General features: G+C 48.0%; 233 protein-coding genes, 1 tRNA gene, 8 pseudogenes, 1 riboswitch and 2 other annotated features (2 of these 245 only partly in view). Of the genes and pseudogenes, 72 read left to right on the top strand and 170 right to left on the bottom strand.

From position 1 onward, the window contains the following. From NSQ19_RS05175 to NSQ19_RS05165, 3 genes are all read right to left on the bottom strand, one after another. On the bottom strand, positions 1-527 hold the 5' portion of the coding sequence (locus NSQ19_RS05175) for an FAD-binding dehydrogenase (RefSeq protein WP_340702514.1). The gene continues 1,129 nt to the left of window position 1, outside the view; only the first 527 of its 1,656 coding nucleotides appear in the window; the start codon lies at positions 525-527; its stop codon lies off the left edge, out of view. Positions 528-957: 430 nt separating this feature from the next. Next, positions 958-1,815, bottom strand: a complete 858-nt coding sequence (locus tag NSQ19_RS05170; protein WP_340702513.1) for a Cof-type HAD-IIB family hydrolase — start codon at positions 1,813-1,815, stop codon at positions 958-960. Positions 1,816-1,876: 61 nt separating this feature from the next. Continuing rightward, positions 1,877-3,034, bottom strand: coding sequence for an AI-2E family transporter (locus NSQ19_RS05165; RefSeq protein WP_133536748.1), 1,158 nt, complete (start codon positions 3,032-3,034; stop codon positions 1,877-1,879). Between the two features lie 326 nt (positions 3,035-3,360). Here NSQ19_RS05165 and NSQ19_RS05160 point away from each other — a divergent pair. From NSQ19_RS05160 to NSQ19_RS05150, 4 genes and pseudogenes are all read left to right on the top strand, one after another. Continuing rightward, positions 3,361-4,600: pseudogene (locus NSQ19_RS05160) on the top strand (IS5 family transposase); the annotation flags it as partial. Between the two features lie 181 nt (positions 4,601-4,781). Further along, positions 4,782-5,264, top strand: a pseudogene (locus NSQ19_RS05155) (transposase); the annotation flags it as partial. A gap of 206 nt (positions 5,265-5,470) precedes the next feature. Continuing rightward, positions 5,471-5,695, top strand: coding sequence for an ATP-binding cassette domain-containing protein (locus NSQ19_RS15760; RefSeq protein ID WP_445798032.1), 225 nt, complete (start codon positions 5,471-5,473; stop codon positions 5,693-5,695). Continuing rightward, a complete protein-coding gene (locus tag NSQ19_RS05150) occupies positions 5,617-6,387 on the top strand; it encodes an MFS transporter (RefSeq protein ID WP_340703170.1) in 771 nt (256 codons plus the stop codon). The genes NSQ19_RS15760 and NSQ19_RS05150 overlap by 79 nt, the downstream gene beginning before the upstream one ends. A gap of 172 nt (positions 6,388-6,559) precedes the next feature. On the opposite strand, the gene NSQ19_RS05145 is transcribed toward NSQ19_RS05150, so the two are convergent. The 8 genes and pseudogenes from NSQ19_RS05145 to NSQ19_RS05110 form a co-directional block, all read right to left on the bottom strand. Continuing rightward, a complete protein-coding gene (locus NSQ19_RS05145; RefSeq protein WP_340702511.1) occupies positions 6,560-7,900 on the bottom strand; it encodes an MFS transporter in 1,341 nt (446 codons plus the stop codon). Beyond that, complete coding sequence (locus NSQ19_RS05140) at positions 7,897-8,472, bottom strand: 5-formyltetrahydrofolate cyclo-ligase (RefSeq protein ID WP_340702510.1); 576 nt, start codon at positions 8,470-8,472, stop codon at positions 7,897-7,899. Before NSQ19_RS05140 ends, NSQ19_RS05145 begins: the two co-directional genes overlap by 4 nt. A gap of 336 nt (positions 8,473-8,808) precedes the next feature. Continuing rightward, positions 8,809-8,901 carry a hypothetical protein gene (locus NSQ19_RS05135; RefSeq protein ID WP_328192236.1) on the bottom strand — a complete coding sequence of 31 codons (93 nt, stop codon included), beginning with the start codon at positions 8,899-8,901 and terminating at the stop codon, positions 8,809-8,811. A gap of 156 nt (positions 8,902-9,057) precedes the next feature. Beyond that, complete coding sequence (locus NSQ19_RS05130; RefSeq protein WP_328192204.1) at positions 9,058-9,339, bottom strand: hypothetical protein; 282 nt, start codon at positions 9,337-9,339, stop codon at positions 9,058-9,060. A 67-nt stretch (positions 9,340-9,406) separates the two neighbouring features. Further along, positions 9,407-9,550 carry a hypothetical protein gene (locus NSQ19_RS05125; protein WP_328192202.1) on the bottom strand — a complete coding sequence of 48 codons (144 nt, stop codon included), beginning with the start codon at positions 9,548-9,550 and terminating at the stop codon, positions 9,407-9,409. A 122-nt stretch (positions 9,551-9,672) separates the two neighbouring features. Then, on the bottom strand, positions 9,673-10,095 hold the full coding sequence (gene mgsA, locus NSQ19_RS05120) for a methylglyoxal synthase (protein ID WP_328013615.1): 423 nt from the start codon (positions 10,093-10,095) through the stop codon (positions 9,673-9,675). A gap of 59 nt (positions 10,096-10,154) precedes the next feature. Then, positions 10,155-10,283 (bottom strand): annotated as a pseudogene (locus NSQ19_RS05115) (rhamnulose-1-phosphate aldolase); the annotation flags it as partial. Between the two features lie 478 nt (positions 10,284-10,761). Further along, on the bottom strand, positions 10,762-11,865 hold the full coding sequence (locus NSQ19_RS05110) for a transposase (protein ID WP_340702509.1): 1,104 nt from the start codon (positions 11,863-11,865) through the stop codon (positions 10,762-10,764). A gap of 88 nt (positions 11,866-11,953) precedes the next feature. Between NSQ19_RS05110 and NSQ19_RS05105 the strand changes: the two genes are divergently transcribed. Then, complete coding sequence (locus tag NSQ19_RS05105) at positions 11,954-12,862, top strand: nuclease-related domain-containing protein (protein ID WP_340702508.1); 909 nt, start codon at positions 11,954-11,956, stop codon at positions 12,860-12,862. Positions 12,863-13,763: 901 nt separating this feature from the next. Here NSQ19_RS05105 and pyrE read toward each other — a convergent pair. The 19 genes from pyrE to pgeF form a co-directional block, all read right to left on the bottom strand. After that, on the bottom strand, positions 13,764-14,399 hold the full coding sequence (gene pyrE / locus NSQ19_RS05100; protein ID WP_340702507.1) for an orotate phosphoribosyltransferase: 636 nt from the start codon (positions 14,397-14,399) through the stop codon (positions 13,764-13,766). Further along, positions 14,399-15,106, bottom strand: a complete 708-nt coding sequence (gene pyrF, locus NSQ19_RS05095) for an orotidine-5'-phosphate decarboxylase (RefSeq protein ID WP_026685096.1) — start codon at positions 15,104-15,106, stop codon at positions 14,399-14,401. Before pyrF ends, pyrE begins: the two co-directional genes overlap by 1 nt. Continuing rightward, positions 15,099-16,079, bottom strand: a complete 981-nt coding sequence (locus tag NSQ19_RS05090; protein WP_340702506.1) for a dihydroorotate dehydrogenase — start codon at positions 16,077-16,079, stop codon at positions 15,099-15,101. Before NSQ19_RS05090 ends, pyrF begins: the two co-directional genes overlap by 8 nt. Further along, positions 16,076-16,852 (bottom strand): dihydroorotate dehydrogenase electron transfer subunit, encoded by a 777-nt coding sequence (locus tag NSQ19_RS05085; RefSeq protein ID WP_017552915.1) that lies wholly within the window; start codon positions 16,850-16,852, stop codon positions 16,076-16,078. Before NSQ19_RS05085 ends, NSQ19_RS05090 begins: the two co-directional genes overlap by 4 nt. Next, the gene (carB, locus tag NSQ19_RS05080; RefSeq protein ID WP_340702505.1) at positions 16,849-20,049 is read right to left on the bottom strand and encodes a carbamoyl-phosphate synthase large subunit; all 3,201 of its coding nucleotides are present in this window, start codon (positions 20,047-20,049) and stop codon (positions 16,849-16,851) included. The genes NSQ19_RS05085 and carB overlap by 4 nt, the downstream gene beginning before the upstream one ends. Then, positions 20,033-21,130 carry a carbamoyl phosphate synthase small subunit gene (locus NSQ19_RS05075; RefSeq protein WP_340702504.1) on the bottom strand — a complete coding sequence of 366 codons (1,098 nt, stop codon included), beginning with the start codon at positions 21,128-21,130 and terminating at the stop codon, positions 20,033-20,035. Before NSQ19_RS05075 ends, carB begins: the two co-directional genes overlap by 17 nt. Continuing rightward, complete coding sequence (locus NSQ19_RS05070; protein WP_340703169.1) at positions 21,127-22,455, bottom strand: dihydroorotase; 1,329 nt, start codon at positions 22,453-22,455, stop codon at positions 21,127-21,129. Before NSQ19_RS05070 ends, NSQ19_RS05075 begins: the two co-directional genes overlap by 4 nt. 15 nt (positions 22,456-22,470) lie before the next feature. After that, entirely contained in the window at positions 22,471-23,373 is a 903-nt protein-coding gene (locus tag NSQ19_RS05065) for an aspartate carbamoyltransferase catalytic subunit (protein WP_340702503.1), read from the bottom strand. 230 nt (positions 23,374-23,603) lie between these two features. Further along, positions 23,604-24,146, bottom strand: a complete 543-nt coding sequence (gene pyrR, locus NSQ19_RS05060; protein WP_017552910.1) for a bifunctional pyr operon transcriptional regulator/uracil phosphoribosyltransferase PyrR — start codon at positions 24,144-24,146, stop codon at positions 23,604-23,606. Between the two features lie 169 nt (positions 24,147-24,315). Next, on the bottom strand, positions 24,316-25,227 hold the full coding sequence (locus tag NSQ19_RS05055) for an RluA family pseudouridine synthase (RefSeq protein ID WP_019721964.1): 912 nt from the start codon (positions 25,225-25,227) through the stop codon (positions 24,316-24,318). Further along, complete coding sequence (gene lspA, locus NSQ19_RS05050) at positions 25,199-25,696, bottom strand: signal peptidase II (RefSeq protein ID WP_013858996.1); 498 nt, start codon at positions 25,694-25,696, stop codon at positions 25,199-25,201. Before lspA ends, NSQ19_RS05055 begins: the two co-directional genes overlap by 29 nt. 191 nt (positions 25,697-25,887) lie before the next feature. Next, positions 25,888-26,136, bottom strand: a complete 249-nt coding sequence (locus tag NSQ19_RS05045) for a hypothetical protein (RefSeq protein ID WP_340702502.1) — start codon at positions 26,134-26,136, stop codon at positions 25,888-25,890. Positions 26,137-26,337: 201 nt separating this feature from the next. Then, a complete protein-coding gene (ileS, locus tag NSQ19_RS05040; RefSeq protein ID WP_340702501.1) occupies positions 26,338-29,106 on the bottom strand; it encodes an isoleucine--tRNA ligase in 2,769 nt (922 codons plus the stop codon). 93 nt (positions 29,107-29,199) lie between these two features. Beyond that, positions 29,200-29,420, bottom strand: a binding site (T-box leader). A gap of 49 nt (positions 29,421-29,469) precedes the next feature. Continuing rightward, positions 29,470-29,985, bottom strand: coding sequence for a DivIVA domain-containing protein (locus NSQ19_RS05035; protein ID WP_013858993.1), 516 nt, complete (start codon positions 29,983-29,985; stop codon positions 29,470-29,472). A 107-nt stretch (positions 29,986-30,092) separates the two neighbouring features. Next, entirely contained in the window at positions 30,093-30,869 is a 777-nt protein-coding gene (locus NSQ19_RS05030) for a YlmH family RNA-binding protein (protein WP_017554173.1), read from the bottom strand. 60 nt (positions 30,870-30,929) lie between these two features. Continuing rightward, the gene (locus NSQ19_RS05025) at positions 30,930-31,202 is read right to left on the bottom strand and encodes a YggT family protein (RefSeq protein ID WP_017554172.1); all 273 of its coding nucleotides are present in this window, start codon (positions 31,200-31,202) and stop codon (positions 30,930-30,932) included. 5 nt (positions 31,203-31,207) lie between these two features. Further along, the gene (locus NSQ19_RS05020; RefSeq protein WP_013858990.1) at positions 31,208-31,657 is read right to left on the bottom strand and encodes a cell division protein SepF; all 450 of its coding nucleotides are present in this window, start codon (positions 31,655-31,657) and stop codon (positions 31,208-31,210) included. A 26-nt stretch (positions 31,658-31,683) separates the two neighbouring features. Next, positions 31,684-32,361, bottom strand: a complete 678-nt coding sequence (locus NSQ19_RS05015; protein WP_017554171.1) for a YggS family pyridoxal phosphate-dependent enzyme — start codon at positions 32,359-32,361, stop codon at positions 31,684-31,686. Beyond that, positions 32,358-33,182, bottom strand: coding sequence for a peptidoglycan editing factor PgeF (pgeF, locus tag NSQ19_RS05010; protein WP_340702500.1), 825 nt, complete (start codon positions 33,180-33,182; stop codon positions 32,358-32,360). Before pgeF ends, NSQ19_RS05015 begins: the two co-directional genes overlap by 4 nt. Positions 33,183-33,458: 276 nt before the next feature. Here pgeF and NSQ19_RS05005 point away from each other — a divergent pair, with 276 nt between their 5' ends. Then, the gene (locus NSQ19_RS05005; RefSeq protein WP_340702499.1) at positions 33,459-33,827 is read left to right on the top strand and encodes a 3D domain-containing protein; all 369 of its coding nucleotides are present in this window, start codon (positions 33,459-33,461) and stop codon (positions 33,825-33,827) included. A gap of 41 nt (positions 33,828-33,868) precedes the next feature. Here the strand turns inward: NSQ19_RS05005 and NSQ19_RS05000 are convergent, their stop codons facing one another. From NSQ19_RS05000 to sigE, 3 genes are all read right to left on the bottom strand, one after another. Further along, complete coding sequence (locus NSQ19_RS05000) at positions 33,869-34,147, bottom strand: YlmC/YmxH family sporulation protein (RefSeq protein ID WP_017554168.1); 279 nt, start codon at positions 34,145-34,147, stop codon at positions 33,869-33,871. A 679-nt stretch (positions 34,148-34,826) separates the two neighbouring features. Further along, the gene (sigG, locus tag NSQ19_RS04995; RefSeq protein ID WP_013858985.1) at positions 34,827-35,603 is read right to left on the bottom strand and encodes an RNA polymerase sporulation sigma factor SigG; all 777 of its coding nucleotides are present in this window, start codon (positions 35,601-35,603) and stop codon (positions 34,827-34,829) included. A gap of 154 nt (positions 35,604-35,757) precedes the next feature. Further along, complete coding sequence (gene sigE, locus NSQ19_RS04990; RefSeq protein ID WP_019721956.1) at positions 35,758-36,477, bottom strand: RNA polymerase sporulation sigma factor SigE; 720 nt, start codon at positions 36,475-36,477, stop codon at positions 35,758-35,760. Between the two features lie 410 nt (positions 36,478-36,887). Between sigE and NSQ19_RS04985 the strand changes: the two genes are divergently transcribed. Next, positions 36,888-38,111: an IS110 family transposase gene (locus tag NSQ19_RS04985; RefSeq protein WP_340702498.1), complete on the top strand. Its 1,224-nt coding sequence runs from the start codon at positions 36,888-36,890 to the stop codon at positions 38,109-38,111. A gap of 169 nt (positions 38,112-38,280) precedes the next feature. Here the strand turns inward: NSQ19_RS04985 and spoIIGA are convergent, their stop codons facing one another. From spoIIGA to NSQ19_RS04900, 17 genes are all read right to left on the bottom strand, one after another. Continuing rightward, entirely contained in the window at positions 38,281-39,207 is a 927-nt protein-coding gene (gene spoIIGA, locus NSQ19_RS04980) for a sigma-E processing peptidase SpoIIGA (protein WP_237349150.1), read from the bottom strand. A 599-nt stretch (positions 39,208-39,806) separates the two neighbouring features. Further along, entirely contained in the window at positions 39,807-40,940 is a 1,134-nt protein-coding gene (gene ftsZ, locus NSQ19_RS04975) for a cell division protein FtsZ (RefSeq protein ID WP_013858981.1), read from the bottom strand. A gap of 87 nt (positions 40,941-41,027) precedes the next feature. Beyond that, a complete protein-coding gene (gene ftsA, locus NSQ19_RS04970) occupies positions 41,028-42,317 on the bottom strand; it encodes a cell division protein FtsA (protein WP_340702497.1) in 1,290 nt (429 codons plus the stop codon). A gap of 318 nt (positions 42,318-42,635) precedes the next feature. Further along, positions 42,636-43,391 carry a cell division protein FtsQ/DivIB gene (locus NSQ19_RS04965; protein ID WP_340702496.1) on the bottom strand — a complete coding sequence of 252 codons (756 nt, stop codon included), beginning with the start codon at positions 43,389-43,391 and terminating at the stop codon, positions 42,636-42,638. A gap of 27 nt (positions 43,392-43,418) precedes the next feature. Continuing rightward, entirely contained in the window at positions 43,419-44,522 is a 1,104-nt protein-coding gene (gene murG / locus NSQ19_RS04960; protein WP_013858976.1) for an undecaprenyldiphospho-muramoylpentapeptide beta-N-acetylglucosaminyltransferase, read from the bottom strand. A gap of 180 nt (positions 44,523-44,702) precedes the next feature. Then, positions 44,703-45,803 (bottom strand): stage V sporulation protein E, encoded by a 1,101-nt coding sequence (spoVE, locus tag NSQ19_RS04955; RefSeq protein ID WP_013858975.1) that lies wholly within the window; start codon positions 45,801-45,803, stop codon positions 44,703-44,705. Between the two features lie 78 nt (positions 45,804-45,881). After that, complete coding sequence (gene murD, locus NSQ19_RS04950; protein ID WP_017553744.1) at positions 45,882-47,237, bottom strand: UDP-N-acetylmuramoyl-L-alanine--D-glutamate ligase; 1,356 nt, start codon at positions 47,235-47,237, stop codon at positions 45,882-45,884. A gap of 1 nt (position 47,238) precedes the next feature. Further along, complete coding sequence (gene mraY / locus NSQ19_RS04945; RefSeq protein WP_013858973.1) at positions 47,239-48,213, bottom strand: phospho-N-acetylmuramoyl-pentapeptide-transferase; 975 nt, start codon at positions 48,211-48,213, stop codon at positions 47,239-47,241. Continuing rightward, positions 48,210-48,650 carry a hypothetical protein gene (locus NSQ19_RS04940; RefSeq protein ID WP_017553743.1) on the bottom strand — a complete coding sequence of 147 codons (441 nt, stop codon included), beginning with the start codon at positions 48,648-48,650 and terminating at the stop codon, positions 48,210-48,212. Before NSQ19_RS04940 ends, mraY begins: the two co-directional genes overlap by 4 nt. Positions 48,651-48,655: 5 nt before the next feature. Next, positions 48,656-50,113, bottom strand: a complete 1,458-nt coding sequence (locus NSQ19_RS04935; protein ID WP_340702495.1) for a UDP-N-acetylmuramoyl-L-alanyl-D-glutamate--2,6-diaminopimelate ligase — start codon at positions 50,111-50,113, stop codon at positions 48,656-48,658. Positions 50,114-50,387: 274 nt separating this feature from the next. Continuing rightward, on the bottom strand, positions 50,388-52,304 hold the full coding sequence (locus NSQ19_RS04930; RefSeq protein ID WP_029142128.1) for a stage V sporulation protein D: 1,917 nt from the start codon (positions 52,302-52,304) through the stop codon (positions 50,388-50,390). Between the two features lie 238 nt (positions 52,305-52,542). Beyond that, entirely contained in the window at positions 52,543-54,681 is a 2,139-nt protein-coding gene (locus NSQ19_RS04925; protein ID WP_340702494.1) for a penicillin-binding protein, read from the bottom strand. After that, on the bottom strand, positions 54,678-55,037 hold the full coding sequence (gene ftsL / locus NSQ19_RS04920; protein ID WP_013858968.1) for a cell division protein FtsL: 360 nt from the start codon (positions 55,035-55,037) through the stop codon (positions 54,678-54,680). The genes NSQ19_RS04925 and ftsL overlap by 4 nt, the downstream gene beginning before the upstream one ends. Before the next feature lie 21 nt (positions 55,038-55,058). After that, the gene (rsmH, locus tag NSQ19_RS04915) at positions 55,059-55,988 is read right to left on the bottom strand and encodes a 16S rRNA (cytosine(1402)-N(4))-methyltransferase RsmH (RefSeq protein WP_029142126.1); all 930 of its coding nucleotides are present in this window, start codon (positions 55,986-55,988) and stop codon (positions 55,059-55,061) included. Positions 55,989-56,015: 27 nt separating this feature from the next. Further along, positions 56,016-56,447 (bottom strand): division/cell wall cluster transcriptional repressor MraZ, encoded by a 432-nt coding sequence (mraZ, locus tag NSQ19_RS04910; RefSeq protein ID WP_029142125.1) that lies wholly within the window; start codon positions 56,445-56,447, stop codon positions 56,016-56,018. 254 nt (positions 56,448-56,701) lie between these two features. Then, a complete protein-coding gene (bshC, locus tag NSQ19_RS04905; RefSeq protein WP_340702493.1) occupies positions 56,702-58,321 on the bottom strand; it encodes a bacillithiol biosynthesis cysteine-adding enzyme BshC in 1,620 nt (539 codons plus the stop codon). A 165-nt stretch (positions 58,322-58,486) separates the two neighbouring features. Beyond that, complete coding sequence (locus tag NSQ19_RS04900; protein ID WP_340702492.1) at positions 58,487-59,365, bottom strand: 2-dehydropantoate 2-reductase; 879 nt, start codon at positions 59,363-59,365, stop codon at positions 58,487-58,489. A 217-nt stretch (positions 59,366-59,582) separates the two neighbouring features. Between NSQ19_RS04900 and NSQ19_RS04895 the strand changes: the two genes are divergently transcribed. After that, on the top strand, positions 59,583-60,083 hold the full coding sequence (locus tag NSQ19_RS04895; RefSeq protein ID WP_017553866.1) for an N-acetyltransferase: 501 nt from the start codon (positions 59,583-59,585) through the stop codon (positions 60,081-60,083). Positions 60,084-60,166: 83 nt separating this feature from the next. On the opposite strand, the gene NSQ19_RS04890 is transcribed toward NSQ19_RS04895, so the two are convergent. The 3 genes from NSQ19_RS04890 to NSQ19_RS04880 all read right to left on the bottom strand — a co-directional run bounded on the left by NSQ19_RS04890 (position 60,167) and on the right by NSQ19_RS04880 (position 61,625). Further along, positions 60,167-60,679, bottom strand: a complete 513-nt coding sequence (locus NSQ19_RS04890; protein WP_340702491.1) for an RsfA family transcriptional regulator — start codon at positions 60,677-60,679, stop codon at positions 60,167-60,169. A 173-nt stretch (positions 60,680-60,852) separates the two neighbouring features. Beyond that, on the bottom strand, positions 60,853-61,026 hold the full coding sequence (gene rpmF, locus NSQ19_RS04885; RefSeq protein ID WP_017553868.1) for a 50S ribosomal protein L32: 174 nt from the start codon (positions 61,024-61,026) through the stop codon (positions 60,853-60,855). 53 nt (positions 61,027-61,079) lie between these two features. Continuing rightward, positions 61,080-61,625: a YceD family protein gene (locus tag NSQ19_RS04880; protein ID WP_340702490.1), complete on the bottom strand. Its 546-nt coding sequence runs from the start codon at positions 61,623-61,625 to the stop codon at positions 61,080-61,082. Between the two features lie 282 nt (positions 61,626-61,907). On the opposite strand from NSQ19_RS04880, the gene NSQ19_RS04875 reads away from it, so the two are divergent. Next, a complete protein-coding gene (locus tag NSQ19_RS04875; RefSeq protein WP_328013600.1) occupies positions 61,908-63,131 on the top strand; it encodes a nucleotidyltransferase in 1,224 nt (407 codons plus the stop codon). A gap of 244 nt (positions 63,132-63,375) precedes the next feature. Here the strand turns inward: NSQ19_RS04875 and NSQ19_RS04870 are convergent, their stop codons facing one another. Both NSQ19_RS04870 and NSQ19_RS04865 read right to left on the bottom strand, forming a co-directional pair. Next, on the bottom strand, positions 63,376-64,425 hold the full coding sequence (locus NSQ19_RS04870; RefSeq protein WP_340702489.1) for a SepM family pheromone-processing serine protease: 1,050 nt from the start codon (positions 64,423-64,425) through the stop codon (positions 63,376-63,378). After that, positions 64,422-65,213: a patatin-like phospholipase family protein gene (locus tag NSQ19_RS04865; protein ID WP_029142118.1), complete on the bottom strand. Its 792-nt coding sequence runs from the start codon at positions 65,211-65,213 to the stop codon at positions 64,422-64,424. Before NSQ19_RS04865 ends, NSQ19_RS04870 begins: the two co-directional genes overlap by 4 nt. A 125-nt stretch (positions 65,214-65,338) precedes the next feature. Here NSQ19_RS04865 and ylbJ point away from each other — a divergent pair, with 125 nt between their 5' ends. Then, on the top strand, positions 65,339-66,559 hold the full coding sequence (gene ylbJ, locus NSQ19_RS04860) for a sporulation integral membrane protein YlbJ (RefSeq protein ID WP_029142117.1): 1,221 nt from the start codon (positions 65,339-65,341) through the stop codon (positions 66,557-66,559). A gap of 244 nt (positions 66,560-66,803) precedes the next feature. On the opposite strand, the gene coaD is transcribed toward ylbJ, so the two are convergent. Further along, on the bottom strand, positions 66,804-67,298 hold the full coding sequence (gene coaD, locus NSQ19_RS04855) for a pantetheine-phosphate adenylyltransferase (RefSeq protein ID WP_430627101.1): 495 nt from the start codon (positions 67,296-67,298) through the stop codon (positions 66,804-66,806). Next, on the bottom strand, positions 67,255-67,851 hold the full coding sequence (gene rsmD, locus NSQ19_RS04850) for a 16S rRNA (guanine(966)-N(2))-methyltransferase RsmD (RefSeq protein WP_207368395.1): 597 nt from the start codon (positions 67,849-67,851) through the stop codon (positions 67,255-67,257). The genes coaD and rsmD overlap by 44 nt, the downstream gene beginning before the upstream one ends. Positions 67,852-68,262: 411 nt before the next feature. Between rsmD and NSQ19_RS04845 the strand changes: the two genes are divergently transcribed. Further along, the gene (locus NSQ19_RS04845) at positions 68,263-68,652 is read left to right on the top strand and encodes a DUF7147 family protein (protein ID WP_013858952.1); all 390 of its coding nucleotides are present in this window, start codon (positions 68,263-68,265) and stop codon (positions 68,650-68,652) included. Between the two features lie 141 nt (positions 68,653-68,793). Here NSQ19_RS04845 and NSQ19_RS04840 read toward each other — a convergent pair whose 3' ends face one another. The 5 genes from NSQ19_RS04840 to NSQ19_RS04820 form a co-directional block, all read right to left on the bottom strand. Further along, positions 68,794-69,069 carry a YlbG family protein gene (locus tag NSQ19_RS04840; RefSeq protein WP_019721936.1) on the bottom strand — a complete coding sequence of 92 codons (276 nt, stop codon included), beginning with the start codon at positions 69,067-69,069 and terminating at the stop codon, positions 68,794-68,796. 94 nt (positions 69,070-69,163) lie between these two features. Further along, complete coding sequence (locus NSQ19_RS04835; protein ID WP_013858950.1) at positions 69,164-69,604, bottom strand: YlbF family regulator; 441 nt, start codon at positions 69,602-69,604, stop codon at positions 69,164-69,166. Positions 69,605-69,664: 60 nt separating this feature from the next. After that, positions 69,665-70,042 (bottom strand): hypothetical protein, encoded by a 378-nt coding sequence (locus NSQ19_RS04830; RefSeq protein WP_013858949.1) that lies wholly within the window; start codon positions 70,040-70,042, stop codon positions 69,665-69,667. A 73-nt stretch (positions 70,043-70,115) separates the two neighbouring features. Beyond that, positions 70,116-70,355: a YlbE-like family protein gene (locus NSQ19_RS04825; protein WP_029142113.1), complete on the bottom strand. Its 240-nt coding sequence runs from the start codon at positions 70,353-70,355 to the stop codon at positions 70,116-70,118. Positions 70,356-70,370: 15 nt separating this feature from the next. Then, entirely contained in the window at positions 70,371-70,766 is a 396-nt protein-coding gene (locus NSQ19_RS04820; protein WP_061566719.1) for a YlbD family protein, read from the bottom strand. Between the two features lie 180 nt (positions 70,767-70,946). Between NSQ19_RS04820 and NSQ19_RS04815 the strand changes: the two genes are divergently transcribed. Continuing rightward, on the top strand, positions 70,947-71,426 hold the full coding sequence (locus NSQ19_RS04815) for a PaaI family thioesterase (RefSeq protein ID WP_013858946.1): 480 nt from the start codon (positions 70,947-70,949) through the stop codon (positions 71,424-71,426). Between the two features lie 111 nt (positions 71,427-71,537). Here NSQ19_RS04815 and NSQ19_RS04810 read toward each other — a convergent pair whose 3' ends face one another. Continuing rightward, entirely contained in the window at positions 71,538-72,476 is a 939-nt protein-coding gene (locus NSQ19_RS04810; protein ID WP_061574856.1) for a CAP domain-containing protein, read from the bottom strand. 341 nt (positions 72,477-72,817) lie between these two features. Between NSQ19_RS04810 and NSQ19_RS04805 the strand changes: the two genes are divergently transcribed. Further along, positions 72,818-73,177: a YugN family protein gene (locus tag NSQ19_RS04805; RefSeq protein ID WP_013858944.1), complete on the top strand. Its 360-nt coding sequence runs from the start codon at positions 72,818-72,820 to the stop codon at positions 73,175-73,177. 54 nt (positions 73,178-73,231) lie between these two features. On the opposite strand, the gene ctaG is transcribed toward NSQ19_RS04805, so the two are convergent. From ctaG to cyoE, 6 genes are all read right to left on the bottom strand, one after another. Continuing rightward, a complete protein-coding gene (gene ctaG, locus NSQ19_RS04800; RefSeq protein WP_029141369.1) occupies positions 73,232-74,152 on the bottom strand; it encodes a cytochrome c oxidase assembly factor CtaG in 921 nt (306 codons plus the stop codon). A 534-nt stretch (positions 74,153-74,686) separates the two neighbouring features. Continuing rightward, on the bottom strand, positions 74,687-75,016 hold the full coding sequence (gene ctaF, locus NSQ19_RS04795) for a cytochrome c oxidase subunit IVB (protein ID WP_013858942.1): 330 nt from the start codon (positions 75,014-75,016) through the stop codon (positions 74,687-74,689). Between the two features lie 3 nt (positions 75,017-75,019). Next, on the bottom strand, positions 75,020-75,646 hold the full coding sequence (locus NSQ19_RS04790; RefSeq protein ID WP_013858941.1) for a cytochrome (ubi)quinol oxidase subunit III: 627 nt from the start codon (positions 75,644-75,646) through the stop codon (positions 75,020-75,022). Further along, positions 75,646-77,517, bottom strand: a complete 1,872-nt coding sequence (gene ctaD / locus NSQ19_RS04785; RefSeq protein ID WP_340702487.1) for a cytochrome c oxidase subunit I — start codon at positions 77,515-77,517, stop codon at positions 75,646-75,648. Before ctaD ends, NSQ19_RS04790 begins: the two co-directional genes overlap by 1 nt. Positions 77,518-77,553: 36 nt before the next feature. Further along, on the bottom strand, positions 77,554-78,627 hold the full coding sequence (coxB, locus tag NSQ19_RS04780) for a cytochrome c oxidase subunit II (protein WP_265115439.1): 1,074 nt from the start codon (positions 78,625-78,627) through the stop codon (positions 77,554-77,556). An 86-nt stretch (positions 78,628-78,713) separates the two neighbouring features. Beyond that, on the bottom strand, positions 78,714-79,628 hold the full coding sequence (cyoE, locus tag NSQ19_RS04775) for a heme o synthase (RefSeq protein ID WP_061574861.1): 915 nt from the start codon (positions 79,626-79,628) through the stop codon (positions 78,714-78,716). A gap of 480 nt (positions 79,629-80,108) precedes the next feature. On the opposite strand from cyoE, the gene NSQ19_RS04770 reads away from it, so the two are divergent. Next, on the top strand, positions 80,109-81,056 hold the full coding sequence (locus NSQ19_RS04770; protein WP_133537212.1) for a COX15/CtaA family protein: 948 nt from the start codon (positions 80,109-80,111) through the stop codon (positions 81,054-81,056). A 176-nt stretch (positions 81,057-81,232) separates the two neighbouring features. On the opposite strand, the gene NSQ19_RS04765 is transcribed toward NSQ19_RS04770, so the two are convergent. Then, on the bottom strand, positions 81,233-82,450 hold the full coding sequence (locus tag NSQ19_RS04765) for an FtsW/RodA/SpoVE family cell cycle protein (protein ID WP_118498792.1): 1,218 nt from the start codon (positions 82,448-82,450) through the stop codon (positions 81,233-81,235). 178 nt (positions 82,451-82,628) lie between these two features. Beyond that, positions 82,629-82,910 carry a YlaN family protein gene (locus NSQ19_RS04760; protein ID WP_013858935.1) on the bottom strand — a complete coding sequence of 94 codons (282 nt, stop codon included), beginning with the start codon at positions 82,908-82,910 and terminating at the stop codon, positions 82,629-82,631. Positions 82,911-83,555: 645 nt separating this feature from the next. Between NSQ19_RS04760 and NSQ19_RS04755 the strand changes: the two genes are divergently transcribed. Further along, positions 83,556-84,047 carry a hypothetical protein gene (locus NSQ19_RS04755; protein WP_029141368.1) on the top strand — a complete coding sequence of 164 codons (492 nt, stop codon included), beginning with the start codon at positions 83,556-83,558 and terminating at the stop codon, positions 84,045-84,047. Between the two features lie 63 nt (positions 84,048-84,110). On the opposite strand, the gene NSQ19_RS04750 is transcribed toward NSQ19_RS04755, so the two are convergent. From NSQ19_RS04750 to typA, 3 genes are all read right to left on the bottom strand, one after another. After that, entirely contained in the window at positions 84,111-85,439 is a 1,329-nt protein-coding gene (locus NSQ19_RS04750; protein WP_017554428.1) for a PhoH family protein, read from the bottom strand. Between the two features lie 187 nt (positions 85,440-85,626). Beyond that, the gene (locus tag NSQ19_RS04745) at positions 85,627-85,959 is read right to left on the bottom strand and encodes a YlaH-like family protein (RefSeq protein ID WP_061566274.1); all 333 of its coding nucleotides are present in this window, start codon (positions 85,957-85,959) and stop codon (positions 85,627-85,629) included. 64 nt (positions 85,960-86,023) lie between these two features. Then, the gene (typA, locus tag NSQ19_RS04740) at positions 86,024-87,868 is read right to left on the bottom strand and encodes a translational GTPase TypA (RefSeq protein ID WP_340702486.1); all 1,845 of its coding nucleotides are present in this window, start codon (positions 87,866-87,868) and stop codon (positions 86,024-86,026) included. A gap of 124 nt (positions 87,869-87,992) precedes the next feature. Here typA and NSQ19_RS04735 point away from each other — a divergent pair, with 124 nt between their 5' ends. Then, positions 87,993-88,178 carry a YlaF family protein gene (locus NSQ19_RS04735; RefSeq protein WP_013858930.1) on the top strand — a complete coding sequence of 62 codons (186 nt, stop codon included), beginning with the start codon at positions 87,993-87,995 and terminating at the stop codon, positions 88,176-88,178. Positions 88,179-88,190: 12 nt separating this feature from the next. Here NSQ19_RS04735 and NSQ19_RS04730 read toward each other — a convergent pair whose 3' ends face one another. After that, entirely contained in the window at positions 88,191-88,985 is a 795-nt protein-coding gene (locus NSQ19_RS04730; RefSeq protein ID WP_340702485.1) for an inositol monophosphatase family protein, read from the bottom strand. A 204-nt stretch (positions 88,986-89,189) separates the two neighbouring features. Beyond that, positions 89,190-89,384: a hypothetical protein gene (locus NSQ19_RS04725; protein WP_019721921.1), complete on the bottom strand. Its 195-nt coding sequence runs from the start codon at positions 89,382-89,384 to the stop codon at positions 89,190-89,192. 199 nt (positions 89,385-89,583) lie between these two features. Here NSQ19_RS04725 and NSQ19_RS04720 point away from each other — a divergent pair, with 199 nt between their 5' ends. Next, positions 89,584-90,204 (top strand): DUF1054 domain-containing protein, encoded by a 621-nt coding sequence (locus tag NSQ19_RS04720; RefSeq protein WP_013858927.1) that lies wholly within the window; start codon positions 89,584-89,586, stop codon positions 90,202-90,204. Between the two features lie 121 nt (positions 90,205-90,325). On the opposite strand, the gene NSQ19_RS04715 is transcribed toward NSQ19_RS04720, so the two are convergent. Next, the gene (locus NSQ19_RS04715) at positions 90,326-90,613 is read right to left on the bottom strand and encodes a UPF0223 family protein (RefSeq protein WP_013858925.1); all 288 of its coding nucleotides are present in this window, start codon (positions 90,611-90,613) and stop codon (positions 90,326-90,328) included. 328 nt (positions 90,614-90,941) lie between these two features. Here NSQ19_RS04715 and NSQ19_RS04710 point away from each other — a divergent pair. Beyond that, a pseudogene (locus NSQ19_RS04710) lies at positions 90,942-92,410 on the top strand (aminotransferase class I/II-fold pyridoxal phosphate-dependent enzyme). A gap of 127 nt (positions 92,411-92,537) precedes the next feature. Here NSQ19_RS04710 and NSQ19_RS04705 read toward each other — a convergent pair. From NSQ19_RS04705 to pdhA, 6 genes are all read right to left on the bottom strand, one after another. Continuing rightward, positions 92,538-92,648 carry a GapA-binding peptide SR1P gene (locus NSQ19_RS04705; protein ID WP_017554351.1) on the bottom strand — a complete coding sequence of 37 codons (111 nt, stop codon included), beginning with the start codon at positions 92,646-92,648 and terminating at the stop codon, positions 92,538-92,540. Positions 92,649-92,787: 139 nt separating this feature from the next. Beyond that, entirely contained in the window at positions 92,788-93,030 is a 243-nt protein-coding gene (locus tag NSQ19_RS04700) for a hypothetical protein (RefSeq protein ID WP_017554352.1), read from the bottom strand. A 186-nt stretch (positions 93,031-93,216) separates the two neighbouring features. Beyond that, the gene (gene lpdA / locus NSQ19_RS04695; RefSeq protein ID WP_340702484.1) at positions 93,217-94,629 is read right to left on the bottom strand and encodes a dihydrolipoyl dehydrogenase; all 1,413 of its coding nucleotides are present in this window, start codon (positions 94,627-94,629) and stop codon (positions 93,217-93,219) included. A 4-nt stretch (positions 94,630-94,633) separates the two neighbouring features. Next, positions 94,634-95,932, bottom strand: a complete 1,299-nt coding sequence (locus tag NSQ19_RS04690; protein ID WP_041818904.1) for a dihydrolipoamide acetyltransferase family protein — start codon at positions 95,930-95,932, stop codon at positions 94,634-94,636. Positions 95,933-96,046: 114 nt separating this feature from the next. Continuing rightward, positions 96,047-97,024, bottom strand: coding sequence for an alpha-ketoacid dehydrogenase subunit beta (locus NSQ19_RS04685; protein ID WP_340702483.1), 978 nt, complete (start codon positions 97,022-97,024; stop codon positions 96,047-96,049). 3 nt (positions 97,025-97,027) lie between these two features. Continuing rightward, complete coding sequence (pdhA, locus tag NSQ19_RS04680) at positions 97,028-98,134, bottom strand: pyruvate dehydrogenase (acetyl-transferring) E1 component subunit alpha (protein WP_340702482.1); 1,107 nt, start codon at positions 98,132-98,134, stop codon at positions 97,028-97,030. A 321-nt stretch (positions 98,135-98,455) separates the two neighbouring features. Here pdhA and NSQ19_RS04675 point away from each other — a divergent pair, with 321 nt between their 5' ends. From NSQ19_RS04675 to yhfH, 4 genes are all read left to right on the top strand, one after another. Then, complete coding sequence (locus NSQ19_RS04675; protein WP_328013586.1) at positions 98,456-98,755, top strand: hypothetical protein; 300 nt, start codon at positions 98,456-98,458, stop codon at positions 98,753-98,755. Positions 98,756-98,884: 129 nt separating this feature from the next. Further along, on the top strand, positions 98,885-99,091 hold the full coding sequence (locus NSQ19_RS04670) for a DNA-dependent RNA polymerase subunit epsilon (RefSeq protein ID WP_013858917.1): 207 nt from the start codon (positions 98,885-98,887) through the stop codon (positions 99,089-99,091). Positions 99,092-99,095: 4 nt separating this feature from the next. Then, positions 99,096-100,763, top strand: a complete 1,668-nt coding sequence (gene rnjA / locus NSQ19_RS04665) for a ribonuclease J1 (protein WP_019721913.1) — start codon at positions 99,096-99,098, stop codon at positions 100,761-100,763. A gap of 418 nt (positions 100,764-101,181) precedes the next feature. After that, on the top strand, positions 101,182-101,316 hold the full coding sequence (yhfH, locus tag NSQ19_RS04660) for a protein YhfH (protein ID WP_340702481.1): 135 nt from the start codon (positions 101,182-101,184) through the stop codon (positions 101,314-101,316). 41 nt (positions 101,317-101,357) lie between these two features. On the opposite strand, the gene NSQ19_RS04655 is transcribed toward yhfH, so the two are convergent. The 10 genes from NSQ19_RS04655 to NSQ19_RS04610 all read right to left on the bottom strand — a co-directional run bounded on the left by NSQ19_RS04655 (position 101,358) and on the right by NSQ19_RS04610 (position 112,742). Further along, positions 101,358-102,473 (bottom strand): N-acetyldiaminopimelate deacetylase, encoded by a 1,116-nt coding sequence (locus NSQ19_RS04655; protein WP_340702480.1) that lies wholly within the window; start codon positions 102,471-102,473, stop codon positions 101,358-101,360. A gap of 69 nt (positions 102,474-102,542) precedes the next feature. After that, positions 102,543-103,253, bottom strand: a complete 711-nt coding sequence (gene dapD, locus NSQ19_RS04650; protein ID WP_340702479.1) for a 2,3,4,5-tetrahydropyridine-2,6-dicarboxylate N-acetyltransferase — start codon at positions 103,251-103,253, stop codon at positions 102,543-102,545. Between the two features lie 60 nt (positions 103,254-103,313). Next, the gene (locus NSQ19_RS04645) at positions 103,314-104,204 is read right to left on the bottom strand and encodes a LysR family transcriptional regulator (protein WP_080565270.1); all 891 of its coding nucleotides are present in this window, start codon (positions 104,202-104,204) and stop codon (positions 103,314-103,316) included. Positions 104,205-104,273: 69 nt separating this feature from the next. Beyond that, on the bottom strand, positions 104,274-104,720 hold the full coding sequence (gene cbpB, locus NSQ19_RS04640; RefSeq protein ID WP_013858911.1) for a cyclic-di-AMP-binding protein CbpB: 447 nt from the start codon (positions 104,718-104,720) through the stop codon (positions 104,274-104,276). Positions 104,721-104,886: 166 nt separating this feature from the next. Next, on the bottom strand, positions 104,887-105,138 hold the full coding sequence (locus NSQ19_RS04635; protein ID WP_013858910.1) for a YkuJ family protein: 252 nt from the start codon (positions 105,136-105,138) through the stop codon (positions 104,887-104,889). A gap of 332 nt (positions 105,139-105,470) precedes the next feature. Continuing rightward, entirely contained in the window at positions 105,471-106,379 is a 909-nt protein-coding gene (locus tag NSQ19_RS04630) for an acetamidase/formamidase family protein (protein WP_237349129.1), read from the bottom strand. A 22-nt stretch (positions 106,380-106,401) separates the two neighbouring features. Further along, on the bottom strand, positions 106,402-107,166 hold the full coding sequence (fadH, locus tag NSQ19_RS04625; RefSeq protein ID WP_340702478.1) for a 2,4-dienoyl-CoA reductase: 765 nt from the start codon (positions 107,164-107,166) through the stop codon (positions 106,402-106,404). A gap of 132 nt (positions 107,167-107,298) precedes the next feature. Further along, the gene (locus NSQ19_RS04620; RefSeq protein WP_013858905.1) at positions 107,299-107,514 is read right to left on the bottom strand and encodes a hypothetical protein; all 216 of its coding nucleotides are present in this window, start codon (positions 107,512-107,514) and stop codon (positions 107,299-107,301) included. A gap of 176 nt (positions 107,515-107,690) precedes the next feature. After that, the gene (locus NSQ19_RS04615; protein ID WP_340702477.1) at positions 107,691-109,373 is read right to left on the bottom strand and encodes a putative bifunctional diguanylate cyclase/phosphodiesterase; all 1,683 of its coding nucleotides are present in this window, start codon (positions 109,371-109,373) and stop codon (positions 107,691-107,693) included. A gap of 252 nt (positions 109,374-109,625) precedes the next feature. Next, entirely contained in the window at positions 109,626-112,742 is a 3,117-nt protein-coding gene (locus tag NSQ19_RS04610; protein WP_340702476.1) for an MMPL family transporter, read from the bottom strand. A 175-nt stretch (positions 112,743-112,917) separates the two neighbouring features. On the opposite strand from NSQ19_RS04610, the gene NSQ19_RS04605 reads away from it, so the two are divergent. Continuing rightward, positions 112,918-113,385: a YkyB family protein gene (locus NSQ19_RS04605; protein WP_265115453.1), complete on the top strand. Its 468-nt coding sequence runs from the start codon at positions 112,918-112,920 to the stop codon at positions 113,383-113,385. A gap of 130 nt (positions 113,386-113,515) precedes the next feature. On the opposite strand, the gene NSQ19_RS04600 is transcribed toward NSQ19_RS04605, so the two are convergent. Next, positions 113,516-114,421 (bottom strand): chemotaxis protein, encoded by a 906-nt coding sequence (locus NSQ19_RS04600; RefSeq protein WP_118498782.1) that lies wholly within the window; start codon positions 114,419-114,421, stop codon positions 113,516-113,518. A 236-nt stretch (positions 114,422-114,657) separates the two neighbouring features. Here NSQ19_RS04600 and NSQ19_RS04595 point away from each other — a divergent pair, with 236 nt between their 5' ends. Continuing rightward, complete coding sequence (locus tag NSQ19_RS04595; protein ID WP_014095626.1) at positions 114,658-115,812, top strand: aminotransferase A; 1,155 nt, start codon at positions 114,658-114,660, stop codon at positions 115,810-115,812. 200 nt (positions 115,813-116,012) lie between these two features. On the opposite strand, the gene NSQ19_RS04590 is transcribed toward NSQ19_RS04595, so the two are convergent. From NSQ19_RS04590 to NSQ19_RS04570, 5 genes are all read right to left on the bottom strand, one after another. Next, on the bottom strand, positions 116,013-116,876 hold the full coding sequence (locus tag NSQ19_RS04590; protein ID WP_029141708.1) for an NAD(P)-dependent oxidoreductase: 864 nt from the start codon (positions 116,874-116,876) through the stop codon (positions 116,013-116,015). Positions 116,877-117,011: 135 nt separating this feature from the next. Beyond that, positions 117,012-117,797: an SDR family oxidoreductase gene (locus tag NSQ19_RS04585; RefSeq protein WP_017552489.1), complete on the bottom strand. Its 786-nt coding sequence runs from the start codon at positions 117,795-117,797 to the stop codon at positions 117,012-117,014. 335 nt (positions 117,798-118,132) lie between these two features. Continuing rightward, positions 118,133-119,854 (bottom strand): phosphoenolpyruvate--protein phosphotransferase, encoded by a 1,722-nt coding sequence (ptsP, locus tag NSQ19_RS04580; protein ID WP_133537077.1) that lies wholly within the window; start codon positions 119,852-119,854, stop codon positions 118,133-118,135. Then, a complete protein-coding gene (locus NSQ19_RS04575) occupies positions 119,854-120,120 on the bottom strand; it encodes a phosphocarrier protein HPr (RefSeq protein ID WP_013858895.1) in 267 nt (88 codons plus the stop codon). Before NSQ19_RS04575 ends, ptsP begins: the two co-directional genes overlap by 1 nt. A gap of 400 nt (positions 120,121-120,520) precedes the next feature. Next, positions 120,521-120,715: a hypothetical protein gene (locus tag NSQ19_RS04570; RefSeq protein ID WP_026104705.1), complete on the bottom strand. Its 195-nt coding sequence runs from the start codon at positions 120,713-120,715 to the stop codon at positions 120,521-120,523. A gap of 166 nt (positions 120,716-120,881) precedes the next feature. Here NSQ19_RS04570 and NSQ19_RS04565 point away from each other — a divergent pair, with 166 nt between their 5' ends. Both NSQ19_RS04565 and NSQ19_RS04560 read left to right on the top strand, forming a co-directional pair. Beyond that, entirely contained in the window at positions 120,882-121,070 is a 189-nt protein-coding gene (locus NSQ19_RS04565; RefSeq protein ID WP_013858893.1) for a YkvS family protein, read from the top strand. A gap of 247 nt (positions 121,071-121,317) precedes the next feature. Continuing rightward, positions 121,318-121,935, top strand: coding sequence for a CPBP family intramembrane glutamic endopeptidase (locus NSQ19_RS04560; protein WP_133537080.1), 618 nt, complete (start codon positions 121,318-121,320; stop codon positions 121,933-121,935). A 93-nt stretch (positions 121,936-122,028) separates the two neighbouring features. Here the strand turns inward: NSQ19_RS04560 and NSQ19_RS04555 are convergent, their stop codons facing one another. Beyond that, on the bottom strand, positions 122,029-123,063 hold the full coding sequence (locus NSQ19_RS04555; RefSeq protein WP_017552483.1) for a YkvI family membrane protein: 1,035 nt from the start codon (positions 123,061-123,063) through the stop codon (positions 122,029-122,031). A 527-nt stretch (positions 123,064-123,590) separates the two neighbouring features. On the opposite strand from NSQ19_RS04555, the gene NSQ19_RS04550 reads away from it, so the two are divergent. Continuing rightward, on the top strand, positions 123,591-125,747 hold the full coding sequence (locus NSQ19_RS04550) for an ATP-dependent Clp protease ATP-binding subunit (RefSeq protein ID WP_207368373.1): 2,157 nt from the start codon (positions 123,591-123,593) through the stop codon (positions 125,745-125,747). Between the two features lie 245 nt (positions 125,748-125,992). On the opposite strand, the gene NSQ19_RS04545 is transcribed toward NSQ19_RS04550, so the two are convergent. Further along, a complete protein-coding gene (locus tag NSQ19_RS04545) occupies positions 125,993-126,283 on the bottom strand; it encodes an aspartyl-phosphate phosphatase Spo0E family protein (protein WP_017552150.1) in 291 nt (96 codons plus the stop codon). 356 nt (positions 126,284-126,639) lie between these two features. Between NSQ19_RS04545 and NSQ19_RS04540 the strand changes: the two genes are divergently transcribed. Further along, positions 126,640-127,062 carry a YkvA family protein gene (locus NSQ19_RS04540; RefSeq protein WP_013858888.1) on the top strand — a complete coding sequence of 141 codons (423 nt, stop codon included), beginning with the start codon at positions 126,640-126,642 and terminating at the stop codon, positions 127,060-127,062. A 37-nt stretch (positions 127,063-127,099) separates the two neighbouring features. On the opposite strand, the gene NSQ19_RS04535 is transcribed toward NSQ19_RS04540, so the two are convergent. The 3 genes from NSQ19_RS04535 to NSQ19_RS04525 form a co-directional block, all read right to left on the bottom strand. Next, on the bottom strand, positions 127,100-127,570 hold the full coding sequence (locus tag NSQ19_RS04535) for a methylated-DNA--[protein]-cysteine S-methyltransferase (RefSeq protein ID WP_328013581.1): 471 nt from the start codon (positions 127,568-127,570) through the stop codon (positions 127,100-127,102). Next, positions 127,512-129,026 carry a PAS domain-containing sensor histidine kinase gene (locus NSQ19_RS04530; RefSeq protein WP_133537086.1) on the bottom strand — a complete coding sequence of 505 codons (1,515 nt, stop codon included), beginning with the start codon at positions 129,024-129,026 and terminating at the stop codon, positions 127,512-127,514. The genes NSQ19_RS04535 and NSQ19_RS04530 overlap by 59 nt, the downstream gene beginning before the upstream one ends. A gap of 371 nt (positions 129,027-129,397) precedes the next feature. After that, entirely contained in the window at positions 129,398-129,559 is a 162-nt protein-coding gene (locus tag NSQ19_RS04525) for a hypothetical protein (RefSeq protein ID WP_013858884.1), read from the bottom strand. A gap of 217 nt (positions 129,560-129,776) precedes the next feature. Here NSQ19_RS04525 and NSQ19_RS04520 point away from each other — a divergent pair, with 217 nt between their 5' ends. Continuing rightward, a complete protein-coding gene (locus tag NSQ19_RS04520; RefSeq protein WP_017552476.1) occupies positions 129,777-129,977 on the top strand; it encodes an alpha/beta-type small acid-soluble spore protein in 201 nt (66 codons plus the stop codon). Positions 129,978-130,021: 44 nt separating this feature from the next. Here the strand turns inward: NSQ19_RS04520 and NSQ19_RS04515 are convergent, their stop codons facing one another. The 5 genes from NSQ19_RS04515 to NSQ19_RS04495 all read right to left on the bottom strand — a co-directional run bounded on the left by NSQ19_RS04515 (position 130,022) and on the right by NSQ19_RS04495 (position 136,433). Next, entirely contained in the window at positions 130,022-130,825 is an 804-nt protein-coding gene (locus NSQ19_RS04515; protein ID WP_340702475.1) for a TerC family protein, read from the bottom strand. Positions 130,826-130,932: 107 nt separating this feature from the next. Continuing rightward, positions 130,933-131,102, bottom strand: a riboswitch (yybP-ykoY riboswitch). Positions 131,103-131,148: 46 nt separating this feature from the next. After that, entirely contained in the window at positions 131,149-131,619 is a 471-nt protein-coding gene (locus NSQ19_RS04510; protein ID WP_340702474.1) for a hypothetical protein, read from the bottom strand. 117 nt (positions 131,620-131,736) lie between these two features. Beyond that, positions 131,737-133,305 carry a peptide chain release factor 3 gene (locus tag NSQ19_RS04505; RefSeq protein ID WP_207368369.1) on the bottom strand — a complete coding sequence of 523 codons (1,569 nt, stop codon included), beginning with the start codon at positions 133,303-133,305 and terminating at the stop codon, positions 131,737-131,739. Positions 133,306-133,767: 462 nt separating this feature from the next. Further along, entirely contained in the window at positions 133,768-135,183 is a 1,416-nt protein-coding gene (locus NSQ19_RS04500; protein WP_340702473.1) for an ISLre2 family transposase, read from the bottom strand. A gap of 173 nt (positions 135,184-135,356) precedes the next feature. Beyond that, on the bottom strand, positions 135,357-136,433 hold the full coding sequence (locus NSQ19_RS04495) for an ATP-binding protein (protein WP_340702472.1): 1,077 nt from the start codon (positions 136,431-136,433) through the stop codon (positions 135,357-135,359). A gap of 253 nt (positions 136,434-136,686) precedes the next feature. Here NSQ19_RS04495 and NSQ19_RS04490 point away from each other — a divergent pair, with 253 nt between their 5' ends. The 3 genes from NSQ19_RS04490 to NSQ19_RS04480 all read left to right on the top strand — a co-directional run bounded on the left by NSQ19_RS04490 (position 136,687) and on the right by NSQ19_RS04480 (position 139,499). After that, on the top strand, positions 136,687-137,673 hold the full coding sequence (locus tag NSQ19_RS04490) for a Gfo/Idh/MocA family protein (protein ID WP_340702471.1): 987 nt from the start codon (positions 136,687-136,689) through the stop codon (positions 137,671-137,673). A 318-nt stretch (positions 137,674-137,991) separates the two neighbouring features. Next, on the top strand, positions 137,992-138,438 hold the full coding sequence (locus tag NSQ19_RS04485) for a Dps family protein (protein ID WP_327077157.1): 447 nt from the start codon (positions 137,992-137,994) through the stop codon (positions 138,436-138,438). Positions 138,439-138,746: 308 nt separating this feature from the next. After that, complete coding sequence (locus tag NSQ19_RS04480; RefSeq protein ID WP_013858876.1) at positions 138,747-139,499, top strand: sulfite exporter TauE/SafE family protein; 753 nt, start codon at positions 138,747-138,749, stop codon at positions 139,497-139,499. A gap of 296 nt (positions 139,500-139,795) precedes the next feature. On the opposite strand, the gene hmpA is transcribed toward NSQ19_RS04480, so the two are convergent. Then, complete coding sequence (hmpA, locus tag NSQ19_RS04475; protein ID WP_340702470.1) at positions 139,796-141,007, bottom strand: NO-inducible flavohemoprotein; 1,212 nt, start codon at positions 141,005-141,007, stop codon at positions 139,796-139,798. A gap of 175 nt (positions 141,008-141,182) precedes the next feature. Between hmpA and NSQ19_RS04470 the strand changes: the two genes are divergently transcribed. After that, positions 141,183-141,617 (top strand): Rrf2 family transcriptional regulator, encoded by a 435-nt coding sequence (locus NSQ19_RS04470; protein ID WP_013858874.1) that lies wholly within the window; start codon positions 141,183-141,185, stop codon positions 141,615-141,617. Positions 141,618-141,836: 219 nt separating this feature from the next. Further along, a complete protein-coding gene (locus NSQ19_RS04465; protein WP_340702469.1) occupies positions 141,837-142,598 on the top strand; it encodes a 2-keto-4-pentenoate hydratase in 762 nt (253 codons plus the stop codon). Between the two features lie 521 nt (positions 142,599-143,119). Here the strand turns inward: NSQ19_RS04465 and NSQ19_RS04460 are convergent. Next, complete coding sequence (locus NSQ19_RS04460; RefSeq protein WP_340702468.1) at positions 143,120-144,523, bottom strand: MFS transporter; 1,404 nt, start codon at positions 144,521-144,523, stop codon at positions 143,120-143,122. A gap of 150 nt (positions 144,524-144,673) precedes the next feature. Between NSQ19_RS04460 and NSQ19_RS04455 the strand changes: the two genes are divergently transcribed. Continuing rightward, positions 144,674-144,877 carry a hypothetical protein gene (locus NSQ19_RS04455; protein ID WP_061575443.1) on the top strand — a complete coding sequence of 68 codons (204 nt, stop codon included), beginning with the start codon at positions 144,674-144,676 and terminating at the stop codon, positions 144,875-144,877. 310 nt (positions 144,878-145,187) lie between these two features. Here NSQ19_RS04455 and NSQ19_RS04450 read toward each other — a convergent pair whose 3' ends face one another. The 3 genes and pseudogenes from NSQ19_RS04450 to NSQ19_RS04440 form a co-directional block, all read right to left on the bottom strand. Next, positions 145,188-146,033, bottom strand: coding sequence for an NAD(P)-dependent oxidoreductase (locus NSQ19_RS04450; protein WP_340702467.1), 846 nt, complete (start codon positions 146,031-146,033; stop codon positions 145,188-145,190). Continuing rightward, positions 146,030-146,176, bottom strand: coding sequence for a hypothetical protein (locus NSQ19_RS04445; RefSeq protein ID WP_340702466.1), 147 nt, complete (start codon positions 146,174-146,176; stop codon positions 146,030-146,032). Before NSQ19_RS04445 ends, NSQ19_RS04450 begins: the two co-directional genes overlap by 4 nt. A gap of 174 nt (positions 146,177-146,350) precedes the next feature. Further along, positions 146,351-146,572, bottom strand: a pseudogene (locus NSQ19_RS04440) (IS1380 family transposase); the annotation flags it as partial. A 72-nt stretch (positions 146,573-146,644) separates the two neighbouring features. Here NSQ19_RS04440 and NSQ19_RS04435 point away from each other — a divergent pair. Then, on the top strand, positions 146,645-147,745 hold the full coding sequence (locus tag NSQ19_RS04435; RefSeq protein WP_340702465.1) for a 5-methyltetrahydropteroyltriglutamate--homocysteine S-methyltransferase: 1,101 nt from the start codon (positions 146,645-146,647) through the stop codon (positions 147,743-147,745). A gap of 86 nt (positions 147,746-147,831) precedes the next feature. Here NSQ19_RS04435 and NSQ19_RS04430 read toward each other — a convergent pair whose 3' ends face one another. Next, positions 147,832-149,055 (bottom strand): acetate/propionate family kinase, encoded by a 1,224-nt coding sequence (locus NSQ19_RS04430; RefSeq protein ID WP_340702464.1) that lies wholly within the window; start codon positions 149,053-149,055, stop codon positions 147,832-147,834. Between the two features lie 316 nt (positions 149,056-149,371). Here NSQ19_RS04430 and NSQ19_RS04425 point away from each other — a divergent pair, with 316 nt between their 5' ends. The 3 genes from NSQ19_RS04425 to NSQ19_RS04415 all read left to right on the top strand — a co-directional run bounded on the left by NSQ19_RS04425 (position 149,372) and on the right by NSQ19_RS04415 (position 150,956). Further along, entirely contained in the window at positions 149,372-150,253 is an 882-nt protein-coding gene (locus tag NSQ19_RS04425) for a PocR ligand-binding domain-containing protein (protein WP_340702463.1), read from the top strand. Positions 150,254-150,373: 120 nt separating this feature from the next. Then, a tRNA-Val gene (locus tag NSQ19_RS04420) sits at positions 150,374-150,446 on the top strand. Between the two features lie 135 nt (positions 150,447-150,581). Beyond that, positions 150,582-150,956, top strand: a complete 375-nt coding sequence (locus NSQ19_RS04415) for a phage integrase SAM-like domain-containing protein (RefSeq protein ID WP_052301516.1) — start codon at positions 150,582-150,584, stop codon at positions 150,954-150,956. On the opposite strand, the gene NSQ19_RS04410 is transcribed toward NSQ19_RS04415, so the two are convergent. Then, on the bottom strand, positions 150,951-152,069 hold the full coding sequence (locus NSQ19_RS04410; protein WP_014096213.1) for an RNA-guided endonuclease InsQ/TnpB family protein: 1,119 nt from the start codon (positions 152,067-152,069) through the stop codon (positions 150,951-150,953). The two genes, NSQ19_RS04415 and NSQ19_RS04410, sit on opposite strands and share 6 nt — an antisense overlap. Positions 152,070-152,156: 87 nt before the next feature. Here NSQ19_RS04410 and NSQ19_RS04405 point away from each other — a divergent pair, with 87 nt between their 5' ends. Further along, entirely contained in the window at positions 152,157-152,297 is a 141-nt protein-coding gene (locus NSQ19_RS04405) for a hypothetical protein (protein ID WP_014095675.1), read from the top strand. 368 nt (positions 152,298-152,665) lie between these two features. Here the strand turns inward: NSQ19_RS04405 and NSQ19_RS04400 are convergent. After that, positions 152,666-152,791: pseudogene (locus NSQ19_RS04400) on the bottom strand (amidase family protein); the annotation flags it as partial. Positions 152,792-152,929: 138 nt separating this feature from the next. On the opposite strand from NSQ19_RS04400, the gene NSQ19_RS04395 reads away from it, so the two are divergent. Genes NSQ19_RS04395 through NSQ19_RS04385 form a run of 3 tightly spaced genes read left to right on the top strand, consistent with a single transcriptional unit; the run spans position 152,930 to position 154,554 of the window. After that, the gene (locus tag NSQ19_RS04395) at positions 152,930-153,406 is read left to right on the top strand and encodes an Lrp/AsnC family transcriptional regulator (protein ID WP_340702462.1); all 477 of its coding nucleotides are present in this window, start codon (positions 152,930-152,932) and stop codon (positions 153,404-153,406) included. 12 nt (positions 153,407-153,418) lie between these two features. Continuing rightward, positions 153,419-154,018: a chromate transporter gene (locus NSQ19_RS04390; protein WP_340702461.1), complete on the top strand. Its 600-nt coding sequence runs from the start codon at positions 153,419-153,421 to the stop codon at positions 154,016-154,018. Continuing rightward, positions 154,015-154,554, top strand: a complete 540-nt coding sequence (locus NSQ19_RS04385) for a chromate transporter (protein WP_340702460.1) — start codon at positions 154,015-154,017, stop codon at positions 154,552-154,554. Before NSQ19_RS04390 ends, NSQ19_RS04385 begins: the two co-directional genes overlap by 4 nt. 259 nt (positions 154,555-154,813) lie before the next feature. Here NSQ19_RS04385 and NSQ19_RS04380 read toward each other — a convergent pair whose 3' ends face one another. The 3 genes from NSQ19_RS04380 to NSQ19_RS04370 all read right to left on the bottom strand — a co-directional run bounded on the left by NSQ19_RS04380 (position 154,814) and on the right by NSQ19_RS04370 (position 158,716). Next, the gene (locus tag NSQ19_RS04380) at positions 154,814-155,056 is read right to left on the bottom strand and encodes a YkuS family protein (RefSeq protein WP_014095682.1); all 243 of its coding nucleotides are present in this window, start codon (positions 155,054-155,056) and stop codon (positions 154,814-154,816) included. Between the two features lie 325 nt (positions 155,057-155,381). Next, positions 155,382-157,193 (bottom strand): M3 family oligoendopeptidase, encoded by a 1,812-nt coding sequence (locus NSQ19_RS04375; RefSeq protein WP_328005260.1) that lies wholly within the window; start codon positions 157,191-157,193, stop codon positions 155,382-155,384. A gap of 182 nt (positions 157,194-157,375) precedes the next feature. Then, positions 157,376-158,716, bottom strand: a complete 1,341-nt coding sequence (locus tag NSQ19_RS04370; protein ID WP_340702459.1) for a C1 family peptidase — start codon at positions 158,714-158,716, stop codon at positions 157,376-157,378. Positions 158,717-158,962: 246 nt separating this feature from the next. Between NSQ19_RS04370 and NSQ19_RS04365 the strand changes: the two genes are divergently transcribed. Continuing rightward, on the top strand, positions 158,963-159,148 hold the full coding sequence (locus NSQ19_RS04365) for a hypothetical protein (protein WP_013858831.1): 186 nt from the start codon (positions 158,963-158,965) through the stop codon (positions 159,146-159,148). A 427-nt stretch (positions 159,149-159,575) separates the two neighbouring features. Here NSQ19_RS04365 and NSQ19_RS04360 read toward each other — a convergent pair whose 3' ends face one another. The 6 genes and pseudogenes from NSQ19_RS04360 to NSQ19_RS04340 form a co-directional block, all read right to left on the bottom strand. Then, positions 159,576-160,826, bottom strand: coding sequence for an ABC transporter permease (locus NSQ19_RS04360; protein WP_340702458.1), 1,251 nt, complete (start codon positions 160,824-160,826; stop codon positions 159,576-159,578). Then, a complete protein-coding gene (locus tag NSQ19_RS04355) occupies positions 160,819-161,718 on the bottom strand; it encodes an ABC transporter ATP-binding protein (protein ID WP_061565369.1) in 900 nt (299 codons plus the stop codon). Before NSQ19_RS04355 ends, NSQ19_RS04360 begins: the two co-directional genes overlap by 8 nt. Positions 161,719-161,956: 238 nt before the next feature. Next, a pseudogene (locus NSQ19_RS04350) lies at positions 161,957-162,718 on the bottom strand (SDR family oxidoreductase). A 72-nt stretch (positions 162,719-162,790) separates the two neighbouring features. Beyond that, positions 162,791-162,883 (bottom strand): annotated as a pseudogene (locus NSQ19_RS15755) (Rpn family recombination-promoting nuclease/putative transposase); the annotation flags it as partial. A 401-nt stretch (positions 162,884-163,284) separates the two neighbouring features. Beyond that, complete coding sequence (locus NSQ19_RS04345) at positions 163,285-164,700, bottom strand: ISLre2-like element ISBco6 family transposase (protein WP_308928167.1); 1,416 nt, start codon at positions 164,698-164,700, stop codon at positions 163,285-163,287. Positions 164,701-164,913: 213 nt separating this feature from the next. After that, entirely contained in the window at positions 164,914-165,786 is an 873-nt protein-coding gene (locus NSQ19_RS04340; protein WP_019721859.1) for an ROK family protein, read from the bottom strand. Positions 165,787-166,511: 725 nt separating this feature from the next. Here NSQ19_RS04340 and NSQ19_RS04335 point away from each other — a divergent pair. Continuing rightward, positions 166,512-166,667, top strand: coding sequence for a hypothetical protein (locus tag NSQ19_RS04335; RefSeq protein ID WP_340702457.1), 156 nt, complete (start codon positions 166,512-166,514; stop codon positions 166,665-166,667). 217 nt (positions 166,668-166,884) lie between these two features. Next, positions 166,885-167,091 carry a hypothetical protein gene (locus NSQ19_RS04330; RefSeq protein ID WP_148256241.1) on the top strand — a complete coding sequence of 69 codons (207 nt, stop codon included), beginning with the start codon at positions 166,885-166,887 and terminating at the stop codon, positions 167,089-167,091. A 12-nt stretch (positions 167,092-167,103) separates the two neighbouring features. Here the strand turns inward: NSQ19_RS04330 and NSQ19_RS04325 are convergent, their stop codons facing one another. Then, positions 167,104-167,262, bottom strand: a complete 159-nt coding sequence (locus NSQ19_RS04325; RefSeq protein WP_013858822.1) for a hypothetical protein — start codon at positions 167,260-167,262, stop codon at positions 167,104-167,106. A gap of 15 nt (positions 167,263-167,277) precedes the next feature. After that, positions 167,278-167,439, bottom strand: coding sequence for a hypothetical protein (locus NSQ19_RS04320; RefSeq protein WP_234969471.1), 162 nt, complete (start codon positions 167,437-167,439; stop codon positions 167,278-167,280). 329 nt (positions 167,440-167,768) lie between these two features. Between NSQ19_RS04320 and NSQ19_RS04315 the strand changes: the two genes are divergently transcribed. The 3 genes from NSQ19_RS04315 (at position 167,769) to NSQ19_RS04305 (ending at position 169,514) form a co-directional block, all read left to right on the top strand. Further along, positions 167,769-168,500: an alpha/beta hydrolase gene (locus NSQ19_RS04315; protein WP_340702456.1), complete on the top strand. Its 732-nt coding sequence runs from the start codon at positions 167,769-167,771 to the stop codon at positions 168,498-168,500. A gap of 67 nt (positions 168,501-168,567) precedes the next feature. After that, positions 168,568-169,080 (top strand): 2'-5' RNA ligase family protein, encoded by a 513-nt coding sequence (locus tag NSQ19_RS04310; RefSeq protein WP_118498026.1) that lies wholly within the window; start codon positions 168,568-168,570, stop codon positions 169,078-169,080. Between the two features lie 5 nt (positions 169,081-169,085). Then, the gene (locus tag NSQ19_RS04305) at positions 169,086-169,514 is read left to right on the top strand and encodes a GNAT family N-acetyltransferase (RefSeq protein ID WP_340702455.1); all 429 of its coding nucleotides are present in this window, start codon (positions 169,086-169,088) and stop codon (positions 169,512-169,514) included. 224 nt (positions 169,515-169,738) lie between these two features. Here the strand turns inward: NSQ19_RS04305 and NSQ19_RS04300 are convergent, their stop codons facing one another. From NSQ19_RS04300 to NSQ19_RS04265, 8 genes are all read right to left on the bottom strand, one after another. Further along, the gene (locus tag NSQ19_RS04300) at positions 169,739-169,993 is read right to left on the bottom strand and encodes a hypothetical protein (RefSeq protein WP_061565365.1); all 255 of its coding nucleotides are present in this window, start codon (positions 169,991-169,993) and stop codon (positions 169,739-169,741) included. A 101-nt stretch (positions 169,994-170,094) separates the two neighbouring features. Then, complete coding sequence (locus tag NSQ19_RS04295; RefSeq protein ID WP_014095701.1) at positions 170,095-170,352, bottom strand: stage VI sporulation protein F; 258 nt, start codon at positions 170,350-170,352, stop codon at positions 170,095-170,097. Between the two features lie 400 nt (positions 170,353-170,752). After that, complete coding sequence (locus NSQ19_RS04290; RefSeq protein ID WP_013858813.1) at positions 170,753-170,887, bottom strand: YjcZ family sporulation protein; 135 nt, start codon at positions 170,885-170,887, stop codon at positions 170,753-170,755. Between the two features lie 84 nt (positions 170,888-170,971). Beyond that, positions 170,972-171,328 carry a stage V sporulation protein AE gene (gene spoVAE / locus NSQ19_RS04285; RefSeq protein WP_019721849.1) on the bottom strand — a complete coding sequence of 119 codons (357 nt, stop codon included), beginning with the start codon at positions 171,326-171,328 and terminating at the stop codon, positions 170,972-170,974. Between the two features lie 17 nt (positions 171,329-171,345). Further along, positions 171,346-172,356: a stage V sporulation protein AD gene (gene spoVAD, locus NSQ19_RS04280; RefSeq protein WP_340702454.1), complete on the bottom strand. Its 1,011-nt coding sequence runs from the start codon at positions 172,354-172,356 to the stop codon at positions 171,346-171,348. Further along, positions 172,356-172,832, bottom strand: a complete 477-nt coding sequence (spoVAC, locus tag NSQ19_RS04275; protein WP_118498030.1) for a stage V sporulation protein AC — start codon at positions 172,830-172,832, stop codon at positions 172,356-172,358. Before spoVAC ends, spoVAD begins: the two co-directional genes overlap by 1 nt. A gap of 16 nt (positions 172,833-172,848) precedes the next feature. Next, a complete protein-coding gene (locus NSQ19_RS04270; protein ID WP_029141794.1) occupies positions 172,849-173,313 on the bottom strand; it encodes a sporulation protein in 465 nt (154 codons plus the stop codon). A 326-nt stretch (positions 173,314-173,639) separates the two neighbouring features. Further along, positions 173,640-173,996, bottom strand: coding sequence for a DUF1360 domain-containing protein (locus NSQ19_RS04265; RefSeq protein ID WP_017553974.1), 357 nt, complete (start codon positions 173,994-173,996; stop codon positions 173,640-173,642). Positions 173,997-174,154: 158 nt separating this feature from the next. Here NSQ19_RS04265 and NSQ19_RS04260 point away from each other — a divergent pair, with 158 nt between their 5' ends. Beyond that, a complete protein-coding gene (locus tag NSQ19_RS04260) occupies positions 174,155-174,595 on the top strand; it encodes a CotY/CotZ family spore coat protein (protein ID WP_017553973.1) in 441 nt (146 codons plus the stop codon). 48 nt (positions 174,596-174,643) lie between these two features. On the opposite strand, the gene NSQ19_RS04255 is transcribed toward NSQ19_RS04260, so the two are convergent. After that, a complete protein-coding gene (locus tag NSQ19_RS04255; protein ID WP_328191820.1) occupies positions 174,644-175,357 on the bottom strand; it encodes a CotO family spore coat protein in 714 nt (237 codons plus the stop codon). A gap of 267 nt (positions 175,358-175,624) precedes the next feature. On the opposite strand from NSQ19_RS04255, the gene NSQ19_RS04250 reads away from it, so the two are divergent. Further along, the gene (locus NSQ19_RS04250; protein WP_118498032.1) at positions 175,625-176,323 is read left to right on the top strand and encodes a hypothetical protein; all 699 of its coding nucleotides are present in this window, start codon (positions 175,625-175,627) and stop codon (positions 176,321-176,323) included. A gap of 80 nt (positions 176,324-176,403) precedes the next feature. Here NSQ19_RS04250 and fabI read toward each other — a convergent pair whose 3' ends face one another. Continuing rightward, positions 176,404-177,183, bottom strand: coding sequence for an enoyl-ACP reductase FabI (fabI, locus tag NSQ19_RS04245; RefSeq protein ID WP_017553970.1), 780 nt, complete (start codon positions 177,181-177,183; stop codon positions 176,404-176,406). Between the two features lie 387 nt (positions 177,184-177,570). On the opposite strand from fabI, the gene prpE reads away from it, so the two are divergent. Then, a complete protein-coding gene (gene prpE, locus NSQ19_RS04240) occupies positions 177,571-178,308 on the top strand; it encodes a bis(5'-nucleosyl)-tetraphosphatase PrpE (RefSeq protein ID WP_118498073.1) in 738 nt (245 codons plus the stop codon). 56 nt (positions 178,309-178,364) lie between these two features. Here prpE and NSQ19_RS04235 read toward each other — a convergent pair whose 3' ends face one another. Genes NSQ19_RS04235 through NSQ19_RS04220 form a run of 4 tightly spaced genes read right to left on the bottom strand, consistent with a single transcriptional unit; the run spans position 178,365 to position 181,117 of the window. After that, positions 178,365-179,237, bottom strand: coding sequence for an RluA family pseudouridine synthase (locus NSQ19_RS04235; protein WP_029141799.1), 873 nt, complete (start codon positions 179,235-179,237; stop codon positions 178,365-178,367). An 8-nt stretch (positions 179,238-179,245) separates the two neighbouring features. Further along, a complete protein-coding gene (locus NSQ19_RS04230) occupies positions 179,246-180,040 on the bottom strand; it encodes an NAD kinase (RefSeq protein ID WP_019721840.1) in 795 nt (264 codons plus the stop codon). Between the two features lie 35 nt (positions 180,041-180,075). Then, entirely contained in the window at positions 180,076-180,711 is a 636-nt protein-coding gene (locus tag NSQ19_RS04225; RefSeq protein ID WP_179234333.1) for a GTP pyrophosphokinase, read from the bottom strand. 22 nt (positions 180,712-180,733) lie between these two features. After that, complete coding sequence (locus NSQ19_RS04220) at positions 180,734-181,117, bottom strand: UPF0738 family protein (RefSeq protein ID WP_340702453.1); 384 nt, start codon at positions 181,115-181,117, stop codon at positions 180,734-180,736. Positions 181,118-181,253: 136 nt separating this feature from the next. Here NSQ19_RS04220 and NSQ19_RS04215 point away from each other — a divergent pair, with 136 nt between their 5' ends. From NSQ19_RS04215 to NSQ19_RS04195, 5 genes are all read left to right on the top strand, one after another. Further along, positions 181,254-181,838: a CYTH domain-containing protein gene (locus tag NSQ19_RS04215; protein WP_340702452.1), complete on the top strand. Its 585-nt coding sequence runs from the start codon at positions 181,254-181,256 to the stop codon at positions 181,836-181,838. Then, on the top strand, positions 181,835-182,614 hold the full coding sequence (locus NSQ19_RS04210) for a lytic transglycosylase domain-containing protein (RefSeq protein WP_340702451.1): 780 nt from the start codon (positions 181,835-181,837) through the stop codon (positions 182,612-182,614). The genes NSQ19_RS04215 and NSQ19_RS04210 overlap by 4 nt, the downstream gene beginning before the upstream one ends. 1,329 nt (positions 182,615-183,943) lie before the next feature. Further along, positions 183,944-184,345, top strand: a complete 402-nt coding sequence (locus NSQ19_RS04205) for a globin domain-containing protein (protein ID WP_061566779.1) — start codon at positions 183,944-183,946, stop codon at positions 184,343-184,345. Further along, entirely contained in the window at positions 184,342-185,199 is an 858-nt protein-coding gene (locus NSQ19_RS04200) for a ClpXP adapter SpxH family protein (RefSeq protein WP_340702450.1), read from the top strand. The genes NSQ19_RS04205 and NSQ19_RS04200 overlap by 4 nt, the downstream gene beginning before the upstream one ends. 290 nt (positions 185,200-185,489) lie before the next feature. Next, positions 185,490-185,681 carry a hypothetical protein gene (locus NSQ19_RS04195; protein WP_019721831.1) on the top strand — a complete coding sequence of 64 codons (192 nt, stop codon included), beginning with the start codon at positions 185,490-185,492 and terminating at the stop codon, positions 185,679-185,681. Positions 185,682-186,073: 392 nt separating this feature from the next. Here NSQ19_RS04195 and pepF read toward each other — a convergent pair whose 3' ends face one another. The 9 genes from pepF to NSQ19_RS04150 form a co-directional block, all read right to left on the bottom strand. Further along, positions 186,074-187,888: an oligoendopeptidase F gene (gene pepF / locus NSQ19_RS04190; protein ID WP_340702449.1), complete on the bottom strand. Its 1,815-nt coding sequence runs from the start codon at positions 187,886-187,888 to the stop codon at positions 186,074-186,076. Between the two features lie 67 nt (positions 187,889-187,955). Continuing rightward, positions 187,956-189,182: a competence protein CoiA gene (locus NSQ19_RS04185; protein WP_259299096.1), complete on the bottom strand. Its 1,227-nt coding sequence runs from the start codon at positions 189,180-189,182 to the stop codon at positions 187,956-187,958. Positions 189,183-189,457: 275 nt separating this feature from the next. Then, the gene (gene mecA / locus NSQ19_RS04180; RefSeq protein WP_029141808.1) at positions 189,458-190,117 is read right to left on the bottom strand and encodes an adaptor protein MecA; all 660 of its coding nucleotides are present in this window, start codon (positions 190,115-190,117) and stop codon (positions 189,458-189,460) included. A 365-nt stretch (positions 190,118-190,482) separates the two neighbouring features. Continuing rightward, positions 190,483-190,878 carry a transcriptional regulator SpxA gene (gene spxA, locus NSQ19_RS04175; RefSeq protein WP_013858789.1) on the bottom strand — a complete coding sequence of 132 codons (396 nt, stop codon included), beginning with the start codon at positions 190,876-190,878 and terminating at the stop codon, positions 190,483-190,485. Between the two features lie 278 nt (positions 190,879-191,156). Further along, positions 191,157-192,098 (bottom strand): ABC transporter ATP-binding protein, encoded by a 942-nt coding sequence (locus NSQ19_RS04170; RefSeq protein ID WP_017553954.1) that lies wholly within the window; start codon positions 192,096-192,098, stop codon positions 191,157-191,159. Between the two features lies 1 nt (position 192,099). Further along, the gene (locus tag NSQ19_RS04165; RefSeq protein ID WP_118498036.1) at positions 192,100-193,161 is read right to left on the bottom strand and encodes an ABC transporter ATP-binding protein; all 1,062 of its coding nucleotides are present in this window, start codon (positions 193,159-193,161) and stop codon (positions 192,100-192,102) included. Between the two features lie 18 nt (positions 193,162-193,179). Then, a complete protein-coding gene (gene opp3C / locus NSQ19_RS04160; protein ID WP_029141812.1) occupies positions 193,180-194,199 on the bottom strand; it encodes an oligopeptide ABC transporter permease in 1,020 nt (339 codons plus the stop codon). Continuing rightward, positions 194,196-195,128, bottom strand: coding sequence for an oligopeptide ABC transporter permease (gene opp3b / locus NSQ19_RS04155; protein WP_340702448.1), 933 nt, complete (start codon positions 195,126-195,128; stop codon positions 194,196-194,198). Before opp3b ends, opp3C begins: the two co-directional genes overlap by 4 nt. A 128-nt stretch (positions 195,129-195,256) precedes the next feature. Further along, on the bottom strand, positions 195,257-196,927 hold the full coding sequence (locus NSQ19_RS04150; RefSeq protein ID WP_340702447.1) for a peptide ABC transporter substrate-binding protein: 1,671 nt from the start codon (positions 196,925-196,927) through the stop codon (positions 195,257-195,259). Between the two features lie 490 nt (positions 196,928-197,417). Here NSQ19_RS04150 and NSQ19_RS04145 point away from each other — a divergent pair, with 490 nt between their 5' ends. Further along, positions 197,418-197,672 (top strand): DUF3899 domain-containing protein, encoded by a 255-nt coding sequence (locus NSQ19_RS04145; protein WP_234969625.1) that lies wholly within the window; start codon positions 197,418-197,420, stop codon positions 197,670-197,672. 101 nt (positions 197,673-197,773) lie between these two features. Then, positions 197,774-198,014: a binding site (T-box leader), on the top strand. 61 nt (positions 198,015-198,075) lie between these two features. After that, entirely contained in the window at positions 198,076-199,068 is a 993-nt protein-coding gene (gene trpS, locus NSQ19_RS04140) for a tryptophan--tRNA ligase (RefSeq protein ID WP_340702446.1), read from the top strand. Positions 199,069-199,104: 36 nt separating this feature from the next. On the opposite strand, the gene NSQ19_RS04135 is transcribed toward trpS, so the two are convergent. From NSQ19_RS04135 to NSQ19_RS04095, 9 genes are all read right to left on the bottom strand, one after another. Beyond that, on the bottom strand, positions 199,105-199,857 hold the full coding sequence (locus NSQ19_RS04135; protein WP_017553948.1) for a YjbA family protein: 753 nt from the start codon (positions 199,855-199,857) through the stop codon (positions 199,105-199,107). Between the two features lie 411 nt (positions 199,858-200,268). Then, a complete protein-coding gene (opp4A, locus tag NSQ19_RS04130) occupies positions 200,269-202,047 on the bottom strand; it encodes an oligopeptide ABC transporter substrate-binding protein (RefSeq protein ID WP_340702445.1) in 1,779 nt (592 codons plus the stop codon). 18 nt (positions 202,048-202,065) lie between these two features. Then, positions 202,066-202,974, bottom strand: coding sequence for an ABC transporter permease (locus NSQ19_RS04125; RefSeq protein WP_340702444.1), 909 nt, complete (start codon positions 202,972-202,974; stop codon positions 202,066-202,068). 13 nt (positions 202,975-202,987) lie between these two features. Further along, positions 202,988-203,956 (bottom strand): oligopeptide ABC transporter permease, encoded by a 969-nt coding sequence (gene opp4B, locus NSQ19_RS04120; protein WP_195850508.1) that lies wholly within the window; start codon positions 203,954-203,956, stop codon positions 202,988-202,990. Positions 203,957-203,971: 15 nt separating this feature from the next. Further along, positions 203,972-204,898: an ABC transporter ATP-binding protein gene (locus NSQ19_RS04115; RefSeq protein WP_340702443.1), complete on the bottom strand. Its 927-nt coding sequence runs from the start codon at positions 204,896-204,898 to the stop codon at positions 203,972-203,974. Further along, entirely contained in the window at positions 204,885-205,916 is a 1,032-nt protein-coding gene (locus tag NSQ19_RS04110) for an ABC transporter ATP-binding protein (RefSeq protein ID WP_340702442.1), read from the bottom strand. The genes NSQ19_RS04115 and NSQ19_RS04110 overlap by 14 nt, the downstream gene beginning before the upstream one ends. A 150-nt stretch (positions 205,917-206,066) precedes the next feature. Beyond that, positions 206,067-206,858 carry a DUF2268 domain-containing protein gene (locus NSQ19_RS04105; RefSeq protein WP_340702441.1) on the bottom strand — a complete coding sequence of 264 codons (792 nt, stop codon included), beginning with the start codon at positions 206,856-206,858 and terminating at the stop codon, positions 206,067-206,069. Between the two features lie 370 nt (positions 206,859-207,228). Further along, positions 207,229-208,470 carry a beta-ketoacyl-ACP synthase II gene (gene fabF / locus NSQ19_RS04100; protein WP_340702440.1) on the bottom strand — a complete coding sequence of 414 codons (1,242 nt, stop codon included), beginning with the start codon at positions 208,468-208,470 and terminating at the stop codon, positions 207,229-207,231. Positions 208,471-208,537: 67 nt separating this feature from the next. Then, positions 208,538-209,476, bottom strand: coding sequence for a beta-ketoacyl-ACP synthase III (locus tag NSQ19_RS04095; RefSeq protein ID WP_118498047.1), 939 nt, complete (start codon positions 209,474-209,476; stop codon positions 208,538-208,540). 311 nt (positions 209,477-209,787) lie between these two features. Here NSQ19_RS04095 and NSQ19_RS04090 point away from each other — a divergent pair, with 311 nt between their 5' ends. Continuing rightward, positions 209,788-210,054 (top strand): hypothetical protein, encoded by a 267-nt coding sequence (locus NSQ19_RS04090; protein ID WP_019721812.1) that lies wholly within the window; start codon positions 209,788-209,790, stop codon positions 210,052-210,054. A gap of 6 nt (positions 210,055-210,060) precedes the next feature. On the opposite strand, the gene NSQ19_RS04085 is transcribed toward NSQ19_RS04090, so the two are convergent. Next, positions 210,061-210,819, bottom strand: coding sequence for an NADP-binding protein (locus NSQ19_RS04085; protein WP_019721811.1), 759 nt, complete (start codon positions 210,817-210,819; stop codon positions 210,061-210,063). A 228-nt stretch (positions 210,820-211,047) separates the two neighbouring features. Between NSQ19_RS04085 and NSQ19_RS04080 the strand changes: the two genes are divergently transcribed. Then, positions 211,048-211,230 (top strand): YjzD family protein, encoded by a 183-nt coding sequence (locus tag NSQ19_RS04080; protein WP_029142324.1) that lies wholly within the window; start codon positions 211,048-211,050, stop codon positions 211,228-211,230. Between the two features lie 67 nt (positions 211,231-211,297). On the opposite strand, the gene clpB is transcribed toward NSQ19_RS04080, so the two are convergent. The 3 genes from clpB to NSQ19_RS04065 form a co-directional block, all read right to left on the bottom strand. Then, positions 211,298-213,880, bottom strand: coding sequence for an ATP-dependent chaperone ClpB (gene clpB / locus NSQ19_RS04075; RefSeq protein WP_340702439.1), 2,583 nt, complete (start codon positions 213,878-213,880; stop codon positions 211,298-211,300). Positions 213,881-213,999: 119 nt separating this feature from the next. Beyond that, positions 214,000-214,179: a YjzC family protein gene (locus NSQ19_RS04070; RefSeq protein WP_017550192.1), complete on the bottom strand. Its 180-nt coding sequence runs from the start codon at positions 214,177-214,179 to the stop codon at positions 214,000-214,002. A 112-nt stretch (positions 214,180-214,291) separates the two neighbouring features. After that, positions 214,292-214,600, bottom strand: a complete 309-nt coding sequence (locus tag NSQ19_RS04065) for a metal-sulfur cluster assembly factor (RefSeq protein ID WP_014095750.1) — start codon at positions 214,598-214,600, stop codon at positions 214,292-214,294. A gap of 164 nt (positions 214,601-214,764) precedes the next feature. Here NSQ19_RS04065 and NSQ19_RS04060 point away from each other — a divergent pair, with 164 nt between their 5' ends. The 5 genes from NSQ19_RS04060 to NSQ19_RS04040 all read left to right on the top strand — a co-directional run bounded on the left by NSQ19_RS04060 (position 214,765) and on the right by NSQ19_RS04040 (position 218,108). After that, complete coding sequence (locus tag NSQ19_RS04060; RefSeq protein WP_328197315.1) at positions 214,765-215,586, top strand: Cof-type HAD-IIB family hydrolase; 822 nt, start codon at positions 214,765-214,767, stop codon at positions 215,584-215,586. Positions 215,587-215,818: 232 nt separating this feature from the next. After that, on the top strand, positions 215,819-216,016 hold the full coding sequence (locus NSQ19_RS04055) for a DUF3813 domain-containing protein (protein WP_013858766.1): 198 nt from the start codon (positions 215,819-215,821) through the stop codon (positions 216,014-216,016). A gap of 94 nt (positions 216,017-216,110) precedes the next feature. Continuing rightward, entirely contained in the window at positions 216,111-216,968 is an 858-nt protein-coding gene (locus tag NSQ19_RS04050) for a DegV family protein (RefSeq protein ID WP_328197316.1), read from the top strand. Between the two features lie 130 nt (positions 216,969-217,098). Then, on the top strand, positions 217,099-217,224 hold the full coding sequence (locus NSQ19_RS04045) for a hypothetical protein (RefSeq protein WP_017553340.1): 126 nt from the start codon (positions 217,099-217,101) through the stop codon (positions 217,222-217,224). 326 nt (positions 217,225-217,550) lie between these two features. Beyond that, entirely contained in the window at positions 217,551-218,108 is a 558-nt protein-coding gene (locus tag NSQ19_RS04040) for a DUF2777 domain-containing protein (protein WP_340702438.1), read from the top strand. Between the two features lie 74 nt (positions 218,109-218,182). Here NSQ19_RS04040 and NSQ19_RS04035 read toward each other — a convergent pair whose 3' ends face one another. The 4 genes from NSQ19_RS04035 to NSQ19_RS04020 are packed head-to-tail and all read right to left on the bottom strand — an operon-like array spanning position 218,183 to position 220,658. Then, positions 218,183-218,554, bottom strand: a complete 372-nt coding sequence (locus NSQ19_RS04035) for a YisL family protein (RefSeq protein ID WP_014095756.1) — start codon at positions 218,552-218,554, stop codon at positions 218,183-218,185. 49 nt (positions 218,555-218,603) lie between these two features. Next, positions 218,604-219,482: a fumarylacetoacetate hydrolase family protein gene (locus NSQ19_RS04030; RefSeq protein WP_340702437.1), complete on the bottom strand. Its 879-nt coding sequence runs from the start codon at positions 219,480-219,482 to the stop codon at positions 218,604-218,606. A gap of 10 nt (positions 219,483-219,492) precedes the next feature. Then, complete coding sequence (locus NSQ19_RS04025; protein WP_340702436.1) at positions 219,493-220,236, bottom strand: DUF418 domain-containing protein; 744 nt, start codon at positions 220,234-220,236, stop codon at positions 219,493-219,495. Between the two features lie 59 nt (positions 220,237-220,295). Further along, positions 220,296-220,658, bottom strand: a complete 363-nt coding sequence (locus NSQ19_RS04020) for a hypothetical protein (protein ID WP_340702435.1) — start codon at positions 220,656-220,658, stop codon at positions 220,296-220,298. A gap of 119 nt (positions 220,659-220,777) precedes the next feature. Here NSQ19_RS04020 and NSQ19_RS04015 point away from each other — a divergent pair, with 119 nt between their 5' ends. From NSQ19_RS04015 to NSQ19_RS03990, 6 genes are all read left to right on the top strand, one after another. Further along, on the top strand, positions 220,778-220,999 hold the full coding sequence (locus NSQ19_RS04015; RefSeq protein WP_013858760.1) for a spore germination protein: 222 nt from the start codon (positions 220,778-220,780) through the stop codon (positions 220,997-220,999). Between the two features lie 13 nt (positions 221,000-221,012). Next, entirely contained in the window at positions 221,013-221,243 is a 231-nt protein-coding gene (locus NSQ19_RS04010; protein ID WP_340702434.1) for a spore germination protein GerPB, read from the top strand. Positions 221,244-221,420: 177 nt separating this feature from the next. Then, positions 221,421-222,047, top strand: coding sequence for a spore germination protein GerPC (locus NSQ19_RS04005; RefSeq protein WP_265115519.1), 627 nt, complete (start codon positions 221,421-221,423; stop codon positions 222,045-222,047). Beyond that, entirely contained in the window at positions 222,022-222,201 is a 180-nt protein-coding gene (locus tag NSQ19_RS04000; RefSeq protein WP_014095760.1) for a hypothetical protein, read from the top strand. Before NSQ19_RS04005 ends, NSQ19_RS04000 begins: the two co-directional genes overlap by 26 nt. A gap of 4 nt (positions 222,202-222,205) precedes the next feature. Then, a complete protein-coding gene (locus NSQ19_RS03995; protein WP_340702433.1) occupies positions 222,206-222,643 on the top strand; it encodes a spore germination protein GerPE in 438 nt (145 codons plus the stop codon). 21 nt (positions 222,644-222,664) lie between these two features. After that, positions 222,665-222,883, top strand: a complete 219-nt coding sequence (locus NSQ19_RS03990) for a spore germination protein (protein ID WP_013858756.1) — start codon at positions 222,665-222,667, stop codon at positions 222,881-222,883. A 103-nt stretch (positions 222,884-222,986) separates the two neighbouring features. Here NSQ19_RS03990 and addA read toward each other — a convergent pair whose 3' ends face one another. After that, entirely contained in the window at positions 222,987-226,715 is a 3,729-nt protein-coding gene (gene addA, locus NSQ19_RS03985; protein WP_340702432.1) for a helicase-exonuclease AddAB subunit AddA, read from the bottom strand. Then, on the bottom strand, positions 226,693-227,692 hold the 3' end of the coding sequence (gene addB, locus NSQ19_RS03980; protein WP_340702431.1) for a helicase-exonuclease AddAB subunit AddB. The gene runs 2,504 nt beyond the window's last position; only the last 1,000 of its 3,504 coding nucleotides appear in the window; the start codon falls outside the window, past its right edge; its stop codon occupies positions 226,693-226,695. Before addB ends, addA begins: the two co-directional genes overlap by 23 nt.

Genomic DNA, 227,692 nt, shown 5'->3' with positions numbered 1-227,692 from the left:
TCGACCCGATGGCGGGGCAAATATTGAACCAAACCGGCTTTCATATATTCCCGGACTTTTTTCTCAAAAGGTGCCACCAGTGCCGGTCCGGTTCCCCACACAATGTGAAAGCGGGGAACAGAATTGCCGTGTCCAGTGGCTAAATGTCCGCCCCGTTCAGCCCAACCGACAACCGGGAAAAATCGCACGCCCATTTTGTGCAGCCACGATCTTTTTTCGCCGGCTGCAAAATCGATGTAAGCTTCGGCCCATTTTTTTCCCCAATAATCTTCATCGTCCTCCCGGTCAAATCCGGCAGTGCCAATCCAGTCTTGCCACGCCAGTTCCCTGGAATCTTTTATCCCAAGCCGCCTTTGCTCCGGAGAATTTACTAAAAATAACCCGCCAAACGACCACCACGCTTGGCCGCCGATACTGGTTTCCGGCTCTTGGTCTAAAAGCAGCACTTTTTTCCCAGCCTCTGCCATCTCTGCGGTTGCAACCAAGCCGGCCAGCCCCGCTCCGACGACAATGACATCGAAATTCATAATAGAGACCTCCCGTTTTCACAAAGCATGGTGATGTCTATCATTGAAAATATCCTATGCGATGATTTCATCGATGCGATTTTCCTCTACAGCCGGCTTCTCCCGGACAGCATAGCATTGTAAACGATATAAAATGAACGAATGAGCAGCTCTGTTGCCTGCTGTAAAAAATCATCGTGCAAATGGGTGGTGCCCGGGCTCGATGTAAAAACTAAAATTCAACTTATAACATTCGACACGAAACTATAATTTCCTTTTTATAAAGATAGAAAAAACAGGCGATCAGAAAAACGCTCGATGAGGAATAAAAGGGGACTTGAGCTGTGAACCTTCATTTTTTTCGGATGAATCCGTAACTTGCCCAAAAAACTTGCCGCAAAATGCGGAGATCGGCAGCAAACAGCCACCGCTTTTTTGGTTTTATTCCCCATCATTTTCCCAATATGTATGTCCGCAGAGCATGGGCAACGCCGTTTTTGTTATGGGTCTTTGTGACATAGGTGCTCCGCGCTTTCACTTGTTCTTCAGCGTTTCCCATCGCAATACTTATACCGGCTACTTCAAACATGGACAGATCGTTAAAATTGTCACCAATTGCGACCGTATTTTCCAACGGGATGTTCAAATGGCGGGCCATAAACTGAAGGGCATGGCCTTTGCTAACTTCTGCATGGGCAATTTCCAACTTCGTGCGCCCCGATGTGGTCATGGAAAGATCTTGTCTTCCGCTTAGCCAGCTGCGGAGTTGCTTTAACCGTTCAGGATGAAAGGACAGTACAAAAATTTTGCAAACCTCCAAATGCGGCAAATCCAACTCAGCATAATGGTGGAAATAATGAATCCCGTACTGCCGCATCTGGAGCTCAATTTGGCCGGCAGCCCACTCCAAAGAAAAGGTTTCATCTTTTTCGTGCAAGGAATGCATTTCCGATTCAAGGCGCTTTCTCCCTTTTTCCAGCAAATACACGCCCTGGTTAGTATATAACTCGTAATAGTATCCTTGCGCTTCCAGTTCCGGAAGCAAGTCGTCCAGTACTTTATCCGGCATCACAAGCTTTAAAATGCATTGATCCGAATCGTAAATGACGGCACCATTTCCCGTTATCACCGGGCAATCAAGGCCTGCTTTTTTCAGAATATGCCGCGTATCATGAAGCGAACGCCCTGAACAGGCGACAACGATATTCCCCTGCTCTTGTACTTCCCGAATCGCTCCGGCATTTTCTTCGCTAATTGTTCCGTCATCAGATAATAATGTCCCGTCAAAATCAATCGCGATCAATTTCATTTTGCGCTCTCCTTCCTGTTGTTCCCGGATGTTCTTTTTCGAGAGGCAATATTATTCGCCTCTATATATCCCCGCCCCTGTTTGTTTCCTCTATTCCCGATGGTGTCTGTAGCCGTTTCTGCACTTGGTCGCTCAGCAGCTTATACAATGTCGCGGCAACCGGCACACCGAAAAGCATGCCAACAACCCCGCCAAGGCCGCCCCCGATGATGACCGCCGCCAGGACCCATAAACCCGGCAGCCCGATCGACGACCCTACTACCCGCGGATAAATGATGTTGCCTTCCACTTGCTGAAGCACAACAATGAACACCAAAAAGAACAGCGCCTTCATCGGGTCGACCGTTAAAATCATAAATGCGCCGAATGCCGCACCCAAATACGCGCCGACAACCGGAATCAAGGCCGTTGCACTGATAAATGCCCCGACCATGGCAGCATATGGAAAATGTAAAAGAAACATGCCTGCCGTACATAAGCAGCCTAAAATCACGGCCTCTACACATTGCCCGACAATAAAGCTTGAAAAAGTCCGGTTTGCCACCTTGAGCACATAATACAATCTGTCCGCCGTCTGCTTTTTCAAAAAAGCACGGACCACTTTATCCGCCTGAATAGCCAGCTTCTCCTTTGCCGCCAAAATATAGATGGCAAAAATAATGGCAATGACCAGGTTCATTACGCCGCTTGTTAAGGCGCCGGCGATGGAAAACGTCGAATTCAAAATGCCGGTCACCACTTTGGAAAGAGATGCGGTCAATTTTTTTGTGACTGCATCCAGATCGACCTGCAGGCTGGAGATGAACTTTCCGAGACTGGAGTACTTGCCGCTGTTTGACTGGAAATAGTCCAAGCTTTTCGTGTAAACGCGCGGAATGGCATCAATCAACACTGTAAAAGCCTGGATCAATTGCGGCACAATGATCAAAACCAGAATGGAAACAATGCCGAAAATCACCACAAACGAAAAAAGAATGCTGACGCCCCTCCGCGTTGCGCGGATAAATTTGTTTTGCGCGTTCGGAAAATAAACGCGTTCCACTTTTTTCATTAAAATATTGAGCACATAGGCAATCGCAGCCCCGAGCACAAGTGGGAATGCAACATGCCAAACCGCCCCAAGCGCATCCAGAATCGTGCTGAAATATTTTACAAAAAGCACGGCCACAACCGCCAGCAGTATGTATTTGATCCATAAACTAAGTTTTATTCCTTTCATTTAATCCCTCCGTCTGATGCGTCCGTTTGTCTTATAATCCATTTAACTTGATTATACTTGAAAATAAAGGATTGCAGCAGACCAATTTTTATCATTTTTTCTGTGTTATACATGATGAGGCCTGATCAGATGGTTCCAGCACGTGAAATTCTCTTGGGTGGGAAAATGAAAAATGAATAAAACAGGGGATGGCATATGTTATTTAGGGCTTGCTGAATAAGCAAAAATTCCAGATTTGACAAGGATTTTGGCTACTTTTGTCGAATATAAAGTGTAAGGATTTCAAAGGAAACACGTAAAAAACCTTGCACTTGGAGGCTGTTACGATGTACAAAAAGACCGAACATCAATTAACTTTTGTAGATGATTTTTTTCTACCATTCGGTGGGAAATTAAATAAAGAAAATCGCTGGGTCCGTCTTGCTGAAATGATTCCTTGGTGGATGGCCGAAGAAAAGTATGCCAAGTCCTTCAAGAAGAAATTCAAAGGCGAAAAGGCTTATTCTGTCAGAATCGCTCTTGGGGCTCTTTATATCAAAGAACGGCTTGGGCTGTCTGACCGGGAAACAGTCGAACAGATCACAGAAAACCCGTATCTTCAGTATTTTATCGGCTTGCCTGAATTCCAGGAAAAAGCCCCATTCGACCATTCTCTGATGACTCGTTTTAGAAAACGTTTGGGCGCAAATATCATCAACGAACTGAATGAATGGATCGTTCTGGAAGAACAAAAACGCCAATTGGAAGAAGCATCTAAGGAAAACGACAACAATGATGATCAGGATCACGACGATGACGATCATGATGATGAAGATCGTAATGATCATGATCATGATCGTGGCGATCTTCAGCCTTCCGGTTCCGATTCAGAAAAGCATTCAACTGAATCGGCTTCTCCCAAAACGAAGAACAGAGGAAAGCTCATTTTGGACGCAACCTGTGCACCGGCTGATATTGCTTACCCTACAGACCTCGGGTTGTTGAACGAAGCCCGTGAGAAATTGGAACATATCATTGATGTCCTGCATGAACCACACAAAGGGAAATTACGTAAGCCACGGACCTACAGAAAAAGAGCCCGCAAGGACTATCTTTCTGTCGCTAAGCAACGTAAAGCTGGCGCCCGGAAAATCCGGAAAGCTGTAGGCAAACAGCTCGGATATGTGAAACGAGATCTGGAGATCATTAAAAATCTTGTTTCCCAAAGCTCTCTGTCTCTTTTAAGCAAAGATGAATACAGGCAACTTCTCGTGATTCATGAACTTTACCGCCAACAGGCAGAAATGTACAAAAAGAAAACACACCGGGTTGACCACCGGATTGTAAGCATTTCCCAGCCACATGTCCGTCCAATTGTGCGCGGCAAGGCAAAAGCGAACGTGGAGTTCGGTTCAAAAGTCGCCATCAGTGTCGTAGATGGTTATGCCTTGATTGAGCACCTCGACTGGGAAAATTACAATGAAGGGACCACTCTCAAGGAATTTGTTGTGTTTATTGCAAAATTAAAGTGCAGAGATGTGCAAAATTTCTATGCAAATGGTTATGCAGAGGGGCTTTACATGGAGGGGTAGCCATGATAACCTGTTTGGGTTTGCCAAATCTGTTACAGCTGGCCGCTTGGCAAAAGAATCATGGCTGCAGAGGCTCCATGTCAAGCCCTTAATAGCGAGAATTCAGATTGAATTTTTATGCGGTATAAACGAATTTATATACTGCAATACTCTGCACTTTTTTCTTGCAAAAAACAGTCGCCATCAGTGTCGTAGATGGTTATGCCTTGATCGAGCACCTCGACTGGGAAAATTACAATGAAGGGACCACTCTCAAGGAATCTGTTGAAAACTACTACAACCGGTTCGGATTTTATCCGGAAGCGATCTTGGCAGATAAAATTTACCGAAACCGTAATAATCTGGCATACTGCAAATCTCTTGGCATTCGTCTGAGTGGGCCAAGGTTAGGACGCCCATCCAGAACGGAAGACAAAACCTTGGAACGCGTCGCAAGGCAGGATGCCTCTGAACGTAATGCCGTTGAAGGCAAATTTGGCGAAGGCAAGCGCAAGTATGGGCTGGGCCTTATTCGAGCACGCCTTCAGGAGACCAGCGAAACAGTAGTAGCCCTTCAATTCCTCATACTGAATCTGGAGCGCAAGCTCAGGGTTCTTTTTTTGAAATTTTTACATAACACTATTTTATATTTTGATAATCGGAATTTGGCTTGCATCTGACCAAATTTGATTCGTTCAGCAAGCCCTATTTACGAAAAATTACTTTAAAATTGGCGCTTTTCTATTGCTGATTGTATTACTGCTTTCAGGCTGCTCAGGAAGACGTGCAGGAGAAGCCAAAAGTCCGGGACAGGCCAAGTGCTGCCAAAGGAGAGCAGGTTAAGTGACCAGGTTTCCCCAAACAGTGAACTGCCGGTAAATTTTGTTTGTATCCCGGGGCCTCCGGCTGCGTCAAAACTACCCTTCTGAACGTGATTGCCGGTTTTCAGGCGCCGGATTCAGGGAAAGTGATTATTGTTGGAAACAGGCATGCTAAAACGAGCCCGGATGTTGGCGCCGTTTCAGCAACCAAATTTATCCCTGGCTGTCAAATGAAAACAAACAGGCGATTTTTTCCATCCGGCAATTACGAATGGAAAAACCGATGCTGAATGTGCGTGCCTTCCAGCATAAAATGTTCACTATTGGCACGCTGATGATTATGATTGTCTTCAGTATTATCATGTCGTCTATGCTTTTGCTGCCGATGTACTGGCAGAGCGGAAAACTGGTAGCTGTCGCGCTTACCGGCATCCTTCTTTTGCCAGGGGGCATTGTAAACGGGATTGTGTCAGCTATCTCGGGCAAGTTTTATGATATATACGGCGCAAAATGGCTTGTCAGAATCGGCTTTCTGATCTGCATCGCAGCGGGTGCAATGTTTATCTGTGTCCAAACAACATCTTCTTTTCTTTTCGTGATTGCAGCGAATCTTTTGCTCATGATCGGCGCGCCGCTTGTTATGTTCCCGGCACAAACGAACGGGCTGAATGCATTGCCAAGAGAAATGTCCCCTGACGGCAGCGCAATTATGAATACCGCCCAGCAAGTGAGCGGCGCCATTGCCACTGCCTTGTCTGCCACATTGTTGGCTGCAGGTGAACACGCTTATACAGGAGCCGGCGGACAACATGCCGCAGCAGCATTAACAAACGGCGTCCAGTACGGTTTTATGTTCACGCTCATCCTGGCAGTCATCGGATTTGCCCTTTCCTTTACCGTTCGAACCGTTGGGGTATTTGAAAAACCGCAGGACCAGCAAAGGAAAATGCAATTAAAAAAAGAAACAGACTCCCTCGACTGAGGAGCAAAAAACCCGTTTTAGCCTGATAAGCTAAAACGGGTTTTTTTAAGGTTTGTCAGCACTCCGCCTCAATATGATAAAATCATGGATCTGCGAAAGAACCGGCTTCTGGCCTGCATTTTATAAAATTTTGCCAGCACTGTCAGAGTCCTTGCCAAGCCCGGGATAAGCCTTATTGATTTGCTGCTGTTTTTCCGCTTTCACTCGCATCATTATGAATCAGAAAAGAAGTTAAAAGGGCCAAAATGCTGCCGCAAAAGCCGAACAGGAATAAATGGTGAATGCCCTGCATGTAGGTGGACCCGCTTGTCAGAAAGGCGCCCATTACGGTCACCCCGATCGCAGTTCCCATGTTCCGGCAAAACATAAAAAACGAAGTGGCGATCCCTTTTTCGTGGGCGCTCACCATTTGCTGGGAACCGATAATCCCGACCGTCGAAAGCAACCCGAACGCAGCGCCATGGACAATCATAACGAGAAAAACGTACCAAAACCCGTGGCCCGGATTTAAAAAGATCCAACATACACCCGAAACAAGCAAAAGTCCGTTCCCGATTAATAACAGCCTCCGGTAGCCATACCGCAATATCCATTTTCCGGCAGGGACTGCAGCGGCCATCCAGCCGATCGACGACCCAAGCAGCGCAACCCCGCTCATGAGCAGTGACAGCCCTGTTACTTTCTGCAAAAACAGCGGCACATAGCTGGAAGCACCGAACAACGCCACTGTCCCAATAAAGGAGTTGACATTCATCCGGGCAAATGTCTTATTTTTAAACATCGAAAGCGGCACAATCGGGGAATCCTGCCTTTTTTCATAAAAATAAAAAAGGAGAAGAAAGATGATTCCGGTTGCTGCAAACAACAAGTAATTGCGGTGTACGACCGTGACCAAAAGCAGGAGTGTGATCGCAACGGCAAATAATGCAGCGCCTATGTAATCGACACGCGCTTTTTTTGGCGCATAATGCTCGTTATAAGGCAAAAGCGTTAAAAATGAGATGAGACAGACAGGCAGGTTTACAAAGAAAATCCATCTCCACGATAAATACGTTACAAAAAACGAGCCTAAAAGCGGCGCCAGGACAGCGGATAATCCCCACATACCGGTAAACAATGCCTGGATTTTCCCGCGGTTTTCAACAGAAAACAGGTCTCCTGCGATAATGGCCGGAAACGGGACCATAAAACCTGCCCCAATGCCCTGAATAGCCCGAAAGACGATCAGTTCAATCATCCCGGAGGACATGCCGCATAAAAGCGACCCGGCGAAAAAAAGCACGATCCCGAATCCGAACACTTTCTTCCTTCCGAACAAGTCGGATAACCGGCCCGCAACCGGTGATAAAATCGTGCTGGTGATCATATAGGAAGCAAATGCCCATGCGTACAAGTCAAAGCGGCCGAGTTCTTTTGCAATGACGGGCATCGTGGTATTCATAATCGTTGCGTCAATCGATGACACAAGCATTGCCAGGACAATACTGACCATGACAAACGTTCTGCTCTTCATAAAATCCCTCCATTCCCTTTTAACATTCCGGTTTCCGTCACGATTTGCCGCACCGGAATATCATAAGATTCGCTAGGGACATGCGCCTTCAATTGGCACGAGTGAATCAAAGACACGGTCTGATTGGGAAAACCGGCAAGAAATCGGTCATAATAACCGCCGCCAAAACCGATGCGAAAGCCTTTTTTGTCAAAAACAAGGCCTGGAACAATGAGCAGATCGATGGCCTGCTTTTCAATTTTTACCGTTTCTTCCGGTTTCGGCTCAAGCAGGTTAAAAAAGCTTTTTTTCAATTGTGTGAAATCATCCAGCTGGTAAAAGACGAGCGCTTTTTCTTTTGGCACGCATTTTGGCACACAAATCGTTTTTCCTTGCGCCCACCCGGTTTCAATGATCCGCCGCGTATCCCATTCGAAATGTTGGGAGACCGTCACGCCAACCGTTCCGGATATTTTCCATATATCGGATGAAAACAAAATTTGTTGCAGTTTTTCTTCGATGGCCTGCTTTTCGTTAAGATCCAACCGCTTTAACCGGCCGATCATTTCTCTTCGCATTTCCGCCTTGTCCATTTTTTCCACCCCAGAAAGCAAAAATTTGCGCTTTTCCATCTTACCATGTTTGGGCTGAAGTGAAAACGAAAATGCCCCCCGGGTGTATGAGACCAGAGGGGATTTTCTGATTCGCTCCCTTGGGAATGGCAAGTACTTTTTTCACTTTTTAGAATTCCCCGGTTATCCACGCCAAAGTGATTCGAGATTATTGTTGAATTCCACTTTCAACGGGTGCAAGAGGCAGCTCATCTGGGATACCGGAGCTCCTGAACCCCGCTGGCAATGACAGTTGCTTAGCATCCTTTGCTGCAACAGAAAAAGCCCCCAAGCTGCATACGGCATGGAGGCTTTTTCTTATCTTTTTCCTGCATTTAGTTGTGCCATTTCTCCGAGATATCGCCCGCTTTCCTTTATCATCCGTTCCTGCGTTTTTCGGTTTACGGCAATCAGGCCGAATTTTATAGAATAGCCGGATTGCCATTGTGATCAAATGTTGACTAGTTGCAGCAAACTGATGCCTGACTTCTCCCCTTTTTTCACCACCCGGACTGCAGGGAAACATTAATGGCCCCGTTCTATTTCCCGCTGGATTTTTTGATTTCTTCAAGCGGATAATCGAGCCATATCTGCGATCGTTTCGGGTGCGGTGCCTTTGCTCAGCATTTTTTTGATTGCTATTTGTACCCCTTCTTCGATTCCTTTTTGCCTGCCTTCTTCAATCCCTTTTTGTATCCCTTCTTTGAGCCCTTCCTCTCTTTCCCCGCGGATATTCGCCAGCTGGTCGCGCAAAAATTTCAGCCGGGCTTCGTACAATACTTTGTTTTCCCGATTGGCACTTAAATTTTCCCACTCTTTGATTGCGTCAAGCACTTCCTGCTCGTTCATCGCCCATTTCTCCGGTTCGGGGAAACCTCTTTCGGTGCCGGCAGGTTTTTTCGATTTGACCCTGCCCTTAGAACGGCCCGCTCGTCATTCTGCCGCCCGCATTTTCGTAGTATTCGCGGCGGTTCCGTTCAATGTACTTGCTGAACCGCTTTCCTGCTGTTCCCGGATAGCCCCCTTTCACTCTATCCAGGAACGCATCAGGGGCTAACATCCATTTATCCCAGCCTGTGCCTGGCATTCCAATCCAATGACGGGGGAACCAAAAGGATTCCCAAAATGCGGAAATCCTAATTTTCCTTCACCGGAAGCTGGCATGGAATATGGCGGAAATTCTTATTCCCCCTTGTTCTTCTTATCCTTTTCATGCACAATCATGCGCCAGTTTAAATCGCCGCGCATTAAGCCTTGGACGAGCAGTTCAGCTGTACCCATGTTGGTGGCAAGCGGAATCGAATAGACATCGCAAAGACGGAGTAAAGCGGTAATGTCCGGTTCGTGCGGCTGGGCCGTGAGCGGATCACGGAAAAAGAAAACGAGATCCATTTCATTTTTGGCAATCATTGCGCCGATTTCCTGGTCGCCGCCGAGCGGGCCAGAATTGAAGCGGGTAATTTTCAAATTGGTTTTTTCCATAATCCTCTTGCCGGTTGTGCCGGTCGAGTACAATTCATGGCCGTCGAATACCGGCTCATAGGCAACCGCAAAGTTTACAATTTCCTCTTTCTTTTTATCATGGGCAATAAAAGCAATTTTCAACTGGAAAACTCCCTTCTCCAAAAAATAACGTTACTACTATAATACGATAATATTATAAAAAGCGGATGGGTAAATGTCATTGCGAGCAAATGGGTCGCATGGTTGTGCATAACAATCCGGTTTTCCGGATCAACCTCAAGCCTTGCGATATGGCTCATAAGATGGGACGGCAGCTCGCTTATCGGCATTGCGGATACCCCCTATTTCAACCGGCTGTTCAAACGGAAAACGGAGATGACGCCGCTTGCTTACAGGCGGAACGGGTGACGGATCCCTGCTGTTTGCGTTGTCGTAATACTGGTTGGATTGCACAATGTCAGCGGACGGGGATTCATTTTGATTGCGCTATCGACAAGTGTTCCGTTTTGCAGTTTGAATGGCACAACACTGGTGGGATGGGATTTCCCTTGCTGTTTGCGCTGTATAACGGGTGGTGCCTGAACGCAGAGCCCACTCCCGCCCTTACATTCATGCAGGCCGGACGTGGAACATTCTAATGGCATTCAAGTGAAACAGGGAGAAGTTTGTGGCCCGCTCCATTTTTCCATCGCAATGGCCGGGCCTGAGGAACGGCAAGAAAATGCTATTAGACGCCCATGCCGCAATGAATGCGGCACCAGCAGAAGAGTGAAAGTCAGCCGGCGCATATTTTCAGAATAGAAAATGCTATTCTTCCACTTCTTTAATCACCATGTTTGGCAGTTCCCTGATCGCATCACGGATTCGTTTTGCTCGGATTTTCCCCTGACCGGCAAAGCGGAGCAGGTTGTAAGCATATATGCCAAAATGCAGGGCAAGCGCATTCGTTTTTTTATTCCGGGAAGGCGGCTGTTTAAAACCAAGATCAAACATAAATTCCCGTCTCAGTGATTTACAGGCTTTCAGGTGTTCGCCGTAAAGCCTTGGCACAGCTTCCGGCGGGGTATCGAGCGTTGTCATGTACACATCTGCTTCATACTCTGGAATCAGAAGGATTTGCCCGTTTTTATCAATGGTTGTTTCAATGAGTTTAAAAACATAATAGGCTGGTTTTTTTGCCCCGGCTGCCGTAATGGGTTCCGCAACAGACCCAAAGTAAACGTTTTTTCCTTCCCGTTCGGTTAAGCATGTGCCGTATTTCCGTGCAGTTTCCATCCAGGTGCCGGCATCTGTCTGCAGTTTGATCACAAAATCAATGTTACGGTCCAACAATTTTTCCATCATTTCGGATCCTTCTTTTGCCTCGAGCCGCCAAAGGAAAGGCCCTTCCGCCAATTGTTCAGCAGCACGGACCGTCACGCTCGTTTCTTGTCCAAAGGAAAGGCAGTACCCTTCCTTTCCAATAAAAGCAAACGGCGTTGAAACATCTACCGGGATAAAACTTTTGCCTTGTATGGTCACCGGGTTGATAGGTGCACCAGCCTTGCGAAGCAGGTGAAGAGATTCATCAAGGATGATCTGTTTCCATTCTTCTGATAAAGCTGCTTCATCCAGGCGGTGCTCAAGGACAGCCGGCGAGGGAACTCTTTCCAATTTTAAAAAGCTACGGAAATCACAATCGCTCCGCAACGGTTCAATTTCAGCAAACTTATTTTTCCCAAGGCAAAGCAGCCCGGTATAAGACTTCGCGATGTCCCCGTTTGAATAGCCGGGATTCCTTTTAATCGTTTCTGACTTGGCACTGTTCAGCCTTGATGCGAGATGCGTCTGGCTGATAAGAAATTCTACGATGCCCATTCCGAATTGATCGCTTATTCTTTCACTTGTTTGCTCAATCCGTAAATTTTTCATCTGCTCACCTGCGAAAATTGATATTTATATTATACAAAAAGTTGCTTATAATGGGTATGAAGTCTGAATTTTAGAAAGGATGTGAACGATGCTTTTCAAGGAAAGGAAAACTTCACTTGAGTATGCTCTTTTAAAGTCGCTGAGCAGCCGGATGAAACTCCATGAAAAAGACCTTCAGTATCTACGGAATTTGGAAAAAGGTGACGAAGGCGAGCGGTATTTTGACTCTTTAACAGGAGCGCTTACATGTGATTGTTTTGTACTGAATGATTTGCGCCTTTCCTGCAACAATGCTACGTTCCAGATTGATGCCCTCATGATTACCGGCGAAACCATTTACCTGTTTGAAGTGAAAAATTATAAAGGGGATTTTTATTACGAGCGGGACAGGATTTTTACAAAAAATAATAAGTCTGAAATCAACAACCCACTGCTTCAGGTCAAACGTTGCGAATCGCTTTTCCGGCAGCTGATTCTCTCGCTCGGTTTCAATATGCCGGTCTCGGCTTCCGTTGTTTTTGTAAACCCCGAATTTACCCTGTACCAGGCACCCCTAAGTGCGCCATTTATTTTTCCGAATCAGTTAAAACGGTATATGAAAGATTTGAATGCAATTTCTGCAAAGCTGAGCGGAAAGCATAGAAGGCTGGCAGAAAAGCTATCTTCGCTGCATATAGAAGAATCGCCTTTTCTTCATTTGCCGAAATATAGGTATGATCAATTGCGGAAAGGCATTGTGTGCGACACTTGTAGTTCTTTTTCCTGTGCGGTAAAAGGGCGTTCAATGATTTGTGAGGATTGTGGACATGCTGAATCTGTTGAGGCCGCGGTCCTCCGCAGTGTCAGAGAATTTCGGATGCTGTTTCCAGTGCGGAAGATTACAACAAATGATATTTTTGACTGGTGCAGGATTGTGGACTCGAAAAAAAGGGTGAGCAGGATACTGGCAAAAAATTTTAATAAGTTCAGAGGTGGAAGGTGGTCTTACTATGAGTAATTGATGATCACAAACTTATGAATTACAAATTCTACCGGGGGGAAAAGCATTTGGTATTTTAACACTTCAAAAAGACCAAATATGCTCTGTTCCCCCGTTATTTTTGTCCTTTTGAACACTCCAAAAGGACACTTTGTTCCGGTCAATGGCTCCTTTTGTCCTTTTGAATGCTCCAAAAGGACGATTGCTCCGGTCTACGGCTCCTTTTGTCCTTTTGACAGCTTCAAAAGGACATTTTGTTTCAGTTCACGGCTCCTTTTGTCCTTTTGGCAGCTTCAAAAGGACATTCCGAGCCCAGATACAGCTTGTTTTGTCCTTTTGACAGCTTCAAAAAGACATTTCGGGCCCAGATACAGCTTGTTTTGTCCTTTTGACTTTCAAAAGGACATTCCGAGCCCAGATGCAACGTGTTTTGTCCTTTTGGCAGCTTCAAAAAGACATTCCGAGCCCGGATACAGCTTGTTTTGTCCTTTTGACAGCTTCAAAAAGACACTTTGGGTCCAGTCGCGACTCCTTTTGTCCTTTTGGCAGCTTCAAAAGGACATTCCGAGACCAGATACAGCTTGTTTTGTCCTTTTGACAGCTTCAAAAAGACATTTCGGGCCCAGATACAGCTTGTTTTGTCCTTTTGACTTTCAAAAGGACATTCCGAGCCCAGATGCAACGTGTTTTGTCCTTTTGGCAGCTTCAAAAAGACATTCCGAGCCCGGATGCAGGGTGTTTTGTCCTTTTGACAGCTTGAAAAAAACATTTCAGGCCTAGGTGCGGCTCCTTTTTGTCTTGAATACTCCAAAAAAAATTTGCTATGGTCCCGCGATTTCATTTGTCCTTTTAAATGCCTCTCTGAAACAACAGTAAGCTTACTTTTGCCATATTTTAATAGCAAACCAAAGTATCTTGTTCAGCCCTTTTTGGATTTCCCCCATTTTTCCGGTTCCCGTCGCCATTCCTCGAGTGTCGCCAAGTCTTCTTCCCGGATCAGCCCTCTTTCCACGCCAACTTGAAGTAGCGCGGAGTAATTCGATAAGGAGTAAGCGGTGATGCCTTCTTTTGCAAAATTTGCAGCCCCGGCCGGAAGTTCATACGTAAAAATCGAGACAACGCCGAGCACTTCGCAGCCGGCTTCCCGCAATGCGCGGACAACGGTGAGCACGCTGCCGCCGGTTGAAATTAAATCTTCGACAACGACAACTTTTTGCCCGGTGGAAACCCGCCCTTCGATCTGGTTGCCCTTGCCGTGTGTTTTTGCACTCGAACGAACGTATACCATCGGCAGGTTCATCAGGTCGCTGACAAAAGCGGCGTGGGCAATCCCGGCAGTTGCCGTGCCTGCCACCACTTCCGTTTCCGGGAAGTGTGCTTCGATCAGCTTTTTCAGTCCGATGGCGATTTCTTTCCGCAGGTTCGGATAGGACAATGTAATGCGATTATCGCAGTAAATTGGCGATTTGATTCCGGATGACCATGTAAAAGGTTCACCGGGTTTTAAAAAAACAGCTTCAATGTCAAGCAATTGTCCGGCAATGTATTTTTCCATTATTCGTTCCCCCATTGTTGTTTCACTTTTAAATAAGCTTCGTACGGGTCGGGCGCTTTCGTAATCGAACGCCCGACGACAATTGCGGTCGAACCGAGCTCCCTTGCTTTCGCAGGTGTAACGACGCGTTTCTGATCGGAAACATCATCTCCGGCCAGCCGGATGCCCGGCACCACTTTCAAAAACGCCCCGCCGAGCCGCGCCGTAATATCAGGGGCTTCAAAAGCGGAGCAGACAACACCGTCAAGCCCCGCATCATAAGCAAGCACAGCGTAATCCAGCACTGATTCGCGCAACGGTTTTAAAATACCTTGTTCTTTTTGCATTTGCGTTTCAGAGGTGCTTGTTAGCTGTGTTACTGCGAGAATCGCCGGACGTTTTTTCCCTGCAGGGGTGCCGGCTTCCAAACCAGCCAAAGCGGCTTTCATCATGTCCGAACCGCCGGCGGCATGGACGTTCACCATATCCACTCCAAGCCGTGCCAGCCCTTTCATTGCCCGCCCCACTGTATGCGGAATGTCATGCAGCTTTAAATCAAGAAAAATATCATGCCCCATTTCTTTCAGGGCAGCAATCAAACAAGGGCCGGTCTGGTAAAACAGTTCCATTCCCACTTTGACATAGAGCGGTTCGCCGCCAAACTGCTGTAAAAAAGCGAGCGTTTCTTCTTCCGATGAAAAATCAAGGGCGATAATCGGTTTATACATGTTCATGCTGCGTGTGGCTCCTTCCAATCAGGTCTTGAATGCTTCCGGCGCCGAGCTGTTCCATCACCGCCGGCAGTTCGCGGATGATGCGCGGGCAGGCAAGCGGGTCAATAAAATTCGCGGTGCCGATTGCGACTGCACTAGCGCCGGCGTATAAAAATTCCACTGCATCTTCCGCCGTCATGATGCCGCCCATGCCGATAATCGGGATATCCACTTCCCGGCTCACCTCGTAAACCATCCGGACGGCAACCGGTTTGACGGCCGGCCCGGAAAGCCCCCCTGTTTCATTGGCGAGAACCGGGCGCGCCGTTTTCAAATCGATTTTCATGCCGAGGAGTGTGTTGATCATCGTGAGCCCGTCGGCACCGCCGGATGCTGCTGCCTTGGCAATCGCCACAATATCAGTGACATTCGGGGAAAGTTTCACATACACCGGCACTTCCGAGACAGCTTTTACTTGCCGTGTCAGTTCAAACGCCATCTCCGGATCGGTGCCGAACGCGATGCCGCCGGATTTCACGTTCGGACAGGAAATGTTGAGTTCAAGCGCGTGCACATTCGGCGCTTTTGAAAGATGGTCTGAAACGTAGACATAATCTTCAAAAGTGGAGCCGGCAACATTTGCAATGACCGGGACATCATATGCCTGTAAAAACGGGAGCTCTTCCGCAAGCACACTTGCCAGCCCCGGATTTTGCAGGCCGATTGCATTCAGCATGCCGGATTCTGTTTCCGCAATCCGCGGGACCGGGTTGCCGAAGCGCGGTTCCCTTGTTGTCGCTTTAATCATGATTGCGCCCAGTTCGCTCAAATCATACCAGCGGCTGTACTCACGCCCGAAACCGAAGCAGCCCGATGCCGGCATGACCGGATTTTTCAAGGACAAGCCCGGCAGTTCGACGCGCAAATCCGGGAGAACACGGCGCTTTATGCCCCGTCTTTCGGGATGGTGTTCAGGTAATTCGGTCATATTATGATCTCCCCCATTTCAAATACAGGCCCGTCGCTGCATACTTTTTTCGAAGCGGTGCCGGCCGGGTCATTTTTCGGGCGGCAGACGCACCCGTAGCAAGCACCGGTTCCGCATGCCATCCGTTCTTCAAGCGAGAAAAAGCCGTGCCGCGCCGGGTATGCCGCTTCCAATGCGCGCAGCATCGCAGCCGGGCCGCATGCGTACAAACAGTCAAACGCCCAATTCTCCGCTGCCAGTACATCCGTTACAAACCCTTTCGTCCCCCATGAACCATCCACTGTTGCGACAGATGTCGGGGCAAGCGCTGAAAACTTCTCCACGTAAAAAGCGTGGGCTGCCGATTCAAATCCGAGCACGTGGCGGACTTCAACGCCGCCTGCTTTAAGTTGCCGGGACAGCTCGTACAGCGGCGGGGCCCCGATGCCGCCGCCGACAAGGAGCGCTTTTTGCCCGGGGCGAAGCGCGTCCACCGGGAACCCGTTGCCAAGGGGGCCGAGCACATCGAGCCGTGCACCGGGTGCGATTTCTGCCATCAGGCGCGTTCCTTTTCCCTGTACCCGGTACAACAAGGTGAGCGCGCCGTTTTTGCGGTCCACCGCCGCGATGCTGATCGGGCGGCGCAGGAGCGGGTCAAACCCGCTTCCCGCTTTGACATGAACAAACTGGCCGGGGCGGGCGATTTGCCGGACCAAACTGCCGGCAAGCACCATTTCCCAAATATCCTGTGCAATCAGCCGGTTGCTTTTCACGGTCATATATTCCTGGATCATGCGTGCACCGCCTGCTTTGCCCCCTGCACCATCGGCATGATCGAAAAACTCATCGATTCCAAAATGGACACGATGGCCGCTGCCGTATCAAGTGAAGTCAGGCACGGGATGCCGCATTCGACCGCTTCCCTGCGGATCCGGAACCCGTCACGTTCGTATTGCCGGCCTTTTGTGATCGTGTTCAGGACAAATTGCACATCGCCCCTCCGGATCGAGTCGAGCACGGTCTCCCCGTCGCCGCCGATTTTTGCTACTTCTTCGACAGCCAGGCCGTTTTCCCTTAAAAATTTTGCCGTCCCCGCCGTTGCTTTTAAAGTAAAACCGATCTCGACAAAGCGCTTTGCAAGCGGCAGGGCTTCCGGTTTGTCTTTATCGGCAACCGTAAACAGGATGCTGCCATCCGGCGAAAGCTTCATGCCTGCTGCAACGAGTCCTTTGTACAGCGCTTTTTCAAATGTACGGTCGCAACCCATCACTTCTCCCGTCGATTTCATTTCCGGGCCGAGTGTCGGTTCCACCCGCTTCAATTTTGCAAAAGAGAAAACCGGCACTTTCACGAACACTTCCGCTTTTTCCGGCCCAAGGCCAGTACCATAGCCGAGGTTTTCAAGCGATTCGCCCAAAATCACTTTCATCGCAAGTTTTGCCATCGGGACATCGGTAATTTTGCTTAAAAACGGAACCGTCCGGCTTGAGCGCGGGTTCACTTCGATAACAAAGAGTTCATTGTGCGAGACGATAAACTGGATGTTCATCAACCCTTTGATTTCAAGCTCTGAAGCAAGCTTGCGGCACGTCTCCGCCATTTCCGCTTTTAATGCATCGGAAAGCCGCTGCGGCGGATAGACTGCGATCGAGTCGCCGGAGTGTACGCCGGCCCGTTCAATATGCTCGACGATGCCCGGGATTAAAATGTCCCGGCCGTCCGCGATCACATCAACTTCAAACTCCTGCCCTGTCACATAGCGGTCAATCAAAACGGGCTGGTTCGGGCTGACTTTCACCGCATGTTTCATATACTGGCGCAAGTCTTCTTCATGGTAGACGATTTCCATCGCCCGTCCGCCGAGCACAAACGACGGGCGCACGAGCACCGGATAGCCGATTTCAGCCGCAATTCGGGCGGCTTCTTCCGCCGAAGTGCCGGTTTTTCCGAGCGGGCGTTTGATGTCGAGCCGGTTTAACAAATGGTCGAACTTGTCGCGGTCTTCGGCACGCTCAAGATTTTCGAGCGAAGTGCCGAGAATGCGCACGCCGCGTGTTGCGAGCTGTTCCGCGAGATTGATCGCCGTCTGGCCGCCGAACTGGACAACAACCCCTTCCGGCTGTTCCAAATCGATGATATGCATGACATCTTCAATCGTCAGCGGTTCAAAATAGAGCTTGTCCGAGATGCTGAAGTCGGTGGAGACGGTTTCCGGGTTGTTGTTAATGATGATCGCTTCGTACCCGGCTTCCTGGATTGCCCAAACCGCATGGACAGTTGCATAGTCAAACTCGATTCCCTGGCCGATCCGGATCGGGCCGGAGCCGAGGACAATGATGCTTTTTCTGTTTGTCACAACCGATTCGTTTTCTTCTTCATATGTGCCGTAAAAATACGGCGTTTCTGATGCGAATTCGCCGGCACATGTATCGACCATTTTATAGACCGGCAAAATGCCGTTTTCTTTGCGCCATGCGTACACGTTTTCTTCTGCCGCTTTCCACAGCCCGGCAATCATCTTATCGGCAAAGCCCATTTCTTTTGCTTTCCGGGCCGCCTCTTTGTCCCATCGCGCCTCCCGCAGCGTGTTTTCAAAGCGGATGATGTTTTCCAGCTTATGAAGGAAAAACAAGTCGATTTTGCTCCAGTCATGCAGCTGCCCGACCGTGACACCCTTTCTTAGCGCTTCTGCGATGTAAAAAAGGCGTTCGTCGCCGGCGTTTTTGATCCGTTTTTCCATCACGTCCATACCGGATGCTTCCCCGAGTTCCAAATGATGGACGCCGATTTCAAGCGACCGTACCGCTTTTAACAACGATTCTTCAAAAGTGCGGCCGATCGCCATCACTTCGCCCGTTGCTTTCATTTGCGTGCCGAGCCTGCGGTATGCCTGTTCAAACTTATCGAACGGGAAACGCGGAATTTTTGTGACGACATAATCAAGCGCCGGTTCAAAATTGGCGTAAGAAGTGCCGGTGACCGGGTTTTTCATCTCGGCCAGCGTGAGCCCGACTGCAATTTTTGCTGACAGTTTCGCAATCGGGTATCCGGTTGCTTTCGAAGCGAGCGCGGATGAACGGCTGACGCGCGGATTGACTTCGATTACATAATATTGAAAACTGTCCGGGTCAAGCGCGAGCTGCACATTGCAGCCGCCTTCGATGCCGAGGGCGCGGATGATTTTCAATGATACATTGCGCAGCATCTGATACTCTTTGTCGCTTAACGTCTGGCTCGGGGCGACGACAATCGAATCGCCGGTGTGGACGCCGACCGGGTCAATGTTTTCCATGTTGCAGACGACGATGGCATGGTCTTCGCTGTCGCGCATCACTTCGTATTCGATTTCTTTAAAACCGGCAATGCTTTTTTCAAGCAGGCACTGGTGGACGGGGCTCTGGCGCAATCCGCCTGACACGGTTTCGATCAGCTCTTCTTCGTTACAGCAGATGCCGCCGCCCGTTCCGCCCAGCGTGTAAGCTGGCCGGACGATGACCGGGTAGCCCGTTTTTTCGATAAACCGGTAAGCTTCTTCAAGTGTATGGATGATCATGCTGTCCGGTACCGGTTCGCCAAGTTTTCCCATCAGTTCGCGGAACGCTTCCCGGTCTTCCGCCTGCTCAATGGCGCCAAGCCTTGTTCCGAGCACTTCGACGCCGTACTCGTCAAGGATGCCGGATTTCGCCAGTTCCATTGCAATGTTGAGACCGGTTTGGCCGCCAAGCGTCGGCAGGAGGGCATCCGGGCGTTCTTTGCGGATGATGCGGGCGACAAATGCCGGCGTGAGCGGTTCGATATAGATTTTATCCGCCATTTCCGTATCGGTCATAATCGTTGCCGGATTGGAATTGACCAAAACGACATGATACCCTTCTTCTTTTAAAGCAAGGCAGGCCTGCGTGCCAGCGTAATCAAATTCAGCAGCCTGGCCGATCACGATCGGGCCGGATCCGATCACAAGAATTTTTTCGATATCAGTGCGTTTTGGCATAGGTTTGTTCCTCCTTTTGTTTTTCAACCATGGTTAAAAATTTGTCGAATAACGGGTTCGAATCGTGCGGGCCCGGCGATGCTTCCGGATGGTACTGGACAGTAAAAGCAGGGTATTTGCGATGTGCCAGCCCTTCAATCGTGCCATCGTTCAACGCCCGTTCCGTTACGATAAGGTCTGTTCCGGCAAGCGACTTTTCATCGACTGCATAGCCGTGGTTCTGCGAGGTGATCACCGTTTTCCCCGTTTGGATGTCCTGCACAGGATGGTTCGCCCCGCGGTGGCCGAATTTTAATTTGAACGTATCGGCGCCGCATGCTAACGCAAACAGCTGGTGCCCGAGACAAATCCCGAAAAGCGGCACTTTCCCGAGTATTCCTTTTACCATATCAACCGCACAGGACACATCTTTCGGGTTACCGGGGCCATTTGACAACATCACCCCGTCCGGCTGAAGCTGTAAAATGTCCGCCGTCGTTGTATCATACGGCAGCACGGTAACGCGGCAGTTTCGTTTTGAAAGTTCGGTTAAAATGCTTTTTTTCGCGCCGAAATCGACAAGGGCAATATGTTTGCCGGGCCCTTCCATTTCGTAACGCTTCTTTGTGGATACTCTTGCAACGGCATCATGAACGGCACGTTTGGCTTGAAGGTGTTTGACAACAGCTGCCGGGTCTTCGTTTTCGGCACACAGGGCGGCCCTGAGCGTACCGAAAGCGCGGATTTGTCTTGTCAGTTTGCGGGTATCAATGCCGGATATGCCGGGAATATCTTTTTCTTTTAAAAAGGTATCGAGCGTTAAAGTGCTCCGCCAGTTTGACGGGTACGAAGCCGCTTCTTTCACCACGACCCCTTTCACATACGGCTTAGCTGCTTCAAAATCGTTCCAATTGATGCCGTAGTTCCCGATGAGCGGGTAGGTGAAAGTGACGATCTGGCCGTAAAAAGACGGGTCGGTTAATGTCTCCTGGTAGCCGGTCATCCCGGTTGTAAAAACGATTTCCCCGTAAGCCTCTTTTGCACTGCCAAAACCTTCCCCTCTAAAAACAGTGCCGTCTTCCAAGATCAGTTGCCTTTTCATTTCAATGCCAGCTCCTTTTCCCATACCAGTTTTCCGCTTCCCCATGTGGCTTGCGGGAAGCCTTTGCATACACGCCCCAAAAAAGGGGTATTTTTTCCTTTCGATAAAAAGCGATCCGGGTCAATTGTTTTTTCTTCCCCCAGGTCAACTGCCGTGATATCGGCGGGTGCCCCGGTTTTCATCGTCCCGTATGGAAGTCCGAACACGCTAGCCGGCTTTATTGTCATCCAGTCAACAAGCTGTTTTAGCGTAAATATGCCGGTTTCAACAAAATGTGTATATAAAAGCGGAAAAGCTGTTTCAAATCCGGTGATGCCAAATGGCGCCTGTTCAATGCCTTTTGCTTTTTCCTCCGCGGTATGCGGGGCGTGGTCAGTGGCGATAAAATCAATCGTGCCGTCCAAAAGGCCTTCAATAAGGGCATCGCGGTCTCTTTTCGACCGGAGCGGCGGGTTCATTTTCCAGTTGGCATCAGGGCCCGGGATGTCGTCTTCAGAAAGGAGCAAATGGTGCGGTGTCACTTCCGCTGTCACCGGAATGCCGGCCCGTTTTGCGTCACGGACAACCCGGACGGATTCTTTCGTGCTGATATGGCAGACATGGTAATGGCAGCCTGTATGTTCTGCAAGCAGCACGTCGCGGGCGATCTGCACCGACTCGCATACGGAAGGGATCCCTTTTAACCCGTGCGCCGCCGCAAAAGATCCGGCATGCACGCACCCGCCCCGGATAAGCGAATTGTCTTCACAATGGGCAACGACCGCCATGCCGAGTGCTTTTGCCCGCTCCATCGCAGCCAGCATCTGCCCCGCTTCCTGCACGCCGACGCCGTCATCCGTGAACGCGAAGGCGCCTGCTGCTTTTAAGCCGGCAAAATCCACGAGTTCGCCGCCTTTTTCATCAAGGGTAATTGCAGCATAAGGAAGGACGCGCACAACCGCATCCCGGCTGATTTTTTCCTGCAGGGATAAAAGGCGCGCCGGCCGGTCGGTAACCGGTTTGGTGTTTGGCATCGCAGCTATCGTTGTAAACCCGCCTTTTGCCGCGGCCATTGTCCCGGTGCGGATCGTTTCTTTCTGTTCAAACCCCGGTTCCCGCAAATGCACATGCAAGTCGACAAACCCGGGGAGAACCGTGAGCCCGGTTGCATCATATACCTGCTCGCCCGCTTCTTTCAGTTCCGGGCCGGTTTCCGCGATTTTTCCATCTTTGATCCGGATATCCCGCTTTGCCGGTTTTCCCTTTTCATCTAAAACCATTCCGCCTTTAATCAACCAGTCCACTTGGCAAACCACCTTTTCTTTTTTGTTAAAATCCCGCTCCATAGCAACCTTCATTTTTCAAGCTGTCTGGAAAACCGCTTTTTCTTTCTGTAAAATCGTTTTTAAAATCGCCATCCGGGCAAACACGCCGTTTTCCATTTGTTTGAAAATCCGCGACCGGCTGCACTCCACAAGGCTGCTTGCAATCTCGACATCGCGGTTGACCGGCCCCGGGTGCATAATAATGCTGCCCGGTTTCATCATCCGTTCCCGTTCCACCGTCAGGCCGAATGCACGGTGGTACGCTTCTTTTGTCAGATGGGCGGTTTCTTTATGGCGTTCATGCTGGATGCGGAGCAGCATGACGACATCCGCCTCCGCTACGCCGTCATCGACCGGGACGTACCGGAGATGCATGGTCGGGTCAAACCATTCTGTAGGCCCCGAACACGTGACGGTGGCACCGAGCTTTTTCAATGCTTCGGCGTTTGATCTGGCAACACGGCTGTGGACGATATCGCCGATGATACACACCTTTAAACCGCGGAAGCCGCCGAATTCCTGTTTGATCGTCAGCAGATCGAGGAGGCTCTGGGACGGATGCTGGCCGCTGCCGTCTCCCGCATTGACAATCGAAAGCGCCATATTTCCGGCGAACTGCTTGTAATATTCATCTTCCTGGTGGCGGATCACAACAAGTTTGACGCCGATCGACTGCAATGTTTTCACGGTGTCGTACAATGTCTCACCCTTTTGCACGCTTGAAGCCCCGACTTCAAACGGAAGCAGCTCAAGGCCAATCCGCCGTTCTGCCACTTCAAAGCTGCATTTTGTCCGCGTGCTCGGCTCGTAAAACAAATTGGCTGCAAAAACCGGCTCCGGTGCTTTCCATACGGACCCTTTTGAAAAGGCATCGGCTTCATCCAGAAGTTCCAAAATTTCCTCATTGCCCAAATCGGATATCGTCAGAAAATGCTGCATTTTCCATCCTCCTTTGTTTTTAACCCAAAAAAGCACCCTGCTGATGGCAGGGTGCGTGAAATGGCACGGCAAGTCAAAAGCCTTGCGCGGCCGGCACCCTTCCAAGCCTCTCCGGACTTGCAGTTAAAAGGTGTTCCGTATTCATTTCAATGGAAAAGCCCCTTTGCCTCAAGGGTGCAAAGGGGCTTTCAAAACTCCTTTGCAAACCTCACAGGGCTTGCTTAAAAGGATTACACATCATGGATTGTGACCAGGTCCCGCCCGTCCACATCCGTCAATTGTACAACGATTCTTTCCGACTGGCTCGTCGGGATATTTTTCCCGATAAAATCGGGGCGGATCGGCAATTCCCGGTGGCCGCGGTCAACGAGCACCGCGAGCTGGATCCGGCTCGGGCGGCCGATATCCATCAGCGCGTCCATCGCCGCGCGCACTGTCCTGCCTGTATAGAGCACATCATCGACAAGCACGATCTTTTTACCGGTGATGCTGGATGGCAGGTTCGCGCCCTTCACTTCCGGTTCGCCGTCTGCCGTTTTTTTCGATAAATCATCGCGGTACAGCGTGATGTCCAGCTCGCCGACTTCGACTTTGCGCCCTTCGATTCTCTCAATCCTTTCCGCCAGGCGATCAGCGAGATAAATGCCGCGCGTTTTAATCCCGATGAGCATCGTGTCTTCAATGCCTTTATTCCGTTCAATGATTTCGTGGGCGATCCGCGTCAACGCCCTGCGGATCATGATTTCATCCATTACTACCGCTTTTTGGGCCATGGTGTCTCCTCCCGGGAAAAATCAAAGCCTTCCGCACCGAAGGCAGGAAGGCTTTGTAAAATGAACGTTCCCTTGCCAGCCTCACGGGACTGTTTTTAAAAGGCTTATGAAGTTATTTTTACCTTACCCGTTTTTCATCCGTTTGTCAATATTTTTTATACCGTGATGTTCACAAACCGCGCCTCATTGTGTTTAAAAGATGCGCGAAATCATCCGGCAGCGGCGCTTCAAATGTGAGCGTTTCGCCGGTGCGCGGGTGGCAAAAACCGAGTACCCCGGCGTGGAGCGCCTGGCCGCCGAAATCAATCGTTTTTTTCGGCCCGTATTTCGGGTCGCCTGCTAAAGGATGGCCGATATACTTCATATGGACGCGAATCTGGTGGGTGCGCCCCGTTTCAAGCCGGCATTCGATAAATGTATACCGGTCAAACCGTTCCAGCACGTGGAAATGGGTCACCGCGTCTTTTCCGTTATCGACCACGGCCATCCGCTGGCGGTCAGCCGGGTCCCTTCCGATCGGGGCGTCAATGGTGCCGGCTTCATGCGGAATATTGCCGTGGACAAGCGCAAAATATTTGCGGGTCACCGTTTTTTCACTGAGCTGTGCCGCCAGCTTTTCGTGCGCGTAATCATTTTTGGCCACCATTAACAGCCCGGATGTGTCCTTGTCGATCCGGTGGACAATCCCGGGGCGGAGCACACCGTTAATGCCCGATAGATCTTTGCAGTGGTACATCAGGCCGTTTACAAGCGTCCCTGTAAAATGCCCGTTTGACGGATGGACAACCATGCCTTTTGGTTTATTAACGACAAGCACATCGGCATCTTCATAATATATATCAAGATGCAAGTCTTCCGGTTCAATATCCGGCAATTCCGGCTCCGGCACCTCAATTTCAACCAGGTCCCCTGCCTGGCATCTGTAATTTGCTTTTTCTTTTTTGCCGTTTACGGTAATATCGCCATCTTTAATCCATTGCTGGACTTGTGATCTCGACCATTCTTCCCGGATGGATGAGACAATTTTATCAAGCCGTTCATTTGCTTCGTGTTCAAGAATGGTGTGATCCATTTTTTCCATCGGTTTTCTCCTTTGTCTTTCTGTCTTCCAAAAGCATTGAAATCAGCAACAGTACAACGCCAATCGTTAAACTGGCGTCCGCCACGTTAAAAATGGCAAAATCGTAGCTGCCGAAACGCAAATGGACAAAATCAACAACTTCGCCGCGGAACAGGCGGTCAATAAAGTTGCCGATTGCCCCCCCTAATATGAGGCCGAGGCTCGTGCCAAGCAGCGCCCTGTTTTTTGCGTATTTTTGTATGTAATAAAGAATGCCGGCAATGACAACCAGGGTGATGAGATAAAACAGCCACATCTGCCCTTCCAGTATGCTGAAGGCAGCGCCTGTGTTGCGCGTCGATGTGAGAAAAAAGAAACCCGGAATCACTTCAATGCTTTCCCCGAGCGCCATCCCTTTTAAAACGAGCCATTTTGCCAGCTGGTCCAGGATGACCACAATGAGTGCAACCGCATAATAAAAAATAACCAATCGCTTTTCCTCCGCCTGTGTTTACGGCAGGCGCAAAATGCCGCCTAGCCCGGAATATATTTCTTCCTGCATTTTAGCATAAACAGCAGGCAGTGAAAAGAACGGACGGCCGGATCCCGGTCCGCCCGTTCGTGTCTGCTTTTTCAGGCGGATTCTTGCTGATTGAAGTTGCGCAAAAGCAAGGCCCTTTTCTAGTGAATAAGATCATACGGGACGGTTACTTTGCCGTATGACAGGATGGTTTGCCGGTCCGCAGGCAACAGGGAAGGGATTTCCGCAAGGCCCGTGGCAACTTTCCGGGTGCCGTGGAACCCATCCAATGCCGCCTCAATCTCTTTCAGTTCCTCCTGAACCAGATGTTGCACAAGCTCATGTTTCGCCTCGTACACGGATAATTCAGCCCGTAGCGATTGCAGCCAAATTTTCGGATCTTTACGCATCTTCCAACAGCCTCCCCGCTTCTTTGTTGGTTTTAGCATTCCCGCAGGCAAGGCTTGTTTGCGGAAAAACGTTTTCTAAAAGTAACAAAATCATGCAGCGGCAAACGGTTTTTGCCAGTTAAAATCCGGCGCTGGCAATGGGCTGAAATCCGTTAAAAAAGCCGGCGCTGCATGTCTTCATGCAAGCCCCGGCTTAAAGCTTCACACTTCCCGCATCAATGTTTTCACAACTTGTGCACAGCGCGGGCAGAGCGTCGGATGGTCATGGTCCAGGCCGACTTCCGGCGTTACAACCCAGCACCGTTCGCATGTTTCGCCTTCCGCTTTTTCGACAACAATGGCTGCGTGTTCAAGCTTCAGCGCATTTTCCGGCGCGTCTTCAATGGCGCCTGCCACTTCAAATCCCGATACAATGAACAATTGCTTTTTGCTTTCCGAAATGCTGTCAAGCAGTGCTTTCGTCTCCTCATTCACATACAAGGTTACTTTTGCCGTCAGCGATTTCCCGATTACTTTTGCATTCCGCGCTTCTTCCAATGCTTTTAAAACGTCTCCCCGGAGCGCCATAAACGCATTCCATTTTTCTTCAAGCGCACTAGCATCCGGCAAATCCACATATTCCGGCATATCGGTCAGCTGGACGCTTTCTTCCGCGACACCCGGAATATACTGCCAGACTTCATCAGCTGTATGCGGCAAAATCGGCGACAACAGCTTGGTTAAGGCAACAAGGCATTCATACAAAACGGTTTGCATCGCACGGCGTTCCGGATTGTCTGCAAGTTCGATGTACAGCACGTCTTTTGCAAAATCCATATAGAACGAACTGAGGTCTATGGCGCAGAAATTGTTCACCGCATGGTAAATCGTGGCAAACTCGTACCGTTCATAAGCTTCCCGCACTTCTTTTACAAGCTTGTTCAATTTGACAAGCATAAACCGGTCGACCTCGCGCAAATCTTCATAGGCAACTTGGTGCCGGGCCGGGTCGAAGTCGTTCAGATTGCCCAGCATGAAGCGGAACGTGTTGCGGATTTTCCGATAGACTTCGGACACTTGTTTTAAAATTTCATTGGAAACCCGGACATCCGCCTGATAGTCAACGGAAGCGACCCACAAGCGGATGATGTCAGCCCCCAGCTGTTCAACTACTTTGCCAGGCAAAATTGTATTGCCGAGCGATTTGCTCATCTTCCGGCCTTCGCCGTCCAGCACAAACCCGTGGCTTAAAACGCCGTCGTACGGAGCGCGCCCTGTTACCGCCACACTGGTAATGAGCGACGAGTTAAACCAGCCGCGGTACTGGTCGGAACCTTCAAGGTACAAATCAGCCGGCCGTTTCAAGCCTTCTTGTGCAGCCAGCACGCCCTGATGGGAAGAACCGGAATCGAACCAGACGTCCATAATATCCGTTTCTTTTTTAAATACGCCGTTCGGGCTCGCCGGGTGCGTAAAGCCTTCCGGAAGCAGGTCTTTCGCTTCCCGTTCAAACCAGACGTTTGATCCGTGTTTGCGGAACAGGTCGGACACATGCCGGATGGTTTCTTCCGTGATGATCGCTTCGCCGTTTTCCGCGTAAAAAACAGGGATCGGAACGCCCCATGCACGCTGGCGGGAGATGCACCAGTCGCCGCGGTCGCGGATCATGTTATGCATCCGGAGTTCGCCCCAAACAGGCGTCCAGTTGACCTCTTCAACGGCTTTCAAAATGTCATCGCGGAACATGTCAACCGATGCGAACCATTGCGATGTTGCCCGGAAAATTACCGGTTTTTTCGTCCGCCAGTCATGCGGGTACGAGTGCGTTAAAAATTTCAATTTCAGCAGCGCCCCCGCCTGATCCAGCGCTTCGCAGATCGGTTTGTTGGCTTTGTCGTAAAACAGCCCTTCAAAACCGGGCGCGTCTTTTGTCATCATGCCTTTGTCATCTACAGCGCAAAGAACATCAAGCCCGTATTTTTTGCCGATGAGAAAGTCATCTTCCCCGTGTCCAGGCGAGGTGTGGACGCAGCCGGTCCCGCTGTCGGTTGTGACGTGGTCTCCGAGCATAACGAGCGAATCGCGACCGTACAGCGGATGTTTTGCAACAATGTACTCCAGCTTTTTCCCCGGAACCGTTTGAACGACTTCCGCGTTTTCCCATTCCAAAACGCTGCTTACTTCTTCAAGCAGGGCTTCGGCAACCAGATATTTGTTGCCGTCCGTTTTTACGACCACATAGTTGATCTCCGGATTGACGGCAATGCCGAGGTTTGACGGAATGGTCCAAGGGGTCGTCGTCCAGATGACGATTTTCGTATCCGTATCAAGCACGCCTTTTCCGTCTTTTACGTCGAACGCAACATAAATCGATGGCGATTTAATGTCTTTGTACTCAATTTCTGCATCTGCAAGCGCGGATTCGCTGGAAGGGGACCAGTATACCGGCTTCAGGCCTTTGTAAATATAGCCTTTTTTCGCCATTTCCCCGAATACTTTGATTTGCTCGGCTTCATATGCGGGCCGGAGCGTTAAATACGGATTTTCCCAGTCGCCGCGCACGCCGAGCCGTTTAAACGCTGTCCGCTGGCGATCGATTTGCTCATGGGCATATTTTTCGCACAGTTTCCTGAATTCGGCAACCGACATTGATTTCCGGTCTACGCCTTTTTTTGTCAGTTCCTGCTCAATAGGTAGCCCGTGCGTATCCCAGCCCGGTACATAAGGGGCATGGTAACCCGTCATCGATTTAAACCGGTTGATGATGTCTTTCAATGTTTTATTCAGGGCGTGGCCCATATGGAGATCGCCGTTTGCATACGGAGGCCCGTCGTGGAGCACAAACAGCGGCCTTCCTTCCGTGCGTTTCATCACCTTATGATAAATATCCATTTCTTCCCATTTTGCCTGGATTTTCGGTTCTTTTTTCGGCAAATTTCCACGCATCGGAAAATCCGTTTTCGGCATTAAAAGTGTATCTTTGTAATCCATGCTGATCCTCCTGTCTTTTGCATATTGTATTTTGAATTTTTCGTTATGTTCAGCCTTGCCAAAAATCCAATAAAAAAACCTTCCCATCCCCAAAATAGGGACGAGAAGGTTCCCGCGGTACCACCCTAGTAGGCATCCAATATGCCCGCTCGACATCCGTAACGTGGAAGGTCCCGCTTAACTCTACTGGCCTTTTCGGCGTTCAAGGCAAGAACTCAAGGGGGATGTTCAGGTTGCGCGCTTTGCCGGGCTCGCACTGTCCCCGGTTCGCTTGGAAAGCTTTCACAACCCTACTGCCCTGTCATCGTTTTTTCGTATACAGTATTGAATGTACTCTATTATAGTGGACCGTTTTCGGATTCGTCAAGTTTGATTTGCTTCTTCTTCTTCCAGTTCAAACTCCGTAGCATCGACTTCAAATTCCATCAGCTTTTCCCAGTCATCGCTATCAATCAGGTCAAGCTGCGCCTCAATCAGCATTTTAAAGCGCGTCCGGAAGACTTTCGACTGTTTTTTCAGCTCTTCGATTTCGAGCGCAATTTTCCTTGCTTTCGAAAGGGCTTCATTGACAATCCGGTCGGCATTTTTTTCCGCCTCGCGGATGATCAGCTTCGCTTCTTTCTGGGCATTGCCCTTTACTTCTTCCGCCGCTTCCTGGGCAACAACAATCGATTTATTTAAAGTTTCCTCAATGGAAGAAAAATGGCTCAGCCGTTCGTTTAGCGATGCTACTTTATCTTCCAGGTTTTTCTTTTCGCGGATCAGCATTTCGTAATCTTTTATCAGCTGGTCAAGGAATTCATTTACTTCATCTTCATCATAGCCGCGAAACCCTTTGCTGAACTCCTTATTATGTATATCTAAAGGCGTTAAAGGCATGTGGCCACCTCCTGTTCAATTTGCCTTTCGATTGCAAGATTCCCCTTCTTTTTTATATTATAATGGAATTCGACGATTTTTTGGGAAAATCCTGCTAATCAATCAAATTATTTTAAAATCCCTGCCACCATTCGCCATTTTTCTTTCTTCGTTTTGCCTTCCACCCGGATGAGCCGGCTTCTCCCGTATCCCCTGGTTGAAAAAGTATCGCCTTCCCCGCACTGGAATGACGGGTCTTCCACTGTTTTCCAGTTCACTTTCACAAGCCCGTGCTCAATCAGCATCCGCGTTTTCTGCCTTGAAATGTTATAAACGGCGGACAAAATCGCGTCAAGGCGGAGCGAACTGACGGTGGCCTGTTTTTCAAGCCAGTGTTGTTGCTGCCGGATGGCCTGATCCAACTGCATTTTCGTAAGGGTGACCGGCGTTTTTCCGATCTGCCGGAATTCCATTTGAATAAAGTCCGCAAGTTCGGCCGCAGCGAAAAACTGAATGCGCCCTTCCCCGATTAAAATATCCCCGAATTTTTCGCGTTTCAGGCCGAGCGCCATCAGCGAACCAAGCACATGTTTATGTTCAAAGGAAACAAATTTGGCAGGGTAATGTACTTCGAATAAGGCAAGATGGAAGTCGTCCTCATCCGGAGAAAAATAGTCAGGAAAAAGCAGTATTCTTTTCCGCTCGCTCTCTTTGTATCCGCCAAAAGCCCGGACGGAGACCGCGCCGTGATTTCCGGTCACCGTGTTGACAATCTGCTGCATCCGCGGATCCAAAAAATCCGTCAGTTCAGGGGCATACGCATCTTCCACGTATTGTTTCCAGGCCAGCACCTGGTCAATAAATTCCTTTTCATCCGGCCGGAAATGCTGGTAAATCGAATCCATTTGTCTTTGCTCCTTTTAAAAAAAGGAACTGCACAGTCCCTTTTTCTGAAAATGGCTTTTTTACATGAACCAAGAAAAAATTTGCGCAATGCCGGCTCTTGCCAAATCCAGGACAAAAAAAGCGACGATCGGAGAAATATCAATCATGCCGATCGGCGGAATGATTCTGCGGAAAGGGTCAAGATAAGGTTCCGAAACGCGCGCAAACAAACGCCCGATGTCGGTGTCCCTGAGATTAAACCACGACATAAAGATATAAATCAGGAGAATGTAAGAGTAAATTCTCATGAGAAGCAGAATGATGTTTAAAATTGAGACTAAAATTGGATCCATCCGGTTTATGGCCACCTCGTATCGTCATATTCCTGCCCCTGCAGGAATTCAGAAATTTTTCCGGAAACTTCCACGTTATCCGGCGTACAAAGAAAAATATTGCTGCCGACTCTCTGGATATCGCCTGCAATGGCGTACACCGTCCCGCTCAGAAAATCGACAATCCGCTTCGCCTGGTCATGCGGCATGCTTTGCAAATTGACGACCACCGCGCGCCGGTTTTTCAAATGGTCGGCAATTTCCTGTGCATCGGCATAAACCCGCGGTTCCACCAGAATGACTTTTGAAGACTTTTGGACGCTTTGCAGGCTGACCACATTTTGCCGCGCATGCCGGACCGGTTTCTCAGCGGGCTGCTCGGGTTCTTCATACTCTTTTTCCATCATTTCTTCTTCCTGGTCTTCGTATTCATCATCAAGCAAAAAGAATGACTTAAATTTCGTTTTCAGTCCCATTCCATTACACCTCCGTTTGTTTTCCCTTATCCGACAAGCGCAGTGCCGATTCTGACAAAAGTCGCCCCTTCTTCTACTGCAATTTCAAAGTCATTGGACATTCCCATCGACAATTCACGGCACGGAGCGTAATCCAAATGCAGCGATTCAATATCCCGCTGCAAAGTTTTCAGCCCGCGGAATGTGCGCCGGATGACGTCCTGATCTTCCGTAAGCGGCGCCATCGTCATCAAGCCCGCAACGCAAATATGCGGAAAATCCTTCAGTTTACGGACAAAATCAACCACTTGCCCGGGCGCCATCCCGTGTTTCGATTCTTCCCCGGAAACATTCACCTGAATAAAGCATTTGATTTCTTTATCCAATTTTGCCGCCCTTTTTTCGATTTCCTCCGCAAGGCTCAGTCGGTCCAAAGAGTGTATGTAGCTGACTTTATCAATAATGTTTTTAACTTTTCTTGTCTGCAGCGTCCCGATAAAATGCCAGACGGGGCGGTTTCCGAGCGCCTCGTATTTTGCCAGAAGGCCGTCGTCTCGGTTCTCGCCAAGATGCCGAATGCCTGCTTCCAGTGCCTCTTTTGCCCTTTCTGTTGTGACATATTTCGTTACTGCAATGATTTCCACATCCCCGCGGCTTCTTCCTGCCCTTTGGCACGCTTTTTCAATTTTTTCGTTGATGTGCGCGAGGTTTTCCGATACTTTCATCTCTCCGGTGCTCCTTTTATACCAATAAAGCCAAGCATTCTCCCGGCAGAGCCGTGATCACGCCGGTGCGAAAAAAAGTCTTCTTCACAACAACTTGTGCACAGGCTGCTGACTGCGATCCGGCTTTCCGGAATGCCTGCCTGCTGTAATATGATTTTATTTAACTGCTTTAAATCGAGCGCATACTGGCCGGGTGATTTTTCCACGTACGGCAATTTTTCTCCTTTGCCGGTCCAGGGGCGGACAGCCTGGATGACACGGTCATCGACAAGATAGCACTTGCCGCAAATGGACGGTCCGATGACGGCTTCTATTTCATCAAGTGGCACCCCATCCTTTACCCATTTTTCAACCATTTTAGCCGCAATCCCGCGGGTGGTTCCTTTCCACCCCGCATGTGCGATCCCGACGCGGCCGTACTTCGATGCGAAAAAGAAAACCGGCACACAGTCCGCAAACGCCAGCACAAGCAAGATTTCTTTTTCATCGGTGTACAATCCGTCCGTATGCGGAAAAGAGGAACGGTATTCAGCCGCCCCCTTGCCGGCATCTTTGCGCGTGACCCGTTCAACATGGTCTTCGTGCGTCTGTTCGGCGCCGATCCAGTTTGATAAAGGGAATCCGGTTGCACTTGCAACGATCTCCCGGTTTTTCCTGACCGATTCAGGATCGTCGTCCACATGGAAAGCAAGGTTTAAACTGCCGGGAAAATTTGTGCTTGCGCCGCCGTTTTTCACTGTAAATCCGGCACATATCCCGTTTTTTTGCCAGGCGCCGACAGCATAATACAATGCCTGTGTTTTTACAAACGGTTCTCTCATCACACCCTCACCCGGTTTCTCTTTTGTACTATTATACCTTTTTATCCATATGTCTTCTATACATTTTCGCATTGAATGCGTTTTTTTCCGTACTGATTTTATTTATAGCAAATTTCATCAAAATTCTCTACTTTTTAGCTTAAAAACGGGGATAATCCGGAAATTTCCGGGATGTAACGTGTTTGTAACGAAACTAATAAATGGCTGTTACTTTTCTGTTATATTAAACTGCTAGTCTATTGATAATAAATCACTTACATAGAAGAGGTAATGAATTTGAAGAAAACTTTGGTATCATTACTGACTGTATGTATGTTGTCAATTGGAACGGGACACGCATTTGCGGCAACAACTTCTTCTTACCGCACGATGACGGTGAAAGCAACGGCTTACACAGCGGGTTCCGGCGGCGGGATTACGGCCACCGGCATCAACTTGAAAAGGCATCCTTCCGCAAAAGTGATTGCGGTCGATCCAAAGGTGATCCGGCTCGGTTCGAAAGTGTACGTTCCGGGTTACGGTATGGCGGTTGCCGGTGATACCGGCGGGGCTATCAAAGGGAAAAAAATTGATGTATTTATTTCAAGTAAAAAGAAAGCCCTTCAGTGGGGCCGCAAAACAGTGACAATTAAAGTGTATAAGTAAAAAACGGCTGCGCGGCCGTTTTTTTCTTTTCCAGGCCGCGCTTATTTTTTCGGTTCCTGCAGCTGCTGCTGTGTATAGGCCGACTCTTTAAACCTGACGAGGATAACGTCGGTGCCGATTTTTACGATGTTGCTCCACGGGATGACCACTTCGTCCTCTTTTCCAAATAAGCCGAACATTTTCCCCGATGAGCCGCCGACAATGATACTTTCAATTGTGCCATTATCCAGGTTGATATCAATATCTTCCACGTTTCCGAGTTTTCTGCCGTCCGATATGCTGACAACATCCTTCACTTGAAAATCCGAAATCCGGACCATCTGCTCTCCCCCCCTGCTGTCTTTCCGCCATGTAATACAAGTTTATGCACGGGAGGAGCATTTTACGAATAGAAAAGCAGCGAGCGTTATCGGCTAGCGGATTTTCCGGCCTCTTCCCTACGGTAAGCGGGCATCGGCTCGTTCCTCGCCGTGTTTCCTTTATCCCACATTAACGGGCAGTAAGACCCCCGCCATGGGCACTCAGAAATTACATCCTAGTAAGTTAGACGGTGGCAACTGCCCGTAAATGTCCGATTGGTTCAACTTGCAATCATCAGGGCAATGGCCCTGATGATTGCAGTTTCACTCAATCTCAGTCAGAGGCCTAATAAAATCCGTACGCCGATAATCAAACGCCCTCCGCTTTTCTTATTGTCCAGCTCCGGCTCCTAGCGGCTAGCGGATTTTTACGTCTTCTCCTTTCGATAAGCGGGCATCGATTCACCTGTCGGCTCATCGTGTTTCCTTTATCTCGGTCGAAGACTACAAAATCCGTACGCCGCTGTACAGTCGCCTCCGCTTTTCTTTGTCCAGCTGCGGGCGCTGTCGGCTAGTGAATTTCCAGTCCCCTCCCCTACGATAAGTCAACATCGGCTCGTTCCTCGCCGTGTTTCCTTTATCTCAGTTCGGGGACTATGAAATTCATACGCCGACGAGCAAGCGCCCTCCGCTTTTCTTACTACTGTATATTTTTGTTCATTTGTTTGATGGCTGCTTTTTCGAGGCGGGAGACTTGGGCTTGGGAGATGCCGATTTCTTCTGCGACTTCCATCTGTGTTTTTCCTTGGAAAAACCGTTTGCGGATGATCATTTTCTCCCGCTCGTTCAGGCGCCGCATCCCTTCCTGCAAGGCGATTTCTTCAATCCATTGCGAATCTTTGTTTTTTTCGTCACTCACCTGGTCCATGACATAAATCGGATCCCCGCCGTCGTTATAAATCGGTTCAAACAACGATACGGGATCCTGTATGGCATCAAGTGCAAATACAATATCTTCGTGCGGAACATCCAGCTCTCTGGCGATTTCTTCTGTTGTCGGTTCATTCGAAGTGGCGCTCATCAGCTTTTCCCTTACTTGCAGGGCTTTATAAGCAATATCCCTCAAGGAGCGCGATACGCGGATCGGATTATTATCCCGTAAATAACGCCGGATTTCGCCGATAATCATCGGCACGGCGTACGTTGAAAAGCGGACATTTTGATTCAGATCAAAATTATCGATGGATTTCATGAGTCCGATACAGCCGACTTGAAACAGGTCGTCCACATATTCGCCGCGGTTGTTAAAGCGCTGAATGACGCTTAACACAAGGCGCAAATTGCCATTGACCAGCTTTTCTCTTGCAGACGTATCGCCGGCATGCATTTTCTTTAAAAGATCCCTCATTTCCTCATTTTTCAAAACGGGAAGCTTGGAGGTATCCACCCCGCAAATTTCCACTTTGTTGCGCTTCAAATCTTTTCCCCCCTTCAGGACTCAGGAACTGCTGTTCAAAAAACAGTATCTCCCCGGGTGGGAAATTTATGCACTGCGCAAAAAGCGGGAATTGCCTGCGGAAGATGCCTGGACATTGCCGTTCCTGCTTCCCGCCCGCCTGCAAATTTTCCTGCTATACCATTTTATTGAATTCTTTACGCAATCTTTTAATTATTCTTTTCTCAAGCCGTGAAATATAGGACTGGGAAATGCCGAGCATATCGGCGACATCTTTTTGTGTTTTCTCTTCCTGCCCTTTAAGGCCGAAACGCAATTCCATAATCTGCTTTTCCCGGTCCGACAAACGGTGCAGGGCGCTGTAAAGCAATTTTTTATCGACATTTGCTTCAAGGTCCCTTGTGATGATATCATCGTCTGTGCCGAGCACATCCGAAAGCAGCAGTTCATTGCCGTCCCAATCGATATTTAGCGGTTCATCAAACGAAACTTCGGACCGGAGCTTATTGTTCCGCCTTAAATACATCAAAATCTCATTTTCAATACAGCGGGAAGCGTATGTCGCCAGTTTGATCTTCTTTTCCGGATTAAACGTATTCACGGCTTTAATGAGGCCGATTGTGCCGATGCTGATTAAATCTTCAATATTGATGCCGGTGTTTTCAAATTTGCGCGCAATGTAAACGACAAGGCGCAAGTTGCGTTCAATGAGGAGCGAACGTGCTGCCTTATCCCCTGCCGGCAGTTTTTTTAACAGCATTTCTTCTTCTTCTTTGGAAAGCGGGGGCGGCAGGGCTTCATTCCCGCCGATATAATACACTTCATCCGCTTTCAGCCCGAGCTTGAACAGGAGTTTGTACCAAAAATAAGAGAGTTTCAACCGTAAATGTTTCACATTCATCCTCCTCGTATAATAAGTTTAAATCCAAAGTGGATGTCAATTTCCAGTTCATTCTGCTGCTCATTGACAAGTGAATATAAGATTTTGTATTCCGGGCTCGCCCGGAATACAAGTTCGGACTTGGACGCTTCGCGATGTTCCCGGATAATGGTCTTAGGATCGTTTGGGTCAATGCTTCCCCTCCTTGTAGCCTGACTACTCGAAAAGTCTGCATCCCCAGGTTCTTGCTTGAACGTCTAACCCGTAGGCCGTTCCTCCGGATCTCCGTGCTGGAAATGAGCAGTTCCAGGCAGCCCACGGCCCGGATGAGTTCTCATACGCGAGGCTGACAGATCGGCAAGCCATCTGGGGATATCCCGAAGCGTCCGATTCCATCGATCCCAATACAGAGAGGAGGAAATCATATGCCCTTATTTGTCGGTATTGACGTGAGCTCCAAAAACCTCGATGCCTGCCTGATGGATGGAATGGGGGAAACGTTGGCCACCCAAACGGTGACAAACAATCTTCCCGGTGCCTCTGAGTTAAGAGACGCCATCCTCCAACATGCGGAGGCGGATGACACCATCCAGATCGCCATGGAGGCCACATCTGTGTATAGTTGGCACCCGGCAATGTTTTTCCATGAAGATCCCGAGCTGAAACAGCGTCGTACAAAGGTGTTTACCCTGAATCCGAAGCTGGTGAGAAATTTCAAAAAGGCTTATGCCGAGATGGACAAGACCGATCCCAAAGATGCCTGGGTAATTGCGGACCGCTTGCGTTTCGGGAGATTGCCGAAATCCGTGATTCAGTCAGAACAATACCTTGCCCTTCAACGGTTAACACGGATGCGCTATCACCTGATTCAAAGTTTAACCCGGGAACAACAGGTATTTTTGAATCATCTGTTTTTCAAATTCAGTGCCTTTAACCTTGAAGTGGATACATCGGTCTTCGGCCATGCCATAACGGAATTTTTGCTTGAGGCCTATAGCCTCGATGAAATTGCCCAAATGCCTCTGGAGGACTTAGCGATGTATCTCCAGACCAAAGGCCATGGCCGCTTTAGCGATCCCGAGGATTTGGCCGCATCCATCCAAAAAGCTGCCCGGTCCTCTTACCGGCTTTCTAAATGTGTGGAGGATTCGATTGACTTGGTCCTGGGCAGTTCTATTGAGATCATCCGGCATCTTAAACGCCAAATCAAGGATTTGGATAAGGCGATTGCCCGCGTTCTTGATGGAATCCCGAATACCCTCCAGACCATTCCGGGAATAGGCCCGGTGAGCTGTGCTGGGATTCTCGCTGAAATCGGCGACATTGAGCGCTTTGACGACCAAGCCGCGATCGCAAAATTTGCTGGATTGTTCTGGCCCCGCCACCAATCGGGTGATTTTGAGGCTGATGACAAAATGCTTGCGCGTACAGGCAATCGTTATCTCCGGTATTACCTGGTTGAGGCTGCCAATCTGGTCCGGCGACACGAACCTGAGTACCGCGCCTTTTACCAAAAGAAATATCGTGAGGTGCATAAGCACTCACACAAACGCGCCCTCGTCTTAACGGCAAGAAAACTGGTGCGCCTGATCGATGCGCTGCTCCGCAACGATCAAATTTATGCGCCGAAAAAGAAGGTGACGCGATGAGGTAACCAGGTAACCATCATCGATAGCCTGAAATTGAAAACTTCCAGATTATTCCAATTATCTGGAGGCTTAGTTCAGTATTGCCATTTTTACGACATAGAGCCAACAAAATTTCCAATTCACTTGTTTTTAACCCTTGACATCACACCGTAGGACTTTAAAGTCACCATCAGGCGGATTGCGCAGCTTCTGCCATCATTTGCGGGTGGACAATGCAGCTGAATGCATCATCGCCGGATAAACGTTGTGCCGAAAAAGAAACCAGCACTTTTTTTACAGGCCATGTCCGGTTTCCGCTCGTCAGTTGCACCTCATCCGGCTTGTACGCCAAAAGAATCGATTGTTTCCCGACCGTTTTTGCCGGAACGAACCGGATGCGGCCGGCCCATTCGTCAGGAAGTGCAATACTTCCGTCCAGCAGACGGGTCGCATCTTCCGCAAGCGCCGCAATTTCTTCGGGGAGATGCTCACGGACGGGCAGGATGGAAAGGATCATCACCGGCAGCTTTGTCAGCGGATCATATAACTGGTTGCCGCTGTCCACCAGCCCTTTTACTGTAAAATCACTTTCCCCGATGCGGATATAAACATCGACAAGCTGGTCATACTTGATTTTCGCCATTTCAAGCCCCTGAATCCGGTTCTTTGAAAACAGCCATGCTGCCGGAAGACCAAGCGCAACAAACGCCCAGCTGACCGGATCGCCGAATCCCCCCGCCGCAGCTTTCAGCATTTTCACCTGCATGTCAAAACGAAAGCTTAAAAAGTAGTGGGCCCCCATTAAAATGCCGCCCATCAGAAACGTGGCAAAATAAAAGGTTAAGAGATTTGAAAAAAAATAGCGCCACCTCTTATAGCCGAAAACCGCAAACACCATGGCGCCGGAAAAAAGCAACTTTACGGCCGGGTTGCCGGCGTAATAAGAGAGCTGCGGCATAAAGCCCATGATGATGATCACTGAACCGATAAGCCCGCCTGAAAGAATCCGGAGCAGGCGGGCCGGCCGTTTTAAGGCAATGCTTGTCAGCCATAACAGCAGGCTGTCGGCGAGAAAATTCAAAAGCCAGATGGCATCCATATATACAACCAAACGCATCCCCCCTGTCTCCGCCTCAAATGAACCTGCCCCCCCAAAACAGCCGCTTCTGCCCGGGCCGCGCGCCCGAAGCCTGCGGAATGCTGCCGCAATGCATGCTGTGTCGGTTTTCGTGCACCAACCCGGTGACGTTGTTGAAGGGTACATCCACTAAGGCTTTAGGATCTCCAACCCGGTGACTGTGGCTGAAAGGTACATCTGCTGCGGCCTTAAGGGCTCCCATCCGGTGAATGAATCATGGCACAAACCGGCCGTCGCAGTTCCGGCATACCCCGGCTGCCAGGCGGGCCGCTTTGCGCAATTGCTGCATCTGCCCTTCTTAATTTGATTTATGGCTAGTATAACGCACCTGGAGCATCAAAGTGTGTCAGTTTCTGCTGGCAAAAAAACAGAACTTTTCATTTTTTTAACCGAAAAGTGTCAGGCGTGCTTTCCGGGTAGTCCTGTAGTCACGTCGGTATGCATCCGAAAAGAAAAAACCCGGCTGGATAAGCAGGCACCCTCTGCGAATCCAAACCGGGTTTGAAAAGTATTCAAGCGCAAAAAAGCCCGTCTTTGCTTTCAGGCGATGGCCTGGAAAACAGAGACGGGCTCTTTCATTATTTTCTTCTGTTCCGGTTCCGCAAAAAAGTCGGAATGTCGAGTGTATCTTCACTGTACTGAACGGTGCGCTGCGGTTCAGACTGGGGTTCTTCACGCTTTGTTTCGCGCTTTGTTTGCTGATTCAGCGCCGGCCTCGACTGTCCGAGCGGCGGGCGCTGCTTGCCCTGGGCCTGTGCTTCTTCATTAAAGCCGGTTGCAATGACCGTGACCACAATTTCATCCTTCAGGCTTTCATTGATGACGGATCCGAAAATCATATTGACTTCCTGGTCTGATGCGGACGCGACAATATCGGCCGCTTCCTGCACTTCATACAAACTTAAATTCGCGCTGCCGGTGATGTTCATCAGCACGCCTTGTGCACCGTCAATGGACGTTTCAAGCAGCGGTGATGAAATGGCTTTTTTTGCCGCCTCTGTCGCACGGTTTTCCCCGGAAGCGATCCCGATTCCCATGAGCGCCGAACCTTTATTGGTCATAATTGTTTTGACATCCGCAAAATCCAGGTTGATCAAACCCGGCACCGCGATCAGGTCGGAAATCCCTTGTACGCCCTGGCGCAGCACATTATCCGCTTCCCGGAATGCTTCCAGCATTGGTGTGCTTTTATCCACAATTTCCAGCAGGCGGTCATTCGGGATAACAATCAGCGTATCGACCGCCTCTTTCATGGCACTGATGCCGCCGGCCGCCTGGTTTGCCCGTTTGCGACCTTCAAATGTGAACGGCCTTGTGACCACCCCGACCGTCAGCGCCCCGAGTTCCTTTGCGATATGGGCAATGACCGGCGCCGCCCCTGTTCCGGTGCCGCCGCCCATCCCGGCTGTCACGAATACCATATCCGCACCCTTTAACGCTTCTTCAATTTGTTCTTTGCTTTCTTCGGCCGCTTTCCGCCCTACTTCCGGATTTGCGCCGGCACCGAGGCCGCGCGTTAACTTTGCGCCAATTTGCATTTTAATTTCAGCTTTGGAAAGGTTTAATGCCTGGGCATCCGTGTTTACGGCAATAAATTCAACGCCCTGCAGATTATGTTCAATCATGCGGTTCACGGCATTGTTGCCGCCGCCGCCAACGCCGATAACTTTTATCGTTGCCAAAGCGTCTACATTGGTATCGAACTCTAACATTCACTAATCCTCCTAATTCGTATTGCGTATCTTATCCCGGTCCTGCTGCCGGACGGGCTCCGGTTTTCCGCACATGATGCCGGCAGGCTATTCGAAAAACAAACCAAAGAATTTTTTCATTTTCGATGAAATTTTTTCTTCCTGGCCGGATGCTTGTTTCGGTTTGGACTGCGGTTTTTTCGCCGGTTTCGGTTCCGCATGCTCCATTCCGGCTGCCACCAGGCGGGAACTGACATTTTTCCCTTCCAGCCGCGCATTTTTCGCGGCGTACTGGATCAGGCCGACCGCCGTCGTGTATTGCGGCTCACGGACGCCGATATAATCCGGAATGGCGACTCTTACGCGGTTTTGAAAGACCGTTTCTGCAAGCTCCGGTACACCGGGCATATTTGCAGTGCCCCCTGTCAGCACAATCCCACCCGGCAAATCATGAATGCCGATTTTCCTGAGTTCCTGCTGGATAAACAAAAAGATTTCTTCTAATCTAGCTTCTATAATATCAGAAATTTGTAATTGGTTAAATTGTTCTTTTTGTTCGCTGCCGATGATCTGCACATCAAAAACATCGTCTTCGAGCGCATCCTCGCTGAACGCGTGCCCGTGTTTCAGTTTGATTTTTTCCGCATCTTCCGTTGAAGCCCTCAGACAGATGGACAAATCTTTTGTGATATGGTCTCCGCCGACGGGCAGCACGCTCGTTGTCCGGATATGGCCGTTTTCAAAAACAGCCAGCGTCGTCGACCCGCCGCCGATGTCAACGAGTGCCGTCCCGAGTTCCATTTCATCTTTTGACAGTGCAATGGTGCCGGCTGCAAGCGGCATGAGGACAATTTCCGCAATGGTCAGACCAGCCTTTTCCACACAGCGCAATGTATTATGTAAGATCGTTTTGGAAGTCGTGACAATGATGCCTTCCATTTCCAATCTGACACCGATCATCCCGCGAGGATCATGTATTTCATCTAAACCGTCCACAATGAATTGCTTCGGAATGACATTCACAATCTCTCTTTCGGGAGGAATAGAAAGCACTTGCGCCGCATCCATCACTCTTTGTACATCCCCGTCCGTGATTTCACGGTTTTCGCTCTGGACCGCCACCACCCCGTGGCACGACTGCAGCATCACATGATTGCTGGCAATGCCGACGATCACGTGGTCAATTTTCATGCCGACCATTCTTTCCGCTTGCTCAATTGCCCGCCTGATGGACAGTACGGTTTCATCTATATCTACAATCGATCCTTTTTTAATGCCTTCGGACCTGACATTGCCAACCCCAATAATATTTAATGAATCATTGCCCATTTCGGCAATGATGACTTTCGTGGCAGATGTACCGATGTCAAGACTCACATATATTTCACTGCTGTTCATACTGCGGCACCTCCCTTTGCCTTTCGATCAAACGCAATCCGCCTATGTTAAAGCCCCATTTTTCCAATTCGTCTCTTCTGAGGCGGGCTCTTTTTGCCGTTCCGTCCGTGAGCCCGCCTGAAGCCTCCATTTAAAAAGGTGAGTATAAAGAAAGTATTCTTCGTCATGGTGAAATTCCCTTTTTTTCAATCGGACTTTTTTCATTTTCTTTTGGTTATCAAAATATTTCCAGCCTCAAAATATAGCAATTCCTAAAATTTGGTTTCATCATAAGTCTACACTAAGATGGACACGGAGAAAAGCGAAATTTTTTCATGTTCACTTCGAATCGTAAGCTTTAAAATACGAACCGACTTCAAGGTCAATCACACCTTTTTTCTTCGGGTCAAGCTGGCTGATGATCGAAGGGTAATGCGCCATCTTTTCTGCGAATGACGGAATGCTGGCGCGTACTTCAAAACCGTTATTCATGTACAGGGTGACAAGGTCACGGTCAACGTTTGAAGGGGTATAGCGGACTTCCGAAATGGCATTTGTGATCGAATCCGGCAATTTTTGCATCTGGCGGATCATTTCATGCAAATGCGTATCCTGTTTGAAGCCGGTAAATATCAGGCTTGCGGCCGGAATTTCTTTCACAGTTCTTTTGACGACCGAACCGTTGTCCAAAACCGGCAAAAAACCATTTTTCTGCTGTAAATACCCGATTTTTTGATGTTCTTCCACTTTTATGTAAAGCGTATTCGGCAAGGAAATGCCCACTTTCACCGAATCAACTTCAGGGATGGATGCAATTCTTTTCCGGACTGCGTCTTTACGGATATTCCATATATTCTCACCTGTTGCAATGCCGCTTTTTTTCAGGATGTACGGCTTGCTGACCGCCTCATTCCCCTCTATCTGAATGCGATGGACGCGGCTCAGCGGGGACTCAAGGTAGATGATCAGCATCACCAGCATAAAAAAAACCGTCAGCAGCATGATGAGCCGCCGGTTCGTTTTTCGGCGGCGCTGCTGCTTTAATTTCGGGATCCGGTCTTCCAGCGAAACGATGTTTTTGTCAGACCGCGCCATTTTGTTCCTCCCTTTTTATTTGCCGCATCATGATTTGGCTTTTGCGGCCAGATTTTCCATCACTTCATAAAGCCGCCACGAAGCGTCACGAATGCCGAGCTTGCGGGCGGCCGCCTGCATTTTCTCCATTTGTTCCCGATCCAGTAAAATTTTATCGATCAGGGACACGAGCTTCGCGGAAGATAAATCTTTTTCAAGCAGCATAAAAGCTGCACCGTTTTCCAAGAGTGTTTTCGCGTTTTTTTCCTGGTGATTATTTGTCACATAAGGGCTCGGAATTAAAATACTAGGCAGGCCGAGCGCCGTCAGTTCGGCCAATGTGGTTGCGCCCGCCCTTGAGACGACAAGATCCACCGCACGCAGCACTTCCGGCATATTGTGGATAAACGGCACCACTTTGATATTTCCCTTTTCGCCGATCAGTGCAATTTCTTTTTTGACGGCCTCATAATGCACATCCCCTGTCGCATAAATGACCTGGTAATTTTTTTGTGCAAAATTGGAAAAAGATTTCACAACCGCTTCATTAATCGGGCGTGCCCCGCGGCTCCCGCCGAAAATGAGAACGGTTGGAAGCGTAGTTTTCAGGCCGAAACCGGAAAGGACGTCGCGCCTTTTCTCCCCGATCACTTCCGATGCGCGCGGATTGCCTGTCAGTACTACTTTTTTCTCATCAAAAAAAGATTTTGCGGATTCAAAGCAAATGGCCACTTTGTCAACGTACCGGCTTAAAAACTTATTCGTCAGCCCCGGCACGCTGTTTTGTTCGTGGATAATGGTCGGGATGTGCAGTTTGGCGGCGGCGTAGACAACCGGCCCGCATACATACCCGCCTGTGCCGATGACAACATCCGGCTTGAATTCCCGGATGATTTTTTTGCACCGACTCACGCCCTTTAGAAAGCGGGCAACCGTTTTGACATTTTCAAACGAAAGGGAGCGTTTAAACCCCGTAATATGAATCGATTTGAACGGAATGCTTTCCCGCGGCACAAGCCGGGATTCGAGCCCTTTTTCCGTGCCGATATACAAACATTCCGTGTCAGGATGTTTCTGTTTGATCGTTCTGATCAATGCCAGGGCCGGATAAATATGCCCGCCTGTTCCGCCCCCGCTGACAATGATTTTCATTTTTTCCACCTCAGGACGCCGTGCTGGGTTGCACGGGTATCAATATATGATGTTTGAACCATTCATTTTCCTATATTACTATATTTTAAACGACAATGGGTACACAGTAAAACGATTATTATCAAAATGTTAACTAGTTGTCAAACGAAAAAAGAACCCCTTTATGAGGTTCTCCTTCCGTTACAGCCGGGAATGGCGGCTGATGTTTAAGAGCACGCCGACTGCGACAAGCATCAACGTCAAAGAAGAGCCGCCGTAACTGATGAACGGAAGCGTAATGCCTGTAACCGGGATTAGGCCAATGACGACGCTGATATTGATCATCACCTGGATCGCGATCATGGAAATAATGCCGACTGCGAGCAGGCTTCCGTACAGATCGGGTGCGCCAAGCGCGATCCGGATTCCGCGCCAAAGCAGCAGCGCAAACAAAATCAGGACAAAAGTCCCGCCGATAAAACCGAGCTCCTCGGAAAGAATGGCAAAAATAAAATCATTTTGCGGTTCCGGCAGATAGTGGAATTTTTGCTTGCTCTCCCCAAGCCCCATGCCGAACAGGCCACCCGGGCCGATCGCAAGAAGCGACTGGATAATTTGAAATCCTTTCCCCTGCGGATCGGACCATGGATCAAGGAAAGAGGTAATCCGTGCGATCCGGTATGGAGCCGATAAAACAAGAGCGACAAAACCGCCCACACCAAGGAGCCCGAGCATGGCAAAATGGGCAATGCGGGCGCCGGAAACAAAAATCATGATGATGCATGTCCCAAGCATCACCGTTCCCGTTCCAAGGTCCGGCTGTAGCATAATCATCCCAAAAGCAACAAAAACGAGCGCCAAGGCCGGGAGCATGCCTTTTTTAAAAGTCGTAATGTATTTCTGGTTTTCCGATAAAAATTTTGCCAAATACGCGATCAACGCCATTTTAATGAATTCAGAAGGCTGGATGGAAAATGCGCCGACCCCGATCCAGCTCCGCGACCCGTTCCGTTCAAGCCCGATGCCGGGAATCAACACAAGGACGAGCAGCACAAAACAAATGACCAGGATGGTTTTCGCCCATGCCCGCCACGTCCAGTAATCAATGCGCATCACGAAAAACATCGCTGCCACGCCGAGCCCGGCAAAAAGCAGCTGCCGCTTCAAAAAATAAAATGCATCGTTAAATTTGTACTCCGCCACGATCTCACTCGCGCTGAACACCATCAGGAGCCCGGTTGCAAGCAGCGCCAGGGTCACAATGATTAATAAAAAGTCGGGATTCGTTTTTTTCGACGGCATCCGCGCCCACCCCAGAAAAGATTTAGAGCTTCCCGCAAAAACCGGCAAACCGCACCGGTAAAAAAGCGGTCCAAGCCCTTATCTTAACTTATGCACGGCGTCGATGAAAATATCACCACGAATTTCAAAAGATTTGTACTGGTCCCAGCTGGCGCATGCCGGCGACAGCAAAATGCAATCGCCCGGTTCGGATAATGCCCACGCGGCCGGGACGGCTTCTTCCACGTTTTCCACCGTGCGGATGACCGGAATGCCTGCTTTTTTCGCGGTGCTTTCCAGTTTCGGCGCGGTTTCCCCAAAAGTAATCAATGCTTTGACGTACTTCAAAGCCGGGATCAGTTCATCAAAGCCGTTGCCGCGGTCGAGCCCTCCGGCAAGCAGAATGACCGGCTGATGGAAAGCAGCGAGTGCGGCTTTGCAGGCCAGGATATTGGTCGCTTTTGAATCGTTGTAAAATTTCCGCCCTTTGATTTCGCCAATATATTGCGTCCGGTGCTTGACGCCTTTGAACGTTGCGAGCACGCCGCGGATAGCATCATTACTTGCCCCCATCAGCTTGGCAGCGGCGACAGCGGCTAAAATGTTTTCCAGATTATGGTCTCCCGGCAGCACAATTTCAGCGCGGTCCATGATTTTTTCGCCTTTCCACATGATGCTGCCGTCTTTTACCGATGCGCCGTCTTCAACATATTCCTTCGTTGAAAAAGGAATAATTTTTGCTTTTGTGAAGGAGACCAGATCCCACAGTTCCGGCTGGGCATGGTTCAGAATCAGGAAATCATCCTCTGTCTGGTTCCGGGTAATATTTGATTTTGCTTTTGCATAAGCTTCTTTTGTCCCGTGATAATCGAGATGGGCTTCATAAATATTCGTGATGATGGCAATATGCGGCCTGAACGTTTGCACGCCCATCAGCTGGAAAGAAGACAGCTCCACCACCATCTGCTGGCCCGCGCTTGCTTTTTGCGCCACCGTGGAAGCCACTTTGCCGATATTTCCGGCAATTAACGGATCAAAATGCGGATCCGCCTGGAAAATTTCATAAATCAAAGTGGTGGTCGTCGTTTTCCCGTTCGTTCCCGTAATGCCGACCATAGGGCATTCTGCAATTTTATAGGCCAGCTCGATTTCGGTAATGACCGGGATCCCTTTTTCAAGCGCCCCTGCAACAAGCGGGTTCGAATAAGGGATACCCGGATTTTTCACAATCAGTTCAAAGCCTTCATCCAGCAGTTCGATCGGATGGCTGCCACAAATGACTTTGATGCCCTGTTCCAAAAGCCCCTGCGCCTCCGGGTTCTCTTCAAGCGGTTTATAATCATTCACCGTTACAAACGCCCCGAGCCGGTGCAACAGGGAAGCCGCGCTCACCCCGCTTTTTGCCAGCCCGAGCACCAATACTTTTTTATGTTCATATTCCGTGATATTTTTCATGTTACATCCACACCTCGATATAAATTCCTAAAATCGCACACAAAAGGCCTACCGCCCAGAACGTCACGACAACACGCCATTCCGACCAGCCCGCCAGCTCATAATGGTGGTGCAGCGGGCTCATCCTGAAAATTCTTTTTCCTGTTGTCTTAAATGATATCACCTGGAGAATGACAGACAAAGTCTCGATGACAAAAACACCGCCAATCACAATTAAAAGAATCTCAAGATTGGTCAGAATCGAAATGGCGGCAATCGCCCCGCCCAATGCAAGCGATCCGGTGTCCCCCATGAAAACTTTTGCCGGATGGGCATTAAAGACGAGAAAACCGAGCACGGCCCCAACTACGGCAACCGAAAACAGGGCGACATCCGCCTGTGACTGGTTCCATGCCAAAACGGCGAATGCCCCGAAAGCAATCGCTGCCGTCCCGGATACAAGGCCGTCAAGCCCGTCCGTCAGATTGACCGCATTGGAAAACCCGACAAGCCAGAGAAGAATGATGACAAAGTAAAACCAGCCGAAATCAACCGATTTGTCCGTAAACGGAATCGAGACTTCCGAAGATAAATGGAAGTGGCGGAAAACGACATAAAAAATGACGGCAACGAGAATCTGGCCAAGCAGTTTCTGCTTCGATGTAAGACCAAGATTCCGCTTCATCACCACTTTTATAAAGTCATCCAAAAATCCGAGCAGCCCGAATCCGATCGTAACAAGCAGCAGCAGGTAAATTCTGACAGTCGGTTCAGCGAATTTACCGGCCATGACCAGCGTGGATGCAATGATCGATACCAAAATAATCAAGCCGCCCATTGTCGGCGTCCCGGATTTTTTCTGGTGCGATTTCGGGCCTTCTTCCCGGATGCTCTGGCCGAATTTCAGTCTCCTTAAAAAAGGGATAAAAACGGGCGAAAGCAGCACGGAAATTAAAAAAGCCATCAGCGTTGTAAAAAAAATTACCTGCTCGATCATGCTTTTTCCCTCCCGTGGCGCCTGCATGCACAAAGCAGCCGCTTCCTGTTTTCCGCATCCGCCAAATCATATGTATGAGGGTTTTTGTCCCGCAATTCCGGGCCATAAAAAATAAAAGTTGTCTTCATATCCAAATCCTTGCTTTCCATTTTTTTTAGATAAAACTGTACCAGTTGTGTAAAAGCAAAAGAAACATCTTCTGCCATAAACAGCGGAAAATCATTCGGTATATAGCGGGGCACGGGCGCATCTTTTTTCCAAAGCGCCGCGATTGCCCCGTGTGCAATTGCCCGGTTAATGTCCGGTTCAGAAAAAGGGACGTATAATCCCTTTGGCTGGTTTACATCTGCAAACACGCTGACTGTTGCAAATTCGAGCGCCATCTCCATGCCGCGGCCCAAACTGAAAAGGCGGGCTGTATCCCCGAATGATAACATATGCTTCACCGCTCCTTTATCATTTCCAGTGCAACTTCCCTGTCATCAAAATGATGCACTTCATTTCCAATGATTTGATAAGTTTCATGGCCTTTTCCGGCAATCAGGACAACATCCCCCGCCTTTGCACGGAAAATGGCTGTTTTGATTGCTTCCCTCCGGTCGGGGATGCATGCATACCGCTCGCCTTCTACCCCTTTTTCCATCTCGCGCAAAATGGCAAGCGGATCTTCGCTGCGCGGATTATCCGATGTAAAAATCGGATAATCCGCATATTTACAGGCAATTTGCGCCATCACCGGCCGCTTTGTTTTATCGCGGTCGCCGCCGCAGCCAACAACGACAAAGATTTTTTTCTTGGCAAACTGCCGGACCGTTTTCAGGACATTTTCCAGACTGTCGGGCGTGTGCGCATAATCGACAATCACGGAAAAATCCTGGCCGCCGTTTACGAGCTCAAACCGGCCGCGCACGCCTTCCATCGCTTCCGCCGTTTTAATGATCGAATCAAGCGGCACCCCGGAAACAACCCCGGTTGCGATCGCTGCGAGCATATTATAGACGCTGAACTTCCCGACAAGCTGCAGACGGACTTCCCGTTTTTCAAACGGCGTCACAAGCGTGAATGTCGTCCCACGGGCGTGCATGTCAATGTTTTCGGCCATAAAATCCGCATCGCGGTCGATCCCGTACGTTATGACAGGCACCGCTGTTACTTGTTCAAATTCTTTTGATGCGGCGTCATCTGCATTTAAAATGGCATATTTCGGCTTATCCTGCGGGCAGGAGTTCCCGAGCTGCGAAAACAATAAACTTTTAGCGCGCCGGTATTCTGCCATTGTTTTATGGTAATCGAGATGATCCTGCGTGAGATTTGTGAAAACGGCAATATCATAGTCGCAGCCGTGCACCCGGCCTTCAACAAGCGAATGCGAAGAAACTTCCATCACACAGTCGGTGACGCCGCGCGCGTTCATTTCATGAAATATTTTTTGCAATGTCAGGCTGTCCGGCGTTGTGTTTTTCGTTTCCAGCGTTTCATCGCCAATTTTCATATACATCGTGCCAATCAGGCCGGTCGTTCTGCCTGCATCCCGGTATATTTTTTCGATAATATGGCTCGTTGTTGTTTTTCCGTTTGTGCCGGTAATCCCGACAAGGCGGAGCTTGCGGGACGGCTGCCCGTAAAACCGGTCTGCAAGGAGCGCCATTGCCCGTTTTGTATTGCGGACGATAATGACCGGTACATCCACATCGACCGGCTTTTCGGCTAAAATGGCTGCTGCGCCCCGTTTTGCCGCATCAACGGCAAACTTGTGCCCGTCAACCGTATAGCCTTTGATGCAAATAAACAGACTGTTTTTCGTGACAAGCCGGCTATCCTGGACAAGTTCCGTAATTTCCGGATTCACAGCAGGCATTTTCACAAACGACAATGCCTCTAACAATGTATGTAACTTCATTTGCTTCCAACCCTTCCTGTTCCAAACCCTTGTTGCTGCATCTTTTTTGTGTATACATGTAAATACAGTCCTTTTCTATTGTACAAAAAAAACGGCCATTAAGCTATGAAGTCCTGCTGATTTTTAAAATGTAAGCCGGAGCAGCCCTGTTTTATGCCCCTTGAAACAAAAACACGGGCGGCCGGACATACGGCGCCGCCCTGTTTTCCTGCATGCAAATCCGGATTGTCGGGCCTGGCGGGGCCCAAGTAAATAAGGAAATGGAAAGTCTGTTTTACTGCATGTAAACCCGGATCGTTGAGCCTTCTTCCACTTTCACGCCTGGTTCAGGGGACTGCCGGATCACCTTGTTTCCGGATCCGCTGACGTCAAGTTTGAGATTGTATTGGTCGTTCATCATCTCTTTTTTCGTCTCCCCGATTAAATTTGGCACTTTCACCGTTGGCGTTTCAAAATAACTTTTTTCTTTTTCCGCCTGGTTTTTCACCGGCTTGACGCCCATGGCACGCAGGCTGTCGCCGATGATCGTGCCCGCGATCGGGGCTGCCACCTGGCCGCCGAATTGGATCGTATTTTTCGGATTATCGACCGCCAAGTAGACGACGATTTTTGGATCATTGGCCGGGGCGAAACCGATAAAGGATAAAACATAATTGTTTTCGAGATAGCGGCCGTTTTTGGCTTTTTGCGCCGTCCCGGTTTTCCCGCCGACCGGATAACCGTCCACATAAGCATTTTTTCCGCTCCCCTGTGTGACAACTGTTTCAAGCGCATGGCGGATTTGTTTTGACGTGTTTTCCGAGATCACCCTTCTTTTGGCAACCGGGTTTTTTCGCATGACCGTTTCCCCAGTTTCAGGGTCGACGAGTTCCTTTGCAATATACGGTTTGTAGAGGATCCCGCCGTTTACGGCAGCCGAGACCGCCGCCACCTGCTGGATCGGCGTAACAGAAACCCCCTGCCCGAAAGCCGTTGTCGCTAGTTCAACCGGCCCGACGCGATCAAGGTTGAACAAAATGCCGGAAGCTTCGCCGGATAGATCCACGCCGGTTTTTGTGCCAAACCCGAAATTGCGGATGTATTTGAACAATGTATTTTTCCCGAGCCTTTCACCGAGTTCGACAAAACCCGGGTTGCATGAATTTTGGACAACCTCAAGGAACGTTTCGCTGCCGTGCCCGCCCCTTTTCCAGCAGTGCAGCGTCGAACCTCCGACTTCAACCGCGCCGGAATCGTAAAATTTGTCTTTTGTCAAATTCACTTTCTTTTCTTCAAGGGCGGCGGCAAGTGTGATAATTTTAAATGTCGATCCCGGTTCGTATGTGCTCCAGATCGGCAGGTTCCGGTTATACACTTCCTGCGGCACATTTTTATAATTGTCAGGCGTATAGCTCGGCCTGCTTGACATCCCGAGAATTTCCCCGGTGTCCGGGTCCATGGCGATCGCAATCAGCCCGTCCGGATGATATTTTTTTTCAGCATTATCGAGTTCGCGCTCAATGACCGTCTGGACTTTTGTATCAACCGTTAGCTTCAGGTCAAGCCCGTTTTTTGGCGCTTCATATTCATCCGCCATATCCTTCATCTTTTTCTTCCCTTTTGCGTCCGTATAAAACTCGACTGCCCCTTTTTTTCCGCTCAGCGCATCATCATAATACAGTTCGAGCCCGGTCAGCCCCTGATTGTCGGCGCCGGTGAATCCGAGTACATGCGAAAGGTAGCGGCCGAACGGATAATACCGCTTGGAATCTTCCGCGATATAGACCCCCGAAAGCCCGAGGCGGCGTACGTCATTTGCCTTTTCATTGCTGATTTTCCGCCCTTCTTTTATTCTGACAATCGATCTGACCTGTGTAATCTCTTTATAGATCTTTTCTTTGTCTGCATCAAGGGCGTTCCCCAGTTTTTCTGCCGTTTTCGCCGGGTCCTTGACCTGCCTCGGAATGATGAAAATCGTCGGGGCGCTTTGGTTGGAGGCAATCGGCACGCCGTTTCTGTCTTCGATTTTTCCCCGCTCCCCTTCAAAAGGGATACTTCTGCTCCATAGCGCTTTTGCCCTGTCCGTCAGCATATCCCCGAGCCCGAACTGGACATAACCGAGCCGCACATCTATAATGCTGAAAATGACAATCCCGCAAAGCAATATAAAAACAAGCCGCTTTCTCACCGTAACATTGGATACACGTTTCACGAGCGCGCCTCCTTTATTTAAATCTCAAAGCAGCAGACTCCACGGCGCAGGAAAGATGAAAAGTTTCAGCCCTGCAGGCTTTCTGAAATCCTGCAAATCCGCTCCGGGCGAAACAAGCCCTTTGTTGCCTTTACACCCATTTATATGCTTGTACGCATCCGGCTAGTACCTTTTCACGCGCATGAAAAAAAGCAAGCCTTGTGCTTGCTTTTTTTTCGGCATCCCTTCTGTCGCCCGCCTATGGATTCTTAAATTTTACAGTAAGGGCCTGCCCGGATTTCACCTTTGACTTTGCCGGAATGCTTTGTGATACGGCATAGCCTTCCCCGCTTATGGCCAGGCGGAGGCCGAGCAGTTTGGCAGCGCCCGCCACGTCACGTTTCGAAAAGCCGCGTATATCCGGCATTACCCTATTGCCATTTGTTTTCAAAAATACTTTTGCGCCCGGCAGTAGTTTTTCCTGTGCCTCGGGTTCCTGGGCTGTCACGGTATCGCCATCGCCGAGCACAACAGGGGTAAGCCCCAGTGCTCTTACGGCAGATGATGCTTCTGTCCGGCTGTCACCCGTAAAATCAGGAAGCTTGGCAAGGCGTACGGCCTTCCCTTTTGCCGGTTTAATATTTAAATATTGCAGGCTGTTCTTCATAATCGGGTTAAACAGCGCTTTAACCGGTTCGCCACCAAGCTCGCCTGCTTTTAAATGCGGCTGCTGGACAACGGCGTAAACGATTAATTTCGGATTGTCTTTCGGCGCCATGCCGAGAAAAGAAAAGATATAGTTATCGGTACCGGTTAAATATCCGCCGCCGTTCGGATTCGGGATCTGGGCGGTACCGGTTTTGCCGGTCACCTCATAGCCCGGAATGTTATAGGCCGTGCCGGTCCCGGTTTTTTTATTCGTCACAACCGTCCGCAAATAATCCCGGACTTTTTTCGCGGTGTCCGCGCTGATCGGGTTGCCGGCAACGGTTGGTTTTGTTTTTTCCGTTTTTCCGGTTGTGGGATTGACCACTTTGTCGACTACATACGGCTTCATCATTTTCCCGTCATTGGCAACCGCTGTTGCCGCCTGAATCATCTGCATTGCGGTAACGGTTGTGCCCTGACCGAATGTCGTCGTATACCGTTCGACCGGATAATCGTATAAAATTTTGCCGGAAGCTTCATTTGGCAAGCCGACTTTCGTCTTTTTCCCGAACCCGAACGCTTCCAAATATTGCTTAAGTTTATCCTGCTTAATATAATCAAGCAATGTGGCAAATGCGACATTCGAAGAACGCTGCAGCCCTTCCAGAAAGGTGATCCTGCCCCAGCCGACCCCGCCGTTATGGTCTTTAATCGGGTTTGGCACATTTTTTACATGGAATTCCCCTGACTTATAGGTCGCATACGGGTGAAAAGCGCCTTCCTGGACGGCCGCCGCCAAGGTAAAAATTTTCATCGTCGAGCCCGGTTCATAAGCGGTTTCGACTGCTTCGTTCTGCCAGACGCTCAAACCTTTCCGCGTTTCCGGGTCAAATGTCGGTCGCTGCCCCATCGCCAGTATCCTACCCGTTTTCGGATCTGCCACGACAACAAACGCTTTTTTCGGATTGTATTGCTTCTGGACTTTGCCAAGCGCATCTTCAACGAAAGACTGGATTTTCTTGTCAATCGTTAAATAGACATCTTCCCCGTTTTTCGGTTTGGTGACTTTTTTATGCGCGTTTGGCAAAATATATCCCCAAAAGTCGCCTTCATAACTGATTTTTCCGTCTTTCCCTTCCAAAGCGGCATTCATGCTTTTTTCGATTCCCATTACGCCTGCCATTTGGCCGCCCGTCTCATTTTTCTGCGCATAACCGACCAGATGGGAGGCAAACGAACCGTTCGGATACGTGCGTTTCGGCACCGCTTCGAACTGGATGCCCGGCAGGTTCAGTTTTTGAATTTCATTTTTTGTTTGATAGGGAATATCCTGCCCCGCTTTCCCGAATTCCACTTGAAACCGCCCTTTTTGTGTCAGAAGCGAATAGATTTTTGATTCGGGCATGTCAATATATTTTGCAAGGGCCTGGGCGGTTTTCCGGGGGTTGACAACATGTTTCGGATGTTCCGGATCAATCGTGGCTTTCGGGTCCAAAATAGCAACCAGATTGTACGAAACAACATTTTCGGCGATCACTTCCCCGCTTGCATCGTAAATATTGCCGCGGGAAGCGGGAATGGTGCTTGTCCGCAAATACTTTTTCGCCGCTTTTGCCGCGAGCACTTTCCCGTCTGCCTGCCCTGTGATTTCAATCGTCAAAAACCTTACGGCGATAATAAAAAAGGACAGACCGAATATGATAAATAATATCGCTGCCCCCCTGTTTGTATTCAGTTTTCTAGACTTCATTTATTTTCAACAACCTTGACATTATTCTCGTCCAATTTCAAGCCGAGTTTTTTTGCCTTTTCGTAAATACGGTCGTAGCGGCTTAATTCGCTTACTTGCATTTTCAAATCATCGGTCACCTTGTTTTTGTTCTGGATCGCGGTTTTCGTATCTTCAATCGACCGGTTGGCATTATAAATCGCAGCTTCCGTTGATACGATCTTCACGGCCATAATCAGAACGAACAAAGCAAAAAGGCTTGCGATAATCTTTTCCCCTAAAGTGATCTGCGCGCGTCTTGTGACCGGGGCTACTCTTTTTTCAACCTGTTGCTGTTGTTCCGGCGCACGTTTCGGCTGCCTTGCTAAATTACTCAAAAAACTCCCTCCTCTATTTTCTTAGCGTTTTTCCGCAATGCGCAGTTTAGCCGACCTTGACCGGTTGTTCCCGCCCACTTCCTCATCATCCGGGATAATGGGTTTTTTCGTAATGAGTTTTAATACGGGCTCGTATTCTTTTGGGATGACAGGCAGCCCATGCGGCAAATCTCCTGCACTGCTGAATTCTTTCAATATATTTTTACAAATGCGGTCTTCCAGGGAATGAAAGGTAATGACAGAGACCCGCCCGCCCGGTTTTAAAAGCGAAATGGCATCCGTTAAAGAAGTTTCAAAAGCGGATAATTCATCATTCACGGCAATCCGGATCGCCTGAAAGACCCTTTTTGCCGGATGCCCGCCTTTTCTTCGTGCGGGTGCGGGAATCGCTTCTTTAATTAGATCGGCCAGTTCACCGGTTGTTTCTATCGGTTTTTTGGCACGGGACGCCTCGATTTTGCGGGCGATTTGTTTTGAAAACTTTTCTTCCCCGTAACGGAAAAAGATCCGGACCAGTTTTTCATACGGCCATTCATTGACGACTTCATATGCGGTAAGCGGAGCATCGAGGTCCATCCGCATATCGAGCGGCGCATCATGCTGGTAGCTGAATCCCCGTTCCGGTGTATCAAGCTGCGGGGATGAGACGCCCAAATCATACAAGATGCCGTCGACAGCCTGCACACCGCGCGCTTTCAGTTCAGATTTTAAATAGCGGAAATTGCTTTTAATAAAAGTGATCCTGTTTTGGTCATGGGCAAGCTTTTCTTTGGCATGCTGAATCGCCGTTTCATCCTGGTCAAAAGCGTATAAATGCCCGCCGGTAAGCTGCTTAAGTAAATAGGCGCTGTGCCCCCCGCCGCCGAGCGTGCAGTCAACATAAATCCCACCCGGTTTGATATGTAGCCCGTCAACGGTTTCTTTTAGCAAAACGGTCTTGTGTGCAAACATACTGAATCTCCTATCCAATCGAACATGTTAAAGGTCAAAATCGATGAGGTTTTCCGCAATATCGGCAAAAGAGGCCTCCGATTCCTGAAAATATTCTTCCCATAAATCTTTGCTCCAAATCTCAATTCGATTGGAAACGCCGAGCACCACGCATTCTTTTTCGAGTTTCGCGTAGGAAAGGAGCGGTGCGGGAATCAGAATGCGCCCTTGCTTATCCCGCTCGCATTCGGTCGCCCCCGAAAAGAAAAAACGTGTGAATGCGCGGGCATCTTTTTTCGTTAACGGAAGGGACTTCAGTTTTTCTTCCACCTGTTTCCATTCATCCGCAGGGTAACCGAAAATGCAACGGTCCAGCCCACGGGTAATGACAAACGTATCGCCAAGCTGTTCACGGAATTTGGCCGGTACAATCAAACGGCCTTTTACATCGATATTGTGCCGGTATTCTCCCATGAACATTGGCGCGTGCCCCCCGCTTCCCACTTCATATTAATAATTTACCACAATCCCCCACCTTTCACCACTTTAATTTTTATATTCTCCCCGCGCGCTTGATTTCCTGCTTTTTGCAAGAAAAAATCAATTGAAAACTTGCCGGCCGTAAAACCCGATTCCAGCATGGCCAGACCCCGGCAGCCCGCTTTTTCACTTCGCAAACCAACGCCCCTTCTCCCCTGTTTTTTTGCACAAAAAAGCCGGCCGCTGTCAGCCGGTTAAATTTTAACGAGTTTATGGGTGCCGTCAAATGCGAACGGCAGGGCGGCAAGGGTGTGGATAAAGTCTGTCCCGTATTTGTTAAGGAAATAAAAAAGGTTCCAAACCCTTTCTTGGGGATTGCCGTCCGGGCGCAAAGCACGTTCGACCCGTGCGTATTTTTCAAGGACGACATCATGTTTTCCCGCAATCTCTTCATCCACTTTCCGCTGCAAAAACGCAAGCTGCCCGAGGTGAAAATCGAGATTTTTGCGGGCAAGCGGTTCCAACCCCTTTCCAATTGCGGCAAAAATTTTATCGTATTGCATTTTCAGCATGTTTTCCGTTTCTGCAATGAGTGCGTCCATATTCTCATCTTTTGCGGCATTCCAATATTTTTCCCGCTCTTTCCAGGTCCCGTATTTTAATACATGCCCGATATCGAGTTCCAGTTCCTCGATATCCCTTTGGACCGCTCTCTCAAGCAGCGTAATGTTGAGCCGCGGCACAAGAGGCGGCATCAGAATCCCCATTTCTTCAAACACCCGCTTCAGCTCGGCCCAGTACGCAATTTCGCCCGGCCCGCCGATAAACGCGAGGGTTGGGAAGAGCCATTCCTGCATGAGCGGTCGTGTGACAACATTATTGCTCAGCCGTTCAGGGCTTTTCGCACAAAGCGCGAGCAACGCTTCCTCCGTAAAAAAGGGGCTGCCGCCTTTCCCGGTAAATCCGCCGTGCTCCGGACTGTACGCAAGCAAAATCCGTTCCTTCCCGTCATAATAAAAAAGATTCAGCGCCCGGCTCGAAATGTCAATCGCTTTTGGAAACCCAAACCGCGCAATTTCCTGCTGCTGCCAGAGGACCGCTTCCGTAATCGTGCCATAATCCCGGATCATCCGTTCAAAAAACGGCGCCTCGATCTTCCGCAAGTGCGCATCAGCCGAATCGATGAGCAGCACCCCGTACGCCTTGAAAAGATCGTGGATCATGCAGGCAAACAGGTCAGAAAGGCTTTGCGCCCTGTCTGCAAACGCCTCCAGCCGGGAAAGAAGGGCATTGGTATGTTCGGTTTCGCCAAATGCTTCAAAAACTTTATGTATCCATTTCTTTAAATGGGCAGGATCCGGTTTGGTGTCAGAGATCATTTTTTTCTCAAGCGGCCCTTCAGCATAACTGAATTTTTTTAAACGCCTTTCCTGTTCAGCATAAATATGGTTCACTTCCAAATAGTCATGGTCCTCGCCCGCTATCCAGAAAACAGGCACAACCGGAATTTGAAGGACTTCTTCCTGCTCACTGGCAAGCCGGATAATGGAAATCAGTTTATGGATGGTATAAAGCGGCCCTGTTAAAAGCCCTGCCTGCTGGCCGCCGATCACAACAGCAGCGTCCGGCTGCCTTAATTTTTCCAAGGAACGGGCCGTCTCCGGAGAAATCCCAAATTTTTCCATATAGTGCCCGATACAATCTGCCAGCCCTTCCCGGTTAAAAGCCCGTTTTTTTAAATCTTCCACTCTTTTATGGAAAACAGAAGCATCCGTTATGTCATAATGAAAAAAATCCTTTACAGGAGATTTTTGCGCAAGATAGAGGGAAGCGAACCGATTCGTTGCTGGAATTGAAAAGTTTTCCAGTTCCATCAAATGATTCTTCCTTTCTCGTTTTCATTGATTTTCTCATTGAGTATAGCATTTTTGTGAAAAAAAGAAAAAAAGCCTGCCTGCCCGTTTCAAGGATGCCCGTTTCAAAAACAGAAGGCCTGTTTCCGGCCGCTGCAGGCACGGCGGCAGCACCGGGAACGCGCCTCACCCCTTTTCTTCCATCCCTTTCACCATTTCATAAAGGGCGGACGCAAGCGGAACCCGGCTGTTTTGACGGGCAGCCGTTTCCAGCATGTAACCGAGAATCGCGTCAATCTCGGTCCGTGCTCCTTTTTTCACATCTTTCAGCATGGATGATTCATTTTCGCATGTATTTTTGCAAATGCCGGTGGCTTCCTCCCACATCTTTTCCCGCGAAAGTTTCGGGAATAGCGCCGCCAGTTCTTCAAATACCGCGCGGAACACACGGGCATAATGCGGGTTGCTGACAAGTTCCCCGTTCTTTGCCTTTAAAACGGCTGTGAGCGGATTGATGACGGCATTGGCAAAACATTTGCGCAAAAGCATCAGCTCATAATCCGGCTGCATCGTGAACGGGAATGCATCTGTATGCAGCTGCACGCTTTCATCCCATTTTCCGTGGTAGACGGCGATATTCGTTTTGCCGTGCCCGTTATGCTTCACCGTTGTGCCGTCAAGCCGGGATGCACCGTGCTCCACCGTGCCAACAAGGATCGTTTTTTGCGGCAATTTTTCAAGAAGAGCCAGATGGCCCATGCCGTTTTGCAAAAACAAGGCCGGCACCCCACCATCTTCGTGTTTTAAAACGGCTGCAACAGCGGGAAGGTCATATTGCTTGACGGCAACAATCACCAAATCCTGGGAGGAAAGTGAAGAGAACGTGCCATCCGCTTTGACAATCGTCCTGAACGAAGATGCGCTGTCTTTTACGGTAATCCCTTTTTCATTCAGCTGCCTGGCCTGTGCCTTCGTCCTTGGAAACAGGGTCACTTCATGCAACTTTCCAAGCCAGCCCCCGTATAATAAACCGATCGCGCCAGCGCCAATAATCCCGATTTTCATTTTGCCCGCCCCTTTCCATTTTCTTTGCTCCATTTTAACAGGCAATAAGGGAATGGAAAAGAAAATTCCGGACAAAAAATGAGGTGCGACCGCTTACACGTATTTCTTTCATTCTTCCAATTGTTTGTTATATAATTATAATATCAACCGGTTTTATGCAAGAATCGCCGCCATGCTGCCGCGACACAGCACTATAAAGAGGGATGGGGGAATTAATATGGCATATCAAGTGGAAAGGCTGAAAGTGAACTACAAAACGCTCGAAGAATTCAAACAGTTTAAAGAGTACGGGCAGCAGGAACTGTCCATGCTCGAAGATTTGCAAGACAATATTATTGAAGACAACGCCGACTCGCCATTTTACGGCATTTATTTTGCCGATAAACTCGTTGCGCGCATGAGCCTTTACGAACGGGATGCAAAATATGATCTCTATTTTGACCCTCCGCAAACATTTTTGGAACTTTGGAAACTGGAAGTGCTCCCGAACTATCAATATAAGAATTACGGCCGGGCGCTTGTTGATTTTGCCAAAAGCTTCGGGTTGCCGATTAAAACAAACGCCCGCCTGAAGTCGCGGGGATTTTGGGAAAAAATGGGGTTCAAACCCGTTCCTTATAATGTTGAGCGTGATTTGAGCGAAAATCCGTTTGTCTGGCTGCCGCACGGCGTGAAGCTGAAAGACGCAAAACAGGACAAAAAAACGGCCTCCTCTTAAAGAACCGGATTCCGGTTCTTTTTTTGCCTTTTACGAACAAAAAATGTCCCCTGCCTTTTAAGGTCCAGGGGATGTCCGCCGCTTTAATCCTGTTCAGCCAGCTGCCGTGCTTTTTCCATAATGGAAAGAAGCGCACTGTATTCTTTTTGCAGCTCTTCATGCTTTTCCTTTTCTTCAAGATACTTTTGAAGCAGTGCCTCATATTTGGTTTTCCATTCCTCTGTACCGCGCCGGGATGCGGACAACTGCCCGTTCTCGTGCCTGCTTTTTTCCGCAAGCTGCTGAAGGATACGGATGGCATCAAACAGCGTCGCTTCTGCCTGCGGCCCTTCTTCAGCAGACGCTCTCCCGGAATCCCGGACAAGCTGTTTTCTTTCCTTTCTTTCTTTTTTTGCGGCCTCAATTTCGGAGGCGTACTGCTTTCTCACATAAGAATTCCACCTAAACCCGCATGCCGCTGCGGTCCGGTTCATCCGCTTCCCTGCCTCTTCAAACGCCCGGAGCTGCGTGCTGCCTTCGCGGATATGGCGCAACACAATGTCCGATAGCAACAAATCTTCTTCCTTTGTCCAGGCATCCTGTCTGACTGCCGGCATATCTTTCCCCCCATCCTTTTTAATACTATTCATATGCCGTTAATAGAAAAGATAGACGAAAAGCCGCTGCAAAATTTCGAGGAAAAAGGGAAGAACAGGCAGGGGCTTATGGCGGGAAGGGATCGCGTTTTTTAGGCAAATAAAAAAGCACGGGTTTGCGCCGTGCTCTTTTATTATTTATTTACCACAACTTTGTCTTTGTAAAAACCGCAAGATGGGCATACGCGGTGCGCCATTTTCATTTCACCGCATCTCGGGCATTCAACCATGCCGGGAACTTGCAATTTAAAATGTGTGCGGCGTTTTCTTTTTGCCGTTTTAGAAGTTCTTCTAAAAGGTACAGCCATTCTTCCCACCTCCTTATAAGAGATCAGCATATCATTTTAGCCGAAGATGGCGGTTATTCAGAATCCTGGTCAAAAAATTTCGCAAGGCCGGCCATACGCGGGTCTACCGCTTTTTCCGCCTTCTGCTCCATTTCCAAATACTCGTCCTCCGTCAGCACCTGCCAGTTGTCCGTATGCGGCAGTTCGCCTTTTTTAGCTTCCTCGCTGAAAACTTGCATGGGAATGTCGAGCAAAATCAATTCTTTCATAACCGGTATCAAATCAATGACCTCATTTTCGGCAACATGCACTTCTTCATCTTCAGCGCCTTCATAATCGGAAGGCTCAAGAAGAAACGTTTCTGTCGATTTCAAGTCTACCGGGTAATGTACATCAACAAGCGTCCGGGCACAAGGCAGCACAAGCGTCCCTTCAACGTGAAGGTCAAACGTCACCCTGCCCCGCGCAACGCTCCCCGTTCCCGTTACGTGGAAAGGCGAGGCCCCGCGGATTTCCGAATCGGTTTCCATTAAATCTTTTGTAATATCAACCGACCCATCTATCTCAAAGCGCTTGTCCTGAAATTTTTGCAATTGAATGGCAGACCATTTCACTTTCATCACCCCAAGACAACAAAGGTAATTATAGCTTCCTTCATACCTTTTGTCAATATTTTTTGCTTTACAACCATTATGTCCAAAACGAAAATTTTTCTTCAAAACAGAAACCGGCCTAAGCTTTTTAGGCGCATCCTTTTTACGCTTTCGTCTCAAGTCTCCCCGTTTTTTTTCAAAAAATTTTGCAGCCGGCAGGATTGCTTTTTTTGCCGGTTATGTTAAAAATAACTTATCCCAAACGGATTTCTTTAAACATTCAAATCTTCCGGAAAGGGGAATCACAATTTGAAAAGTACCGGCATCATTGTGGAGTACAATCCTTTTCATAATGGCCATCTGCACCATCTTCGCGAGACGCGACGGGTGACAGGCGCAGAGTGTATCATTGCCGTTATGAGCGGCTATTTTATGCAGCGGGGCGAGCCGGCGCTTGTTTCAAAATGGACGCGGGCGGAGATGGCCGTATTATCGGGCGCGGATCTCGTTGTCGAACTGCCGTATGCATTTGCCGTGCAGCCTGCCGAAACATTTGCGGCAGGCGGGATTGCCGTTTTGGACGCTTTGCAGTGCAGAAGCTTCTGCTTCGGCAGCGAATCCGGCGACATCGAAGCATTCCGCCAGGCGGCCGCCGCCCTGCTTCAAAACGAGGCGGCATTTAACGCATCCGTCAAGCGCGAGGTCAAAAAAGGCATCAGCTATCCGGCTGCGCTATCAAACAGCTTTCAAAAGCTCGCCCCAGGCAGTGCGCTCGATTTACGTTCGCCCAATAATATTCTCGGCTTTCATTATATGCTCGCGGCAGCCAGGCAAAACCCGGCGATGGAGGCTTTTACCGTCCAAAGAAAAGCAGCCGGGCATCATGACGCCACGATAACCGGTGAAATTGCAAGTGCGAGCGCCATCAGAAGAACCATCTTGCAAAGCGAAGATCTGCACGCTGCCCGCCCGGCGCTGCCGGAATCAGCGTTTACTATGCTGAACCGGCACCGGAACGGAAACGGGCACTTCCTGCATTGGGCGCTTTACTGGCCTTTTTTGCACTACCGGCTGCTTTCCTCTTCTGAAGAGGAACTGCGCGACATTTACGAAGTGGAAGAAGGCATTGAATACCGTTTAAAAAAAGCCGCGGTATCCGCCAACAGTTTTCCCGATTTCATGAGAAAAGTGAAAACAAAACGATACACATGGACAAGGCTACAGCGAATTTGCACCCATTTGTTAACCAATGCCAAAAAAACAGAAATCAAAAGGCATGCGGCAAAACCGGCGTATATCCGGCTGCTCGCCATGAACGAAACGGGAAGGCGCTATTTGAACAGCGTGAAAAAAACGGTACCGGTTCCCGTTATTTCAAAGTTTTCGCTGCAAACTGCCCCGCTGCTTGCACCGGACATAAGGGCCGCGCGGATATATGCCCTCCCGCTTCCGGCAAATGAACGGGAAAGCCTGATGGCGCGGGAATTCAGCAAGCCGCCTTTTTTCGCAGACGAAAAAACGGATGGCGCGTGAATCTGCAGGCTGCCTTTTTACAGGCGGAAAGCTTCGGGCATGGGGCTGGGAATAACCGGATGAAACGCAAGATGATGAGGACGGCTTTTTGCAGGGGAAAAAGCTGCATGCGTGCAGGCTGGCACCTTTTTTGAAAGCGAACAAGCCGGATCACACATTACATGCCGGCTTATAGGTAAAACCCGGAATGCGTGACGGCCTTCCCCTTATTAGGGAAAAGCCGCTAAAACAAGCGGCTTTCCGGTTATTTCTGTTTCAGGGCGTTTAAATAGGCGAGTGCATCATCCAGTGTTTTGACCGGTACAATTTTCATGTTCGTCCCGATTTCTTTCGCGGCCGCTCTTGCCTCTTCGTAATTCGGCTTGATGCCAGGGTCGGCTTTTTTCATTTCGGGTGGAATCGTATCATCCGGGGCAAAGAAAATGTCCGCCCCCGCTTTATCCGCTGCAATCACTTTTTTATCAATTCCGCCGATGCGGCCAACCTCCCCGTTTGGCGAAATGGTTCCGGTTCCGGCAATTTTATAGCCTTTTGTAATGTCCTGTTTGGTCAGCTGGTTGTAGATTTCCAATGTGAACATCAGCCCGGCGGAAGGGCCGCCGATTTTTTCAGTATCCATTTTCACGGCCGGGTCGGATTTGATGGTCCGGTCATCGACAAGGCTGATCCCGATTCCCGTTTTATGGTGGTTTTCCTTAAATTTTGCAAGCGCAACGGTTGCCGTCTTCGCCTTTTTCTGGCGCACATAGGTCAATTCCACTTTGTCCCCGGCTTTTTTCTTTGCGACATAGTGCATAAACTGTTTGGAAGACTTGAATGCATGGCCATCCACTTTTGTAATTCTGTCTCCGGCTTTGAGCACTTTTGCGGCCGGCATCCCGTCATATACATTCAGGACATAAATCCCTTCATAACGGGAGCTAAACGGCCTTTTCGCCTTCTTAAAAGCAGCCTGGATAGCATTATGTTTTGCTGATTCCATTAAATAAAGCTGATAGACATTGTATTCCTCGTCCGTCATATTTTTATCCATAATTTCACGAACCGGCACGACATCCTCGTGTTTTCTCACTTTTGCCCAAAGATACGTATACGGATTCGCGCGGCCCATACGGACAGTCGTCAGCATCAACTGGCCTTTTTCAGGATAGCCACCTTTTACTTTGATCAGCGGGGCAAGCTGCATGGCGCTCCCCGGCATTTCAATATAATAAGGCAGCGGCACAAACGACAGGAGGGCAAGGATCAGCACTGCCGCAATCAGTATGCGCCGCCGGATGTTTCGGTGTTTCATTTGTCGAGCTCCTTCCATTTTTCCAGCAATTGCTGTATTTCAATTACGGATTGTTTTGCGGCTTCTTCCCCTATCTTAATGATTTGTCCGGCATTTGTAAAAGCCATTGAACTGTACATCGAGACATCGGGGCGGATCGAAACATGGGCTTCCGTTTTCCGGCTTTCGGCCAGTTCCATCTGCATGATATCGATGCTTTGCATAATAACATCATAAATATGGCGGATTTCCGCTTCTTTTTTCATGGCGGAAACATCCACCCCGACCAAAAGCTCCGCCCCCATTTCCTTTACAACAGACACCGGGACGCGGTCCGCCACGCCGCCGTCCACAAAGAGATGGCCCTTGATTTTTTTCGGGACAAAAATGCCGGGGATGGAAATGCTGGCGCGTACCGCTTCTGCAACCGGCCCTTTTCTGAACACCGTTTTTTCGCCGTTTGAAAGATTTGCGGCGACAACGGCGACAGGCGGGTTCAATTCTTCAAGTTTTTTCCCGTGAACGAGCAAGCGGATCAGATCTTCAATTCTTTTTCCTGAAATCAGGCCCATCTTGCCAATTTTAAAGTCCAAATAATATTTGCGTTTAAATGCGCCGGAAAGCAGCTCCATCTCGCGGACAGTCCGCCCCGCCCCATACAGCGCCGCAACCAGCGCCCCAATGCTGCTGCCGGAAATCATATCCACCGGAATGCCTTCCTCTTCGAAAACTTTCAATACACCGATATGCGCAAAACCTCTGGCGCCTCCCGAGCCGAGCGCCAATCCGATTTTCGGGCGGCCCGCCATCGTCCCCCTCCTCGTGCTTCTCTTTCGTACAGTTTATGGTCTAATTTACAGACCTATGAGTATATTTGATTTATAAGGACAAGCGAGCAAGTGCTGCGTATTGAAAGACAGGGGAGGAACACAGATTGTACCAGTCTAAACTCAAAAGCGCCATTTTGGCCTTCAGCGTTTCGATAATGGCGATTTCCATGATTGTATTGCCAGATGAATCTTTTAAAGCCTCCATTCAGGGTTTAAATATGTGGTGGGAAGTCGTTTTCCCTTCACTTTTTCCTTTTTTTGTCATTTCCGAACTGCTGATCGGCTTCGGAGTTGTCCGCTTCGTCGGTGTCCTCCTGGAGCCTTTAATGCGGCCATTGTTCCGTGTTCCGGGTGTTGGCGGGTTTACCTGGGCCATGGGGCTTGCTTCCGGCAATCCTTCAGGGGCAAAATTGACCGCACGTCTCCGCCAGGAAAAACAGATTGACCGGATTGAAGCAGAACGGCTTGTAGCGTTTACCAGTTCTTCCAGCCCCCTTTTTATTTTTGGAGCGGTCGCTGTCGGCTTTTTCCATAATCCTTCTCTCGGCATTTTGTTTGCCGCGGCGCATTATGCGGGCAATATTATTGTCGGCCTGGTGATGCGTTTTTACGGAACTGGCGAGGATACAAAAAGGCCGAAAAAGAAACATACCTTTCTTTTAAAAGAAGCGCTTATCGTTTTGCATGCGACAAGAATTAAAAACAGCAAGCCGATCGGGAAGCTGCTCGGGGACGCGGTAATGTCCGCCATCCAGACGCTCTTAATGATCGGCGGATTTATCATCCTGTTTTCAGTCTTTAATAAATTGCTTCTGTATATGCATGTCACATCCGTATTAGGCACGCTTGTCTCCCAGCTACTTCACCTCGCGCATTTTTCGGAAAAACTGAGCATCCCGCTCATTTCCGGCCTTTTCGAAGTGACGCTCGGGATCCAAATGATCAGTGAAGTCCAGGAATCCCCCCTGCTTCAGCAGGTCATCGCCGCAAGCTTTATCCTCGGCTTTGGCGGGTTCAGCATCCAGGCGCAGGTGGCCAGTATTCTTGCCCAGACGGATATCCGTTTCCGGCCGTTTGTTCTTGCCCGCGTGCTGCACGGCTTTCTGTCAGCTATGATCATCCGGCTCATTTGGAATCCGGTATACTTACGCTTTTTTGCCGAAAAAAGCGCGTGGCAGGAAGCTTTCAGCATGCCGGGTGGAGGCCGCAGCTTGTACGCGCGTTTGACAAATTGGCTTGAAATTTACGGGCCGCTGTTCACCCTGTCCTGTCTTGTGCTGTACATTTTCCTTTATTACCGATCCTGCCGGGCGGACCGGGCCTGACAGAGGCGCAAAAAAGCGGGGAGCATTCCCGCTTTTTCTGATGCCTTCGCAAATTTTCCGGTACACAGACCGGTACCCCGGGTCGGCCCTGTTTTTTTAGGGATTTTTAGTGCCGTGTATGAACGCGGCATACCCGGTTTTAGGGAGCCTTATTGGCCGGCGCTTTAAGTGCAAAACCGGCCCCGCCCGGGATTTTCCCGTCGCTTTATGTATAGCCGGCATGTCCGGTCCCCGGTCGCTTTTTCTATTGCCCCTGAAATTTCTTTTTCAATGCTTCGTACACAACCGGCGGTACAAGTTCAGCAATATTGCCGTGGTATTTGGCGATTTCTTTCACAATGCTTGAGCTGAGAAAAGAATATTGGTTGTTTGTCATGATAAAAAAGGTTTCAATTCTGTCATTCAGCACACGGTTCATGGACGTCAGCTGCAATTCATATTCAAAATCCGAAACAGCCCGTAAGCCCCGGATAATTACATCCGCTTTTTTGGATTCCGCATATTCCATTAAAAGCCCCTGGAAGGAATCGACTTCCACATTCGGGATATCTTTTGTCACTTCCCGGATCAGCGCTTTTCTTTCTTCAATATCGAACAGCGGCTGTTTTGATATATTGTTCAGCACTGCCACATAGACTTTGTCAAATACTTTTGCCCCTCTTTTAATAATATCCAAATGCCCGTTTGTAATCGGATCAAAGCTGCCCGGGCAGATCGCGGTCTTCCCCACGGGTTTCATCCCCCTTTTTCGTGTAAATCGTGATGCCGGTGATGCCGTACTGTGCTGTTTTATATGTATGAAGATTGCCCGCTTTTTCAGGCAAGGCCAGCCCGGCGTCGTGCTCGCAAACGGCGTAACCGTTTTCACGGAGAAGGCCGTTTGCCGAGATAAATTCCAGCATCGCGGTTAATTTTTGCTTTTTGTAAGGCGGGTCGAGGAATACCGCATCAAAGGCAAGCCCCCGTTTCGCCAGCACTTTCAATGCACGGCCGGCATCGTTCCGGTACACTTCACTCCTGCCTTCAAACCCGCATTTTGCCAGGTTGGCCCGGACGGTTTGCAGCGCCTGGATGTCCTTATCCACAAAAATGACTTTCTCCATGCCCCTGCTTAAGGCTTCAATCCCGAGCCCGCCGCTTCCTGCATATAAATCGAGGCCCAGGCCTTTTTCAAAATACGGGCCGATCATATTAAAAATCGCTTCTTTTACTTTATCTGTCGTAGGCCTCGTCCCCATTCCCGGAACGGCTTTTAAAACAGTGCCTTTTTGGCTGCCTGAAATGACTCTCATGCTGGTCACCACGTATCATCAGATTTCCATCTTATCCTACCATATTTTCCGGACGGGTGGAAAAGTTTTTCACCAAAATTTAAAGCAAAAGTATAATTCAGGAAAAGTTGGCCATAATGATACCAGCAGCATCAAAAGATGTTGCTGCCAACCGCGGAGAAGACTTACGTTTCCCCATAAGTTCTTCCTCCGGTTTCTCCTCTCCCTTTGCCTTCTGTCCGGAATAAGGATATAGAAGGGCCCTGCAGTATTGGCTGCAGGGTTTTTTATTTTCCGCATCTAGAGTGGGCACGTCGTTTCAAAAAGCCGGGCCGGCATTTCGCCCGGTTTATTTTGCAGAAATACTTTCCGAATAAAAAGAAGTGCAGTAGAATAGAAACAGCAAATTTGTTTGTAAGCGAGGAATAGAGGATGCAGCAAAGATTTATTGAACTGGGGAACGGATATACAGATTTATTTGAACTGATCGAACTGGCAAAAGCAAACCGGCACCGGCTGCACGGCATGCTTGCCCTTCATACCATCGTTGCGGATCAAGCCGTCACTTCGCCCGTGCTCATTTTAAAACCGACCGATCCGGGGGAATTTCAGGCGCTATACGTTTGCCTTGAAGGGATTCCGGATCCGCGGGTGCAGCCGAATAAACGGTACAGCCTGTTTGCCGAAACCGCAGCCGCTTTAGGAGCGGACATTGTGGAACTCGAAGTCCGGCCGTCTTCGTCTTTTTCCGACAAAACCCTTTTTTATCAATATTTAATCGGCATATTAAGAATGAACCGGCTGATTGCGCCGCTGCAATAAATATTTCGGCCAGAGTGCAGCCGGATGTGCTTGATTTAAAATGCGCGGGACGGAGCTTCCGGGCAGCAACGCTTTTTTGGGCACGGCGGATTTGCTGATTCACACGCAGCAGGGAATGCCGGCATGCAAACCCGGGCGCCTTTATAACCCTATTTTATAGTCGTATTCTTTTGCTTTGTCCGGTTTTGCGTTTTCATATTCCGTTTTTAAAAACGGCTTCATGGAATAATCCACTTTCCTTACAAACGGAAGACTTTCAATTTTCGCTTTTACTTGTTCTATCTCTTTGCGGTCACAATAAAGGACGGCATACTTCATCCTTTTCGACGCATAATGGACATTGCCGAATCTTCGTAAATGTTTCGTATGCTTCATCTGATACAGCCAAATGATGAGGCCCTGCCGATCTGATAACATAGCGTTTCCCCTTCGTGCTTTTTTAATGAGTGTATCATACCTTTTTTCACGGAACAATAAGGAAAGGCCGCAGATTGCGGCCTTATCGCGGTTATTATGCAGAACAGCTGCAGCTGCCGCCGGTTCCGCAGCCGCCGGAACAAGATGCATCAAAAAACGGATTTCCGGTCGGCACTTTTATATGTTCAGAAACAGATTTGCCAATCAGCAGGCTGATTTGGTCGAGCAGGTCCTGGAGGGCATTTTCCGCCCGCCTGAATCTGGCGACATTTTCATCCAGATCCATTTCCCTCTTGGCTTCCCTTGTTTCTTTGTTGATGCGTTTATAATCAGGGTGATACCTGCCAAAGCGCTGGACTTCCTCAAACTGCTCTTTCAGGCGCGCAAATTTCCGGATTTTCTGCTGTGTGGCGGGATCATGATACATCTTGCTATAGCAGTCCCGGTAATTTTCGGCAATATCCGAGGCAATGACCATTTTCGCCAGTGCTTCGGCTTGGGACAAAATTTCCGCGCTTTCCAATGTTGCAAGCAAAAAGCTCACCTCCACATGATGATTTTACCATGTTTCCGCAAGCTTTGCGAATTTGCCCGGTCAGCTGACAGAAATATAAAACTGCCTGTGAATGCCTAAGCGGGCGCCTGTGTTTTTGTCCACCACTTCCAGCTGCACGGTATGTACCCCTTTATCAAGCCCTTTTACAACAAATGCAGCCGTATTGTACTCGCCTTTCCATACACCATCCACATAAACTTTGATTTTTGCCGGTTTGGCATGCCGGCTGCCTGAAAAAGTGACGCTTGGAATCATGCATTCCACAAATAAATCCTGGTCCTTTACAAAATACCGGACGGATGCCTGATTTTCTGCCGCAGAAGCAGCATCCGCTTCCCGCTGCTCTTTACGCGGCATGTGCCCGCTGCAGCCGGCACACAGCAAACATACAGCAAGGAATCCTGCAACCATTTTCATTTCGATCACTCCTTGCGGTTATTTTCCGCAAGAAAGCGCTGATTTACTCAAAAAAGGCAAATTTTTTTGGAAATCATCCTTGTTCATAGATGGACTGCATCATATGCATCATCATTTGTGCCATTTGCAACCCGTTTGCAAACTTTTCAACCCGCTGAGGGATCGTTTTCTGGTAATAATGGAGCGCGGCAATTTGAAACTGTTCCAGTTCCCCGGGATGCCTTGACAATTTCCGGTACCACACCGGCTGCTCCCTTAAAAAGGTTTTCCATTCATTCGACCGCCGGATGACTTCCATCACTTCGTTCCGCATATGTGCAGCCCCTTTCTAGTCTTTTCTGAATGAAAACGGGCCCTTCGGCTGGGGAGCCCGCGATTGCGGCGCCTGTTGCGGTCCTGTAAACTGCGTGATCACATTTTGGACGGCGGCAATCGCTTCCGTCAAATGCTGCAAGTGGCCCTGGACCTGTGCTGTATCCAGGTTCTCGAGCATCGTGCCAAGCTGGTTCAGCCAGCTGCTTTTCCCGCCCGTTTTTTCCTTCGGTCCACTGCCTTCTGCCACGTACTTTTCCCAGACCGGGTCATCTTCGCCCAGTATATACCATTCTTCAAAGAAATCCTGTAAAGATTTTTTTCCGCCCCGGACTTCTTTTAAAATCAGAGGATGGGTTTTTGTAAATGCTTTAAACTTTTCTACGGAAGGATGCAATTTTTTCGTTCCCATTTCCGCTCACCCCGCGAGAAGACATTTTTTTCGAACCTTGGCTTTCTGTTACGTTCACATACCTTCCTCATTTCCAGCATATGCCCGCAGCAAGCAGGTGTGAAGGTTTTCATTTCCCGTGAATTTTGATACGATATGGGTATGCTTTTTAAAAAAACGCGTTAAAAGAGGTATCAGGAGATGAAAGAAGAAATACGCCATACTTTTGAAAAAGTGGTCCAAGCGGCAACGGAAGAAGACTTAATCGTATTGCAGCAAATGTTAAACGGGCTTTCCAATAAGCAGGCCGGGAACGAGCGTACATATTTCAAAGATCTTTTTCTGATGGAAGCGGATTACGGCGGGGAAGAATGCGAGGTGGACATTCCGGTTACGCCGTTACTCTACAATCATTTTTCCATCGTTCACGGCGGGGTAACAGCAACCTTGCTTGATACAGCAATGGGCGTGATGGCAAACAGCCTGTTGCCGGCGGGCCAGCAGGCTGTTACGTCCAGTCTCACCATTCATTATATTGCCCCTGGGACGGGAAGCCGCTTAAAAGCGAAGGCAAAGGTGATCCACCGCGGCACACAAACGATGGTGCTGGAAGGCACTGCCTTTCGGGACGACGGGACAAAGATTGCCCATTGCACGGGTTCTTTTTTCATTTTGAAATGAGAAGCCGGAAATACCGCTGTTTACCCTTTCAAAAGCCCCGGGCAGCCCGCCTGCCTTTTTTAACCATCCTTCAGCCGGACCCTCTCCAGCTTCGGCTGGAACGGTATCCGGCTATGGTGCCTTAATGAAATCCTGGGTATAGTATTTCTGGTACACCCCGACGCCAAGATGGGTAAAGTCTTTCTCCAGCAATGTTTTCCGGTGGCCCTCTGAATTAAGCCATCCCTCCACCGCAGCTGGGCCGTCCGTATAATGGGCGGCAATATTTTCCCCGGCCGCAGCATAAGAAACATGCCCATCCTTTAATCTTTCTTTTAAGTCTCCATATTTGGGGGAGACATGCGAAAAATAATGGCCGTCAGCCATGTCTTCGCTGTGACTGTATGCCACTTCGGAAAGGGCTGTATTCCAGGCCAGTTTTTTTAACCCGAATCGCTCCCTGACGATGTTTGTAAGGTCAAAAATTTGCCTGGCGTTCGCCTTTTCTACGTCAACCCATTTCGGGTCATCCTCCGGGACGGATTGGGGCAGTACTCCGCGGTACACCATTTCATAAGGATGCAGCATCGTCAGTGTGTTTTTATCCATAAAACGGATAAAAAGCAATTTGCCGCTGAACTTATCAAGCGCCAGCTGGGCATAAATGTCTCCAAGACGGACAAGCGGGCGGATATTCAGATCTTCTTCCGACAATTCAAAGCGGTATGTGCCTTCATTTGTTTGCACCGTCATATCCGTATCCATTAAAATGGAACTGTAAATTTTTTCTACATTTTCTCCAATCTCAAACGGGGCTACGTCTAAACGGGTTCCGACAGCGTAAATGGTCGTAACCTTGCCGTTTTTGACGCCTGCCTGAAAGTAACCGGCCGATTTTTTCTTATAAACCCACCAATCATAACCATATGGAGACGGATCCACTCTTTGCGGTTTTCCGAAATGTGCGGTTAACGTTTTTACGGGTTTTCCGATATATACCGACATGCCATGATCCGGGCGGCTGTACGTTTGATTCTTGCTGTGGTCATGAATGTCAGAACTGTTATCCATTTTCTTGTTAGAGGAATGGTTTTGCAGTACGCCGTTTTCAGGACGAAGCTGGACATAAAGCCCGATCAGAAATATGATGACAAGGATCGCGGCTGTTTTTAAAAAGGTACGCAGGTGACTTCACCTCTCTTGATGTTCCGTAAATTTTTTCTCCTTTAATTCATTTTATTATATATTTTACAGTTTTAAGCAGAAAAGCACCAATTTTTTTCAACCGCCTCCGGGAAGGGCAGCTGCTGCGGCCGGCTTTTTTCGGCAATGAATATTTGCATTGCATAAATGTTTGTATTCAGATAAGATAAAATTGAAAGATTTTAATTGCGCGGACGGGAGGGGTATTCTTGCGGTTTGATGACACGGGTTTGGAAAATATGAAAGTGGATTTGACGCGGCTGGACGATGTAATGGAACGGCACAAGATGGTACGTGCCGGGCAATGGGATTACGAACGCGTCACATACGATAGAAAATTTACGATTCAGGAAGGCACCTATTATCTTCGCGTGCAGGGAGTTGCAACCGAGGGGGATGTGGATTCGTTTGATGCCGTGATTCAGTTAAAGGCGCCTATTTTGGGAAAATATTATTATCCGCATGGTGTGGAATACGGTGAGGACGAATATTTTCCGCACGATCTCGTCAAGTATTGCAGAAAAATTTTGGAAGCGCTTAAAAAAGACTTGGCTATATTTGCAGAATAAATTGCGCCGCTCCTGTGGCCCCTGAAAACGGCTGGCCATAGAGAGCGGCCTTTTTTAATGCTGTTCCATTAGCCTCTGCTGTTCTCCTGCAACCGGATTCGTTTCCGGGCTGCCATCTCCCTGTTCTGTCTTTGCCCATTGGAAAAAGATGCGGGCAAGCATGATGCCGTAGACGATTTCCTGCATGATTTTCATCACCACACCGCCAAGCTGCTGGTCCTGCAGTACAGGAAGCGGCGAGAAAAGCGCCGGGGAGCCGTAACGCGCGAGTCCGGAGAGCATGTCAGCAGGCACACATAAATGCATGGACGAAAGCCACATCGTTCCGTCGGAAAAGCTCCTGTAAACCGGATGATTGGCGAACATGATTAAGGCGCATGCAGGGGTTAAAAGCATGGCGCTTGCAAATAAATAAGCGATTTTTTTCAGGCCGCCCAGCGCATATTGCCCGGGCAATGGCGACAAAATCGGCCACCACATCGCTACGGCTAAAAGAAACAGCACGATGGTATAGAGGCTGTGGAGAAACGGATTGACCTTTACCTGATCGAAAACGGCCGGAATGTGGTACAGGGAAAATATAATATTAAAGGTGACAACGGCAAGCACCGGATTTGTAAAGAACCGGACAACGGGCGCCACAACCGGAAGCTGCATCCCCTTTTCCAATATCCACACCGGCATCCCGCGCAAAAACAGCGGCGCCACGATGAAAAAAAGGACAGACATTTGCAGCATATGGACGGAAAACATGATATGCCCGATAAGATCGACAGGAGAGCCTTTGACGATGTAAAGTAGCGCCATCGCTGTGCAAAAAGAAGCGGACTGCGCCGGCCCCGGCGGCGTTGCGTTCAAATAAGACCTTTTGCATAAGGACGCAAGCAGAAAATAAAGAACAACAAACAGTAAGATCGTGATAAAAAAATAAGGGCTCCACAGTGCACGAAATCCGAATATTTCAAGCGGCACCATTTCCACTCCTTTCCGCACCCATTGCAAATGGATTTAAAGCAGGGGCGCCTAAAAAGCGCCCTCCGCTTTTCTTTGTCCAGCTGCGGGCGCTGTCGGCTAGTGAATTTCCAGTCCCCTCCCCTACGATAAGTCAGCATCGGTTCGCCTGCGGCTCACCGTGCTTCCTTTACCCCACATTAACGGGCAGTAAGACCCCCGCTACTGGTATGATGAAAATATGGCACAATAGGCTGAGCGGGGGTCAACTGCCCGTAAATGTCCGATTGGTTCAACTTGCAATCATCAGGGCCAAGGCTCTGATGATTGCAGTTTCACTCAATCTCAGTTCGGGGACTGTGAAATTCATACGCCGACGGGCAAGCGCCCTCCGCTTTTCTTTGTCCAGCTGCGGGCGCTGTCGGCTAGTGAATTTCCAGTCCCCTCCCCTACGATAAGTCAGCATCGGTTCGCCTGCGGCTCACCGTGCTTCCTTTATCTCAGTTCGGGGACTATGAAATTCATACGCCGACGGGCAAGCGCCCTCCGCTTTTCTATTCACCACCAGATGATGGTGAGGAATGCCAGTACTGTGACAAATGCGACGAGTGCGCCGCCAAAGATGAAAAGTTTTGGGCCTTCATGGTGCTTATGGTTCATATGCATGAAATAAAACAACTGAAATACGACCTGGATCGCAGCCAAAAGCAGGATCACCGGAATGGTAAACCATTTGGACAAATGGGCATGGACGGCCCAGAATGCAATAATGGTCAAAAACATCATTAAGATAAAACTGACGACCTGGTACTTCATTTCCTCCGCGCTTTTGCGGCGCCGGTATTCATATTCAACATGGCGTCTGTCCATTTGTGCATTGTGTTCCATTGTCTATCCCACCATCCCCATCAAATATACAACCGTAAAGATAAACACCCAGACGACATCAATAAAGTGCCAATACAGGCTTGCCACATAAAATTTCGGCGCATTGTACAAATTCAAGCCCCGTTTAGCGTTCCGCACCATCAGTGCCGTAATCCATAACAGCCCGAACGCCACGTGGCCGCCGTGGAACCCGACAAGCGTATAAAACGCGGAACCGAATGCGCTGCTTGTAAATGTATGATGGTATTCCGCCACATAATGATGGAATTCATATACTTCAAGCCCAAGAAAACAAGCGCCAAGCAAAACGGTAATCAAGAACCAGGCCTGCATTTTTTTAAAAGCAAAATTTTTCATATGATAAATGGCATACACACTTGTAATGGAACTTGTCAACAGAAAAACCGTGGCCAAAAAGGTCAGCGGCAGTTCAAATAAGTCTTTTGCATGCACCATCGATGCCGGACCCTTGTCTTTCAGCGCCAGGTAGGTGGCAAACAAGGAAGCAAAAAGGACCGTCTCGCCGCCTAAAAACAGCCAAAAACCGAGAAATTTATTCCTGCCTTCAAGCGTCGCCCGCTCCGGGGACTCAGGCCATGTTTTCGCCGTGAAATTTTGTTCTATTTCCATTACGCCCCGGCCCCCCTTTCTTCGCGTTCCATTAAGGCTTCCTTCTTAATATGGTACCCCGTATCATCTTTTACCGACCGGATCAGCATCGATGCAAGGGTAATCGCCAAGCCGATAACAAGGATGGTGGTCCCGGTTTTGGTGTGGGTTGCATGGTACAGCGCGCCGAAAGCGGCAATAAATAGGCCGAATGCCATAAACAATGGCAGGATGGACGGGTTCGGCATATGGATGTCTTTGATCGGCTCTGCCGGTGTCACCTGCTTTTTCCCTTCCATTTTTTCGAGCCACCAGGTGTCAATTCCCCTGACAAGCGGTGTTTGCGCAAAGTTGTATTCCGGCGGCGGAGAAGAAATCGACCATTCGAGCGTCCTGCCAAACTCCCACGGATCGTTTCCGACTTTCCGGTTCTGGACGGCCGTTACAACAATATTGGCCACGAGGATAAGCACACCTGCCGCCATCAGCACCGCGCCGGATGAACTGACGAGGTTATCCGTATCCCAGCCTTGATCCGGCAGATATGTCCACTGCCTTCTCGGCATTCCGAGCAATCCGAGCCAGTGCTGGATCATAAAGGTTAAATGAAAACCGATGAAAAACAGCCAGAATGTGATTTTCCCCATTGTCTCATTCAGCATCGTGCCGAACATTTTTGGCCAGTAATAATGCAGTGCCGAAAGCAGCCCGAACACAACACCGCCGACAATGACATAGTGGAAGTGGGCTACAACAAAATAGCTGTCATGATATTGGTAATCAGCAGGTGCAGCCGCGAGCATCACCCCGGTAACCCCGCCCAATGTAAAGGAAGGGATGAAAGCGGCCGCATAAAGCATCGGCGTTGTAAACCGGATGCTCCCGCCCCACATCGTAAGCAGCCAGTTGAAAATTTTAATGCCCGTCGGCACCGCAATGGTCATCGTGGAGACAGCAAAAATGGCGTTGGCTACGTTGCCCAGGCCGGTTGTAAACATATGGTGGGCCCACACCATAAAGCCTAAAAATCCAATTAAAATGACGGCGAATACCATGGAAGAGTATCCGAATAATCGCTTTTTAGAAAAATGTGCAAAAACTTCAGAGAAAATGCCAAATGCCGGCAAAATGAGAATGTAGACTTCCGGATGCCCGAAAATCCAGAAAAGATGTTCCCAAATGATGGTATTTCCCCCGAAAGCCACGTCAAAAAATTTCGCGCCGAACATCCGGTCAAAAGTCAGCAAAAACAAACCGACCGTCAGCGGCGGAAAAGCAAACAGAATAAGGGCGGACACAACGAAAGTCGTCCATGTGAACATTGGCATGCGCATATACGTCATCCCCGGCGCCCGCATGTTCATGACCGTCACAAGGAAATTCAGCCCGGCAATGAGCGTACCGAAACCTGAAATCTGCAGCCCAAGTGAATAAAAGTCAATCCCGTGCCCGCTGGATGCGAGGGACAGTGAAGCATAAGACGTCCACCCAGCATCAGGCGCGCCCCCGAGAAACCAGGATAAATTCAAGAAAATACCGCCAAAGAAAAACAGCCAGAACCCCAATGCATTTAAAAACGGAAAAGCCACATCACGGGCACCGATCTGAAGCGGGACAATCGCATTCATAAAACCAAACAACAGCGGCATGGCCGCAAGGAAGATCATGGTCGTGCCGTGCATCGTCATGACTTGGTTGTACGTATCCGCGCCGACAAAATGATTGTTCGGCACCGCCAGCTGAATGCGGATCATCAGCGCTTCAATCCCGCCGATGATGAAAAAGAATCCCCCTGTAATCAAATACAAAATGCCGATTTTTTTATGATCCACTGTTGTGAGATATTCATAGACAGTGGCGCCAAAACCTACCTTTTTTGTTCCTACGCTCACTTTAACCTCCCCTTTGCTTTCGAATATCCCCTTGTTTTATTCACCAGCTTTCAGTTGCATCAGATAAGCCGCAAGCGCATCGATTTGCCGGTCGGAAAGCTTATCCCCGAAGGCGGGCATTTTTGTCCCCGGTTTGTATTTTCCCGGATCTTTTATCCAGTTTTTGAGATTGGCCTCATCACGGTCCAAAATGCCGGCGACTTTTTCCCTTTCGCCAAAGGTTGCCAGATTGGGAGCTGTCCGTGCCTGTTCCGGGCGTGTGTCATTCGGCGTGACCGCGTGGCAGCTGATACAGCTTTTTTTGAATACATCCTGCCCTTCCTGTGCGAGAGCGGACGCCGGTTTTGTTTCTTTTGCGTTTTTCATATTGCTGATCCACGCCTTAAATTCATCCTGTGGAACCGCTTTCACTCGGAAGTCCATTAAGGCATGGGAAGGGCCGCATAATTCGGCGCATTTTCCATAAAACACATTTCCGGCATCCTCTGCCTTCTTATCATCAATTTCAAGCCAGAATTTGTTGATATTATCTGTGTTGGCATCCATTTTCCCGCCAACGGACGGTATCCAAAATGAGTGTTTCACATCTGAGGCTTTAACTTGGAAGTAGACTTTCTGGTTTGTCGGGACAACGAGTTCCTGGCTCGTCACCACACCGTAACCCGGGTATTCAAATTCCCACCAATAAAGGCTGGCGCGAACTTTAACGATAAGCGCCCCCTGCTTGGCGTCCCTTTTCTTATCCATCGCTTTTGTATCTCCGAGGCTGAAGACCTGGCTGATGGTTGGAATGGCAATTAAAATCAATAAAACAATCGGAATAATGGTCCATAAGATTTCAAGCTTATGATTCCCCGCTACCTGTTTTGGAATGGATTCGTCCCCTTTTTTCCGCCTGAACCGTATGAGAACGGCAAGGAAAACGGCGAATACGACAACCATGACGAACACCATAATCCAAACGCTCCACATCATCAAATCATACTGCTTCCGGGCCACTTCGCCGGCAGGATCAAGCGCCGACAAATATGGCTTGCCGCAGCCCGAAAGCGCGGCCATAAACAAAGTGACAATAAAAAGCAAACTCCCCTTTTGCAGCCGCTGTTTCATCGCTCTACCAATCCCCTCTTTCCTGTATCTTTCTGTCAGAACAAGGATGCAATCTATTGGATTTCTTTTGCAAGAAAGAACTCCCTTTAGAAAAGCGTAGCGATCACCATTGCTACAAACAAGATCGTTAAATAGTTCAGCGAATAAATAAACATCCATTTCGCCCATTTTAAATCATTTTTCATTTTAAAACCGGACAGGCTTAATGCCAGCCAGCCCAGATTAAACAATGTCGCAAGGATGATAAAACCAATGCCGAGCGGTTTCAGGAAAAACGGCACCGGAATAAGCAGCGCCACCCATATAAGCATATGCCATTTCGTGATTTGAAACCCTTTGACAACCGGAAGCATCGGAATGCCCGCTGCCCGGTATTCTTCGCATTTTTTCATCGCAATCGCATAAAAATGCGGCGGTTGCCAGATAAACATAAGCAAAAACAGCATCCACGGCACAATCCCGAGATGCGGGTCAACAGCCGCCCAGCCGATCAGTGGGGGAACAGCGCCGGCGAAACTGCCGATCACGGTATTGCTGACAAGGGTTCGTTTTGACCACATTGTATACAGCACAACATAGCTGAATGCGCCAAACAGGCCGATCAGACCCGCCATTGGGGTGGTCAAAAACAATAGCAGCGTGCCGAAAGCCACAAATCCGAGGCCGATTGCAAGCACTTTCGCGTTTGAAAATCTGCCCGTAACCGTCGGCCTGAAATTTTTGCTTTTCATAATCGCATCAATATCCTGGTCATACCAGTTGTTCAGGCTGCACGACCCGGCGACAATCAGTGCAGTTCCCGCCATCGCGAGGAACATAATGTCCAGCGACTGCAAAAAATGCCTGTTTGTCAGTTCCAGCGCAAGCCACATTCCGGTAAATGCCGTAATTAAATTTGAGTTTACAATTCCAATTTTAATCAAAGATAAAAAATCTTTAAACGCAGAGGCGTCTGCAGCTTTCACCCTTGTTGTCGTATTCATCGTCCGACTATCTGCCACGATAGCCCCTCCTTCCAATTGTTCAAAACCCTTCAAAAAAAATGCCCTTACACGCTGCCTGCGGATTCCCTTTGCAAATGTTTTTACGATGCCAATAAGGAAAACGGTATACTACAACTATAATCCATCTTTTCCTTTTTGGCTATTAATCAAAACTGTATGTAACGGTATTGCCCTGCTAAGATCATTTATAAGTTTTCCAGCATGCAAATATGTGGAATTCCGGAATATACCTGCCTACATAATATTTAATCATAAATTGCCACGAAGGTGTGATATTTTCGACACATTTTTATGGCAAATTTGTGTCATGGGAAATAAATATTTTTCCTTCAGGCTGTTTTACGATAAGATGATAGTTGGAAGTACCTTGCCGAACGGATTTTCTACTATATGAACGGTTGCAATAATGCGGGACTGTATGTTGCATTTGCGGCTGCTGATACATGTTTACAAATGAGATTAAAGAAGGTGGAACAATTGCGCACAACTTTAAAATGGCTCGGGGTAGTGACAACTTTATCGATGATGGTGGTTTTAATTGGCGGGGCACTTGTCACCAATACCGGTTCAAGCCTTGGCTGCGGCCGCCAATGGCCGCTTTGCAACGGCAAAATTTTTCCTGATCCGCTCACTGTCGAGTCGCTGATCGAGTGGCTGCACAGATTTTGTACGGGCATCGCATCGTTTCTTGTCTTTGCGCTTGCCATTTGGTCATGGTTTGCAATCGGCCATAAAAAAGAAACGAAATTTTTATCCATTATTTCCGTCATTTTTCTGCTTTTGCAGGCATTTCTCGGCATGGCGGCAGTCGTCTGGGGTTCATCCGATCTTGTGATGGCGCTCCATTTCGGCGTCTCTCTCATTTCGTTTGCGTCCGTGCTGATGCTGACTTTGATGGTATTTGAATGGGACCAGAAATTTGACGCAGGCAGGCTTGTCCTTGAAAAAAGCATGAAACGGCATACGATCGGCGTGACCGTTTACAGCTTTATCGTCGTCTATATGGGCGCGCTTGTCCGCCATATGAACGCAAGCCTTGTTTGCCGGGATTTCCCATTTTGTGTGAACAGCGACCCTTCCCTGCCCGGAAACCGGTACGAATGGGTGCAGATGGGCCACCGGACGGCGGCACTCCTCATCTTTGTCTGGATTGCTTATATCACCTTTAGAGCCGTAAGACATTATCAAAACCAGCGTGTCATTTACTGGGGATGGATCATTTCGTTCGTGCTTGTCTGCCTGCAGGCTGTGTCAGGCGCCATGGTCGTTTTTACGAGGATGGATCTTACTTTCACCCTCCTGCACGCATTTTTCATTTCCTGCCTGTTCGGCGTGTTATGTTATTTGAACCTTGTTGTCGGGAGAGTAAAACAATTTGCCAAAAGCAAAGACAGCCTTCTGCTGAAAAAAGCCCGGGTCCGCTGAGTTCCGAAAAAACAATAGTGCCGCCTGTTGCGGCCTGAAAAATAAAAAAGCTGTCCTGTTGCAAAACAAGGCAGAAAAGGGCTTACGCAAGATAAGCAGAAAAGGCGCAAGGCATAAAACCTTGCGCCTTTTATTTTAGCCTCTGCTTTATCTCTGCCGCGCGCCTGTTTTTTTCGTTACGGCCTTGAATAGACCTGATACGGCCTCCGGTTTGCATCGTCCGCTTCCTGCGGCTTTTCCTGTTTGTGTTTATACTTTTCCTCATACTTTGTAAACATGCCCACATTAACCAGAATGCCGAGTGAAAGGGACAAAATCAGAAGCGATGAACCGCCGTAGCTGATAAACGGCAATGTCACCCCCGTAATTGGAATCAGGCCGCAGACGCCGCCCAGATTGATAAATGTTTGGATGGCAATCATGCCGGAAATTCCGATGGCAAGCAGGCTTCCGAACTGGTCTTTTGAATGGATGCCAATATATATGCCACGCAGCACAAGGTAGCAAAGCCCACCGATTACAAACAGGACGCCAAAAGCCCCGAGTTCTTCGGCAATAATGGCCATAATAAAATCGGTATGGGGCTCCGGAAGATAACCGAGTTTTTGGATGCTTTCCCCGAGCCCCTGCCCTTTCAGCCCGCCAGACCCGATCGCAATATAGGAATTTACGAGCTGAAGGCCTTCCCCGCCTTCGTTCTGAAAAGGATTCAAATAGCCTGTAAACCGTGCGATCTTAACCGGCGTAAAGATTTTGTCCTTTTCCAAAAAAAGAAACGGCGACAGCAGGACGGCAAATGCAAGACCAAGCCCAGCCAGCTTCAGCATGGTTTTCAGGCGCATGCCGGATGCAATGATGATCGTGCAGCCAATCCCAAAAATAATGGTCGCCGTCCCGATATCCGGCTGGATCGCAACCAGGAAACAAACAACGATGAGAAAGATAAGCGGCGGGACAACCCCCTTGTTGAAAATGTCAATGTATGCCTGCTTCTTGGCATACACGGCGGACAGATAAATAATAATCGCAACCTTAACAAATTCTGACGGCTGCAGGGAACTGGAACCGAGCCGGAACCAACTTTGTGCGTTGTTCGATGTATGGCCGAAAATAAACAGCGCCAAAAGCCCGAACATCGACCCGCACATCAGCAACGCAAGGAATTTTTTGCTCGCGTATAGTTTATACGGGAGAAAAGCCGTGACGGTAAACGCAAGGAGAGCAAGGGCCAAATTGATTTTCTGCTTGTTGTAAAAATAGGCGCTGTCCATCCCGTAACGCTGCACTGCAATCACCATGCTGGAACTGTAAATCATTACCAAACCGAATAAGCAAAGAAGCAGGTAGACAATGATGACCGAGTAGTCGAATGATTTTAAGATTTTTTTCAGCATAGAAACCTTCCAATCCGTAAAAACTGCAACATTCTTGATAAAAAATATTCTACCGTTTTAAAAAAACTCCTGCCGTTATTTTTAAATTATAACATCTTTTTCGCCGGCCGCCATTGCCTGGCCCTTTTTCAAAAAATAAAAAACTCAAACAACCGGAACATCGTTTGAGTTTTCAACATCATTTTTTTATATATGCATCATGCAAAAGGGACAGTTCCTGTTCAAGCGAATCAAGAAGCCGCTTTCCGTCACCGGCATCCACTAAGCCGAGCCGGACCGCAAAATCTATTTCACGGGATAAACCAAACATTTGTGTATCCAACACTTCCTCATATAAAGGGCATTGGGGCATCGTTAAGTTATCCATTTGAACCTGAATTAATTTTAATATCTTTTCTGCGTCCGCCTTGAGCAGGCTGTATGCTTTTTCCCGGTGGTTCACCTTTGTTTCAGACGCCAAATTGATCCCCCCGTTCATATATCAATCTAATTAAAAATTGTACCTTTAAAACCGTGATTTTGCAAGTTATACGAAATGCGGAGGGCGCTTGCCCGTCGGCGTATGAATTTCATAGTCCCCGAACTGAGATAAAGGAAGCACGGTGAGCCGCAGGCGAACCGATGCTGACTTATCGTAGGGGAGGGGACTGGAAATTCATTAGCCGACAGCGCCCGCAGCTGGACAAAGAAATGCGGAGGGCGCTTGCCCGTCGGCGTATGAATTTCATAGTCCCCGAACTGAGATTGAGTGAAACTGCAATCATCAAGGCCAAGGCCTTGATGATTGCAAGTTGAACCAATCGGACATTTACGGGCAGTTGACCCCAGCTTAGCCAATTGTGCCATATTTTCATTATACTTGTGGCGGGGGGCTTACTGCCCGTTAATGTGGGATAAAGGAAGCACGGTGAGCCGCAGGCGAACCGATGCTGACTTATCGTAGGGGAAGGGACTGGAAATTCATTAGCCGACAGCGCCCGCAGCTGGACAAAGAAATGCGGAGGGCGCTTGTTCGTCGGCCGGGCTATTTTTATACGCTTTCAAGTGACACGGGCAGCCGTAAAAGGTATAATGCTGTATAGACGGACAGAAAGGGGCTACAATGATGATTATGCAAATAAAGGGAAAAGTGAAGTTTCCGATTACACTTGATGTCGGCACTTGGATATTTGATGACCGGAAAATCGATCTTGATACATATTTCGACGAAGAAAAGCAGGAAACCAGCCAGGAAGAAGCCTACTTAAAGAAAACCGGCAAATATTTTGATAAAGCCATGGCAGAAGGGGCTGATCCGCAGGCTGCTGTAAGGACAAAGCCAAAGTTTAAACGGCACCATCTAAAAACCGGGACATTTGGCATTCCGGTCGGCCTGTTCATCCAAAATGCGGAGCCGCTGGAAGATGCGGAAAAAATCGTGTTTGAAACAAAGAACGGGCCTGTCGCTTATCCGCTTGAAATGGCCGGCCATTTAATTGCTGCCTTTTCTTTTAAAGGAGAAGCGCTGAAAGAAGACGGCCCGCTTCACATTTTATTGGATGACGGTTCAAACCGGGAAAACCCGGTCAAATATGTAACCGGTATCCGCATTGAATAATCCCGGATGCCGGGGGCAGCGCTAAAACATCCTGAGGCGTCTGCTCCCGGTTTTTTCATGCCCTTACAACAGGTCTGCCGCGATTTGCGCGAGTTTTGAGCGCTCGCCCTTTAGCAGCTTCACATGTCCGGCAAGCGGCACATCTTTAAACTTCTCAACGACGTACGTCAGCCCGTTATTGTAAGCATCCAAATACGGATGGTCAATTTGTTCCGGATCCCCCATTAACACGATTTTACTCTGCTCCCCTACCCTTGTTAAAATCGTCTTTACTTCATGCTTGGATAAATTTTGCGCCTCATCAATAATGATATATTGCCCCGGGATGCTGCGCCCGCGGATATAAGTTAGCGCCTCTACCTCAATCGAACTCATGCCGGAGAGAATCCCGTCAATTTCCCCTGCTTTCTTCGTATTAAACAAAAACTCAAGATTATCGTAGATGGGCTGCATCCACGGCCGCAGCTTTTCCTGCTTTTCTCCCGGCAAATAGCCGATATCTTTGCCAAACGGGACAATCGGCCGCGCGACCAAAAGCTTTTTATAATCATGCAAATCTTCCGTCTGCATCAGGCCTGCAGCAAGGGCAAGCAATGTTTTGCCCGTTCCCGCTTTCCCGGTCAGGGTGACAAGCGGAATATCAGGGCGCAGCAAAAGTTCCATCGCCATCCACTGCTGGGCGTTTCTCGGCTTGATTCCCCAGACAGCATCCTGCACGTTAAAAAGTTTCCTCACCGTCTTCCCGGCTTGGTCCACAATGCCGATGGCGGAAGCCGAGCTGCCGAGCGCATCTTTCAAAATCAAAAATTGGTTCGAATAGAACGGATGATTGGCAATTTCACTCAGTGCCAGTTCCTGCTTTTCATAAAACCGTTTCAATAAATCGGGGCTGATATACATTTCCATTTGCCCGGTATAAAGATGGTCGAGGCTTACGACACGGTCGTTTAAAAAATCCTCCGCCAACAGGCCGAGCGCGTCCGCCTTCACCCGGACGAGTGCATCTTTGCTGACAAGAATTACCGGGCGGCCATTTTCTTTTCTCTCTTCTTCCAGCGATAAATTTTTCGCAACCGCGAGGATCCGGTTGTCATTTGTTTTTTCCACGAAAATATCCTGCAGCTGGTGAAATGAGCGGTGATTCAGCTCAATTCTGAGCACGCCGCCGTTTTCAAGCGGGATTTTTTCATGTAATTTTCCGGCTTGCCGGAAACCGTCCATTAATTTGGATACCTGGCGCGCATTTCTGCCGATTTCGTCCATATTTCTTTTTTTGGAATCCACTTCTTCCAGTACAACAGCCGGTATGACAATTTCATTATCTTCAAAAGAAAAGATGGCATATGGATCCTGGAGCAATACATTGGTATCCAAGACGTATATTTTCTTCAAATCGATGCCCCCTGCTTCACTTGGATTATGTTAGTTTATGTGAGCGCGGTGTGACCTGTTCATCGCTGGGATTGGACAAAGGACCAGGCACTGCTAAAGTATATGTACGGGCAAGTCCGGTTAGAATCATTGCACGCGTCCGGGGCTTTTTGCGGCGCAAAAAAAAGCTTCCGGGGCCGGAAGCGTGCTACATTGGAAAACGTTCCTTTTTTTCAGTTTTTTTATGCTGGTACAGGCGGATTTTGTAAACGCCAAGCACAACAGCCGCTAAACAGAGTGATTCCCCTACAGGCAAAAAGATTGCAAAAAACGTGAGCAGCGTGCATCCCATAAGGAGCAGCACATAAATGACAGCAGATTTCAGAACCGGCAATTTTCTCGCAAATCCGAGCCGGTAGACAATGACCGAGAGAACGACGATGGTGAGATACAAGAGCCACATCCCCGGTTCCGGGTTTTCATCCACTTTGTACAATGCCGCAAAAAATGACAATTGGTGGTGAACCGCCTCGCTTGTCATCCTATCTCCCCTTTTCCCCTTTGAATAGATGAAAGAACAGGGTCATGCCGGCCCTATTCTTTGTTTATGCATTTTCTGCTGCTTTTGCCCGTTTCTGCGCTTTTTCGCGCTCGCTCTTATTCAGGATTTTTTTGCGCAGCCGGATCGATTCCGGCGTCACTTCGCAATATTCGTCATCGTTCAGGTATTCGAGCGCCTGTTCCAGCGACATAATGCGCGGCTTTTTGATGACCGCCGTCTGGTCTTTTGTTGCTGAACGGACGTTTGTCGCGTGTTTTGCTTTCGTAATATTGACGGCAATATCATTTTCACGGGAGTTTTCCCCGACGATCATGCCTTCATAAATGTCCGTGCCTGGCTCAACAAACAGCGTGCCGCGGTCTTCCACCTGCATCATGCCGTATGTCGTGGCTTTGCCCGTTTCCATGGAGACGAGAACGCCGTTTCTGCGGCCGCCGACACGTCCTGGCTGCATCGGCTGGTAGGAATCAAACGTATGGTTTAAAATGCCGTAGCCTCTTGTGAGCGTCATAAATTCGGTCGTATAGCCGATCAATCCGCGGGCCGGGACATTGAAAATCAGGCGGACTTGTCCATTGCCGTTATTGATCATATCGAGCATTTCGCCTTTCCGGGAACCGAGCGACTCAATAATCGAACCGGTATATTCTTCCGGCGTATCGATTTGGACGCGTTCCACCGGTTCGCATTTGACGCCGTCGATTTCTTTAATGATCACTTTCGGCTTTGAAACCTGCAGTTCAAACCCTTCGCGGCGCATATTTTCAATTAAAATGGATAAATGCAGTTCCCCCCGCCCGGACACAACCCATGCATCCGGAGAGTCGGTGTTTTCAACGCGCAAGCTGACATCCGTCTGCAGCTGCGAACGGAGCCGTTCTTCAATTTTCCGCGCCGTCACAAATTTTCCTTCACGGCCGGCAAACGGGCTGTTATTGACGAGGAAAGTCATTTGCAAAGTCGGCTCATCAATGCGGAGCGGCGTCAGCGCTTCCTGGTGTTCAACCGGGCAGACCGTTTCCCCGACATTGATGTCTTCCATTCCGGACACCGCAATCAAATCCCCGGCATATGCTTCCTCGATTTCTTCCCGTTTCAGCCCGAAGAAACCGAACATTTTGGTGACACGGAACTGCTTGACGCTGCCGTCCAGCTTCATCAATGCCACCTGCTGGCCGACATGCATTTTCCCGCGGAAAACGCGGCCGATGCCGATCCGCCCGACATAATCGTTGTAATCAAGCAGCGCAACCTGGAACTGGAGCGGTTCTTCGCGGTTGTCGACAGGCGCCGGAATATGTTCGATAATCGTATCAAACAGCACCTTCATATTTCCTTCCTGTTTGGCCGGATCCGGATCGAGGCTTGCCGTACCGTTGATGGCGGAAGCATACACAACTGGAAACTCCAGCTGTTCATCATTGGCATCCAGTTCAATAAATAATTCAAGCACTTCATCGACCACTTCTTCAGGGCGTGCAAAATCGCGGTCAATTTTGTTTACGACCACAATCGGCGTCAGGTTTTGTTCCAGCGCTTTTTTCAGCACGAAACGCGTCTGCGGCATGCAGCCTTCATAGGCATCCACCACAAGCAAGACCCCGTCCACCATTTTCATAATCCGTTCGACTTCGCCGCCAAAGTCGGCATGTCCCGGAGTATCCAAAATATTGATTTTCTTATCTTTATAATGAACTGCCGTGTTTTTGGCAAGAATCGTAATGCCTCTTTCCCGTTCCAGATCATTGGAGTCCATTGCACGTTCTTCAACATGCTCATTGGCACGGAAAGCACCGGACTGCTTCAGCAGCTGGTCCACAAGCGTCGTCTTCCCATGGTCTACGTGCGCGATAATGGCAATGTTGCGTAAATCTTCTCTTCTTTTCAAAAACATTTCCTCCTGCCTAAACGCAAATCTATGTTAGTCTATACCTTTAACTAAAATATTATAACACAATGCTGGCTTTATTAAAACATTTTCGGTAAAATAAGGGGAAAGGGAGGTTCACCGTATGCGGGAAATCAAATGGGTATTTGTGTTCTTTTCACTGGCCGCATTCCTTTCGATGTGCGGCATCGGCGTTGCGATCGGCGCCCAAAGCGTTGCCGGGATTCTCGGCTGCACCGCGCTTCTCATTGCCATTATGGGGTTCGGCTTTAAAACAAAGAAAAAAATGCGTGAAGAGGGGAAACTGTGAGCCCCTCTTTTCTTATTCCCGCCCTTTTAAATACCGCTTCAAAATTTCCTCATGCAGCCCGGGCCTGCCGGCAAACACGGAACTGTTTCCGAGCATATCGAGCGGGCGCCCGTAAACGTCCGTCACAACGCCGCCCACTTCTTCCACGATCACTTTCCCGGCGGCAAAATCCCAAGGTGACAAGCGCATCGTAATATAAGCATCAAGCCTTCCCATTGCTACATAAGCAAGCTCAAGCGCTGCCGACCCGTAACTCCTTGTGCCGCGCACATCCCTGACCAGCGCCGCCAGACGGGCCGGGTCGATACCCCTGTTTTCCACCATACAATACGGGTTCAGTGCAAGGATCGTATCCTCGAGCCTGTTTTGCGCAAGCAGCGGAATCCGTTCCCCGTTGAAATAAGCCCCCTTGCCCTTTTCTGCAAAATACATTTCTTTCCGGACGACATCATAAATATAGCCTAGTTTGCCTTCTCCGTTCTCGTAGACCCCAATTGAAATCATGAAATTGACTTTTTGGTGGACAAAATTGACCGTCCCGTCAATCGGATCCACAATCCAGACGATGCCTTCCATATTCCGGATGTCTTCGCCGAAGCCTTCTTCACCCAAAATGTGGTGATCCGGGAAGGTTGTCCGGATTTTGCCGATTAAAAATTGTTCTGTTTCCTTATCAATATTGGTCACCAGATCATTGCGGTCCGATTTTGTTTCAATTTGAAGCGGTTTTTGCGAAGCAAGAATCCGCTCGCCCGCTTCCCTGATCCACCGGACGGCATATGTATTGATTTCTTCCCATCTGTCCATAGCCGGACCCTCCATCTTTCCAAATCATTTCCCTTAAGCGTAAAGGAAATGAAGATAATTATCAAGTTTTGGGAACGCATTCGGCATCGTTTTCCGGCAGCGGGTTTTGCCTGCAAACATGGACCTCTGCTGCACAAAAACGAACCCCCATCTGTCCGATACAGGGAGTCCGCTTTTTACGACATCCTGCCTTTTTGTTTTCCATTACATGGCTTTCATTTTCAGCAGTTCTTCACGGATTTTTTCCAGACGCTTAATCGACTGTCCTTTTTGCTCTTCATCTTTCATTTCCATCGCTTCATACAACGTAGCCAGTTCGTAATCCAGTTCCATGCGCAAGACTGCAATCCGTTTTCTTTCATAAGGTTTTCTTTTCACCGAAGGGATTACTTGTTTCATTTTTCTTCACATCCTCCTGGGGTAATGATATGAATTTTCTGATATTATCTTTATATATATTATGTTCAATCATCACTGATGTAACAAAATTGTGTGTATACCTATTTTTACCCTCCGGCTTTTATTTGTTAAACCTCCCTTATGGATGATAAAATATGAATATCCATCCCCATGGTTCATACAGAACGGAGGTGAACAAATGGGCATCACCGCTTTTACCGGACAGGATTTTGACGTTTTCCGGATTGAGGGCCTCGATCAGCGGATGGAACAGCTGAAATCAACCGTCCGCCCGAAACTTGAAACATTGGGGGAATACTTTTCGCCGGTTTTGTCAGTTTTGACCGGTGAAGAAATATTTTATCATGTTGCCAAACACGCCCGCCGTACCGTCAATCCGCCGAAAGATACGTGGGTGGCTTTTTCCCCCGGCAAGCGCGGCTACAAAATGCTTCCCCATTTTCAAATTGGGCTGTGGGAAGACCGGCTCTTCATCGTCACGGCCATCATGAATGAGTGCCCGCAAAAAGCGTCCATCGGAAAAAAACTCGAAAAGAAAATTGATCCGATTTTAGAAAATATGCCTGGCCATTACATTTGGTCGGATGATCATACAAAACCGGGCGGCATCCGCACTGACCGTATGAATCACCATACGCTAAAGGAGTTTTTCAGACGGATGCAGGTTGTAAAAAAAGCCGAATTGCTTTGCGGGCTGGATATCCCGCGGGAAGAAGCAGCCGGCATGTCCCCGGATGAACTGGCCAAAACGATCGAGGACGTCTTTGTACATGTATTACCCATCTACAAAATGGCCTAAACAGAACGCGGAAAGGGAAAAGCGCGCCGGAACACGGCGCGCTTTTTCTCCTGTGCCAAGTCGTATTTGCAGGCAACTTAAAAGCAGCATCAGCAGGTGATGCTGCTATCTTTCCGTCCCGCTAACCGCGCGATCCGGTTTCATGCATTTTAATGACCGGGCCCTGTTCTTCCTTCATTTTCTTGACGGCCCGGTACGGGGAGTAGCCGCTCGCTTCTTCAAATTCATTGCATATATTCCGCTCATCGGCTTTCCCGGGGACGATTTCTTTAAAACGGCGGTACCTGGCAAGCAGCACGTCCCGGTTGACCCCTTTTTCATATGCTTCTTCCACCGCTTCGAAAAATTGGACGGCATCGATGACTTCCTGTGTCGACCAGTCAGCTGAAATCGGATATGGATATTCCATCCAAACCACCTCGCTTTTCTTCAGTATACCCGTTCTATTTTACCTGAATCGCTTCCGCCCGGGCAATCATGCCGCAATCCGCCGGAATACAAGGGGGCTGCTATCCGTTTTAAAGAACGGTTTGCCCACGGCTTTCTTCCGCCTGTACACTCACCGTCTAGCTTCCCCTCATTTCTCCATGCTTTATGCGCTTTATCTTTTTCCATCGCCCGCTTCCGGCTTGTTTTTTCCCTGTGCAAAGAAAAACTATTTAAAAACCGCGGCTGGAATGCTATAATCCATCTTGTTTTTCTTCAAAAGCCAGTAATGAGATAAAGAGGTGGAATGATTGTCACAGTATCACACGCCGTTATACACCGGGCTTCTCCGGCATATTGAACGAAATCCCGTCCAATTCCATATTCCCGGCCATAAAACCGGGCGCGGGATGGATCCTGATTTTCGCAAATTCATCGGCGACAATGTATTAAAGCTGGATTTAATTAATATCGAGCCGCTCGATGATCTTCACCAGCCCCACGGCATGATCGAAGAGGCGCAGAAGCTTGCTGCGGAAGCATTCGGTGCGGATGCCACATTTTTTCCGTACAAGGGACGAGCGGCGCGATTATGGCCATGGTGATGAGCGTCTGCGGGCCGGGCGATAAAATGATTGTGCCGCGCAATGTCCATAAATCAGTGATGTCTGCGATTGTGTTTTCCGGCGCCGTGCCCGTTTTTATCCACCCGGAAGTGGATCAGGTGCTTGGCATTTCACACGGCATTACACCGGCATCCGTTTCCAAAGCGCTCAAGCAGCATCCCGATGCAAAAGCCGTCCTGGTCATTAATCCGACCTATTACGGCATTTCCGCTGATTTGAAAAGCATTGTGGATATATCCCATGCCTATCATGTCCCGGTACTGGTGGACGAGGCACACGGCGTCCATATTCATTTTGACGATGAACTGCCGGTTTCCGCCATGCAGGCCGGCGCGGATATGGCCGCAACGAGCGTCCACAAGCTTGGCGGTTCGCTGACACAAAGTTCGATCCTAAATCTGAAGGAAGGGCTCGTATCGAAAAAGCGTGTCCAAAGCATTTTCAGCATGCTGACGACCACGTCCACTTCCTACATTTTACTGGCTTCGCTCGACGTTGCCCGAAAAAGGCTGGCAACAGAGGGAAGCACGATCATCAAGGAAACGACCCGCCTTGCGCAAAAAACACGGGAGCGCATAAACGAAATCGATCATTTGTATTGCGCCGGAAACGAGATCCTCCAAACGAAAGCGACCTATGATTATGACCCGGCGAAGCTGATCATCTCTGTAAAAGATTTGGGGATCACCGGCCACGATGCGGAAAAGTGGCTGCGTGAAACCTATCATATAGAAATGGAACTCTCAGATTTGTACAATATTCTTTGCATTGTGACGCCAGGGGATACGGAAACGGAACTGGATTTGCTCGTTGAGGCTTTACACGGCTTATCCGAAACCTTCTCGCATTTATCCGGCAAAGTGGGGGTGAAAGTGATGCTTCCCGAAATTCCATCGCTTGCCCTCTCGCCGCGCGATGCCTTTTATGCCGAAACGGAATCCGTTCCGCTGTCCGGTTCTGCCGGCAGGATCGTTGCCGAATTTGTTATGGTCTATCCGCCGGGCATTCCGATTTTTATCCCAGGGGAAATCATTACGGCAGAAAACATTGCCTATATCCGGAAAAACATCGAAGCCGGCCTTCCCGTACAAGGGCCTGAAGACGAGACATTGCAAACGATCCGTGTCATTAAAGAGCATCATGCCATTCAATAAGTTTGAAAAAGCAGGCGGGACCTTCCCGCCGGCTTTTTTGTCCCATAACGCAAAAAAAGCCGGACAATTACCCGGCCGAGAGAAAATGGACGCATGCATTGGAAAAATCAAGTGCTACATTTCAGGATTATTCTTCTTCGTGTTTACAATGGTCACACGTTGAGTAAAGCACAGATACTTTTTCTTCCTCAACGTGGTCAATCGTGGCATCACATGATTGGCAAACGATGATTCCCATCCGATTTTCCTCCCCTTTGCGAGTTTTGTAACCGCTTGTAATATTATAATATGTCATACTGGAGAAAAAATCAAGACTTTTGTATAACATAATTTAAATTGTGTTATACAATTGAAAGTGGGATCATTTTGCGGTTGTTTTAGAAAATCAGTTTTGAAAAAGATATTTCCGCAAGCCCATATGCAGCGAGACTCAACACCGTTACCACAGATGCAGCCCGGAGCGAATGCACAATTGATTTTGCCAAGGCAAAGGCAATGAATAAAAAGATAATGAACAGGGCGGCGGTAAAAATAGCCGGATCGTGTCCGGACAGCCACGCTGCCAGTTTAAAACCGCTCCATATCATGATCTGGAATAAAAATGCCACCGTACATTTCATTGTCCCACCTGTGCCTTTCATTATAATTCAGAATATGCACGCGGTTTCACCGTTATAACCTTGTCTTTCAAAGCGGAAAACTGTCCGCATATGCAGCTGTTACTGTTATAGCCTTAAAGCGGCGCTTTTAAACGGAAAAAGGCTTCACGCCGGGGCAGCCTTCCCGGTGTGAAGCCTTTAAAATCATTATTTTAAAATATGGATCGGGGTGCCGAGTGCCGCTTCGGCCGCTTCCATCGTAATTTCCCCTAATGTCGGGTGGGCATGGATCGTCAGCGCGATATCTTCCGCTGTCATGCCCGCTTCGATTGCAAGGCCGATTTCCGAAATAATATCAGAAGCGCTGATCCCGACGATTTGGCCGCCGATCAACAGCCCGTCTTCTTTGCGTGTAATCAGTTTGACGAAACCTTCGCCGGCTTCAAGGGCAAGTGCCCGCCCGTTCGCGCCGTACGGGAATTTGGCGACTGCATAATCAATGCCTTCTTCTTTTGCCTGCTGTTCCGTATAGCCGACCGTTGCCAGTTCCGGATCAGAAAAGACAATGACCGGAATGCCGAGGTAATCCACTTCGGCCGGCTGCCCGGAAATGGCTTCGGCTGCAATCTTCCCTTCATAGGAGGCTTTGTGGGCAAGCTGCGGGCCCGGGACAATGTCGCCGATGGCATAAATATTCGGCACGCTTGTCCGGCACTGTTTATCCACTTCGATAATGCCCCTGTCCGTCATCTTTAAATTCAACTGTTCAAGGCCGAGTTCATCTGTGTTCGGACGGCGGCCGACCGTAACCAGCACATAATCGCCTTCCACTTTTTGTTCCTGGCCTTTTGCTTCATACGTGACAACAACGCCGTTTTCTTTCTCTTCCACGCCTTTTGCCATCGCTTCCGTGATAATTTCGACGCCCCGTTTTTTCAGCTTGCGGACAACGAGGGAAGTCATTTGTTTTTCAAACGCGCCGCCGATAATGTCTTTTGCCCCTTCCAAAATCGTTACTTTCGTCCCGAATTTTGCATAGGCTGTCCCGAGTTCCATTCCGATGACGCCGCCGCCGATAATGACGAGTTTTTCCGGAATTTCCTTCAAACTCAGCGCGCCGGTTGAATCAATGACGCGTTCTGAAAATTTGAAGGAAGGGATTTCAATCGGTCGCGAACCGGTTGCGAGAATCGCATTTTTAAACGTATAGGTTTGCGCTGATTTCTCGTCCATTACACGAAGCGTATGGTCATCGACAAAATAGGCTTCCCCGCGGACGATGTCAATTTTGTTGCCTTTTAACAGGCTTTCTACGCCTCCGGTCAGTTTTTTCACGACGCCGGATTTCCATTCCTGCACTTTCCCGAAATCAATTTTTGCATTTTCAACGGTAATGCCGAGCACTCCGGATTCCGTTGCGTATTCATAGCGGTGCGCCGCCGAAATGAGCGCTTTTGAAGGAATACATCCTACATTTAAGCAAACCCCGCCGATAAACTGCTTTTCAACGATCGTCACTTTTTGGCCGAGCTGGGCTGCCCGGATGGCCGCGACATATCCGCCAGGCCCTGCGCCGATTACAATTGTGTCGGTTTCAATTGGAAAATCTCCTACAACCATCAGATTACGCCTCCATTAATAAAAGTTCTGGATCATGCAACAAACGTTTGATATGATTTAACGCATTTTGTGCGGTGGCACCATCGATGATACGGTGGTCAAAACTGAGCGACAACGCCAGTACAGGCGCTGCAACAATTTCACCGTTTTTAACGACCGGCTTTTCTGCAATCCGGCCGATTCCTAAAATAGCCACTTCCGGACGGTTGATAACCGGTGTAAACCATTGCCCACCGGCAGAACCGATATTGGAAATCGTAATGGAAGCGCCTTTCATTTCGTTCGGGGCAAGCTTTCCATCTCTTGCTTTTTCAGCCAGTTCATTAATTTCTTTGGAAACCGCAAATACCGGTTTGCGGTCGGCGTGTTTGACGACCGGCACAAGCAAGCCGCGCTCCGTATCAGCGGCAATCCCGATATTGTAATAATGCTTATGGATGATTTCATTCGTTTCATCATCAATCGAACTATTTAAAACCGGGTATTCCCGCAGCGTGCTGACGAGCGCTTTTACGACATATGGCAGGAAAGTCAGTTTGATGCCTTTTTCTGCCGCGATCTCTTTGAATTTTTTCCGGTGCGCGACCAGTGCCGTCACATCGACATCATCCATCAGCGTAACATGCGGCGCGGTTTGTTTCGAGTTGACCATCGCTTTTGCAATCGCTTTGCGGATGCCGCTCATCGGTTCGCGTGTTTCAGGGAATTCCCCTTCAGGCACAGCATCTTGGGAATCAGGCGCCTGTGCTTCGGTTTTGCCGGCTTCCGTTTCCGTCTGCTGCGGCCCGTTCACATACGCATCGATATCTTCGCGGAGCACGCGGCCGTTTTTTCCGGTTCCGGACACAAGCCGGATATCGACGCCTTTTTCACGGGCATATTTCCGTACGGATGGCATCGCGATCACGCGGCGATCCGCGGATTCGGATCCGTGTTCTGCTTCTTTTTCAGCAGGCTTGGCAGTTTCAGCTGTTTCCTGTTTTGCCGGTTCCGGTTTTGCACTTTCTGCTGCTTCTTCTTTCTGATCGTGCCCATGGTCCCCTTTAAATTGAAGATTTTCATATCCGGGCGCATCGAATTTTACAAGGACATCACCGACAACTGCGACGCTTCCTTCGTCAACAAGAATTTCTTCAACGGTCCCTTCCACAGGGGACGGAATTTCGACAACCGATTTGTCATTTTGCACTTCACAGAGCACGTCGTCTTCCGAAACTTTATCGCCCGGTTTAATAAACCATTTTACAATTTCGCCTTCATGGATCCCTTCGCCGATATCCGGCAGCCTGAATTCAAATGACAAGGTGTTCACGCTCCTTTTTTTCAAAATGCGCCCCATTCAAGGTGCAGCAAAAACTCGATTGGAATGTATCCCGGTTCAGCGCGCCGCCATAACCCTCTTACGGCAAAAACCGGTTTAGAATGTCAATGCCTCTTTTGCTTTTTCCAAAATATCTTTATAGGTCGGAATCCAAACGCCTTCCGCCTGCGAGAACGGATAAACGGTATCCGGGGCCGTTACACGCAATACCGGCGCTTCCAGGCTCAAAATCGCGCGTTCGTTGATTTCCGCAACGACGTTTGCCGCAACGCCGGCCTGGCGCTGTGCTTCCTGGACGACAATGGCGCGGTTTGTTTTTTCCACAGACGCCACAATCGTTTCCACATCAAGCGGGCTGACTGTGCGGAGATCAACCACTTCTGCGGAGTATCCTTCTTTTCCAAGTTCATCCGCTGCTTTCAATGATTCATGGACCATTGCGCCGTAAGCGATAATCGAAATATCTTTTCCTTCCCGTTTTACATCTGCTTTTCCGAGCGGAATCGTATATTCTTCTTCCGGCACTTCTTCCCGGAAAGAACGGTACAGTTTCATATGTTCGAGGAAAACGACCGGGTCATTGTCCCGGATCGCGGAGATCAGCAGCCCTTTCGCATCATAAGGCGTGGACGGAATCACAACTTTGATGCCCGGTGTTTGCGCCATGAGTCCTTCGAGGCTGTCCGCATGCATTTCCGGCGTATGCACGCCCCCGCCGAAAGGAGCGCGTATTGTAATCGGCATTTTCAAATCCCCGCCGGTGCGGAACCGGTATCTCGCCATCTGGCCGTGGATTGAATCCATGGTTTCAAAAACAAAACCGAAAAACTGGATTTCAGGAACCGGCCGGAAACCCTGGAGCGCAAGCCCGATGGCAAGCCCGTTGATGCCGGATTCGGCGAGCGGCGTATCAAAGACGCGGTCTTTGCCGAACTCTTTTTGCAGCCCTTCCGTTGCCCGGAAGACGCCGCCGTTTAAGCCGACATCTTCACCGAATACCAAAACATTTTCATCATTTTTTAACTCGGTCCTGAGCGCATCCGTAATTGCCTGTATCATCGTTAATTGGGCCATGGCTTATTTCGACTCCTTTGCTTGGTAAAATTCGTATTGTTCCTTTAAGGTTTGCGGAAGTTCTTCGTACATCACGGAGATCAGATCCGTCACTTTCTGTTTCGGCGCGCTATCCGCTTTCTTAATGGCAGCTTTAATATCTTCTTTCGCCTGTTCAATTGTTTTATTTTCCTGCTCTTCGCTCCACAGGTTTTTCTGTTCCAGAAACTTGCGGAAACGGACGAGCGGATCTTTTTTCGCCCATTCATTGTCGAGGTCTTCCGTACGGTAACGCGTCGGGTCGTCCCCGCTCATTGTATGCGGGCCGAAACGGTAGCAGATCGATTCAATCAAGGAAGGCCCTTCGCCGGCGAGCGCCCGTTCGCGCGCGCGTTTTACCGCCGCATATACACTAAGCGGGTCCATGCCGTCCACCGCAATTCCCGGTATCCCTGCAGCCACCGCTTTTTGCGCCAGTGTTTTGGCCGCGGTTTGCACGGAGCGCGGCGTTGAAATCGCAAACTGGTTGTTTTGAACAATAAATACAGCCGGGGCTTTAAAGGCGCCCGCAAAGTTGATGCCTTCGTAAAAATCCCCTTGTGAACTGCCGCCGTCCCCTGTATACGTCACTGCAACGGCCTTTTTGCCGCGTTTTTTAATGCCGAGCGCAACGCCGGCAGTCTGCACATACTGGGCGCCGATAATGATTTGCGGCGGGAGGATATTCAATTTTTCAATGCCTTTCATCCCGTCCACATGCCCGCGCGACCATAAAAATGCCTGTTCAAGCGGAAGGCCGTGCCAGATCAGCTGCGGCACATCGCGGTATCCCGGAAGAATGAAGTCCTCTTTTTCAAGTGCAAAATGGGAAGCAATCTGGGAAGCTTCCTGGCCGGCAGTCGGCGCGTAAAACCCGAGGCGGCCCTGGCGGTTCAGGGAAATGGACCGCTGATCAAGAATGCGGGTATATACCATTCTCCGCATCATTTCCTGAAGCTGTTCATCCGTTAAATCAGGCATGAGGGAATCGTTTACAATTTTCCCTTCTTCATTTAAAATTTGGACTGCTTCAAATCTTTCTTCAATGTCATGAAGCGTCTTTACTTCATCAAACTTTGTGCGTGAAGCCATCCCGTTCACCAATCCTTTCTTTATCCGCATATATGGAGATACAATTTCGCTGATTTTAAAAAATGTGTGTTTACAGCAAAAACCGACAATTCCTTCAAGTAACCGCAATCATTTTTGGCCTGCCAAAAACGCGCTGTATCAATGAAAAAGCGGAAGTGACTAATACAACACTATATTCAACATATATAGAGTACATGAAAAATAAAAAAGCGTCAATTATAAACGCTTTTTCTATCCGATATTTTTCTAATATACCGAATCATTCTGCCCGGGAAAACTGTATCAATATGCAATTTAATCTGTACTATAAAAGCGGAAACGTTGCTGGAGAAGGTTTTCAGGAAAACCGGTTCCGCCGGGCCCAGGGCGTTGTTGCAAATGCTTCCACTTTTTGCGGCAATTTTTCCCGGCCTGCCGGAAATTGTCATATTTTGGCGTGACGCTTCCGCCTTTTCCCTACATATAATAAAGGACAAGATGAGCCGCACGCCTTTACAATATCCAAATAAATATTACAATAGAAGTAGGGAGTTGATCCACAATGTTAAAAAAGCTGAGGAAGAAGCTTTTAAAACAGTGGAAAGATATGCTGCGCAAAAAGTTAATCGCCTGAACTTTTGAATCCCTCTTTTCCAGGAGGGATTATTCTTTTCTTTATGAAAAAAGGCCATGAAAAAGTTGTGATATGCGCCATGATTTATATATAATAGAAAAAGTTACAATTGAAAACGGAGCAAGGAGAGATTAATCATGATTTACAAAGTGTATTACCAGGAAAATCCTGAAGAAATTCCTGTCCGGGAAAACACGAAGACGTTCTATATTGAAGCCGGATCGGAAAGGGAAGTACGCCAAAAGTTGAAAGACCGCCGAATCAACATTGAATACATCCAGCTGCTTGAGGGAAAATATCTTGAATACGAAAAGCAGCAGGAAAATTTTAAATTAACGGAGTAACTGTATGAAATTTGTTAAAAATGATCAGACAGCGGTTTTCGCCCTCGGCGGATTGGGCGAAATCGGAAAAAACACTTATGGCGTACAATTTCAAGATGAAATGATTTTAATTGATGCAGGCATCAAATTTCCGGAAGATGAACTGCTCGGAATCGACTATGTCATCCCGGATTACACCTACCTCGTGAAAAACGCGGACAAAATCAAGGGCCTGTTTATTACGCACGGGCATGAAGACCATATCGGCGGCATTCCGTATTTGCTGCGCCAGATCAATGTCCCGATTTACGGCGGGAAGCTTGCACTCGGCCTTATTCGGAACAAGCTGGAAGAGCACGGCCTTCTCCGGCAGACAAAGCTGATTGAAATCAAAGAAGACGATGTGATTAAATTCCGGAAAACATCTGTCGCATTTTTCCGGACGACACACAGCATCCCGGATTCTTACGGCATTGTCGTCAAAACGCCGCCGGGTAATATCGTGCATACCGGCGACTTCAAGTTTGACTTTACACCGGTGGGCGAGCCGGCTAACTTAACGAAAATGGCCGAAATCGGAAAAGAAGGCGTGCTTTGCCTTTTGTCCGACAGCACGAACAGCGAAGTGCCGCATTTTACGATGTCAGAACGGCGTGTTGGGGAAAGCATCCAGGATATTTTCCGGAAAGTGGACGGGCGGATTATTTTTGCCACGTTTGCCTCCAATATTCACCGCCTTCAGCAGGTGACGGAAGCGGCTGTTCTGGCAGGGCGGAAAATTGCCGTGTTCGGGCGCAGCATGGAAGCGGCGATTGAAATTGGCCATGATCTGGGCTATATTCGCGCCCCGAAAGATACGTTTATTGACACACAGCAATTGAACCGCCTGCCGGCCAACCGGGTGACCATTCTTTGCACCGGCACCCAGGGCGAACCGATGGCAGCGCTGTCCAGAATTGCAAACGGCACGCACCGGCAGATCCAGATCCAGCCCGGCGATACCGTCGTCTTTTCTTCCTCCCCGATTCCGGGCAATACGACGAGCATCAACCGGACGATTAATTTGCTGTACCGCGCCGGCGCCGACGTTATCAGCGGCTCGCTGAACAATGTGCACACATCAGGCCATGGCGGGCAGGAAGAACAGAAGCTGATGCTGCGGCTGATCAAACCGAAGTATTTTATGCCGATCCACGGGGAATACCGGATGCTCAGGACGCATGCCAAGCTTGCCATTGACTGCGACGTCCCGGAAGAAAACTGCTTTATCATGGATAATGGCGAAGTGCTGGCGCTCGGCCATGACACCGCAGAAATTGCCGGCAAAATCCCGTCCGGTTCTGTCTATATCGATGGGAGCGGCATCGGCGATATCGGCAATATCGTTTTGCGCGACCGCCGCATCCTCTCTGAAGAAGGGCTCGTCATTGTCGTTGTGGCCATCAATATGAACGAGTTTAAAATTGCATCCGGCCCTGATATTATTTCAAGGGGCTTTGTGTACATGCGTGAATCCGGCGATTTGATCAACGAAGCGCAAACAATCATCACAAAGCACTTGAATAAAGTAATGGAACGAAAAACGACGCAATGGGCAGAAATCAAAAACGAAATAACAGATACGCTGGCGCCGTTTTTATACGAAAAAACGAAACGCCGGCCGATGATTATGCCGATTATTATGGAAGTTTAAAAAAGGGGCATTCTGCTAGGAAGCCGCCAGAAAGTCCAAAAGAAAACAAAAAAACAGCGGGGCACCACCATTCAGCGTGTCCCGCTGTTTTTTTGCATCTTTAAAACACACTTTTTCAGCGCCTCCGTTATCGGGGTGCTTTTTTGTATGCCTGTTTGAAAGGACCGGCATTTTGCAGGGGAAAATGCTTCCCGAATTTTTTCCTCCCGCCTGAAAAGAATTTTTTATTTTTTTTGCAAAAAGTACTGTACAAAACAAATTTCAGGGTATATACTGTATTATAACAGAAGGATAAATGATTTGTTGTTATAAGACATACTTTTGCTGACACCAGCCCGGGCCCGGCTGTCGCAGCATCATTGAATGGTTTTATAACAGCTGATACAATTCCAAACACGAAAAAGGAGATGGATGAAAAATGATGATGAGCCCAGTTGAATTTTTCAAAACATTGCCTGTGAAACAATGCCCTGAATGCGGTCAGCCGATTGAAGAACAAGCAGAATCGTACATGCTGGAATGCGACCATTGCCTTTCCAAAAAAGAAGAATAACGCCGTAATAAAAAAGAAGGGGGAATTCCCCTTCTTTTTTATTACAACGATAAAATATAAGAAACCATCAAATCGGCAGCTGTCTCGAGCGCACGTTCATCCGGCGCAAATTTGGCATGGTGCAGCCCGTATGGCGACCCGACCCCGAGCCAGAACATAAAGCCAGGGATTTCTTTCAACATATAGCCGAAATCCTCCCCTGTTAAAGCCTCCCTGCATTCATGCAGGTGCGCTCCGCCGTAGCTTCGGACAAAATCCATAAAGCGGGCGGTCTCTTCCGGATGATTGAACACCTGGTAATAATTGCAGCCGTAATCAATTTCCGCCCGGCACTCAAAACCGGCCGAAAGCCCGCTTGTGATTGCTTCAATCCTGTGCTTCACTTTTTCCATGGCTTCGCTTGATAACGTGCGGATTGTCCCTTCAAGGCGCGCATGTTCCGCGATTGCATTTTGAACTGTGCCGCCGGTGATTTTCCCGATGGTCACCACTGCGCTGTCGAGCGGGTCGATATTGCGTGAGATAATGGACTGGAGCTGGGTCACCAGATGGGCCGCCGCCACCACCATATCCTTTGTATGCTGCGGATAGGCCGCATGCCCGCCCTTTCCTTCCAGGTCAATATACAGTTCGGATGTATTGGCAAACAGCAGCCCCTTTTTTACCGCTACCGTGCCGGCCGGGTATTCCGGCGCAACATGGAGCGCCATCACAAGGTCCGGCCGCCATTCATTGCGCAGCACTTCTTCTAGCATCGCTTCCGCCCCTCCAGGCCCTTCCTCTGCCGGCTGAAAAATAAAGATCAGATCATCCTTAACGGGCCGGCTTGCAAAATGCGATAAAATCCCGAGTGCGATCGCCATATGAAAATCGTGGCCGCACGCATGCATGTTTCCTTCGTGTTCCGATTGAAACGGGAAGCCTGTCTCTTCTTTGATCGGCAGGCCGTCTATATCCGTCCGGTAACCGATCTTTTTTTTGGGGCGGGTCCCCTTTACTTTTACAAGCACCCCGGTTTTCCATGTTTTCACTTCAAGATGGCCTTTCGGCAAACGCGAAATAAAATCAAGGATGTACCGCTGTGTTTTATGCTCCTGATATCCGAGCTCGGGAATCCGATGCAGATCCCGCCTGATGGCAATCAAATTCGTTTCCATATCCAGCCCTTCCTTTCCGGTATGGCAAAAAAGGCCGGGCACCGTTTTTTTGGCACCCGTCCTTCCGGCTTACAAATTTCTAAGATCTTTCATGATTTCGGTTTTGGATTTTGTTTTTTCGTCAATTTCTTTGATCACTTTTGCCGGAATGCCTGCAACAACGGTATGCGGCGGCACATCTTGCGTGACGACCGCACCGGCTGCCACAACCGCCCCTTTTCCGACGCGTACGCCTTCCAGGATCACAGCATTCGCTCCGATTAATACATCATCCTCAATGACAACCGGATTTGCAGAAGGCGGTTCAATGACCCCGGCAAGCACGGCGCCGGCTCCGATATGGCAGTTCTTCCCGACTGTTGCCCGGCCGCCTAAAACGGCGTTCATGTCGATCATCGTGCCTTCTCCAATAACAGCACCAATATTGATCACGGCCCCCATCATAATGACGGCATTATTGCCGATTTCAACACGGTCACGGATCGTGACGCCAGGTTCAATACGGGCGTTGATTCCTTTTAAATCGAGAAGCGGAATGGCCGAGTTGCGGCGGTCATTTTCCACGACATAATCCGCGATTTTGCCACGGTTTGCTTCCAGCACGGCCGAAATCTCTTCCCATTCGCCAAAGATGACAGCCATGCCGCCGCCTGCGAAAACGCGGGCTGACTCACCGAAATCAAGGCCATCGACATTTCCCTTCACATATACTTTTACAGGTGTTGATTTGTTGCTGTTTGCTATGAATGAAATGATCTCATTTGCATCCATCATGTCCATATGTATGCCTCCTGACAGCTGATTCGCCGATAAATGTGATAGTTTGCGCATATGTTCATTTTAAAGGATATGGGGCTGTGCCGCAATAAATTCACGCACCACTTTTACAAAAGCGCGGACCTGCTTCAATTGAAACGCGGCGTCATAACCGAGGAGCCATGTGTCGCGTTTCAGCGGCTCCCCGCCTTCCCCTTCGAGCGGAATTTTGTGCAGATGGCGGATTTCCGCCCCGTCCAGCGTGATCGCAGGCAAAATCGCATAACCGATGCCGTTAAAAACCATTTGCTTGCACGTTTCGATCTGGTCCACTACGATTGTTTGTTTCGGGGAAGTTTGAAACTCGCGGTGCCACCAGTCCATCATTTCCTGATAATAATTTGAATCGCTTTTAAACTGGATAAACGGCCGGTCGGCAGCCGGCAGCTTTTCAAGGGTGTCAATTTCCTGGTCCACGAGAAAGAGCGGGTCTTCAAACAAATGGATTTTCGTGCTTTTCCATTCATTCAAACCGCGGACAATGCCGATATGGACTTCATCTTCGTAAATGGACCGCAAAATTTCACTGCTCCAGCCCGTGACAAGCGAGATTTTTGCATCCGGATATTTTTCAACGAATGTTTTCAGCACTTTCGGCAGCCAGTTTTGGCCGACGATCGTGGCGCAGGCGATTTTTAATGTCCCGTGCACTTTTGAGTCGAGCGTGCGGATGGCTTCCCGCACATTTTCTTCCTTTTCGAGCATTTCATTGGCGAGCTGGATGACCAGTTCCCCCTCAGGCGTTATGATCAGCCCTTTTTGCGTGCGGAGAAACAATTGCGCCCCCCACTGCCTTTCAACCGACTGCAGCCTTTGCGACAAGGCCGGCTGCGATACAAACAGGCGTTCAGCTGCCTTCCGCATATTTAACTCCTGTGCTAAAACAGACAGTAACTGGCACTCCGAAAAATTCATGTTAACCCCAATCCGTTTTCTTTGGTTTATGGAAAAACGGACCGCGCAGCCATTTGCGCGGTGCCGCCGCTAAAAATGATTCAATTTATGAATATGATGGTTCAATTCTTTCAGAAGCGAGCGCCTTGTAAAAATGCCAGCAAAAAATCCTTCATCGTCTTCGACACATAAAAAATTGTGGTCAACAAGCCAACGCAACGCTTTTTCAAAATTGTCATGCACATTTAGCCGCGGAATGTCCGCCTTCATGACCTGTTCCACCTTAATCTCGCCCAGTTTTTCAAATTCAATCCGTTCCAGCCCCAAAATGGAATCGGTGATCATCGCGGAACTGATCAGGCCGTGCAGCCGGTAGCTGGCGTCCAAAACCGGAACAGCGGCATACCCGCTTTTCGTCAGCACGAGCAAAGCATGTTCCAGGCTGTTTCCAACCTGCACATGGGCCACTTTTTCAGACGGGATCATAAAATCCATGATTTTCGGTTCAAGAAATTCCTGGCTCTGCAATGAAATCATCTTGCAAAAATCTCCTTTTCTTCCGTATTTTCAGGTACAAAACCTTCAAGAGGAGATGCTTATTTCGTTTGCCGTTGATGCATGATGAATCACTACTATTTTATCATAAACAGGGCTTGATTGACGAAAGAAAAACGCCCGGCTTTATGCCGAGCGAAAAAATTTTTTAACTGTCAGAGCCTTCCTGGACGATATCAAAAATTTCGATGGCGGCAATATCCAGGTCGTCAAACTGGTACTTGCTGGCGTGTTTCTGCCCGTCGAATACTTCCAGTTCAAACGTTCCGGTTTGTGGAAAAAATTTCACCTGGCAGAGCGCCTTGCCGTTCACTTCAAAACGCCGTTGCTGGACTTCCCCTGTATCTTTTGCTTCCTGCATCGCCTGCAGCCTTTGGATAATACCTAATAATTGAGACATAATGGACTCCTTTCGACGAACGTGAGTGCCGGTTTTGAATGACGGCATTCACCCTTTTATTCACACAAATGATAACCTGTCCCATTCGAATTTTACAGTAAAACCTTCGCTTAGAAAAGGGAGCGGCGGCAAATTTTTTCATTTTGTGCCGTTTCTGTCCTTATTTTATCCGAAATCGGGGAAGACCTTGTACCATTTTTTCGATTTGTCCCGCAGAAAAACCCCCTGCTTTAAAAGAAGCCGCTGAAAAGGCCAAAAGAAAACATAAAAACGGCGAGACACCGCCATTTAGTGCCTCACCGTTTCTTGAATACTTTTCCAGTGCCCTGCATTTAAAGCAGCGGGCCCGGCGCGAACAAATCGGGCAAAACAGCTTTCGGCACGGCTATTCTGACCGTCACAAGCGGATTTACAATCTGGCTGATTTCAAGGGAGCATGTGGCGCTCAAAAGCCTGTAGGCATCATTAAACCCGAGCCCGAATGCAGCCCGGAACCTGTTTGCAGCCGCCCGCATCCCTTTTTTCGCCGCCGCTTCCAGGGTTTCTGCCGATGAAATCAAAAACCATGTCTGGCTGGTTTCAACGGCCGGCATGCCGATGGCGGGAGCGCCGGCCAGTTTCGTGCATTGCAGGGTGACTTTACCGCCAATTTCCACGCCTGAACCATCCAGTTCCCCGTCCCCCATTGCGGCGTGAAGATCGCCGAGCGCAAGCAGGGCGCCGTCATGGAAAACGGGGAGGTACAATTTCGACCCCGCCGTGATCCATCTCGTATCCATATTGCCGCCATGGTCTCCGGGTATTTCACAAAGCACTGCGCCTTTTTCCGGGGCAACGCCGATGACGCCGATCATCGGGGCAGCCGGAAATTGAAGGCGGCTGTTAAACTGGATGTTACCGTCCTTTACGCGGATGATGCGCGTATCGGTTTCTTTTACCTCTTCACCGAGCGCCCCCATCCCGGGGTAAAGCACCATGACACCGGCTTCATCCAGCTCAATATTTTGAATGCCGACACAAAGGATGTCGCCTTTTTTCACGCCTTCGATCTCAATCGGGCCGGTCGCCGGGTTTATAAATGGAATGTCCACTTCCGTCCTGAGCTGGGTTTCCGAGGTGATTTTTCCGCCGTAGCAATCAAACGTCTCCACGGCAAACGTTTCGTCCAGCCGGACTTTGTAAGCCGGCTTGTTTTCCGCTGAAAAATGGGTAATAAAATGTTCTTTTTTTAGTTGCTGCATAATCCGCTCCTTTCGCGGCCGTTTAAAAAGGATGCTGATTCAGCCACTGGCCGCCGTCCATTGTAACCACTTCTCCATTGATATATGCGGCATGGGGCGAAAACAGGAAAAAAGCAAGTTCGGCAATTTCTTCCGGCGTTCCGAGCCGCCCGAGCGGGACACTGTTTAATGTCCTTTGGGCCGCTTCTTCCGATTCCCACAGCTTGCCCGCCCCGCCTGTTCTTTCAATCGGGCCGGGCGCGATCGCATTCACGCGGATGCCGTATTTTTTTCCCCATTCCACCGCAAGCGTACGTGTTAAGGATAACACACCCGCTTTTGCCGCTGCTGAATGGGCAACGCCAGCTCCTGCCCCCCAGGCATAAGTCGCGACCATATTGAGGATGCTCCCTTTGATCTTTTTTTCTATCCAGTAGTTTCCAACTGCGCGGGAACAATAGAATGTCCCGTTTAAAACAATATTGATGACCGCATTCCAGCCGTTTACCGATAATTTTTCCGCCGGGCAGATAAAGTTTCCGGCGGCATTGTTGACAAGAAAATCAATGTGCCCGAATTTTTTGTCTGTCTCTTCCACCATTCTCTCTACATCTTCCGGCTTCCGGACGTCCATTTGCACCGTGAAGATATCGGAATGGTAACGGAGCAATTCCGCTTTTGTAGCCCTTAATTTTTCTTCATCTCTTCCTGTAATGACAACTTTTGCTTCCGACTGCGCAAATTTAGCCGCCATTGCCTTCCCCATTCCGCTTGAACCGCCTGTTACGACGACAACTTTTTCTTTCATTAACCTTCTCCCCTTTCATGAATGATCAGCCATTCATTTTATATAAAAAAATTCAACGGCTTCGGCAAACTGCCGGATACCGTCGCAAACTATCCCGGCGCCCCGGCCAAGGTGCTTCCATGGCGTATGAACCTAAGAATCTTTTTTTAATTTTAATAAGGACTCATGCAGCTTCGTTAATGCCCGGATGATCGTTTTCTTGCGGTTATAGCCTTTTACCACAACCGTCAGGCCGTTATATTCCGCAAACGCCTGTCCCCAGGCACTGTCACGCAAAAATCCGAAAACGTAAATTTTAATATATCCAGCCTCAGCCGGGATAAAAATCATGTCCATTCTTTCGCTCATTTTGAACGCTCCTTCCGTGTCCAAAAATGCGGCCCGGATTCCGGCTGGCACCGAAAACGATAGAAAGAGCCGTCTTGGTGAAGTACTTTTTTCTATACTATACCATACCATACCATACAATGTACCATTAGTCAGGGGAAAAGAAAATACGTTTTGACAATTTAACCGGACGGATTTTACACAAACAGCTGCTTTTCCACTTCTTCGGCGGGGACAGGCCGGCTGAAGAAATATCCTTGCGCTTTCTGGCAGCGGGCCGATTGCAAAAACTTCACCTGCCCTTGTTCCTCCACCCCTTCCGCGACGACTTCAAGCCCGAGCTGGTGGGCGAGATGGATGATCGTTCTTGTAATGGCCGCGTCTTTTTGGCTGTTTTCCAGTTCCCGGACAAAAGACTGGTCAATTTTTAAAATGTCAACCGGGAGTTTTTTAAGATAGTTCAAAGAAGAATACCCGGTTCCGAAATCATCGACCGATATTGTCAGCCCCATGTCTTTCAGGCTGCTAAGCACTTTTAATATATGGTTTTCATCTTGCATCGCGCCTTCTGTAATTTCAATTTCGAGCACGGACGCAGGCAGCTTGTATTTTTCAAGCGTCCGTCCGATAAATCCAGCCAGGCCGGGATCCAGAAACTGCTTCGGGGATATATTCACTGCGATCCGGAAACCGGTCCACCCTTTTTGCCGCCACTGTGCAATTTGCGCGCATACGTGGTCGATCACCCACGCGCCGATAGAAGTGATCAGCCCTGTTTCTTCTGCAAGCGGAATGAATTTCAAAGGCGGCACATTTCCGAATTTCGGGTTGCGCCATCTCAGCAAGGCTTCAAAACTTTTAATTTTGCCTGTATCAAGCTGCACCTGCGGCTGGTAATGGACGGCCAGCTCGTTTTTTTCAACAGCGCGGCGGAGATGGGCTTCCATCAAAATATAATTATGGAAGTCGGCATCCATTTTTTTGCTGTAAAAAAGGAAATGCCCTTTTCCCCCTTCCTTCACTTTAAAAAGAGCCGTATCCGCATGTTTGATTAACGTTTCCCCGTCTTCGCCGTCTTCCGGAAACAGGCTGATGCCGACGGACGGCGATAGAAAATAGTCTTCTCCTTCAATTTTGAAGGGGTCGTAAAAGAGCGCCAGGATCTGTTCCGCCATTTGTTTCACACCTTCCCGCGAGCGCCCGGTCGTAAGCACGATAAACTCATCCCCGCCCTGGCGGTACACTTCGTTATCCGGAAAGGGAAGCTGCTTCAGGCGGATGGCTGTTCGTTTTAAAATTTCATCACCGACATGCTGGCCGAGAATGTCGTTAAAATATTTTAACCGGTCAAGATCAATATACAATACAGCCGGATGGGGCGCGCCTCTTTTTGCTTCGGCTGTTTTCCTGTTCAACCGGTCCAGCAAAGCGTGCCTGTTCCAAAGGCCTGTTAAAGGGTCAAACTGATATGTATGTGGATCTGGAAGCATCCGCCCGCCATCCAGCAGTTCTGTCACATCCCTTGTAATGGCAATCATCCACTCTCCGCCGTCCATGCCGGCCAAAGAGGTGTGGAGGATGCGCCTTGCACCCGAGTGGTGGATGAAGTCGACAGCCTTGTTATCTTCCAGCGCAGTTTGGCAAAAATATTCAAACCGGGCGGCTTCCCTTTCCTCGAGAACATCATGTAAAAATTTTCCGGCCTTTTCCGTCTGCTCTTCTTCTTTGTTCACATAAACAAATTTAAACGTCGGCCCATTTTCCACTTTCAAAACACTGACCGTCTCGGAAAGCTTGGAAAGAAAATCCCGGCTGAAAAAAATATCAATTGGCAGTTCCTGGAGTTTCTTTGTTTGTCCTTCAGCTTTCGAATTGTCCATAATATCATCCTTTTTCTCATCAAGAAAATGCTTGCTGATGCTGAAAATTCAGGTAAAAAGTATATTTCTATTTTACAGGGAAATGTACGAAAAGCATAGTTGAAATACAAAAAAACGGGGCGGAAAGTGCGGGCGGGAAATCCGGGCCCGTTCCTTTCCGCCTGGCCGGCCATCCATTTGCCGGGTCCCGCAGCCGTTCGCTTGCCTTTCATGCGCTTCATTACCGGAAGTGATCCGCCCATCCGCCCCTTTTTACTCCTGATTTGCGATAAAGGGCCACCAATTTGCCTTGCCAAGCATTTTTACAAGCACCGGCACAAACAAAGGCAGCATGATCAAAGCATAAAACAGAAGACCAGTAAGTGTAAGGGTGGCAATTTGCAGCAACGATAAAACGCCGGACGGCATCATTGCCGCAAAAGTGCCGGAAAGAATGACTTCTGCGGAAAGAATAACGGTTCCCATCTTTTTCATCGCAAGCAAAATTGCTTCTTTTGCAGGCAAATGCTGGTATTCATTGAACCTTTCCATTAAAAAGATGGAGTAGTCGGTGCCAAGCGCGATTAAAATGACAAAACCGAAGAACGGCACCGCCCAGCTGATACCCGGGTAGCCAAGCAGATGGACAAAAATGGCCTCCGTCAAACCGGCGGATGCAAAATAAGTGATAAGAAGGGATGCCAGCAGATAGAGCGACATGACGATTGACCGTAAGAAAATCATCAGCACGGCAGCCACCCCGATCAGCATAAAAGTGACAGTACGCGCGTAATCCGCTTTTGACATCTTATCCAAATCGCGATTGATGCTTGACACGCCGCCGATCCCGATATGGGCATTTTCCAATTTTGTCCCCTTTACAGCGTCTTTTAACGCCCGGTTGATATGGCCAATATCCGCCATTGCCCTGTTGGAATACGGGTTTTCAGTTAATATCAGATGAAAAGTCACCATTTTTCCGTCTTTCGAAATATAATGGCCCAGCGCTTTCTGATAATCCGCATTTGAAAGCAGGGCATCCGGAATATAAATGCCGGACTGTTCCATACTTGTTTCATCCGCCAAATCATTCAGATAAGAACCGGCATCGTACAACCCGGATTCGATTTTCCCGAGTCCTGCCGCGCTTTTATCAAGGCCGGCGGAAAGCTCATTCATATGGGTTCCGAACGTACTGAGGCCGGTTTTCAGCTGTGCCTGGCCGTCCGTGATCCCCTGAAGTCCTTTTTGCAGCGCCGGGATTTTCCGGATCACTTCGTTCTGGCCTGCTGCAGTCTGGTTCAAACCGGTTTCAAGCTGATCAAGCCCGTTGATGATCGGCGTAAACCCGTCAGCAAAGCGGCCAAGCCCGGCGGAAATAGCTGAAAGTTTTGCGTCCACGCTTTCCAAAGTTGCTGTGACGGTGTCAATCTGGCGGTACAGGCTGGCAATTGTATCATTGCCATTGCCGGTGCCGAGCCCGAGCTCATTCATCGCCTGCTGCACTTTTTGGAATTGCGAGTCGTGCGCCGCTTCCGGATTGTCTTTTAAAAACGCCCGGTAAGCCGCTTGCAGGGAGCCAATCTGCTCCGGAACATCAGCTGGCAACTGGTCCGTTTGGCTGATAAACTGGCGGATGCCGGACTGGACGAGCTGGTATTTTTCATACAGCTGGTTAAAGCCGGACTGCAGTTCCCTTGCCTGCTGCTGGGCGTTTTTTACCCCGCTTTTCAGTTCGTCCGCGCCCGCGGAACCGTTCCGGATGCCTTCTTCAATCCGGCTGAGCGAGTTTGACAAATTCCCCATGCCGGCTGAGATTTTTTCGGAACCGGCCTCCAGCTCCCCGATCCCGTCGGTTGCTTCTTTAAACTTTGATTTGGCGTTTTCCAGAGAACCGGATGCCCCCGTTAATCCTGATTTGATTTTCTGAATGCCGTTATGGCTTTTTTCCAGCCCTTCGCCCAATGTTTTGGCTTGGTTTTTGACATAAATTTCTTTCATCACCGAACCGTCCGGCCTTGTCGCGCTTTGAACTTGTGCAACATGCGGGACTTTATCCAGATCCGCGCTGATTTTCTCGATTAAAGCGAGATAGTCTTTTGATTTGACAGACTCGTCATTTTCGAGGACGACTTCGGCCGGCATCGCTTTCCCGGCGCCGAAACTTTCGGCAATGATGTTGAACGCTTTTACGGAATCGTAGTTGTCCCCGAGTTCATCAAGTGAATTGAAAGACAGCTTGCCGTTATAGCTGATCAATAGCGGAACCATGATCACCGCCACAATCGCAAGGGAAAGAAACGGCCTTGCCAGCGCAAAAAGGCCGGCCCGTTCCCAAATTTTGCTTTCATGGTGGGAAATGTCCCCGCGCACAGGCCAGAACAGCCCTTTCTTTAACACAGCCATAAAAAACGGCACAATTGAAAACAAAGCAAGCAGCAAAACGGCTACCCCGACCGCAACGGCGGAAGCGGATTGGTACAGTTTAAAACTGGCAAGCCCGATCGAGGCAAAACCGATCAGAACGGCAATACCGCTGAACAGCACCGTTTTCCCGGCCGAACGGTAAGTCGCAAGAATGGCCGCAACTGTTTCTTTGCCATCCGCCAGTTCTTCCTTAAAGCGGCTGAGCAGCAAAATACAATAATCCGTGCCAATCCCGAACAAAACGGCAACGAGAAAAATTTGCGTAAAATTTGAAACCGGAAAATCCAGCTTGTCGACGAGTATCGCAACGATAAACTGGCTGACAAGATAAGAAAGCCCGACCGTTAAAAGCGGAATGAGCGGCGCGACGATTGAACGGTACACCAGCACAAGGACGGCCAGGATGAATACAATCGTAATCGCTTCTGTTCTTTTCAAGCCCGCCTGCGAGCTGTCCGTGACATCCTCATTGATCAGCCTGTTGCCGGTCATCATCACCTCGACGCCCGGCGTTTTTACCGCTTTCTGCAAAGCCGCGCGCACTGTTTTAAAAGACTTTCCGCCCGGATCCACGCTGGCAATGGCCATCACCGTTTTTCCGTCTTTGGAGACAAGCTCACTTTTAAGGGCCGGCTCGTGAAAATGAGTTGTCAGCCCCATAATCGCATATTGTTTTTTATTTTTTTCCAGCCGTTCAAGCGTGCCCCGGATACGCCCCATCTCATGGCCGGATATTTTCACCCGGTCATGGAACACGATGATGACGCTTGTACCGTGGTTTTCTGTCTGCTGGTGCCGGCTTTTGATTTCAGCCGCCCGTTGCGAGGCATAGCCTTCCGGAACCTTAATCTGGCCTTTTTCCCTGACTAATGGTTCCATTGCCGGCGCTTTCCATGCCAATAAAATGCTGATCATTGCCCATACTAAAACAACAATCCATTTCAACTGCACCAATCGCTTCATGAACTGGTTTCCTCCCAAGCTTGTGATCGCATAACTCTTGAACCATTATAAAACAAACGGCTGCAGAAGTATGTAAAAAAATGGACATTTTTATGTTGCTTTCTTTCCAAAATAAACGAAAAGTAGTATAATTGACTAAAAAGTAACATGATTAAAAGCGAAAGGAGTTCTCTATTTGAATTCGCATAAACCTGCTCCATTACAACCTACAATCGAAAACCTCTCTTATGCTGTATTCACGGTCAATCGCCATGCGAAAACCGCAACCAACCCAAAATTTCTTTACCTGTTAAAGAAAAAAGCGCTCGAAAAAATGATCCGGGAAGGGAAAGCGCTGAAAGTCGGGCTCCACTTTTCCGAGCATCCGAAGTACAGCCAGCAGCAGTCTGATGTGCTTGTAAAGTGCGGTGATTATACATTTCATATTCCGCCGTCAAAAGACGATTTTAAAAACCTCCCCCATCTCGGCTGCCTGGACCATAAAACAAGGAACCCGAAATGCCGCATGCCTTTAAGCCAGGCAAAGCAACTGCTTGAACGGTATACCGGGCTCACGGAAAAACAGCAGCATCCGGGGCAGCCCCGCACCGGCAGGAAAAATTGCAAACCGGTTTTCAAAAAACTGGGCGACTCCTTTTTCTAAAGGATGGCCGCAGCAAGTGCAAGCCAAATAATGGAAAAGCCCCAAACCGGGTAAAGACCCCGCCCGGGATGAATAATGATACGCAACCATGCAGGAAAGCCCTCCGCGATTGGCCGGGGGCTTTTCTGCGTTACAGCACTTTTTCGTCCATCGCAAGGATCAGCTGGTTGATTTCAGGCTTGCTGATTTGGGCATCGGCGCCGACCATTTCCCCTTTATGCCTCAAGGCATCCGTGATCAGCGATGAGAAAATGATCACCGGCAGCACTTTTAAGGCAGGGTCTTCTTTTATTTTTTTCGTTAAATGGTGCCCGTCCATTTGCGGCATTTCAATATCCGTAATCACAAGCTGGACTTCATCCTTTATCTCTTTTCCGCTTTCTGCAATCCCGGATAAATATTCGTATGCATCTTTCCCGTTTTCAAAAAACGCAATTTGTTCATACCCGGCTTCAAGCAGCGTATCGCGGAGCAATTCCCTGAGCAGGCCGGAATCTTCCGCAATCACAATCCGTTTATTGTTCCGCTCCCGCTTTCCAAGCTTTTTGACTTCTTCCACCCGGATCGTTGCTTCCGGGTTGATTTCCGCAATCATTTTTTCAAAATCAAGCAGTAAAATCATCGTGTCTTCTTTCTTTACTACGCCGATCACCTGTGTATCGGTGCCTGCATACATCCCGGACGGTTTTTCAATTTGATCCCAGGAAAACCGGTGGATTTTTGAAACATTGTCCACATGAAAGACGATTTTTTGCTGGTTGAACTCCGTCACGATAAATTTGTCATCCTCGCCCGTTTCCGGCGGATGCCCAAGTACTTTGCGCAAATTGACAACCGGCAGTATTTCCCCGCGCAGCTGGATAATCCCTTCAATATTTGGATGGGCGTGCGGAATGGTGGTGACCGCAGCCGGCATGATAATTTCCTTCACTTTAATGACATTGATGCCGTAATGATTTTGTGCGACAGAAAATTCTACAATCTCAACTTCATTTGTGCCGCTTTCCAGTAAAATATCGTGCTCCAGACTCATCATTTTTTGCCCCCTCGTTCTAAAACGTATGAAAATCCGGCGCAGAGCATTTTTGCACTGCCCGGTTTTCAATATTTGCCCACATGAATTATATCGGCAGATGGACCGGAATTTTTCACCTGAAAAAGGGCAAACGGAAAAGATTGCTTTTTCACAAATGTTTAAGCGTGGTAAGATTAAGAAGAACAGGACATACATATTTGATGAAAAGCAATCCGTTAAAGGGGAGGAAACCGGTTTTGGAACATTTACTGAACCCGCATGTACAGGAGATTGAAATATCCGGCATCCGCAAGTTTTCAAACATGGTTGCCGGAATCGAAGACATGGTCTCATTTACAATCGGCCAGCCCGATTTTAAAACGCCGGAACATGTCAAGCAAGCAGGGATCCGTGCCATTGAAGAAAACAGGACAACCTATACCCACAATGCCGGCGACCTTGCTTTGCGCAAGGCTGCAGCACAATTTGTCAAAACGAAATACAACCTGTCTTATAAACCGGAAACGGAAGTCATAGTCACAATCGGCGCCAGCGAGGCGATCGATATTACGCTCAGAACCGTATTGACGCCCGGTTCCGAAGTTATCCTCCCCGGGCCTGTTTACCCGGGGTATGAACCAGCCATCCGCCTGTGCGGAGCCGTTCCGGTGCATGTAGACACAAGGGCAAACCGGTTTAAGCTAACCGCAGATCTCATCCGCCAGGCTATTACAGCCAACACGAAATGCATCATTTTGCCGTACCCTTCCAATCCGACTGGGGTGACGCTCGAAAAGGCGGAATTGCAGGAAATCGCAGACCTGATCCGCGGCCGTGATATTTTTATTCTTGCCGATGAAATTTACAGCGAGTTAACGTACAATCTGCAGCACGCCTCGATCGCTTCGTTTTTGCCGGAGCAGACCATTGTCATTAACGGCGTCTCAAAGTCCCACTCGATGACCGGCTGGCGGATCGGCTTCGTGTTTGCGCCGGAATGGCTCACAAAGCATGTTTTAAAAGTCCACCAGTATAATGTGTCGTGCGCGCCTTCCATTTCCCAGATGGCGGCGCTTGAAGCGCTGACAGCCGGCATCGATGACGCACACGCCATGAAAAAGGAATATGAAAAACGGAGAGACTATGTATGCAAGAGGCTGGATGAGATCGGCATCGGGTATGTGAAACCGGACGGGGCTTTTTACGTATTCGCGAAGGTGCCGGAAGCGTTGAAGCGGTCCTCTTTCGATTTTGCGGTCGATCTGGCAAAACAGCAAAAAGTCGCGGTTGTCCCAGGCAGCGCTTTTTCAAAGTACGGCGAAGGCTGGTTCCGGATGTCCTACGCATGCAGCATGGATCAGCTCGAAAAAGGGCTTGCGCGCATGGAAAAGTTTGTTGCAAACCTATCCTGAAACGATGCGCCGGCTGATTCTCATTTTTCCCGCTGGTGCCGCATTCAAGCGCAATGGGTATCATACTAAAAATGAAATATATTTTCATTCCTTTGCTGGCGCCGCGTTCGCCTAAGGAATAGAAGCCTGCGTTAAACCATACTGGCTTCCCGCCCGCATAAAACTAAAACAGCCCGCCGGCATATGCCGGCGGGCAAACTTTACTTGGACCAATATTTAATCAATGCTTGTGTGCCGCTGTTTTCTTCGCCTTTTGCGGCCAGTTCTTCATATAATTTTTTGCTGAGTGCAAGCCCCGGCAGGTCAAGCCCCATTTTTTCCGCTTCATGAAGGGCGATTTTCATATCTTTAATAAAATGCTTGATAAAAAAGCCCGGAGAATAATCGCCCGCAAGCATCCGCGGAACAAGATTGGACATTGACCAGCTTCCGGCTGCCCCGGCGCTGATGGATTTGAGCACTTTTTCCGGATCGAGCCCTGCTTTTTGCGCATACACAACCGACTCCGTCACGCCGATCATATTGGAGGCTATGGCAATCTGGTTGCACATTTTTGTATGCTGGCCGGATCCCGGGCCGCCCTGCAGCACGATATTTTCCCCGAGTACGTGAAAAACCGGTTTTACTTCTTCAAATACCGATTTGTCGCCGCCTGCCATAATCGTCAAATTGCCTTTTTGCGCCCCAATATCGCCGCCGGAAACCGGTGCATCGAGCGCCTTCACCTGTCTTGCTTTCGCCGCTTCATAAATCTTTTTGGCAAGGGTCGGCGTGGAAGTGGTCATATCGATCAGGATTGTTCCTTCTTTCGCCGCGCCAAGCAGTCCGTTTTCACCGAAATACACTTCTTCCACATCGTGCGGATAGCCGACCATCGTAATGACGATATCTGATTTTGCAGCCGTTTCCGCCGGCGTGCTGCACCATTCGGCTCCCGCTTTGAGAAGCGGCTCCGCCTTTTCTTTTGTACGGTTATAGACAAAAAGCGGATACCCTGCATTCCGCAAATTTTGCGCCATGTTCCGGCCCATTACGCCTAACCCGATAAATCCGATCTTTTTCATCCTAGCTCCCCTTTTTTCGCAAATAAACAAAAAAACCTGCATCACAGCAGGCCAAAAGCAAACATGGGGGTTCAAGGAAGAAAACAATCTTTCCTCTAATTTATACCCCGCATGCCCTGCTTTAAACCTGACAGATTAAATCGATTTGACTTTTCCGCCGTCGATCAGGAAGCTGCTTCCGGTAACGTAGGAATTGGCTTCTGAAGCCAGAAACGCAACAAACCTCCCGAATTCGTCCGGTTCGCCGTATCTGCCGAGCGGAATCGACTCCAGTTCCTTTGCCTGGACTTCTTCCATCGATTTTCCGGTTTTCTCCGCTGTCACTTTGTCAAGATGTACAATCCGGTCCGTTGCAATTCTGCCCGGGCCGACCGTATTCACAAGGATTTGGTACGGGGCAAATTCTTCCGCCAGCGTTTTCGAAAGTCCCACAATGCCCGTCCGGAACGTATTCGACAAAATCAGCCCCGGGATCGGCTCCTTAATGGATGAAGAGGCAATGTTGATAATCCGGCCGCCGTTTTTCTTTAAAAGCGGCAATGCTTCCCTGATGATGCGTATGTACGAAAGCAGATTCAGTTCGAATGATTTTTGCCAGTCTTCATCCGCCATATCTTCAAAACTTCCGGCCGGCGGTCCCCCTGCATTGTTGACCAGTATATCCAGCCTGCCGAATGTATCCCGTGCTTTTTGCACCATGGCGCGGATATCTTCCGGATGGGTAATGTCTGCCCGGATATACGCCACTTTCCCGGTGCCGCAAGCGGATAATTCTTCTTTTGCCGCCTGCAGTTTTTCTTCATTCCGGCTTGTAATGAGGACATCTGCGCCTTCCATTACAAGTTGTTTGGCCACCGCTTTCCCGAGCCCTTGGCTGGAAGCGGCAACAAGGGCGGCTTTGCCTTTCAACCCTAAATCCATTCAAAATCCCTCCCTGTATCTTTATGTTCACAAAAGCCTGTCTTCATTATAAACGATTTTTCCCCGTCCATGCACGATAAAGCTTCAAACCGGGTTCCCCTTCATTTTCCCGCAAAAAAGAACATCCGGCGTTTTGATGTGCGGTCCGCCAAAGCCCAATTCAAAAAAAAGCCGAATGGCAAAAGCCACTCGGCAAAAATAGGGGGAAAAATGAGAAAGAAACGATATACATCCGGTATTGTGACAATACTGGATACCAATACTACCCTTAATGCTTGGGCTGGTTTATATATACCCGCTTCCTTCACACCTAAACCTGTTTTTGAAAAAATTTTTTATGCTTTTGAAAGAACTTTTTTCACGTGTTCCTTTACTTCTTCATTCGTTGTGAAGTTCAAAACGTCTTCTGCAAGTTTCTCCATATCCACCTTATTCAGGTTCCTGATTTGAGAACGGGCCCTTAAAATCGAAGAAGCGCTCATTGAAAATTCATCAAGGCCGAGGCCGAGCAGAATCGGAATGGCGAGTTCGTCTCCGGCCATTTCGCCGCACATGCCGGCCCATTTGCCTTCTTTGTGCGCCGCATCAATGACGCGTTTCACAAGGCGTAATATGGCCGGGTTATACGGCTGGTACAAATACGAAATATGTTCGTTCATACGGTCTGCAGCCATCGTGTACTGGATCAGATCGTTTGTGCCGACACTGAAGAAATCGACTTCTTTTGCAAACAAATCAGCCATTACGGCAGTGGAAGGAATTTCAACCATAATGCCGACTTCGATATGATCTGCAACCTGCACGCCTTCCTGGATAAGCTTTTCTTTTTCTTCCAAAAGAATCGCTTTTGCTTTTCGGAATTCATCCAGATTGGAAATCATCGGGAACATAATTTTCAGGTTGCCGTATGCGCTCGCGCGGAGCAACGCACGCAGCTGGGTGCGGAAAATATCCTGTCTGTCCAGGCACAAGCGAATCGCACGGAAGCCGAGGAACGGGTTCATTTCTTCCGGAAGCGGCAAGTACGGCAGTTTTTTGTCGCCGCCGATATCAAGCGTACGGACCACAACCGGCTTGCCTTTTAAGCCTTCAAGCACCGCTTTATAGGCTTCAAACTGCACTTCTTCTGACGGAAGCTCGTCCCTGCCCATATAGAGGAACTCTGTACGGTACAGGCCGACGCCTTCCCCGCCGTTCCGGATCACGCCGTCGAGATCGTTCGGGGTGCCGATATTGGCAACCAGTTCAACCGTATGGCCGTCTTTCGAAACGGATTTTTCATTGACCAGCTTCGCCCATTCGGCTTTTTGCCGTTCAAACTGTTCCTGCTTTTGTTTGTATTCATCGACAATTTCAGGTGTCGGATTGACATAGACATCGCCGCTGTTGCCGTCCACGATGACAAGGTCGCCATTTTGGATATCCTGGATCGCCGTTTTCGTCCCGACGACTGCCGGAATTTCCAAAGAACGCGCCATAATCGCAGAGTGGGACGTACGCCCACCGACATTTGTTGCAAACCCTTTTACATACTGGCGGTTCAACTGCGCCGTATCAGAAGGGGTCAAGTCTTCAGCAATGACAATGACTTCTTCCGAGATCATGCTCGGATTCGGAATTTCCACCTTCAGCAGATGGGCCAGAATCCGTTTTGTCACGTCGCGGATATCCGCCGCACGTTCGCGCATATATTCGTTATCCATTTGTTCGAACATGGTCACGAACATATCAGCAACTTCTTTCAATGCGTATTCCGCATTGACCTGGTCATCCCTGATTTTATCCTGGACCGGCATCAACAGTTCCGGATCTTCCAAAACGAGCAAATGCGCATCAAAGATCGCTGCTTTGTCCGCCCCCAGCGCCTTCATTGCATGCTCCCTGATCGCCTGCAGTTCAGACTTGGATTCAGACACAGCAGCATTAAAGCGTTTCACTTCATCTGAAACATTCTGGACAGGCCTTTTTTCAAAAGACAAATCCGGTTCTACCAGACGATATGCTTTTGCGATGGCAATCCCGTTGGATGCTGCTATACCTTTTAAAATGGTTGACATTATTCGCCCAGACCCTCTTTTTTCATTAATTCAGCCAGAGCGTTCAATGCATCTTGTGCATCGTTGCCTTCTGCAGAAATGGTAATATCGGCGCCTTTGCCGATTCCAAGGGACATAACCCCCATGATCGATTTCAGGTTCACTTTCTTATCCTTATACTGCAATTGGATATCTGAATCGAATTTGCTTGCCGTTTGTACGAGCAATGTAGCAGGACGTGCGTGGATTCCTGTATCTGCTGTTACTTTAAATTGTTTTTCAGCCATGGGTAGAACGACTCCTTTTCTATAATATAATATAGTTCTAAAAATAATGCACTGTACATTTTTCGTCAATATTATCAACCATCTTCATACAAATGACAAATTTTGCAAACGGGGGGGTTGAAAAAAGCCGCAGCGATGCCGGGACTCCTGCAAACACCGTTCATCCCCGGCTATTCAGCAGGCTGCTCCCTCAAAGTCTGCGCGGCCCATCCGTGCCAAAAACATGCCTCGCCCGAAACCGGGAACACGCATGTCCCCGGCCGGAGCAAAAAATGACAAATTTTGCACAGTGCGGGAAAAACAAAATCCCCGTAATAGAATAACATGCCTTTCCAAATAAAACAATCATTAGAGTTGACTTCATTTTGCTTAAAAATGCACAAAATTATGCATGCCCCGGTCAGATTTCCGGCTCATCCAAATAAATATAGCGGACATGACCGCCGCGCAGTGCAATGCCCCTAAAATGCTTAAAGTCTTCCTCGGCAACAAGCACTTTCCAGAAGTCCATAAAATCTTCACGGCTGACGAATAATTCTTCGATTTCCCTGTTGCGAAGCCGGTTGATTTCCTGTCTGAATTCTTCTTCCGACATACGACCACCCCACCCAGTATTGTACCACATTCTTCCTGCCGCCTTCTTGTTTGCTTCCGGGATTTTTTTAAAGAGGCCCGATTTGTATTTTTCCGTTCTTTTCGCCTTGAACTTTTCAGAAAAATAGTGCAAACTGGTTACAATACTTTCTTACGGGGGGACCGCAATGAAAAAAGCACAAATTGGTGACATCATTGAATTTAAAGACGGGCTTCAAGGGATTGTCGAAAAGGTGAACGAGAACTCGGTCATCGTGGATTTAACCTATATGGAAAACTATCAGGAACTGGAACTTGATGAAAAAACAGTGGTAAACCATAAAAATTATCAGGTTATCCATTCGGCTTTGCGTTAATTTAAACGCTTACCGCGCAGTAAAAAAACCGGCACATGCCGGTTTTTTTACTTCCATTTCCATGATTGTGAATTTTTTAACATTATTTTCCCGGATACCTTTTTCCCCGTTTCTCTGCTAAAATATTCAATGTATTTTTGTTTGGCCCAATGCCGCGAAGGCCGGACTGCGGGGCCGGATCTCTTTTTTGGCCCTTCCCGGCTTTTTGGCCGGCGGTTTTCGAACTTAAGAAAGGAGCGCATTGGCGGTGGCAAAAAACATGGTGGATACAAAGCTTCTCGGAAGTATCTTGATCGCCCACCTTCTGCTATATATTACGTTCCGGGATATCTCTGTTTTTTGGTATTTATATTCCGGAGCGATGCTGTTTTTGATCAGTTACACGGTTTTCCTTGGAAAATCAGAAAAACACGAAAAGCTTCCGTACCTTCAATTGCTGCTGTATGGCATCTTTTCGGGTTTTCTTCTCTATATTATTTTCAGAATTGGCAATACGGTTCTCGGTTTTTTGCCGGGCGGGCTTGACAACGAAGTCGCCCGCGCATACAGGCGCTTTTCGCCCGAAACTTTCTGGCATTACTTAGCACTTGTCCTGATCCTCATTCCCGGGGAAGAAATTTTTTGGCGTTCGTTTGTTCAGGCCCGGCTCATGAAAAGGATGGAAGCAAAATATGCCATTTTGATTTCCGCCGTATTGAACGCATCCGTTTATTTTTACTGCGGATTAAAAATCATGGTCATTGCCGCTTTTGCCGGTTCGATTTTCTGGGGGCTGCTGTATGCAAAGAAACGGAGCCTGCCCGCGCAAATTTTGTCGCATCTTACCTTTGATTTGCTGCTTGTCGTCTTCCTGCCGATTTTTTAAGCAGGGGACAGCTTTTTTTCTGCATTTCTCCGCCATAAATAGTTGTTGCGCTGCACAACAACCGCGCAAAGCTGTTTTTATGGCGTTCACCTGTCACCCCCGGATCGTCTTTATCCCGAGCGCCATCATAAAAACAAGGCTGAAATAACCGAACAACGGATATAAAACCGAGAGCAGCGGGCCGTAATGCAAGCTGCTGATCAGCAGAATGGCGGAAAAAATCAACCCGTACAGCAAACCGCTTTTCATCGGCATATATTTTTGCATTTGCCGCTCAAGCCCGTAGGCATCCCCGATAATAGAAGTGAAAATTTCCCCGAAAATCAGCAGAACATAAATAAAGTAAATGCCCGGAAAACTCGCTTTCACAATATGCGCCATCGGAATCTCCACTTTGGCAACGTCTGGCAGCGTAACCAGTGACAAATGGCTGGAAATCAGGATGAGCGTTAAAAACAGCCCACCCAGTATCCCGCCTGCACGGACGACTTCCTTATCTTTCACTTCCGCCGCAACCGGGACAAGCACCGCCTGCGCGAGCGCCAAATTCAAAGCCGCATAGGAAAGGGCACGGAGAAGGGCACGGGGCATATCAACACTTTCCGGCCGGGCCATAAGCGCCTGAATAAATCCGGGTGACTGGACGGACTGCGACAAAAGGAGAAAATTAAACAAAAGCATCAAAGGCACGACAAACGTGTTGACGCCAAGCAGCCCCTTGATGCCAAAGCACATGACAAAAAAGGCGAGCAGCACCGTCAATAAAATCCCTGTCCCCCTGCCAACACGGAGCTGTTCCTCGAAAACAGCACCCGCACCGGACAGCATGACGCCACAGACCCCGAATAGCATGGCCATCATCATCACATTCACGAAACCGGCCGCTTTTTTGCCAAATAAATACCGGTTTAAGGTTTCATAGGAATCCGCATGTAAATCGATCGCTTTTTCCATCATTTTTGTGCCAAAGAAAATAAATAAAAACCCTGAAAGGCAGATGGCAAGCAATCCATACAGCCCAAACTGTGTAAAAAAAACGGTAATTTCTTTCCCTGTTGCAAACCCTGCCCCGATCACCGTTCCAATATATACGGCTGCGATTTGGACAGCAAAGCCCCACTTATTCAACGCCTGCACCCCTTTAAGAAAAAATAAGACAACCTACCGTCTCCGTTACTATCCTATGTTCCGCTTTCTTAAAATAGCCCGACCGGTTCATTTCCGCCGCTAAAAAATTGGTCAAAAAAAGTCAAAAAAACCCTTTACAAACAAAAAAAGTTGTCATATACTATAGGCAAAGGTCAAAGTTAGTCAATTATAAGATGGTGCCATTGGCCGATAGCGCAAATGACAAATGCAGATCTTTTGATTTTCGGGCCGCGCAGTTGTATCATGATATTAGAAAGGTCAAAAATAGTCAAAAGGTGACTCGCAGATGCCGTTTCCTATTTTCAGCACAAGACAAATGACTTTGCCTTTCTACTGTAATGGCCAAAATGCATCAAAGGGGTGCATGCAAAAGATTTGCATCTTGTGAAATTTTGAGCTATACTGATTTCCAAATAAGGTCAAAGCAAATCAAAGCGCTTTGATTGTTTTTCAATCTTATTAGTCAAAGATAGTCAAAATCAAACCGATCAAAGGAGGAATGTTTGATGTTATGTGACAAATGCCATCAAAACGAAGCGACGATCGGGATGCATATAAATGTGAACGGAAACCAAAAAACATTGAACCTGTGCCAGTCCTGCTACCAAAAAGAACGGGCAAAATTCGAAAACAACTGGGGAGGCATGTTTATGAATAACGGATTTGGAAACTTCGGATTCGGAGGATTCAACGACCTCTTTAACCAAATGAATGCCAACGGGTTCCAGCCAAACGGCGTGAAACAAACCGTACAAACGCAAACACAAGGCGGCGGCAACGGACTACTTGACCAGTTTGGCCGCAACCTGACCGCTGCTGCACGGGCCGGGCAAATTGACCCTGTCATCGGCCGTGATGAAGAAATCGCCCGCGTCATTGAAATCTTAAACCGGCGCAATAAAAACAACCCGGTGTTAATCGGCGAACCGGGCGTCGGGAAAACCGCCATTGCAGAAGGGCTCGCTTTAAAAATTGCCGAAAAACAGGTTCCGGCAAAACTGCGGCATAAAGAAGTTTACTTGCTCGATGTGGCTTCGCTTGTCGCAAACACGGGAATCCGCGGCCAATTTGAAGAACGGATGAAAAAATTGATTGCCGAACTGGAACAACGGAAAAACGTGCTTCTGTTTATTGACGAAATTCACCTGCTTGTCGGCGCAGGTTCTGCAGAAGGTTCGATGGACGCAGGAAATATTTTGAAACCGGCGCTTGCCCGCGGCGAAATCCAGGTTATCGGCGCGACCACTTTGAAAGAATACCGGCAAATTGAAAAAGATGCCGCACTTGAACGGCGTTTCCAACCGGTACAGGTCAATGAACCAAGCCCCGAAGAAACCGTCATGATTTTGCGCGGCTTAAAAGACCGGTATGAAAACTACCACCACGTTTCCTATACCGATGAAGCGATTGAAGCTTGTGCGAAGTTGTCGCACCGCTACATCCAAGACCGCTTCCTGCCGGATAAGGCGATCGACCTGATGGATGAAGCCGGTTCGAAATTGAACCTGACGATTGCGGTTCCGAGCAAAGAAGATATTCAAAAACGGCTTGCTGAAATTGCGCAGGAAAAACAAGCTGCGCTTGCAACGGAAAACTATGAAAAGGCAGCCGAACTGAAAAAAGAAGAACAAAAACTGAACGAGCTGGCTGCTTCCGGACAAACCGAAGCCAAACCGGTTGTCGATGTCACGCAAATTCAGGAAATCGTCGAAAAGAAAACGGGTATTCCGGTCGGCAAACTCGAAGCGGATGAAGCGAAAAAACTGCAGCATCTGGAAGAAAACCTCGCTAAAAAAGTGATCGGCCAGGATGAAGCGGTCCGGAAAGTGGCGAAAGCAATCCGCCGTTCGCGTGCCGGCCTGAAAGCGAAAAGCCGCCCGATCGGTTCGTTCCTGTTCGTCGGCCCGACCGGCGTCGGAAAAACGGAACTGACAAAACGGCTCGCGGAAGAACTGTTCGGCACGAAAGATGCGATGATCCGGCTTGACATGAGCGAATATATGGAAAAACACAGCGTCTCGAAACTGATCGGGGCACCTGCCGGCTATGTCGGTTATGAAGATGCCGGCCAACTGACGGAAAAAGTGCGCCGCAACCCGTACAGCATTATTTTGCTCGACGAAATTGAAAAAGCGCACCCGGATGTTTTGAATATGTTTCTGCAAATTCTCGATGACGGGCGCTTAACCGATGCCCAAGGGCGGACGGTCAGCTTCAAAGATACCGTCATCATTATGACGAGCAACGCCGGCACCCAATTTAAGCATAAAACAGTCGGGTTCGCTAAAAGTGAAGCGATCAAAGAATCGAATATTCTCGATTCACTCGGCGACTTCTTCAAACCGGAGTTTCTGAACCGTTTCGACAACATTATCGAATTTAAACCACTTGAAAAAGAACATTTGGTTAAAATTGTTGACCTGATGCTCGGCGAACTGAATGAAACGCTGAACGAACAAGCGATTACGCTTGACGTGACAGCAGAAGCGAAAGAAAAAATCGCCGAACTCGGTTATGACCCGGCATTTGGGGCCCGCCCGATCCGCCGCGTTATCCAGGAAAAAATTGAAGACCGGATTGCCGACTTTATCCTCGACCATCCGGAAAGCAAAAACTTAAAAGCGGAAGTCCGCGAAGGTGACATTGCCATCGCGGAAAAATAAAGCAAAAACCGGCATGCGGACATAGCCCATGCCGGTTTTTTTATGTTTGTAAAAAGATCGAACGCAGTCCAAACCCGGTTGTTGTAAATCAATCAGAAGAAAGCCGGGTTTTATTACCCGGCCAAAACCAGTCCAAACAAAAAGGCGGGCGGGAAACATATTCATCCGGAATATTGATCAGGGATTCATCCGCACTCAAAGGAGAAAAACCAAGATGCAAAGGTTGGAAGCAGTTCCCCTGTTTGTTAAACAAGCTGCATGGCTTTATACGTTTTTCTCGCTTCAGCCAGATTGAGCCGCTGCACTTTTTCATACAATATGAATGACATTTCCCGGATAATCACCATTTCGGATGACCGGGCGTTGTGCTGCTTTCGATAGGCTTCATACTCATTCATGAGCGAATCCAGCTGCTGGCTGCACCGGACCGTTTTCTCATGCGTCAGACCCAGTTTTTTCCCAAGCTCCATCATTTCCTGACGTTTTTTCTGAATTCTGTAAAGATACTTGTTCTCCTCTAACATGTGCGTGTCCACTTTCAAATTCTCCTTTAGTTCTCTTTTTCTATTGAATGATTGTTATCCCCCGATTATGCTTCAAAAAATGTGAGGTGTTACACATGGAAAATGGCGGACTATTCTGCCGGTTTTCCGCATGATGGCATCGTGGCAAAAGTTCTCTGCAAGCCGGAAAGGCGCAAAAGCCCTGCCCCCATCTGCTTATTTTACCATTACTAAAGTAGTATCGCAGGTCTTGACGGAAATGTAAATACAATCGCAATATTAGACAAAATTTTCGCCAAAAATTTTCACATCTCCCGAAAAAACCACCCGTTTTTCACCGCTCCATGTTTTTTTTGGTCACGCAGTGGAAAAATAAAAGAGAAAAAGACATGAAAGAAGTGAAGCAGATGGCAAAAAATTTTCTGCTGGCCAAAGCAGCCGGATGGTTATTTCGTTCAAAAGCAAAACAGTATTTAAACGACCGGAAAAAAACCGGCGATCTGGTTAACCGCGCGGAGAAAAAAGCACTCTCCAACAAAATCACGCTTGCCAATATGTGGAGTAAAATCCGCGTCCTTTTCCAGCTTGTCAGGGCATGGGCAAAAGGCGAATACCGCACCGTTCCGTACCGGACGATTCTCATGATTGTAATCGGCCTTATTTATTTCGTATCTCCCATTGACATCATCCCTGATTTTCTTGCCGGCGCGGGCCTTGTTGACGACACCGCCGTGCTTGCTTTTCTCCTGACGCAAGTGACCCCGGATTTGGAAAAGTTTTTACAATGGAAAAACAAAAGAGATAAAAGTTGAACCTTGGGCCGCGCGGGATTTCAAAACTTTGCCCCTTTTAGATCATCGCCCCTTCAAGATGGAGCAGGAATGCCTTTTGATCGATCCGGCTCCCGGCATAGCCTGTTAACGACTTGTCTTTTCCGATCACGCGGTGGCAGGGGATCAGGATCGGAACAGGGTTTTTCCGGTTCGCCTGCCCGACGGCCCGCACGGCTTTCGGGTTCCCGACAGCCTCAGCGATGTCTTTATACGAGCACGTTTCCCCATACGGAATTTTTTTCAGCGCTTCCCAAACCGCCATTTGAAAGGGAGTGCCGGAGACAGAAACCGGCACATCAAAACGGGTTCTTTTCTTTGCAAAATACGCTTCCAGTTCACTGGCTGCGCGCAAAAGCAGCGGGTGGCGGGGTTCCGGCATACCCTCTTCATCTGTTTTGCCGAAAGAAACGGCCGTAATGCCTTTTTCATCAGCCCTTACTGTTAAAGGTCCGATTGGGCTTTCCAGCCAAATAAAAGCCATTTTCATCACCTGCTTCCTGCTGCACGGGAAGAAAGATATGAAAAGTTGTGCCTTCCCGTACTTTGCTTTGGACTTGAATGAAGCCTTTATGCTCCTTTATGATTTTATAACTGATCATCAAACCAAGTCCGGTTCCTCTTTCTTTTGTCGTATAGAACGGCTCGCCCAGCTTTTCAATTTTATCGTCCGGGATGCCTTCCCCTTCATCGCGAATGCTTGTATGGACCAGCCCTCTTTCCTTTTCGTAACAAATCTTGATATCTATTTTTCCTCCGTCCGGCATGACTTCTATTGCATTTTTAATGATATTGATAAAGACCTGCTTAAGCTGGTTGCCTTCGCAATAAACATCCGGAAGCCCATCGTCAAAGCGGCAGGAAATCTGGATATTGTGCATCAGCGCTTGCGCATTCAGCAAACCAATCGTATCGCGCATGATTTTCCGGATATCATGATTTTGGAACTGGATTGCCTGCGGCTTTGCCAGCACCAGAAAGTCGGTAATAATTGTTTCAATCCGCGCCAGTTCCGATGTAATCACGTTAAAATATAATGAATGCTCTTCCTCTTTCATGCTGTTTTGCAGCAGCTGGATAAAACCTTTCAAAGCTGTCATCGGATTGCGGATTTCGTGGGCAATGCCGGCCGCGAGCTCCCCGACAATATTCAGGGTATCCGATTTGCGGAGCTGCTCCTGCATCGCCCTTCTTTCGGTAATATCCCGGATGACCGTTAAATTCATATTCGATGTCAGGTTCCCTTTTGACGTGATCTCATAATATTTCGTTTCATTGGCTTTTGAAACATTAAACAAATAATCTGCCGTCCCGTTCTCTTTCAACTGAAAAAGATGGCGGAGAAAATCTTTTTGCACTTTTTCGTCATTGGTAAGCAATAAATTTTGGATTTTCTTCCCGATCGCATCTTCCCGGCTGCAGTCGAAATCGTTCGCGGCTGCAGGGTTAATATCGACAATTTTCAAATCCCAGTTCCATAAGACCATCCCGTCGATCGATCCTTCGAACACTTTCCGGAACCGTTCCTCGCTGTCCCGCAGCGTCTGTTCCATCTTGTAACGGCTGCTGACATTGCGGAAAATGGTCACATGGTAATTTTCTGCGCTGATATACCGGGATGTAAACTCGAGATGCTTCAGCTGCCCGTTCGGCATTTTAAAGAGCAGTTCTTCGCGGGCTGCCGGGATGTGGTTCAGCCTGTCGAACTCCCGGCAATTCCCGCCGTTTTCGACATAAACAAAATCGCTCAGCTTTTTCCCGATAAACTCCTCCATCGTGCACTCGAAAATTTTTAAAGCGGCTTCGTTTGCCAACAGGATCCGGCCGTTTTGATCCCAAAATACAATCGCATCCATTGCTTCCAAAAAAAGGGTCCTGTAAAGCTGTTCATGATCTCTTAACACAAGTCCCCTTTTCTTTTGGCTCATAAACCGATCTGTTCCCAAATTTGTTCTCCCCTTCTTCATAAGAAGCATGCCCCTGGATTCATCATCATTTCAGTTTTCAGCAAATGCCCGGAAAAGGTCTGCTGCATAAGGGTTTCCGGCTGCTATTTAAGAACATATTCTTTTTGAGAAGATATGTCAAATGAAATTGCAAGATGGATGATATGGTGGTAATTCGTGATCAAACGGGGGAATTCCTCCTGCCATTTCCGCAAAAAAGGATGGCGGCCGCCATCCTCATTCTTTATTTTTTTTGCATTTTTTCTTTTTTTTGCCGGTTCCTCTTTGAGCCATGATTTCATATATCTTCCCGGCATTGATGTCCCCGAATTCCAGCCCCGCTTCTTCCCGGACATTTTGTTTCCTGCGGTTCATGAACGCCCTTTCCTGCCTTTTTTTGAATTTCGGTTTGCCCCTTTCACCGCTTCTTCCCCGCGGGCAAATTCTGCGGAGAATTCTGTTTCGGCCAGATTTTCTTTCGGGGTTTTGTTATGTTTTGCGGCTGCATCAAATTCAGCTTTTCGTTTGGCCATGCCGTCCCCTCCATTATTTCAGGTTGCCTGCTTCATTAGCATGCCCGCGCATCAACGCTTTATGGCCGCAATATCTGTCAAAACCGGCTCCGGGTGCATGCAAATACAACTGTTTCCAAACATAATTATTTTCCGGAGGATGATACTATTCATAAAGGCTGATGCCGCAATACGGGCGGCAGAAAGAGGAGCCAATTTAAAAAAAAGGAGAATGATGATGGCGAGAAACAGCAATAAATTGTTGGTACCGGGCATTGAGGCATACATGGACCAAGTAAAGTATGAAATTGCCCAGGAATTTGGCGTGCAGCTCGGATCGGATACCGTATCACGGGCAAACGGATCGGTAGGCGGAGAAATGACAAAACGGCTCGTGCGAGAGGCCCAGTCCCGCCTTTCCGGGCAAAACCCGGAATAAAAGAAAAACCGGCAAAGCGGGATTCGCCTGCTTTGCCGGTTTCTTTACATCTGTTTCTGCTTTTTACCCGATTTCCCGCCGGAATGCGCCTCCTTGTTGCTATTTTTTTTGCGGACGGAGAAAAAATAGCCGCCCGCTGCGATCGCAAGCATAACTGCCCAGAAGATCAGTTTCCACAAAGCGGACTCCGGGAAATGTTCATCAATCAGCCCGACGCCCGGATGCGAAAGCGTAAAAACGAACAATTTTACCCCGACCCAGCCGACAATTAGAAAAGCGGCATCTTCAAGGCCCGGATATTTTTCCAGCAGGCGGACAAACCGGTTAGCAGCAAATCGAATTAGCACGAGCCCAATCACCCCACCTAAAAACATCACGATGAACTGCCCTCCGTTAATGCCCCCGATTTGAAACGAACCGGCCGGGGGCAGCGTCACAGCCATGGCCACAGCTGCAAGCATAGAATCAATGGCAAACGCAATGTCGGCGAGTTCCACTTTAAAAACGGTCATCCAGAAAGAAACCGGCTTCGATGCGGATTCGGCAAGTTTCGGACCATTTTCCCGGTGCTTTTTTACAAAATGGTGGATCATAATAAAAAACAAGTAAGCGGCCCCGACAGCCTGAATCTGCCATATGTTTGCAAGAAACGAAATGAGAAACAGGGCAGTAAACCGGAATACAAACGCGCCCAGAAGCCCGTAAAAGAGCGCTTTTTTCTGCTGGGCGTGCGGCAGGTGCTTGACCATTACCGCCATCACGACTGCATTATCTGCAGCTAAAATCCCTTCCAGTCCGACCAATACGCATAACACCCATGCATATTCAAGCAGCATTGTAAAATCCATTCCACAAAGTCCTCCTTTGCCGGCACCCGGGACCATTGCCCTTACAGATCAAAAAGCGGCATTCCGGCCCAGGCGCGTCCGGCGTGATAAGTAAAGTGCCACTTTTGACAATTTCCTGTAAAGACAAAAAGCAAGACCTTTACCTGTACAGGCAAAGGTCTTGCTGGACATCCGGACGGTGCCAACAAAGCCGATGACCGCCGAAACGGATCATGTAATGACGACTTTGTTTTAAGTGTGCCATGCACACTTAACGCTACTCCCCTTTGACAATTGTCAAAAGTATTCTGTTATTTTGATTATATGGGATACATCCATTTCCGTCAACTGTTTTCATGCAATTTTCGCGTTAAAATTTTTCGGAGCAGCCCGCCGGCCAAAAGTCCGGGGATGGCACAAAACATCGGGAAAAACACGGGCCCGGGCATTTTTTCCCGGACGATAACCACAGGGGAGAGCATTAATCCGATCGTCACAAAGTAAGCAGCAAACACAAAAGGCAGATAACTATACGGCTGAAGATTGCCGCGGGCCATTTTATACGCATCCCACATGGCAAAAAAGTATAGACAAGGATAAAACATCAGCCATCCGTAATCGATGATGTTTCCGGCTTCCATTGTTTTTCCGAGAAAACTGAGCATGATCGCTTCGTTAAAACGGCTGTTCACATTAATCAGAAACTCCATAAAAATAAACGCGATGCCCTTCACATAACGGCCCGCCAAAAGCTGGGCAAACCCCGGCAAGGCAATGTTCCAAACAATCGCCTCAAGCGGTGCTAATTTTTTCATGCGCATGCCCCTTTAAACTGAAGTTGGCAAGTCGCCATATTCTCCCGTTTTCATGTGTTCTTATCATGCCCCGGATAAAAGCAAAAAACACTGTACGGCAAAGCCGCACAGTGTTTTTTAATTCATCGGATTATACAGTTTAATGTCGGGATGCTTGTCCGTGAACCAGCGCAATGCAAAATCATTTTCAAATAAAAACAACGGTTTCCCGAAACGGTCTTTCACAAGCAGACTGCGCGAACTGGAAAGGGATTCGTCCACCGTATCCCCCTCAACCCAGCGCGGAATTTTGGAACCGATCGATTCCATTACGACATCGGAGTTATACTCATTTTTCATGCGGTGTTCGAACACTTCAAACTGCAGCTGCCCGACCGCCCCTAAAATATAATCTTCCGTATGCCATGTGCGGTACAGCTGGATCGCGCCTTCCTGAACGAGCTGGTTGATTCCTTTATGGAAACTTTTTTGTTTCATCACGTTTTTCGCCGATACTTTTACAAACAGTTCCGGTGTAAATTGCGGCAGCTTTTCAAATTGAACCGGCTGTTTCCCGGAGAAGATTGTGTCGCCAATCTGGTATGTGCCGGTATCATACAGGCCGAGAATATCGCCGCTAACCGCTTCTTCAACCGTGCTCCTGTCATCCGCAAGAAACTGGGTTGACTGGGACAGTTTCATTTGTTTTCCGGTCCTTGCAAGCGTGACGGACATGCCGCGTTCAAATTTTCCCGAACAAATGCGGATAAACGCAATCCGGTCGCGGTGGGCAGGATTCATATTCGCCTGGATTTTGAACACAAAACCCGAAAACTGTTCGCTTAACGGATCCACCACCCCTTCTTCCGTCTTTCTTCCTTGCGGTGGCGGCGCAAATTGAAGATACGTTTCCAGAAATGTCTGCACGCCGAAATTTGTCAGGGCACTGCCGAAAAAGACCGGCGTCAGCGTGCCGTTTGCAATCCGTTCCTCCGAAAATTCATTGCCCGCTTCATCGAGCAGCATGATTTCTTCCAGCGCCTGGCCATACAGCGCGTTTTCCTTGATCGGGGCATCCCCTTCCACTTCGCCCGCTTCATTCAACGCCAGAAACCGGTCTCCTTCTTCCACGCGGAACTGCTCGATGCGGCGGTGATAACGGTCATAAATGCCGAGAAATTCTTTTCCCATGCCAATCGGCCAGTTCATCGGATACGATTCAATGCCGAGGATTTCCTCCAGTTCAGCCAGCAACTCAAGCGGCGGCCTCCCTTGGCGGTCCAGTTTATTGATAAACGTAAAAATCGGAATCCCCCGCATCCGGCACACTTTAAACAGTTTAATCGTCTGTGCCTCAATCCCTTTAGCAGCATCAATGATCATGACGGCGCTGTCGACGGCCATCAGTGTCCGGTATGTGTCTTCACTGAAATCCTGGTGGCCGGGCGTATCCAAAATATTGATCCTTTTTCCCGCATATTCAAACTGCATAACGGAAGAAGTAACGGAAATGCCCCGCTGCTTCTCGATTTCCATCCAGTCGGAAGTCGCAAATTTCCCGGTTTTTTTGCCTTTGACCGTCCCGGCGGCGCGGATGGCCCCGCCAAACAGAAGCAGCTTCTCCGTCAATGTTGTTTTCCCGGCGTCCGGGTGGGAAATAATCGCAAAAGTCCTTCTTGATAACACTTCATCTTTAAATCCTGCCATATGTCAGTTCCTTTCAATCATGTAGAGTAGGCTTGTTTTTGCATCGTTTTTTTTTTTACATCGGCCCTCACCTTCCTAATAAACAGTGCACAAATCATCCGGCCATTGGAGACTGTACATAAGCATACAACAGTTTTTCCTTATTCTCAATGGAAGAAATCTGCCGTATGTGTCAAGTTTTTCTCGACAAGGTTTAAATATCGGGTATTCCAAGACACTCTTTTTGTACACTTTCGGCTACCGTGCTTCACTTGCTCGGTGTAATTTTCGGAAAAGATGTGATATTTCCGTATAAAGATGGACAACGGGGATGTTGAGGCGCGCGAAATTCACTCGCTTTCCGCGGGCGGCCGGCGAGCCTCCTCGCTCGTACCTCGCTGCGGGGTCTCTCCTGGCTCGCTTTTCCCGCAGGAGTCTCGTAAATTTCGCGCGCCTCAACGATCAGTCCCCACTGAGCCAAGCTTAAAACGAAAGCTCTAATATTTTGCTTAAATGTCCCATTGCCGATGAACTGCTTGAATGCAGGGCAACTGATCCGTGCTTTACGCCCACTGACGGGCGTACAGGCTGCTTGAGTAGTTGAGACATCCTGATGGATTGTTTCAAGTTCCGTTGCTTTCTCTCGCTTCTTGAACGGTGTTTCAGATAGGCTTCTCTCAATGTCCCATTGAGTATGCCTTGTTTGATTTTCACCATGGCTTCTGCGCCAAGTTCACTCCAATGCATGCCCCTTTTTTTCATCCTGAAGGAGATATGCCTTTGATTCGATTCCATCGCTCCCAGGCCTCTCGCACCTTCCGGCACGTTTTTCACCCTGTCTCTCCAGTCAAAAATGCGGTCCCAGTTTTTCAAGATATACGAACGGAATTCCTTGATTTTCTTGAGGGCCTTTTTATCCGTCAAGGTGCTTTCGTGCGTATCCAAATATAACGTGAATTGGTCTAGGTCATGCTTTCTAATCGCTTTTCTAATCTGCTCCTTGATCTCGCTCTTTCCGCCCCCAAATGTCCTTACAATGGCTTGTGCAACGTGGTAGGTATCCAGCTGGTTGAGCACCGGGAATTCCGACTGTGAGAATGCTGTTTGAAACCGTTCAGCTGTGTACCCAGCACCTCCATCACTGTTTGTAATGACATGCGCTTTTTCGAGGGAATAGGTGTTGGCAGCTGTGGCTTGGACTTCATCCCAAAATGTCTGAATGTCTTCCGTCGTCATGATGACTGTGGGCTGACGCAGGGAGACCCTTTTTCCATTGGTTTCCCAACCTTCATAGAGAATGGCATGGTGGACTTCCATACCCTGTTTCTTTTCCAGTCCCCGGATGAATACGCCATCTGCTTCGGAAAACAGGTAGTCTACCTTCTTCCCATCAGGCAGTGAAGCAGCTATTTCCATCTCTTCTACAAGGGCCTTGTCGGCTTCCGCCTGCGTTTTCCCTACGCGTTTCACCATTTCCCCTACAGTTGTATGACTAAGACTCACGGCTGTCCATTCTTTTAAAATATTCGCCGCCTCCCGATAGGTGTTCTCACTTGCCAACTCTGCCACCTTTAATTCCACTAACGGGCTATATCTCTGGTGGGGTAACAGCCCCAAGCATTCATCCAAAGGATAATGTGAGTTCCCTCTCTTATCACGCATTAATGATCGTTTAAAAGTCACACTTCCAAATAGAAACTGAACGCTTCTGTTATCACTCCGGCAGTACTCCCAGCCTTCCTCCAACTTCTTCTGTTTTATTGTTTTATCTAACTCCTCAAATACATCCCCAACCCATTGTGTAAAAACCTTCTGCATCAGAATTTTAAGCTGTTCTTCAAATTCGATAAGACTCTTTGTATCCTTTAATAATCCAGCAATTATTGATATAATATCCATGGGAAGACCTCTCTCTCTAGATGTTCATCTTGAAGTGTACAATTAGATGATAGAGCGTCTTCCCATTTTTTTCCACTCATATGCCCCGTCGAGTAAAATTTTACACATACAATCTGCCGGAAAGGCCGGGTTCTTCTTGGCTTCACAGATTGCCGGATGCTTTGAGGTGCGCATCAAAAACTGCCAGATGCCTCCTGTTCCCCGTCCGGCCCCGCCCAGGGCAGAACCACGGTGAAAACAGTGCCTTCCCCGGGTTTGCTCTCTATGGAAATGTCCCCGTTATGCTCTCTTACAATCTGGTAACAAACCATTAAACCAAGCCCGTTGCCGCGCTCTTTTGTCGTATAAAAAGGCTGGCCGATTTTTTCCAATTTTTCCGGCGGGATCCCGATTCCCTCATCCCGGAACGCAACGGCTGCACGTTCCCCGGCCACTGAAAGTTCAACGGTCAGCGTTCCCCCCTCTTCCATTGCCTCCAGGCCATTTTTGATTAAATTCACAAATACCTGCTTCATTTTCGAATCATCACAGCAAATAAAAATAGGCTGCGACGGAAAAACCGTTTCAATTTGGATGTTTTTTCCGTACGATTGCGTCTCCATTAAAACAAGCACTTCATCAAGCAATGTTTGCAGGCAGCAAACTTTCATATCCGATGCTTTCGGCCTGCCGAGAAAAAGCAGCTCGCTTGAAATCATTTCAATCCGTTCAATTTCATTTTGCATAATATCAAGGTAATGGCCAGTATCAATCACGCCCGCCTGCATCAGCTGCAAAAATCCTTTAATCGCGGTGAGCGGATTCCGGATTTCATGCGCAATGCCCGCGGCAAGCTGCCCGACCATGGACAACTGTTCAGATGATACAAGATAATCGTATAATTCCTTGACCACCGTCATGTCTTTCGTCAGCAAATGGATATGGGGCTTTTCGCCATATTTTAGATCTTTAAAGACCACATAAGTGGACTCCACCCATTTGTAATCACCGTTTTTCGATTTCATCCTGTACATGAAAAGGCCCATTTCTTCTTCCTCTCCATTTAGAATGCCTGCCCATTTGTTGCGGTCATCGTGGTGCATCAAAGCAGAAAAAGGCCTTCCCACCCAATCGCCGGCATCAAAACCCGTTACAGTCTGCATATCAGAGGAAATGCTTTTTAAAATACCGTCCATTCCGACAACAGCAGAAAAAAGATGAAAGCGGAGCGGGAGATCCATAAATTCATAATGTATTTTTCCGACACCCATATTTTTGCACCTGCCTATCTTTCTATCAATCCGTTTTTCAAGCTTTTTTGAAATGAACTTTCATGCTCAATATATGTCTGATGATGTCCGGACATTCCTGTGATTATGTATATATATTTCAACTATATATCTTTTTCAACAAAAATATCCATTTATTTATAAAATTTTATGTCGAATCCTCACTGTTTATCAACCGTTTCGGCATGTGATACAATGAACATATCAAGATAAAATGAGAAAAGGAAGCGATGCTATGCGTTTTGCAACTGTTGGAACAAGCTGGATTACCTCTGCTTTTATTGAAGCAGCAAAATTATCCGGAAAATTAACCCTTGAAGCCGTTTACTCGCGCAGAAAAGAAAGCGCTGAACAAATGGCGGAAAAACATGGCGCACCGAATGTGTTTACGGATCTTGAAGAAATGGCAAAAGACGGGAACATTGATGCTGTTTATATCGCGTCGCCAAATGCGCTCCATTTTGAAAACGTGCTTGTTTTTCTGAAAAACAAAAAACATGTTATTTGCGAAAAACCGATTTTTTCAAATACGGAAGAATTTAAGGAAGCTTTTCGTGTTGCCGATCTAAATGGTGTATTTTTATTTGAGGCCATCCGGAATATCCATTATCCGAATACTGCCCTTTTAAAAGAAAAATTAAAGGATGTTGGCCAAATCAGAAGCGGAATTTTCCAATATGTGCAATACTCTTCCCGCTACGACAAATTTCTTGCCGGCGAAGAGCCGAACGTGTTCTCGCGGAACTTCTCCGGCGGGGCATTAATGGATCTTGGCGTCTACCCGCTTTCGCTTGCGGTCTGGTTATTCGGCGCACCGAAAGACAGCCGGTACTTCCCGGTCCTTTTGCGGAACGGCATTGACGGGGCTGGCACCCTTGTCCTGCAATACGAAGGGTTCAATATTACTGTGATCTGCTCAAAAATTTCCCATTCTTATATTCCGAGCGAAATCCACGGCGAAAAAGGCAGCATTATTATTGAAGGCATCTCAGAATTGGAAAAGATGAAGTTTGCCGATGTGCGGACAAAGGAGCCGGTCCTCTTCTCGCGGGAGCAGGAGGCGCAAAATATGATGTATGAAATCAATGATTTTGCCGATATCATCGCGCAAAATGACAGGAAAACGTATGAAACCTTGCGCCAGTCCAGTTATGAAGTCCTTTCGGTTATCGAAAAATCGCGGAAGCAAAACGGGATTATCTTTAAAACCGACAGAAACTAAAACCGGGCCGAAAAAAAGATTCCGGATCGTACCGTGAGCTTAAGCGCAAAAACCGGGCAACAGGCCGCGCGAAATTTGAAAACAGACGGCATGGGCAAGAAGCGTATCTCCTTGTCCTTGCCTTTGCGTTTTTAAAACCGGAGAAAACTGGAACGGCCGGGAGAATGCCGCCTGGTGCTATCGTTATTAAACCAGATAAAGCCGGGAAAGTTACCACCATTCGCAACATGTTTATAATTATTATTATTTAATATTGACTTTTAAATGATATATATTATAATAAAAGTATAGCAAGACCAAAACTGGGGAGGAATGAAAATGTATATTGAAACAGCGTTAAACGAGCAAGTTGCAAACTGGAGCGTCCTGTATACAAAACTGCACCACTACCACTGGTATGTAAAAGGCCCGCTGTTTTTCACGCTGCACGTAAAATTTGAAGAACTGTACAACGAAGCTGCTACGGTGGTCGATGATTTTGCAGAACGCATCCTTGCGATCGGCGGAAAGCCGGCTGCTTCTTTCAAAGAATTCCTTGAACTTGCAACCATTGAAGAAGCAAAATCCGGCTTAACCGCTGAACAAATGGTGGAATCTCTTGTAAAAGACTACAAACAGATCGCCGTCGAACTGAAAAAATTGATCGCACTTGCCGAAGACAATCAGGATTATGGCACGGCTGACATGGCGACAACGCTCGTGGAAAACGTTGAAAAAACCATCTGGATGCTGAGCGCGCTGCTCGCTGTACCGGTTACGCAATAAACCCCCAAAACGGCCCTGTTCTTCAAGAATGGGCCGTTTTTTTCATGCTGCAAAATGGGCGCCGCTTTTTCGATCTGGCCTTTAGAATGCTGATAACCGCCTTTTCATTGTTCTGATTTAATACATCAAGCCCCGGCACCCACTGCATGATGGCGGCTTTACAGGCAAAAGAGTGATCATATTTTATGGCTCACCGCACATCCCGCGGACGCAAACGCTGGATCGCGCCCTCTTAAAAACCGGCAGCGTGACAAGGCCTGCAGTTCCGGATAAAATGGAAGCAGTACAGCGCGAAAGAAGGCTTTTCCATGCATGTTTCCATTTTGATTACAATGTTTTTAACCGGACTTATTTTAGGATTTATCGGCGCAGGCGGTGCGGGCTTTATCATTTCCCTGCTGACAATTTTATTCGGCGTTTCGATCCATACCGCGCTTGCGACTGCTTTAACAGCCATGATCTTTTCTTCATTTTCTGGGGCGGTAAGCCATTACCGAGAAGGCAATGTCTCCATTAAAGCAGGCATTACAACCGGCATCATAGGCGCTGCCGGAGCCTGGGCCGGATCCCATGTCTCCGCGCATATTGCAAGCGGCGAACTAAAATGGCTCACCGCCGGCATGCTCATGTTCTCAGCCTTTCTGCTTTGGCTCAGAATGTTTTTGCTGCAAAAGCAATCCATCCAGGCAAAAAGCATTCCGTCCGGGCCCCGTTTTGTGGCCCGCTCGCTTTTGCTCGGCATCGTAACCGGGGCGCTCTCAGGGATGTTCGGGATCGGCTCGACGCCATTTATCCAGCTTGGCTTAATGATCCTTCTCGGCTTATCTGTCCGCCAGGCTGCCGGCACAACCATGATGGTCATTATCCCGATTGCAATAGGCGGCGGACTCGCCAGCTTCCAGCAAGGGACACTGGATCTCGGGCTGCTCGTGGAAGTCGTCATCGGCACAATGTCCGGCGCATACATCGGCGCCAAATTTACAAACCGCGCCCCCGTCCCGCTGCTCAAGTCTTCGATGATTGCCGTTCCAATTGTCGCAAGCTTGCTGCTGATTTTTTGAAAAAGGGGCTCCCAAAAACCGTTAAACGATTGATGGGAGCCCCTTCATTTTGAAAGGATGATCCAGTTTGGTGTTTATGATGGTGAAATTCAGCCACTATTCCCGCAAGCGTTTCATGAATTTCATCGATCATCAGCGCACGAGCCAAAATGGGACAGCCCCTTTTTCCCGCTTTAAAAACGCGAGGATTTATCCTCTCTTGAAAATCCGCTGTCCCGTCCAAAAAGTTGCTGGTTCTGGCCGAAAACGATGTCCCGGCAAAAAAAAATGAGCCTTTCACTCTTCCCCCCGCTCGTTTAAACGGCTGCAGCCGGAGCCAGTTCGATTGCCGGCCCAAAAAATTCATAACGGACATTTTCTTTGGCCACGCCAAGCTCCGTTAAAATTCGCACCGCATTTTTCAAAAATGGGACCGGACCGCAAATATAACAAACCGTTTGCGCGGTTACCATTTTTTCCAAAAACGCTTTGGAAAGATGGCCTGTGAAATCGCAGCCGCTGTTTTCATAAAGGGGATGCCCGTACCCGAAATAATAATGCCCGTTTTCAAGCTTTTCAATATGGTGTTTTGCTTCCGCTTTAAAAGCATGGAAATCTTCATTGCGGGCAGCATGAATAAAATGGATTTCGCGTTTAGAGCCGGCATCCGCTAAAGCTTCCAGCATGCTCATCAGCGGCGTCAGGCCGACCCCGCCGCTGATCAGGGCAACCGGTGCTGGTTCATCGGTAAGTGTGAAGACGCCGGCCGGTGCGCTGATCTCAAGCTCATCCCCCACTTTGACATGATCATGTAAATACGTTGACACCTTTCCATTTGGTTCATGATCCGCTTCCCGTTTCACCGAAATCCGGAAGTACTCATGTCCCGGCCCGCATGAAAGGCTGTACTGGCGGTTAAACAAGTATGTCTCACCCGGAATTTTTACTCTCAGCGTGAGATATTGTCCCGGAAGATAGGACGGCACCGGGCCCCCGTCCGCCGGTTTTAAATAAAAGGACGTAATGGCATTGCTTTCTTTTACTTTTTTTACAACTGTGAACGGTTTAAAGCCTTCCCATCCTCCTCTTTTGGTTTCCGCTTCCCGGTACATTTTTTTCTCGACTTCGATGAAAACGTCGGCAATGGATCCGTATGCTTCAGCCCAAGCCTGCAAAACCTCTTCCGTGGCCGCATCTCCTAATACTTCTTTAATGGCTTTCAGCAGAAATTCCCCGACAATCGGATAATGCTCCGGTTGAATGCCCAGGCCGCGGTGTTTGTGCGCAATTTGTTCCACAACCGGCAAGATCGTTTCCAAATGGTCAATATAAGAAGCAGCCGCTAATACAGCATTGGCAAGTGCTGTTTGCTGCCTTCCCTGTGACTGATTCGTTTGATTAAAAATATTCAGCAGCTCGGGGTGTGCGGCAAACATCGTTTTATAGAAGTATGTAGTAATGTCCGTCCCCTGTGTTTTTAATACGGGCACAGTTGATTTTACGATCTCAATGGTTTTCTGCGATAACATGATTTTCACTCTCCAAATAGTAGTATTTAAAATATATCTTTAAGATAGTGCTTCTTCGTTTTTAAAGCAATATTTTAAATATATCTTTAATAATGTTGTCACATTTTCTGGAAAGGAAAAAAATGAACGCCATTTTCGGCGGGAACAGGTATAATGGGGTTGGCAGGTGATATCAATGCGTTTAACCCATTACTCTGATTATGCTTTGCGCGAATTAATCTATCTCGCTTCATTGGAAGAAGGAAAATTAGCCAGCATCAAAGAAATCGCGGATGCCTACAACATCTCAAAAAATCATTTAATGAAAATCACATACGAGTTAAGCCAGCTCGGGCTGGTGAAAACAGTGCGCGGAAGGGGAGGCGGCATATGCCTGAACAAACATCCCCGCGAAATAAACGTTGGGAAACTGATCCGCATAACAGAAGATGATTTTAAATTGGTGGAATGTATGGAAGATGGGGCCTCTGCCTGTATCATCTCCCCCGTTTGCGGATTAAAGCATGTTCTAAACGAAGCCCTCGTCGCTTATCTCCGCGTGCTCGACAAATATACACTGGAAGATTTAGTAAAAGACCCCCTGTCCTACCGGCAGCTGCTTGCACACTAACAACCAGGGCCGCACTTTTGAAATGCCCGGCCCTGGTTAAACCGGAATTTTTAACGTTTCCTTCCCCACTATTATGCTTAAGTCCCCCCTCTCCCTCTTTATTTCCCTTTTATTCCGAAAAATGTCCATTCCAAAAAAATTTTGTCTATCGCTCCCAAAAAGTGTTAAAATGATAGATAAATTATATAAATATAAAAATTTTAACGAGGTGGTTTGGCGATGTTAAAGGAAGGTTTTTTAAATACTTTGTATGATGCTTACAAAAATGGAAAAGCGCTGAACAAGGATATTTTTCCGTCAGGCATCGATTTAGATGAGGCTTACCGGATGCAGCATGCTTTTACTGCAGCAAAAAAAGAAAACCATGAAACGTTAAAAGGTTATAAGATCAGCATGACAAGCCCTGAAACACAGGCATTATTCGATGCACGCGAACCATTGTACGGCGAGTTGACAGATCAACAAGTGGCAAACCATATATCCCTGAGCAAAGATACGCTTCATCCATTGATCGAATTGGAATTGGTTTTTCTTGTAAAGGAGCGGCTTACGGCAGACGCGTCTGAAGCAGAAATCATCCAAAAGACACAAGTTGCGCCGGGATTGGAAATTCCTGATTCCCGATTCAAGGACTGGTTCCCTAAAATGCCAAAAGAACAAGTTTGCGCAGACGGGGCTGTCGGCGGAAAAGTGGCTTTTGGGGAAGCCAAAGATTATACATATCGCGATATTGATGATATCCATGGCCAATTGCTCCTTAACGGTAAAGTGCTCGATGAAGGCAAATCTTCAGCTGTCATGGGGCATCCGCTTCATGCCGTAAAATGGCTGCTGAAAAAACTGGGCGAACACCAGGCAGCGCTTGAACCGGGCATGTTTGTCTCATCCGGCACATTTGTCCTGCCGAAGCCGCTGGAAGCCGGAACATACAGCGGAAAATTTGAAGGAATTGGCACGGTGAAGTTGGCGGTCACAGAATAGGAATGAAGCACCCGCACAGATAATGAACGGCAAAAAACATCTCCGGCAATGCCAACAGGAGATGTTTTACAGGCACGTGTTTAAAATTAACCGCGTTTGCAGATTTCCCCCGCCACTTAAAATGGATGGCTTTCAAAATCGGCCGGGGTTCCCAGTCCATGCCGCACCAGACAGGCAAAATGGGTTTTCAAAAAGAGAAAGGGATCATATAACCGGCCAGTTGATCCATGGTTTTACAAAATTATATTCCTTCCGGACGGTACAATGGGCAGTGCATCCATATTAACGGCGGCATGGCAATGTCATCCTGATTGTAAAAAAACTGCAGAAAATCTTTTCTGCAGTTTTTTAACGCTTCCAGCCAAATATTAAGGGCCTTGGCCAACAGAAAAAGCGCCAAAAGATTTGGCGCTTTTTCTGTTTAAAGGCTGAGCCGAGACCCGGAAAAAGCCGGCATGCCCTGCCATCTCCGGCAAATAAAGTAATGCAAATTCCCTACAGCCGTTTAATTGTACAAGTGCTTATTTTCTTCTTGTTTTTTCCATCAGCCACCACAATGAATGCCTTGGATTTTCTACAGCTTCTTTATACTCCGTCTTCGTCGCCACCGTTGGGTACGAACCCTTTAGAGATTTTCCGGAAGTACTGCGGAATAAGAATAGTATGACGAAAAAGCCGATAAAGCTAAAGATTGTCAGATAGAAAGCAGGCGCCAAGGCATTGCCGGTTTGGTGGACCAGCCATGTTGAGATGAGCGGGGTAGTGCCGCCAAATAATGATACAGAAACATTAAACGTCACAGCCAGTGTTCTGTACCGAATATCCGTGTAGAACATTGTTGGCAAAGTACCAGGCATCGTACCTTCATAAGTTGAAAGCAGGATACCCAAAATGAGAATGCCGAAAAAGATGAATATAATTGACTTCATATTGATGAAGTAAAATGCAAGGACAGATAATAATGTTAACCCGCCCAAGCCCATGATTAAAACCGTCTTGTTTCCAATTTTGTCGCTGAGCTTCCCAAACAATAAGGCAAGCGGGACCATAATCACCATAATCAGCGTAATCAATACCGTCCCTGCTGTACCGGATAAACCAATAACCTCATCTAAATACGATGGCATGTAGGATAATAACATATAGTTTGTAACATTAAAGAATGCGACAGATACGAAACATACCAGAATGTCCTTTTTATGGTTTTTTAAAATCGAAAGGAAGCTTTCCTCCTGGATACCTTCCTCGGAAAGTTCATTTTCAAAAATGGGTGTTTCCTCTAAATGGGCTCTCAAGTAAAACCCAACCAGCCCTAAAGGCAAGCCAAGCAAAAATGGAATTCGCCAGCCCCATGTGACCATCTGCTGGTCAGTTAGCGTGATGAAGAGCGCACTGGCAAGGAGTGAAGCTAATATATAGCCGGCAAGCGTACCGATTTCCAGTCCGCTTCCAAGCACATTACGCTTATTGTCCGGGGAAGATTCTGCAATATAGACCATGGCGCCGGCATATTCGCCGCCAGTTGAAAAGCCCTGAATAATTCTGGCTACTAATAAGAACACCGGGGCCCATATTCCAATTTGATCATACGTAGGTAATAAACCGATTAGGAGTGTGGAAAAGGCCATCAAAATAATCGTGATGGTTAAAACGACTTTTCTTCCATATTTATCTCCGATTCTGCCGAATATAATCCCGCCTAAAGGGCGCATTAAAAAGGCAATCGCAAATGTGGCAAATGTAAAGATTAATTTCAGCTCGTCATTCTCCACGGCACTAAAAAAGTTCTGGCTGATAATGACCGCTAAATAAGAATACAAGCCAAAATCAAACCATTCCATCGCGTTTCCTACTCCCGTAGCAAACACACTTTTTTTCGTTTGTCGAATATTAACGATGTTAATTTTTTTCTTGTTAAATACCATTTTTCAAATCTACTCCTTATATGATAGTTTTCGGCATCTGTCTTCCCTTCTATAAAGATTCGTTTTTTTGATACTTGCATTGATAAAAGATTTTTTCATCTTCCGGCATTTGTTTTGGTTTTCTTTTTCAAAAACCCGCAGACGAATGCAATGGGAATCATCATTGAAATTCAAAAACCACTCGTCGATACTTCGGCATTTCTGCTAATATTTCCAGAAAAACCACCGAATAGATGGCAGGCATATGAAGTGCAAGAAATTGATAAACAACTCGAAGATAGCGGGCAAGTGTGCAGTAAGCAAAGTGAAAAAGGGCTTAAGATGGACTGTGGCGGACGGGAAACGGAGGCTTAAGGCGCCTCTAAAGATTTTTACAGGCAACTGGTTTCCCCACCTATCTTCTTTATACCTTAAATAGTGAAAGTGGGTTATAATGCCGTTAAAGACGGGACACATCACGGATGAGTAACCGGACAGCGCTCAACAGCTTTTTTGAACGATTTATTAATTAGTTTACCATAATCGAAAAATTAACGCAAAAAATCAGCTTACCCCCATTATTTCAACGGATCAGGCCAACAACAATGCTGTAAAATGGTCATTCAATATGTGCTTAAATACTTCTATTTTTGTCTCACAATTATAAAAAAGCTGCTTATGTTCTTCATACTTTTATCTCCCACCTGCTCTTCCCCGTCTCCATAAAGGATACAAGCGATGTAAGCGCCATCTCCACCATATCGCTAACCGCCTGATCGGTGTAAAACGCAGTGTGCGGTGTGACGATCACATTGGGAAAAGATCTCAGAACGGCCAGCTGACGGTGGTCCAAAATATCCGTGCGGCGGTCATAATGAAAAATTCCTTCCTCATCCTCCAGCACATCAATCCCGGCAGCGCCGGCTTTCCCCGCCTCAATCCCGGCGATGAGCGCATACGTATCCACTTCAGCACCATGGGAACAATTGATGATGCATACGCCGTCCTTTATTTTTGCAATACGATCCTGGTTAATCATATGGTATGTACTTTCAAACAAGGGGGTGTGGATGGTAATCACATCGCTTTCCTCCAGCAGTTCATCCAACGATACATATTTCAGGATGCCGCGCAATTCATCCCTTTCAACAGTATCGTGTGCAATGAGGTTGCAGCCAAAACCGGACAAATTTTTTGCAACAATGCTGCCGATTCTGCCGGCGCCAATAATCCCGATCGTTAAGTTGCGCATTTCCCTGCCCTGAATCCCTTCCACAGAAAAATCCTGTGCCTCGACACGGCTTAAGATCTGGTTTGCTTTCCGCACACACATCAAAATCAGCATCGTTGCAAAATCGGCCACGCAATAAGGCGAATACGCCACATTCGAAAAACGGATGCCATATGCTTTTGCGGCTTCCTGATCGATATGATTATATCCTGCAGTCCTCAGGCCGATATACTTCACGCCGACATCCCTTAAAGCCTTGAAAGTCCCGGAGCCGACCGGATAATTCCCAAGGATCGTCACGCTTCAGCGCCTTTTGCTTCCATTGCCGTTTCAGGGGTTAACACATCATCAATATACTTGATGTCCAAATCAAATTTTCTCGCGAATTTTTGAAATAAGGGGAACTCATCCGCCCTCATCTCATAGACAACAACTTTCCTCATATATAAAATAAACCCAAATTACGAAAGTGCAGCGATTTGATAGCTAAAATCCACACACGTGGAAGTAAATGTAAAATATGGAATCCAAATCTATAATTTCAGGTGGTTGAAGGTATACTTTCCCCCTCCCCACCTTTGCGGGCTTTTTAATTTCCAGTATTCAGTTCCTGTCTCTCAATCAATCATGCGCACACTTTGAATCATTTTCCGGAATGCCCATTTGTGGGCATATGTCTCACAAATGTTCAATGAGACCCTCCGGCTGTGAGACGTCAGCACGCCGGCCGAATAAATAAACTCTCTTCGAAACCGCCTGATGGTATAGGACTTGAACGCAGCCGGGCAATGGTCCTTTTTAAAGATCTCGAATAAATTGTACGCCAGTAATTTAATCAGACAAAAAGCAGTTTACTTTTCTTCCTTTTTTTGCTATCATTCTAAATATTTACAAGAAAGGGGAGGATACAATTGGCAAAAGCAATACCGCCATTCCGCGCCGATCATGTCGGGAGTCTGCTCAGGCCGGAAAAGTTGAAACAGGCCCGCCGCCGGCAAGAATCAGGCGAAATCACAAAAGAAGCGCTGCGTGAAATAGAAAATGAGGAAATCAAAAGGATTGTGGCAAAGCAGAAAGAAATCGGCCTGCAGTCGGTAACGGACGGGGAATTCCGCCGGGCTTACTGGCATTTTGATTTTCTCGAAAATCTTACTGGTGTGGAAGGATACGAATCCGGGAGCGGCATCCAGTTTAAAGAAAAGCAGACGAAATCGCATTCCATCCGGATCATCGGGGATCTGGATTTTTCCGACCATCCGATGATTGACGATTATAAATTTTTACATAGCATTGCCGGGGACCACATGCCTAAAATGACCATTCCAAGCCCGAGCATGCTGCATTTCCGAGGCAAGATTGCAAACGGGCGTTACCAGGCGGATGAAGATTTGTTTTTCCACGATCTTGGAAAAGCCTACAAAAAAGCGATTGCCGCTTTTTACGATGCCGGCTGCCGCTATTTGCAGCTCGATGATACAGCATGGGCATACCTTTGCTCCGATGAACAAAAAGAACAGCTGAAAGCCCGCGGACTGAATCCAGACCATCTGGAAAAACTTTATGCACGCACCATAAATGAAGCTGTCAGCGGACGACCCGAAGATTTGACAGTTACGATGCACATTTGCCGGGGCAATTTTCGCTCGACATGGATTGCTTCCGGCGGCTATGAACCGGTCGCCGAAACGCTATTTAACGGCCTCAATATCGACGGCTTTTTCCTAGAATATGACAGCGACCGCGCCGGCGGATTCGAACCTTTACGCCATGTACAAAGGAAAGACCTGCAAATTGTGCTCGGCCTTGTCACTTCCAAATTCGGCGAGCTTGAAAATGCGGACGATGTGAAGCGCAGAATCGACGAAGCCTCCAAGTATGTCCCGCTTGAACAGCTTTGTCTCAGCCCGCAATGCGGTTTTGCCTCCACTGAAGAAGGCAATCTGCTTACTGAGGAAGAACAATGGGCAAAACTAGCGCACGTGGTAAAGATTGCCGGAGAAGTTTGGGAATAGCTGGCAAGTTGCGTTCTGTTTTCCAGCAAAAAAGGACGATGCGCCGATCGTTTTACCGCATCGTCCTTTTTTAAATTGCCGCTTTTTCAGACCCTCACTGTTTGTTTTTCGGGCAAACGCGCGGCTTGCCCTTCACTTAAGCGCCAGGTATCCCGTGCAATCATCAATTCTTCGTTTGCCGGAATGACCAGTAAAGACACTTTTGAATCAGGGGTATGAATATACGGCCCGTTTTCTTCGTTTGACCGGAAATCCAATTTTGCCCCAAGATAGGCTAAATTGGACACCACTGCTTGCCGGACGGAGGCAGAATGTTCCCCGATCCCTGCCGTGAACACAATGGCATCCACCCCGCCCATCAATGCAACATAACCGCCGACACATTCTGTCACACGATTCACAAACATTTTGATTGCCAATTCCGCCTGCTCATTATGGGCTTTTGCTGCCAGCTCCACGTCGCGGAAATCATTTGAAATCCCGGAAATGCCGAGCAAGCCGGACTCTCTATTGAACATATCCATCATTTCATCAATGGTGTGCCCTGTTTTTTTCATGATAAATGGAAGGATGGAAGGATCAATTGTACCGGAACGCGTTCCCATCATCAATCCGGCCAGCGGGGTAAAGCCCATTGAAGTATTGACAGATTTTCCGCCTTGAATTGCACAAATACTGGAACCGTTTCCTAAATGGCAGGAAATGATTTTCAAGTCTTTCAATGGTTTTTCAAGAAGCAGGGCTGCTTCATTGGCAACATACTGATGATTGGTTCCATGGAAGCCGTATTTCCGGATATGATATTGATTGTATAATTTCAAAGGTACCGGATACAAATACGTTTCAGGTGCAAGCGTTTGATGGAAAGCGGTATCGAACACGGCTACGGCACAAGCTTTAGGAATCCTTTTCATAAAAGCCCTGATTCCGAGCAACCCAGCCGGATTATGCAAAGGCGCCAGTTCGCACAGATTTTCAATTTTTTGAATCACTGTACGGTCCAGTACGGCAGAATCCGAAAAGTCAGAACCGCCATGTGTGATCCGGTGGCCGACAGCTGAAATTTCATTTAAATCATCGACAATATGGTTTTTTAAAAGAATTTCAATCAAATAATCCGCAGCGTCACGGTGATCGTGAATCGGCGGTTTTTCTTTTTGGCGGAAACCGTTGATTTTATATGAAACCTCAGGTGCGTCGAATCCGATTCGTTCAAACACCCCTTCAATTAAAATACTTTCATCCGGCATATTGAAAACTTTAAATTTTAATGAAGAACTGCCTGCATTAATGGCCATTATTTTTTTCATATTATATCCCTCCGAAATAACAAACTTATCATTCATGTGATTTATTTCACAAATATTTATATGCGTTTCCTTATAATACAAGTATAAAGAAACCCTTTGTCACAAATTTGCCTATTCCGGCATCAAATTCTGTTGAAAATACGGAAAATGATATTTTTTTGTTGCGCTTTCATTTATAATGAGGCTAGAAACCAATGTTTGCGCTTTCCCGCCTTTTTGCATGGCAAATGATTCATTTGTATTTTTTTGTTCAGCTTTGAACAGAATTTTGCAACCGCTTAAATGATTGCTTTTTTGAAAACGGGGGTTTTGTGAAATGGCAAACAAACAACAGATCGAAAAAGTAATGGAAATGTTTTCTTCTGCGACCGGCCTCACAGCGGTTTATGTGGATATTGACGGAAAAGAAATTTCGGATGATGATCAATTCCCGCCTGTCTGCCAAATCATGCGGCAAGTTCCGCATCTCCGGAAACACTGCCAAACATGTGCGAAATTCGGCGGATTTGAAACAATGAAAAACGGGCAGCCGTGTATTTACAGGTGCCATGCGGGCCTCGCGGATTTTGCGGTTCCGGTAAAAAGCCAGGAAAACACGCTTTATGGTTTTATCATTAGCGGGCAGGTACGCCTGGAAGATGATGAAAATCAAGTGAAAGAGTTTTTGCAGCAAAAACCGCTTGATCTGTCTTCCCGCCATGATTTTGCGGCCGCCTACAGCAAACTTCCGGTTTTTTCTTTAGAAAAGTTATCTGCTTCTGCCGAAGTGTTAAGTACTTTGTCAGCATACTATTTGCCATCCATTTTAAATGAAGAAGAAGCAAAACCGGCGAAAGAACCAGCGGCCCAAGCCAAAAAACATGCCCGGTCCAAGAAAGAAATAAAGCAAGCCCTGAAATATATCCAGAAACACATTCACCAGCCTGTCACTTTGGAAGAAGTCGCCGGCCATGTGTATTTAAGCCCGTACTATTTCAGCAAACTTTTCAAAAAGGAAACCGGCGAAACATTTGTTTCTTTTGTCAACCGCCAAAAAATGAATCTAGCGAAAGACATGCTTGCCAACGATGACTTGCCGGTTTCTTATATTGCGCACAGCCTGGGCTTTCGGGAGATCAGTTATTTCAGCAAAGTGTTCAAAAGGTATTACCAAACCACCCCGACCAGCTACAGGGCGATGTCCCGTAAGAAAGGATGACAATAAGCATGAAGGAGCCCCCCTTTTTTCAGGCAGGATTTCTATTCTTTTTTTAAAAAAACTGATTGACAACACAACCCGTTCCTTATATACTAAATATTGTCCGACAGAGATGAATACGATTCCGTAGCTCAGCTGGGAGAGCGCCACCTTGACAGGGTGGAGGTCGCTGGTTCGAGACCAGTCGGAATCATCCTGCTAGCGTCAATCCGTACGTATCAACGGTTTGGCGCTTTTTTCATGACCGCTGACATAGTCGGTGACTTGTCCGAACGGTTACGGTTACCGTCACCCGGTATGTTACACGCTTCATTTAGGAGGCGTGTTTTTGATGCGTAAAAATAACCGCAAAACAGATGATCGCAAGATGGCAACAAACCTCGATAACCTGTTCGAAATTTTCTACACGATTAAAACTGCCGAAGGCCGCGCGCCTGGCACGTTAAAACAATACCGCGAGAATTACCAATATTTTGCTGTTTTTTTGGACAAACGCGGTATTCCTCGTAACATTACCGATATCACCCGTAATACCATACGCGACTATATCCGTTACATGCAAACGGAAGTCAGTGAACTACCCTCCACTTATCAACCTTACGGTTTGATTGAAGTGGGGGCTTCTCGACTTATCGTTGCTTTTACTAGCCAACGAAAACTGACCGAGCTAACCCTCTTGTTCCAAGAGTTTTGTTACTTATGATAACGCTAATAAGCGTAATCCCTCATTTTTGATATTGATTGCTGAATTGTGATCGCGATCTAATACAAAGCCGCAAGAACATTTATATACACGTTCAGATAATGGCATTTCTTTTTCCTTGCCGCAACATGAACACTTCTTAGTGGAGGGAAACCACTTATCAATTTTCACAAGTTGTTTCCCCTGTTCTTTTAGCTTATACGCTAAGAAAGTAGTGAACATACCCCAGCCGTTATCATGAACGCTTTTCCCAAAGTGAAGGGCTTGAGACATCCCTTTCATGTTCAAGTCCTCAATCACGACAGCATCAAAGTTAGAAGCTAATTCTTTTGACTTATGATGAAGAAAATTCATGCGTTGGTTCGCCACTTTCTCATGTAACTTAGCCACTACTAGTCGTTGCTTGTTCCAACGTGCAGAACCTTTCTTTCTTCGAGAAAGAATTCGTTGTGCTTTTGCTAATTTATCTAAGGCTTGCCGATAGTAACGTGGGTAATTGGCTTTCTTACCCTGTTCACTCTCGACATATAGACCATCCATAGCAAAATCCAAACCAACAACTTTCTGTATGTTAACTGGACGAATATCTTTCTCATATTCTGTCAAAATTGAAATGTAGTACTTGCCTGTCTTTGTTTTAGAAATAGTGCAAGATTTGATTTTATAATCAGCAGGTATCTCTCTATGCTGTTTCATTTTTATTGGCTTTTTGATTTTTGGCAGTTTGATATGACCATTTTCTAGCTTAATATTTCCGTTGACCATATTAGTTGTATAGGATTGTTTTGCTTTACGATTTTTGAACTTTGGAAAATCCGCATTTCCTTCAAAGAAATTCTTATAAGCAGTCTGTAAGTTCATTTGTGCATTTGCCAAAGCTAAAGAATCCACTTCTTTTAGGAATGGAAATTCACTTTTATATTTTGCAGGAGTCGGAAACTTTTGCTTTTTAAGCAATTCTTTATCATCCTTGAACTTTTCATACGTTTCTTTGCGTTCAGCTAACATCTTATTGTAGACAAAGCGAACACAACCAAATGTCTTAGCTAATAATGCGGATTGTTCTTTGTTTGGTAACAAACGAAACTTGAAAGCTTTGTTTTGCTTGGCCATATCAATTCACCTCACTTTGTGCGGAAAAATTTCGTATATATTGATTATATCGTAAAAAATCCGTACAATCAATATGAGGTGATAATCATGAGAGAAGAGAAAGAACGTGTAGAAATTCGTATGCCTAAGACGATATTAGAAAAATTGGAGCAATATCAAAAAGAAAATGGGATTCCAACTAGAACAGGCGCAATCTTAGAATTGTTGAGAAAAGGATTGGAAAAATAACTTTGGCTAAAGCCAACCGAAATTCATCTCCCACCTACTCATTGGTGCTATTCGCACCTTCACATTCCTTGAGGATGGGAGACTTCTTTCGGAAAGCCGTTAAAATTAAATACGAAGGCCACCGGTTCAAGACGGCAGCACAACAAACAGCAGGGCTTTCGCCTAGCTCGATAAACACACGGTTGAAAACGCTTCGAGTGTTCTTCCGCTGCCTTGTCAGCGAAGGTTTACTCGACACCAACCCGACCCACGGCGTTACTAACGTACCGGAGCCGCAGGAAAAAATCACAATCTTAACACCGGAAGAAATGAAGCGTTTGACGTTCCGAATAAAAGGAGATTCACAGACTTCCGCGACTATGTACTGGGTCTGTCCCAATTGCAAAATCTGTGCACCCGGCTGCTGCAGCGGCTGCGGAACCGCTGGATGATCCTCCGGGAATACGATCTTTCAGAACAGGATTGGCCGGAGTGCCGTAGTGAACATTTTCTCCCTTTCAAAACGGCTATTTTCATTTTGTCATTCATTTTTCAAAATAGATTGTATTTCGTTCGCTTTTTCAGTATATTAATACATATAGATACTTATAGATAAGGATTTGCTTACATTTTGAAATAAAGGAGAGGGGTCTATGCCCAGGCAATATGATGGTGCCGCCGTTCAGCTGGATGAAATTGACCGCCAAATTATCCAGCTTTTAAACGGAAATGGCAGAATATCGTTTACAGATTTGGCAAAGGAAATCAAACTTTCCCGTGTGGCTGTTCAATCACGCGTCCATTCCCTGGTTGAAGATGGTGTGATTGAATGTTTTACCGCCGTCGTGAACCCTGAAAAAATCGGCCTTCACCAGTCCGCTTTTTTTAATGTTGAAGTAGAGCCGAAACATTTACAGGAAGTGGCCGAAACATTGGCCAAAGATCCGTCGGTTTCAAGCCTTTATCATATGTCAGGACCCAGCAAACTTCATATGCACGGCTTATTTAAAGACAACCAGGAAATGGAACTGTTTCTTAAAGAGCGGTTATATCCGCTGCCCGCCATTATGAGTGTCGATTGCCAGATTTTACTCAAACGTTATAAAAGCCGGATTGGAATGAAACTGTAAGGGGGTTGCATTGTGGAAAAACAGCAAAATACTTATGCCCAGCTTGCCATGGCAATGCTTAGGACCGGCATTCTCGGCTATGGCGGCGGCCCGTCTGTCATGCCACTTTTCCGGTATGAGGCAGTGACAAGGTACAAATGGCTGGATGACGACGAGTTCGGGGAAACATTGGCAATTGCAAACGCGCTGCCGGGCCCGATTGCGACAAAAATGGCCGCTTACCTCGGGTACAAGTTGAAAAAGACAACCGGCGCCGTGTTCGCCATTTTAATCCATATTCTTCCGAGCAGCATCGCCATGATTGCGTTGCTGTCGCTTGTATCGGTACTAAGCCATTCCAAGATTGTGGCCGGAATGATTGCAGGGGTCATGCCGGTTGTTGCCGTCATGCTTGGCCAGATGGCTTACGACTTTGGGGAAAAAACGGTCAAGGGGCTTGGAAAGGTTCTCGGAATCGCCATGTTTGTGATTTCCTTTCTCCTGCTTGAGACGATCCATCTCCACCCGGCTATTGTCATTCTGATTTTTCTTGCGTACGGAAGCATCCACTTTCGTCTCGTTGCAAAATGGAGGAAAAATGAAAAAAAGAAGAAAAGGGATGAAGCGGGATGATCTGGTTCCAGTTAATGCTTGGTTTTTTTATTGCAAATATCCTCGGCTACGGCGGGGGGCCGTCCTCCATTCCGTTGATGTACCATGAAATTGTTACGCATTACGGATGGCTGAATGACAGCGAATTTTCCAATATGCTGGCACTCGGCAATGCGCTCCCGGGCCCGATCGCAACCAAAATTGCCGCATTCGTCGGCTACGGGGCCGGTGGGTGGACAGGGCTGTTAGCGGCTCTTGCCGGAACGATATTGCCGTCTGCCGTGGCGTTGATTGTGTTGCTGAAAGTATTGCACAAATACCGCCAGTCTCTTGTTGTGAAAGGGATGTCCCTGCTTGTGCAGCCGGTCATCACCATTATGATGGTGGTGCTGACGTGGCAGATGGCGAAAAGTTCTTTCAGCCAAATCGGCATCTGGCAGTCACTTGGCATCGCCGCCGTCGCTTTCTGGGCCATGAATATCCGGAAAGTTCACCCTGCCCTTGTTATTTGCGCGGCATTCATCTATGGCGGCATTGTGCTTCAGCATATAGTGTAACGGGATAGAAGGAGAAAGTTCCCACACATTTTTCTTTAAAAAACCTGGATGCCTGCTTCATCAGGCATCCAGGTTTTTTACTATGTTCACTTTTCCCGGCCGTTTAGCATTCACAGCTTTTCATGCTGTCCATAAAGGGCTGGAAACGACAGAAGATGTGGCGATGAACGCTGTGGATGCAACTTCAAATGCAGTCAACAATGTGACGGGCGGATCGCAAAACAATAAAAAATAAAAAGTGCCGGGAAATGGGCGCTTTTTACATTCTGCTCGCCACTTCTTTTACAATATCTTCAGCAGACATGCCTTTTGCATCAATGACAGGCGCCTTTGTCATCGTGTCATTGATCCCCATTGCGTTCATCTCGCTGCCGGTTACAACACAGCAGTCACAACCTTGTACATCTTGTTCGTTCTTAATGGTTTTCACTTCATATCCTTTATCGCGCAGCGCTTCCTGGACATTTGTCAAAGCCTCTTCTACACCGATTATTACAGCCATGGTTAACACCTCCCTTTTTTTATCGTACCCATCTGATTTTAGAAAAAACATGTTTTTCCCGGTCGCAGACGGATGCTTTTTATTTTTTAATGGTGCTGAGAACCCGGTTGATTTCTGTATCATGTCTCCCGGTTTTACTGAAATAGCCGATATCTTTTTGGCACACGTCAATTCCCGTGCGGCGGCAGCAAAAATATTTTTGTGTTCTTCCGCTTTTCATTTGTATATTTAAAAATCCTCTCCGCATTTTTGAATATATTCATCATGCCCCGTATTGAAAAGCCGCACAGTTTTGCCAACTGTGCGGCTTTTTTGGCGTGCGCCTTTACTTGCCGAGCAATTCGTCCGAAAGCCGGATAAATTCGCGGGCATCTTCTGCCATAAGGTTAATGCCGGCTTCCCAGAAGTCCGGTTTTGTCAGATCAACGCCAAGATGTTTTTTGGCAAGATCTTCCACCTTCATCCGGCCGGTATCGCGCAAAAGGGCAATATATTTGTCTTCAAAGCCATCTGGATTCTTCAAAAATTCGGTGTAAATGCCAAGGCTGAATAAATAACCGAATGTGTACGGAAAGTTGTAGAACGGCACATCGTCAATAAAGAAGTGAAGCTTGCTGCACCAGAAATGCGGGTGGTAGCCGGACAAGCTACCGGCATACGCTTCTTTTTGCGCCTTTTCCATCAGTTCATTGAGCCTTTGTTCGGACACAATGCCTTTTGAACGCTCTTCGTAAAAACTTTTTTCAAACAGGAAGCGGGCATGGATGTTTAAAAACATAGCCGTTGCATTTTCAAGCTTTGCATTTAATAAAGAAACTTTTTCTTCCTTTGACTTTGCATTGGCGACAGTCGCATTGCCGATGATCGTTTCTGCAAAGGTGCTCGCCGTTTCGGCCACGTTCATCGCGTATTCGCGGTTCAAACGCGGCAAATCGCGCATGACATGGCTGTGGAAGGCGTGGCCAAGTTCGTGCGCCAACGTGCTTGCATCATTTGTGGAGCCGGTAAATGTCATAAAAATCCGCGACTCTTCAAACTCCGGCAGACTGGTACAATAGCCGCCCGGGCGTTTATTCGGCCGGTCTTCCGCCTCTACCCAGCGGTTTTCAAGGGCGTGTTTCGCAAATGCAGACAGTTTCGGCCCGAAAGAAGCAAAATGTTGGATGACAAAATCGCACGCTTCATCATATGTAAATCGGGCCGGTTTCATATCGCCGAGTGCAACCGGCGCATCAACATCCTGCCAGCCGAGTTTTTCCATCCCGAAAATTTTTGCTTTTTGGTTGAGAAAGTCGACAAACGGCTGCTTGTTTTCAGAAACGGCTTTCCACATCGCATGAAGCGTGTCTTCAGACATCCGGTTGTATTCAAGCGGCTCTTCGAGAAAAGACTTCCTGCCATGGGCTTTTTGCAGCGTAATCCGGTACCCGTCCAGGTGGTTGAGCGTATCGGCAAAAACCGGCGCATATTTTTCCCATGCCGCTTCCCAGTTTTCGAACAGCTGTTTGCGCACTTCTGGATCCGGGTCGGCATACATCCGGTTCATCGCCTGGCCGACGGATAAGGATACCGTCTTGCCTTCTTTGTCCGTAAACGGGATTGTCATAACGGAAACAGCTGTGTCATACAATCTGCTCCAGCCGGCCAGCCCGTCCTGGTTGAGATCGGCAATCAGCTTTTCCTCTTCTTCCGACAAGAGCCGTTTTCCTTCATCGCGCATTTCATTGAGGGCAAAGGAGACTTCGCTCAATTCCTTGTCCTGTAAAAACTTTTTCCAGTCTTCGTCCGAAATGGCCACCAGTTTTTTCTGAAAAGTGGTCCCGAGCTTTTGCATCTCGCTGTACAAATCCATGATTTGGCCCATCACGACATTTGCATAGTCATCATCCATATAGGCATCATGCCACATTTGCACAAATGTCGCAGACTGGCTGAGCCCTTTTTCGATCTCTTCCTGTTTTTTCAGGATGGCTTTAAACGGCTCCGGAGACGGGTCTTTCGAAAATGCCCATCCGTCGAGTCGGCTTTTATACTGCCCGATTTCTTCTTTCAGCCCGCGCAGTTTTTCCTGCAATTCCGGCGATTTTGTGCCGCCCGGAATAACGGCATCCAGATCCCAAGTATTCTTATATTTCATATTTGCAACTCCTTTCTTTCTTCCATTTTACAGGGTACCGCACAAAATACCAATATATTTACAATCACGGTAAAAAATTTCAGGGCCGGATCTTTTTTTGGGGGAATGTTTTGCATTTTTAAAACGCCAAGTGGACATTTGCATACTTAAAAGGCGCGGCTATATCAACCGCGCTTTTTTGTTTAATGCATCCAGGCAAGAGACCCCATCGGATCCCAAGGTTTCAGGGCGATCGGATCTTGTTCCCATGCTTTTTGCAATTCCTCCGGCAAATATTTTTTGTCAATGACGATTTGGTACGTATATTCATCCATCCAGGCGTCACTCATGACAAAATAACCGTCTTTGCCCACTTTTTCACCCCAGCTGTTTTCCACTTTCCATCTGTCCGGTTTGCCGTCAACGAGGTTGACACCGGTCAATACCATTGCGTGCGTCATCACGCTGTCTTTATAATCGAGCCGTTCCGCTTTGGTCATGCCGAACGAAAATCCGAAAGCTTTTTCCAAATCGAAGAGGCTGGTATCCATGATGCCTTTATTCCGGTCTGAGGATGCGGCAACATCACAGCCGAACCAGACACTGCGGTTATCCTTCAGCTGTTTTACGGCCAGCGATTTAAAGGTTTCGATATCAACATTTAAATATTTAACCGGTTTGCCGCCAACCACATTGCCCAAATACTGCACTGTATACGTTTTGCCGTATGGTTTGTCGCTTGTTGGCGCATTGATAATGCTGATGTATTGGTCGAGATCAAATCCGACGTATTTCTCAAAAAATGCCTGTGGTGTAATGTTTTGCTCGCGATGGAACAGTTTGTCGGTATCGCGGAATTCAAAATCAAATGTCTTCGGCGGCTCACCGAGTGCAAAGGCCAGCAATTTGTAAACTTCTGCAAGCATGCCTTCTTTCGCCTGCCGCAATTCTTCTTCCGGCTGTCCTGCTGCGTGCATTTTTCTCAGTTTCACCGCATCTTCGCGGAGCTTGGCATTTAAAAGCGAATTGAGTTCGCGCGAGTTGCTGCTGTTAAAGGTTTCCGGCATAACCTGTTTTGGCACAACGCCGTATTTTTTAATGAGCGCGACGAGCATATCCCACTGTCCGCCGTCCTGCTGCGGGGTTTCAAGCAGCCAGGAAATGAGCCGTCCTTCTACAGGTTCGTCTGCGGTTTCAATCATCGTTTCCAGGAAGTAATTGGATTTTTCAAATTTATCCCAGAAATTCGTATAGTTTTGCGAAAGCTCAAAGTCTTTCAATCTGAATTTGGCATTCAACTTATGCGTAAACGTGTTTAAGGCGGCAAACATCCAGCAGCGCCCGCTTTGTTTCTGGTTTGATACTTTCCCCGTTTCAATTTCGTGGGAGAATACGTGATTCATAGAAACCACAGCATCATTGTTGATTGCCGCGGCCTTTATCCCGTTTTTCATCATTGCATTTTGAATCACTTTGTTTTGCGGCAGTTCGCGGATTTGTCGGGAAAACCGCTCCGCCATTTCCCGTGTAATGTCTTTTGCCATTTAAATCTTCCTTTCCATTAAGTTCTTTTTTATTATACGCCTTTTTCAATCAGATAAGACAATTTTGCGTTTTTGAAAAGCCTGCAATTCTGAAACGGGACACAATTGGGCGATATTTCCTTTTCACTTTTCCACTTGTTCGTCCCGCTGTTCGGTGAGGAAGGCTTTTTCGTCTGTTCCTTTCACACATTTTTTTAAATTATGGTATGCTGTTTTACGAGAAAGACTCAAACGGGGTGATGGCAGATGAGTGAAGAAAAAGATTATGAAACAAAAGGTTATGATACAAGCATTGTTTATGATTATAAAGAGATGCCCGACGTCCACCCAGGGCGCTGTGACAATTGCGGTTACAGCCACTTTAAGTCATCGGTCAAACATGGCGTGTTCCTGCGTGAATGCCGGAGATGCGGGATGAAAAAGAGTATCTAACGTTTCAATAAAGCGGATTTCCTGCAAATGGAAAATCCGCTTTTATTCAGTTGGAAGGATATTTCAGCCGGCAGCCGATGCCGCGAAACATCCGGACTGGGCCTTGTGCAAGCAGAAGCGCCTGTCCGTACCGGTGCGTATCAAGCAAAATATGTTTATAAACATTTTCCAGACAATCCGCCTTGCGCGAGCTTTGCCACCAGGGCATAAAAAATCCGGGGTAGCCCCCGGACCTTCATCGCAAATCTATGTAATGCAGCTTTATTTGCTGAACCAAATAAAGTAACCGGCAAGCACCATGACGACAAGAAAAAGCACAATGGTACCAAAGACGACTCTTTTTGATTTCAAAATAAAACGCTCCCCTCTGACGGACTTTCTGTTACATTCAGTTTATCCAACGAGGGGAGAATTCAAACTGGCAGGATTAGGCTTCTTTTGACATTTGCAGCGCCTTCAGAATGGTTTTCAACGAATTGCTTTTGCCGTAAAGCAGCACGCCGCCGCGGTAGATGCGCGCACCTGCTATCGCCATGAAAACAATCGTGACAACCATAACCGCCACGCCCGAAAGCCCTGCCCATACTGGCAAGTCGAGCATGCCGACCCGCAAAAACATCAGCATCGGCGTAAAAAACGGAATGTACGAAAGAACGGTAATATAGCCGGCAGAAGGGTTTCCAAGCCCTGCCATCGCAAGGAAAAAACCGATCATCACAAGAAACGTCATTGGCATCATCATCTGCTGGGCATCTTCAATCCGGCTGACAAGCGAGCCGAGAAAAGCCGCTAACGTGGCATACAGCAAATACCCGAGCAGGAAAAACACCACGGCATACACAATCGTTGAAACCTTTATATCCGAAAATCCAAACACAGAAAAAAAGCCGCCCGTCAAGTGATTGATATTTTGTTTGATCGTGGCGTAAGCGGCGGCAAGGAGCACCGCCATCTGTGTCAAACCGAGCAGGGCGCCGCTGATGATTTTCGCAAACATCTGCTGCACAGGCGGCACGCTCGAAATTAAGATTTCCATCACGCGTGAAGCTTTTTCAGTCGCCACTTCCATCCCGACCGCACTGGCGTAAAAAATGACCGCAAAATAAATCGCAAACAGCAAAATATAGACAAGCCCCCTCGCCTGTGCCAGTTCTGCTTCGGATTTTGCATCCCGCTCCAGATTGACACTTTTAAAGGATACGGGGCTGTTTAAAAGCGAAAGCCCGGCAGGCGAAAGCTTCAATTTTCCTGCCGCCATATTGCTTTTTACAGCCTGCAGCGCCTGCTCAAGACTGTCCGTGGTCCCGGTATCGGCAAGATTAGGGGCTTTATAGACCGCTTTCGGCATGCCGGCTGCGTCAAGCGATAAAACAACATACCCTTGATATTTTTCCTTTAATACTTCTTTCCGCAACGCACTTTCGCTTTTTTCGGCCTGCACAAGCCGGATATCTTTATCAACGGTTTTTAATTGCTGCTTAAGCGGCCCGTACAGGTTGTTCGTCTTATCCAGAACCGCAACCTTTTTTTGCTTGCTGCCGGCAAACATATCAATCATCCGGTTTATGTTCCCCATCAGAAGGACAGCGACGAGCAAAATGGCCGTCGTGATCACGAAGGATTTGGTTCTTAGTTTTGTCATATAGGCATGGCCGATTAAAATGCCGAACCTATTCATAGGAAGCCCCCACCTTTTCTATGAAAATATCGTTAAGAGATGGTTCTTCAAGCGCAAACTTGCGGATGAAACCTTTTCCGTTGATTTCATCCAAAATTTTTTGCGCCGCTTCCATCCGGTCAATTTGCAGCTCCGCCCCGAGCGCCGTTTTCTTAAATCGTACGACACCCGGAAAGGCACGTAAAAATTCCAGATCAAAATCAGCATGGATCACAACATTTTGTTTCCCGAATGCACGTTTGACCTCTCTCAGTTCACCGTGCACAACCGGGCTGCCATGATGCATAATGCACAAATGCTCGCAAAGTTCTTCAACATGTTCCATCCGGTGGCTTGAAAACACAATGGTCGCGCCCTGATCCCGCAGTTCTGCGACCGCTGTTTTTAACGTTTCCACATTGACCGGGTCAAGGCCGCTGAAAGGCTCATCTAAAATCAGCAGCTTCGGCTTATGTAGGACAGCAGCGATAAACTGGATCTTCTGCTGGTTTCCTTTTGACAGCTCTTCCACCCGTTTATCCAAATATTCTTCAACACGGAAACGGCCGAGCCAGTATTTCAGTTCTTTCACCGCATCCTGTTTGCCCATCCCGCGCAGCCGTGCAAGGTAAACAAGCTGGTCTTTTACTTTTAATTTTGGATACAGCCCGCGTTCTTCCGGCAAATACCCGATTTCCGGGCTCAATGTGTAATCCATTTTGCGCCCGTTCCAGGTGATGTTTCCTTCATTCGGTTTTAATAAACCAAGGATCATCCGGAAAGTCGTCGTTTTTCCGGCTCCGTTTGCCCCTAAGAAACCGAACAGCTCCTTTTCCGGGATCATTAACGACAAATCGTTTACCGCTGTAAACGCTCCAAATTTTTTCGTCACACGTTCCAGTATCAAGGACATGATTCCCCCTCCTCTGTTCGTACGTACGCAAACCAGCCGGAAAGGTTTCAAAAATTTTTAAGTTTCCCCCTGATGATCCATACATTCAAAAAACAGCAGCCTTTTCAATGGCTTGCTGCCGCCCCTTTGGTGGATGCATTTTTACAATTTTCCAGCTAACTCATTTCGTTCATTTAGCAAACAATCTTTTCAAAAAAGCAGCGGGTTTTTCTATATTTTCCCGCTGCTCTTTTTAAGCTTAATAAGCCGTCCACCCGGCATCTGCCGTAATCACTGCGCCATTTACGAAGGAAGCATCGTCTGAAACAAGGAACAGGGCGACAGTTGCAATTTCTTCCGGTTTTCCGGTCCTCGGGTTGTTTGCCGACCCGGACATGGCCCGCTCAAGCCCGAAAGCATTCGGTTCGCTCATTGTTGTGCCGATATTCGTTTCCACCCCGCCTGGCGCAATCGCATTGCAGCGGATCCCTTTCAGTGCGTATTGAAATCCGACATTTTTCGTCAACCCGATCACCGCGTGTTTGGATACCGTATAAGCGGCGCCGGCCCGCGACCCGTTCAGCCCGCCGACAGAAGCGACATTGATAATGACGCCGTTTCCTTTTTCAATAAAGATCGGGAGTGATCTGCGGATCGTACGCATCGGCCCGGTTGTGTTGACAGCAAACACCCTTTCTCACAGGGCGTCTGTCAGATCCCCCGCCGGCACCATATTATCCATGATCCCCGCATTGTTGACAAGAATATCGAGCGTTCCATACTCTTTCACAGCGGTATCCATCAAATGTTGCACATCTTCTTCGCTCGCCACATTGGCTTGGACTGCCAGAGCCGTGCCGCCTGCAGCTTCTATTTCAGCAACCGTCTGCTGCACACCTTCCAAATTGAGGTCGGATGCCACCACCTTTGCTCCTTCTTTTGCGTAAAGAGCTGCAATCGCCTTGCCCATACCGGAGGCAGCACCTGTTACAACCGCAGCTTTTCCATCCAGTTTTGCCATCATTCCCGCTCCTTTATGAATGCGCTTCCATTTATTCGTGAAGGCGCTCACAAATATTATATCCTATCGTTTCAAAAAGGCAATCGTGATATTTTTGCGGCTCGGGTGGCCGAAAAGCTGTTTGAACATAAAGTCCATTTTGAGGTCAAGGTATTCTTTTGTCATGAAGATCCTTCCTTTCGGGGTTTTTTGCGAGGGTTTAATAGAATAAAACTATTAATTTGATATTATCTGAAATTATTTCTGGTGTCAACAGGATTTTTTACAAAGTATGTGTCAAGTTTTTCTCGACAAGGTTTAAATATCGGGTATTCCAAGACACTCTTTTTGTACACTTTCGGCTACCGTGCTTTACTTGCTCGGTGTAATTTTCGGAAAAGATGTAATATTTCCGTATAAAGATGGATAACGGGGATGTTGAGGCGCGCGAAATTCACTCGCTTTCCGCGGGCGGCCGGCGAGCCTCCTCGCTCGTACCTCGCTGCGGGGTCTCTCCTGGCTCGCTTTTCCCGCAGGAGTCTCGTAAATTTCGCGCGCCTCAACGATCAGTCCCCACTGAGCCAAGCTTAAAACGAAAGCTCTAATATTTTGCTTAAATGTCCCATTGCCGATGAACTGCTTGAATGCAGGGCAACTGATCCGTGCTTTACGCCCACTGACGGGCGTACAGGCTGCTTGAGTAGTTGAGACATCCTGATTAATTGTTTCAAGTTCCGTTGCTTTCTCTCGCTTCTTGAACGGTGTTTCAGATAGACTTCTCTCAATGTCCCATTGAGTATGCCTTGTTTGATTTTCACCATGGCTTCTGCGCCAAGTTCACTCCAATGCATGCCCCTTTTTTTCATCCTGAAGGAGATATGCCTTTGATTCGATTCCATCGCTCCTAGGCCTCTCGCACCTTCCGGCACGTTTTTCACCCTGTCTCTCCAGTCAAAAATGCGGTCCCAGTTTTTCAAGATATACGAACGGAATTCCTTGATTTTCTTGAGAGCCTTTTTATCCGTCAAGGTGCTTTCGTGCGTATCCAAATATAACGTGAATTGGTCCAGGTCATGCGTTCTAATCGCTTTTCTAATTTGCTCCTTGATCTCGCTCTTTCCGCCCCCAAATGTCCTTATGATGGCTTGTGCAACGTGGTAGGTATCCAGCTGGTTGAGCACCGGAAATTCCGACTGTGAGAAAGCTGTTTGAAACCGTTCAGCTGTGTATCCCGCACCTCCATCACTGTTTGTAATGACATGCGTTTTTTCGAGGGAGTAGGTGTTGGCAGCTGTGGCTTGGACTTCATCCCAAAATGTCTGGATGGCTTCCGTTGTCATGATGACTGTGGGCTGACGCAGGGAGACCCTTTTACCATTGGTTTGCCATCCCTCATAGAGAATGGCGTGGTGGACTTCCATACTCTGTTTCTTTTTTAGTCCCCGAACGAATACACCATCTGCTTCAGAAAACAGGTAGTCTACCTTCTTCCCCTCAGGCAGGGAAACAGCTATTTCTAGCTCTTCTACAAGTGCCTTATCGGCTTCCGCCTGAGTTTTCCCTACGTGTTTTACCATGTTCCCTACAGTTGTGTGACTAAGACTCACTGCTGTCCACTCTTTTAAAATATCAGCTACTTCCCGATAGGTGTTCTCACTTGCCAACTCTGCCACCTTTAATTCCACTAACGGGCTGTATCGTTGGTGTGGTACCAGCCCTAACCATTCATCCAGAGGATAATGGGAATTTCCTCTCTTGTCATGCATTAATGAGCGTTTAAAGGTCACACTTCCAAATAGAAACTGAATGTTTCTGTTATCACTCCGGCAGTACACCCAGCCCTCCTCTAACTTCTCCTGTTTAATTGTTTTATCTAACTCTTCAAATATTTCCCCAACCCATTGTGTAAAAGCCTTCTGCATCAGAAGTTTAAGCTGTTCTTCAAATTCGATAAGACTCTTTGTATCCTTTAATAATCCAGCAATTATTGATATAATATCCATGGGAAGACCTCTCTCTCTAGATGTTCATCTTGAAGTGTACAATTAGATGATAGAGCGTCTTCCCATTTTTTTCCACTCATTTGCCCCTTCGAGTAAAATTTTACACATACTTTTACAAAGTTCCTACAAAAAGTGCCGACCACTCCCCCAATTGATATCGAATCCATTCGAAAAATTGGAGAAGCGGCCGGCACTCAGCTAAATTTTGTATTATCATTTGCTTGTTTCATATGCCTGTTTTCCGAGCAAAATCGCCCCTGTAATGCCGGCGTCGTTGCCAAGGCCCGGGGACGTAATATATTCGGACAGCGGTTCAGGCAGCTTGATATAACCGTTGATCAGCTCATCCAGCCTTTTGTAGATCAGCGGGAACAATTGCTGTTGGTGCATTACCCCGCCGCCCATGATGATTTTTTTCGGCGACACAATTAAAACGTATTGCATGAGCGCCTGTGCCAGATAATCTGCTTCCATTTCCCAGACTTCCGGGCGGTCTGAGAGCTCTTTTCCTTTCTGCCCCCACCGCGCTTCGATTGCCGGACCGGCTGCGAGTCCTTCGAGGCAGTCATGATGGTAAGGGCATGCCCCTTCATAATGGTCATCCGGATGGCGGCGCACCAATATATGCCCCATTTCCGGGTGCGACCATCCTTCAAGAAGATTGCCTTTTACAACGGCTCCAGCCCCGATGCCGGTACCAACTGTAATGTACAGGCAGCTGTCCAGCCCTTTCGCCGCGCCAAGCACCGACTCCCCGAGTGCAGCCCCGTTCACATCTGTCGTAAAGCCGGCCGGAACGCCCAATGCTTTCTCTATCGTTTGTTTAATGGGATAATTTTGCCAGGCCGTTTTCGGTGTTGTTGTAATGTATCCATATGTATCGCTTTCCGGATTGACGTCAATCGGCCCAAATGAGGCAATGCCGATTGCTTTTGTCTCAAACTTTGAAAAAAATCCGATTACATCTTTCACCGTTTCTTCCGGATCGCGCGTCGGGAGCTCAACTCTTTCCTGAATTTTCCCGGTTTCATCTCCCGTTGCGCAAACAAATTTTGTACCGCCTGCTTCCACTCCGCCAAAAAGCATGGTGATTCCCCCTCAATAGAATTGGTTTAATGAGCCTCTCCGTTCATAACGGAAAGGTAAATATCTCTCATTCTAGTATACCGTTTTCTTCAATTGGGTTAAGTGTTTATGATCGGAACCCGCATAAATTGTGACAAATTTGTTTCTCATTTTTTTCTCATTTTTTCTTCATGGCTTTTTAGTGTAAGAGGGTTATATTGTAGCTGTAGCAAGGAAAAAGCAACAAACCCTTAAGTTTCTAGATACCCCCCTTAATGTCTAGAAAAAACTCCCCTTACCAACCGGCATTGTGCCGGTTTTTTTCGCAATAAAGCCGGCGCAATCAGATGCCCCGGCCCGTAAACCTGCTTTATATCTCCTCGTCGTCCTCTTCATCCCAGCCGTCTTCCAAATTTTCATCGTCCAGATCCCAATCTTCCCAATCCCCTGCTGTGTCCAGTTTGAACAAATCTAACAGGCGCTTGAACATTTGCGGTGTCTCCCTTCTTTTTCCTTATAGGATTTACAGGTTAAAACCAATTTATACGGTATAAGAAAGAGGCCGGGCGAAAAAATATACATAGAAGCAAACCCGGGGGTGACGATATGGAAACCTGGTTTTATCTCCATGTGATTAACACGTTATACTTTGTATTTTTTATGTTTGTAGTGCCGCCTGCCATCGCAGCCATGTTTTGCAGGCCCGAAATCAAAAAATATTTGGAAAAGAGGAAAGAAGGAAAGCCATGAAAAACGATGGTAAAAGAACTTCTGAAGGGTTAAACGAATGGTTTGAAATGATCAACGCAAAAGGGGATAAAGGAGAAATCGCGCAGATCGTGGAAAAATACAAGGCACAGGCCGGGGACAGCAACGATGCTGCCTCTCAAGACAAGGAGTAGGATTTCAACAAAAATCGACAATTCTCATCAAAAACTTATTTTTCTTTCATGATCTTTTAGGAAAAAACCCGTACTATTATACCTGTAGCAAGGACAAGTTACAAAACCCTATACCAACTAGACAACCCCCCCCTTTTTGTTGTCTAGCAATACCCCCTTAAAGACCGGCTTTTGCCGGTCTTTTTATTTTGGCTACAATCAAAATGAAACGAAGGGCGTGAGAACCATTAAAGCGGTGGTGAAATTTTGCCTGACTCTCGTATTGGCGTATTTGATCAACCAACTGATATCCCGGTTGTTTGCCTACTATCTCCCGGACGAAGGCGCTGGCGCGATCTTTATCCCGATTCTGATATTCTCATTTGATCTGTTGGCCGGATATGCAATTGCATGCTTTATTTTTAAGGTTGCTGCAAAAAAATAGTCCGGGGCACCGTTATTCGGCATCCCGGACAAGGACATAGCGGTCTTCAATCGTTTTTGGCGATACGAGATTGCCAGTGCCGAGCATGATGCTTTCGTTTTGGACTGCGACCACCATGGCAAGTGTTTCATGCTGCTTTTCTTTATATACTTGCCCGATTTTGATTTTCATGGAACCCCACCTCTATTATAAGAGCGTACGGCGTTTTTTCTGTTCTTGTATCACTTTATTCCGCTCGCCGCCGTCTGAAAGTTCTTCGTATTGAAATTCTGTTTCATCGCTTTGTGCCGCAAGCAAATCAGCGGAAGCCTGGTGGTTGTTTGGTGCAGCTTGTTCATTCCATTTCACACGGATCGCCTCCTTTCTTTTAATATGCGTCCGCTTCCGGAAAAACATGCGCGCCGGATTGCCGTTTCCATTTTTTGCGTTCCCGGCTTCGGCAGGGTCATCCCCAACATGCAGCCGGGTACTGCGCACTTTTTTTCGGCATTCAAACTTGGAATTGTGCCCCTGCGCTTGTCCAAAATTTAACCGTTTTCCTGATCCGGTGCGGCCGCGTTGCTGGATTCTGGATGTTTTTCGTATGGGCTGGTAAACTGAATTTACAGGCAGCGGGTTGTGTAAATTTTTTCCGGGACGGCGGGGCATCCCCATCTTGAGAAGGAGGTTTTCATCGTATGGAAATTGAAAGAGGCACGATTAAAGATATCCCGTTTGAAAGCAGGGAGCTCGGGGAAACACTCAATCTCTGGGTATACTTGCCGGCGCGTTTTTCCCCGCTTTATCAATATGACGTATGCATATGCCAGGACGGAAAAGACTTCTTCCAGCTCGGCCGGATTGCACGTGCCGCGGATGAACTGCTTGCAAAAGGCGAAATTGAAGACTTGATTATTGTCGGGATCCCTTATGCGAATATTCCGGACAGGCGCCGGAAATACCATCCTGACGGCGAGCAACATGCCGCTTATATCCGGTTCTTGGCGCATGAACTTGCCCCTTTCCTTGACCGTGAGTTTCCGACTGCACAAATGGCATCGGGCCGGGCGCTGGCAGGAGACTCACTGGCGGCAACCGTATCGCTCATGGCGGCACTCAAGTATCCCCATACATTTGGAAAAGCCGCATTAATGTCGCCGCTCGTGAATGAAAAAGTGATGGAAGCTGCTAAACAATGTACGGATCCAAAGCTGCTGGACATTTACCATATTGCCGGAAAAGGCGAGACGGAAGTGAAAACGACCGACGGCAAGATCCAGGATTTTATCACACCAAACCGCACGCTGCATCAAATCTTGGCAGAAAAAGGGGTTCCCGGATTTTATGACGAATTTGACGGTGACCACTCTTGGAGGTACTGGCAAAAAGATTTGCCACGTGCACTTCAGTACCTGTTTAAAAAAGTTTAATTTTCGGCCATTTTTCTGATAAAATTGTATCATAACGGCTTAATATCCAGAAAGAGGAGGCCATTTTATGAAATATGCGCTTGTTGTCTTTCCGTCAAAAAAACTGCAGGACCTTGCCAACTCCTACCGGAAACGTTACGACCCGAAGTACGCGCTGATCCCGCCGCATATTACGCTAAAAGCAGCGTTTGAGGCATCCGAAGAAGAGGCGGAAGTTTTTCGCGGGGAACTGAAAGAAATTGCCAAAAAATACAACCCATTTTTGCTGAAAGTGACAAAAGTGAAATCTTTTGAACCCGTCAGCAATACAATTTATTTTAAAGTTGAACCAACGCCGGAATTGGAAGGGCTTTTCGCGGATTTCAGGGACCGTCTGCCGGGCGGGCCGCCTCCGTACCCATTTGTGCCGCATATTACCATCGGGCAGGAGTTGTCTAAAGAGGAACACGCCGATGTGTTCCGTCAGCTGGAAATGGTTGGCATTGACCACGAGGAAAAGGTAAACCGGTTCCATCTTTTATATCAGCTTGAAAACGGGGTTTGGACCGTTTATGAGACCTATCATCTCGGAAAGGATTAACAAATGTGGACGTAATAATTGTAGAAAATGAAGAACAACTGGAGACGGCTTTTCAAATTCGGAAAAAAGTATTTGTAGAAGAGCAGCACGTCCCGGTTGAAGAAGAAATTGACGCATTGGAACAGGACTGCACGCATTTTCTGCTGTACGATAATGAAGGGAAACCCTCAGGCGCCGGGCGTTTTCGAATGGTGGATGGGTACGGGAAAGTGGAGCGCATCTGCATCCTTCCGTCCGTGCGAGGGAAAGGGGCCGGCCGGGAATTGATGCTGGCAATTGAACATTATGCCGCAGAACAAGGCGTGCAAAAATGCAAATTAAACGCACAGACACACGCGATTCCTTTTTACGAAAAACTCGGATACCGTGTTGTTTCCGGTGAATTTCTCGATGCCGGCATTCCGCATAAAACAATGGAGAAACCGATCAAATAACATCCGGAACCCCGGGCTGGAGAAAAAGCCCCAAATCCGTGAAAAAGCGGCGAGAAGTTGTGTCTCGCCGCTTTTTTTCAATATTTAGGTGATATAAACCAATTTGCATGATGATGCAATTTTTCAGCAGGCAACCAAGCGGCAATATTTTGTTTATTTTATAATCGCTTTTTCAATCTTGCTGCTTTTCCGGTGTAAAAATTCGCACTCCAGCGGGAAAAGATTCAAACCGAAAGATCAATATATTGCCCCAGGCCGGTAATGTTTGCGATGATCCGGCTTTTTGCCGGTTTTCTTACCGGTTGTTCATTTGCTTTAAAATGGTATTCTGTTCCACCTGTGACGCCGTTTTGCCGCTTAACAGGATAAGCCCTCGAAACGGCACCTGCTTTTTCCACTTCAAGCCGGCGCAGGGACATTCCGTCATAAAGCCGGTACTGGCTTGCCTGATAATCGGGAATTGGAGCGATCAAACTCATGGCAGTCACCCCTCTAAATTGTTTCTATATTCTTTTCCCTTTCTTCTTTCATTTTAAACAGAAAAATGCGGACTTGCATCTGATTTGCAAGCCCGCTTTGATTACTTTCCGTTGTTCATCATTTTGTTGATCGTGTTAAAATCCAGTTTTTTCCCGTCTTTAACAATCGATTCAACAATTTTGTCTTCCAGCTCTTTCGGTACCCGTTTGTTTGCAATTTGCGAGACGCGCTGGATGATGCCGCGGACGGTATTTTCATCTTTAAAGTTCGCGTTCTGCAAGGAATTTGCAAGCTGGAAAATGTCATTCATATTGACGCCTGTCTTTTTTTCGATATTCTTGAAAAACTGATGGTCCACCTTCGTCGCTCCTCTCTTCAAGCTGTTTTATCGTATGAAAAAAGCAGCCGGAATGACAGTGCAAAAGTGGATTTTCAAGCGAAAAGCATTTAGCATCAATTGTGTTGGGTGTACAAGCAGGATTTACCAGCTGGTGTTTTGTCTTTCATCACCCCGATGAAGGAAAGTTTGGCGTTTCTCAGCTCTGTGTTTTGTCTTCATCGTCCCTATGAAGAACAGTTCACCGCTTCCCAGTCTCGTGTTTTGTCCTTCATCGTCCCTATGAAGAACAGTTCACCGCTTCCCAGCCTCGTGTTTTGTCCCTCATCCGGGGACGAAAAACAGTTTGCCGTTTTCCGGCCCAATGTTTTGCCTTTCAATACCAGCCATAAAAAAAGCGGGGAATCCTCCCCGCAACTTGTCAGCAGAAGCTTGCACCGACAATAATTAACAGAATGAACAAAACAACGATCAATACAAACGTGCTGCCGTAGCCGTAACCACCGCCGTAACCACCGCCGTAACCGCAGCCGCCGCCATAACCGTATCCAAACATGTTTTTCACCTCACTTCTTGTATTACACTATACAATATGTAAGGTGCAGGCATTCGGTATAGGCGTGTGTCAGGGACGGCATGATTATCCTTTTGGCTTAAAGAGGAGTGAGCCGATAAATCCGAAAATAATCGCAGCCGAAATGCCGGAAGATGTGACTTCAAACATGCCAGTCAATACCCCGACAATGCCGTGCCTTTGCACTTCCTGCATGGCGCCGGTTGCAAGCGAATTGCCAAAACTTGTAATGGGAATGGTTGCCCCGGCACCGGCAAAATTTACAAGTGGTTCATAAAGGCCGAGGCCTGATAAAACCGCGCCGACCGTCACGAGGACACTCATCGTATGTCCCGGCGATAATTTTGCGACATCAAACAGCAACTGGCCAATCACACAAATCAGCCCGCCAACCACAAAGGCCCAGAAAAACATTGCAAGCATTACGCATCCTTCCTTTCTTACAAATACTCGATGGCGCAGGCGTGCGCGATGCACGGGATGGTTTCGCCCTGCTGATAAGACAAAGGCGACAATAGTGCGCCGGTTGCGACGAGCAAAATTTTTTGGTATCGGCCTTTTTTCATTTCGTTTAGCAAATGGCCATACAGGACAATCGCTGAACATCCGGCACCGCTTGCCCCGGCATAGACGGGCTGGGACTTGTCATATACCATCAGGCCGCAATCCTGGAACTGTTCGCTGCGAATATCAAGATTCTTCTGTTTGAAAAGATCGAGCGCGATGGAACGGCCGATTTTCGCCAAATCGCCGGTCACAATCAAGTCATAGTAAGATGGATCACGGCCGGTTTCCCGGAGATGCTGTTCAATCGTATCGACCGCTGCCGGCGCCATTGCAGCGCCCATATTAAACGGATCGGAAATGCCAAGGTCCAGTACTTTTCCGATCGTGGCCGATGTAATCCGCGGCGCAGGCCCGTTTTCTTCCGTACCGACCACCGCGAATCCCGCCCCTGTCACTGTCCATTGTGCAGTCGGCGGTTTCTGCCCGCCGTATTCGGTCGGATAGCGGAATTGCTTCTCTGTTGTTGCATTGTGGCTCGAAGCCCCTGCCAGCACTTTTTCCGCCCCGCCGTGATTAATGATGAAAGCGGCAAGCGCCAGGCTTTCCATCGAAGTGGCGCAGGCGCTGAAAAGGCCCAGGTAAGGAATCGCATTTGTCCTTGCCGCAAAACTTGTCGGCGTGATTTGGTTAATCAAGTCACCGGCGAGAAAAAACTGAATATCGGTTTCCTTAAGGTTTCGCTTTTTCAGGGCAATGCCAGCCGCTTCCTCGATCAGTTTGCGCTGGGCTTTTTCATACGAATCCTCGCCGATCCATAAATCTTCAAAAAACCGGTCGAAATCGTCTGCTATCCGCCCCTTTTTTTCAAACGGACCCCCGACAACACCGGTTGAAAGAATGGCCGGACGGTTCGTGAAAGTCCATGTTTGCGATTTTGCGGCCATTACGATCCCCCCCACATCATGACCACGGTCCGAATCAGGACGACAACAAACGCGGAAAACACACCAAATACAATGACGGTGCCGGCCAGTTTGAACATATTCCCGCCGACGCCAAGCACATAGCCTTCCGTCCGGTGTTCAATCGCAGCGGAAACGACGGAATTGCCAAAGCCTGTTACCGGCACCGCGCTCCCTGCACCGGCGTACTGCCCGATATGGTCATAAATGCCGAAGCCGGTCAACAGCATGGATAAAAACACCATTGTGGCGGTTGTCGGGTTGCCGGCCGTTTTTTCGGTGAAATTAAACATGTATATATAGAAGTAAGTAAGGGCCTGCCCAACCAGACAAAAACAGCCGCCTACCCAAAATGCACGGATGCAGTTTTTTAACACCGGCCTTTTTATCTCATGCTTTTTTTCGAACTGATCATACGCTTTTTGTACGGGTGTTTTGTTTTGATTTTTGTTTGCCATTGTCTCAGCCCTTTTCCTATGTTAATTCCTGTTTCAGCTTGATGATGTCTTTAAAACGTTTTTTTGCCTTGCCGGCTGAAATTTTGTGCTTGTCCATATCTTCCTTCAGGCGGACGGTTTCCAGGAAAATTTTATAGTCGCTGGAAGTGATGAATTTGCGCCCGGGGTAGCGTTTCTTTAAAAAGGCGTTGAGCTGTTTTTCGATTTTCTTCATTTTAAAACGGTGCAGATGCCTGACTTTATAGGCAACCAACGTTTCTTTCGGCCCTTCAATGATGGCCACATCGTAAATGCTGTCAAAGCCGAGGACATCTTTTTTCAATTGCCCTGAAATGGCCTTATTCCCGGTGTTGCTGAGCCTCACCGGCGACGGTTGTGTTTTTTTCACAAGCGCCATTTTGCTGTCCTTGTGTTCCGGCCCGTTAAAACCGCAGCCGGAGAGCAAACATACTGAAGCTAAAACATACATGATTTTTTTCATACTCATCCCTCTGCACTTTCAACTTTTACCTTTCTATTTTTCGCGCAAGCGCAGATTTTATAATTAGAAATTCTTGCCGCATCCTGGAAAATGGGGAAAACAAAGGCGGAAGTGCAATCCTGCCTTCCGCCTTAGCTTTATCGCGTTTTTTTGCCACCGCAGCCGCATCCGCCTTTTTTGACTTTTTTCTGGTTGTTTTTATACGCCGGGACGGATGAAGGGGTGATCGGAATTTTGATGCGTGGTTTGCCCATAATCTTACCATCCTTTCCTCAAGATTCGCGCTTCCTTTTTTATCGTATGCGGCATTTTTATGGTTGTTCACTTCATTCGTCCATGATCCGCGAAAGGACGGTCTCGAGGAAGCTTGCCAGGCCGGCGATTGCAAGGATCATGACAACAGGCAACCCGATTTGCGGAAAAAGCACCCAACCCCCGTACAGGATGGCGGCGGACCAGACGCCGGTGCACCAGTGGCAACTTAATAATTCGCCAATCCATTTTCTGATCCCTGTTCCTTTAATTTCAATATATTCCTCTACTGTGCCATCAGGCGCTATTTCCGTTATTTCTTTATGGAACGGTTTTCGTAAAAAGGCCGTAATTTTATCATAAACCAATAAGCGCGTCAGCCTGAAACTGGCCAGTGCAAGCAGAACGAAATCAAGCCAATAGGAAACCATTTCCTGCCTCCTTCCCCGGAAGGATCCGGATGCAAAATGCCCCATGCAAGTTGTTTGCCTATTTTTGCAAAAACGCGGGGACATTCGTAACAAAAAAAGCACTGAGACAATATTCTATAGTGTACTGAAACTAAACCATTGAAGGAGTTGAAAAATGAATGAGCAGTAAATCCCATGAATATTCCCGTACTTGTGTTTGTGATGTCGTACAATTCATCAACGATTTGCAGGATGCTGCGGTGGAAGACAGCAGCTGCCCGACCAACTGCTTGAATCCCGTGCTCGGTGCCAACAGGGAAAAACATTCACATGTCAACACACGTCCATTCATTCTATATACAAAAGACGGTGGTGCTTTTGAACCATTTTACAAAAATCACCACTTTGACAGCTGCGACGACTTCTGCGAAAAATCGAAATTTTTAAGAGTCGAAAATGTGGAAGGATGCTGTGCTGTTGTACGGGTTTTAAAATGTGTCTGCGAACATCACGACGGCCATTCAAGGGTCCATTTTGAAGTAACCGATACGTGCATCACGCTTGATTTAACCGACTTCATTGCCATTCAATGTCTCGAAGATACATTTGTCAATTTGTAATGTATGAAAGTCGATAAGTTGCCGCTTATCGACTTTTTTTCCGGGGCTTTACTGGACCAGCAATTTAATGTCCGTGATCTCATCCAGATTGATCCAGGCCGTTTCCATGGAAGAAAAAGACATGACGGACAATTGGTCTTCCATCCGTTCAAGGATCACGGCACGATAGGCGGTGCTGTTCGTTTGGATCATGACGGGGATTTCCGGCAGAAACCGCGGCTTATGGATTAAATAGTCAATTTTTTCATGGACTGTCATTTCTTTAAACCGTTTCCTCGATGGCGGTTGGACGGTTTCTTGTTCCGGCAAAGTGCCGGTTGTGCCAGCGCCGTCCGTTTCAAAAGCCGTTTCCGCTTCCACCGCTCCGGCGGGTTCCGCAGCATTTGCCGCCTGTTGCTGTTCCGCGGCATTCGACGCTCCCACGTGTTCCAAACTATTTGCCGCCTTTGCCATGGCCGGAACAATTACGGCTCCCCCGCGTTCCGCAGCTCCTTCTGTTTTTTCCTGTTCTGACGTTTTATTTGGTATGGGCTGTCCCTGTTCTGCTTTTTCCTCCTGTGCCGCTGTATTGTTTTTCTCTTCGGCATGCCCTGTATCGCCGCCGGCAGGCATTGGTTCCGCGATCGTCCCATGGACGGCATGTTCAGGTTTTTCGCTAACCACATTTCTGTACACTTTCTGCATTTTGATCGCGAGCGGAACATTTTTCGGCTGGATAATATAAAGAAGCGGTTTTTGGCTGCTGTACTGGCTCTCCTCCATGTTTCCAAAATCCCTCCTCTGATTTCTGGCTCGCTTTATAACTATGCGCGGAAATAAGAAATGTGCCTAGGGGCTTGGAATCTCCCAATCATTTGATATTTCTGCCTTATCGTATGTTTTGGGGACAAGGAACAGAACCGCGGTTTCCACAGCATATTGGCACAAATTGATAAAGCAAAAAAATGTGCTTTTATAAGCTACCATCCGTCTATTCCAAAAATATGCGGATGAGTAGAATATATTAACAAAACGAAGGGAGGCATTTAAATGTCTTATTATGACTCAAACGGCAGCTGCTATGATGATCATCGCCGCCACAAACGGCAAGACGAGGAAGAACGGGGTCTTCTTTCGGAATTCGATGTGGATCAGTCGCCGTCCGTACCTGTACCTGTGACAGGCGTCTTTAACATGGCAAACGCCATTGCGGAAGTAGATGTAAAAGTAGAGGATTATGATGACCGCGTTTCATTGCTCGCAACTGTCGAATGGTCGCCGGCAGACCTGCCGCTTGGTGTAACACTTGCAGCCTTAATTGGAGCCGTTACAGGAGCAGGAACAGGGATCGTCATTCCGTTAACCATTCCGGCAACCTTCAGAATCTGGAGAAGAAATTCTTCCGGTACAACACTCATCTCTCAAAAAACGGATGAAAGCGTGGTTTCCGGCATCGCCATTCTTGCAGCCGGAGGGCTTGTTACCCTGCTTTTTGAAAACGTGACAACTACGGTTCACGCCGTGGATACCGATCCGTCCAAAGGGAAAAATGAATACTTCTTAACCATTGAACTCGGTACTTTTGCTCCAGATACAACGATTCCAGGGGCTGCACCTACACTGCTTGGAACCATTACATTGACGCCTCAAAATGTCGTCAGCTACACATTCTCTGCTGCAGAAATTGAAGATAACGACCAATATCATGATGACAACAAAAAAGGCCATAAAAAAGATTACAGAGACTGATGCCATGCCAAAAAAGCCAGGAAGATTTCACTTCCCGGCTTTTTTCACTTACGCTCCGGACAAACTGTTTTCATCTCACGTTAGCCCATAATATGATAGCCGGCATCCACATGGATATTTTCGCCCGTGATCGCGCGCGACAGGTCACTAAAGAGAAACAGCGCGGTATCACCGACTTCACTCGTATCAACACCACGGTGAAGCGGCGCCCTTTCTTCCATCACTTTCAAAATGCTGTTGAAGTCGCTGACCCCTTTTGCCGACAGTGTGCGGATCGGGCCGGCCGAGATCGAGTTGACGCGGATGTTGAGCTTCCCGAGGTCATATGCCAAATAGCGGACGCTTGCATCGAGGGAAGCTTTCGCAACGCCCATCACATTGTAATTTTCCATGACGCGTTCACCGCCGAGGTAGGTAAGGGTGACAATGCTGCCCCCGTTTGGCATGAGTTCCAGTTCTTTCACCGCTTTGGCAACGGCCGACAGCGAATAGGAACTGATATTATGGGCCAGTAAAAATCCTTCACGCGTCACGTTTGTGTAGTCACCTTTTAATTCTTCCCTGCGGGCAAACGCAACACAGTGGGCAATGCCGTCAATCGTGCCGGCTTCATTTTTGATCGTTTGAAAGCATGACTGGATTTGCTCGTCGCTTTCCACGTCACATTGAAGGATCAGATAATCCTTTCGGTTCAGCGTTTCAGCAAGTTCGCGGATGCTTTTTTCATTCCGGTCGAGCGCATAGGTAAAAATAATCCTTGCGCCTGCTGCATCAAGCGATTGGGCAATTCCCCAGGCAATACTGCGCTTATTTGCAACTCCCATCACAACAAATGTTTTATTTTCCAAAGATAAATGCATCGTGTTAACTCCTTTATTCACAATTTATATGCGATTTTTAGTACCTGATACCAATTCTACATGAACTTTTCGGGTTTGAAAAGCACTTGCGTTTTATTTGTTTCGCGATGAACGTGCCGGGGCTCCGGGGAAAATCAAACTTTTTTCAGCTGCCGGCATTTGTTCAGGCGCGCCGGACAACATAAAATAGAGATGGAAGGAGCGCTAAGCATTGACCCAAACGATCCTAAGACCATTATCCGGGAACATCGCGAAGCGTCCAAGTCCGAACTTGTATTCCGGGCTCGCCCGGAATATAAAATCTTATACTCACTTGTCAATGAGCAGAATGAACTGGAAATTGACATCCACTTTGGATTTAAACTTATTATACAAGGAGCGAATGTCGTGAAAATCGATATCATTGGGGATATACACGGCTGCATGGCGGAATTCAGGAAGCTCACGGAAAAAATGGACTATCAATGGGAAAACGGCATTCCCGTTCATCCGGCGGGCCGGCTGCTTGGTTTTGTCGGCGATCTGACAGACCGTGGGCCGGCATCTTTGGAAGTGGCCGATACTGTCTATCGATTGTGGAAAAAGAAGCTTGGCCTGTACGTCCCCGGCAACCACTGCAACAAGCTGTACCGTTATTTTTTGGGGAGAAATGTCCAGCAGAAGCACGGCCTTGAAACAACGGTGGCGGAACTGGAGGTGCTCCCCGTAAAAGAGCGGGAACGGCATAGCAAACAATTTATGGAATTGTATGAGAAGTCCCCGCTTTATCTTGTTCTGGACGGCGGCAAGCTTGTCATCGCCCATGCCGGCATCCGGCGCAAGGATATTGGTAAGATGAACAAACCGGTGCAGACTTTTGTGCTTTACGGTGATATTACCGGGGAAACCAATCCGGACGGGACACCAGTGCGCCGCGACTGGGCGAAAAATGACGAGGGGGAAGGCTGGATTGTGTACGGGCATACGCCGGTGAAAGAACCGCGATTTAGCGGCCACACGGTCAACATTGATACCGGCTGCGTATTCGGCGGCAAACTGACGGCACTCCGGTATCCGGAAATTGAAACCGTCTCCGTCCCTTCTTTGATGCCATATGTGGGAGAAAAATTCAGGACGTTCGCCTGAATTTTAAAAACATCCATAAGGGCATAAGCGGAAGCATGAAAATCTTCCGGGTACCATTAAAGGAGATCCAAAAAGGGCGGTTTAGAAAGAAAATGCATTTCTTTCCCTGAAACCGGGTGCTGAAATGAAAGCTCACTGCAATGGAGCGCCTGACGGGTGAAGCGGCTCGTGTTTCCGCCGTACAGGCCGTCACCGAGAAGCGGGTGGCCAATATAAGAAAGATGGACACGGATCTGGTGCGTCCTGCCGGTGTCAAGCCGGAGACGCACATGTGCATATGCCGGAAATTGCCGGACAACTTCATAACGGGTGCGCGCAAACTGGCCGCCATCCCGGACTTCGCGTTCTATAATGCTCGTCTCTTTTCTCCCGATCGGGGCTTCAATCGTGCCGCTTTTTTCAGTAAAAACCCCTTCCGCGAGCGCCTCATACGTCCGGAAAATTTCATGTTTCTGCTGCATCAGGCTGCATAAATGGTGGATATAACGGTTTTTTGCAACCAGGACAAGCCCGGATGTGTTCCGGTCAAGCCGGGTCACAACATGGATTGCGGATTCGGTCCCTTTTTTCCGGTAATGGCCGAGCACTGCATTTGCAAGGCTTGCGGACGGGTGCTCGCGGGAAGGGATCGTATTCATAAACGCCGGCTTATCCGCAACAAGCACGCTTTCATCTTCATAAATAAGGCCAAACGGAATATTTTCGGGCGTAAGATTGGGGCTCGGGGTTTCTTTTGGAAAAACAATTGCGGCCGTATCATTCGGCTGCAATCGATAACGGACCGTTACTTCGCGGCCGTTCACAAGGATCAGCCCGCCGCGGAATTTAATATCCGCAAGCGCCCGTTTCGAGATATGGCGCGCTTTTAAAAATTCTTTCAGTTCCTGATGTGCCTCAGCTTCTGTAATTGTCCACGATAATGTCAACATGTTTTCACCTAATCCGAAATAAAAGAATCATGCACCCTCTTCCAGAAAGGAAAAGGCCTGAAACGGGCAAACCGGATCTTTTCTTTTGCCACACGGTACTGGATGGACCGGACTTCCTTATGGAGTAGCGTTAAATGGTCAACTGTTACCAAAAAATCTTTCTGCCGGACCGGGCGCAACACACAAGTATGGTGCCCCGGCAAAATAAGCGGCGAGCCGATTGTCCGGAACACTTTATTGTTAATGGATGCCATCTCGGTGAGCTGGATCGATTGCAGGGAAGGGTGGACAATAGCCCCGCCGAGCGCCTTATTATAAGCCGTACTGCCACTTGGTGTGGCAAGGCATAATCCGTCGCCGCGGAAACGCTCAAAATGCCGGCCATTGATCTCAACATCGATGACAAAGGTGCCGTCCACGCATTTGACCGTTGACTCATTTAACGCAAGGTAACGCGTTTCGTGGCCGCCGTGCTCATACGCAATCATCGCTTCAAGAAGCGGGTAGTCCACCGTAGTGTAAGTTTTATGGGCGATCGCATCGACCAGCTCCTCAATTTCATCCGGCACCCAGTCGGCATAAAAGCCGAGATGGCCGGTATGCACCCCGACAAAAGCCGTCCGGTCAAGCCGGGAACTGTAGCGGTGAAAAGCATACAAAAGCGTGCCGTCCCCGCCGACCGAGATGACGATATCCGGTTGTGCTTCATCGTAAACAAGCCCGAAATCCTGCAAATAAGAACGGATTTTATGCATCCATATATTGGATTCCGTATCCCCTTTAGAAGTGATGGCAAATTTCAAGCTGCTTCCCCTCCCCTTCTTTTTTGCCACCGGTTTCATGGCTTTTTTTGTTCCGCGCGCTCTTTGTTTTTTGAAAAATACATTTGGGCTTCCTGAATTTCTTCACGGATCTCGGACATTTCTTCATCAAGGCGGAAAGCGGCTTCGGCAGCCCGCTTCAGCCGTATATTAATTTCTTCGGGAAATCTGCCTTTATACTTATAGTTTAAAGAATGTTCAATCGTTGCCCAAAAATTCATCGCCAGCGTCCGGATCTGGATCTCCGCAAGAATTTTCTTTTCCCCGCGGATCGTCTGCACCGGATATTCAATAATGACATGATAAGACCGGTAGCCGCTCGGTTTTTTATTCGAAATATAGTCTTTTTCTTCGACAATCCGGAAATCGTTTCGGCGCCTGAGAAGCCCGACAACCAGTTTAATATCATCCACAAACTGGCACATCATTCTGAGCCCGGCGATATCCTGCATTTCCGCCTCCAGCCGGCTAAGCGGGATGCCTTTTATGTTTGCTTTTTCTATAATGCTTGCTACCGGCTTTACACGCCCTGTTACAAACTCAATCGGGCAATGGGTATGCTCTTTTTCAAATTGGGTGCGCATCCCCTTTAACTTCACTTTTAATTCATCAACAGCCTGTTTATACGGGGTTAAAAATTCCTCCCAATCCACTGCCTGATCACCTCTTCGGATCTCATTCCAATGCAAAAACGGCCTCTACCTTATCCAGCATCTTTTTTCCGTAATTGCTGTTGCCCCGGATATTATCGAGCAAAAAATGAAGTTCCTCATCAAGCCCTGTAAGCTCCAATTTTCCATCTTTTGAAACAGCAACCACTTTTTTATGTTCAAATGCCGCCGTCCGAATCTCTTTCCAAACCGGAACAGGCAAATATAAATATGTATAATCCTCACAGCCGTCGTCTTCAGCCAGATAGATAAACGAACAGGCATCCGAATCGACGATCATTTGCCCTGCCGGCTTCAGGCTCCGCATGGAAACATCCGGGCGCTCAGCATACAGTTCGAGAATCCCGTCTTTCCATTCAGGCTGCCCCAGTTCAATAATCTTTCGCAATCCGTTTTCCCTCCCTCTCCTTCCCATCGGAGAACAAGTTTCAATCCCATTTTATTTTACCATATCTCCACAGAGAATAGACACTTTAAGGAAAGGATTCGCTTTAGTATAATGATGATGGAAGTGAGGGCTTATCATGAGCAAAGAAATTGAAATTGAATGTAAAAATATGGTCACCCGCCGTGATTTCTGCCGCCTTGCCCGGGCTTTTGGCATCGCGGAACATGATTTTAAACAGCAGAAAAACTTTTATTTTGATACGCCTGATTTTGCTTTAAAGCGTAGAAAATCGGCCCTGCGTGTCCGGAAAAAGACAGGACGCTTCCAGCTCACCCTGAAAACGCCGGAAAAAACCGGGCTGCTGGAAACAAGCCAGATGATCGGCGAAAAAGTTTTTCAAAAGCTCAAAAACGAGGGCTGGTTTCCGGAAGGCGAAGTCATGGAAAAATTAGTGGAACTGCAGGTGGCACCAAGTAAATTGGTGTATTTTGGAAAGCTTGTAACGAAGCGGGCTGAAATTGCATATGAAGGCGGGCTGCTCGTGTTTGACCATAATTTTTATTTAAACAAGGAAGATTTTGAGATAGAATATGAAGTAAGTGAACTGGAAACAGGCACAAAACAATTTTTAAAATTGCTGGAAACATACGGCATCCCGCACCATCCGGCAAAAAACAAGGTTCTCCGCTTTTATGAGGCAAAAAGGAGCAATGAGAGATGAGTACAATCAGCCAAATCGCGTTTTTAATGGAACTGGAGGCGCTGCAGTCGCTTTCTCCCGGCAGCAATGCTGCTCAAACGGGCAACAGCACCTCTCTTTTTCAGGAGATGCTGTCAAGCTTTATGGAAAATGCCACGGCTTCTGGCGGAAGCGGTAAAGACGCGTCCGGATCGTTATCGGCCCTGGCAGCAGCTTTCAACCTGGCGTTCAATCCATTTTCTTCTTTAACGGGGGAAAATCCGGCGCTTGACACGTTGCCTGCCTCAACGGGATTCGGCACGCTGTCGGGTAAGGAAACGCCAGCTGCGGCGCAGACAGGGACCGCGGCCCTTTCGGCTTCTGCCCAAAGCTCAGCTTCAGAAAGCACGCAGACAACAGCCGCTTCCGTCAGTGGCGGAATCCCGGCGAAAATCAGCCAGGCGATCCAGCATGCATCCGCAAAATACGGTGTCCCGGAAAAGCTCATTCAAGCTGTCATCAAACAGGAATCCGGTTATCGTCCGGATGCAGTCAGTCCGGCTGGCGCAGCAGGCTTGATGCAGCTGATGCCGGAAACAGCGGCCTCGCTCGGTGTAAGCAATGTACTTGACCCGGAACAAAACGTGGACGCCGGCACAAAGTATTTAAAATCTTTGCTGGGAAAATACGATCACAATGTCCGGCTTGCATTGGCCGCCTATAATGCAGGCCCCGGCAATGTCGACCGGTGCGGCGGTATTCCGCCATTCAAAGAAACACAGCAATACGTCTCATCGATTATGAATCATTTGGCATAACGATTGAAACCCGCCGCCCTGTGCGGCATTTTTTTTACGGGGAAATTTCTGAAGCTGATGAGGGGCATTGCCCGGTCAAGGCTCCACTTTTTTGTCTTTGTCTTTCATTTGCCGTATGAAGGACATTTTAATATTTTGGGGCATATGTTTTGTCTTTCATCATCCCGATGAAGGACATTTAATGGTTGGCGGCCCGTGTTTTATCTTTCATCTGCCCTATGAAAGACATTTTCATGGTCTCGGGCTCGCGTTTTGTCCTTCATTGGCCCGATGAAGGACGTTTCAACGGTTTCGGGCATGCGTTTTGTCCTTCATCAACCCAGTGAAGGACATTTGGCTGTCTGACGATTTATGTTTTGTCCTTCATCACCCCGATGAAGGACATTTCCCCGGTCTCGGGCTCGTGTTTTTTTCCCTTTTACAGATTCAAAAGAACATTTCGGGCCTGTATGCAGCGTGTTCTGTCCTTTTGACAAGTTCAAAAAGACATTTCGGGCCTGGGTGGAAGTCAATTTGTCCTTTTGACGGTTTCAAAAGGACATTTTGGACCCAATCGTTACTCCTTTTGTTCTTTTGACAGCTTTAAAAAGACAGTTCGGGTCCCAACGCCACTCCTTTTGTCCTTTTGGCGGCTTCAAAAAGACAGTTTGAGCCCGGATGCAGCCTGTTTTGTTCTTTTGACAAGTTTAAAAAGACAGTTCGGGCCCAATCGCTACTCCTTTTATCCTTTTAGCGGCTTTAAAAAGACAGTTGGGGCCCGGGTGCAGCCTGTTTTGTCCTTTTGACGGTTTCAAAAGGACATTTTGGACCCAATCGTCACTCCTTTTGTTCTTTTGACAGCTTTAAAAAGACAGTTCGGGTCCCAACGCCACTCCTTTTGTCCTTTTGACGGCTTCAAAAAGACATTTCGGGCCCAAGCGAAGGTCAATTTGTCCTTTTGAACCCTTCAAAAAGGTATTTCGTATCGGGCGCAACCTGTTTTGGTCTTTTGTCATCTTCAAAAAAACAGTTTGCCGTCATACACGCATACGTTTTGTCCTTCATCACCCCAATGAAGGACATTTACCACGTTTACAGCCCTATGAATTGTCTCCCATCAAACCGGTCGCGCAGGTTTTCCAAATGAATATTATAACTAACGCCTGTTTCAGCAAGTCTTAGGAAGTTATGAAAGTTTGCCAAATAAAGCGGATTGTTTGAGTTATTGCGGCCCCCTTGATAAAATAAAAAACAAATGGCAGATATGTCGACAAAAATTTTAATGAGCAAACCTTTCCGTCGATTTCAAATATACGCAAGATAAAAACGAGATAAAGGAGCAGTTATTCTATGGTGGAAAAGAAAACTGTGCCATATGAGATCATTGGGGGAGAAAAACTTGGCCGGCTTGTTGATGCATTTTACAAGCGGGTCGCTAAACATCCGGATTTAATCCCGATTTTTCCTGATGATTTAACGGAAGTTGCCAGGAAGCAGAAGCAGTTTTTAACGCAGTTTTTGGGCGGCCCCCCGTTGTACACGAAAGAGCACGGGCATCCGATGCTGCGGGCACGGCACCTTCCTCATGAAATCACGCCTAAACGTGCAAAGGCATGGCTGTCCTGCATGAGCGCCGCAATGGACGAAACAGGGATTGACGGCGAATTCCGCGACTTCTTTTTTCAAAGACTTGTCCTGACCGCACAGCATATGGTCAATACTCCGGATGATGTGCCAGGTGACGCAAATTGAAAAATATGATTGATTTGATGAAACATTCCAGCTGTTTTTCAAAAAAGCCGCTGGAAATCTATGTTTTTATCGATCCGCTTTGCCCGGAATGCTGGGCGCTGGAACCGGTTTTAAAAAAGCTGCGCCTCGAGTACGGCGTCTATTTCCGCCTCCGCCATGTACTGATCGGAAAATTATCCAATCTGAACGACATTCCGAAAAAACGGGAAGCCGTTGCGGATTACTGGGAAAAAACGGCGAGCCGCACCGGCATGTCCTGCGACGGCAGTTTATGGATCGAAAACCCGATTACGTCGCCTTATATCGTGTCGATTGCAATAAAAGCGGCCGAACTGCAAGGAAAAAAACAGGGGTTGCGCTTTTTGCGGAAAGTGCAGGAACTCGTCTTTCTTGAAAAACGAAACATATCGGATATCCAAATTTTAGTGGATTGTGCAAAAGGCGCTTCCCTCGATGTGGACGAATTTTTGCAAGACATCCATTCCGAAAGCGCAGCGAAGGCTTTTCAGTGCGATTTGAAAATTACTTCGGAAATGGAAGTAACTGAAAGCCCGTCGCTTGTTTTCTTTAATGAACATATTGAAGATGAAGGATTAAAAATTTCTGGACTTTATTCTTATGACATTTATGTACAAGTTCTTCAGGAGATGCTGGGCAAAGAGCCTTCCCCATTGCCGCTTCCCCCATTGGAGGAATTTCTGAAGTATTTCGGGTTTGTGGCATCAAAGGAAATTGCGGTGGTGTACGATATGCCGGTCCATGAAGCCGAAAAAGAATTGAAAAAGCTCGTTCTTCAGCAAAAGGTTCGGAAAATCGAAGGAAAGCACGGCTCATTCTGGAAATATATCAACTGACCCTTGTCTCTGGCAGGGGATTTTTATATGTAAAAATAGGAAAGAGGCCTTGCGTTTGCAAGGCCTCTTTCAACACGAACAAAGGGGATGGGAGAAATTTTTCACGGTCAAACAAAGGGGTATGTTTGCTTGTGATCAACTTCACATCTATATAATAGCACCCCCCTATACGGAATGCAAGTACTTGTTAAAGTGTTCACATATCTGTCAAATTTAAATTTTGCATACCGCGGCAGCCTGTTCATAAAATAGCACTGAACCTGTATAAACTTGATGAAAGGAGACTGGATATGAAAAAATGCAAACTTACGGCCCTTGCCGCCGGTTTCTTCGCTTTGTTCTGCCTGAATCTGCTCGGGCTGATGAAGCTTCTCCCCCTTTTTCTCACGTCCCCGCTTTTGTTCGCGGCCATCTTCGCGCTGCTTTTGTATGTTAACCGCCGTAACCGTTTTAAAGGATTTAACAACAGGCGCCACTTGTAGTGGCTTAAAAAACAGCGCTGCGGGCCTACATCTATAAAAAGTGTCCCATTTTCATTTATTTCCGGTCCCCTACAGCCATGCGGCGGCGGAAACAGTGCTGCCGCCATTTAATCGACCCATAATCGTAATGGCGCCGCCATTCTTTTATCCAGCAAGCAAATTTTCCATATCCTCATTTTTTCAAAGCACACCATCCGGCGCAGAAACTGTACCGCCGCCCGCCTATCATATGAAAGGCAGCCCCGTTCTTAGAATGCCGGCAAATAGATTTTCCATACCCGCCAACTTTTTTTCAAAAAATGCGACGGAAACAGTGCAAAATTTCCGCTGGCTTCTTTCGAAAAAAGGCCCCATACGTCAAACAGCGGCAGAAAAATTCCGCCGCTGTTTCTTTATCCGAGCAAGTTTTCCATTTCCGTTAATTTTTCTTCAAATACTTTTAACGCATCTTCGACCGGCTGGGGCGATGCCATATCGACGCCTGCTTTTTTCAATACTTCAATCGGATATTCCGAGCTGCCGGCGCTTAAATAGCCGATGTAACGTTTGACAGCCGGTTCCCCTTCTTCGAGGATTTGTTTGCTTAACGCGGTCGCGGCGCTGAAGCCGGTCGCATACTGATATACATAATAATTGTAATAAAAATGCGGAATGCGTGCCCACTCAAATCCGATTTCCTGATCGATGGCGATATCCGTGCCAAAGTATTTTTGGTTCAGCTTATAATACTCATCTGTCAAAAGTTCCGCTGTCAGCGCTTCGCCATGTTGCGCTTTTTGATGGATCAGATGCTCAAATTCGGCAAACATCGTCTGGCGGAAGACCGTCCCGCGGAAACCTTCCAGATAATGATTCAATAAGTAAATCCGCTGTTTCTCGTCTTTGATCGTTTTTAACAAATAATCGTTCAACAGCGCCTCATTGCACGTGGAAGCCACTTCCGCCACAAAAATGGAATAATCCCCGTACGGATACGGCTGGTTCTTCCGCGTGTAATAGCTGTGGACGCTGTGGCCGAGCTCATGCGCGAGGGTGAACACATTGTCAATATTGTCCTGCCAGTTCAGCAAAATGTACGGATTGGTCCCGTAAGCGCCCGAAGAATAGGCCCCGCTCCGCTTGCCTTTGTTTTCCACCACGTCAATCCAGCGGTTTTCAAACGCCTGCTGTAAAATGCCCTGGTATTCCCCGCCGAGCGGATGGAGTCCGTCAAGCACGATCTCTTTCGCTTTTTCATATGTCACTTCCATATCGACGTCCTGGACAAGCGGCGTATACAGATCGTACATATGCACTTCATCAAGCTGCAGCACTTTTTTGCGCAAAGCAACATACCGCTGCAGCAAACCGAGATTTCGGTTCACCGTCTCCACGAGCTGGTCGTACACTTTTTCCGGAATGTGGTTTGCCGCAAGGGCAGCTTCACGCGCCGAATGGTAATGGCGGATTTGCGCTACAACATTGTTCTTTTTCACCTGGCCGCTGAGCGTGCTCGCAAACGTGTTGGTGAATTTTTTGTAGGTCGCGTACAATTTTTGGAATGCCTCTTTGCGCACGCGGCGGTCTTTGCTTTCCAGCAGGCGTGTAAAGCGGCCGTGCGTGATCTGCACTTCATTGCCGTTTTCATCGATTACTGTCGGGAACTCAAGGTCTGCATTGTTGAGCATGCCGAAAGTGGTGCTGGAAGTATTCAGCACTTCCGAAACCTGTGCGAGCAATGCTTCTTCTTCCTTAGATAAAATATGCGGGCGCATTTCATTAATTTCTTCCAATGCATGCCGGTACAGCTGAAGCGGCACATAAGCTTCCAGGAATTGGTTCAGTTTCGCTTCCTCAATCGACAGAATTTCCGGCACCACAAACGCAAACGCGCTCCCAACCTGGGCGGCAAGGCTTTTCGCTTTGCTGTCCATCCCCTGGTAAAAGGCATTCGTTGTGTCCTGGTCATAACGCATATGCGCGTATGTATACAGCTTGCCGAACCTTTCCGTCACTTCATCCTGGAACTGGAGCGCATGATAAAGCTGTTCCGCGCTTTCGCCAAGTTTCCCCTGATAAGAAGCGGCACCGGCCAGCTTTTCTTTTACTGCTTCATATTCTTTATTCCAGTCATCGTCACTCGGAAAAATATCCTCAAGCCTCCAGGTTAATTCGTCAGGGACCTCGTTCCGGCTTGGCAACGCGTGTACTTTTTTCCCGTTTTCCATCAATTTTCCTCCATTCTTCTCAAAAAATTCCTTCTTTTTTCATTTTAGCGTAACTCCCCCAATCCCGCTACTGTTCTGCTTTCCCATTTGAAACATCCGCCCGCAATGCTGACGACAGATGGCGCTCCATATGTTCAAGTTCTTCTGTATTTTTTGGCGCAAAAACATTTTTATTCATATGGTAACCTGCTTTTCCTTTTGACCAGAGCCCCAATTGTACGAGCAGCTGCGCATACTCATAAATCATCGCCTTTGCCGCGTTCCTTTCGCGCACATACGGTGATTTTCTGAATTCAATTTCCTTTTTTTCCATCCTCACCGTAAACAGCCGCAGCAGTTCATCCAGTGAAACCGCCGCATTTGTCCGCAATGCGAAAAGGGCATCCAGCCATACATAAAATTGCCACTCGACCGGGTGCTGTTTACAGGCGGCCATGTGCAAAAGCGGCAGGCCGATAAACGGCGGCAGGGACACAGGGTGCATTCCCGCTTCATAAACGTGCCGCAAAAATGGGTCTTGAAAGGCTTTTCCAAACTGGATCTTCAGGCCGATCCAGCGCCGCCTTTCCACAAACCATTCAGGGAGCGGGACAGGGGCGGAAACAAGTGAAAACTGATCATCTGTAAACGGAAAAGAAAAGGCAGACAACGGCTTTTCCGCGTAACATGCGCGGAATGTTTTGGCAGATACGGGCATCATGTGGGATAAGAGGCAGACCTTTCTTTTGCCGGGAGCGTAGCTGAATAAATAAAAGTGGTGCCGGGTATGGCGCAAAAAAGACAATTGAAAATCACTGCAACGGTACACTCTTTCCGCCTCTTTCCCTGGGGACCGGAAAGGCATGCCGCCCAGTATCCAAACAGGCAAAATGCCGAGGCGCCTGTACCCTGCCGTCCTCTCCATCAGCCGCCCGAACGGGATCGGGGAACACTGGTATTCAATGGCAAAAAGCTGCCGGTATTTGCGCACCACAAGATCCGCCCTTTGCCGGATAGAAGGAAAATATTGTTCGAGGGAAACATCGAGGCCCTGCCCCCTCAACCATAAAAACAGGTCTTTCTTGCCTTGCAAATGCATCGGGCTTTCCGGTTCGGAAAATGTGGCACAAGTGGAATGGCGGTAATGGGAAAAATGGGGGGTGACATGGCTGCCAATTTTTAAAATGAGGGGTTCACGGCAATCCTGGCAGTAAAACGTATGGGAGGTTTTTAACTGCTGGAGATTCAATCTTGTAAAGCGTTCCGTCAGCATGATCAGCTCCCCCCGCTCGTTCAGCGCAGAAAGCAACAGCATCCTCTCCTTTTTTAACGTATCGGGGCCCGTTTTAAACACCATCCCCGCTTTTGTTGGGCCGGCGGCATTCGGCCGTATGCAGTTGCCGGCCTCTCTGCAAGCCCCATATTGGCCGGCCTGTATCTCCGGGCCCTTATGGCAACCGCTGTATAAACGCAATGCACAGCCGTATTGAATACATTCACCGCTCGGGGCGAAAAATCCTGTTTGCCCGGACGGCATTTTTCCGGATAAACAAAAAAATCGATGCGTTTGCGGCACCGATTTTTTATCGATTAAAAGTACGAGTTTAATTTCGCAAATACATTGCTGTTAATGATCAGCTTTCCGTATTCCAGGAGACGGTGGCTTGTGACAGAGGAAAGGTCGGAATACTCCAGCAGCTGGCTTAACTTAAAGTCATTGGCTTCTTCCGTTTCCTCTTCCGGGAAGCGGACATACAGATAATATTTGCCTTCAAAGGCGTACAGCTTCGTGCTGACGTCTTCCATCCGAACGTTTTTGGCCAGCGCCAGCAAATCTTCAAAGTCCTTGAAATACAAGACCTGTTCGAGCGGATCGCCGTCCGTGAAAACCTGCTGCATCGGCGTTTGGAAGTTCTCACTGAAGAATTCTTCAAGCTGGTCGCCGATTGGCAGTTCTTTCAGCTTTTCGTCCGGAATCGGCAGCTCAAAACGCTGTCCGTCTTTCGACAACTGCGCTTTTGTGACAAGCACTTCTAGCCCTTTTTCGAGCGCCTGCACCTGTATCCAAAGCGGGCCTTCCGGGTCAAATACATCGTCATCCGTGTGAATCTCATCCATCATTTCCCAGAACAATTCTTCGCTTCTTTCCCGATCATACCAGATTTCTTCACGATTAAACCCGCGTTTCTCTATATCAACGTACGAAATATAAAACTTCACCGTGTTCTCATTGATTCTTTCGATTTCCATACATCAGCTCTCCCTTCTTGCAGGTGTAGTGAAGGGACATGTTCCCCCATTCAGGTATAGGTAACCTTGTACTTTTATTTTATGATAAAATACTGGCAAATGGAAATAAAAAAACTTTCCTTTTTAAAATTCCACGCCGGCCCATTTCTTAAACATCCGGCAAAAAAAGATCATTTGCATCTTTTTTTGTATTGTATCCGATTTGCTGCAGAAATTAAAGGCAAAATTTTTCTAAATACATATTCATTATTTGACAATTTTATGACAAAAAGGTGAAGAAAACCTCCCGGGCCGGAACCTGGGAGGTGATTTGCCGGTTTAGGATTCGTATGAAAGGCATCCGGCAAAAGAAATGATAAAAGTTGTCAATTCACAAGCCTTTGTGCTTCCCTGAGCTGGAATGTCCGCACTTTCCGCGGCAGGAAGCGGCGGATTTCATCTTCGTTATAGCCGACCTGCAGCCGTTTTTCGTCCACGATAATCGGCCGTCTTAATAAACCGGGGTTTTGCTGGATCAAAGTGTATAATTCCTGCAGCGGCAGGGCATCCAGATCAACGTTTAATTTTTGGAATGTTTTCGAACGGGTGGAAATAATTTCGTCCGTCCCGTCTTCCGTCATCCGCAATATCCCTTTAATTTCATCCAGTGAAAGCGGTTCAGAAAAAATGTTGCGCTCTTTATACTCAATATGGTTTTCTTCAAGCCAGTTCCGTGCTTTTCTGCATGATGTGCAACTTGGTGAAGTGTATAATGTGACCATCTAGCATTCACACTCCTAAATTTTTATATTTGGATTCCCATTTGATTCTCACATTAAAATAAGTTTAATCAAACAATCTCTATTATGTATTATACACTATATCCGCGTTATTGAATATATTTTTTTGAAAAATAGTTTGTTGTATTTTTCCCCGGTTTAATAGTCTTCTTTTTCCCCAATTCTCTCTATTTAAACCCTTATTCTTCATTTATTTATAGAAAAGCGAAAAGAAGAACGCACTTCAACTGACATGCGTTCTTCTTCCCACTTGAGAATGGTCAGCCATTATAAGCTTTTTTGTACTGCTCGAATTCCCTTTCCGAACAGTAGACAAAATGGTGCGGCGCCACTTCGCGCATTTTTACTTCTTCGCCTTCCTTATATTGATGGACGGACGGGTCGTAAATTTTCCGTTGCCGTGTCCGTTCATAGTCAGGGTCCGGAAGCGGGATGGCGGATAGCAAGGACTGCGTGTACGGATGAAGCGGATGGTTATACAAATCATCGGCATCGGCCAGTTCCACAAGCTTGCCGAAATACATGACGCCGATCCGGTCGCTGATATATTTCACCATCGACAAATCGTGGGCAATGAACAGATACGTTAAATGATGTTCTTTCTGCAGTTTTTTCAACAGGTTCACAACTTGCGCCTGAATTGAGACGTCCAGCGCTGAAATCGGTTCGTCAGCAATAATAAATTCAGGATCGACCGCAAGTGCCCTGGCGATCCCGATCCGCTGCCGCTGCCCGCCCGAGAATTCGTGCGGATAACGGTTGGCGTGTTCTTTGCTTAAGCCGACCGTTTCCAACAGTTCATAAACCCGGTGCATCCGTTCTTCATTTGATTTTGCAAGCCCGTGGATATCAATTCCTTCCGCAATGACATCGGCCACTTTCAAGCGCGGATTGAGCGAAGCATACGGATCCTGGAAAATCATTTGCATTTTCCGGCGGAACTGTTTCAGCTCTTTATGGGACATTTTGTCATGGACATTTTTGCCGCCATACAAAACTTCCCCTGCCGTTGCATTGTAAAGGCGGATAATCGTCCGCCCGGTTGTCGATTTGCCGCAGCCGGATTCGCCGACAAGCCCGAGGGTTTCGCCTTTGTAAATATCAAATGTGAGATCATCGACAGCACGGACTTCATTTGCCCTTCCAACATTGAAATATTGTTTTAAATGTTTGACTTCGATCAGTTTTTCTTTCACTGCCATTTTACTTCCCCTCCTCAGCCGGTACCGGGCGCACGTTCCCTTTAAACTTGTACATCCGCTTTTTCACGGCTTCCGGCGGCTCCACTTTTGGGGCGTACGGATGCAGAAGCCATGTTGCGGCATAATGCGTATCCGACACTTTAAACATCGGCGGCTCCTGCTCCAAATCGATTTTAAGTGCGTACGGATTGCGCGGCGCAAAGGCATCCCCTTTTGGAGGGTTCAATAAATCCGGAGGGGTGCCCGGTATCGCGTACAGTTCTTCATCCCTGACATCGAGGCTCGGCATCGAACTAATCAGCCCCCATGTATACGGATGTTTTGGATTATAAAAAATTTCATCCACTGTTCCGATTTCGACAATTTTCCCGCCGTACATGACAGCAACACGGTCTGCCACATTGGCAACCACGCCCAAATCGTGCGTAATAAAAATAATGGAGGTATCAATTTTGGACTGCAGTTTTTTCATCAGTTCCAGAATTTGCGCCTGAATCGTAACATCAAGCGCCGTTGTCGGTTCATCCGCAATTAAAATTTTCGGGTTGCACGCCAAGGCAATGGCAATGACGACCCTTTGCCGCATCCCGCCGGAAAACTGGTGGGGATACTGTTTGATACGGATCTCCGCATTCGGGATGCCGACCAGTTTTAACAGTTCGATTGCGCGTTTTTTCGCTTCATTTTTATGCATTTTCTGGTGTTTCAAAAGCGGCTCCATAATCTGCTTCCCGATTGTCATGGTCGGATTTAAAGAAGTCATCGGATCCTGGAAAATCATCGAAATCTCTTTCCCGCGGATCGACTGCATCTTTCTTTCTGACACTTTGGCAATGTCGACGTCGCCGAACAGGATTTGCCCCGACTTGATTTCCGAATTGTTCGGGGGCAACAGCCGCATAATCGATTTCGTCGTCACCGATTTCCCTGAACCGGATTCCCCTACGATTGCCAATGTTTCCCCTTTATATAAATCAAAACTCACACCGCGGATCGCTTTTACTTCACCGGCAAAAGTGTGAAAGGATATATTCAGGTCTTTCACTTGCAAAATCTTTTCCATTCGGCTTCACCTCATTTCTTAATCGCGCATTTTCGGGTCAAATGCATCACGCAAACCGTCAGCCAGCAGGTTGAAGGCAACGAGCAACAGACAAATAATCGTGCCCGGCACTGCCATCAAATACGGCAGGAACTGAAATGTCTTATAACCGTCTTCAATCAATGTCCCAAGCGATGCAGCCGGGGACTGGAGCCCGATCCCGATGAAACTTAAAAAGGCTTCGAAGAAAATCGCACTTGGAATGGTGAACATTGTATTGATAATAATCACCCCGGTTAAATTCGGGAGCAGATGTTTAAATAAAATCCGCATGTTCGAAGCGCCAAGTGTCTTTGCTGCCAATACGTACTCCATATTTTTCAGCTTTAACACCTGGCCGCGGACGACCCGCGCCATATTCAGCCAGCCGGTGATCACCATGGCAATCGTGATTGAAAGGATCCCCGGTTTGAAAATCAGCAGCATTAAGATAACGACAATCAAGTTCGGGATGCCGGACAAAACTTCAATAATCCGCTGCATCACGTTATCGACCTGCCCGCCTTTATATCCGGATATGAGGCCGTAAGAAACGCCGATGATCATATCGATCAACGCCGCAAGGAAGGCGATATATAAGGAAATTCTCGTCCCCTGCCATGCCCTTGCAAACAAGTCGCGGCCGAGAGCATCCGTGCCGAACCAGTAATACGTTTTAATATGGTTTTGTTCGTACATGTTCACTTTTTGCCCGCCAACCGTCTGGGACCCGTCAAAAATGCCGAGCTTCTCAATCACAGGGATTCTTGGCGGCAAATTTGCCCTTGATGAATTTTGTTCATACGGGCCCGATTTGGAAAGATGCGGCCCGATGATCGCCATCAGAATTAAAATAATGATAATAAACAAACTGACAACTGCGCCTTTGTTTTTGCGGATGCGCATCCATGCATCCTGCATAAAGGACAGTTGCGGTTTGGCAATCAATTCACTTTGGTCGCGATCCGGCGCTGCGGGTTCAAATAATTCTTTCGGCAATGCCTCTATGTTGTTGTTCATGATTTATTCCCCCCGGCCAATCGAATTCTCGGATCAATGATACCGTATAAAATGTCGACAACTAATGTAATCAGGACTAACAGGAATGAGAAAAAGAGGGTTGTCCCCATAATAATCGGGTAATCATTCATTTGAATGGATTTAACAAATTGTTCGCCAATCCCGGGAACAGCAAAAATTTGTTCGACAACCATCGATCCGGTCATCAAGTTAACGGCAAGCGGCCCAAGCACCGTAATAAGCGGAATCAGCGCGTTCCGGATCGCGTGCTTAAAGGCGATTTGCCCGTAAGAATTCCCTTTTGCTCTCGCCAGTGTAATGTAATCGGAACCAAACACTTCAATCAGCTCCGTTCTCATAAACCGTGCAGCTGTGGCAACCGGAAAAATAGCGAGCGCAATGGTGGGCAATATGGAAGAAGCGAACCCATCCCAAGCTGCAACCGGCAGCCATTGCAGTTTCACACCTATCACATATTGCAGGACTGCGGCAAATACAAACGAGGGAATGGATATACCGAGGACCGAAAGAAATGTGCTTCCGTAGTCAATCCATGTGTTTTGAAACATTGCCGCCAGTACACCTAGTAATATACCAATTAACGTGCCGACAATCATGGCCTGAATCCCCAACTGCAAGGACGGCTCCATCCTATCCGCAATCAGCTGTGCAACCGGCTGGTTGTCAAACTGGAAAGAAACGCCGAGATCCCCTTTCAGCAAATTCACCATATAGTTTTTATACTGGACAGGCAAAGATTCATTCAGTCCATATTTCTGGTTCAGGATATGAACCTGTTCCGGTGATAATTTTTGCTGGTTCCGGAACGGGGTCCCCGGCAAAAATTTCATCAGGAAAAACGTAAAAGAAGCAATAATAAATAAGGTAATGCACAAATAAATAATCCTTTGCACAATATACTTCGTCACACGTGACACCTCCCAAAGAAAAGGAATGTTTAAATTTTTCACATAAAAATCCGCTTAACGGTGAAAAGAGAGTATTTCGGAAAGAAAATACTCTCTTTTACCTTTTTAATTGAAGTCATGCAGTTTTCTTACTTTTGAACATATGCATCTTTAAATGTGTATTCCGGCCCGAATATATGGTATTCGATTCCTTTTACATACGGTTTAACAAGGCGTAATGTAGCACGTTGATAAATCGGCCCGATTGCCGCATCATCCATCAGCACTTTTTCAGCTTGCAGCATGATTTGCCAACGTTTTTCCGGATCGTTGCCGTATTTGTTCTTCGCTTCATCAATCAGCTTATCGTATTCTTTATTCGAGTAGCCGGAATTGTTGTTATCCCCGTTTGTGACAAACAAGTCGAGGAAGGTCATCGGGTCTTTGTAGTCAGGACTCCAACCGGCAACCTGGATGTCATAATCTTGGTTTGTATCCAATTGCAAACGGTTTTTGAATGGTACGTTTTTCAGTTTGATCGTTAACCCAGGAAGATTCTTTTCCAATTGGTTTTGGAAGAATTCGCCTGTTGTTTTTGCGTTATCTGTATCATCACCGAGAATTTCAAGCGTTAAGTTCTTCTTGCCGAGTTCTTTCAACCCTTTTTCCCAATATTTCTTTGCTTCTGTCGGATTATATTGGAGGTAAGAACCGGATTCCGTACGGAAATCTTTGCCATTTTTCGGATCTTTTGCAAAGTCTTTTGGTACTAAGCCGTTTGCAGGGAAAGACCCGTTAGATAGCACTGTATTAACAAATGCTTTTTTATCATAAGCCATTGAAAGCGCCATCCGGATATTTTTGTTTGCCAAAGCGGTTTTCTGGCCGTTTCTGACTTCATTGTATTTGAAGTAGAAAACATTTGATTCCGGAACTGTCACAGCTTCTTTGTTCTTTTTATATTGTTTCGCATATTCGGCGCTCAAAACAGTCCGGTCGATTTTGCCCGTATTGTACAAGTTGACCCCGGTACTTGGCGATTTCACAACCTGGACATTGATCTGTTTCAGTTTCACATGTTTCTTGTCATAGTAATTCGGGTTTTTCACGTATTTCCATGTCAGGCCTGTGCCGTTCCAGTCTTTCAACACGAACGGGCCGTTGAACAACATATTGTCGCTATTTGTCCCGAACTTGCTGCCTTTTGACTCAACAAATTTTTGGTTGAGCGGCAGATACGTGCCGAAAGCCAGCAATGATTTTAAGTAAGGGACCGGTTTTTCAAGCTGGACTTGCAATGTGTGATCGTCAATCGCTTTTACCCCTAAAGTGCTTGGATCTTTTTTGCCGGCAATGATATCTGAGGCGTTTTTAATGACACCTCCGAAAATATAGGCATATTGTGAGCCTGTCTTCGGATTCACGGCCCTTTGCCAGGAGTAAACAAAGTCTTTTGCCGTAACCGGATCGCCGTTGGACCATTTCGCGTCTTCGCGGAGCTTAAACGTATACGTTTTGCCGTCTTTGCTGACTGTCGGTTCTGCTTTCGCAATCCCGAGCTTCAGCTCATCGTTTTTCCCAACGACATAAAGGCCTTCCATTGTATTACCGAAAACGGTAAAACTTGCGACATCCGTTGCAAGTGTCGGATCCCCTGTCGGAAGTTCAGCCGATTCATCCATATTCAGCACTTGCTTGGTTTTGGATGAGCCGCCGCTTGAGCCTGAACTGCTGTTTTTGCTTCCGCCGCCGCATGCGCCGAGGACGAGCGACAGAGCAAAAGCCAGCATCATAAACACATAAAATTTTGACTTCTTCATCAGCTAACCACCCTTTTTTTATTTTTCTGAAAAGCGAGCGACTTTTCGAATTTAATTATACTAACATTTCACGGGCTTGTACATATTTTTTTAATCTTTTTTAATTACGTAAAAAGGCTAATAAACCAAAAAGGTGTTGACATTTCAATATTGTAAACCCTTACAAAAGGTTGAAAAAATTTTAAATAAAACTATAATAACGAAAAAACTTTGGTAGGTTTTTTAACAACATTTTTTAATTTGGAAGCGCTGCCAACCGCTTAACTTCCGCGTTTCGTTGTATTTATAATTTTTAAATTAATTTTAATAAATTTAATTTAATTTTAATTTAGGTTTAGATTTTCCGCTATTTCATCTTTTCTTTTGTTCCTGTATAATGAATGAAAATCATTTTGTAGGTGAGCGTATGTTCAAAAAGCTTGTCTGTTGGTTGCTGGCCTCCCAGTTACTTGTTTTACTTTTTTCTTTTTTGGTGTATAAGCGAATCGATTTGCTTAGCTATATTAATACTTCGTTTACGATCGGGGCGCTTTTGATTCTTTTTGCCGCGTCGGTTTTAATGGCGCGGACCGGTTTTTTTGATGCGTTTATTTACGGGTTTCAAAGAATGTCTTCCAAATTTAACGAGGGGGACGTCCGCCCGCTGTCGAAGCTGGTTACCCTGCGTGTTTCCGTGCCTCTTCTTACCGGGGTCTTCATGATGGTACTGATGGCAATCGCCCTTTTTCTACAAAGTTCGTCCTGAAATGACGGACATATAAAGGCTGGGTCTTGCATACAAACGGGCACTCTGGCGGACAGCGGTTTTTGACATTTTTCCTTCTTTTCATTATAATGAAACTGTATATAGAAGCGATGAGAAAGAAGAGTACATCTGTTTATGGCATTTCAGAGAGTTTGTGGCTGGTGGGAACAAACATGCCTGCAGATGGAATGGGCTTTCGAGCTCCGGAGATGAACGGGCGGCTACCTCATTAGTTTCCGGCGTACGCCTTGCGTTAACCAGGCTCCAATTGGCATTGGAACTAAGCGGCCCATACCAGGGCACTTAGGGTGGCACCGCGGATTAATCCCATTCGTCCCTAATTTTGGATGAATGGGTTTTTTATTTTTCTGGAAAAATATCCATGCTTTAGGAGGAAGAAAAAATGAGGACGATTTTTTCAGCTATTCAGCCGAGTGGAACGATCCACATCGGGAACTATCTTGGGTCAATGAAGCAGTTTGTGGAATTGCAGAACAGCTTTAATTGCTATTTTTGCATTGCTGACGAGCACGCCATTACCGTCCCGCAAGACCGCCTTGAACTCCGCAAAAACATCAGGAGCCTTGCCGCTTTTTATCTGGCAGTCGGCATTGACCCGAACAAAGCGACGCTCTTTATCCAGTCGGAAGTGCCGGCGCACGCCCAGGCCGGATGGATGCTGCAATGCGTTGCCTATGTCGGCGAGTTGGAAAGAATGACGCAGTTTAAAGACAAATCTGCAGGGAAAGAAAGCGTATCGGCCGGGCTTCTCACATACCCGCCGCTCATGGCCGCTGATATTCTACTGTATAGCACGGATCTTGTGCCGGTCGGTGAGGACCAGAAACAGCATCTCGAGCTGACAAGGGATTTGGCGGAAAGGTTCAATAAACGTTACCTCGAAATTTTTACGCTGCCGGACATTAAGCTTTCCAATTCCGGAGCAAGGATTATGTCGCTGCAGGACCCGACGAAAAAAATGAGCAAATCCGATCCGAATAAAAAAGCATTTATCTCGCTGCTTGATGACCCGAAACTGGTCGACAAAAAGATTAAAAGCGCGGTTACAGACTCAGAAGGCGTGGTCAAATACGACAAAGAGCGGAAACCGGGCATTTCCAATTTGCTCGACATCTATTCCAACTTCAGCACCTTGACCATTGAAGAGCTGGAACGGAAATATGACGGCGTCGGCTATGGAGCGTTTAAAGCGGATCTCGTTGATGTAGTGAATGAAGGGCTTGCCCCGATTCAAAAACGGTATTATGAACTGATTGAATCGGAGGAACTGGACCGGATTTTAGATGAAGGCGCGGAAAAAGCCAGTATTGTAGCCGGAAATATGCTGAGGAAAATGGAAAATGCGATGGGATTGGGCAGAAAAAAACGCCATTAAGAAAAAAACGAGTTGCGGAGGTTTCGCAACTCGTTTTTACATCAGTTCGCTTTTTTCATTGTGTTCCAGTTCCCATAGCTTTTCAAAAAAGGGCTGCCCTTTGATCATGTTTTCGCACAACTGTTCATGCTTTTTGGACCAGCCTGTTTTTGTTTCTGCATAAAGCCGCTCCCATGCATCTTCAAATGGCATAAACTGGATGTGTTCATACTGCTCCGGACGCCATTCTGTATACCAGTACCGCACTTCCGCCGTATTTTTTGAGGAATAAAGCTGATCGAGCGCCATAAATAACAACTGCTTTAATTGCCGTTCCCTTCTTGTCAGCCCCTGCATGCATTCCGGCGACGGGGATAAAATATGATGTTCTTTCGGATGGCTGCGGTTTTCAAACGGATAGGACACCGGTTCATGCCCTTCAATCATTTCATAGACAAGTTGTTCCTGCCTCGGAATCAGCCTGCTTTTGCGGATCGGCAGCGTATAGCCGATCGTATCAACCGCCAAAATCCCTTTTCCGTCCGTCACGACAAAACAATATTCCAGCTGGATTCGTTCATGGTTTTTGCGCAAAACCGCCTTCTGGAAAACATCATTCAGCAAAGTTTGCGGCAGTTCAGCCAAATCATTTTCAATGTACTCGTATAAAAGCGTGTCCACAAATAAAAGCGGCACCTGGTCCAGCAGTTCGATCACATCGTCCCTCCGCCACTCATGGAACGGACAGACATTATAACTGTTTTCCTCCCCCTCGAACCAGTTGACCCATATATCGTGAAGATACAGCATGGATAACCCCCCGTATACTCTGTTTGTCATTCAGTATAGGCAGGGGGCAGTTAAATTATTCCTTCTTTTCCGGATTCCGCTGTGTAGAAAATGAAGATTGCGCTTCGCTCGTAAAAAGAAGAACCCCAATCCCACCGCGTCGAAAAGGAAGAAGGCCTGCTTTAAAAGACGCTTCGTTTTCCCACCCCCGGCGAGTCGGAAAGGATAAAGGCCCTGTTTTAAAAAGACGCCCTGCTCTCCCTCCCCCGGTGAGTCGGAAAGGATAAAGGCTCTGCTTTAAAAAGACGCTCTGCTCTCCCGATCCCGGCAAGCCGGAAAGGATAAAGGCTCTGCTTTAAAAAGACGCTCTGCTCTCCCGATCCCGGTAAGCCGGAAAGGAAAAGGCCCTGCCAAAGACAGGGCCTTTATGGATTATTCCTGGGTGTCCGCTTTTTCGGATGTGACACTCACCTTTTCCCAATCCGTATGTGGATATATAGCCAAGTTTTTCACGCGGTTGTTCACCGCATACAATTGATAACGGTAAAGGGTCGGAATGACTGCCGCTTCCTCATTCATATACTTCTGCCATTCATTGTAAACCTTTTTGCGGTATGCTGTGTCAAAAGCTTTCGGAGAATGCCCTTTTTCCAGCAATTCATCATTTTTCTTGCTGACAAAGCGGGTGTAGTTAAACATGACGTTCCGTCCGTACAAGCCATACGGATCCACATTTGTACCTGTTGCCCAGGCACCTGAATAGATATCCACTTTCGGGTCATCTTTTTTCACCATGTCATAGAAAGAGTTGAACTCAGCAAGGCGGCCGTTTACAAGCTTCACATTTAAGCCGACATCTTTCCAGCATTGCATATAGAATTTTGCCAGCGGCTCGGCTGTATCCCCGCCGCTCATGGAAAGGAAATTAATGACGAATTTTTTGCCGTTTGGATCTTCACGGTACCCGTCTTTGTCGACATCTTTATAACCGGCTTCATCAAGCAGTTTCTTTGCTTTTTTCGGATCATATTTGTACCCTTTCGCGGACTTGTCATGCCACTCCGGGAAAGATGGCGGAATTAAAGTGGTCGCCGGAAAACGCAACCCGTGGTAGATTTTCTCGCCGACAGACTTGTTATCGAGCGCATACGCCATCGCCTGGCGCAGTTTTTTATTTTGAAATTTCGGGTTATCCATGACGTTTTCCTGTTTCTTTGCATCCCAGTGGCCAAGCTTAAATCCGATATAGCTGTAAGCCAGATCGATCGTGCCGAGCAGCTGGAAGTTTTTCGCGCTTTTAGCGGATTCGTATTGGTCTACCGGGAAGGCAGCATAGTCAATCTCGCCTTTTTTCAAGGCTTCCAATACCACTTTCGGATTGACCACTTTGATGACGACACCTTTCAGTTTCGGTTTTCCTGCCCAGTAATGGTCGTTTCTGACAAGTTCAACAGACTCGCCCGGAACCACTTTTTTCACTTTAAACGGACCGAAGCCTAAAGGATGTAAACGGATTTTGTCCGACTGCGCCATTTTTGCGATTGGCACATCTTTTAAATAGTGTTTTGGAAGCGGTGTCGTCCAGACGCCCGTTTTTTCGGAAGGGTTGGCGCTCTTCCAGGTAATGGAAATTGTTTTATCATCGATCACTTTAACACCGGAAATGTTCTTGGCTTTTCCTTTATGGTATTCATCCATGCCGACGATGTTTTGAAACAGAGCATCGCCATAGCGCACGCCGGTATAGTCTTTATTGCCGATGACCAGGTATGCAAATTCGAGATCTTCCGCGGTTACCGGCTTTCCATCAGACCAGTTGACATTGTCTTTGATTTTAATCGTCATTGTTTTGTTGTCATTGGACAATTTGTACGTGGCGGCGCCGTCATTCGTAAATTCATAGTTTTTGTCTGTTTTTAACAGCGAATCTTCAAAAAATTGAATGACTTCAGCATCCGGTGCCCCTTCGTAGAAAGCAGAGTTGAATGTGCCTTCAATCGGCGTATCGGAAACGATGCCGTAATTCAGAACCCCGCCGTCAATGGCTTTTTTATTGTTTTTGACGGTAGTCGGAAACTTGCTTGCTAAATCTTCCGTCTTCACTGCCTTGTCTTCTTTGCTTCCGCTGCTCGATGAATTGTTGCAGGCTGACAGCACCAATACGAGCATCACCAGCAAACTGAATACGCTTGACCATTTTCTTTTCCTCATTGCTAAGCCCCCTCTTTTTTATCCTTGCCTTTGTCTTGCATCAGCTGCGCGTTTTAACGCCTGGCCGATAAAATTTATACACAGCATCATCACCAGAATCAGGAGCGATGCAGGTAACCAAATCCACCATTTATGCTGGAGCACATCCGGGTTTGTGGCGTAACTGACCAACGTCCCAAGGCTCGGTGTGCTTTCTGGCAACCCGAAGCCGAGATAGGTCAGGCTCGATTCAATGCCAATATTGCCTGCCAGATTAATCGTCAAGTTTACGATAATAATCGAGCTCAAATTCGGCAGGACCTGGAAAAGGATAATTTTCCAGTCCGGCGTGCCGAGCGTCTTGGAAGCACTGACATAGTCTAGTTCCCTTTCCGCCAGTGTCTTGGAGCGAATCAACCTCGCTTTTCCGACCCAAAGGAATGCACTCATAATGAGAATAAAAGAAAACACATTATATTTCGGCACGATTGTCACGAGGACAATGATCAGCATTAAAAACGGCAGGACAAGAATAAAGTCAATGATTCTCATGATGATATTGTCAATGACCCCGCCGAAGTAACCGGCAATTAATCCGACCGCAAGCCCGATCGCACCGGTAATCAATGTAATCGCAAGCCCGATTGTAAACGAATTTTTTGCGCCGATAATCAGTTGCCCGAGTATATCCCGGCCGCCGTAATCGGTGCCGAGCCAGTGTTCAGCTGAGGGCGGCGCGTAAATGGATAAAAGGTCAACCTTTACAATCTCATCTTCGTTTAATAACAGCGATATGCCGTAAACCGTAATCAGAATAAGCCCCAGCACGATCATGGAGATAACGGCCATTTTATCTTTGATCAGTTCCCGCCAGATAATCGAAAATCCAGACGGGCTTTTTTCTGTTCCGGCGGTTGCGGGCTGTTGTGTTGAAATGACTGCTTTCATCCTCTCACCCCCGTTACTCAATCCGGATACGCGGATCCACAGCGCTTAAAATAATGTCTGATAATAATGTGCCGAACAAAGTCGCCACGCCGGAAATCATCACGAGCGCCGTGACCACGCTGTAATCACGCTGCATAATGGATTGCAAAAACAGCTGCCCGATCCCCGGATAACCGAATATCGATTCCAAAATGACGGACCCGCCGATTAATCCGGTAATCTCATAACCGAAAAAAGTGGCAATCGGCAAAAGCGAGTTTCTCAAAATATGGCGCGTATACACTTTGGACTCAGGCACGCCTTTTGCCCGTGCTGTTTTTACAAAATCTTTGATTTTTGTATCGATGATTTCATTCCGCAAATACTGGATCGTGCCCACCGTTGCGAGCAGGGATCCGGATAAGGCCGGCAAAATCAGATGGTACAGTTTGCTCATGTAATATTCAAACGTGCCGTCACGGGCCTGGATGTTGACGCTGCCGCTTGTCGGAAACCATGACAGGACAAAACCGAACACAAACAGCATAATCAATGCAAAGATAAACAACGGGGTTGCATAACTGAGATAGTTATAACCGGTTATCAGCTTATCCGCCCATGAATCCGTCCATCTCCCGGCCACGATCCCAAGCGGAATGGCGATCAAATACGTCAGGATCAGAATCACCGCCGACAGCAAAATCGTGTTCCATAACCGCCCGGTAAGCAGTTCTGTTACAGGCTGCTGGTGGATGTAAGAGATGCCGAGATCGCCTTTGAAGAGATTTTTCACCCAGCGGGCGTACTGCACATAAACCGGATCATTCAGCCCCAACTTGTCCTTCATTTCATGGAGCGTATGGGCATCCATTTTCGGATTGCTCGACAGCTGGCCGGTCAGCGCATCGCCGGGCATGGCCTTTGCAAGCATGAAAATTAAAATACTCAAAATAATTAATTGAGGGATCATGATGAGAATTCTACGCAATATAAATTTAATCATAACTGTGTCCCCTCTTTACGGCAGTGCAACGGAATGGGTCGGCGAAACCGGCTTGAGATGGTACGGATTCCCTTCCTCGTCAAAATAATCCCTGAAAGCCTGCCGGAATTCATTGTTGATTTTTTCCCGATACTGTTTTTGTGCTGTTCTTTTTTCCGGATCTCCGTTTGGAATCGCGGACAGCAGCCGTTTTGTGTAGATATGTTGCGGATTCTCGTAAATTTCATCGCTCGTCCCTTCTTCCACAAAACGCCCCCGGTACATGATGCCGATCCGGTCGCACATATGACGGATAATGCCAAGGTCATGGCTGATAAACAGGTAGGTGAGCCCGAATTCTTTTTGGATGTCTTTCATAAAATTGAGCACCTGGGCCTGGACAGAAACATCAAGGGCGGAGACCGGCTCATCCGCAATAATCAGTTTCGGGTTCAATGTCAGCGCCCGGGCAATTCCGATCCGCTGGCGCTGCCCGCCTGAAAATTCATGCGGGTATTTAAACATGGAGTCCGGGCTCAGGCCGACTTTTTCCATGACTTCGCGGACTTTTTCCCGCTCTTGTTCGCGGGGCAGTTTCTCAAAATTGCGAATCGGTTCGGCAATAATATCCGCCACGCGCTTTTTCGGATTCAGGGAAGAATACGGATCCTGGAAGATCATTTGGATATCTTTCCGGTAATGTTGAAATTCCTTGCGGCTGAGCCGCGCCAAATCGGTGCCTTCAAACACAATTTTGCCCTCAGTTGCCCTGTTAAGCCCGACGATCGTCCTGCCCGTTGTCGTTTTGCCGCAGCCCGATTCCCCGACAAGCCCGTACGTTTCTCCAGGCTGCAGTTCGAAACTGATATCATGGACCGCTTTTACATGGTCGACCACCCGGCGGAAAAACCCGCCCCGTACCGGATAATAGACTTTCAGATTTTTAACCTTAAGAAGTGGCATGATACATATCCCCTGTCTCCGTGTTCTTTTCGTCCGGGAAATAAAAATGTTTATAACAGGTACAGCGCACCCAGTGTCCGTTTTCCACTTCGCGGAGAACCGGATTTTCTTCATGCGCCGCGTCGCTGATCCAGCCAATCCTTGACTTAAAGCGGCATCCCGAGCGCGGCAGGTTCTTCAGTGAAGGAACGATGCCCTGGATGACATGCAGCCTTTCTTTCGATTCCGTTGCGGACGGGATTGAATTCAGCAAAGAACGGGTATAAGGATGTAACGGATTTTTGAAGAGTGTTATAACATCCGCAATTTCGACAATTTCGCCTGCATACATGACAGCCACTCTGTCGGCCATTTCAGCAACGACGCCAAGATCGTGGGTAATTAAAATAATGCCCGTCTTCATCTGGCGCTGCAAATCTTTCAGTAAATCCATAATTTGTGCCTGGATCGTGACATCGAGCGCTGTTGTCGGTTCATCCGCAATGACAAGCGACGGCTGGCAGGCAATGGCAATGGCAATCACCACCCGCTGCCTCATGCCGCCGGAAAGCTCATGCGGGTATTGCTTATATGTCCTTTCGGGATAAGGGATCCCGACCCGGCTTAACAATTCAAGCGTCCGTTTTTTCTTTTCGAAACCGGATAGCCTGGTGTGGTAATCCATGCTTTCTTCTATTTGCCGCCCAACTGTCATCAGCGGGTTCAGCGCGGTCAATGGATCCTGGAAAATAATGCCCATTTCCGCCCCGCGGATTTCATTCAGTTTCCCTGTCTCGAGCGGCACGAGATCCTGCCCTTTAAAGAGAATGCGGCCTTCAATTTTTGTCTTTTCTTCCGGATGCAGCCCCATCACCGCCAGGGCAAGCGCGCTTTTTCCGCAGCCGGACTCCCCGACAATCGCCACCACTTCATTTTCCTTGACGGTTAAGGAAACGTGATCGACCGCCGGATAGTATGTATCCTGGATTTGGAAAGAAACAGTCAAATCCTCAATTTGCAAAAGCGGCGGTTTTTCCAATATGCAAACCTCCCTTCTTGAAAGTAGAAAACATTGAAAATAGGTTAAAATCTTATTAATTTATTGTTTAAATAATATTACAAAACTAAAAAAAACGCAATGGCTTTTTCAATTAAAATTATATTTGTATTTTTTTGGTGCTTTATGGATTCAGGATTCCGCCGGGTTGGTAAACATTCCTTCTGCAAATATTTCGGAACGGCGGCCGAGAGTTGCTATTGTAGAAAAGAAATGGGCCGTTTTATATCTCTCTATCAAATGGAATCCGAGCGCATACCCCATCATCGGCGGGACGTATTTTCTGCCGAAAAGAAGGTCATCATGGATTTTTTCTTCTTTTCCGGCTGCAAGATTTTTTTTGAAAAACTGTTGCCATGCATGTTTTTTCTGCTTTTCAGAATAACGTGTTGAGGTTTCCGATACATATGCTTCTCCGACATACTCGAGCACAGCATGTTCGGCGAGGCCTTCAAATACGAGGGAATCGAGCAGCGTGTAGTCGCGCGGTGGTTTTTTCAGCCTGCCCATTCTTGCCGCATGATGGTATTCATGGACAAACAGCGCTTCCCATTCTTTCCGGTCCCGCACCGGCGCAAGAAACAAAAAAACGGCATCCGGCAGTGCCACACCCGATTTTCCGCGGCTGCGGCCAAAGTTGAAACCGTTTCCATTCCGGGCTGGAAAAATATAAATGTCCGGATCTGGCCCGTTCCAAAGCTTTTTGTATTTTGCGTGATACTCCCCGATTTCCTCCCAGGCGCCCGCTTTTTTTAATCCGGCAAAAACCTGTTCCGCCTGCCTTGAAGGGCGGTACATGCCAAAACGCTGCAAATAACGGTAAAAATCTTCGGGATCTTCCCTTCCCTGTTTAATGTTTTGTAAAAACAGCTCCGGTTTTGAGAAAGCTTCTTCCATCCACGCATCCGTCCGAATAACCCCCATCGCCGTTTCCCCCCTCCCGTTTGCTTTATTTTATTGCGGGAGGCCTGATTTTAGAAAATAAATTTTTTCAAAAGCCTGAGCAGACTGCCGCACGTCCCGGAACGCGTTTTTTCAACTGTTAAATCCATCTTTCCGCATGCAAAAAAGCATCCCCGAACTACTCAGACAATGCCAAAACCGATGGAATGGCATTCGATGCAGCCGGTTTGATCCCCATGCAAAAAACAAAACGGGGTCCCTTTTCAGAGGCACTTGTTATTTTTAATAACATTTTCGCCACAGCGTTCACTTAATAAGTGATTTCACAGTAGCGGGTTTCATTTCAATGCAAAAAGGGTACCCCCCATTTAACCGGGGATACCCTTTTAGATCAGGCTTCGTATTTTTTAAAAGCAAGGGTTGCGTTATGCCCGCCGAAACCGAACGAATTGCTGATCGCTGCGTTCAGCTCCTGTTTGCGCGCTTTATCCGGGACATAATCCAAATCGCATTCCGGATCAGGCGTTTGAATATTGATGGTTGGCGGAACAATGCCTTCTTTGATCGCAAGCACAGTAAAGATGGCTTCCACGCTGCCTGCTGCCCCGAGCAGATGGCCTGTCATCGATTTTGTCGAGCTGACGGCCAGTTTGTAAGCATGGTCGCCGAAAACCTCTTTAACCGCCATTGTCTCGTATTTATCATTATACGGCGTGCTTGTCCCATGGGCATTAATATAGCCGACTTCATCCGGGGCAAGGCCGGCGTCATCAAGCGCCATTTGCATTGAGCGCGCGCCGCCTTCCCCGCCGGGCGCAGGCGCGGTAATATGATAGGCATCCCCGGTTGACCCGTAGCCAACCACTTCCGCATAAATTTTAGCTCCGCGTTTTAAAGCATGCTCTAAGTCTTCAAGCACCAAAATGCCTGCGCCTTCGCCGATGACAAACCCGTCCCGGTTTAAATCAAACGGGCGGCTTGCCGTTTCCGGATCCGGATTGGTGGACAGCGCTGTATTGGCACAAAATCCTGCAAATGCCATTCTTGTAATCGGCGCTTCCGTCCCCCCAGCAATCATGGCATCGCAATCGCCGCGCTGGATCGCTTTAAATGCGTCACCGATGGAGTTTGTCCCTGTTGCACACGCGGTGACGGTACAGGAGTTAATCCCTTTTGCGCCAAGAATGATCGAAACCTGGCCTGCTGCCATATCTGGAATCATCATTGGCACAAAAAAAGGGCTTACACGCCGATATCCGCGTTTTTGGAATACTTCAAACTGGTTTTCGAACGTTTCCATGCCGCCGATACCGGAACCGATCCAGACGCCGACACGGGTTGCATTTTCTTCGTTGATCGTAAGTCCGGCATCTTTTACCGCCATCAGTGCAGCTGCGACCGCATAATGGGTAAAACGGTCCATTTTGCGGGCTTCTCTCCGTTCAATAAATTCTTCGATGTTAAAGTCTCTCACTTCAGCTGCCACTTTTGCCGGAAACTGGTCCGCATCCAGCCTTGTCAGCGGACCGATGCCGGATTTGCCGTCCAGCACCGTATCCCAGGCTGTCCGCGCGTCATTTCCGACCGGCGTGACAGCCCCGATTCCCGTAACAACCACTCTTCTTTTTTCCATTATGCCATCTCCTTTTCCTGGTATAAGAAGACCGTGTTTCTTACAATCTGTATGCTGCATAAGAGCGTTATCTTCCCCACCTGACCAGTACGGCTCCCCAGGTCAGTCCGCCGCCGAAGCCGACCATCAGGATGAGGTCATCCTCTTTGATCTTTCCTTCTTCCAGTTCATCCACCAATGAAATCGGTATCGATGCTGCCGAAGTATTCCCGTATTTGTGGATCGTTTTCGACATTTTTTCCACCGGCAGGCCGAGCCTTTCCCTTGCAGATTCCATGATCCGGATATTGGCCTGGTGCGGAATTAAGAAATCGACGTCTTCTTTCCTGACGCCGGCCTTTTCGATCACGCGCACGCTCGATTCGCCCATTTGGCGGACGGCAAATTTAAACACTTCACGGCCGTTCATGACAAGATGCCCGTCTTTATCCTCATACAAATATTTTCCGCCTGAACCGTCGGAACCGAGTTCAAAAGCAAGGATGCCCCTGCCTTCCGATACCGGGCCGACAACCGCTGCGCCCGCCCCGTCGCCGAACAGCACCGCCGTACTGCGGTCTTCCCAGTTCGTGATCTTGGATAATTTCTCAACACCTACAATTAAAACATATTTATACGTTTTCGTCTCAATAAATTGCTTGGCCGTCGCAAGCCCGTACATAAAACCGGAACAGGCCGCACTGATATCCATCGCGGCAGCTTTTTTTGCACCGAGGCGGTCCTGCAAAATATTGGAGACCGTCGGAAACGGCTGGTCCGGCGTCACGGTCGCAACAAGGATGAGGTCGAGTTCTTCCGCGGAAATGCCTGCATGTTTCACCGCTTTTACAGCCGCCTCATATGCCATATCGGAAGTCTCCATATCATCCGCTGCAATCCGCCGTTCTTCAATCCCGGTCCTCGTCCGGATCCATTCATCCGACGTGTCCATCATTTTTTCAAAGTCCGCATTTGTTAAAACCTTTTCAGGATTATATTTTCCGACACCGATAATGCCAGCATTCATTTTGCATTCCTTCTTTCACTAAAATAGTCAAAGCGGCACAATTCCTTATCGCACAATATTATGACCTGCTCCTAATTATAACAAAGCACTGTTTGCTTGTCACGAATAGGGGAAAATGCTGCACATGCCCACAATGGCGGGAGGAAAAAACGCGCTGCCAAAAGGGCCGGGCCGCGCGGATCACATAGTGCAGTTTTCCTCCGGGAGCGATTCGGGCCATTGATGCAAGCCGATGCGTTTTTCTATCATATGCTGATAATAGATCCTGACCGCCCCCATCCTGACAAAAAAGGAAGAAAGGAAGTGAAAAAATGGAAGAACATGAAAAAATCCACCCTTTTGACCGGATGTTTTTCCCGCAAAAGCGGCAAGAGCCGCACGGGCCCGGGCAGGAAGAAGTAGATGAAGAAATAAGTGGCGGCCTGTTTGACCTTGCTTTTTTCCGGAATGTGGATATTGAAGCATTGCTGGACCAAGCTGACAAAGTCGTTGGCGTTTTCGAGGAGTTTAAGCCGTTGTTCCGGAAAATCACGCCGGTTTTTGAGAAGTGGCTTTCCCATTTTGAAAAGGAAGATTAGCCTTCTTTAGCTGTTCTTCCGTTGGCAGGCGATTTGCTGTTGAATTGCGGCCTGCCAGGAAACGGACGGCCGGACGATCATCGGTTCCCATTCGTCTCTTGCATCAAGCCTGCACGAAGGAAGCGGGCGGCTGCCTGTATCCTGCGTTAAAAACCGGGCGATAGGCTCCCATCCGTTTCCGTCAGGGCTTTTTAAATAAAAGACTTTCCCCGTTTCCCTTTTTTCAAGCCCGGAGACAATGGCCCCTGCGGCATCTGCTGCAAAAAGGGCATCGCGGTCGTCATATTTTAAGTCCGGTTCCGGATTCCCGTTGATCATTTGGGAAAAAGCAAGGCTCCCGGGCTGGCCGGGGCCGAACAGTGCCGGGACAAAAAAGGTAACGCGCGCACAATCGCCTAGCACGCCGGGAACCCATTCTGTTTGTTCCGCACCAGCCAGATGGTTTGGAAGAATGAGCGCCACACATTCGATTTGCGCTTTAAACGGCTCTAAAAAGCGGCACGCATCCTGTAAATCTTCACGGGCATCCCGGACATAATAATCGTATACCGGAATGCAGCATGTGCATTTTTCCGGCGACAACCGGCTCAGAGGCTGGTATTCCAAATTGGCATTCCTGCCGATTTCCATCCATCTTTCTTCCAGCAAAAAACCGGGATCCGTTTCTTGATCAGCCGCTGTAACCGGATATCCCGCATCAAGCAGTGCCTTGCACAGCTCAAATCCGAAGAACGCCCCGGCACCGATGACAAGTGCTTGATTCATGGCCGGCCCTCCATTCATCTTTATTCAAGCATATGCTTTTCCCGCCGTAAAGATACTTCCGGACGATCCGAAACGGGCAAAAAGGCCGCTGTGCCCATTTTCCCGGAATCCGTTCCATCCTTCGGGAAAAATTTCACCCGCGGCAACCGGGTTTCCCTTTTCCAATGGCTGCGGCTGTGGTAAGATAAAGGATGATTTAAAAAGAGTTTTTTCAATCGGGGTGAAAAAATGAAATACATCGTTACGATTTTTTGGGTGTTTTTACTGAGCCAAATGCTCGGCTACGTTGGCAGTGCCATGTCAAATTCAGAATACAGCATGAAAACGATGGCCGTTATGTCGCTTGTCCTTTCTGTCATTGCATTTATTGTCCATGCAGCATTGCCGAAAAATACAAGTGCCGGACAATAAATCAAAACACCCCTCACCGGAAACCGGGAGGCGCTGCTGGCACAGTGCCTCCCGGTTTTTTCATCTATTATCCGGTTGTCACTTGAAGCGCCCCGCCTTTCACATCAAGTGTGACGGTTTGATGCGGCTTGACCTTTCCCGCGATGATTTCTTTTGCAAGCCTCGTTTCAATTTGGTGCTGGATAAACCGTTTCAGCGGCCGTGCCCCGTACACCGGATCATAGGCCGATTCTGCAATCCATTTTTTCGCCTCGTCGGACAGCTGAAGCCCGACCGATTGTTCAGCGAGGCGTGCAGCCAATTCATGCACCATTTTATCAACGATGCCCATCATATTTTCCAGCGTGAGCGGCTTGAATAAAATGATATCGTCAATCCGGTTTAAAAATTCGGGCCGGAACGATGCGCGTAACTGTGCCATTACTTTATTTTTCGTCTCTTCACTAATTTCCTCGCCTTTAATATCGAGCAAATAGGACGACCCGATATTCGAAGTCATGATAATGATCGTATTTTTAAAATCAACCGTCCGTCCCTGCGAATCGGTGATACGGCCGTCATCGAGCACCTGGAGTAAAATATTGAACACTTCCGGGTGGGCTTTTTCAATTTCATCCAGCAAAATGACGGAATACGGTTTCCGCCGCACCGCTTCAGTGAGCTGGCCGCCTTCTTCATAGCCGACATATCCCGGCGGCGCCCCGATCAGCCGCGAGACCGCAAATTTTTCCATATATTCACTCATGTCAATCCGGATCATATGATTTTCACTGTCAAATAAATGCTGTGCCAGCGCTTTGGCAAGTTCCGTCTTCCCGACGCCGGTAGGGCCGAGAAAAATAAAGGATCCGATCGGGCGGTTCGGGTCTTTCAAGCCGGCCCGGGCTCTTAAAACCGCGTCGCTGACAAGGCGGACAGCTTCGTCCTGGCCGATGACGCGTTCATGCAAAATGCTTTCCAGCTTCAGCAGTTTTTCGCGTTCGCTTTGCACAAGTTTTGCGACGGGGATCCCCGTCCAGCGCGCGACAATCGCTGCAATTTCTTCCTCCGTGACCTCTTCGCGCAATATCCGGCCGCTCCCTTCTTTTTCCGCCATTTGCTGTTCAAGCTGTTTTAATTCTTTTTCAACGGCCGGAATCCTGCCGTGCCGGAGTTCGGCCGCTTTGTTCAAATCATACCGGTTTTCCGCTTCTTCAAGGTCGCGCCGGTATTTTTCAAGCAATTCCCGTTTTTCCTGTATTTTTTGCAATTCCGCTTTTTCAGCCTGCCATTTGGCGCGCATCCGGTCCGCTTCTTCTTTCAAATCGGCAAGCTCTTTTTGCAAAATATCGAGGCGCGCAATGCTTGCTTCATCCGTTTCTTTTTGCAGGGCGGCTTCTTCAATTTCCAGCTGCATGATGCGCCTTGTCACTTCGTCGAGCTCCGTGGGCATGGAATCCATTTCCACACGGATGTTGGCGCAGGCTTCATCGACAAGATCAATCGCTTTATCCGGCAAAAAGCGGTCGGTAATATAGCGGTTTGATAAGGTGGCCGCGGCGACGAGCGCTTTGTCATGGATGCGGACGCCGTGGTGAATTTCAAAACGTTCCCTTAACCCTCTTAAAATCGAAATCGTATCCTCCACATCCGGCTCTTGGACGAGCACCTGCTGGAAACGGCGTTCGAGGGCCGCATCTTTTTCAATATACTGCCGGTATTCGTTCAGGGTCGTCGCGCCGATACAGTGCAGTTCACCGCGGGCAAGCATCGGTTTCAGCATATTGCCGGCGTCCATTGCCCCTTCCGTTTTGCCGGCGCCGACAATCGTGTGCAGTTCATCGATAAACAGCAAAATCTTCCCGTTGCTTTTTTTGATTTCCTGCAATACCGCCTTCAGCCGTTCTTCAAATTCCCCCCTGAACTTGGCACCTGCAACAAGCGCCCCGAGGTCGAGCGAAAAAATGGTTTTGTCTTTTAAGCCTTCCGGGACATCTTTCCTGACGATCCGCTGGGCAAGCCCTTCGACAATGGCCGTTTTGCCAACGCCGGGTTCGCCGATCAGGACAGGGTTGTTTTTTGTCTTCCGGGATAAAATCCGGATGACGTTCCGGATTTCCGCATCCCGGCCGATAACAGGATCGAGCTTTCCGGCTTTAACGGCTTCAACAAGGTCGGTGCCGTATTTTTTTAAAACGTTGTAGGTTGCTTCCGGGTTTTGCGAGGCCACTTTTTGATTCCCCCTTATGTTTTTGATCGCCTGAAGCAGTTGCTGTTTTGTGGTCCTGCTTTTCAAATAGCGAGACAGGTCATCATGTTCAACATCCATTACAGCCAGGGCCAAATGTTCAACCGAAATGTACTCGTCCTTTAGCGCGCGCATTTCTTCTTCCGCGAGCCGGAACAGTTCCAAAAGCGCCGCGGACAAATACGGGGCGCTTTGCCCGGCCACTTCCGGTTTTTTCGCGAGAATCTCATCTGCAATTTTTCCAATTTCTTCCTTACTTAACCCAAGGCCGTTATATATCTCGGGAAGTAGGCTGTCCGGCTTTTCCATCAACGTTTTCCATAAATGGGCAATATCCAGTTCCGGGTGATGTTTTTGGGAGGCCAGCTGCTGGGCTTCCACCAAACCTTCCTGTACCGTAAAAGTCATGCGGTTGATATCCATCCATTCCACCTCCGCTATGGCGCGTGCCGTTTATCGCAGCGCGGGCGCCTATCCTTATTTTACCGTTTTCCTTTGACGGCAGCAAAAAAAAAAAACGAGGATTTCTCCCCGTTTGGATTTTAAGGTTTGCGTTTGCGCCTCCAATGGCGGGCATCGTTCGTTGTTTCCGGAAAGCGGTCGCCTCTGTGGAGATGGGCGCTTTTCGGGTTTACGACCGGGTCGCCATTTTCGCCAACTTCTACATACACCCCGTTATTCGGTGCTTTGCTTCCGGGGTGAAACAGGTTGCTTTGCCCCAAAGTAACGCCCCCTTTTTTCATCGTCAGCATTAGTTTGGGCTAATCTTTTTAAAGCATGAGCGCTTATTTTTGCCAGCCAAAAAATGAAAACGGCAAAGAGGGGAGCGCTGGATCAGTTAATCCCGAGCGCAATTTTGGCATAACGCGACATGCGGTCTTTTGTCCACGGCGGGTTCCAGACGATATTGACATGGGTGTCCTTTACTTCCGGAATGTCCTGTACCGCCATTTGCACCTGGTCAACGAGAATTCCCGCGAGCGGGCAGCCCATTGCGGTCAGGGTCATGGTCACCGTCAGGCAGCCTTCCTCATCCAGGTCAAGATCATAAACAAGACCGAGGTTTACAATATCTATGCCAATTTCCGGGTCAATCACTTGTTCAAGCGCGCCCATAATATTTTCTTTCAAAGCTTCATCCATGGTTTTCAAACCTCCCCGATAACTATCATAACAAAACGGCATACAAGATAAAAATGCTTTACAGCAGGTTTTTAAGCTGTGAAAATGTTATATTATTAGTATAATGGATCGTCACGAAAATTGCATGTAAACTGAATCATTTTGAGAAAAAGGAGAAAAGCCAAATGCCTCAACCTTATTTAATTGCATTGGATCTTGACGGCACATTGTTAAATGATGAAAAGACCATTTCCCCGAAAACAAAATCCGTTCTGCAAAAAACAATCAACGCCGGCCATAAGGTCATCATTTCCACCGGCCGCCCTTTCCGCTCCAGCCAGCCGTATTATGAAGAACTTGGACTCGATACGCCGATTGTCAATTTCAACGGCGCATTTGTCCACCATCCGAAAAATACGGGCTTTGGCATCTACCATGAACCGATGCCGCTTCAAGTGGCAAAATCGATCGTTGAAACATGCGGCGATTTCCGGCTGTATAATATTGTAGCAGAAGTGAAAGATGAGGTGTACCTCCATTATCACGACGAAAAACTGCTCGGCATTTTTCAAATTGGAAACCCGCAGGTCACAACCGGAAATTTAATGCGCTTTTTAAGAGATGAACCGACGTCCATGCTGATCCATGCAGCAAAGGAAGACGTGCCGTCGATCCGCAGCTACTTAAGCGACGTCCATGCCGAAGTGATCGACCACAGGCGTTGGGGGGCTCCGTGGCATATCATCGAGATCATTAAAGCCGGGCTGAATAAAGCGGCCGGCGTGAAAAAAGTCGCCGACGCATACGGGATTCCGAAAGAAAGGATCATTGCCTTCGGGGATGAAGACAACGACCTGGAAATGATTGAATACGCGGGGACGGGGGTTGCGATGGGAAATGCCATTCCGGCCTTAAAAACAATCGCAAATGAAATCACCCTTTCCAATACGGAAGACGGCATTGGCATTTTTCTTGAAGAAGCGCTGAATTTGAAAGCCATCTCATGAAAAACGCATAATCAGCGCCGGGAATTCCAACACTATAAACGGGCGCGGCACCCCCGTGCACCCTTCCCGTAAAGGCGGTGTTTCGTTTGGGCAGAAGCAGCAAATCGAAACGTTTTGTCCATCAGGGAAAAGATGCAGTGAAGAAGTATAGCGAGCGTTTCCCATATCACTCCACATTGGCCGAAGCAGAAGCGAACAGGAGCGAAGAAGGCATTCCGGGAGGCATTTTATAATGGCGAACCGACTGTTTCAAGAGGCCAGGCAATTTGTCGAACTGGCGAAAGAGACGGCTGCTTTCGGAACGGAACAAGAAAAGAATGAAATGGTTCAAAAAGCGAAAAATGCTTTATCCAGTGCATATGCCAACACGACACTTGCAGAAAAAGCACAGCTGCGCGATATGCAACAGGAACTTGGAAAATTGGAATAGCTGCCGAAACCCGGCAGCTATTTTCTTTTGGAAATTGTGCAAAACGAGGAAAATCGGTAAACTAAAGACAGAACTGATTGTGAGGGTGAAAACGATGGGCATTCAAATTTTTGCTGACAGTGCCAGCGACTTGCCGCTGTCTTTTTTCAAAGAAAACCATGTACACTTGATTCCGTTGACCGTTTATGTAGAGGACAAATCCTATGACGACCTAGTCGGCATTGACCCCAAAGAAGTGTTCCGTTTGATCCGTGCGGGGGTGGTTACAAAAACTTCGCAACCGTCACCGCAATATTTTGAAAAACTTTTTACCGATCTTGCCAAATCGGGGGACACCGGCATTTACCTGGCTTTTTCGTCCGAGCTGTCCGGAACGTACCAAACCGCGGCCATGATCGCCGAACAAGTGAAAGAAGCCTGTCCCGATCTTGATTTAACGGTACTCGATACGAAATGTGCTTCGATCGGTTACGGCCTCGTTGTAAAAGCAGCCGCCGATTTACGAAAAAACGGGGCAGGAAAAGAGGAAATCGTCCGTGATGCCGCATTCCGCAGCAAGCATATGGAGCATATTTTCACAGTCGCCGATCTTGATTTTCTTGCCAGAGGCGGCAGGCTATCGAAAACAAGCGCATTTTTCGGCGGCCTGCTGAATATTAAACCGATCCTCGATGTAGAAGACGGGAAGCTCATTCCGATTGAAAAAATCCGCGGGCGGAAAAAACTGCTGCACCGTATGCTCGATATCATGGAAGAACGCGGCACGGACCTTGAACACCAGCTGGTCGGCATCTGCCACGGCGATGATGAAGCGGCTGCGGAAGAAATGAAACAGCTGATTGAAGCGCGTTTCGGCACAAAACAATTTTTAATCAACACGATCGGCGCCGTGATCGGGTCGCACGCCGGGCCGGGCGCATTATCCGTCTTTTTCCTGAATGAGCTGCCGTAACGCCTTCCAACTTTTTTCCGGGCATACCGGTTAATAGAAATTTTGGACGGGTATAGACGAATGGTGATGGCCGGCCAATCCAAATTTCGGATTGCCGTTCCGTTTAAAAATTGAACGAGGAGTGGTAAAAGTGGCGAACGAACAAAATGCTTCCAAGAAAACTTTGCCCGCCCAGCACCAGAACAGGCAGCCCGGCACAGAAACGGAAATGAACCCGCAGCCGGAAATCTTGCATCCGACGACTCAAGCTATGTGACCGGGCAGGTCATTCACGTAAACGGCGGCACCGTGATCAACGGGTGACGCGCACCGGAAAGGCACAGCCCTTTCTGGTTTTCTTTTTGCTTAAAACAGAGCACACGGCACCGGGGCACGTGTTTCCGGCCCAAAGCCTGCCGGTTATCACAAATTCTTTTGCTTAAAACGGATGCAAAGTCCAAGGGGGTAACCGGGATGGTGCAGATGTTTACCGCCTAAACCAAAAGCTTCGGGCCCTGTTTTCTTTCTGCTTAAAAAGGTATGAAAACCCCTCCCCTTGTCAAAAACAAATAAGGAAATGATGCTCGGGAAGGAGGACCGCAAATGGACGGACAGTTCAGATTAAAAATCATGGAATGCCAGTCCCGCGCTTTTTTAACCGGTTCAATCGAGAAGCTGAATGAAGAATGGGTATTTTTTGATGATATATCTGATGAGGCATCGATGCTCGAGGAGTTTGTTGGCCAAAAAATTGAAATCTTCCATTCCGGGCGTTGGAAAAAAGGCCTATTAACAGCGGATGAAACCGTCATGTCGGACGGAGAAACGCTTCTTCTTGAAGAAAAAGCAAGCTTGCGGATTCCGAAGCCGGTCAATTTTTCGCTTGAGATGCTGCTCGGAGAATGGGAGGACGGCCTGTTTCACCACTTCGTCTCTTTCTTAAACGGGGCAGGCTTTTCTATTTATGATTGTATCTACTGTCATAACGTATTGTCATGCCTCGTCAACCTGGAGAAAAAAGAAGGCGTGAATTTCATGCTGTTTGATAACGGGGAGGCTATTTTATCCGTCCACCACCATTTCCGGCTGGGCAAACAAGCGGACGAGTGGTTCGAGTGTACATGGAGTGACGGAAGGCGCATGCTTTTGAAAAAAATGTAAAAAGGAAGGCAAGCCGGCCCTTGCCTCCCCTCTCCATTTCTATCCTGAAAAATTGCACCGGTACCGCATGGGCGTCAATAAAAAGGATGCCATCCCATCGGCAGGCGCAGCCCAAGATACAGGACGGCGGCGAAAAAGATGATCAGCAAAACCCAGAGAATTCCCGTACTTTTTCTTTTAGAAAGCCGCAGCGTAATCATTTCCATCATCCCAATCACGAGAATCCCGCCGAGCAGTTTAAGGCCGTACAGGGCAGGATCGAGGCGCTGGTTATGGAAAAAGAGCAGCGCACCTGTGACGATGACGAGTATGTAAAACAGCCTTAAAACCATCTGGACCGTTTTAAACGCCTTTTCTTTTCCTGCGCGATGGAGGAACAAGGCCAAGATAAACAAAAGGATCGCAATGACCCATGTTGTGACATGCGCATCTGTGCGGGTTAACATCGTTCGATCTTCTCCTTTGCTTCTTTATCTGTCTTATACCCATCTTACTTTATTTGATGGTGTTTCGCAAAGTTCCCACCTTTTCAACCGTAATTTCAACCTCATCACCCGGATTCAAGAAACGCGGCGGATGAAACCCGTTGCCAACGCCGGCAGGGGTGCCCGTTGCAATGATATCCCCGGGTAAAAGCATCATCCCTTTCGACAATTCGGACAGGATCTCCTCAACTGGGAAAATAAAGCGGGATGTATTGGACTGCTGGCGGACTTCCCCGTTAACTTTTGTCACGATATCAAGCGCATTCGGATTTTCAATTTCGGAACGGTCGACAATCCACGGGCCAACCGGGCAGGATCCGTCCAGGCTTTTCCCGATAAAATATTGTTTATGCTTCCGTTGAAGATCCCTCGCTGTGATATCGTTTAAAATGGTATATCCGAACACATGGGAAAGGGCATTTTCTTTTGCAATCTGCTTCCCTTCCCTCCCGATCACGACTGCCAGCTCCCCTTCGTAATCCAATTCGCGGGTAACCGCCCGGTGCGAATCAACCGGCGCTTCATGTGCATTGACAGTTGTCGTCGCTTTTGTAAACACGATAATATGTTCAGGAATATCTTCCGCGCTCCCCATTTCAATCGCATGTTCCCGGTAATTTTTGCCGACACACAACATGTTTCTCACCGGGTCCGGAATCGGGGGAAGATAGGAAACCTCGCGAAGCGGAACGAGTGCGCCTTCAAGGGTTGCTTCCGGTTTTTTCAATTCTTCCCGGACACGGCCGGTAAACGCCTCGCCCGCCCGGATGCCTTCAAGCAAAGATGGCGGAAAATCATTATCCAAAGCCCGTAAATTTAAAATCGTTGTTTCATTATAAAGCACACCGTATTGTACCTGGTCTTGCCAAACAAAGCTCATGAATTTCATCGTATACACCTCATCCTTTTTTGTCATTTCGATAACTGAGTTGCCGCCAGCCCCATTCAAGCGGCCCGTAGCGGAAGCGATGCAGCCAAATGTCGGAAACCAGCACTTGCATAAGAAAAAACAAAACAACAAGCAATACCCCGCTTGGCACAGACAACTTTCCGTAAAGCCCGAGTCCATAAGCGTAAAAGATCAAAGAGCCTAAACCAGACTGGCTGATGTAATTGGAAAGCGGCATCCTCCCGGCCATTGCAACCGGCCTGAGAAAATCCGCCAGCCGGTGCTTCACACAGAGCTCAACGAGTGCAACATAAGCACCGCTTAAAACGGCGCCGCCGATCGTCTCCCGGATATACAGAAAAGGCAGGATGGGGGCGGCAATAAGCGGCAACAGTTTGCAAAACAGGCCAAAAACAAAGCAGCAGCAAAAAAACAGCAGCCATTTTTTTGCCGGAATCCTCCCCTTTGTAAGCCAGCCTTCCCTGCAAACGCCCGCCCCCGCCATCATCAGCGGAAAAACTGACAGAAAAGCATGCCATGTGCCGGGAGGGCCGTATACCGCATACCAGTCCAGCCACCTTCTTTTCGTAATGTCCATAAAGCTCCCGTTTGCATACACCTGCAATGAAGCGGCGGTATTGCGCCAGTCGGTATACAGGAGTGAAGCGTCCGGCGACCGGATGGCCATCACCATCAGATAAAAGCTTATGAGTAAATGCGGGATAAAAAAGAGGGCAGCCCCGCCAAAAATCAAAGTTTTCCCTCCCTGTTTCAGAAAGGGCAAAAGCATCATGCCAAAGACCGCATAAGCCGCTAAAATGTCCCCCGGCCAGATGAACCATGCATGGGCAAGGCCGAGAACGAGCAAAACGGTAAGGCGCCGGAAAAAAACTTATAAACCTCGACCCCTGCCCTTTCCGCCCGCTGTTTCTGCACCATCAGCCCATATCCGAAAAGAAACGCAAAAACGGGATAAAAACTGGACTGGAAAAACACCTCAATCCACGCCACGATTGCCCGGTCCCCCGCTTTGAACCAGTCATACGGATTAATATAAAGATAAGGAGACAGAAAAGAAAGCATATTTACCATGAGAATGCCGAAAAGGGAAAATCCCCTCAATATGTCAATTGCAGGATTCCGCCGTTTTTCACGGATTGGCGCCCATTCAGCCATTGCAACGCTCCTTTTTTGTTTTTGCCCGTTAGGCGGATGAATCACCCTTTTTTCGTTTTTTTCATACAATGAAGCATGAAAAAGTCAATTGCCACTGACCAAGGAAGGATGTGCGCGCCATGCCCGGTTTTGTCGGCGCCGTCCAAATTATCAGTATCGGATCAAGCGGCGTCTTTAATGTCGGTGATGTATTCCTGATTCAGCCGGTTGCCAGTTCCAAAACGTTTGCCGGGGCGGGGTCCTTTAACACGGGTGAAAACCTGTCCATTACAAACTACCAGTCAAATACAAATACGTATGATTTTGATGCCATTGACCAGGGAAACTATTTTAATTTGTAACGGGTGAAAACATATGAATCTCTACGTGCAGCAAAGCATCCACATCCGCATGATCAAGATCGGCGGCATTACAAATTCTTCCGTCTTTCAAATCGGCACGTCCGGCATCATCAAGCCGGCAGCTTATTTGTATAATACCGGGAATTTTTCCGCGCCGGCTCCTTCTGCCGCTGCAGACCAGCCTTATAATCCGAATGTGACAGTTCCCATGCAGTCCGGCGCTGCCGCTTCAAGCTCAAGATAGAAAGCGCGGTCCCGGTTTTCCCGACGTTATGCCTGAACATGACCGGCATGCTCTTTCCGGACCCTGCGCCAGGTTCAGCATTGACGCTGTACACCGATGCTTTGCTTTAAGCTCAGGTTTCGTTCCGATCCAAGCCGGCGGTCACTGTCGGGCTTTAAGCCAGAAGGGGGTTTTTGAATGCCAGACCTTTTTGCCGAACTCCGGCAGCTTTACCAATACTTTCAACACCATGAAGCGAAGTTGGCGAAAATGGAAAAGACGCTTGCCTCCCTCATGGAGGAGATTGAGCAGCTGAAAGCAAGGCCGCCTGTCCGGGTGGACCGGATCGAATATGCATTTGACCAGCTGAAAATCGAAACACTGGATGGCACCTTGAATATCGGCATTAATCCGTCTGACCTGTCCAGCATAGAGGATGCCGCCATCCCCCAAACGCAGGGCATCCCCCATGCCAACAATGAACACCGTGCTGCTTTAAAGCAGGCGCTTACCGAAAAACTGATGGAATATTTGGAAAAAGAACTCCCAACAACGATCACCAACAATGAGCAGCAATTCAAAGTCCGCCTAAATCAAGAATATCATAATTTTATAAAAAATGACTTGAAAAACCAACTTCCGCAGCGCATTGATTATTATATCAACCAGATCAATCCGACCGGGCCCGTTGAAGGCGAATGGTTTGACAAATTGCTCGGGCAAATCAAGGCGGATATGGCGCATGCCGTACAAGTGTTTATTTCCCATCTGCCGCCGCAAATGAACGGAGGTGCCAGCGATGGAACTGAACGTCACAAATCGTGAAATCTGTGTGGATTATGTCCAAATTATCGGAATTTCAAGTGCCTCGGTTTTCCTGATTGGCGATACGGAAACGATTCAGCAGGGAGCGGCCTTTGATACGCCGCCGGAATCCCTGATTATCAGCCCGTACGTGCCGTTTGTGCCGAGGGGATAGCAGAATGCAAAGAAACTCCTTTGTGGATACGCTCCGGGTCAAAACCGTCATATTTGGATCGAACGTTATTGTTGGAGACTCCGAGCGGATCCAGATGTCTGCCACCGTCCTTGCGATCCAGCGCCAGCAGGAATTGTACTACGGATTTGAAGCGCCGTTTCAAACTTTTCCCATTTTCAGCCTGGCCGTTCCGATTCCGCCGGTAACAGAACAAATCCGGTTTCAGGTTTACCAAGAAAATCCGGTCATAAAAGTTTCGAATGTAGATATCATCGGGATGTCGACTTCAACCGTCATGCAAATCGGAAGCACTAAATCAATCGCCCTTGAATCAAGGGTCCACCATACCCGACAGCTGGACCCGAATATTCTTAAGCTTGGCAGCCGCATTCCCCCGCGCACCGTTGCCGTCAGCCAGGAAAGCAGCGCCATGCCAGATTAATCCGGAAAGCAGGTGATCAAAATGCCGGCCATTGTAGGCCCGTTACAAATTTATAATGTTGGAAGCGGCATCGTCCATTTTGGAGACACAGCTGTCATCTCCCCGAAAACAAGTTCAAAAACATCTACCGGCTCCGGTTCGCTTTCCACTTCCGCATTTGTCATTACAAACAACGCGCTCAGTGCAAACAATACGGCTAACGGCAGTGTTGTCGACCAGCCATCAGCAGGAAACCATTAAGAAGGCGGAAAGGGCAGGCAAATTTGCCGCTGCTTCGTTGCCTTTATATGTTGCATTAGCGATAGCAAAAATGGGTCCCCCTTAAAGGAGGGCCCATTCTTGATTAAATTTGGAGAAGATGCCCGCCATCAAAGAAATACAAGTATTGTTCTTTTACCTTTTTCTTTAAAATGGTTTCCAGCGCCCTTGAGTAAAGGGCAAGCTGGACTTCATAACGTTTGCGCAGGACAGGCTCTGCTTCTTCAAATCCGCCTTTAAACCTGCCGTGGATATTGTCTGTCTTAAAATCGAGCAATACGAGGCCGTCTTTTTCCTCTGCCACGCAATCAAATATGCCCTGGATAAGGACATGTTCTTCCGCAAGGGATGGATCCCGGTAAATTTCCGCCGCGGGAACGGATAAACTGAACGGCATTTCCCGCATCACCCGGCCGGCTGCAAGGACACGGCGGCCAATATCCGTTTCAAAAAAGCGGACAAGCTGTTCAGCCGCAATGGCATCCGCCTGTTCTTCCGTGAGCAGCTCCTGTTTCACCATCTCTTCAACCAGCGCCTCAACGGAAGCATAAGTCGGGGGCGCATCAAACGGGATATGCTGCATCACCATATGCATCGCTGTCCCGCGTTCAGCCGGCGTAATCGATTTTTCCTGCATAAAACGGGGGCGGTCAAAGATATGTTTTTCCGCATTCGGAATAAACCGGGTGCCATTCGTTTCGTCATGCTCTTCATGCATCCGTTTCAATTCCGATACCGATTGTTTGGCACGCCGGAATGTTGCCGGCTCATTGCGGTACCGGAAACTTAAGCGCCCGAAAACTTGCGCTTTATATGCGGACTCCGCCGCAACCGGGAGGCCGGCTTTCACTTGATGCTGCCAGTCTGCTTCCCCTTCTTGTTCCGGTTCCTGGATATCGGCAAACTGTTCTTTCGGCAAAACGGCGATCTGCCATTTGGACGGATCATCCAGCACCACCCGGCCGGCATCCCCGAAAAGCGCTGTTCCGTCCGCATGCCTGCTAAGCGAAGGGATGATCCAGTCCAAATAAGTGCCGGCCGCTGCGCGCAGATGGTCTGGCATCAGCCAGCCTTCCTGCCGCCTCGTTTTCCCCCATTTTTCCAGGCGCTTGCCCAGATTTTTCACCGTCCCGACCAAATACAGTTTTTCTTTTGCCCTTGTGAGCGCGACATACAAGACGCGCATTTCTTCAGCCAGCATTTCCAGCTTTTTCTTTCTTTTAAAAGCAAGCTGCGGCAAGGAAGGATATGTGATCCGTTTTTCCGGATGAATGTACTTTGAGGCGAACCCGAAATCTTTATCAAGAAGAAATGCCTGGCTGATATCGCGCATATTAAATTTCCTGTTGAGGCCTGCCACGAACACGACCGGGAACTCGAGCCCTTTGCTTGCATGGATGGTCATCAGGCGGACAACATCTTCCTGTTCGCTCAATGCCCTCGCTGTTCCGAGGTCATCCCCGCGCTCCTGCATGCGTTCGATAAAACGCAAAAACCGGAACAGCCCCCTGAAAGACGTTTCTTCATATTGCCGGGCCCGGTCATACAAAGCCCGCAAATTGGCCTGCCGCTGCTTTCCTCCGGGCAGTCCGCCGGCAAAATCATAAAACTGCGTATCCCGGTACAGCTGCCAAATGAGGGAGGACAAATCCCCCTGCCTTGCAATAGACCGCCACACCGACAATTTTTCCATGAATCTGGACACTTTCTCATGCGCTTCTTCTTCCTCAGGATCCGGCCGGTCTGCTATAAATTTTTTCACCGCTTCATAATACGGACCCCGCTTTTCATGAATGCGGATAAGGGCAAGCGCTTCTTCATCGAGCCCGACAATCGGGGAACGGAGCACGACTGCAAGCGGAATGTCCTGATACGGGTTGTCAATTACTTTTAATAAAGAAAGCATGATGGATACTTCCGTCGCGTCAAAATAACCGGTTGAAAGTTCCGTGTACAACGGGATGCCCGCCTGTTTCAATTCTTCCATTATAGCTGGCGCCCATGCCATGGAACGCATCAGGATAACGATATCTTTATACCGGATCGGGCGGAATGTGCCAGTCTTCGGATTGTAAACCTGTTCTTCGCCGATCAGTTTTTTTATTTCACGGGCAAGGTAACGGGCTTCAAGCTGGGATTGTTCCAGTTCGGCCCGGTCCAGCGTTTCTTCATCCGGTGCGTCTTCCTCCTCGATGGCTTCATCGGCCTGGTCAATCAATGCCACTTTGACCGGATGATCCCCTTCCGGATAAGATGCGCCTGCCACAAGTGCAGCCTGGCTGTCATAGACAATCTCGCCCACCTTTAGGCCCATGATTTGTTTAAAAATAAAATTCGTGCCGTCGAGAATTTCTTTGCGGCTGCGGAAGTTTTTCGACAAGTCGATTCTGAGGCCTGCATCCCGGCCTTCCGGATCAAAATCCCGGTACTTTTTTAAAAACAGGTTCGGCTCAGCAAGCCGGAACCGGTAGATGCTTTGTTTTACGTCTCCGACCATAAACCGGTTGCCGTCAAATCCCGCCCCTTTTGCCACAAGATTCATGATCGTTTCCTGCACCATATTACAATCCTGATATTCGTCAATCAGCACTTCTTTAAATTGCTGCCGGTAAGCTTTGGCCGCTTCTGATGGGATGAGGGCGCCGTCTTCATTTTTTTTAGCAAGAATGTCCAGGCAAAAATGCTCCAAGTCCGAAAAATCGACGATCCCTTTTTCCGCTTTTACTGCGCCGTATGCGTCCGCAAATTTTTTCACGAGCGTTCTAAGTTCCGCAATCACCGGCCGCATTTCCTGCATGTCTTTCAGGAAAGACGCCGGCTTCCTTGAGAAAAAGTCTTTTTTTAAACCTTCAAGTGTTTTCTTTGCAGATTTCCGCAAATCATCGGCCGCTTTAACGAGTTCCTCTTCATATGCCTCCCCTTTGCACGCTTTGGCGCGTGTAAAGTGCCATGCATTCATTTCTTCATAAAGCCCCTGCCAGGGACCGTGAATGGCCGCAAGCAATCTGTCTGCAATTTTTATGTCATCTAGATAATTTTCCGCCCTTGGCGCAGGCCCGCCCGGCTCTAAAGCAAGCCCATACGCTTCCTCCAGCATGTCTTTTGCAGCCTGCAGCTGGAGGTGGATATCTTCTTTCACCGCTGCCATAAACGGAAGGCTGTCCACCTCTTCCACATCCCCGGCATCATACATTTCGACCATTTTATCAAGCCATGCAGACGGATCCGGATGGGAACGGGAAAAGTCGTAAAGCTTCCGGATCAGATGCTGGAGCTCGTCATCACTGCGGTCGTTTGAAAATGTATCCACTGTGCGGTAAAACAGGTCATTTCCCTCTTTCGCATACTCCGCTTCAAAGAGGTCATCCAGCACTTCATCGCGCAGAAGTTCGGCTTCTGTATCATCGGCGATCCTGAATCCGGGGTCGATGTCAATCAAATAATAATATTTTCGGATCACTTCAAGGCAGAAGGCGTGCAGCGTGGAAATCGGCGCTTTATTCAGCAGGCTCAGCTGTTTCCGCAAATGATGCGAATCCGGGCGGCTGCTGATCGCCTCCTCGATCGCTTTACCGATGCGGTGGCGCATTTCCGCAGCCGCGGCATTGGTAAAAGTGACAATGAGCAGTTCATCAATGTCGAGCGGATCGTGATCATCCAATATTTTTTGGATAATTCTTTCCACGAGCACGGCTGTTTTTCCTGAACCGGCAGCCGCCGCGACGAGGATGTCCTGCCCTTTTGCCATGACGGCTTTCCATTGGTCATCCGTCCAGACGGCATTCGCCGGTTTATCCGGAATGGCTGTTTTCATCTGTTCTGCGCTCCTTTCTCATTTTGGCGAGGATTTCTTCCGGTTTTTCCGGGTGAATGAGGCGGTAATTGTTCTCTTCCATCGACTGGTCAAACTGGCAGACTGAACGGAACGGGCAGAATGTGCACGCCGCCTGTTTTTTTATTTTATAAGGCGCGATATCCGTCGTGCCGGACAGGATCGCATTGCCGGCCTCTGTGTAAATGTTGCGCACATAGCTGCGGATCGCTTCAAAGTCTTCTTTGCTTGCCACTTCGGACCGGGCCGTTAATTGGCCGTCCTTTTTCAAACCTGCCGACACAATCGCACTGTTGCCGGATTCAAGCGACTGGTCCATCAATGTGATCACTTCCGGGCTGTCCAGCAACAGCCCCCGCATCCGGAAGTCTTTTAAAATTTCTTCTTCAATTTCTTCAGCCGTCAGCATTTTTTCCGCCGAAATCAGCGGATCATGAAGATGGAAATACAAAACGCCCGCCGGAATCGTTTCTTCACCTGTCAGCTGTTTCGAATACGTCATAATGAGATCCAGATAGGTGAGCATTTGCAGGTCAAGGCCGTAATACACATTTGTCAAATCAAGCTTGTGCGCGCTTGATTTGTAATCGATGATCCTGACGTACACACCGTTTTCGCTTTCTGCCTTGTCGACACGGTCAATCCGGCCCTGCAGCTCCATTTTCGCCCCGTTTTTCAATGTAAATGAAAGCGGCGGAAGCTCTTTTTTCGGCCCGAAAGCGAGTTCCATCGCGACCGGTTCAAAGCCGCTTCGTTTCGCATGGACGCTTAAAATATAAGAAGCCCTTCCGACAACCTGTTCCAGTTTCCTTTTAATATATTGGTAGCGTTTCGAACTGAGCAGGATTTGATGCTGCAATTTTGGGGCAAGGTCGTCCACTGCCGCTTTTGCAAGCTCCATGCTTTGCTGCTTTGTCATCTCTGACCACGGAATGCCTTCGCGCTGCAGGGTATCGGAA

It is taken from the genome of Weizmannia sp. FSL W8-1119 (assembly GCF_038008605.1).
Taxonomy (GTDB): domain Bacteria; phylum Bacillota; class Bacilli; order Bacillales; family Bacillaceae_C; genus Weizmannia; species Weizmannia coagulans.
This window is presented reverse-complemented; position numbering and strand designations above follow the sequence as displayed.

What these genes read in the sequence shown, in the direction of transcription:
- NSQ19_RS04035 (WP_014095756.1), bottom strand. Translation starts at nt 218,554, where the DNA reads ATGTTAACCCGCACAGATGCGCATGTCACAACATGGGTCATTGCGATC.
- NSQ19_RS05045 (WP_340702502.1), bottom strand. Translation starts at nt 26,136, where the DNA reads ATGCGTAAAGATCCGAAAATTTGGCTGCAATCGCTACGGGCTGAATTA.
- NSQ19_RS05065 (WP_340702503.1), bottom strand. Translation starts at nt 23,373, where the DNA reads ATGCAGCATTTTCTGACGATATCCGATTTGGGCAATGAGGAAATTTTG.
- dapD (WP_340702479.1), bottom strand. Translation starts at nt 103,253, where the DNA reads ATGGACATGATGGATGCAAATGAGATCATTTCATTCATAGCAAACAGC.
- NSQ19_RS04490 (WP_340702471.1), top strand. Translation starts at nt 136,687, where the DNA reads ATGCGTTTTGCAACTGTTGGAACAAGCTGGATTACCTCTGCTTTTATT.
- NSQ19_RS04090 (WP_019721812.1), top strand. Translation starts at nt 209,788, where the DNA reads ATGGAAGAACATGAAAAAATCCACCCTTTTGACCGGATGTTTTTCCCG.
- NSQ19_RS04255 (WP_328191820.1), bottom strand. Translation starts at nt 175,357, where the DNA reads ATGGAGGAGAGCCAGTACAGCAGCCAAAAACCGCTTCTTTATATTATC.
- NSQ19_RS04310 (WP_118498026.1), top strand. Translation starts at nt 168,568, where the DNA reads ATGAAATATGCGCTTGTTGTCTTTCCGTCAAAAAAACTGCAGGACCTT.
- NSQ19_RS04630 (WP_237349129.1), bottom strand. Translation starts at nt 106,379, where the DNA reads ATGCAGCAACTAAAAAAAGAACATTTTATTACCCATTTTTCAGCGGAA.
- NSQ19_RS04890 (WP_340702491.1), bottom strand. Translation starts at nt 60,679, where the DNA reads ATGCCGGCAGTCAGACAGGATGCCTGGACAAAGGAAGAAGATTTGTTG.
- NSQ19_RS04830 (WP_013858949.1), bottom strand. Translation starts at nt 70,042, where the DNA reads ATGAAAATGGTTGCAGGATTCCTTGCTGTATGTTTGCTGTGTGCCGGC.
- NSQ19_RS04985 (WP_340702498.1), top strand. Translation starts at nt 36,888, where the DNA reads ATGCCCTTATTTGTCGGTATTGACGTGAGCTCCAAAAACCTCGATGCC.
- NSQ19_RS04050 (WP_328197316.1), top strand. Translation starts at nt 216,111, where the DNA reads ATGGGCATTCAAATTTTTGCTGACAGTGCCAGCGACTTGCCGCTGTCT.
- NSQ19_RS04495 (WP_340702472.1), bottom strand. Translation starts at nt 136,433, where the DNA reads ATGGGTGTCGGAAAAATACATTATGAATTTATGGATCTCCCGCTCCGC.
- NSQ19_RS04340 (WP_019721859.1), bottom strand. Translation starts at nt 165,786, where the DNA reads ATGCTTTTTGGCGGAGTGGAAGCAGGCGGTACAAAATTTGTTTGCGCA.
- NSQ19_RS04135 (WP_017553948.1), bottom strand. Translation starts at nt 199,857, where the DNA reads ATGCTGTATCTTCACGATATATGGGTCAACTGGTTCGAGGGGGAGGAA.
- rpmF (WP_017553868.1), bottom strand. Translation starts at nt 61,026, where the DNA reads ATGGCTGTACCTTTTAGAAGAACTTCTAAAACGGCAAAAAGAAAACGC.
- NSQ19_RS04790 (WP_013858941.1), bottom strand. Translation starts at nt 75,646, where the DNA reads ATGGAAATAGAACAAAATTTCACGGCGAAAACATGGCCTGAGTCCCCG.
- NSQ19_RS04315 (WP_340702456.1), top strand. Translation starts at nt 167,769, where the DNA reads ATGGAAATTGAAAGAGGCACGATTAAAGATATCCCGTTTGAAAGCAGG.
- rnjA (WP_019721913.1), top strand. Translation starts at nt 99,096, where the DNA reads ATGAAATTTGTTAAAAATGATCAGACAGCGGTTTTCGCCCTCGGCGGA.
- NSQ19_RS04575 (WP_013858895.1), bottom strand. Translation starts at nt 120,120, where the DNA reads ATGGCTGAAAAACAATTTAAAGTAACAGCAGATACAGGAATCCACGCA.
- NSQ19_RS04500 (WP_340702473.1), bottom strand. Translation starts at nt 135,183, where the DNA reads ATGGATATTATATCAATAATTGCTGGATTATTAAAGGATACAAAGAGT.
- NSQ19_RS04520 (WP_017552476.1), top strand. Translation starts at nt 129,777, where the DNA reads ATGGCGAGAAACAGCAATAAATTGTTGGTACCGGGCATTGAGGCATAC.
- NSQ19_RS04765 (WP_118498792.1), bottom strand. Translation starts at nt 82,450, where the DNA reads ATGCTGAAAAAAATCTTAAAATCATTCGACTACTCGGTCATCATTGTC.
- NSQ19_RS04370 (WP_340702459.1), bottom strand. Translation starts at nt 158,716, where the DNA reads ATGGCAAAAGACATTACACGGGAAATGGCGGAGCGGTTTTCCCGACAA.
- NSQ19_RS04430 (WP_340702464.1), bottom strand. Translation starts at nt 149,055, where the DNA reads ATGAAAAAAATAATGGCCATTAATGCAGGCAGTTCTTCATTAAAATTT.
- NSQ19_RS04720 (WP_013858927.1), top strand. Translation starts at nt 89,584, where the DNA reads ATGGGCATCACCGCTTTTACCGGACAGGATTTTGACGTTTTCCGGATT.
- NSQ19_RS04895 (WP_017553866.1), top strand. Translation starts at nt 59,583, where the DNA reads ATGGCATATCAAGTGGAAAGGCTGAAAGTGAACTACAAAACGCTCGAA.
- ctaF (WP_013858942.1), bottom strand. Translation starts at nt 75,016, where the DNA reads ATGGAACACAATGCACAAATGGACAGACGCCATGTTGAATATGAATAC.
- NSQ19_RS05125 (WP_328192202.1), bottom strand. Translation starts at nt 9,550, where the DNA reads ATGTTAGCCCCTGATGCGTTCCTGGATAGAGTGAAAGGGGGCTATCCG.
- NSQ19_RS04590 (WP_029141708.1), bottom strand. Translation starts at nt 116,876, where the DNA reads ATGAAAAAGATCGGATTTATCGGGTTAGGCGTAATGGGCCGGAACATG.
- NSQ19_RS04655 (WP_340702480.1), bottom strand. Translation starts at nt 102,473, where the DNA reads ATGGAAACGAATTTGATTGCCATCAGGCGGGATCTGCATCGGATTCCC.
- ftsZ (WP_013858981.1), bottom strand. Translation starts at nt 40,940, where the DNA reads ATGTTAGAGTTCGATACCAATGTAGACGCTTTGGCAACGATAAAAGTT.
- NSQ19_RS05145 (WP_340702511.1), bottom strand. Translation starts at nt 7,900, where the DNA reads ATGAAGAGCAGAACGTTTGTCATGGTCAGTATTGTCCTGGCAATGCTT.
- ptsP (WP_133537077.1), bottom strand. Translation starts at nt 119,854, where the DNA reads ATGTCAACCATTTTAAAAGGTATAGCAGCATCCAACGGGATTGCCATC.
- NSQ19_RS04620 (WP_013858905.1), bottom strand. Translation starts at nt 107,514, where the DNA reads ATGAGCGAAAGAATGGACATGATTTTTATCCCGGCTGAGGCTGGATAT.
- NSQ19_RS04105 (WP_340702441.1), bottom strand. Translation starts at nt 206,858, where the DNA reads ATGGGGGTTATTCGGACGGATGCGTGGATGGAAGAAGCTTTCTCAAAA.
- NSQ19_RS04815 (WP_013858946.1), top strand. Translation starts at nt 70,947, where the DNA reads ATGAAAGAAGAAATACGCCATACTTTTGAAAAAGTGGTCCAAGCGGCA.
- bshC (WP_340702493.1), bottom strand. Translation starts at nt 58,321, where the DNA reads ATGGAACTGGAAAACTTTTCAATTCCAGCAACGAATCGGTTCGCTTCC.
- NSQ19_RS04300 (WP_061565365.1), bottom strand. Translation starts at nt 169,993, where the DNA reads ATGAGTTTGATCGCTCCAATTCCCGATTATCAGGCAAGCCAGTACCGG.
- NSQ19_RS04940 (WP_017553743.1), bottom strand. Translation starts at nt 48,650, where the DNA reads ATGTTATCATTCGGGGATACAGCCCGCCTTTTCAGTTTGGGCCGCGGC.
- clpB (WP_340702439.1), bottom strand. Translation starts at nt 213,880, where the DNA reads ATGGATATCAACCGCATGACTTTTACGGTACAGGAAGGTTTGGTGGAA.
- NSQ19_RS04055 (WP_013858766.1), top strand. Translation starts at nt 215,819, where the DNA reads ATGGCGAACCGACTGTTTCAAGAGGCCAGGCAATTTGTCGAACTGGCG.
- NSQ19_RS04610 (WP_340702476.1), bottom strand. Translation starts at nt 112,742, where the DNA reads ATGAAGCGATTGGTGCAGTTGAAATGGATTGTTGTTTTAGTATGGGCA.
- fabI (WP_017553970.1), bottom strand. Translation starts at nt 177,183, where the DNA reads ATGCATTTATCTTTGGAAAATAAAACATTTGTTGTGATGGGAGTTGCA.
- NSQ19_RS04270 (WP_029141794.1), bottom strand. Translation starts at nt 173,313, where the DNA reads ATGAAAAAAATCATGTATGTTTTAGCTTCAGTATGTTTGCTCTCCGGC.
- NSQ19_RS04700 (WP_017554352.1), bottom strand. Translation starts at nt 93,030, where the DNA reads ATGAAATGTACGGTGGCATTTTTATTCCAGATCATGATATGGAGCGGT.
- spoVAE (WP_019721849.1), bottom strand. Translation starts at nt 171,328, where the DNA reads ATGCTTGCAATGTTTTTCTGGGCCTTTGTGGTTGGCGGGCTGATTTGT.
- NSQ19_RS04585 (WP_017552489.1), bottom strand. Translation starts at nt 117,797, where the DNA reads ATGGATTTAGGGTTGAAAGGCAAAGCCGCCCTTGTTGCCGCTTCCAGC.
- NSQ19_RS04265 (WP_017553974.1), bottom strand. Translation starts at nt 173,996, where the DNA reads ATGGTTTCCTATTGGCTTGATTTCGTTCTGCTTGCACTGGCCAGTTTC.
- NSQ19_RS04205 (WP_061566779.1), top strand. Translation starts at nt 183,944, where the DNA reads ATGGTGGAAAAGAAAACTGTGCCATATGAGATCATTGGGGGAGAAAAA.
- NSQ19_RS04900 (WP_340702492.1), bottom strand. Translation starts at nt 59,365, where the DNA reads ATGAAAATCGGGATTATTGGCGCTGGCGCGATCGGTTTATTATACGGG.
- NSQ19_RS04125 (WP_340702444.1), bottom strand. Translation starts at nt 202,974, where the DNA reads ATGAAAGCAGTCATTTCAACACAACAGCCCGCAACCGCCGGAACAGAA.
- NSQ19_RS04250 (WP_118498032.1), top strand. Translation starts at nt 175,625, where the DNA reads ATGTCTTATTATGACTCAAACGGCAGCTGCTATGATGATCATCGCCGC.
- mecA (WP_029141808.1), bottom strand. Translation starts at nt 190,117, where the DNA reads ATGGAAATCGAAAGAATCAATGAGAACACGGTGAAGTTTTATATTTCG.
- NSQ19_RS04425 (WP_340702463.1), top strand. Translation starts at nt 149,372, where the DNA reads ATGGCAAACAAACAACAGATCGAAAAAGTAATGGAAATGTTTTCTTCT.
- NSQ19_RS04030 (WP_340702437.1), bottom strand. Translation starts at nt 219,482, where the DNA reads ATGAAATTCATGAGCTTTGTTTGGCAAGACCAGGTACAATACGGTGTG.
- NSQ19_RS04170 (WP_017553954.1), bottom strand. Translation starts at nt 192,098, where the DNA reads ATGGCAGTGAAAGAAAAACTGATCGAAGTCAAACATTTAAAACAATAT.
- rsmD (WP_207368395.1), bottom strand. Translation starts at nt 67,851, where the DNA reads ATGAGAGTCATTTCAGGCAGCCAAAAAGGCACTGTTTTAAAAGCCGTT.
- fadH (WP_340702478.1), bottom strand. Translation starts at nt 107,166, where the DNA reads ATGAAAGAAAAAGTTGTCGTCGTAACAGGCGGTTCAAGCGGAATGGGG.
- NSQ19_RS04460 (WP_340702468.1), bottom strand. Translation starts at nt 144,523, where the DNA reads ATGGTATTTAACAAGAAAAAAATTAACATCGTTAATATTCGACAAACG.
- spoVAD (WP_340702454.1), bottom strand. Translation starts at nt 172,356, where the DNA reads ATGGCCGCAAAATCGCAAACATGGACTTTCACGAACCGTCCGGCCATT.
- lpdA (WP_340702484.1), bottom strand. Translation starts at nt 94,629, where the DNA reads ATGGTTGTAGGAGATTTTCCAATTGAAACCGACACAATTGTAATCGGC.
- NSQ19_RS04745 (WP_061566274.1), bottom strand. Translation starts at nt 85,959, where the DNA reads ATGACAAGCGAGGCGGTTCACCACCAATTGTCATTTTTTGCGGCATTG.
- NSQ19_RS04210 (WP_340702451.1), top strand. Translation starts at nt 181,835, where the DNA reads ATGAGTACAATCAGCCAAATCGCGTTTTTAATGGAACTGGAGGCGCTG.
- NSQ19_RS04345 (WP_308928167.1), bottom strand. Translation starts at nt 164,700, where the DNA reads ATGGATATTATATCAATAATTGCTGGATTATTAAAGGATACAAAGAGT.
- NSQ19_RS04515 (WP_340702475.1), bottom strand. Translation starts at nt 130,825, where the DNA reads ATGGATTTTACAATGCTGCTTGAATATGCATGGGTGTTATGCGTATTG.
- NSQ19_RS04470 (WP_013858874.1), top strand. Translation starts at nt 141,183, where the DNA reads ATGCGTTTAACCCATTACTCTGATTATGCTTTGCGCGAATTAATCTAT.
- NSQ19_RS04870 (WP_340702489.1), bottom strand. Translation starts at nt 64,425, where the DNA reads ATGAAACACCGAAACATCCGGCGGCGCATACTGATTGCGGCAGTGCTG.
- NSQ19_RS04085 (WP_019721811.1), bottom strand. Translation starts at nt 210,819, where the DNA reads ATGAATCAAGCACTTGTCATCGGTGCCGGGGCGTTCTTCGGATTTGAG.
- NSQ19_RS04380 (WP_014095682.1), bottom strand. Translation starts at nt 155,056, where the DNA reads ATGGCTGTAATAATCGGTGTAGAAGAGGCTTTGACAAATGTCCAGGAA.
- NSQ19_RS04325 (WP_013858822.1), bottom strand. Translation starts at nt 167,262, where the DNA reads ATGAAAATCAAAATCGGGCAAGTATATAAAGAAAAGCAGCATGAAACA.
- NSQ19_RS04565 (WP_013858893.1), top strand. Translation starts at nt 120,882, where the DNA reads ATGAAAAAAGCACAAATTGGTGACATCATTGAATTTAAAGACGGGCTT.
- NSQ19_RS04705 (WP_017554351.1), bottom strand. Translation starts at nt 92,648, where the DNA reads ATGGGAATCATCGTTTGCCAATCATGTGATGCCACGATTGACCACGTT.
- NSQ19_RS05000 (WP_017554168.1), bottom strand. Translation starts at nt 34,147, where the DNA reads ATGGTCCGGATTTCGGATTTTCAAGTGAAGGATGTTGTCAGCATATCG.
- murD (WP_017553744.1), bottom strand. Translation starts at nt 47,237, where the DNA reads ATGAAAAATATCACGGAATATGAACATAAAAAAGTATTGGTGCTCGGG.
- NSQ19_RS04410 (WP_014096213.1), bottom strand. Translation starts at nt 152,069, where the DNA reads ATGGCCAAGCAAAACAAAGCTTTCAAGTTTCGTTTGTTACCAAACAAA.
- NSQ19_RS04015 (WP_013858760.1), top strand. Translation starts at nt 220,778, where the DNA reads ATGCCCGGTTTTGTCGGCGCCGTCCAAATTATCAGTATCGGATCAAGC.
- NSQ19_RS04445 (WP_340702466.1), bottom strand. Translation starts at nt 146,176, where the DNA reads ATGAGGAAAGTTGTTGTCTATGAGATGAGGGCGGATGAGTTCCCCTTA.
- NSQ19_RS04670 (WP_013858917.1), top strand. Translation starts at nt 98,885, where the DNA reads ATGATTTACAAAGTGTATTACCAGGAAAATCCTGAAGAAATTCCTGTC.
- opp4B (WP_195850508.1), bottom strand. Translation starts at nt 203,956, where the DNA reads ATGATTAAATTTATATTGCGTAGAATTCTCATCATGATCCCTCAATTA.
- NSQ19_RS04060 (WP_328197315.1), top strand. Translation starts at nt 214,765, where the DNA reads ATGCCTCAACCTTATTTAATTGCATTGGATCTTGACGGCACATTGTTA.
- NSQ19_RS05170 (WP_340702513.1), bottom strand. Translation starts at nt 1,815, where the DNA reads ATGAAATTGATCGCGATTGATTTTGACGGGACATTATTATCTGATGAC.
- NSQ19_RS04505 (WP_207368369.1), bottom strand. Translation starts at nt 133,305, where the DNA reads ATGGCAGGATTTAAAGATGAAGTGTTATCAAGAAGGACTTTTGCGATT.
- opp4A (WP_340702445.1), bottom strand. Translation starts at nt 202,047, where the DNA reads ATGAGGAAAAGAAAATGGTCAAGCGTATTCAGTTTGCTGGTGATGCTC.
- cbpB (WP_013858911.1), bottom strand. Translation starts at nt 104,720, where the DNA reads ATGATTTCATTGCAGAGCCAGGAATTTCTTGAACCGAAAATCATGGAT.
- NSQ19_RS04820 (WP_061566719.1), bottom strand. Translation starts at nt 70,766, where the DNA reads ATGGGAACGAAAAAATTGCATCCTTCCGTAGAAAAGTTTAAAGCATTT.
- NSQ19_RS04525 (WP_013858884.1), bottom strand. Translation starts at nt 129,559, where the DNA reads ATGGCCAAACGAAAAGCTGAATTTGATGCAGCCGCAAAACATAACAAA.
- fabF (WP_340702440.1), bottom strand. Translation starts at nt 208,470, where the DNA reads ATGGAAAAAAGAAGAGTGGTTGTTACGGGAATCGGGGCTGTCACGCCG.
- NSQ19_RS04040 (WP_340702438.1), top strand. Translation starts at nt 217,551, where the DNA reads ATGGACGGACAGTTCAGATTAAAAATCATGGAATGCCAGTCCCGCGCT.
- NSQ19_RS04485 (WP_327077157.1), top strand. Translation starts at nt 137,992, where the DNA reads ATGTATATTGAAACAGCGTTAAACGAGCAAGTTGCAAACTGGAGCGTC.
- NSQ19_RS04405 (WP_014095675.1), top strand. Translation starts at nt 152,157, where the DNA reads ATGAGAGAAGAGAAAGAACGTGTAGAAATTCGTATGCCTAAGACGATA.
- ctaG (WP_029141369.1), bottom strand. Translation starts at nt 74,152, where the DNA reads ATGGTGCCGCTTGAAATATTCGGATTTCGTGCACTGTGGAGCCCTTAT.
- NSQ19_RS05075 (WP_340702504.1), bottom strand. Translation starts at nt 21,130, where the DNA reads ATGAAAAGGCAACTGATCTTGGAAGACGGCACTGTTTTTAGAGGGGAA.
- NSQ19_RS05055 (WP_019721964.1), bottom strand. Translation starts at nt 25,227, where the DNA reads ATGGAAAAAATGGATCACACCATTCTTGAACACGAAGCAAATGAACGG.
- opp3C (WP_029141812.1), bottom strand. Translation starts at nt 194,199, where the DNA reads ATGAACAACAACATAGAGGCATTGCCGAAAGAATTATTTGAACCCGCA.
- NSQ19_RS04095 (WP_118498047.1), bottom strand. Translation starts at nt 209,476, where the DNA reads ATGAATGCTGGCATTATCGGTGTCGGAAAATATAATCCTGAAAAGGTT.
- NSQ19_RS04840 (WP_019721936.1), bottom strand. Translation starts at nt 69,069, where the DNA reads ATGTTATCAGATCGGCAGGGCCTCATCATTTGGCTGTATCAGATGAAG.
- NSQ19_RS04755 (WP_029141368.1), top strand. Translation starts at nt 83,556, where the DNA reads ATGATTATGCAAATAAAGGGAAAAGTGAAGTTTCCGATTACACTTGAT.
- mraZ (WP_029142125.1), bottom strand. Translation starts at nt 56,447, where the DNA reads ATGTTCATGGGAGAATACCGGCACAATATCGATGTAAAAGGCCGTTTG.
- NSQ19_RS04235 (WP_029141799.1), bottom strand. Translation starts at nt 179,237, where the DNA reads ATGTTGACATTATCGTGGACAATTACAGAAGCTGAGGCACATCAGGAA.
- NSQ19_RS04600 (WP_118498782.1), bottom strand. Translation starts at nt 114,421, where the DNA reads ATGATGAGTCTGGAGCACGATATTTTACTGGAAAGCGGCACAAATGAA.
- NSQ19_RS04725 (WP_019721921.1), bottom strand. Translation starts at nt 89,384, where the DNA reads ATGAAACAAGTAATCCCTTCGGTGAAAAGAAAACCTTATGAAAGAAAA.
- NSQ19_RS04185 (WP_259299096.1), bottom strand. Translation starts at nt 189,182, where the DNA reads ATGCTGTTGCTTTCTGCGCTGAACGAGCGGGGGGAGCTGATCATGCTG.
- NSQ19_RS04645 (WP_080565270.1), bottom strand. Translation starts at nt 104,204, where the DNA reads ATGAATTTTTCGGAGTGCCAGTTACTGTCTGTTTTAGCACAGGAGTTA.
- NSQ19_RS05085 (WP_017552915.1), bottom strand. Translation starts at nt 16,852, where the DNA reads ATGATCCAGGAATATATGACCGTGAAAAGCAACCGGCTGATTGCACAG.
- rsmH (WP_029142126.1), bottom strand. Translation starts at nt 55,988, where the DNA reads ATGTTTGCACACAAGACCGTTTTGCTAAAAGAAACCGTTGACGGGCTA.
- NSQ19_RS04570 (WP_026104705.1), bottom strand. Translation starts at nt 120,715, where the DNA reads ATGTCGGAAGAAGAATTCAGACAGGAAATCAACCGGCTTCGCAACAGG.
- spoVE (WP_013858975.1), bottom strand. Translation starts at nt 45,803, where the DNA reads ATGCCGTCGAAAAAAACGAATCCCGACTTTTTATTAATCATTGTGACC.
- NSQ19_RS05030 (WP_017554173.1), bottom strand. Translation starts at nt 30,869, where the DNA reads ATGGATTCGATTTACCAGCATTTCCGGCCGGATGAAAAGGAATTTATT.
- NSQ19_RS04010 (WP_340702434.1), top strand. Translation starts at nt 221,013, where the DNA reads ATGAATCTCTACGTGCAGCAAAGCATCCACATCCGCATGATCAAGATC.
- NSQ19_RS04540 (WP_013858888.1), top strand. Translation starts at nt 126,640, where the DNA reads ATGAAAGAAGTGAAGCAGATGGCAAAAAATTTTCTGCTGGCCAAAGCA.
- NSQ19_RS05110 (WP_340702509.1), bottom strand. Translation starts at nt 11,865, where the DNA reads ATGAAAAATTTACGGATTGAGCAAACAAGTGAAAGAATAAGCGATCAA.
- NSQ19_RS04375 (WP_328005260.1), bottom strand. Translation starts at nt 157,193, where the DNA reads ATGAAATATAAGAATACTTGGGATCTGGATGCCGTTATTCCGGGCGGC.
- NSQ19_RS04880 (WP_340702490.1), bottom strand. Translation starts at nt 61,625, where the DNA reads ATGAAAGTGAAATGGTCTGCCATTCAATTGCAAAAATTTCAGGACAAG.
- NSQ19_RS04195 (WP_019721831.1), top strand. Translation starts at nt 185,490, where the DNA reads ATGAAAAAATGCAAACTTACGGCCCTTGCCGCCGGTTTCTTCGCTTTG.
- NSQ19_RS04535 (WP_328013581.1), bottom strand. Translation starts at nt 127,570, where the DNA reads ATGAAAATGGCTTTTATTTGGCTGGAAAGCCCAATCGGACCTTTAACA.
- NSQ19_RS05025 (WP_017554172.1), bottom strand. Translation starts at nt 31,202, where the DNA reads ATGGATCCAATTTTAGTCTCAATTTTAAACATCATTCTGCTTCTCATG.
- NSQ19_RS04080 (WP_029142324.1), top strand. Translation starts at nt 211,048, where the DNA reads ATGAAATACATCGTTACGATTTTTTGGGTGTTTTTACTGAGCCAAATG.
- coxB (WP_265115439.1), bottom strand. Translation starts at nt 78,627, where the DNA reads ATGAAACAGCGGCTGCAAAAGGGGAGTTTGCTTTTTATTGTCACTTTG.
- carB (WP_340702505.1), bottom strand. Translation starts at nt 20,049, where the DNA reads ATGCCAAAACGCACTGATATCGAAAAAATTCTTGTGATCGGATCCGGC.
- yhfH (WP_340702481.1), top strand. Translation starts at nt 101,182, where the DNA reads ATGATGATGAGCCCAGTTGAATTTTTCAAAACATTGCCTGTGAAACAA.
- NSQ19_RS04355 (WP_061565369.1), bottom strand. Translation starts at nt 161,718, where the DNA reads ATGTCCTTGATACTGGAACGTGTGACGAAAAAATTTGGAGCGTTTACA.
- NSQ19_RS05020 (WP_013858990.1), bottom strand. Translation starts at nt 31,657, where the DNA reads ATGGGACTGAAAACGAAATTTAAGTCATTCTTTTTGCTTGATGATGAA.
- NSQ19_RS04395 (WP_340702462.1), top strand. Translation starts at nt 152,930, where the DNA reads ATGCCCAGGCAATATGATGGTGCCGCCGTTCAGCTGGATGAAATTGAC.
- NSQ19_RS05070 (WP_340703169.1), bottom strand. Translation starts at nt 22,455, where the DNA reads ATGGAGCGGGATTTTAACAAAAAAGAAAAGGTGGTTTGCCAAGTGGAC.
- NSQ19_RS04730 (WP_340702485.1), bottom strand. Translation starts at nt 88,985, where the DNA reads ATGGACAGATGGGAAGAAATCAATACATATGCCGTCCGGTGGATCAGG.
- NSQ19_RS04165 (WP_118498036.1), bottom strand. Translation starts at nt 193,161, where the DNA reads ATGGAAAAGATTTTGCAAGTGAAAGACCTGAATATATCCTTTCACACT.
- NSQ19_RS04215 (WP_340702452.1), top strand. Translation starts at nt 181,254, where the DNA reads ATGAGCAAAGAAATTGAAATTGAATGTAAAAATATGGTCACCCGCCGT.
- NSQ19_RS04455 (WP_061575443.1), top strand. Translation starts at nt 144,674, where the DNA reads ATGGGAATCATCATTGAAATTCAAAAACCACTCGTCGATACTTCGGCA.
- NSQ19_RS04550 (WP_207368373.1), top strand. Translation starts at nt 123,591, where the DNA reads ATGTTATGTGACAAATGCCATCAAAACGAAGCGACGATCGGGATGCAT.
- NSQ19_RS05090 (WP_340702506.1), bottom strand. Translation starts at nt 16,079, where the DNA reads ATGACCGAATTACCTGAACACCATCCCGAAAGACGGGGCATAAAGCGC.
- NSQ19_RS04115 (WP_340702443.1), bottom strand. Translation starts at nt 204,898, where the DNA reads ATGCCACTTCTTAAGGTTAAAAATCTGAAAGTCTATTATCCGGTACGG.
- NSQ19_RS05035 (WP_013858993.1), bottom strand. Translation starts at nt 29,985, where the DNA reads ATGCCTTTAACGCCTTTAGATATACATAATAAGGAGTTCAGCAAAGGG.
- NSQ19_RS04965 (WP_340702496.1), bottom strand. Translation starts at nt 43,391, where the DNA reads ATGGCGCGGTCTGACAAAAACATCGTTTCGCTGGAAGACCGGATCCCG.
- NSQ19_RS04150 (WP_340702447.1), bottom strand. Translation starts at nt 196,927, where the DNA reads ATGAAGAAGTCAAAATTTTATGTGTTTATGATGCTGGCTTTTGCTCTG.
- NSQ19_RS04335 (WP_340702457.1), top strand. Translation starts at nt 166,512, where the DNA reads ATGAAAAACGATGGTAAAAGAACTTCTGAAGGGTTAAACGAATGGTTT.
- mraY (WP_013858973.1), bottom strand. Translation starts at nt 48,213, where the DNA reads ATGATCGAGCAGGTAATTTTTTTTACAACGCTGATGGCTTTTTTAATT.
- NSQ19_RS05130 (WP_328192204.1), bottom strand. Translation starts at nt 9,339, where the DNA reads ATGAACGAGCAGGAAGTGCTTGACGCAATCAAAGAGTGGGAAAATTTA.
- NSQ19_RS04385 (WP_340702460.1), top strand. Translation starts at nt 154,015, where the DNA reads ATGATCTGGTTCCAGTTAATGCTTGGTTTTTTTATTGCAAATATCCTC.
- murG (WP_013858976.1), bottom strand. Translation starts at nt 44,522, where the DNA reads ATGAAAATCATTGTCAGCGGGGGCGGAACAGGCGGGCATATTTATCCG.
- NSQ19_RS04825 (WP_029142113.1), bottom strand. Translation starts at nt 70,355, where the DNA reads ATGCGGAACGAAGTGATGGAAGTCATCCGGCGGTCGAATGAATGGAAA.
- NSQ19_RS04845 (WP_013858952.1), top strand. Translation starts at nt 68,263, where the DNA reads ATGCAGCAAAGATTTATTGAACTGGGGAACGGATATACAGATTTATTT.
- coaD (WP_430627101.1), bottom strand. Translation starts at nt 67,298, where the DNA reads ATGAAACCCGTGGGGAAGACCGCGATCTGCCCGGGCAGCTTTGATCCG.
- NSQ19_RS04020 (WP_340702435.1), bottom strand. Translation starts at nt 220,658, where the DNA reads ATGGCTGAATGGGCGCCAATCCGTGAAAAACGGCGGAATCCTGCAATT.
- addA (WP_340702432.1), bottom strand. Translation starts at nt 226,715, where the DNA reads ATGAAAACAGCCATTCCGGATAAACCGGCGAATGCCGTCTGGACGGAT.
- ileS (WP_340702501.1), bottom strand. Translation starts at nt 29,106, where the DNA reads ATGGATTACAAAGATACACTTTTAATGCCGAAAACGGATTTTCCGATG.
- NSQ19_RS05165 (WP_133536748.1), bottom strand. Translation starts at nt 3,034, where the DNA reads ATGAAAGGAATAAAACTTAGTTTATGGATCAAATACATACTGCTGGCG.
- NSQ19_RS04715 (WP_013858925.1), bottom strand. Translation starts at nt 90,613, where the DNA reads ATGGAATATCCATATCCGATTTCAGCTGACTGGTCGACACAGGAAGTC.
- spoVAC (WP_118498030.1), bottom strand. Translation starts at nt 172,832, where the DNA reads ATGGCAAACAAAAATCAAAACAAAACACCCGTACAAAAAGCGTATGAT.
- pgeF (WP_340702500.1), bottom strand. Translation starts at nt 33,182, where the DNA reads ATGAGAGAACCGTTTGTAAAAACACAGGCATTGTATTATGCTGTCGGC.
- spxA (WP_013858789.1), bottom strand. Translation starts at nt 190,878, where the DNA reads ATGGTCACATTATACACTTCACCAAGTTGCACATCATGCAGAAAAGCA.
- NSQ19_RS04865 (WP_029142118.1), bottom strand. Translation starts at nt 65,213, where the DNA reads ATGGCGGGCCGCCCGAAAATCGGATTGGCGCTCGGCTCGGGAGGCGCC.
- pyrF (WP_026685096.1), bottom strand. Translation starts at nt 15,106, where the DNA reads ATGTATAAACCGATTATCGCCCTTGATTTTTCATCGGAAGAAGAAACG.
- NSQ19_RS05140 (WP_340702510.1), bottom strand. Translation starts at nt 8,472, where the DNA reads ATGGACAAGGCGGAAATGCGAAGAGAAATGATCGGCCGGTTAAAGCGG.
- NSQ19_RS04935 (WP_340702495.1), bottom strand. Translation starts at nt 50,113, where the DNA reads ATGAAGTTACATACATTGTTAGAGGCATTGTCGTTTGTGAAAATGCCT.
- NSQ19_RS04810 (WP_061574856.1), bottom strand. Translation starts at nt 72,476, where the DNA reads ATGGATAACAGTTCTGACATTCATGACCACAGCAAGAATCAAACGTAC.
- NSQ19_RS04260 (WP_017553973.1), top strand. Translation starts at nt 174,155, where the DNA reads ATGAGCAGTAAATCCCATGAATATTCCCGTACTTGTGTTTGTGATGTC.
- NSQ19_RS04635 (WP_013858910.1), bottom strand. Translation starts at nt 105,138, where the DNA reads ATGTCTCAATTATTAGGTATTATCCAAAGGCTGCAGGCGATGCAGGAA.
- pdhA (WP_340702482.1), bottom strand. Translation starts at nt 98,134, where the DNA reads ATGGCTTCACGCACAAAGTTTGATGAAGTAAAGACGCTTCATGACATT.
- pyrR (WP_017552910.1), bottom strand. Translation starts at nt 24,146, where the DNA reads ATGGCCCAAAAAGCGGTAGTAATGGATGAAATCATGATCCGCAGGGCG.
- pyrE (WP_340702507.1), bottom strand. Translation starts at nt 14,399, where the DNA reads ATGGAAAAATACATTGCCGGACAATTGCTTGACATTGAAGCTGTTTTT.
- NSQ19_RS04925 (WP_340702494.1), bottom strand. Translation starts at nt 54,681, where the DNA reads ATGAAGTCTAGAAAACTGAATACAAACAGGGGGGCAGCGATATTATTT.
- NSQ19_RS04615 (WP_340702477.1), bottom strand. Translation starts at nt 109,373, where the DNA reads ATGGACAATTCGAAAGCTGAAGGACAAACAAAGAAACTCCAGGAACTG.
- hmpA (WP_340702470.1), bottom strand. Translation starts at nt 141,007, where the DNA reads ATGTTATCGCAGAAAACCATTGAGATCGTAAAATCAACTGTGCCCGTA.
- trpS (WP_340702446.1), top strand. Translation starts at nt 198,076, where the DNA reads ATGAGGACGATTTTTTCAGCTATTCAGCCGAGTGGAACGATCCACATC.
- pepF (WP_340702449.1), bottom strand. Translation starts at nt 187,888, where the DNA reads ATGGAAAACGGGAAAAAAGTACACGCGTTGCCAAGCCGGAACGAGGTC.
- ftsA (WP_340702497.1), bottom strand. Translation starts at nt 42,317, where the DNA reads ATGAACAGCAGTGAAATATATGTGAGTCTTGACATCGGTACATCTGCC.
- NSQ19_RS05105 (WP_340702508.1), top strand. Translation starts at nt 11,954, where the DNA reads ATGCTTTTCAAGGAAAGGAAAACTTCACTTGAGTATGCTCTTTTAAAG.
- NSQ19_RS04360 (WP_340702458.1), bottom strand. Translation starts at nt 160,826, where the DNA reads ATGAATAGGTTCGGCATTTTAATCGGCCATGCCTATATGACAAAACTA.
- NSQ19_RS03990 (WP_013858756.1), top strand. Translation starts at nt 222,665, where the DNA reads ATGCCGGCCATTGTAGGCCCGTTACAAATTTATAATGTTGGAAGCGGC.
- NSQ19_RS04005 (WP_265115519.1), top strand. Translation starts at nt 221,421, where the DNA reads ATGCCAGACCTTTTTGCCGAACTCCGGCAGCTTTACCAATACTTTCAA.
- NSQ19_RS04735 (WP_013858930.1), top strand. Translation starts at nt 87,993, where the DNA reads ATGCGGGAAATCAAATGGGTATTTGTGTTCTTTTCACTGGCCGCATTC.
- spoIIGA (WP_237349150.1), bottom strand. Translation starts at nt 39,207, where the DNA reads ATGCGTTTGGTTGTATATATGGATGCCATCTGGCTTTTGAATTTTCTC.
- NSQ19_RS04480 (WP_013858876.1), top strand. Translation starts at nt 138,747, where the DNA reads ATGCATGTTTCCATTTTGATTACAATGTTTTTAACCGGACTTATTTTA.
- NSQ19_RS04465 (WP_340702469.1), top strand. Translation starts at nt 141,837, where the DNA reads ATGTTAAAGGAAGGTTTTTTAAATACTTTGTATGATGCTTACAAAAAT.
- NSQ19_RS04065 (WP_014095750.1), bottom strand. Translation starts at nt 214,600, where the DNA reads ATGGATGAAGCTTTGAAAGAAAATATTATGGGCGCGCTTGAACAAGTG.
- NSQ19_RS03995 (WP_340702433.1), top strand. Translation starts at nt 222,206, where the DNA reads ATGCAAAGAAACTCCTTTGTGGATACGCTCCGGGTCAAAACCGTCATA.
- NSQ19_RS04000 (WP_014095760.1), top strand. Translation starts at nt 222,022, where the DNA reads ATGGAACTGAACGTCACAAATCGTGAAATCTGTGTGGATTATGTCCAA.
- NSQ19_RS04365 (WP_013858831.1), top strand. Translation starts at nt 158,963, where the DNA reads ATGAGTGAAGAAAAAGATTATGAAACAAAAGGTTATGATACAAGCATT.
- NSQ19_RS04290 (WP_013858813.1), bottom strand. Translation starts at nt 170,887, where the DNA reads ATGTTTGGATACGGTTATGGCGGCGGCTGCGGTTACGGCGGTGGTTAC.
- NSQ19_RS04510 (WP_340702474.1), bottom strand. Translation starts at nt 131,619, where the DNA reads ATGAAAAAATTAGCACCGCTTGAGGCGATTGTTTGGAACATTGCCTTG.
- NSQ19_RS04685 (WP_340702483.1), bottom strand. Translation starts at nt 97,024, where the DNA reads ATGGCCCAATTAACGATGATACAGGCAATTACGGATGCGCTCAGGACC.
- NSQ19_RS05015 (WP_017554171.1), bottom strand. Translation starts at nt 32,361, where the DNA reads ATGAAAGTATCGGAAAACCTCGCGCACATCAACGAAAAAATTGAAAAA.